The 226,183-nt window shown below is 64.9% G+C and carries 213 protein-coding genes and 3 tRNA genes (1 of these 216 cut by a window edge); 67 read left to right on the forward strand and 149 right to left on the reverse strand.

Annotation, left to right across the window (positions count from 1 at the left end; translation table 11 throughout):
- On the forward strand, positions 1-6,844 hold the 3' portion of the coding sequence (locus tag ACEN9P_RS05315) for an SPM autocatalytic domain-containing protein (RefSeq protein ID WP_495621330.1). 6,287 nt of this gene lie to the left of the window's left edge; 6,844 of the gene's 13,131 nt are visible here — the last part of the coding sequence; the start codon falls outside the window, past its left edge; it ends in the stop codon at positions 6,842-6,844.
- A 49-nt stretch (positions 6,845-6,893) separates the two neighbouring features.
- On the opposite strand, the gene ACEN9P_RS05320 is transcribed toward ACEN9P_RS05315, so the two are convergent.
- Genes ACEN9P_RS05320 through tssJ form a run of 4 tightly spaced genes read right to left on the reverse strand, consistent with a single transcriptional unit; the run spans position 6,894 to position 13,502 of the window.
- Positions 6,894-10,730 (reverse strand): type VI secretion protein IcmF/TssM N-terminal domain-containing protein, encoded by a 3,837-nt coding sequence (locus ACEN9P_RS05320; RefSeq protein ID WP_495621331.1) that lies wholly within the window; start codon positions 10,728-10,730, stop codon positions 6,894-6,896.
- A complete protein-coding gene (locus ACEN9P_RS05325; RefSeq protein WP_477664101.1) occupies positions 10,727-11,404 on the reverse strand; it encodes a DotU family type IV/VI secretion system protein in 678 nt (225 codons plus the stop codon). Before ACEN9P_RS05325 ends, ACEN9P_RS05320 begins: the two co-directional genes overlap by 4 nt.
- A gap of 3 nt (positions 11,405-11,407) precedes the next feature.
- Positions 11,408-12,796, reverse strand: a complete 1,389-nt coding sequence (gene tssK / locus ACEN9P_RS05330) for a type VI secretion system baseplate subunit TssK (protein WP_007863895.1) — start codon at positions 12,794-12,796, stop codon at positions 11,408-11,410.
- Positions 12,797-12,812: 16 nt separating this feature from the next.
- Complete coding sequence (gene tssJ, locus ACEN9P_RS05335) at positions 12,813-13,502, reverse strand: type VI secretion system lipoprotein TssJ (protein ID WP_477664102.1); 690 nt, start codon at positions 13,500-13,502, stop codon at positions 12,813-12,815.
- Positions 13,503-13,605: 103 nt separating this feature from the next.
- Here tssJ and ACEN9P_RS05340 point away from each other — a divergent pair, with 103 nt between their 5' ends.
- Positions 13,606-14,382: a hypothetical protein gene (locus tag ACEN9P_RS05340; RefSeq protein WP_477664103.1), complete on the forward strand. Its 777-nt coding sequence runs from the start codon at positions 13,606-13,608 to the stop codon at positions 14,380-14,382.
- A gap of 35 nt (positions 14,383-14,417) precedes the next feature.
- Here ACEN9P_RS05340 and ACEN9P_RS05345 read toward each other — a convergent pair whose 3' ends face one another.
- From ACEN9P_RS05345 to ACEN9P_RS05410, 14 genes are all read right to left on the reverse strand, one after another.
- Entirely contained in the window at positions 14,418-15,194 is a 777-nt protein-coding gene (locus tag ACEN9P_RS05345; protein ID WP_495621332.1) for a hypothetical protein, read from the reverse strand.
- A gap of 25 nt (positions 15,195-15,219) precedes the next feature.
- Positions 15,220-15,615, reverse strand: a complete 396-nt coding sequence (locus ACEN9P_RS05350) for a PAAR-like domain-containing protein (protein ID WP_007863891.1) — start codon at positions 15,613-15,615, stop codon at positions 15,220-15,222.
- Positions 15,616-15,638: 23 nt separating this feature from the next.
- Positions 15,639-16,319, reverse strand: a complete 681-nt coding sequence (locus ACEN9P_RS05355) for a DUF3540 domain-containing protein (protein WP_495621333.1) — start codon at positions 16,317-16,319, stop codon at positions 15,639-15,641.
- A gap of 23 nt (positions 16,320-16,342) precedes the next feature.
- Positions 16,343-17,395, reverse strand: coding sequence for a pentapeptide repeat-containing protein (locus ACEN9P_RS05360; protein WP_495621334.1), 1,053 nt, complete (start codon positions 17,393-17,395; stop codon positions 16,343-16,345).
- A gap of 23 nt (positions 17,396-17,418) precedes the next feature.
- Positions 17,419-20,121 carry a DUF2169 family type VI secretion system accessory protein gene (locus ACEN9P_RS05365; protein ID WP_477664107.1) on the reverse strand — a complete coding sequence of 901 codons (2,703 nt, stop codon included), beginning with the start codon at positions 20,119-20,121 and terminating at the stop codon, positions 17,419-17,421.
- A 10-nt stretch (positions 20,122-20,131) separates the two neighbouring features.
- Positions 20,132-23,062, reverse strand: a complete 2,931-nt coding sequence (locus ACEN9P_RS05370) for a type VI secretion system Vgr family protein (RefSeq protein WP_495621335.1) — start codon at positions 23,060-23,062, stop codon at positions 20,132-20,134.
- A gap of 34 nt (positions 23,063-23,096) precedes the next feature.
- On the reverse strand, positions 23,097-25,754 hold the full coding sequence (gene tssH, locus ACEN9P_RS05375; RefSeq protein ID WP_495621336.1) for a type VI secretion system ATPase TssH: 2,658 nt from the start codon (positions 25,752-25,754) through the stop codon (positions 23,097-23,099).
- 44 nt (positions 25,755-25,798) lie between these two features.
- On the reverse strand, positions 25,799-26,809 hold the full coding sequence (gene tssG / locus ACEN9P_RS05380; protein ID WP_477664110.1) for a type VI secretion system baseplate subunit TssG: 1,011 nt from the start codon (positions 26,807-26,809) through the stop codon (positions 25,799-25,801).
- On the reverse strand, positions 26,773-28,500 hold the full coding sequence (tssF, locus tag ACEN9P_RS05385) for a type VI secretion system baseplate subunit TssF (RefSeq protein WP_477664111.1): 1,728 nt from the start codon (positions 28,498-28,500) through the stop codon (positions 26,773-26,775). The genes tssG and tssF overlap by 37 nt, the downstream gene beginning before the upstream one ends.
- 47 nt (positions 28,501-28,547) lie before the next feature.
- The gene (gene tssE / locus ACEN9P_RS05390; protein WP_007873556.1) at positions 28,548-28,961 is read right to left on the reverse strand and encodes a type VI secretion system baseplate subunit TssE; all 414 of its coding nucleotides are present in this window, start codon (positions 28,959-28,961) and stop codon (positions 28,548-28,550) included.
- Between the two features lie 48 nt (positions 28,962-29,009).
- Positions 29,010-29,495 (reverse strand): Hcp family type VI secretion system effector, encoded by a 486-nt coding sequence (locus ACEN9P_RS05395; protein WP_477664112.1) that lies wholly within the window; start codon positions 29,493-29,495, stop codon positions 29,010-29,012.
- A 257-nt stretch (positions 29,496-29,752) separates the two neighbouring features.
- Complete coding sequence (gene tssC, locus ACEN9P_RS05400; RefSeq protein ID WP_007873559.1) at positions 29,753-31,240, reverse strand: type VI secretion system contractile sheath large subunit; 1,488 nt, start codon at positions 31,238-31,240, stop codon at positions 29,753-29,755.
- Positions 31,241-31,264: 24 nt separating this feature from the next.
- Entirely contained in the window at positions 31,265-31,759 is a 495-nt protein-coding gene (gene tssB / locus ACEN9P_RS05405) for a type VI secretion system contractile sheath small subunit (RefSeq protein WP_007873560.1), read from the reverse strand.
- A 389-nt stretch (positions 31,760-32,148) separates the two neighbouring features.
- Positions 32,149-33,030 carry an XRE family transcriptional regulator gene (locus ACEN9P_RS05410; protein ID WP_477664113.1) on the reverse strand — a complete coding sequence of 294 codons (882 nt, stop codon included), beginning with the start codon at positions 33,028-33,030 and terminating at the stop codon, positions 32,149-32,151.
- A gap of 180 nt (positions 33,031-33,210) precedes the next feature.
- On the opposite strand from ACEN9P_RS05410, the gene ACEN9P_RS05415 reads away from it, so the two are divergent.
- Complete coding sequence (locus tag ACEN9P_RS05415; protein WP_495621337.1) at positions 33,211-33,525, forward strand: helix-turn-helix domain-containing protein; 315 nt, start codon at positions 33,211-33,213, stop codon at positions 33,523-33,525.
- A gap of 16 nt (positions 33,526-33,541) precedes the next feature.
- Positions 33,542-33,715 carry a hypothetical protein gene (locus ACEN9P_RS05420; protein WP_175456127.1) on the forward strand — a complete coding sequence of 58 codons (174 nt, stop codon included), beginning with the start codon at positions 33,542-33,544 and terminating at the stop codon, positions 33,713-33,715.
- A 24-nt stretch (positions 33,716-33,739) separates the two neighbouring features.
- Here the strand turns inward: ACEN9P_RS05420 and ACEN9P_RS05425 are convergent, their stop codons facing one another.
- Together ACEN9P_RS05425 and ACEN9P_RS05430 are read right to left on the reverse strand one after the other, a co-directional pair.
- A complete protein-coding gene (locus ACEN9P_RS05425; RefSeq protein WP_074578065.1) occupies positions 33,740-33,958 on the reverse strand; it encodes a hypothetical protein in 219 nt (72 codons plus the stop codon).
- Between the two features lie 207 nt (positions 33,959-34,165).
- Positions 34,166-34,516, reverse strand: coding sequence for a hypothetical protein (locus tag ACEN9P_RS05430; protein ID WP_477664115.1), 351 nt, complete (start codon positions 34,514-34,516; stop codon positions 34,166-34,168).
- Between the two features lie 213 nt (positions 34,517-34,729).
- Between ACEN9P_RS05430 and ACEN9P_RS05435 the strand changes: the two genes are divergently transcribed.
- Positions 34,730-35,995 carry a hypothetical protein gene (locus ACEN9P_RS05435; protein WP_495621338.1) on the forward strand — a complete coding sequence of 422 codons (1,266 nt, stop codon included), beginning with the start codon at positions 34,730-34,732 and terminating at the stop codon, positions 35,993-35,995.
- 82 nt (positions 35,996-36,077) lie between these two features.
- Here the strand turns inward: ACEN9P_RS05435 and ACEN9P_RS05440 are convergent.
- The 5 genes from ACEN9P_RS05440 to ACEN9P_RS05460 form a co-directional block, all read right to left on the reverse strand.
- Positions 36,078-36,165, reverse strand: a tRNA-Ser gene (locus tag ACEN9P_RS05440).
- A 35-nt stretch (positions 36,166-36,200) separates the two neighbouring features.
- Positions 36,201-37,541 carry a serine--tRNA ligase gene (serS, locus tag ACEN9P_RS05445; RefSeq protein ID WP_495621339.1) on the reverse strand — a complete coding sequence of 447 codons (1,341 nt, stop codon included), beginning with the start codon at positions 37,539-37,541 and terminating at the stop codon, positions 36,201-36,203.
- A gap of 39 nt (positions 37,542-37,580) precedes the next feature.
- Positions 37,581-38,522 carry a threonine/serine dehydratase gene (locus tag ACEN9P_RS05450; protein ID WP_495621340.1) on the reverse strand — a complete coding sequence of 314 codons (942 nt, stop codon included), beginning with the start codon at positions 38,520-38,522 and terminating at the stop codon, positions 37,581-37,583.
- A gap of 11 nt (positions 38,523-38,533) precedes the next feature.
- Entirely contained in the window at positions 38,534-39,535 is a 1,002-nt protein-coding gene (ispH, locus tag ACEN9P_RS05455; protein ID WP_477664119.1) for a 4-hydroxy-3-methylbut-2-enyl diphosphate reductase, read from the reverse strand.
- Positions 39,532-40,020 carry an FKBP-type peptidyl-prolyl cis-trans isomerase gene (locus ACEN9P_RS05460; protein WP_477664120.1) on the reverse strand — a complete coding sequence of 163 codons (489 nt, stop codon included), beginning with the start codon at positions 40,018-40,020 and terminating at the stop codon, positions 39,532-39,534. The genes ispH and ACEN9P_RS05460 overlap by 4 nt, the downstream gene beginning before the upstream one ends.
- 163 nt (positions 40,021-40,183) lie before the next feature.
- Here ACEN9P_RS05460 and radC point away from each other — a divergent pair, with 163 nt between their 5' ends.
- Genes radC through ACEN9P_RS05475 form a run of 3 tightly spaced genes read left to right on the forward strand, consistent with a single transcriptional unit; the run spans position 40,184 to position 42,711 of the window.
- On the forward strand, positions 40,184-40,858 hold the full coding sequence (gene radC / locus ACEN9P_RS05465; protein WP_477664121.1) for a RadC family protein: 675 nt from the start codon (positions 40,184-40,186) through the stop codon (positions 40,856-40,858).
- A gap of 9 nt (positions 40,859-40,867) precedes the next feature.
- Positions 40,868-41,524, forward strand: a complete 657-nt coding sequence (locus ACEN9P_RS05470; protein WP_477701112.1) for a Smr/MutS family protein — start codon at positions 40,868-40,870, stop codon at positions 41,522-41,524.
- Positions 41,525-41,583: 59 nt separating this feature from the next.
- Complete coding sequence (locus ACEN9P_RS05475) at positions 41,584-42,711, forward strand: hypothetical protein (protein ID WP_495621341.1); 1,128 nt, start codon at positions 41,584-41,586, stop codon at positions 42,709-42,711.
- Positions 42,712-42,724: 13 nt separating this feature from the next.
- On the opposite strand, the gene ACEN9P_RS05480 is transcribed toward ACEN9P_RS05475, so the two are convergent.
- The 19 genes from ACEN9P_RS05480 to apbC form a co-directional block, all read right to left on the reverse strand.
- Positions 42,725-43,156 carry a group II truncated hemoglobin gene (locus tag ACEN9P_RS05480; protein ID WP_074578016.1) on the reverse strand — a complete coding sequence of 144 codons (432 nt, stop codon included), beginning with the start codon at positions 43,154-43,156 and terminating at the stop codon, positions 42,725-42,727.
- Between the two features lie 472 nt (positions 43,157-43,628).
- Complete coding sequence (locus tag ACEN9P_RS05485; RefSeq protein ID WP_477664124.1) at positions 43,629-46,190, reverse strand: ABC transporter permease; 2,562 nt, start codon at positions 46,188-46,190, stop codon at positions 43,629-43,631.
- Between the two features lie 67 nt (positions 46,191-46,257).
- Positions 46,258-47,787: a C13 family peptidase gene (locus ACEN9P_RS05490; RefSeq protein WP_495621342.1), complete on the reverse strand. Its 1,530-nt coding sequence runs from the start codon at positions 47,785-47,787 to the stop codon at positions 46,258-46,260.
- Positions 47,784-48,680, reverse strand: coding sequence for a formate dehydrogenase accessory sulfurtransferase FdhD (locus ACEN9P_RS05495; protein ID WP_477664126.1), 897 nt, complete (start codon positions 48,678-48,680; stop codon positions 47,784-47,786). Before ACEN9P_RS05495 ends, ACEN9P_RS05490 begins: the two co-directional genes overlap by 4 nt.
- A gap of 334 nt (positions 48,681-49,014) precedes the next feature.
- Complete coding sequence (locus ACEN9P_RS05500; protein WP_477661162.1) at positions 49,015-49,401, reverse strand: hypothetical protein; 387 nt, start codon at positions 49,399-49,401, stop codon at positions 49,015-49,017.
- 18 nt (positions 49,402-49,419) lie between these two features.
- Positions 49,420-50,613 (reverse strand): formate dehydrogenase subunit gamma, encoded by a 1,194-nt coding sequence (locus tag ACEN9P_RS05505; RefSeq protein WP_495621343.1) that lies wholly within the window; start codon positions 50,611-50,613, stop codon positions 49,420-49,422.
- A 14-nt stretch (positions 50,614-50,627) separates the two neighbouring features.
- Positions 50,628-50,870 (reverse strand): hypothetical protein, encoded by a 243-nt coding sequence (locus ACEN9P_RS05510; protein WP_477661160.1) that lies wholly within the window; start codon positions 50,868-50,870, stop codon positions 50,628-50,630.
- A complete protein-coding gene (fdh3B, locus tag ACEN9P_RS05515; protein ID WP_007873612.1) occupies positions 50,867-51,487 on the reverse strand; it encodes a formate dehydrogenase FDH3 subunit beta in 621 nt (206 codons plus the stop codon). Before fdh3B ends, ACEN9P_RS05510 begins: the two co-directional genes overlap by 4 nt.
- A 9-nt stretch (positions 51,488-51,496) precedes the next feature.
- On the reverse strand, positions 51,497-54,463 hold the full coding sequence (locus ACEN9P_RS05520) for a formate dehydrogenase subunit alpha (protein ID WP_495621344.1): 2,967 nt from the start codon (positions 54,461-54,463) through the stop codon (positions 51,497-51,499).
- Between the two features lie 52 nt (positions 54,464-54,515).
- Positions 54,516-54,722, reverse strand: coding sequence for a formate dehydrogenase (locus ACEN9P_RS05525; protein ID WP_074578009.1), 207 nt, complete (start codon positions 54,720-54,722; stop codon positions 54,516-54,518).
- 191 nt (positions 54,723-54,913) lie between these two features.
- Positions 54,914-55,531, reverse strand: coding sequence for a TorD/DmsD family molecular chaperone (locus ACEN9P_RS05530; protein WP_477661158.1), 618 nt, complete (start codon positions 55,529-55,531; stop codon positions 54,914-54,916).
- Positions 55,532-55,553: 22 nt separating this feature from the next.
- Complete coding sequence (locus ACEN9P_RS05535; protein ID WP_495621345.1) at positions 55,554-57,695, reverse strand: 4Fe-4S binding protein; 2,142 nt, start codon at positions 57,693-57,695, stop codon at positions 55,554-55,556.
- A complete protein-coding gene (locus ACEN9P_RS05540) occupies positions 57,622-58,326 on the reverse strand; it encodes a DUF3306 domain-containing protein (protein WP_477661156.1) in 705 nt (234 codons plus the stop codon). The genes ACEN9P_RS05535 and ACEN9P_RS05540 overlap by 74 nt, the downstream gene beginning before the upstream one ends.
- Entirely contained in the window at positions 58,316-58,906 is a 591-nt protein-coding gene (locus ACEN9P_RS05545; RefSeq protein WP_495621346.1) for a DUF3305 domain-containing protein, read from the reverse strand. The genes ACEN9P_RS05540 and ACEN9P_RS05545 overlap by 11 nt, the downstream gene beginning before the upstream one ends.
- A 42-nt stretch (positions 58,907-58,948) precedes the next feature.
- Entirely contained in the window at positions 58,949-61,822 is a 2,874-nt protein-coding gene (gene fdhF / locus ACEN9P_RS05550; protein ID WP_495621347.1) for a formate dehydrogenase subunit alpha, read from the reverse strand.
- Complete coding sequence (locus ACEN9P_RS05555) at positions 61,819-63,633, reverse strand: NADH-ubiquinone oxidoreductase-F iron-sulfur binding region domain-containing protein (RefSeq protein WP_495621348.1); 1,815 nt, start codon at positions 63,631-63,633, stop codon at positions 61,819-61,821. The genes fdhF and ACEN9P_RS05555 overlap by 4 nt, the downstream gene beginning before the upstream one ends.
- Before the next feature lie 88 nt (positions 63,634-63,721).
- The gene (locus tag ACEN9P_RS05560) at positions 63,722-65,356 is read right to left on the reverse strand and encodes an OFA family MFS transporter (RefSeq protein ID WP_495621349.1); all 1,635 of its coding nucleotides are present in this window, start codon (positions 65,354-65,356) and stop codon (positions 63,722-63,724) included.
- Between the two features lie 284 nt (positions 65,357-65,640).
- Positions 65,641-66,582: a LysR family transcriptional regulator gene (locus ACEN9P_RS05565; protein WP_495621350.1), complete on the reverse strand. Its 942-nt coding sequence runs from the start codon at positions 66,580-66,582 to the stop codon at positions 65,641-65,643.
- A 22-nt stretch (positions 66,583-66,604) separates the two neighbouring features.
- On the reverse strand, positions 66,605-67,696 hold the full coding sequence (apbC, locus tag ACEN9P_RS05570; protein ID WP_074578002.1) for an iron-sulfur cluster carrier protein ApbC: 1,092 nt from the start codon (positions 67,694-67,696) through the stop codon (positions 66,605-66,607).
- A gap of 443 nt (positions 67,697-68,139) precedes the next feature.
- Here apbC and metG point away from each other — a divergent pair, with 443 nt between their 5' ends.
- Positions 68,140-70,218 carry a methionine--tRNA ligase gene (gene metG, locus ACEN9P_RS05575; RefSeq protein ID WP_495621351.1) on the forward strand — a complete coding sequence of 693 codons (2,079 nt, stop codon included), beginning with the start codon at positions 68,140-68,142 and terminating at the stop codon, positions 70,216-70,218.
- 15 nt (positions 70,219-70,233) lie between these two features.
- Here the strand turns inward: metG and ACEN9P_RS05580 are convergent, their stop codons facing one another.
- On the reverse strand, positions 70,234-71,943 hold the full coding sequence (locus ACEN9P_RS05580; RefSeq protein WP_495621352.1) for a sensor domain-containing diguanylate cyclase: 1,710 nt from the start codon (positions 71,941-71,943) through the stop codon (positions 70,234-70,236).
- 298 nt (positions 71,944-72,241) lie between these two features.
- Here ACEN9P_RS05580 and ACEN9P_RS05585 point away from each other — a divergent pair, with 298 nt between their 5' ends.
- Complete coding sequence (locus ACEN9P_RS05585; RefSeq protein WP_495621353.1) at positions 72,242-73,915, forward strand: SulP family inorganic anion transporter; 1,674 nt, start codon at positions 72,242-72,244, stop codon at positions 73,913-73,915.
- Between the two features lie 7 nt (positions 73,916-73,922).
- Here ACEN9P_RS05585 and bamE read toward each other — a convergent pair whose 3' ends face one another.
- The gene (bamE, locus tag ACEN9P_RS05590; protein ID WP_495621354.1) at positions 73,923-74,444 is read right to left on the reverse strand and encodes an outer membrane protein assembly factor BamE domain-containing protein; all 522 of its coding nucleotides are present in this window, start codon (positions 74,442-74,444) and stop codon (positions 73,923-73,925) included.
- A 112-nt stretch (positions 74,445-74,556) separates the two neighbouring features.
- Here bamE and ACEN9P_RS05595 point away from each other — a divergent pair, with 112 nt between their 5' ends.
- The 7 genes from ACEN9P_RS05595 (at position 74,557) to ACEN9P_RS05625 (ending at position 82,786) form a co-directional block, all read left to right on the forward strand.
- On the forward strand, positions 74,557-74,784 hold the full coding sequence (locus ACEN9P_RS05595) for a DUF3460 family protein (protein ID WP_007867807.1): 228 nt from the start codon (positions 74,557-74,559) through the stop codon (positions 74,782-74,784).
- A gap of 41 nt (positions 74,785-74,825) precedes the next feature.
- On the forward strand, positions 74,826-75,704 hold the full coding sequence (locus ACEN9P_RS05600; protein ID WP_007867820.1) for a segregation and condensation protein A: 879 nt from the start codon (positions 74,826-74,828) through the stop codon (positions 75,702-75,704).
- A 319-nt stretch (positions 75,705-76,023) separates the two neighbouring features.
- A complete protein-coding gene (locus tag ACEN9P_RS05605) occupies positions 76,024-77,688 on the forward strand; it encodes a ShlB/FhaC/HecB family hemolysin secretion/activation protein (RefSeq protein WP_495621355.1) in 1,665 nt (554 codons plus the stop codon).
- Between the two features lie 55 nt (positions 77,689-77,743).
- A complete protein-coding gene (locus tag ACEN9P_RS05610) occupies positions 77,744-79,873 on the forward strand; it encodes a two-partner secretion domain-containing protein (RefSeq protein ID WP_495621356.1) in 2,130 nt (709 codons plus the stop codon).
- A gap of 21 nt (positions 79,874-79,894) precedes the next feature.
- A complete protein-coding gene (locus ACEN9P_RS05615; protein WP_495621357.1) occupies positions 79,895-80,671 on the forward strand; it encodes a hypothetical protein in 777 nt (258 codons plus the stop codon).
- 95 nt (positions 80,672-80,766) lie between these two features.
- The gene (nadB, locus tag ACEN9P_RS05620; protein WP_495621358.1) at positions 80,767-82,383 is read left to right on the forward strand and encodes an L-aspartate oxidase; all 1,617 of its coding nucleotides are present in this window, start codon (positions 80,767-80,769) and stop codon (positions 82,381-82,383) included.
- A gap of 43 nt (positions 82,384-82,426) precedes the next feature.
- Complete coding sequence (locus ACEN9P_RS05625) at positions 82,427-82,786, forward strand: 5-carboxymethyl-2-hydroxymuconate Delta-isomerase (RefSeq protein WP_495621359.1); 360 nt, start codon at positions 82,427-82,429, stop codon at positions 82,784-82,786.
- A 6-nt stretch (positions 82,787-82,792) separates the two neighbouring features.
- On the opposite strand, the gene pabB is transcribed toward ACEN9P_RS05625, so the two are convergent.
- Genes pabB through nadC form a run of 3 tightly spaced genes read right to left on the reverse strand, consistent with a single transcriptional unit; the run spans position 82,793 to position 86,543 of the window.
- Positions 82,793-84,541, reverse strand: coding sequence for an aminodeoxychorismate synthase component I (pabB, locus tag ACEN9P_RS05630; RefSeq protein WP_495621360.1), 1,749 nt, complete (start codon positions 84,539-84,541; stop codon positions 82,793-82,795).
- 14 nt (positions 84,542-84,555) lie between these two features.
- Entirely contained in the window at positions 84,556-85,671 is a 1,116-nt protein-coding gene (nadA, locus tag ACEN9P_RS05635; RefSeq protein WP_495621361.1) for a quinolinate synthase NadA, read from the reverse strand.
- 2 nt (positions 85,672-85,673) lie between these two features.
- Positions 85,674-86,543: a carboxylating nicotinate-nucleotide diphosphorylase gene (nadC, locus tag ACEN9P_RS05640; protein WP_495621362.1), complete on the reverse strand. Its 870-nt coding sequence runs from the start codon at positions 86,541-86,543 to the stop codon at positions 85,674-85,676.
- 165 nt (positions 86,544-86,708) lie between these two features.
- Between nadC and panD the strand changes: the two genes are divergently transcribed.
- The 10 genes from panD (at position 86,709) to ACEN9P_RS05690 (ending at position 94,629) form a co-directional block, all read left to right on the forward strand.
- Positions 86,709-87,089: an aspartate 1-decarboxylase gene (panD, locus tag ACEN9P_RS05645; protein ID WP_495621363.1), complete on the forward strand. Its 381-nt coding sequence runs from the start codon at positions 86,709-86,711 to the stop codon at positions 87,087-87,089.
- A gap of 41 nt (positions 87,090-87,130) precedes the next feature.
- Positions 87,131-88,465, forward strand: a complete 1,335-nt coding sequence (locus tag ACEN9P_RS05650) for an adenosylmethionine--8-amino-7-oxononanoate transaminase (protein ID WP_495621364.1) — start codon at positions 87,131-87,133, stop codon at positions 88,463-88,465.
- Positions 88,458-89,147, forward strand: coding sequence for a dethiobiotin synthase (gene bioD / locus ACEN9P_RS05655; protein WP_495621365.1), 690 nt, complete (start codon positions 88,458-88,460; stop codon positions 89,145-89,147). Before ACEN9P_RS05650 ends, bioD begins: the two co-directional genes overlap by 8 nt.
- Before the next feature lie 2 nt (positions 89,148-89,149).
- Entirely contained in the window at positions 89,150-90,346 is a 1,197-nt protein-coding gene (bioF, locus tag ACEN9P_RS05660; protein WP_495621366.1) for an 8-amino-7-oxononanoate synthase, read from the forward strand.
- A 55-nt stretch (positions 90,347-90,401) separates the two neighbouring features.
- Positions 90,402-91,421 (forward strand): biotin synthase BioB, encoded by a 1,020-nt coding sequence (gene bioB / locus ACEN9P_RS05665; protein ID WP_477714309.1) that lies wholly within the window; start codon positions 90,402-90,404, stop codon positions 91,419-91,421.
- An 86-nt stretch (positions 91,422-91,507) separates the two neighbouring features.
- Positions 91,508-92,401 (forward strand): 3-methyl-2-oxobutanoate hydroxymethyltransferase, encoded by an 894-nt coding sequence (gene panB / locus ACEN9P_RS05670; protein WP_477661132.1) that lies wholly within the window; start codon positions 91,508-91,510, stop codon positions 92,399-92,401.
- A gap of 36 nt (positions 92,402-92,437) precedes the next feature.
- Positions 92,438-93,286 carry a pantoate--beta-alanine ligase gene (gene panC / locus ACEN9P_RS05675; protein ID WP_495622144.1) on the forward strand — a complete coding sequence of 283 codons (849 nt, stop codon included), beginning with the start codon at positions 92,438-92,440 and terminating at the stop codon, positions 93,284-93,286.
- 7 nt (positions 93,287-93,293) lie between these two features.
- Positions 93,294-93,752, forward strand: coding sequence for a GNAT family N-acetyltransferase (locus ACEN9P_RS05680; RefSeq protein ID WP_477661130.1), 459 nt, complete (start codon positions 93,294-93,296; stop codon positions 93,750-93,752).
- Positions 93,749-94,219: a GNAT family N-acetyltransferase gene (locus ACEN9P_RS05685; protein WP_495621367.1), complete on the forward strand. Its 471-nt coding sequence runs from the start codon at positions 93,749-93,751 to the stop codon at positions 94,217-94,219. The genes ACEN9P_RS05680 and ACEN9P_RS05685 overlap by 4 nt, the downstream gene beginning before the upstream one ends.
- 80 nt (positions 94,220-94,299) lie before the next feature.
- A complete protein-coding gene (locus ACEN9P_RS05690) occupies positions 94,300-94,629 on the forward strand; it encodes a cupin domain-containing protein (RefSeq protein WP_074577985.1) in 330 nt (109 codons plus the stop codon).
- 25 nt (positions 94,630-94,654) lie between these two features.
- Here ACEN9P_RS05690 and ACEN9P_RS05695 read toward each other — a convergent pair whose 3' ends face one another.
- From ACEN9P_RS05695 to ACEN9P_RS05710, 4 genes are all read right to left on the reverse strand, one after another.
- Positions 94,655-95,665 (reverse strand): NAD(P)H-dependent glycerol-3-phosphate dehydrogenase, encoded by a 1,011-nt coding sequence (locus ACEN9P_RS05695; protein WP_495621368.1) that lies wholly within the window; start codon positions 95,663-95,665, stop codon positions 94,655-94,657.
- Between the two features lie 51 nt (positions 95,666-95,716).
- On the reverse strand, positions 95,717-96,184 hold the full coding sequence (secB, locus tag ACEN9P_RS05700) for a protein-export chaperone SecB (protein ID WP_074577983.1): 468 nt from the start codon (positions 96,182-96,184) through the stop codon (positions 95,717-95,719).
- A gap of 89 nt (positions 96,185-96,273) precedes the next feature.
- Entirely contained in the window at positions 96,274-96,537 is a 264-nt protein-coding gene (grxC, locus tag ACEN9P_RS05705) for a glutaredoxin 3 (RefSeq protein ID WP_007867884.1), read from the reverse strand.
- A gap of 107 nt (positions 96,538-96,644) precedes the next feature.
- A complete protein-coding gene (locus ACEN9P_RS05710) occupies positions 96,645-97,055 on the reverse strand; it encodes a rhodanese-like domain-containing protein (protein ID WP_477661126.1) in 411 nt (136 codons plus the stop codon).
- A 125-nt stretch (positions 97,056-97,180) separates the two neighbouring features.
- Here ACEN9P_RS05710 and gpmA point away from each other — a divergent pair, with 125 nt between their 5' ends.
- The 3 genes from gpmA (at position 97,181) to ACEN9P_RS05725 (ending at position 100,418) form a co-directional block, all read left to right on the forward strand.
- A complete protein-coding gene (gpmA, locus tag ACEN9P_RS05715; protein WP_074577980.1) occupies positions 97,181-97,924 on the forward strand; it encodes a 2,3-diphosphoglycerate-dependent phosphoglycerate mutase in 744 nt (247 codons plus the stop codon).
- A 184-nt stretch (positions 97,925-98,108) separates the two neighbouring features.
- The gene (locus ACEN9P_RS05720) at positions 98,109-99,548 is read left to right on the forward strand and encodes a S41 family peptidase (RefSeq protein ID WP_477661124.1); all 1,440 of its coding nucleotides are present in this window, start codon (positions 98,109-98,111) and stop codon (positions 99,546-99,548) included.
- Between the two features lie 114 nt (positions 99,549-99,662).
- Positions 99,663-100,418, forward strand: a complete 756-nt coding sequence (locus ACEN9P_RS05725; protein WP_495621369.1) for a HesA/MoeB/ThiF family protein — start codon at positions 99,663-99,665, stop codon at positions 100,416-100,418.
- A 4-nt stretch (positions 100,419-100,422) separates the two neighbouring features.
- Here ACEN9P_RS05725 and ACEN9P_RS05730 read toward each other — a convergent pair whose 3' ends face one another.
- Positions 100,423-102,438: an AsmA family protein gene (locus tag ACEN9P_RS05730; RefSeq protein WP_495621370.1), complete on the reverse strand. Its 2,016-nt coding sequence runs from the start codon at positions 102,436-102,438 to the stop codon at positions 100,423-100,425.
- A gap of 412 nt (positions 102,439-102,850) precedes the next feature.
- Here ACEN9P_RS05730 and ACEN9P_RS05735 point away from each other — a divergent pair, with 412 nt between their 5' ends.
- A complete protein-coding gene (locus ACEN9P_RS05735) occupies positions 102,851-103,231 on the forward strand; it encodes a response regulator (RefSeq protein WP_074577977.1) in 381 nt (126 codons plus the stop codon).
- A gap of 2 nt (positions 103,232-103,233) precedes the next feature.
- Here ACEN9P_RS05735 and ACEN9P_RS05740 read toward each other — a convergent pair whose 3' ends face one another.
- A complete protein-coding gene (locus tag ACEN9P_RS05740) occupies positions 103,234-103,866 on the reverse strand; it encodes a response regulator (protein ID WP_007867910.1) in 633 nt (210 codons plus the stop codon).
- A 129-nt stretch (positions 103,867-103,995) separates the two neighbouring features.
- On the opposite strand from ACEN9P_RS05740, the gene ACEN9P_RS05745 reads away from it, so the two are divergent.
- The 7 genes from ACEN9P_RS05745 (at position 103,996) to ACEN9P_RS05775 (ending at position 108,028) form a co-directional block, all read left to right on the forward strand.
- Complete coding sequence (locus ACEN9P_RS05745; RefSeq protein WP_477661121.1) at positions 103,996-105,336, forward strand: sensor histidine kinase; 1,341 nt, start codon at positions 103,996-103,998, stop codon at positions 105,334-105,336.
- A 184-nt stretch (positions 105,337-105,520) separates the two neighbouring features.
- The gene (locus tag ACEN9P_RS05750; protein ID WP_007867921.1) at positions 105,521-105,685 is read left to right on the forward strand and encodes a DUF1328 domain-containing protein; all 165 of its coding nucleotides are present in this window, start codon (positions 105,521-105,523) and stop codon (positions 105,683-105,685) included.
- A 111-nt stretch (positions 105,686-105,796) separates the two neighbouring features.
- Positions 105,797-106,183, forward strand: a complete 387-nt coding sequence (locus ACEN9P_RS05755; protein ID WP_074577975.1) for a hypothetical protein — start codon at positions 105,797-105,799, stop codon at positions 106,181-106,183.
- A gap of 35 nt (positions 106,184-106,218) precedes the next feature.
- Positions 106,219-106,584 (forward strand): phage holin family protein, encoded by a 366-nt coding sequence (locus ACEN9P_RS05760; RefSeq protein ID WP_477661119.1) that lies wholly within the window; start codon positions 106,219-106,221, stop codon positions 106,582-106,584.
- A gap of 22 nt (positions 106,585-106,606) precedes the next feature.
- Complete coding sequence (locus tag ACEN9P_RS05765) at positions 106,607-107,062, forward strand: hypothetical protein (RefSeq protein ID WP_495621371.1); 456 nt, start codon at positions 106,607-106,609, stop codon at positions 107,060-107,062.
- Positions 107,059-107,619 carry a ferritin-like domain-containing protein gene (locus ACEN9P_RS05770; protein WP_477661117.1) on the forward strand — a complete coding sequence of 187 codons (561 nt, stop codon included), beginning with the start codon at positions 107,059-107,061 and terminating at the stop codon, positions 107,617-107,619. Before ACEN9P_RS05765 ends, ACEN9P_RS05770 begins: the two co-directional genes overlap by 4 nt.
- A 94-nt stretch (positions 107,620-107,713) precedes the next feature.
- Positions 107,714-108,028: a BON domain-containing protein gene (locus tag ACEN9P_RS05775; protein WP_074577971.1), complete on the forward strand. Its 315-nt coding sequence runs from the start codon at positions 107,714-107,716 to the stop codon at positions 108,026-108,028.
- 102 nt (positions 108,029-108,130) lie between these two features.
- Here ACEN9P_RS05775 and ACEN9P_RS05780 read toward each other — a convergent pair whose 3' ends face one another.
- The 17 genes from ACEN9P_RS05780 to ACEN9P_RS05860 form a co-directional block, all read right to left on the reverse strand.
- A complete protein-coding gene (locus ACEN9P_RS05780) occupies positions 108,131-108,637 on the reverse strand; it encodes a BON domain-containing protein (RefSeq protein ID WP_477661116.1) in 507 nt (168 codons plus the stop codon).
- A 156-nt stretch (positions 108,638-108,793) separates the two neighbouring features.
- Complete coding sequence (locus ACEN9P_RS05785; RefSeq protein ID WP_495622145.1) at positions 108,794-109,288, reverse strand: thermonuclease family protein; 495 nt, start codon at positions 109,286-109,288, stop codon at positions 108,794-108,796.
- A gap of 43 nt (positions 109,289-109,331) precedes the next feature.
- The gene (locus ACEN9P_RS05790; protein ID WP_477661114.1) at positions 109,332-110,156 is read right to left on the reverse strand and encodes a DUF429 domain-containing protein; all 825 of its coding nucleotides are present in this window, start codon (positions 110,154-110,156) and stop codon (positions 109,332-109,334) included.
- A gap of 15 nt (positions 110,157-110,171) precedes the next feature.
- Positions 110,172-111,053, reverse strand: a complete 882-nt coding sequence (locus tag ACEN9P_RS05795; protein WP_495621372.1) for an EamA family transporter — start codon at positions 111,051-111,053, stop codon at positions 110,172-110,174.
- 112 nt (positions 111,054-111,165) lie between these two features.
- A complete protein-coding gene (locus ACEN9P_RS05800; protein WP_007867959.1) occupies positions 111,166-111,588 on the reverse strand; it encodes a BLUF domain-containing protein in 423 nt (140 codons plus the stop codon).
- A gap of 2 nt (positions 111,589-111,590) precedes the next feature.
- The gene (folE, locus tag ACEN9P_RS05805) at positions 111,591-112,313 is read right to left on the reverse strand and encodes a GTP cyclohydrolase I (protein ID WP_036838408.1); all 723 of its coding nucleotides are present in this window, start codon (positions 112,311-112,313) and stop codon (positions 111,591-111,593) included.
- A 134-nt stretch (positions 112,314-112,447) separates the two neighbouring features.
- A complete protein-coding gene (gene clsB, locus ACEN9P_RS05810) occupies positions 112,448-113,668 on the reverse strand; it encodes a cardiolipin synthase ClsB (RefSeq protein WP_495621373.1) in 1,221 nt (406 codons plus the stop codon).
- A 136-nt stretch (positions 113,669-113,804) separates the two neighbouring features.
- Positions 113,805-114,251, reverse strand: coding sequence for a dihydroneopterin triphosphate diphosphatase (nudB, locus tag ACEN9P_RS05815; RefSeq protein WP_477661111.1), 447 nt, complete (start codon positions 114,249-114,251; stop codon positions 113,805-113,807).
- A gap of 36 nt (positions 114,252-114,287) precedes the next feature.
- A complete protein-coding gene (gene aspS, locus ACEN9P_RS05820) occupies positions 114,288-116,087 on the reverse strand; it encodes an aspartate--tRNA ligase (RefSeq protein WP_495621374.1) in 1,800 nt (599 codons plus the stop codon).
- A gap of 44 nt (positions 116,088-116,131) precedes the next feature.
- Positions 116,132-116,773 (reverse strand): DUF502 domain-containing protein, encoded by a 642-nt coding sequence (locus ACEN9P_RS05825; protein ID WP_495621375.1) that lies wholly within the window; start codon positions 116,771-116,773, stop codon positions 116,132-116,134.
- Positions 116,773-117,147: an FmdB family zinc ribbon protein gene (locus tag ACEN9P_RS05830; protein WP_495621376.1), complete on the reverse strand. Its 375-nt coding sequence runs from the start codon at positions 117,145-117,147 to the stop codon at positions 116,773-116,775. Before ACEN9P_RS05830 ends, ACEN9P_RS05825 begins: the two co-directional genes overlap by 1 nt.
- A 109-nt stretch (positions 117,148-117,256) precedes the next feature.
- Complete coding sequence (ubiB, locus tag ACEN9P_RS05835; RefSeq protein WP_495621377.1) at positions 117,257-118,816, reverse strand: ubiquinone biosynthesis regulatory protein kinase UbiB; 1,560 nt, start codon at positions 118,814-118,816, stop codon at positions 117,257-117,259.
- Positions 118,813-119,421, reverse strand: coding sequence for a hypothetical protein (locus ACEN9P_RS05840; RefSeq protein ID WP_495621378.1), 609 nt, complete (start codon positions 119,419-119,421; stop codon positions 118,813-118,815). Before ACEN9P_RS05840 ends, ubiB begins: the two co-directional genes overlap by 4 nt.
- Before the next feature lie 120 nt (positions 119,422-119,541).
- Positions 119,542-120,546, reverse strand: a complete 1,005-nt coding sequence (locus ACEN9P_RS05845) for a Tim44 domain-containing protein (protein ID WP_495621379.1) — start codon at positions 120,544-120,546, stop codon at positions 119,542-119,544.
- Positions 120,547-120,574: 28 nt separating this feature from the next.
- Positions 120,575-121,306 carry a bifunctional demethylmenaquinone methyltransferase/2-methoxy-6-polyprenyl-1,4-benzoquinol methylase UbiE gene (ubiE, locus tag ACEN9P_RS05850; RefSeq protein WP_007867977.1) on the reverse strand — a complete coding sequence of 244 codons (732 nt, stop codon included), beginning with the start codon at positions 121,304-121,306 and terminating at the stop codon, positions 120,575-120,577.
- A 166-nt stretch (positions 121,307-121,472) separates the two neighbouring features.
- On the reverse strand, positions 121,473-121,886 hold the full coding sequence (locus ACEN9P_RS05855) for a gamma-butyrobetaine hydroxylase family protein (protein WP_495621380.1): 414 nt from the start codon (positions 121,884-121,886) through the stop codon (positions 121,473-121,475).
- A gap of 78 nt (positions 121,887-121,964) precedes the next feature.
- Positions 121,965-125,864 carry a DUF3683 domain-containing protein gene (locus tag ACEN9P_RS05860; RefSeq protein ID WP_495621381.1) on the reverse strand — a complete coding sequence of 1,300 codons (3,900 nt, stop codon included), beginning with the start codon at positions 125,862-125,864 and terminating at the stop codon, positions 121,965-121,967.
- Between the two features lie 220 nt (positions 125,865-126,084).
- Here ACEN9P_RS05860 and ugpB point away from each other — a divergent pair, with 220 nt between their 5' ends.
- The 5 genes from ugpB (at position 126,085) to ugpQ (ending at position 131,237) form a co-directional block, all read left to right on the forward strand.
- Positions 126,085-127,398 carry a sn-glycerol-3-phosphate ABC transporter substrate-binding protein UgpB gene (gene ugpB / locus ACEN9P_RS05865; RefSeq protein WP_495621382.1) on the forward strand — a complete coding sequence of 438 codons (1,314 nt, stop codon included), beginning with the start codon at positions 126,085-126,087 and terminating at the stop codon, positions 127,396-127,398.
- Between the two features lie 130 nt (positions 127,399-127,528).
- Positions 127,529-128,410 carry a sn-glycerol-3-phosphate ABC transporter permease UgpA gene (ugpA, locus tag ACEN9P_RS05870; RefSeq protein ID WP_495621383.1) on the forward strand — a complete coding sequence of 294 codons (882 nt, stop codon included), beginning with the start codon at positions 127,529-127,531 and terminating at the stop codon, positions 128,408-128,410.
- A gap of 130 nt (positions 128,411-128,540) precedes the next feature.
- Positions 128,541-129,392 (forward strand): sn-glycerol-3-phosphate ABC transporter permease UgpE, encoded by an 852-nt coding sequence (ugpE, locus tag ACEN9P_RS05875; RefSeq protein WP_413327516.1) that lies wholly within the window; start codon positions 128,541-128,543, stop codon positions 129,390-129,392.
- 32 nt (positions 129,393-129,424) lie between these two features.
- Positions 129,425-130,444, forward strand: coding sequence for a sn-glycerol-3-phosphate import ATP-binding protein UgpC (locus tag ACEN9P_RS05880; RefSeq protein WP_477661100.1), 1,020 nt, complete (start codon positions 129,425-129,427; stop codon positions 130,442-130,444).
- Between the two features lie 40 nt (positions 130,445-130,484).
- The gene (gene ugpQ, locus ACEN9P_RS05885; RefSeq protein WP_495621384.1) at positions 130,485-131,237 is read left to right on the forward strand and encodes a glycerophosphodiester phosphodiesterase; all 753 of its coding nucleotides are present in this window, start codon (positions 130,485-130,487) and stop codon (positions 131,235-131,237) included.
- Between the two features lie 3 nt (positions 131,238-131,240).
- On the opposite strand, the gene ACEN9P_RS05890 is transcribed toward ugpQ, so the two are convergent.
- Complete coding sequence (locus tag ACEN9P_RS05890; protein ID WP_495621385.1) at positions 131,241-131,582, reverse strand: hypothetical protein; 342 nt, start codon at positions 131,580-131,582, stop codon at positions 131,241-131,243.
- Between the two features lie 66 nt (positions 131,583-131,648).
- Between ACEN9P_RS05890 and hemA the strand changes: the two genes are divergently transcribed.
- The 4 genes from hemA to grxD all read left to right on the forward strand — a co-directional run bounded on the left by hemA (position 131,649) and on the right by grxD (position 135,506).
- Positions 131,649-132,938 carry a glutamyl-tRNA reductase gene (gene hemA / locus ACEN9P_RS05895; protein WP_495621386.1) on the forward strand — a complete coding sequence of 430 codons (1,290 nt, stop codon included), beginning with the start codon at positions 131,649-131,651 and terminating at the stop codon, positions 132,936-132,938.
- Between the two features lie 104 nt (positions 132,939-133,042).
- On the forward strand, positions 133,043-134,164 hold the full coding sequence (gene prfA, locus ACEN9P_RS05900) for a peptide chain release factor 1 (RefSeq protein WP_074577950.1): 1,122 nt from the start codon (positions 133,043-133,045) through the stop codon (positions 134,162-134,164).
- 11 nt (positions 134,165-134,175) lie between these two features.
- Positions 134,176-135,030 (forward strand): peptide chain release factor N(5)-glutamine methyltransferase, encoded by an 855-nt coding sequence (gene prmC, locus ACEN9P_RS05905; RefSeq protein WP_495621387.1) that lies wholly within the window; start codon positions 134,176-134,178, stop codon positions 135,028-135,030.
- 146 nt (positions 135,031-135,176) lie between these two features.
- On the forward strand, positions 135,177-135,506 hold the full coding sequence (gene grxD, locus ACEN9P_RS05910) for a Grx4 family monothiol glutaredoxin (RefSeq protein ID WP_007868007.1): 330 nt from the start codon (positions 135,177-135,179) through the stop codon (positions 135,504-135,506).
- Between the two features lie 51 nt (positions 135,507-135,557).
- Here grxD and ACEN9P_RS05915 read toward each other — a convergent pair whose 3' ends face one another.
- The 9 genes from ACEN9P_RS05915 to ACEN9P_RS05955 all read right to left on the reverse strand — a co-directional run bounded on the left by ACEN9P_RS05915 (position 135,558) and on the right by ACEN9P_RS05955 (position 142,693).
- The gene (locus tag ACEN9P_RS05915; RefSeq protein ID WP_495621388.1) at positions 135,558-135,830 is read right to left on the reverse strand and encodes a hypothetical protein; all 273 of its coding nucleotides are present in this window, start codon (positions 135,828-135,830) and stop codon (positions 135,558-135,560) included.
- 73 nt (positions 135,831-135,903) lie between these two features.
- Positions 135,904-136,119, reverse strand: a complete 216-nt coding sequence (locus ACEN9P_RS05920; protein ID WP_007868011.1) for a DNA gyrase inhibitor YacG — start codon at positions 136,117-136,119, stop codon at positions 135,904-135,906.
- Positions 136,120-136,180: 61 nt separating this feature from the next.
- Positions 136,181-136,936, reverse strand: a complete 756-nt coding sequence (gene zapD, locus ACEN9P_RS05925) for a cell division protein ZapD (protein WP_495621389.1) — start codon at positions 136,934-136,936, stop codon at positions 136,181-136,183.
- Between the two features lie 45 nt (positions 136,937-136,981).
- Positions 136,982-137,593, reverse strand: a complete 612-nt coding sequence (gene coaE / locus ACEN9P_RS05930; protein ID WP_495621390.1) for a dephospho-CoA kinase — start codon at positions 137,591-137,593, stop codon at positions 136,982-136,984.
- Between the two features lie 4 nt (positions 137,594-137,597).
- A complete protein-coding gene (locus tag ACEN9P_RS05935; protein WP_477661091.1) occupies positions 137,598-138,449 on the reverse strand; it encodes a prepilin peptidase in 852 nt (283 codons plus the stop codon).
- Positions 138,449-139,666 carry a type II secretion system F family protein gene (locus ACEN9P_RS05940; RefSeq protein ID WP_495621391.1) on the reverse strand — a complete coding sequence of 406 codons (1,218 nt, stop codon included), beginning with the start codon at positions 139,664-139,666 and terminating at the stop codon, positions 138,449-138,451. Before ACEN9P_RS05940 ends, ACEN9P_RS05935 begins: the two co-directional genes overlap by 1 nt.
- A gap of 84 nt (positions 139,667-139,750) precedes the next feature.
- Positions 139,751-141,484, reverse strand: a complete 1,734-nt coding sequence (pilB, locus tag ACEN9P_RS05945) for a type IV-A pilus assembly ATPase PilB (protein WP_495621392.1) — start codon at positions 141,482-141,484, stop codon at positions 139,751-139,753.
- A 133-nt stretch (positions 141,485-141,617) separates the two neighbouring features.
- A tRNA-Pro gene (locus ACEN9P_RS05950) sits at positions 141,618-141,694 on the reverse strand.
- A 15-nt stretch (positions 141,695-141,709) separates the two neighbouring features.
- Positions 141,710-142,693, reverse strand: a complete 984-nt coding sequence (locus ACEN9P_RS05955) for a polyprenyl synthetase family protein (RefSeq protein WP_477661089.1) — start codon at positions 142,691-142,693, stop codon at positions 141,710-141,712.
- Positions 142,694-142,877: 184 nt separating this feature from the next.
- Between ACEN9P_RS05955 and rplU the strand changes: the two genes are divergently transcribed.
- The 4 genes from rplU to proB all read left to right on the forward strand — a co-directional run bounded on the left by rplU (position 142,878) and on the right by proB (position 145,920).
- Complete coding sequence (gene rplU, locus ACEN9P_RS05960) at positions 142,878-143,189, forward strand: 50S ribosomal protein L21 (protein WP_007868028.1); 312 nt, start codon at positions 142,878-142,880, stop codon at positions 143,187-143,189.
- Positions 143,190-143,216: 27 nt separating this feature from the next.
- Positions 143,217-143,474 (forward strand): 50S ribosomal protein L27, encoded by a 258-nt coding sequence (gene rpmA / locus ACEN9P_RS05965; RefSeq protein ID WP_007868030.1) that lies wholly within the window; start codon positions 143,217-143,219, stop codon positions 143,472-143,474.
- 117 nt (positions 143,475-143,591) lie between these two features.
- A complete protein-coding gene (cgtA, locus tag ACEN9P_RS05970; RefSeq protein ID WP_477661088.1) occupies positions 143,592-144,677 on the forward strand; it encodes an Obg family GTPase CgtA in 1,086 nt (361 codons plus the stop codon).
- A gap of 106 nt (positions 144,678-144,783) precedes the next feature.
- A complete protein-coding gene (gene proB, locus ACEN9P_RS05975) occupies positions 144,784-145,920 on the forward strand; it encodes a glutamate 5-kinase (RefSeq protein WP_477661087.1) in 1,137 nt (378 codons plus the stop codon).
- A gap of 31 nt (positions 145,921-145,951) precedes the next feature.
- On the opposite strand, the gene ACEN9P_RS05980 is transcribed toward proB, so the two are convergent.
- Entirely contained in the window at positions 145,952-146,473 is a 522-nt protein-coding gene (locus tag ACEN9P_RS05980; protein ID WP_495621393.1) for a CNP1-like family protein, read from the reverse strand.
- Positions 146,470-147,171, reverse strand: a complete 702-nt coding sequence (locus ACEN9P_RS05985) for an RNA pyrophosphohydrolase (RefSeq protein ID WP_477661085.1) — start codon at positions 147,169-147,171, stop codon at positions 146,470-146,472. Before ACEN9P_RS05985 ends, ACEN9P_RS05980 begins: the two co-directional genes overlap by 4 nt.
- A 123-nt stretch (positions 147,172-147,294) precedes the next feature.
- Here ACEN9P_RS05985 and ACEN9P_RS05990 point away from each other — a divergent pair, with 123 nt between their 5' ends.
- A complete protein-coding gene (locus ACEN9P_RS05990; RefSeq protein ID WP_495621394.1) occupies positions 147,295-149,037 on the forward strand; it encodes a proline--tRNA ligase in 1,743 nt (580 codons plus the stop codon).
- Positions 149,038-149,068: 31 nt separating this feature from the next.
- Entirely contained in the window at positions 149,069-149,728 is a 660-nt protein-coding gene (locus ACEN9P_RS05995; RefSeq protein ID WP_477701131.1) for a lytic transglycosylase domain-containing protein, read from the forward strand.
- Positions 149,729-149,745: 17 nt separating this feature from the next.
- Here ACEN9P_RS05995 and ACEN9P_RS06000 read toward each other — a convergent pair whose 3' ends face one another.
- The 5 genes from ACEN9P_RS06000 to ACEN9P_RS06020 form a co-directional block, all read right to left on the reverse strand.
- Complete coding sequence (locus tag ACEN9P_RS06000; RefSeq protein WP_477661082.1) at positions 149,746-150,207, reverse strand: NUDIX domain-containing protein; 462 nt, start codon at positions 150,205-150,207, stop codon at positions 149,746-149,748.
- Entirely contained in the window at positions 150,204-151,178 is a 975-nt protein-coding gene (locus tag ACEN9P_RS06005; protein ID WP_495621395.1) for an ATP-binding protein, read from the reverse strand. Before ACEN9P_RS06005 ends, ACEN9P_RS06000 begins: the two co-directional genes overlap by 4 nt.
- A 6-nt stretch (positions 151,179-151,184) precedes the next feature.
- Positions 151,185-152,426: a bifunctional glutamate N-acetyltransferase/amino-acid acetyltransferase ArgJ gene (gene argJ, locus ACEN9P_RS06010; RefSeq protein ID WP_495621396.1), complete on the reverse strand. Its 1,242-nt coding sequence runs from the start codon at positions 152,424-152,426 to the stop codon at positions 151,185-151,187.
- Positions 152,427-152,480: 54 nt separating this feature from the next.
- Entirely contained in the window at positions 152,481-155,246 is a 2,766-nt protein-coding gene (gene secA / locus ACEN9P_RS06015; protein ID WP_477661079.1) for a preprotein translocase subunit SecA, read from the reverse strand.
- Positions 155,247-155,459: 213 nt separating this feature from the next.
- Entirely contained in the window at positions 155,460-156,443 is a 984-nt protein-coding gene (locus tag ACEN9P_RS06020; RefSeq protein WP_477661078.1) for a M23 family metallopeptidase, read from the reverse strand.
- Between the two features lie 50 nt (positions 156,444-156,493).
- Here ACEN9P_RS06020 and ACEN9P_RS06025 point away from each other — a divergent pair, with 50 nt between their 5' ends.
- Entirely contained in the window at positions 156,494-156,811 is a 318-nt protein-coding gene (locus tag ACEN9P_RS06025; protein ID WP_413327491.1) for a hypothetical protein, read from the forward strand.
- Between the two features lie 124 nt (positions 156,812-156,935).
- Here ACEN9P_RS06025 and ACEN9P_RS06030 read toward each other — a convergent pair.
- The 6 genes from ACEN9P_RS06030 to petA all read right to left on the reverse strand — a co-directional run bounded on the left by ACEN9P_RS06030 (position 156,936) and on the right by petA (position 161,343).
- Positions 156,936-157,011: transfer RNA gene (locus tag ACEN9P_RS06030), tRNA-Thr, on the reverse strand.
- Positions 157,012-157,022: 11 nt separating this feature from the next.
- The gene (locus ACEN9P_RS06035; RefSeq protein WP_477661165.1) at positions 157,023-157,574 is read right to left on the reverse strand and encodes a ClpXP protease specificity-enhancing factor; all 552 of its coding nucleotides are present in this window, start codon (positions 157,572-157,574) and stop codon (positions 157,023-157,025) included.
- A 134-nt stretch (positions 157,575-157,708) separates the two neighbouring features.
- The gene (locus ACEN9P_RS06040) at positions 157,709-158,320 is read right to left on the reverse strand and encodes a glutathione S-transferase N-terminal domain-containing protein (RefSeq protein ID WP_007868077.1); all 612 of its coding nucleotides are present in this window, start codon (positions 158,318-158,320) and stop codon (positions 157,709-157,711) included.
- Positions 158,321-158,408: 88 nt separating this feature from the next.
- A complete protein-coding gene (locus ACEN9P_RS06045) occupies positions 158,409-159,164 on the reverse strand; it encodes a cytochrome c1 (RefSeq protein ID WP_477661077.1) in 756 nt (251 codons plus the stop codon).
- Positions 159,165-159,182: 18 nt separating this feature from the next.
- On the reverse strand, positions 159,183-160,592 hold the full coding sequence (locus ACEN9P_RS06050; protein ID WP_495621397.1) for a cytochrome b: 1,410 nt from the start codon (positions 160,590-160,592) through the stop codon (positions 159,183-159,185).
- Between the two features lie 115 nt (positions 160,593-160,707).
- Complete coding sequence (petA, locus tag ACEN9P_RS06055) at positions 160,708-161,343, reverse strand: ubiquinol-cytochrome c reductase iron-sulfur subunit (protein ID WP_477661075.1); 636 nt, start codon at positions 161,341-161,343, stop codon at positions 160,708-160,710.
- 252 nt (positions 161,344-161,595) lie between these two features.
- Between petA and mscL the strand changes: the two genes are divergently transcribed.
- A complete protein-coding gene (gene mscL, locus ACEN9P_RS06060; RefSeq protein ID WP_007868086.1) occupies positions 161,596-162,018 on the forward strand; it encodes a large conductance mechanosensitive channel protein MscL in 423 nt (140 codons plus the stop codon).
- Positions 162,019-162,184: 166 nt separating this feature from the next.
- On the opposite strand, the gene pdxA is transcribed toward mscL, so the two are convergent.
- Positions 162,185-163,222, reverse strand: a complete 1,038-nt coding sequence (gene pdxA / locus ACEN9P_RS06065) for a 4-hydroxythreonine-4-phosphate dehydrogenase PdxA (protein ID WP_477661074.1) — start codon at positions 163,220-163,222, stop codon at positions 162,185-162,187.
- A gap of 216 nt (positions 163,223-163,438) precedes the next feature.
- Between pdxA and ACEN9P_RS06070 the strand changes: the two genes are divergently transcribed.
- Positions 163,439-164,788, forward strand: a complete 1,350-nt coding sequence (locus ACEN9P_RS06070; protein WP_495621398.1) for a hypothetical protein — start codon at positions 163,439-163,441, stop codon at positions 164,786-164,788.
- Positions 164,789-164,818: 30 nt separating this feature from the next.
- Here the strand turns inward: ACEN9P_RS06070 and ACEN9P_RS06075 are convergent, their stop codons facing one another.
- The gene (locus tag ACEN9P_RS06075) at positions 164,819-165,580 is read right to left on the reverse strand and encodes a Nif3-like dinuclear metal center hexameric protein (RefSeq protein ID WP_495621399.1); all 762 of its coding nucleotides are present in this window, start codon (positions 165,578-165,580) and stop codon (positions 164,819-164,821) included.
- Positions 165,581-165,714: 134 nt separating this feature from the next.
- Between ACEN9P_RS06075 and ACEN9P_RS06080 the strand changes: the two genes are divergently transcribed.
- The gene (locus ACEN9P_RS06080) at positions 165,715-166,872 is read left to right on the forward strand and encodes a S1C family serine protease (protein ID WP_074577927.1); all 1,158 of its coding nucleotides are present in this window, start codon (positions 165,715-165,717) and stop codon (positions 166,870-166,872) included.
- Between the two features lie 18 nt (positions 166,873-166,890).
- On the opposite strand, the gene tatC is transcribed toward ACEN9P_RS06080, so the two are convergent.
- From tatC to ACEN9P_RS06280, 40 genes are all read right to left on the reverse strand, one after another.
- Positions 166,891-167,691: a twin-arginine translocase subunit TatC gene (gene tatC, locus ACEN9P_RS06085; RefSeq protein WP_477661070.1), complete on the reverse strand. Its 801-nt coding sequence runs from the start codon at positions 167,689-167,691 to the stop codon at positions 166,891-166,893.
- Between the two features lie 67 nt (positions 167,692-167,758).
- Entirely contained in the window at positions 167,759-168,226 is a 468-nt protein-coding gene (gene tatB, locus ACEN9P_RS06090; RefSeq protein ID WP_477661069.1) for a Sec-independent protein translocase protein TatB, read from the reverse strand.
- Positions 168,227-168,241: 15 nt separating this feature from the next.
- Positions 168,242-168,481, reverse strand: a complete 240-nt coding sequence (gene tatA / locus ACEN9P_RS06095; RefSeq protein WP_074577924.1) for a Sec-independent protein translocase subunit TatA — start codon at positions 168,479-168,481, stop codon at positions 168,242-168,244.
- Between the two features lie 169 nt (positions 168,482-168,650).
- Entirely contained in the window at positions 168,651-169,010 is a 360-nt protein-coding gene (locus ACEN9P_RS06100) for a histidine triad nucleotide-binding protein (protein WP_413327479.1), read from the reverse strand.
- A 22-nt stretch (positions 169,011-169,032) separates the two neighbouring features.
- Positions 169,033-169,383 carry a DUF4870 family protein gene (locus tag ACEN9P_RS06105; RefSeq protein ID WP_477661068.1) on the reverse strand — a complete coding sequence of 117 codons (351 nt, stop codon included), beginning with the start codon at positions 169,381-169,383 and terminating at the stop codon, positions 169,033-169,035.
- A 55-nt stretch (positions 169,384-169,438) separates the two neighbouring features.
- The gene (locus tag ACEN9P_RS06110; protein WP_477661067.1) at positions 169,439-169,834 is read right to left on the reverse strand and encodes a phosphoribosyl-ATP diphosphatase; all 396 of its coding nucleotides are present in this window, start codon (positions 169,832-169,834) and stop codon (positions 169,439-169,441) included.
- The gene (gene hisI, locus ACEN9P_RS06115) at positions 169,821-170,243 is read right to left on the reverse strand and encodes a phosphoribosyl-AMP cyclohydrolase (RefSeq protein WP_495621400.1); all 423 of its coding nucleotides are present in this window, start codon (positions 170,241-170,243) and stop codon (positions 169,821-169,823) included. The genes ACEN9P_RS06110 and hisI overlap by 14 nt, the downstream gene beginning before the upstream one ends.
- Before the next feature lie 126 nt (positions 170,244-170,369).
- On the reverse strand, positions 170,370-171,149 hold the full coding sequence (gene hisF, locus ACEN9P_RS06120) for an imidazole glycerol phosphate synthase subunit HisF (RefSeq protein ID WP_495621401.1): 780 nt from the start codon (positions 171,147-171,149) through the stop codon (positions 170,370-170,372).
- 2 nt (positions 171,150-171,151) lie between these two features.
- Positions 171,152-171,343, reverse strand: a complete 192-nt coding sequence (locus ACEN9P_RS06125) for a hypothetical protein (RefSeq protein ID WP_074577918.1) — start codon at positions 171,341-171,343, stop codon at positions 171,152-171,154.
- The gene (gene hisA, locus ACEN9P_RS06130; RefSeq protein WP_007868120.1) at positions 171,336-172,076 is read right to left on the reverse strand and encodes a 1-(5-phosphoribosyl)-5-[(5-phosphoribosylamino)methylideneamino]imidazole-4-carboxamide isomerase; all 741 of its coding nucleotides are present in this window, start codon (positions 172,074-172,076) and stop codon (positions 171,336-171,338) included. Before hisA ends, ACEN9P_RS06125 begins: the two co-directional genes overlap by 8 nt.
- A 99-nt stretch (positions 172,077-172,175) precedes the next feature.
- Positions 172,176-172,865 (reverse strand): imidazole glycerol phosphate synthase subunit HisH, encoded by a 690-nt coding sequence (gene hisH, locus ACEN9P_RS06135; RefSeq protein ID WP_495621402.1) that lies wholly within the window; start codon positions 172,863-172,865, stop codon positions 172,176-172,178.
- Between the two features lie 112 nt (positions 172,866-172,977).
- Positions 172,978-173,586, reverse strand: coding sequence for an imidazoleglycerol-phosphate dehydratase HisB (gene hisB, locus ACEN9P_RS06140; protein ID WP_007868125.1), 609 nt, complete (start codon positions 173,584-173,586; stop codon positions 172,978-172,980).
- Positions 173,583-174,677, reverse strand: a complete 1,095-nt coding sequence (hisC, locus tag ACEN9P_RS06145) for a histidinol-phosphate transaminase (RefSeq protein WP_495621403.1) — start codon at positions 174,675-174,677, stop codon at positions 173,583-173,585. The genes hisB and hisC overlap by 4 nt, the downstream gene beginning before the upstream one ends.
- The gene (locus ACEN9P_RS06150) at positions 174,674-175,132 is read right to left on the reverse strand and encodes a PIN domain-containing protein (protein ID WP_495621404.1); all 459 of its coding nucleotides are present in this window, start codon (positions 175,130-175,132) and stop codon (positions 174,674-174,676) included. Before ACEN9P_RS06150 ends, hisC begins: the two co-directional genes overlap by 4 nt.
- Positions 175,129-175,362 (reverse strand): hypothetical protein, encoded by a 234-nt coding sequence (locus ACEN9P_RS06155; protein WP_007868133.1) that lies wholly within the window; start codon positions 175,360-175,362, stop codon positions 175,129-175,131. Before ACEN9P_RS06155 ends, ACEN9P_RS06150 begins: the two co-directional genes overlap by 4 nt.
- A gap of 54 nt (positions 175,363-175,416) precedes the next feature.
- Positions 175,417-176,733 carry a histidinol dehydrogenase gene (gene hisD, locus ACEN9P_RS06160; RefSeq protein WP_477661060.1) on the reverse strand — a complete coding sequence of 439 codons (1,317 nt, stop codon included), beginning with the start codon at positions 176,731-176,733 and terminating at the stop codon, positions 175,417-175,419.
- Between the two features lie 3 nt (positions 176,734-176,736).
- Positions 176,737-177,387 (reverse strand): ATP phosphoribosyltransferase, encoded by a 651-nt coding sequence (hisG, locus tag ACEN9P_RS06165; protein ID WP_074577912.1) that lies wholly within the window; start codon positions 177,385-177,387, stop codon positions 176,737-176,739.
- Entirely contained in the window at positions 177,384-178,652 is a 1,269-nt protein-coding gene (gene murA / locus ACEN9P_RS06170) for a UDP-N-acetylglucosamine 1-carboxyvinyltransferase (protein ID WP_477661059.1), read from the reverse strand. The genes hisG and murA overlap by 4 nt, the downstream gene beginning before the upstream one ends.
- A 7-nt stretch (positions 178,653-178,659) precedes the next feature.
- A complete protein-coding gene (locus tag ACEN9P_RS06175) occupies positions 178,660-178,914 on the reverse strand; it encodes a BolA family protein (protein WP_477661058.1) in 255 nt (84 codons plus the stop codon).
- 2 nt (positions 178,915-178,916) lie between these two features.
- A complete protein-coding gene (locus ACEN9P_RS06180) occupies positions 178,917-179,672 on the reverse strand; it encodes an ABC transporter permease (RefSeq protein ID WP_495621405.1) in 756 nt (251 codons plus the stop codon).
- Positions 179,669-180,634, reverse strand: a complete 966-nt coding sequence (locus tag ACEN9P_RS06185; RefSeq protein ID WP_477661056.1) for an ABC transporter ATP-binding protein — start codon at positions 180,632-180,634, stop codon at positions 179,669-179,671. Before ACEN9P_RS06185 ends, ACEN9P_RS06180 begins: the two co-directional genes overlap by 4 nt.
- A 69-nt stretch (positions 180,635-180,703) precedes the next feature.
- The gene (locus ACEN9P_RS06190; protein ID WP_477661055.1) at positions 180,704-180,976 is read right to left on the reverse strand and encodes an STAS domain-containing protein; all 273 of its coding nucleotides are present in this window, start codon (positions 180,974-180,976) and stop codon (positions 180,704-180,706) included.
- Between the two features lie 15 nt (positions 180,977-180,991).
- Positions 180,992-181,633: an MlaC/ttg2D family ABC transporter substrate-binding protein gene (locus tag ACEN9P_RS06195; RefSeq protein WP_477661054.1), complete on the reverse strand. Its 642-nt coding sequence runs from the start codon at positions 181,631-181,633 to the stop codon at positions 180,992-180,994.
- Positions 181,634-181,835: 202 nt separating this feature from the next.
- Positions 181,836-182,579, reverse strand: coding sequence for an MlaA family lipoprotein (locus tag ACEN9P_RS06200; RefSeq protein ID WP_477661053.1), 744 nt, complete (start codon positions 182,577-182,579; stop codon positions 181,836-181,838).
- 14 nt (positions 182,580-182,593) lie between these two features.
- Positions 182,594-183,100 (reverse strand): outer membrane lipid asymmetry maintenance protein MlaD, encoded by a 507-nt coding sequence (mlaD, locus tag ACEN9P_RS06205; protein ID WP_477661052.1) that lies wholly within the window; start codon positions 183,098-183,100, stop codon positions 182,594-182,596.
- Between the two features lie 132 nt (positions 183,101-183,232).
- On the reverse strand, positions 183,233-184,027 hold the full coding sequence (gene mlaE, locus ACEN9P_RS06210; protein WP_477701121.1) for a lipid asymmetry maintenance ABC transporter permease subunit MlaE: 795 nt from the start codon (positions 184,025-184,027) through the stop codon (positions 183,233-183,235).
- Positions 184,024-184,869 carry an ABC transporter ATP-binding protein gene (locus ACEN9P_RS06215; RefSeq protein ID WP_477661050.1) on the reverse strand — a complete coding sequence of 282 codons (846 nt, stop codon included), beginning with the start codon at positions 184,867-184,869 and terminating at the stop codon, positions 184,024-184,026. The genes mlaE and ACEN9P_RS06215 overlap by 4 nt, the downstream gene beginning before the upstream one ends.
- A gap of 246 nt (positions 184,870-185,115) precedes the next feature.
- Positions 185,116-186,582: a glutamate synthase subunit beta gene (locus tag ACEN9P_RS06220; RefSeq protein WP_477701122.1), complete on the reverse strand. Its 1,467-nt coding sequence runs from the start codon at positions 186,580-186,582 to the stop codon at positions 185,116-185,118.
- Between the two features lie 100 nt (positions 186,583-186,682).
- Positions 186,683-191,434, reverse strand: a complete 4,752-nt coding sequence (locus ACEN9P_RS06225; RefSeq protein ID WP_495621406.1) for a glutamate synthase-related protein — start codon at positions 191,432-191,434, stop codon at positions 186,683-186,685.
- 237 nt (positions 191,435-191,671) lie between these two features.
- Positions 191,672-192,382: a transposase gene (locus ACEN9P_RS06230; RefSeq protein ID WP_477661047.1), complete on the reverse strand. Its 711-nt coding sequence runs from the start codon at positions 192,380-192,382 to the stop codon at positions 191,672-191,674.
- A 99-nt stretch (positions 192,383-192,481) separates the two neighbouring features.
- Entirely contained in the window at positions 192,482-193,630 is a 1,149-nt protein-coding gene (locus tag ACEN9P_RS06235; protein WP_477661046.1) for an ABC transporter substrate-binding protein, read from the reverse strand.
- A 218-nt stretch (positions 193,631-193,848) separates the two neighbouring features.
- Complete coding sequence (locus ACEN9P_RS06240; RefSeq protein WP_495621407.1) at positions 193,849-195,072, reverse strand: MFS transporter; 1,224 nt, start codon at positions 195,070-195,072, stop codon at positions 193,849-193,851.
- A gap of 24 nt (positions 195,073-195,096) precedes the next feature.
- Positions 195,097-196,296, reverse strand: coding sequence for a deoxyguanosinetriphosphate triphosphohydrolase (locus ACEN9P_RS06245; RefSeq protein WP_495621408.1), 1,200 nt, complete (start codon positions 196,294-196,296; stop codon positions 195,097-195,099).
- A gap of 19 nt (positions 196,297-196,315) precedes the next feature.
- On the reverse strand, positions 196,316-197,431 hold the full coding sequence (aroB, locus tag ACEN9P_RS06250) for a 3-dehydroquinate synthase (protein WP_495621409.1): 1,116 nt from the start codon (positions 197,429-197,431) through the stop codon (positions 196,316-196,318).
- A gap of 68 nt (positions 197,432-197,499) precedes the next feature.
- The gene (locus ACEN9P_RS06255) at positions 197,500-198,024 is read right to left on the reverse strand and encodes a shikimate kinase (protein ID WP_477661042.1); all 525 of its coding nucleotides are present in this window, start codon (positions 198,022-198,024) and stop codon (positions 197,500-197,502) included.
- Positions 198,025-198,192: 168 nt separating this feature from the next.
- Positions 198,193-200,316, reverse strand: coding sequence for a type IV pilus secretin PilQ (locus ACEN9P_RS06260; protein ID WP_477661041.1), 2,124 nt, complete (start codon positions 200,314-200,316; stop codon positions 198,193-198,195).
- A complete protein-coding gene (locus ACEN9P_RS06265) occupies positions 200,313-200,864 on the reverse strand; it encodes a pilus assembly protein PilP (RefSeq protein ID WP_477661040.1) in 552 nt (183 codons plus the stop codon). Before ACEN9P_RS06265 ends, ACEN9P_RS06260 begins: the two co-directional genes overlap by 4 nt.
- Entirely contained in the window at positions 200,861-201,529 is a 669-nt protein-coding gene (locus ACEN9P_RS06270) for a type IV pilus inner membrane component PilO (protein WP_495621410.1), read from the reverse strand. Before ACEN9P_RS06270 ends, ACEN9P_RS06265 begins: the two co-directional genes overlap by 4 nt.
- 16 nt (positions 201,530-201,545) lie before the next feature.
- Positions 201,546-202,190 (reverse strand): PilN domain-containing protein, encoded by a 645-nt coding sequence (locus ACEN9P_RS06275; RefSeq protein ID WP_495621411.1) that lies wholly within the window; start codon positions 202,188-202,190, stop codon positions 201,546-201,548.
- On the reverse strand, positions 202,187-203,266 hold the full coding sequence (locus ACEN9P_RS06280; RefSeq protein WP_477661037.1) for a pilus assembly protein PilM: 1,080 nt from the start codon (positions 203,264-203,266) through the stop codon (positions 202,187-202,189). Before ACEN9P_RS06280 ends, ACEN9P_RS06275 begins: the two co-directional genes overlap by 4 nt.
- A 268-nt stretch (positions 203,267-203,534) precedes the next feature.
- Between ACEN9P_RS06280 and ACEN9P_RS06285 the strand changes: the two genes are divergently transcribed.
- The gene (locus ACEN9P_RS06285) at positions 203,535-205,964 is read left to right on the forward strand and encodes a penicillin-binding protein 1A (protein WP_495621412.1); all 2,430 of its coding nucleotides are present in this window, start codon (positions 203,535-203,537) and stop codon (positions 205,962-205,964) included.
- Positions 205,965-206,039: 75 nt separating this feature from the next.
- Here ACEN9P_RS06285 and cyaY read toward each other — a convergent pair whose 3' ends face one another.
- Complete coding sequence (gene cyaY, locus ACEN9P_RS06290) at positions 206,040-206,375, reverse strand: iron donor protein CyaY (protein WP_495621413.1); 336 nt, start codon at positions 206,373-206,375, stop codon at positions 206,040-206,042.
- Positions 206,376-206,387: 12 nt separating this feature from the next.
- Between cyaY and lptM the strand changes: the two genes are divergently transcribed.
- Positions 206,388-206,621 carry an LPS translocon maturation chaperone LptM gene (gene lptM, locus ACEN9P_RS06295; RefSeq protein ID WP_495621414.1) on the forward strand — a complete coding sequence of 78 codons (234 nt, stop codon included), beginning with the start codon at positions 206,388-206,390 and terminating at the stop codon, positions 206,619-206,621.
- 163 nt (positions 206,622-206,784) lie between these two features.
- Positions 206,785-208,071 (forward strand): diaminopimelate decarboxylase, encoded by a 1,287-nt coding sequence (gene lysA / locus ACEN9P_RS06300; RefSeq protein ID WP_477661033.1) that lies wholly within the window; start codon positions 206,785-206,787, stop codon positions 208,069-208,071.
- Positions 208,072-208,096: 25 nt separating this feature from the next.
- On the opposite strand, the gene msrQ is transcribed toward lysA, so the two are convergent.
- From msrQ to ACEN9P_RS06325, 5 genes are all read right to left on the reverse strand, one after another.
- Entirely contained in the window at positions 208,097-208,756 is a 660-nt protein-coding gene (gene msrQ / locus ACEN9P_RS06305; protein WP_477661032.1) for a protein-methionine-sulfoxide reductase heme-binding subunit MsrQ, read from the reverse strand.
- Positions 208,756-209,754, reverse strand: a complete 999-nt coding sequence (gene msrP, locus ACEN9P_RS06310; protein WP_477661031.1) for a protein-methionine-sulfoxide reductase catalytic subunit MsrP — start codon at positions 209,752-209,754, stop codon at positions 208,756-208,758. The genes msrQ and msrP overlap by 1 nt, the downstream gene beginning before the upstream one ends.
- Before the next feature lie 96 nt (positions 209,755-209,850).
- Positions 209,851-211,227, reverse strand: coding sequence for a c-type cytochrome biogenesis protein CcsB (gene ccsB / locus ACEN9P_RS06315; protein WP_477661030.1), 1,377 nt, complete (start codon positions 211,225-211,227; stop codon positions 209,851-209,853).
- Positions 211,224-213,434: a cytochrome c biogenesis protein ResB gene (locus ACEN9P_RS06320; RefSeq protein ID WP_495621415.1), complete on the reverse strand. Its 2,211-nt coding sequence runs from the start codon at positions 213,432-213,434 to the stop codon at positions 211,224-211,226. Before ACEN9P_RS06320 ends, ccsB begins: the two co-directional genes overlap by 4 nt.
- Before the next feature lie 173 nt (positions 213,435-213,607).
- Positions 213,608-214,282 carry a c-type cytochrome gene (locus ACEN9P_RS06325; RefSeq protein ID WP_477661028.1) on the reverse strand — a complete coding sequence of 225 codons (675 nt, stop codon included), beginning with the start codon at positions 214,280-214,282 and terminating at the stop codon, positions 213,608-213,610.
- Positions 214,283-214,493: 211 nt separating this feature from the next.
- On the opposite strand from ACEN9P_RS06325, the gene yihA reads away from it, so the two are divergent.
- Complete coding sequence (gene yihA, locus ACEN9P_RS06330; protein ID WP_477661027.1) at positions 214,494-215,228, forward strand: ribosome biogenesis GTP-binding protein YihA/YsxC; 735 nt, start codon at positions 214,494-214,496, stop codon at positions 215,226-215,228.
- A 43-nt stretch (positions 215,229-215,271) separates the two neighbouring features.
- Positions 215,272-216,183, forward strand: a complete 912-nt coding sequence (locus ACEN9P_RS06335) for an alpha/beta fold hydrolase (protein ID WP_495621416.1) — start codon at positions 215,272-215,274, stop codon at positions 216,181-216,183.
- Positions 216,184-216,202: 19 nt separating this feature from the next.
- Here ACEN9P_RS06335 and ACEN9P_RS06340 read toward each other — a convergent pair whose 3' ends face one another.
- Positions 216,203-217,099: a lysophospholipid acyltransferase family protein gene (locus ACEN9P_RS06340; RefSeq protein ID WP_495621417.1), complete on the reverse strand. Its 897-nt coding sequence runs from the start codon at positions 217,097-217,099 to the stop codon at positions 216,203-216,205.
- Positions 217,096-217,959, reverse strand: a complete 864-nt coding sequence (locus ACEN9P_RS06345; protein ID WP_495621418.1) for a lysophospholipid acyltransferase family protein — start codon at positions 217,957-217,959, stop codon at positions 217,096-217,098. The genes ACEN9P_RS06340 and ACEN9P_RS06345 overlap by 4 nt, the downstream gene beginning before the upstream one ends.
- A 176-nt stretch (positions 217,960-218,135) precedes the next feature.
- Here ACEN9P_RS06345 and metK point away from each other — a divergent pair, with 176 nt between their 5' ends.
- Positions 218,136-219,320: a methionine adenosyltransferase gene (metK, locus tag ACEN9P_RS06350; protein ID WP_477714218.1), complete on the forward strand. Its 1,185-nt coding sequence runs from the start codon at positions 218,136-218,138 to the stop codon at positions 219,318-219,320.
- Positions 219,321-219,623: 303 nt separating this feature from the next.
- Positions 219,624-221,018 (forward strand): CHASE3 domain-containing protein, encoded by a 1,395-nt coding sequence (locus tag ACEN9P_RS06355; protein ID WP_495621419.1) that lies wholly within the window; start codon positions 219,624-219,626, stop codon positions 221,016-221,018.
- Here the strand turns inward: ACEN9P_RS06355 and ACEN9P_RS06360 are convergent.
- On the reverse strand, positions 221,003-221,209 hold the full coding sequence (locus tag ACEN9P_RS06360) for a hypothetical protein (RefSeq protein WP_477714216.1): 207 nt from the start codon (positions 221,207-221,209) through the stop codon (positions 221,003-221,005). The genes ACEN9P_RS06355 and ACEN9P_RS06360 overlap by 16 nt on opposite strands.
- 20 nt (positions 221,210-221,229) lie before the next feature.
- A complete protein-coding gene (locus ACEN9P_RS06365; RefSeq protein WP_477714215.1) occupies positions 221,230-221,439 on the reverse strand; it encodes a hypothetical protein in 210 nt (69 codons plus the stop codon).
- A gap of 371 nt (positions 221,440-221,810) precedes the next feature.
- Here ACEN9P_RS06365 and ACEN9P_RS06370 point away from each other — a divergent pair, with 371 nt between their 5' ends.
- Positions 221,811-222,101 carry a co-chaperone GroES gene (locus ACEN9P_RS06370; protein WP_007872916.1) on the forward strand — a complete coding sequence of 97 codons (291 nt, stop codon included), beginning with the start codon at positions 221,811-221,813 and terminating at the stop codon, positions 222,099-222,101.
- Positions 222,102-222,149: 48 nt separating this feature from the next.
- Entirely contained in the window at positions 222,150-223,802 is a 1,653-nt protein-coding gene (groL, locus tag ACEN9P_RS06375; RefSeq protein WP_477661019.1) for a chaperonin GroEL, read from the forward strand.
- A 67-nt stretch (positions 223,803-223,869) separates the two neighbouring features.
- Here the strand turns inward: groL and ACEN9P_RS06380 are convergent, their stop codons facing one another.
- The gene (locus ACEN9P_RS06380) at positions 223,870-224,232 is read right to left on the reverse strand and encodes a DUF805 domain-containing protein (protein WP_477661018.1); all 363 of its coding nucleotides are present in this window, start codon (positions 224,230-224,232) and stop codon (positions 223,870-223,872) included.
- Positions 224,233-224,564: 332 nt separating this feature from the next.
- Between ACEN9P_RS06380 and ACEN9P_RS06385 the strand changes: the two genes are divergently transcribed.
- Positions 224,565-225,233 (forward strand): OmpW/AlkL family protein, encoded by a 669-nt coding sequence (locus ACEN9P_RS06385; protein ID WP_495621420.1) that lies wholly within the window; start codon positions 224,565-224,567, stop codon positions 225,231-225,233.
- Between the two features lie 41 nt (positions 225,234-225,274).
- On the opposite strand, the gene ACEN9P_RS06390 is transcribed toward ACEN9P_RS06385, so the two are convergent.
- Positions 225,275-226,144, reverse strand: coding sequence for a DUF3047 domain-containing protein (locus ACEN9P_RS06390; RefSeq protein WP_495621421.1), 870 nt, complete (start codon positions 226,142-226,144; stop codon positions 225,275-225,277).
- Positions 226,145-226,183 lie beyond the last annotated feature (39 nt).

Here is a 226,183-nt window from a genome sequence, read left to right on the forward strand (position 1 = left end):
GGGGAACGCCGAGGATCAGGTGATTGAGGTTGTTAACGGCGGCACCGATACTGTGATTTCCTACGTGGACGCGCGCGCCATCCCCAACGTCGAAAACATCCTGCTGGCCGGTAATGAGGACCTGGAGGCTTTCGGCGACACCAATGCCGAATCCCTCTATGGCAACCAGGCGGACAATTACCTCGACGGTGGTGCCGGCGCGGACACCATGGCGGGCGGCGCGGGTGACGATGTATATGTTGTAGACAACATAGGCGACCAGGTGATCGAGCTGGCCGACGGCCAGGCAGCACCCATAGGCAGCGCCATTGCGGCCGACAACCTGCTGGACAGCAATTATTTCAACACCTATGGCCACGAAGGCTTTACCGGAACCCAGTGGGGCAAGGACGTGGTAAAGGCCAGCATCAGTTACACCCTGGGCGCCAATGTGGAAGGCCTGGTTCTGACGGGCGGTACGGCCATCAACGGCACCGGCAATGCGCTGGCCAACACGATGACGGGCAACGATGCCAGCAACCTGCTCACAGGCGGGGCCGGGGATGACCGCCTTGAAGGGAATGGCGGGAATGACGTGCTGCTGGGTGATGACCCGATGGCCGACTCAAGCAAGCTGAGCTTCGGTTCCAGCTTGTCGGTGTCCACCGCATATACGGTGAGATCGGGCTTCATGAACGCCACGCAGTATCCGAGGGAGATGGCCGATATCAATGGTGATGGGCAGGCCGATATGGTGTGTTTCGCGGGCGACGGTGTTTACACCAGCTTGGCCCAGGCCAATGGCAGCTACGCGGCGGCCACCCGGGTGAGCAATGAGTTTAGCCTGAATACCGGTTGGACCAGCAACGATATCAATCCACGCAAGCTGGCTGATGTCAATGGAGACGGCAGGGCGGATATTGTGGGGTTTGGAAATTCCGCTACCTATGTCGCTCTGGCCAACGGCAGTGGCGGCTTTTACGCTTCCCAACTTGGCGTACGCCGATTCGGGGCCGGAGAGGACGGTGGCAGCTGGAAGTCCCAAATACGGCATACCCGCGAAGTCGCCGATGTCAATGGCGACGGCCGTGCCGACATCGTGGGCTTTGGCGGCGACAAGGTGGTCGTCTCCCTGGGCAATGCAAACGGGACATTCCAGGACTTCTTCACGGGAACCTATAAATTCAGCGATGCCGATGGATGGACCAACAACGACCAGTCCGTTCGAAAACTCGCCGATGTCAATGGCGACCATAGAGCCGACATCGTGGGTTTCGCGGCCGATGGCACTTATGTAGCCCTGGCCAACAGCAACGGCACTTTTGGCCCCGCATTCAAGGCGCTGTCCGCTTTCGGCTCCGGGGCGGCAGGCGGCGGCTGGGCTTCGCAAACCACCACCCCGAGGGAACTGGCCGATGTGAATGGGGATGGTCGAGCCGACATTGTGGGCTTTGGCAGCACCGGGCTTTCAGTCGCGCTGGGCAAGGCAGACGGCTCTTTTGAAATGCCGCAATCCATCCCTGGGCTCTACACCGCCGCCCAAGGCTGGGGCAACAAAAATCTGACGCCGCTCCGGCTGGCCGATATGGATGGAGACAAGCGTGCCGACTTGGTGGGCTTTGGCAACACCGAGGTTGTGGGCATCCTCTCAAGCAAACCCTATGGCAATGATGCCCTGTTTGGGGGCGATGGCGACGACACGCTGGACGGCGGCGCGGGCACGGACACCCTGGACGGCGGGGCCGGTGATGACCGTTACCGTTTCAGCCTGGGCAGTGGGCAGGACAGCATCACCGATGCCGCCGGCAACGACCGCATTGTGTTCGGCGCGGGAATCACGGCCGCGCAGGTCCGTGCCAGCCTGGTCAACGGACGAGTCACGCTGTCCCTGACCTCAGGCGAGAGCGTGAGTTTTGCCGCACCGCCTCCGGGGAGTTATGCCCTTGAACAGTTTGAGTTCGCCGATGGTGGCTTGAAGGACGCCACCTGGCTCAGTGGCTTGCTGAACGTTGCGCCTGTCGGGACCAGCAAAACTGTGACGCTCAACGAAGACAACAGCTATACGGTTACGGCAGCCGACCTGGGTTTTAGCGACGCCAATGCCGGTGATACCTTGAGCGCGGTACGCATCGACAGCCTGCCGGTGGCTGGAGCACTTAAGCTCAATGGCGCCAATGTCACGGCGGCACAAATTGTCAGCGCGGCAGATCTCGCCGCCGGCCGGCTGGTGTTCAGCCCGATAGCCAATGCCAACGGCAGCAACTATGCGAACTTGACGTTCTCGGTCAAAGACCAGCTGGGCGCCTTTGATATCGCACCCAAGACCTTGAATTTCAGCGTCACGCCGGTCAATGATGCGCCAGTATTGACGGGCGCCAAGGCCACGCTGGGCGCCGGCAGCGAGGACACGGCCTACGCCGTCACCCGGGCCAGCCTGCTGGCCGGTTTCAGCGATGTGGACGGCAATGCGCTGTCAGTGGTCAATCTCAGCGCCAGCAACGGCACGCTGTCGGCCTTTACCGCGGCGACGGACAGCTGGACCTTCACGCCGGGCGCCAACTACAACGGTACGGTGAACCTCAGCTACGGTGTCAGCGATGGGACAGTTGTCACGCCGGCCACGCAGAGCTTTATGCTCGTCGCGGTCAACGATGCACCTGTCCTGACCGGGGCCAAGGCTTCGCTGGCAGGCGGCACCGAAGATACCGCCTACACCGTCACCCAGGCCAGCCTGTTGGCCGGCTACAGCGACGTCGAGGGCAGTGTGCTGTCGGTCGTGAACTTGAACGCCAGCAATGGAACGCTGTCGGCTTTCAATGCGGCCACCGGCACCTGGACCCTCACACCCGCGGCCAACTACAACGGCACCGTGAACCTGAGCTACGGCGTGAGTGATGGCACGGTCGCCACCCCTGCCACCCAAAGCTTCGCGCTCGCGGCGGTCAACGACGCGCCCACGCTGACGGCTTTTACAGCGGCAGTGACGACGGCCAATGAAGACAGTGAAGCGCAAATCACCCTGGCGCAACTGCTGACCCAGGGCAATGAGGCCGACGTGGACGGCGCTGTTTCCGCCTTTGTTGTGAAGGCCGTCAGCAGCGGTAGCCTGCGCATAGGGGCTACGGCCGCCACGGCCACCGCCTGGAATGCGGCCACCAACAATACCGTGGACGGCACGCGCAACGCCTACTGGACGCCTGCGCCGAACGCCAATGGCGCACTCAATGCGTTCATGGCTGTGGCCAAGGACAACAGCGGCGCGGAATCCTCCGCGGCCGTCCAGGCCAAGGTGACGGTCACGCCGGTCAATGACGCGCCCATGGGCACGGTAACGGTCAGCGGCATAGCCACCCAGAACCAGATCTTGACCGCAGCCAACACCCTGGCCGATGTGGATGGCCTGGGGGTGATCAGCTACCAGTGGCTGGCAGGCGGTGTGGCGATTGCGGGCGCTACCAGCTCCACGCTGGCTTTGGGCCAAGCTCAGGTCGGCAGGGCCATCAGCGTCAGGGCCAGTTATACCGATCCGCAGGGAACAGCGGAGGGTGTGGCAAGCGCTCCCACGGCGGCGGTTGCCAATGTCAATGACGCCCCCACCGGAATGGTGACCATCAGCGGCACGCCTATCCAGAACCAAATACTAACCGCGACGCATACGCTAGCCGACGCGGATGGCCTGGGCGCGGTGAGTTATCAATGGATGGCCAATGGCACGGCGATAACCGGTGCCACTGGCGCAACGCTGACGCTAGGCCAGGCCCAAGTGGGCAAGACCCTCAGCGTCAAGGCCAGCTATTTGGACGGCTTTGGTGTGGCGGAAACCGTCACCAGCGCAGCCACAGCAGCGGTCGCCAATGTCAACGACGCCCCTACCGGGACTGTGACCATCAGCGGAACGCCCACGCAAAACCAGACCCTGACCGCAAGCAATATCTTGGCGGATTGGGATGGCCTGGGGACGATCAGCTACCAATGGCTGGCAGGTGGCGTGGCAATTGCGGGTGCTACCGGCTCCACGCTGGCCTTGACTCAGGCCCATGTCGGCAAAGCCATCAGCGTCAAGGCGAATTACACAGACCTGCAGGGCACGGCTGAAAGCGTGAGCAGCGCGGCAACTGCGGCGGTCGCCAATGTCAATGACGCGCCTGGCGGGACCGTGACGATCAATGGCACACCCGCGCAAAACCAGACCCTGACAGCGACCAATACCTTGGCAGATGCGGATGGCTTGGGTGCGGTAAGTTACCAATGGTTGGCCAATGGGGCGGCAATTGCCGGCGCCACCAGCGCCGCGCTGGTGCTGACGCAAGCCCAGGTCGGCAAGACCATCAGCATCAAAGCCAGCTATGCGGACGGTTTTGGTGCGGCGGAGAACGTCACGAGTTCCGCCACGGCGGCGGTAGCCAATATCAATGACGCCCCTACCGGCACAGCGTCCATCAGTGGAACGCCCACGCAGAACCAGACCCTGACCGCAAGCAACAGCCTGGCCGATGCCGATGGTTTGGGTGTGGTCAGCTACCAATGGCTCGCCAACGGTGCGGCGATTGCCGGCGCCACGGGTGTCACGTTCACGCTCGGCCATGCCCAGGTCGGCAAGGCCATCAGCGTCCGGGCGAGCTATACAGATACACAGGGAACGGCAGAAAGCGTGGCCAGCGCGGCAACAGCAGCGGTAGCCAACGTCAACGATGCCCCTACCGGCGCTATCGGCTTGCTGCGCGCAGGGGCGGTGCTTGGCCCGGTGACCACTGTTCAGCAAGGAGACGTGCTGAACATCAGCAGTACCTTGGCAGATCTTGATGGCCTGGGCGTCCTCAGCTACCAATGGCAAATCTCCACCGACGGGACCAACTGGAGCGCCATCGCCGGTGCGACGGCCGGCAGCCTTGCGTTGACTTCTGCCATGGCCGGCCAAAGCGTACGTGTGACCGCCAACTACACCGACGGCTTTGGTGCGGCCGAAAGTGTGGCCAGCGCACCCACCGCGACGATCAACCGGCTGCTCGGCACGGCCGGCGCCGACACGCTGGCCGGCACCGTCGGTGCCGACCGGCTCGAAGGCCTGGCTGGCGAAGACAATTACATCGTGAACCACGCCGGCGATATGGTGGTGGAAAATGCCAATGAAGGCATCGACACCGTCACCAGTTCGGTGGACTATGCCCTCACGGCCAATGTCGAGAAACTTGTCCTGTCGGGCAGCCTGGCTCTGAACGGCACGGGCAATGCCCTGAGCAACGCCGTGACGGGCAACGGCGGCAACAATATGCTCAAAGGTGGTGCCGGTGACGACCGCCTTGACGGCGGTGCCGGCAGCGACCTGCTGCAGGGCGACGATGCCGGGGTGATTTTTGATACCGGACTGTCGCTGTCCACCAACTATTCGGCCAGTTCGGGCTGGAATAATTCCGTGTCCTACGTTCGCGAACTAGCCGACGTGAATGGCGATGGGCGAGCGGATATCGTGGGCTTTGCCAACGACGGGGTGTACGTGAGCCTGGCGCAGGCCAACGGCACTTATACGGTGGCATCCAGGGGGAGCACCGAGTTTGCCCTCAACAGCGGCTGGACGAACAACGACGTTTATTTGCGCAAGCTGGCCGATGTCAATGGCGACGGCAAGGCGGATATTGTGGGATTCGGGGGTTCCGGCACCTACGTCGCTCTGGCGAATGGCAGCGGGGGTTTTGGCGCTTCGCGCCTGGCGCTAAGCCGATTTGGAGCCGGGGAAGATGGCGGCAGTTGGAAAACCCAAACGCGGTACGCGCGGGAACTGGCAGATGTGAACGGCGACGGACGGGCGGACATCGTGGGTTTCGGCGGCGACCAGGTGTTCACTTCCCTCGGCAACGCCAACGGGACATTCCAGCAATTCTTCTCGGCGACCTACAGCTTCAGCGACGCAGGCGGATGGACCAACAACGACCAGACCCCTCGCAAGCTCGCCGACGTCAATGGCGACGGCCGGGCCGACATTGTCGGATTCACCGGCGACGGCACTTACGTGGCGCTGGCCAACAGCAACGGCACTTTCGGCACGATGTACAAAGCGCTGGGAGCATTTGGATCAGGCCCATCAGCGGGCGGCTGGGCATCCCAGACCACCGCGCCCCGGGAGCTGGCCGACGTCAATGGCGATGGGCGGGCCGACATTGTGGGCTTTGGCAGCAATGGGCTTTCGGTGGCGTTGGGCCAAGCCAATGGCTACTTCGATACGCCGCAGTCCATGCTGGGGCTTTACACCGCGGCACAGGGCTGGACCAGCAACGATTTGTCTCCGCGCCGCCTCGCCGACATCAATGGAGACGGCCAGGCCGACCTTGTGGGATTTGGCAGCACCGAAGTCATCGCCAAGCTCTCCAGCATGGCTTATGGCAACGACGTTCTGTATGGGGGCGACGGCAACGATACGCTGCAAGGCATCGCGGGCAATGATGTGCTGGATGGGCAGGCCGGCGACGATTTGATGATAGGCGGCAGCGGCAGCGATACCTATCAGATGAGTCGCGGCTATGGCACAGACACCGTGCAGGAAAGCGATGCCAAACCAGGCAATGTGGATGTACTGTCTTTCAGTTCAGGCATCGCCACCAACCAGTTGTGGTTCAGCCACACGGGCAACGACCTGGCGATCAGCATCATCGGCACGTCGGACAAGATGACGGTACAGAACTGGTACCTGGGCAATCAGTACCACGTCGAGCAGATCAAGCTCAGCGACGGCAAGGTGCTGCTGGACACCCAGGTCGAAGCGCTGGTGCAGGCCATGGCCGCTTTCACACCGCCGCCCATGGGCCAGACAAGTTTGTCGGCTTCGCAGCAAACCGCGCTCGCGCCTGTACTGGCGGCTAATTGGCATTGAGGAAAAAACGACACCGGGCAGGCTCCAACCGGCTGTCGCCCCCACCCTCTTAGCGGGCGGGGGTGGCCGGCGGCGTCGTTGCCGCCGGCGCGGCCTGCAGCTGCGCCGCGGCCAGTTCCTTGAACAAGGCCTGGGTGTCCTGCGGCCTGTGCGGTGTCATGCGGGTATCCCAGCACACGCCGATCTGTTTGGGCAGCGAGACTTCTATGGCCGGCACGGCGGTGGCGTTGGAGAGCTTGGCCTGGATGCCGCGCTCCTCGCGCGCGAACTGGGCGTCCTGCAGGCGCTGCTTTTCGGCCGTCTTGTCTTTTTCCTGGCGCTCAAGCTGCTCGAGTTGCTGCGCCGCCTTGAGGATGGCGTCCTGGCCCTCGAAGTTGTAGCGCAGGCCGACCTGGCGCACGCCCAGCGCGTCCAGCCGCGCGCGCGCCGCCGGGAACTCGTCGACGTTGAACTGGCGCGCGCCGTCGCGGAAGTCCTGCAGGAAACGCACAACGCCGCTGGAGCCGGGGTATTTCTTGGTGAGCACCACGTCCTCGATCTTGATCTGCAGCGTGACGTCGCCGCACTGGCGGTCGCCCAGGGGGAAGCTGTCGCTGACCGGGAAGTTGTAGTTGTTGAGCACGCGCGCGCCGGAAGCGCACTGGATGGCCAGCACCGTCACAAAGGGCTTGGCCTTGGCGCCGGGGTTGACGCCGGTGGGCTGCGCGGTGATGGTGAGCTGCTGGGCCTGGGCCTTGATGGCCTCGACCTTCTGCTTGATGTCGGCCAGCGCGCGGTCTATCTGGGCCATGGCCTGCTGGGCCTGCAGCTGCTCCTTCTGCACCGCGAGCTTGTCGGTCTGGTCCTGCAGTTCGGCGCGCTGCTGCGTCACGAGCTGCTCGACGCGCTTGCCCGCCGCGTCGTTGAGCATGGGCAGGAACTGGCGCGTGAAGGGCACGCTGTAGCCCAGGGTCTGCACGATGGTGAAGCGGTTGGCGTCGCGCTGCAAAAAGGGCTTGGCCGGGCCGTCGGCGAAGGCCCAGACGGTGCCCTTGGCGCCGTAGAGCTGGTCCACCATGGCCGCCATGTTGGGCGCGGTCTGCAGCGGCCAGTCGACCTTGGAGGCCCATTCGCTCTGCAGGCTGCAGGAGGCCTGCTCTTCGGTGTAGGCCAGCACGAAGCGCAGCGGCCCGCCCATGAGCTGCCAGACGATTTCGTCGCTGGGGCTGTTGTAGCCCACCTGCCTGCGCAGCTGGACCAGGCTGTCGGCCGTGGACTGCAGGGCCGAGGCCTTGACGGCCGGGTCGGTGGAAAAGCCGTGGAACTCCACCGCCGCCTGGTAGGCCTTGGCCGGCCCCACCACCACGTCGGTGGCCACGGCGTTGAGGTCCTTGAAGAACTTCTGCAGCGTGGCCGCCGCGTCCAGGTTGTTCTTGATGGTGTCCTGGCCCAGCTTGGGCGCGCCGCCCAGGACTTCCTTCATGGCCTTGCCGCCCACGTTGTTGATGGCGCCCACCACATTGAGGGCCTCGCCCGCGGTGCCGGAGCGCGCGGCCTGCCGGCGCAACTCGGCCAGCTCGCGCGACAACCGCAGCCAGCTCGGCAGCTGGGCGGCGGGCAGGTCGCCGAACTCTTCATTGAGCCTGTCCATCACGCGGAAGTAAGGGCTGCGCGCGCTGGTGATCAGGCCCATGGCGGCGCGCCACTCAGCCTCGCCCGACAGCGTGCGTTCGGTGCCTGAAAAACCGGTGGCGAATTTCTGCCAGGCCTGGATGCGGTTTTCCTTGTACCAGGCTTCGAAGGCGCCGCGCTGCGCAAGGAACTTGGGACCGTCGTCTATGCTTTTTTCCATCTCCGCGAGGAAGCTGTCGATTTCCTTCTTGCCCGGGTTGGTGAAGGCCGCGGACACCACGGGCAGCGCCTGCCCGGCCGCGGGCGCGCGGGCCTGGCTGGTGCCGACCCAGAAATCCTGCACCGTGACGGGCTTGTGCAGCGGGTTGGTGTCGGGCAGGTCGGCCAGCCAGCTGAGGTTGGGGTCGTGGAAGGCCAGGCGGTTGAGCAGCTGCTGCTCATAACGCAGGCGCACCGGCACATAGGGATCGGTGGGCGCCGACCAGGCTATGTTGGAGATGTAGAGGTCGTTCAGGCGCGTGTAGAGCTCGGGGGTGTAGCGCGAGATGTGCTGGCGCTGCGGCATGGCCAGCAGCGTCTGGCGGTCGGCGCCGCGCTCGTGCGCCTGCAGCAGGTTGATGTAGCGCACCAGGTTGCGCATCATGCGCGCGAACTCGTGGTTCGGGTCGTCCTTGAGGATGCGCTCCGAGTCTTCCTGGTAGTTGGCGTCGGTGGTCGGCAGGATGTAGCGGCGGAAATTGCCGGTGTAGCTGCTTTTGAGGCGATCCTCGAGGTCGTCCATGTTGGTGGTTTCCACCATCCACTGGCTTTTCCAGCTGTCGTTGCGCCGCTCGACCAGGGAGATGGTGTCGCTCAGGCGCTCCAGCGTGGTCGCGTCCTCGTCCAGGTTGCCGGTGAAACGTATGCTCAGGCGGTCTTTTTCCTGCAGCAGCGACAGCGTCTGCATGTTGTCCAGGAAACCGATGGTGATGAAGATCGCCGCCGCGACGCTGAGCAGCACCCAGGCGAGCATGCCGAGGTTCTGCGTGGCGGTGCGCCAGGGGTTGCGCAGCGAGGCCGGCAGCGAAATGCTGCGGTCCTGCGGCAGCACCCGCCCGAAAAAATCATGCAGGAACAGCCCGGCGTTGGCGCTGGGATGCGGCGGCACCGGCGGCAGCACCTGGCCCAGCAGGCTGGAGACGGCGCCGCCCTGCTGCAGGCCGCTGCTGAAGAACAGGCCGCGCAGGAAAGGCGTTTCAAGGTAGGCGCTGTCGCCGAAGCAGGCGCGCAGGAACACTTCCAGGCCGGGCTTGAGCTGGCCCAGCTCGTTGGGAAACATCAGCAGCTCGGGCGCGACCGGGGTGCCGCGCGCCACCAGCACGGTGCGCAGCACCTGCAGCCGCTCATGGATGTTGCCGAAGGCCTTGTCGAGAAAGGAGTTCTCGCCGGGCTCGCCGGTGTCCGGCTCGGCCAGGTAGCCCATGGCCTGCTCCAGCGAGTTTTCGCTGAGCTGGCGGGCCCACTCTTCCATGCCGTAAATGCGGTCGCACTGCGTGACCATCACGTAGACCGGGAAACGCTTGCCGAACAGGCGTATCAGCTGCTCGATGCGCTCGCGCACCACGCGGCCTTCTTCCAGCAGCGCGTCCTTGTCGGGATGGGACAGACGCTCGGTGCTGATGGCCAGCACCAGGCCGTTGAGCCCTTCCTTGCCACGGTACTTGGCCAGCAGGTCCAGGCCCAGCTCCCATTCGCTGCGGTCCTGCTCGAGGTCGGCCGCCTCCACATAGCGACCGGCGCAGTCGATGACCACGGCGCGGTCGAAATACCACCAGTCGTAGTTCGAGGTCTGCTCGATGCGCGCGCTCTGGCTGACCTTCTGGATCGACGAAGACAGGCGCGTGCGCGTCAGCGCCGTGGTCTTGCCGGTGCCGGAGCGGCCCACCACCATGTACCAGGGCAGCACATAAAGCGGGTTGCCGAAGCGCTTGAGGCTGGAGGCGCGCAGCGTGGCGGCGGCGGTCTTCCATTTGCGGATCAGCACCGCGCGCGGCGACGCCTGCTTGGCCGCCTTGTCCTGGCCGGCCGAGGACAGCTGCGCCATGCGGCTGCGCGAGCGGTAGACCTGCACCAGGCGGATGATGAAGCGCACCAGCAGGTACAGCCCCAGCACCCCGAAGAACACCGCCACGGCCGCCCACAGCGGCCACTCCATGTAAAGGGCCAGGCCCCAGCTCAGCAGCGCCAGCACCGTGAGGGCCAGCAGCCAGAGGACGATGCTACCCAGCGCCTTCATTTGATCTGCGCCATGATGGAGCTGGCCGTCTGCCAGATGATCAGGTGGTAGATGCCGTAGAGCACGGCCAGCACGGCCAGCGGCGCCAGCAGCACGCTGAGCGTGAGCGAGGAAACGCGCCAGCGCCAGCGGCCCTCGCCCGGCTGCTTGCCGCCCTTGCGCCCCACGCTGGCATAGGCCTGCGGAAACAGCACCTTGCCCGAATCGCCGTAGAGGCCGTCGCCTTGCACCAGCTGCGCCAGGCTGGCCTGCTTGATGTCTTCCAGGGTCTTGGGATTGCGGTCATGGCCGTAGCGACCGGCAAAGCCCATGGCCAGGCAAAAGAAATACACCTCGCGCACCGCCAGCTGCTGCGGGCCCAGGGCCTCCAGGCGGGTGAAAAACTCGACCCCGGCGCTGGACACGTTGAAATAGCGTTTTTGCAGCAGGTGGCGCTTCCATTCCTCGGCGCCCGGCCAGGCGGTGGCCAGCAGGAGCTCATCGGCCCAGGCGGCCACGGCGAACATGGCGCCCAAGGTGTCGGACTCGGCGATGCCGGCTTCCTGGGCCTTGCGGCGGGCGTCGGAAAGCAGGCTGTCGAGCTGGTCCTTGACCGACGCCGCACTTGCCGAGGGCTGGCCCTGGAAGTGGCGCACATAGGCCATGAAGGGGATGAAACAGTCAACAAGGCGCACGCGTTATCTCCGCAACACAACAATTTCGGCCTTGAGGTCGGCCGGCGCATCCATCCAGTACAGCGCGACGGAGCCTTCGCGCTCCACCATCTCCCACTGCTGGCTCATCTGCTCGATGCGGAAATAGTAGGAGTATGAGCGGCGCGGCAGGCCCTGCGGCGCGGCCGCCATGTGGATCAGCTCCAGCCCCGGCAGCGCGTGCGCGATCAGGCCCGGCATCTCGTCGGTGGCGGCCAGGCGCGCGTCGCGCTGCACCGCGTCCACCACCCACTCCATGTCTTTTTCGGTGCGTATCACCAGGTAGAAGCGGTTGCGCTGCCCGAAGAAGTTGCGCGGCAGCTGGCCGACGTGGTAGTCGCCCTGGGGCTGCAGGATGGCCAGGAACTCCGGCCCCACGGTGATTTCATTGAGCAGGTGGCTGACCATGGTGCGCACGCGGTCGAAACACTTGCCGAGGTCGGCGTGGTCGTAGGGCGGCAGGCCCGGCGTGCCGTCCTCGGCCTCGCCCAGCATGTTGAAGCGCTCGGAAAACGAGCTCAGTTCGCCGATCAGCTGGCGCATGGCGCCGTAGGCCAGCCAGGGATGGACCTGGCGCGTCTCGGTCAGGTGGAACAGGTAGGGGCTGGCGCGGTTCAGCGAGCGCAGGGCCAGCAGGAACACCATGTAGCTCGCGTCGAACTCGGCCTTTTGCATCTCGCGCGGGCTTTTGTATTCCTGCAGCTGGCGGGCGCGCCCGGTCAGTTCGTCGCGGATGTCCTTGACCAGGCGCAGCAGCACGTTGGAGCCGGAGATCGCGTAGCAGGGCGGGATGAAGCTTTCGGACAGCTTGATGGCGTCGCCGTCGCGCACCAGGCGCGCGATGGGAATCAGGCTGTAGTCCTGCAGCTTGTCGATCTCGCCCTCGAAAAACACCTTGACCACATGCAGCAGCGTGCGCACCTGGGCCGCCGGGCCGTCGGAATACAGGTCGGCGACCTCGGGCGGGTTGGCCAGCGTGGCGTAGCGCGTGGCGGCGCCGCCGGCAGCCGTCAGGTCGGCCGCGATGGTCACATTGTTTTCGGTGGCGCTGAGTTTTTTCAGGCCCAGGTAGACCGTGAAGGGCTTGTCGCCCTCCACCCAGTCCACGTCGAAGGGCCTGGCCTTGATGACGGCATTGCCCGGGTACTCTATATAAGTGCGGTCCTGGAACAGCAGGCGCGCGGCCTGCACTTCCACCGTGCGGTTGCCGGCCGCCGCGGCGACCAGCTCGAGTTCGCCCACGCCCCAGAAATGCGGAAGGCCCGACTCCTGCATGGGCTTGTGCTGGAACTGGTTGTGCAGGTCAGCCATCTGGAAATGCTGGGACTGCAGGAACATGCCCTGGTGCCAGTAAATGCCTTGTTTTTCTTCCATGTGCTGCCTGCTGTCCTTATTTGTCCAGTTTCTTCACCGCGCTGTTGGCGTTCATCGCATCCTTGAGCGTGTCCGGCGTCAGCTTGATCTCCCGGCCCCCGCCGTCGAGCGGAACCGCCTCGCCGGCTTTTTTCCCCAGCTCCCGGTTCAGGCGCTCGGCATTGAGCAGCTCGTCCGGGCCGAAGTTCAGGCGCAGCGCCAGGGTCGCGGGCGCGGCCTTGTAGGTTTTGCTGACCATCCCCTCGCTCTCGACCGTCAGCGGCACCTCGAACAGGCGCGCGCTGCGGGCCGCATCCATCTGGTAATACCCGGCCGCGATGCCCACGAACTTGGCCTTCTGCGCCCGGTCCAGCTGCAGGATGCTGTGCTGGCCCGGCGTCACGACATAGCGCGCGAAATGCACAAACCCCTCGCCGCCCTTGCCGGTTTCCAGCGATTTTCCCACCAGCGCCGCGTCCGCGATCAATTTATAGAAGGCCGCGGAGTCTTCCATCTGGTAAACACCGAGTACCAGCGTATGCGCTTCACCACTGTATTCATTGAGCCGGTTGTCGGCCTCGACTTCCACCAGGATGGCGTTGCGCGCGAAACTCCAGGCGATTTCGGCCACGGCTTCCTTGCGCGTGTTGCCGCCCATCATGGAGTTGGCCGTGGCGCAGCCGCCCAGTGCCCCCAGCGCGGCCGCGGCCAGGCAGGCCCCGGCCACCCGCCATGCCCACCCCCCATGAAACCTTTGTTCAACCAAGTTTTGCCTGCTCGTAATTAAAGGTAATTTTGGTGAATTCATTCGGGAATGAAGATAATAAGCCATGCAAATTGGAGCGGCAATTTACCCGGGGCTTATCTGCATCGCGCTGGCGCTGCCGGCCTTGCCCGCCCTGGGCCAGGACAGCGCACCCGCTCCCGTGGCCGATCTCGAACCCCCGCCCCCGCCCGTGGTGGCGCCCGTGCTGTACGCCTATGCCACGCTGGCAAGCACCCGCAGCGTCGAGCAAAGCTGCTGGCAGGTGCTGATTCCCGAACGCCAATACCTGGTGCGCCAGGAAAACGCCAAGCCCTGGCTGCTGCGCAACGCCGTGCCCCTGATAGGCGCGGCCATGGGCGGATTCACGGGCGGTTTCCTGCTCAAGCGCCATGCCTCGGCCGCCGTCTACAAACGCTGGGCCGTGCCGGTCATCGTCGGCAGCGCCGGCGCCGGCTTTGTGCTGGGCCCGGGCGGCGTGACCGGCGCCGTCGTGGGCGGCGCCATCGGCGACAAGCTCGGCAAGCACAAACCCGCCCCCATCGCCGTCGGCATGATAGGCGGCGCGCTGGCCGGCAAGGCGCTGTGGGACATGGTGTTTCCGCCCGCCGTGCCGCCCGAACCCGGCAACGGGCCCGACGACGACATCCCGGTGGAGGTCTTTCTGCGCGACCAGCAGTGCGGCACGCGGCTGCAGACCGCGCACAGCCAGTCGGTCTACCGCGTCGGCTACCGCTTCAACGACGAGGAGCGCGTCGCCGAACTGCCCTACGACCCGGGCGAAGCCCTGCTGGTCAGTGCCAGCGGCGAGGTCACCGGCCCAGCGCGCAAGCGGCTCGACTGAGAGCGGCTCTCCTGAACCCGGAAGAACCCGCTGGGTCACACCAGCCTCAGGAGGGTGGCTTCCGCATCCGTTTCCTCGGCATAGGGCATAAAAAGAATCGAGTCGGGGCAACCCTTGACCTTGACGAAGTAGGACGTGTTGTCATCGACCTGGTTGCGCACCGCCCATGCGGTGTATTCATTCCCCCCGACTTCCAGCTTCATGCCCTCCTGCGCAAACTCCAGCGTGGTTTTTTCCGGCAGCATGGCCTTGGGGCCCACGGCCTGGAACTGGATCTCGGCGGCGCCGCCCGTCACGCCGAAGACCACGCCCGACCAGGCGCCGGCCACCGGGCCTATCTCGAACCACTGGCCCAGGCGCTCGTTGCCCAGCACGTCGAGCCGGAATTCGGCCGGCGCTGGCTTGGGCGGCACATTGGCCTTGGCCACGATCTTGGCGGGCCAGCTTGCGCCCGACTCGAGCAGCACTTCGGCCTGCGCCATCAGCGGCGGCAGCGCGGCCTGCTCCGGTGGGGGCGAATTCCAGAGCGTGAGCATGGGAAAGCCGCCGCGCGCGCTGCGCAGCGCCGAGGCCATCAGCGACAGGCCATAGCGCACCGAGGGTTTTTTGATCTCGTCCGCGTCGGCCAGCACCAGCCAGGCGTCGGCCTTGGCCTCGAGCAAGGCCTCCAGCGCGACGCGCCAGGCCATCTTGTCGGGCTGGTCCACCCAGAAATGGCCCTTGCATTGCAGGCCGTAACGTTTGAGCACCGCGGTCACGGCGGCCACGCGGGGCTGGTCTTCCTTGAGGGCGGTGATCCAGACGGTTTTCATTCTCTTGTCCTTTGCTTGCAGGCAGTCAGCCCATGATCATGACAATCGCCTGGCTGGGCGCCAGCACCGCGCCCACCCCATTGCCGGCATTCTGCTTGGTGGGGTCGCCAAGCTTGACGGCCGGGTTGCCCTCCAGCTTGACCTTCATGCTGCCCATGATGAACTCGGTCTCCCCCATCATCTTTCCCGACACCACACCGCCGGCCACGCCCCCCTGGTCGCCGTTGCTCATCGGGATCTTTGACGCCTTGGTCAGCGCCGGCATGCCGCCTATCAAGACCTTCATGGTGCAGGGATTGCCCATCATGGGCATGGCGATGTTCGGGTAGGGAATGGGAACCGGCGGCGCGGGCGGCGCGGGCGTCTTGCAGACGTCGGGCATGGCCATGCACTGGCCGTTCTGTTTGGTGACTGCGAACATGTTTGTTGTCCTTTTCGGCCGGCTCAGCCGAGGTCGATTTTTTCGGCGTCTATCTTGACCTGGCCTTCGGCGACCACGCTGGCGTGGCGCGACTTCAGGTGAAAGCGCTCGGCCACCTGCAGGCGCATGCGGCCGGCGCGGGACTCGTCGAGATTTTCCGTCCAGCGAAAGCTGTTGGTCGCCTTCTGCACCAGGCGGCCCACGGTGGAGGTGACGGCCTGCGCGACCGTGCGCACGCTGCCCAGGCTGGCGCTGAGCTCGCCGACCGTCGACACGAGGCGGTTGAACTTCAGCTCCCCTTGCGCCGCCGTCACATCAAGCTGCGGCGCCTTCATGGACACGCTGCGCGAGCCTTCCAGGCCGATGTCGCTGGCGACAAAGGCCAGCGCGCCCGCATCGGCGCGTATGCGCGCGCCGCCCGGCAGCGCCAGCACGCCATGCTGCGCATCGGCACGCGAGAGCACGGCCAGGATGTAGGGCACGCAGGTCAGGCCCACGGCAACGCCCTGGCACACCAGCACGGTGTCGCCGCATTCGGGCTCGACCAGGCAGCTCTCGGCGCGCAGCGCGCGGTCGGCACCGGCGGTGCCGGGGGCCGTACCCAGAAAAAACCATTTGTCGGCCCGGCCGGTCACGACGGCGGCCATCAGGCCGGGGACGGTTTGCGGCAGGGGGGAAGCGGAAGGCAGGGAAGCATTGGACATGGCGTTCTCTTTCTCAAAAAAGTTCAGGCGGCTTGCCAGCGCTCGGCGCGCAAAAGTTTCTCATCGGTCTCACGTGCGCCGCTACGGTTGGCGCCGTCCCAGCGCGTGCCCTTGTCGAGCATGGCGTGCAGGTTGGCGTGGCTCATATCCGCGCGGCTGAAGTCGGCGTTGGACAGGTCGGCATGCGACAGGTCGCAGTACACCAGGCCCGCGCCGGCAAAGCTGGCATCGGCGGCCTTGATGCGCTGCATCACCGACATGTGCCAGCGTGAGCCGTCGCAGCGCGCGCCGCTGAAGTCGGCGTCGCTGGCGTCGGCCATCTCAAAAACCGCGGCACCCAGGTTGGCGCCCGCCAGGCTGGCCCCCATCAAGGCCGTGTAGGTGCCCTGCACACCGGCGAGCCGGGCTTTTTGCAGCTGGGCGCCCATGAAGCTGGTCCGGTCCAGCGCCAGTCCCGAAAAATCGGCGGCCTGGAGATTGCAGCCGTTGAGGATGGCCATGGTCAGGTCGCACCCGGTGAAGCGCTGGCCCTCCAGGTTGCAATCCTTCAAATAGGCCTGCACCAGTTGTGTCCGTTCAAAACGCACGCTGCGCAGGTCGGCAGCCATCGCCACCCAGCGTGTGAGGTCGGCGCCCGTGAAGTCGGTGCCGGCCAGCGTGCAGCCGTCGCACGCCGCCTTGAAAAACTTCGCGCCAGCAAATTGCGCGGCGCTGAGGTTGGCGGCATCCAGCGATGCGTGGCTGAAATCGGCGCCCTTGGCCTTGGCGCCGCTCATGTCGGCCTTCGCCCAGCTCGCGTGCGAGGCATTGGCCGCCTCCAGCCTGGCGCCCGCCAGGGCCGTGTCCTGCATCTGGGTGGCCGACAAGTCGGCGCCCGAGAGGTTCGCCCCCGAGAGGTCGCAGCCTTGCCAGACACTGCCGGCGAGCTTGCTTCCCGACAGGTCGGCGTTGGCCAGCCGCACCTTCTCCAGGTGGCAGCCGGTGAAATCCACACCCGACAGATCGGCGCCCGACAGGTCGGCGCCGGCCAGGTGGCGGCCTTGGGCCAGCCGGGCCAGCGCGTCTTTTACATCCATGGTGTTTCCCCTGCTGCGGCCATTCAAACCACCGGCTTTCTGACCAGGAGAATGGTCTGGTCGATGTTGGAGCCCTCCAGGCTGGCGATGGTCGGCGTGGTGTCATAAAAGTCCACGCCGTAGAGATTGGCCTTGCGCAGCAGCGCGCGTTCAGTCGTGGCCTTGCGCAGCGAGCCCTTGTGCAGGTTCACGCCGGTGAAGTCGGCGCCGCTCAGGTCGGCCTTGTCAAAGCGAGCGCCCTTGGCCGATGCGCGGCCGAAGTTGGCGCCCGCCGCCTGGGTGCCGCTGAAGTCGGCGTTGTCGAGCACGGCGCCGCCGAAAGCCGCGCCGGCCAGCATGGCGCCGCCCCAGGCGGCACGCTCAAGCTGGGCACCCGGCAGTTGCGCCCCGGCAAACTGGCTGCCGCCATCGGCACGCGAGGCGCGCAGGCTGGCGCCGGCGAAGTTTGCGCCGCTCGCGTCGGCCCGCTGAAAATCGGCGTTGTCGCCGTTCGCGCCGGCAAAACTCGCCTTGCCCACCTTGGCGCCGGCGAAAGCGGCGCTCGTCAGGGTGGCGCGGGCAAAGTCCGCGCCGGCCAGGTCGCCGTCGGCAAAACTGGTGCGCAAAGCCGTGCAGCCCGCGGCTTTCAGGCCGGCCATTTTGGCGCCGTCAAAGACCGCATCGCTGAGTTTGGCGCCTGCCACGCTGGCCGCGGAAAAGTCGGCGCCGGTGAAGTCGGCCTGCGACAGGTCGCTGCCGTCCAGGCGCGCCTGCTTGAACATCGCCTGGCCCGCGCCGGCACCGGCCAGCTTGGCCCCCTGCAGGTCCGCCTCGCTGAAATCGCCGCCTTGCAGCAGGGCCTGGCTGAAGTCGGCGCCGGCCAGCTTGCTGCCCGCGAAACTGGTGCTTTCGAGCAAGGCGCCCGAAAAATCGGCGGCGGCGAGGTCCAGCGCCGAAAGGTCCAGCCCCGAAAGGTCGTACGAGGCAAAGCCCTTGCCGGCCGCATGGCGCGCCACCACTTCCTCGCGCGTCAGTTTTTGCGCCACGGCAGCCGCTGTCTCGGGCATTTTTGGCATCTCGGGCAGGGAGGGCAGCTTCACGGGCGCCGACGCGGACTTGACCGCCGCACCCGCGGCGGCGAGCGCCGCAAACACCGGGCCGGTGTTCGCAGGCCCATGGATGCTGCCGGCGCCTGGCGCGGCAAGCTCCGGCCGGGCATCGAGCTGCTTTTGCACGTCCTGCTCGGTGATACCGCTCTTGCGCATCGCGTCCCGCGTCTGCGCTTCAAGGTCCTTGACGGCACCTTCCAGCTCCGCAATATCTCCCGAAGGAGGCGTCGAAGGCGGCGGTGTCGCGGCGGCAATGTCGGCGTCGCTGATGTTGTGCTGTTTCATCAGCTCGCGGACCTCGCCTTGCAGGTCCTGGGCCATTTTCTCGACCTCGGCGAGCGAAGGGGCCGGCCCTTCGACCGGCGGCTGCAGGTGGGGAGCCATGTCGGCTTCGGTGATGCCGTGCTGGCGCATCAGGTCACGCACCTGGCGCTCCAGCGCCACGGCCTCTTCCCTGACCTGCACCAGCGCCGGGTCCATCGCGGGCATGGCCACGGCAGGCACGGCCACGGCCCCAAGGGCCGGCATGGCGGCGGCCGCTGCCGCGGCAGGCGCGGCCGCTTGCGGTACTTCGGCAGGCGGCGCAAGTTCCGCCGGGACCGCGGCCTGGGGGGCCAGCTGCTTGAGGAACATGTCGTGGTAATGCGCCAGCGGCAGCGGCGCGCTGCGCAGGTCTTCCCAATCGGCCAACAAATGCAGCACATCGTCGGCGTCTTCGTCGGCCACGGTGGCCAGCGCGCGGAACAGCACGATGCCGCAGCCCTGCCCCGGAAACAGCCAGACGGTTTCGGCGCGCGCCGTGACTTCGACGAACTCTTCACCACCGGCCGCGCGCCGGTTGATGAAGCAGCGCGCACGGACCTGCGGCAGGGCCGAGCTGAGCACGGCGCGTTGCGGATGCATGTTGTGGACCACGATTTTTTCATCGCCGCGGAAGAAGCCGGCCAGGCGCTGGTCGGGTGGCGCCACGTTGAAATAGGCAGGCTGGGTGTCATCGGGCAGGTGCGGCCAGGTTTTTGCGAGCCAGGCGTCGTTGAAACTGCCGAGCTGCCGCTTGCGCAGCGGCGAATCGGGCGGCAGCGACCAGAAACCGGCGGCGGGCGCTTCATCACCGGGGCGCAGCACGAGCTTGGCCATGTGCTCCACATTCGGCAAGGGCAGGCCCTCGCTGCCGTCGGCGTTCTTCAGTTTGACCAAACCCTTGCCCAAAGGGTTGTCCAGGGAAGCCGGGCCGCCAAAAGCCGTCTGCGGGCTGATCGCCATCTGCGTGAACGGTTTCGGCGTGCTGGCGATGCCCAGCGCGTTGAAATGCCGGTCGCCGCTGACACGCAGCGTTTTGGACAGGCTGCCGAGCTGCACGCTGACGGCCACCTCGGGCGCGGCCACGCCCGAAGGCGCATGCGCGGCGCCGAACACCAGGAACTCGCCGGCCGGCTTGGGCAGGCCCTCGTCCATGATGGCGTCGCTGCCTATCGCCTCGGCCGCGACTTGCCACATCTGGGCTTCGGGCAGCAACGCCGCGCCCGGCGTTTCGTCGAGCGCGAAGAAGGCCATCATGCCCACTGAAAGCTGGTTCTGGCGCGCAAAGCGGATGCCGCGATGCAGCAGGCCCAGCGAGTCTGGTTTGAAAACTTTCATGGCTGTGCGCTCAACCCAGCTGGATCAAGGTGCCGGTCACCGCCACCCGCGCAGGGGTGACAAACAGGCTGGCGCCAGGCGAGGACAGCCCGCATCCATTGGCGCCCATGGTGAGCGAGGAACCGCTGGCATTGGCCTTCAGGTGCGTAGGGGTCAAATCCATCGTGACGGCCGGAGAGCCTGTCAAAGTCGCGCCGCCGACCACCTTGAGTTCCAGCTTTGCGGCGCCCGATGTGGCGGTCATCCCGGCAGCGGCAAGCTTGACGCTGCCGCCAGCAGGCTGCGTCAGGCTGATCTCGCCGGCCGGATTCAAGGTGGCCAGTGTGCCTGCCGCCGATGTCAGGTCCAGCGAGGTAGGAAGTGTTGTGATGTTGGTCGTCAGATTGATGCCGGAACCCTTGACTTCAATTGCCGCGCCAACGGTATTGGAGGGAAAGGTAGGCCCAATCCCACCCGCGGGATTGGGATTCGGAAGACCTGCATTGATGGTGACACTGTCGGTAGACAGATACACCCGGCCCTGCGAGGTTTGCGTGAACGGTATCGCCGTGAGTTCGATGCCCTGGTTGTTGAGCTTCATTTGGCTGGTGTAAGCCGCTTTCGGCTTGGTCAATTCAGCCAGTGAAGTCGCCAGGCTGGACAGCACCCGGTTGACCGTGACCGCGGTGCCGACACCGGACGCAATACCCAGGCCCCGCGCCGCCCAATGACCACCGCTGGTGTCGTTAAAGGCAAGTTTGCCCTTGTCGTCCATTTTCGAGGCGCGGTTCATGGCCACACCCGCGGCCACAGCGCTGGCCAGGTTAAAACCCACGGTCAGGGCCAAGGCCGTCTTGATGGTGGTCTTTGCCGAAGCCACGGCCGCCGACAGCAAGGCCGCCTGCCCGCCGGAAATTTCCACGCCCTCGTTGCCCTGCAGGCGCGCCACGTCCTTCAGGGAAATGCTTTCCGAGTCGTCCAGGCTGATGCTGCGGCCGAATTTCCAGGACATGTCGGCGCCATAGGACATGGCCGTGCTGGTGCCCACGGTGATCTTGTTGGCGATCGAGGCCGCCACCGAGTTGTCCACCGACAGCCCGATGGAGTTGTTAAAGCCCAGCTTGATCGCATTGCTGGTACCCACGGTGATGCTCTCGGAGCTGCCGCCGGTGGACGCAAAAATACCCGGATATTCCTTGGTGCCGCCGGAATCCGCTTTGTCACCTTTATCGCCCTTATCACCTTTGGCGCCGGTCGCACCAGTAGCGCCAGTGGCGCCAGTAGCGCCGGTGGCACCGGTGGCACCCGTCGCGCCGGCGGCACCCGTGTCGCCCTTGGCGCCCGCGGCGCCATCCTTGCCGTCTTTCCCGTCCTTGCCCACGGTGCTGCGGCGGCCTTCCGGATTGCCGATCACCAGCGCGCTGTTGTTGAACGGCGAGGTGATGTAGACCACCTCCTTGCCCTGGGTGTCATCCATCAGGATCTGGTTGCCGCCGGCGGTCGTGACCAGGCTCTGCGCCGGGTTCTTGTTGTTCACCATGCTCGGGTTTTCCGAGTTGGGCACCGCGTTGACGATCACCGGCTGGTCGGGGTCGCCGTCCACAAAGGAGAGCAGGACCTCCGCGCCCTTGTGCAGGGGGAAGTGGATACCGTGGCCGTGGCCCGCGTACGGGGTGGCCATGCGTATGCGCGCCGATCCCTTGTTCGGGCCCTTGCCGGTGCGGCTGAAGGGCAGCTGCACCTTGTACTGGCCGAGTTCGTCCATCTCGGCATACTGGCCGCTGCCTTCGGCGTCAACGATCGCGCTGATCGTGCCGGCCACATGCGGCCGGATCATGGAACGCTTGGGGCGGAACTGCACGTCGGCCGGGATGGCGCGGAACTTCGAGCTGTAGCGGGTTTCGCCCGCCGCGTCCTCATAAGCCGTCTTGATGCCGGCCAGCAGCACACCGGCCTGCGAGCCCTGGTGCTCGATCTCGGTGACCAGGTATTTGCCGTTGAAGTCGCTGCGGTAGTGCCCGGCCATGCGGATGAAATAACCGCTGCGTATGCCGGTGGCGGTGGCACTGCCGGTGAAGATTTTTCCCTCGCAGAGGATTTCCTGGGCCCGCAGCTTGGCGTAACGCAGGCCTTCTTCCTGCGTGAGGAAGTTTTCGCCGTACAGCATCACGTCGCCCATGCCGGCGTCCGACACCGGCGCGGACTGCTTGAGCGGGACCGCGGCGTTCAGGTAGTTAAAGCCCTGCAGCACCACCTGTTTGGGCAGGGGTCTTTGCCGGCAGGCGAAATCCTGCACCGAGTCCTTGGCTTCGCCGCTGGCGAGGTTCTCGACCGGCCGGTAGGTCACCGCGCGCACGTCCGCGGGCTGTTTGATCGAGGCATCGACCAGCAGCAGTTTTTCCTTGTCGCCGCTGTGGTCGAAGCAGTAATAGATGCCTTCCTTTTCCATCCAGCGCGTGATGAAGTCCAGGTTGGTTTCCTGGTACTGGCAAACGAAGTCGCGCTCGCGGTACTCCCCGGCCAGGCCCTTCTGGTAGTCGGCGGAAGACAGCCCGCTGTCCTTGAGCACCGTCTCGAGAATGTCCGGAATGCGCTGGCCGTCCAGGTGAACGTCGGAGGTGCGGAACTGGCCCAGGCGGTGCAGGCGCGGCGCCAGCACGGCGCGGTAGAACACCAGGTCGCCCACCTGGTGCAGCTGGTCGAATTCGGCGATGACGCCGTGGTAGGGCGTGGCCATGTCCTGGTCGCGCGAAAAAATCGTGAAGGTCGCCGGGTTCGACAGCATTTTGTCGAACTCGATGCCGGCGTTGTTGGACAGCAGCGTGAGCTCGAACGAAAAGTTCTGCGAGATCGCCTCGAAGCCCTTCATGTTGACGACCGCGAAGGTGTCATCGGCAAATCCGCCGGACTTGAAGGCGAAGCGTTTGTTCGCCGCTGTCAGGTTTTTATCAAGCGAAGTCATAAATTCCCTCTTTTTTCTTTCTGCCCTGCGTCAGTCAGGCCGCGGCGGCAAGGGGCGCGTCGGAAAACACGACCGTGAAGCCGGCGTCGGCATCCAGGCCCAGCGCGACCTCGCCGGCCTGCACGCCCGTGCTCATGCGCGCCAGGATTTCCTGGGACATCAGGGGCATGATGGTGCTGCGCAGGATGAAGTCGACGTTGCGCGCACCGGTCTCGACCTCGGTGCAGCGCGCGGCGATCTGCGCGACCACCGCGTCGCTGTAGGTAAAGCGCATCTTGTTGTTGTGCGCCAGGCGCTTGACGATCTTGTCCAGCTTGAGCCGCACGATGCCGGCCAGCGCGTCCTGCGCCAGCGTGAAGTAAGGAATCACCGTCATGCGCGCCAGCAGCGCCGGCTTGAAGTGCGCCGACAGGATGGGCCGGATCGCCGAGAGCAAGGTCGCGGCGTCGGGCTTGTCCTCGCCGGCCGTCATTTCGGTGATGACGTCGGTGGCCAGGTTGGAGGTCAGGAAGATCACCGTGTTGGAAAAATCGATGTCCTTGCCTTCGCCGTCGGAGAGCATGCCCTTGTCGAAGACCTGGTAGAACAGGTTGAGCACGTCGAGGTGGGCTTTTTCGACCTCGTCGAGCAGCACCACCGAATAGGGGCGCTGGCGCACCGCCTCGGTCAGCACGCCGCCCTCGCCGTAACCCACATAGCCGGGGGGCGAGCCTATCAGTCGGCTGACGTTGTGCTTTTCCTGGAACTCGCTCATGTTGACGATGACGGTGGACTTTTCGTCGCCGAACAGGATGTCGGCCACCGACAGCGCGGTCTCGGTCTTGCCGACGCCCGAGGGGCCGGCCAGCAGGAACACGCCCAGCGGCTGCTGCGGGTCGCGCAGGCCGGACTTGGCGGTCTTGAGCACTTCGGCGATCTGGTGCATGGCGTGGTCCTGGCCGCGTATGCGGCCGCACAGCACGGACTCCATGCGCATGACGCTCTCGGCCTGGTCGCGCAGCATCTTGCCGACCGGAATGCCGGTCCAGTCCGACACCACCTTGGCGACCACGTCCGGGTCCACGTCGACGCGCACCAGCGGGTTGGTGCCCTGCGCCGTCTCGAAGGCCTTGCCGGCCTCGGCGACTTTTTGCGACAGCGCCTCGAGTTCGGCCGGCGTGGCATTCGCGGCCTTGGCGGCCAGGCTGGCGGCGCGCGCGGCCAGCAGCGCGTCGGCCGCGCCTTTTTGTTTGTCCCACTCGGCCTTGAGCACCTCGGCCTCGGCGGCCAGCGTGGCCACCAGGCCGGCGATGGCGTCCAGGCGCTCGCTGTCGACCGGCTGGTGGTTGTCGCGGTCGCGCTCCAGGCCGCGCTGCTCGCGCGCCAGGGCCTGCATCTGGCGTTCCTTGTCCTCGAGCACGTCGGGCTTGGCGCTTTGCAGCACCTTGACGCGCGCGCAGGCGGTGTCCAGCAGGTCCACGGCCTTGTCGGGCAGCTGGCGGCCGGTGATGTAGCGGCTGGAGAGCTCGGCCGCCGCGACGATGGCGTCGTCGCGCATCACGACGCGGTGCACGTCCTCGTATTTTTCCTTCAGGCCGCGCAGGATGATGACGGCGGTGGCAAGGTCGGGCTCGTCGAGCTTGACAGGCTGGAAGCGGCGGGCCAGCGCCGGGTCTTTTTCGAAATACTTTTTGTACTCGGCCCAGGTGGTGGCGGCGATGGTGCGCAGCTCGCCGCGCGCCAGCGCCGGTTTGAGCAGGTTGGCCGCGTCGGAGGTGCCGGCCTGGCCGCCCGCGCCTATCAGCGTGTGGGCTTCGTCGATGAACAGGATGATGGGTTTGGCCGAGCCCTTGACCTCGGTGATCACGCCCTTGAGTCGGTTCTCGAACTCGCCCTTGACGCTGGCGCCGGCCTGCAGCAGGCCCATGTCCAGGCCCAGGATGGTCACGTCCTTGAGCGAATCGGGCACGTCGCCGTCGACGATGCGCAGCGCCAGGCCTTCGACCACCGCGGTCTTGCCGACGCCGGGGTCGCCGACGCAGATGGGGTTGTTCTTGCGGCGCCGCGCCAGGATGTCCACCATCTGGCGGATTTCCTTGTCGCGCCCGAACACCGGGTCTATCTTGCCGTTGCGCGCCTTGTCGGTGAAGTTTTCGCAAAAGCGCGCGATGGCGCTGCCTTCGCCGCCGGCCGCCGCCTGGCCGCCGGGCGTGCCGCCTTCCGCGGCGCCCGGGGTTTCCTCAATCGAGGCGCCGCAGGTCGCGCCGAAGCCGCTCAGCAGGCTCTCGCGGTTGAGCGCGCGCAGCGGCTCGGCGTAGTCGCCGGTGGCGTAGTAGCTGGCGCGCGCCAGGAAGGCCAGCAGCACGGCGCCGGAGCGTATGCGGGCCTCGCCGAGGTTGACCGAGGCGATCAGCCAGGCGTCCTGCATGAGCTCGAGCAGCAGCGGCGAAAACGCCGGCTTGCCGGCATTGCCGGTGCGCATGTCCTCCAGGGCGCGGTCTATGCCGCGCTTGACCAGCGCCGCGTCCACGCCGTTCTGGCGCAGCAGCAGCGCGACGTCGGCCTGCACGTTGTCAAACAACTTGACCAGCAGGTGTTCGACGGTGATCTCATAGTGGCTGCGCGAGACGCACAGGCCCACGCCGTCTTCCAGCGCCTGCTTGGTGAAGGCATTCAGGCGTCCGACCAGGGGTTTTAATTCGACCAGCAGCATGATGTTTCTCTTTCTTGCGGTGTATGAAGAAGGGATGCCGAAAATTAAAGGGTGAACTGCACGCGGGTGGGCTGGCGCACGCGCTCGGGTGTGAGCCAGGTGTCCAGCCCCAGGCGCGTCCAGTTGGTGGCGGCCGATTCCGGCGCGGCATCAAGCACGTCCAGCGTGCGCGCGGCGCGGGCGTCCTCGTGCCGCAGCTCGAGCACGATGCGCACCTCCAGCGGGTCAATCAGGTAAAAACGCACCAGGAACTCCAGCCGCTCATGGCCGGGCGTGCCGGGCAGCAGCTGGTGGAAGGAGTCCTCGGGGAGGTCGCTCAGGGTGATGGTGATGCTGCCGCTGTAGTCGTCGATCTGGCTGCCCAGGTAAGTCGTCTCGCCGAGCTCATGGGCCTGCTGGCCCAGGCGCAGGCGCTGGTCGGCCGGGATGGGCACGTGCTGCAGCGTGCAGCACTCGACCCAGACCTTGGCCGGCCTGAAGGCATCGGCCAGCAGGGTGTGCAGGCCCGAGGCCGAGCGCGGGTGCATGTTGAAGAGGCCGGCGTAGCGCAGCAGCCCGTCGGCGGCGGGCAGGCCCGCGCGCAAGTCGCCGTCGCGCAGGCCGATGAAGGCATAGAGCTGGTCCAGCACGCCGGCATCGCCGTCTTCCACCACGCGGTCCTGCAGCCGGTGCTTGCGCCAGGCGTCGAACAGCAGCGGGTACATCGCATGGTGGATGACGTCCAGGAAGTCGCGCGTGGCGTGGCGGCCTTCGCGTTCTTCCTCGAACAGGTCTTCGGTGTAATACGTGGGCAGCGGCGAGGCCACGCCGTAGAGGCCGAAGAAGTTGGCCGTGATGCGGTAGCCGCCGGCGTCGCGCGGCTCTATGCGCTCGATGTCGTTTTCGGGAAAGCCCAGGCTCAGCCGCGGCCGTATGCGCAGGCTGTCGGTGGGCATGCCGCGCGCCTTGCCGAACAGGCGCAGCAGGCGTATGGCCTGGAAGTAGGAGAACCTCTCGCCGTGGGCGAGGAGTTGCTCCTCTACAGCAGCGGCTGCTGACCCAATCTTGGCGGCCATTTGAAGACTGCTCCTGTGAAAGCGTCTTCAAGCTCGACGCGGGTGTAGGAATTGATGCCGGCGTAGTCCCCGATGAAACGGTCCAGGACGCAGCCGAACAAATACATGTCGCCGATGCCGGCGAAAAAATCGAGCCGGCACTTGATGCGGATCTGCTGGCCGCGCAGCAGGCTGCCGCGCCCGACCAGCCGCGTCTCGGGCGTGGCGGTGACTTCCTGGATGCCGTCGATGCGCCGGCGGTTGGCGGTTTCCGGGCCCTGCTCCTGGCGCTCGGAAAACACATAGAGGTTCAGCAGCTCGCGCAGGTTTTCGGCGCTGGCGACGGACAGGAAGTTCAGCGAGACATGCGAAATCAGGCGCCAGAGCAAGGCCTCGCCCGAGGGCGGGTTCAGCGGCGCGGTCATGGGCCGGATGTTGCGAAAGCTCATGCGGTCGGGGGAACTGCTGGTGGGCCGGCTCAGGTCGCCGAGCTTGAGGCTTTCCGGCAGCTGGCGGTTGGTGCAGGTGATGCGCACCGACAGGGTCTCGGGCAGGGGCAGGTCGCCCGGCGGGTAGGCCACCGACAGGAAAACCTCGCTGCCCCGCCCCACCGTGGCCTGGCGCAGCGTGGTGCGGTAGCTCAGGGTGTTGCTGCCGTCATGGCGCAGCATGCCGAAGGGCACGTAGCTGCGCTCGCGCGAAGCCCCCTGCTGGTAGCCGACGACCTGGTCCACCGAGTAGATCTGGTAGTGCTGGCGGTTGGCGGCCTCGGGCATGAGGCGGTATTCGCTGGCGCGGTGCTCGTGGTTGACCGGGTCGGCCGCGTGCTCGAACAGGTTGACCACGGGCACGATGTTGAGCATGAAGCTGTCGCCGCGTATCTCCGGCATCCAGTCGGGGATCTGGTCCAGCAGCACGGAGACTTCGAACAAGGGGCCGCTGCCGCCGGCCAGCGCCCTGTCCAGGCCCACGATGTCGATGAAGAGGAATTTCTCGGGCAGGACAAAAAATTCCTGCAGGCTGCGGTAGCCCTGGAAGGCATGGCTGGGATAAGGCAGCAGCTCGCTGTCGAAGCCGGCCTGGCGCAGGGCCTTGGGGCCGAGTTCGGCCACCGTGCCGTCGCCGCGCGTCAGGCTCACCGCCTTGACGTGGTTGGCCAGCAGCAGCAGCAGCTTGGAGGCCTCGGTGTAGCCGCCGCCCAGGAAAAGGCGCAGCGAGGGCGTGGTCCATTGCGCGACGTCCAGCCCGCCCTGCAGCGCGAACTTCAGGACCAGCCGCGGCGCCTGGCCGGCGCCGCTGGCCAGGCGCGCGCTTTCGAGCGCGACCGGATGGACCTGCAGCTCGGTGCAGGTGCGAAAGCGGCAGGGCGTGCCGTCCACCGGCACGGAATCGATCTTGGTGCCGGCGGCGACGCGCACGCTTTCGGCCAGCATGCCCTTGGGCTCGAAGCTGACCAGGGTGCTGGCGGGAATCGGGCGCAGGTAGTGGGGGAACAGCAGGTTGGCCAGCTCCTGCACGAACTCGGGGAATTCGTCGTCCAGCTTCTGGCGCGTCAGGCCCGTGAGGAAAGCGACGCCTTCGAGCAGGCGCTCCACGTCGGGGTCGGCCGAGGAGCCGGCCAGCATGGGCGCCAGCGCGGGGTTGGCCTGCGAGAACTCGACGGCCAGTCCCTTGAGCTTGTTCAATTCATCTTCGTAATACCGATTGAACATGTTGTTCTTCTCTCGCTCAGGGGAACAATGAAAGGGCCGTTAAAAAATCAGTTGATGTTGACCTTGCCGTTTGCGCCAACCGTGGTGGAGAGCTGAAGCGGAATCTCGCGGTCATCCACTTCAAGCCGGCCTTCCAGCGCGAACCGGATGGACAGCACGTCGGTAGACTCCCGGCTCATCACCACGCGGGGCGACTTGATGCGGGGTTCGTACTTCAGCACCATGCGGCGGATCTCTTCTTCAATATCGCCGGTGGAACCCGCGGTGAGCCCGCCGGCGATATTGGTGAAGTCGGGCACGCCGAAGAGGGGATCGAGCTGCACGCTGCCTTGCCGGGTATTGAGCAGGCGAAGAAGGTGGTTGGTGACCGACCGGACAAGAATATCGACCTGCGTCTGGTTGGTGCGTTGTCCACCATCTTCCCAGGCCGCTATTCTTTCCAGCAGTCGCCGCTCCTTCACCGTTGTTGTCTCTCTACTCAGCCGGGTCGGCGTGCCGCTTGCCCGTCATTACTTCGGAGCGAGCCAGGAATCTTCTGCCTCGATGCCGTCCGGCTCGAAGGTCCAGGTGATCTTCTCGTAGGTGAAGGAGATGTCTTCCATGTGGCCCATCTGCTTGTTGTCGGGGTTCAGGCAGTTGGGCGTCCAGGACCTGGCGTTGGTCAGGATGGCCGAGGACAGCTTGACCGTGTAGTACTTTTCTTCCGTGCCCTTGGGGGAGATACGGTAGAACTCCAGGCTCACGCTCTTGAGCTGCTCGCCCGAGGTCAGGGCCTGGAACAGCTTGGGCGAAGCCTTGTCGATTTCCTTGGTGACCGTCATGGGGCAGTGCACGCGCTTGCCGGTGGGCAGGCCGGTCTGCGGGCTCTTGGGGATCTCGATGACGTGGTCCACGGCTTGCACGAGGATCTTGCCTTCGTGGCCCTTGACCTTGACGGAGCCTTCGATCTTCCCTTGTTTTTCGCCTTCGAGGATGAGGTAGCATGGCATTGGCATGATGATTTCCTTTAAGTTGGTACTGTCGTAAAACTGTTTCAGATTCGCTCAAGGCCCCCGCAACAATCAGCGGGGCTTGAACCTCTTTACCACCCCGCCCCTTGGCTACCCGGGTGATCTGCACATCTCTTAAACATCTGCTCTGTGCATGACCTGTATTCTGGAAGGCCCCTGTTTCGGGTCCATGTCAGAAGCCAGGCGGCAAAGTTACAACCGAAATACAGGCGTTTCCCCCTCGGGAAACCGCCCGCCCGGCGTCACTTTTTCTCGAGCTTCCCAACGAGAGACAGGCTGAAGGACGCGCCCATGTACTTGAAGTGCGGACGAACCTTGAGGTCGACGCGGTACCAGCCTGGATCGCCTTCGACGTCAGCCACGGTGATCTCCGCCTGGCGCAGGGGCCTGCGGCTGCGCACGCCCTCGCCCGGGTTGTCCATGTCGGCCACGTACTGGCGTATCCACATGTTCAACTCGCTTTCGAGGTCGGCACGCTCTTTCCAGGTGCCGATGTTCTCGCGCTGGATCACCTTGATGTAGTGGGCCAGGCGGCTCACCACGAACATGTAAGGCAGCTGGGTGCTGAGCTTGTAGTTGAGCTCGGCTTCCTTGCCTTCCTTGCTGTTGCCGAAGAACTTGGGCTTTTGCGCCGAGTTGGCCGAGAAGAAGGCCGCGTTGTCGCTGTTCTTGCGCATGGTGAGCGCGATGAAGCCCTGCTCGGCGAGCTCGAACTCGCGGCGCTCGGAGATCAGCACCTCGGCGGGGATCTTGTTCTGCAGCTCGCCCATGGACTCGTAGGTGTAGACCGGCAGGTCTTCCACCGCGCCGCCGCCCTGCGGGCCGATGACGTTGGCGCACCAGCGGTAGTCGGCGAAGCTGCCGGTCAGGCGCGAGGCGAAGGCGAAGGCCGCGTTGCCCCAGAGGAAGCTGTTGTTGCCGCCGGAGACGTCTTCCTTGTAGTTGAACTTCTTGGTCGGCACCGTGTCGGCGCTGTAGGGCACGCGCAGCAGGAAGTGCGGCAGCGTCAGGCCCACGTAGCGCGCGTCCTCGGTCTCGCGGAAGGCGTTCCACTTGACGAACTGCGGGCCCTCGAAGACCGAGGCCAGGTCCTTGAGGTTGGGCAGCTGTTCATAGGACTCGACGCCGAAGAACTCGGGCGCGGTGGCGGCGATGAAGGGCGCATGGCCCATGGCCGCGACGCTGGCCATGTACTGCAGCAGCTTGATGTCCTGGCCGCCGGGGCCGAACTCGTAGTTGCCGATCATGGCGCCGAAGGGCTGGCCGCCGAACTGGCCGTATTCGGCCGTGTAGAGGTTTTTGTAGAGGCCGGACTTGGTGATGTCGGCCGCGTCCTGGAAGTCGTCAAGCAGCTTGCTCTTGCTCACGCTGAGCATCTGGATCTTCACGTTCTCGCGGAAGTTGGTGCGGTCGACCAGGAATTTCAGCGAGCGCCAGGCCGACTCCAGCTTCTGGTAGTCGGGATGGTGCAGGATGGAGTCGACCTGCGCGCAGAGCTTTTTGTCCAGGTCGGCGATCATGTCGTCGACCGTGGCCTGCGTGACGCGCTCGACCGAACGCTGGGGCTCCAGCAGCTGCGAGACAAAGGCCTGGATGCCGTGGCGGGTGATGGAATAGGCGTCGTCGCCCTGCTTGATGCGCGCGGAGTTGACCAGCTGGTCGAGCAGCGAGCCGCCCGCGTCTTCGGCCGCGCCTGGCGCCGCTTCTGTTTGCTTGTTGGTTTCAGCCATGATGGTTCCTTCGGTGCGGTTCTTTTATTGGTCTTTGACGCCGAGTTCGGACATCAGCCGCGCGCGCACGCCTTCGTCCTGCACCAGCTCCTGGACCTTCTTGCGGAAGTCCGGAATGTTGCCCAGCGGCCCTTTGAGCGCCTTCAGGGCGTCGCGCAACTCGATCATCTGCTTGAGCTCGGGCACCTTGTCGACGATGGCGTCGGGCGAGAAGTCGTTGATCGAGCTGAAGTCGATGTTCATGGCCAGCACCGCGTCCTTGTCGGCCTTGGGATCCAGCTTGTTGGGCACCGACATGCTCAGCGACAGCTTTTGCGCCTTCAGGACTTCGTTGAAGTTGTCCTTGTCGATGTTGATCGGCTTCATTTCCTCCAGCGGCGTCTCGTCTTCACGCAGGGTGTAGTCGCCCATGACCAGCAGCTTGAGCGGCAGCTCAACCTCGGCCTTGGCGTCCCCCGTGGCGGGACGATAAACAATATTGACACGCTCTTTTGGTGCTACTGACCCATCGGTTGCCATGGTGGTTTCCTTCGATTCGTGAGGGTTGAGTGGAGGTCACAGCTGTTAAACACCTGTAACAAGTCGAAAACGATAGTACTCGATATCCTTTGATTTAAACAGCCATGTTTCAGCCGTAATACGGGGGGAAAGCAGGGGGCGTGGACCGCGAAAAGCATGCGGCAAAATGAGCCGGGCCGAGCCATATACCTGTAGCACGTTTGTGCGACAAAAATCATCGGCACCACGGCATAGCGATGCGAGGCGCCACAGTGTCCCGCCTTGCCCGCCGGCGGGGCATAGGAACAACCCTAGGCCGCGGCGCTGCAAGCGCCGCGATGGAAATATTTGCCGGCGCGCGGCGCGGCAAAACCGCAACACCGCAACACCGCGCGCTGCGGCGCAACCCCTCAGTTGAAGGTGACGCCGGCCCAGCGCACCCGGCCCAGCACCGCGAAGTCGCGGTCGGCCGACTCGTGGCCCTGGATGTCGAAAGGTTCGTAAGCCGGGTTGTAGCTGCTGACCCGCAGGATTTTCCCGGGCAGGCGCTGCAGCCTTTTCATCAGCAGCGCGCCGTCCAGCCGTATCAGATGCACGCCCTCGGTCAGCGCATCGCGGTCGCGCAGGTCCGCCAGCACCGCATCCCTGGCATGCAGCCACGGCTCCATGGACGCGCCCACCACGCCGAACATCGCCAGGTCGTCGTGCGCGATGCCCAGGTCGTAGCGTATGAACTGCGCATCGAAAGGCCGCATGGCCAGCACCGAGTCGGCGTCGGTGAAGGCGGCTCCCTCCGCCTGCTCGCGCAGGTCGAACAGCGGGACGTAGATCAGCTCATCGAGCTGTACCGCGCGCACGCCGTGGGGCACAGCCGCGGACCGGCCCGCGTCCTGCGCCTGGCCGCCCAGCAGCTGCGTCGGCGTGGTGTTGTATTCGCGGGCCAGCACTTCCAGCTCGAAGGCATCGGGCAGGCTGTCGCCGCGCTCGACGTTCCAGATGGTGTTGCGGTGGACACCGACCGCTGCCGCCACGTCGTTGATCTCGCGGGCGCCGCGCGCGGCCCGGCAGCGCTGGCCGAACTGCTGCATAAAAACATTGCGCGCCTCGGTCCTGACGGTTTTGACCTCCTCCTTGCTGGCGGCCGCCGCGGCGTGGTAGCGGTACCAGGCCACCGGCTCATCCGCCTTGACGGGCGACACCGAGGCCAGGGGATAGGGCTGGTTGGCGTTCTGCGCGCCAGGCGCTTTTTCCGTAGGCGCCTGGTCGGAAGGCGCCGCGTCTTTTGTGCTCATGAACACTATTTTGTGTCAATGAACACAGACATGCAAACCTCAACCCCCTTGATTTACCCAATATGCATAAAAATATAAGCAATACTCATAACTATGGGCCAGCCCGCGCTTGACTTCAGGCCTTGCAAGCTGAAAATAGTGGACATGAGCATAAATAAAACAACAATCTCACAGGAAGATATGCACCCCGCCGACGTCATTGCTGCCTTGCGCAAGCGCGGCACCAGCCTCCGCAAGATCGCCCACGACAACGGCTACAGCCACATCCAGCGCGTGCTCACCAGCCCCTGGCTGGCGGCCGAACAGCTGGTGGCCAAAGCCCTGGATACCACGCCCCAGGCCTTGTGGCCCTCCCGCTACCGCGACCCCGCGGCAAGAACCCTGGCTTTCCGGCAAACCCGCAAGATCACGGTGACCATGCCCAGCGCCCGCGACAGAGCGGCGGCGCCTGGGGCGCCGGCCGGCGGCCGGCCCAGCCGCACCCGCAAGCCCTGACATCAAAGGAAGCCCCATGCTGCTTTCCAGCAAGGACATCAAGCTGCGCATCTACCTGCGCACCCGTGAAGACGAGCTGGTTCTGGTTGAGCTGGAGCGGGAAGACCTCGAAAAAGCCGCCATCGGCAAGACCCAGTTCGCCGAAGAGCAGCTTCATCCCATCCGGCTGCTGCATTTCGAGCTGGCCTGAGGGCGCGCGGCCACCCCCGGGGCCTCAGAGTGCGCCGGGATGCGAGTCGTACTCGCCATGGTCTATGTACTTGATCTGCATGCCGGCCCGGGCCAGCTCGGCGATGCGCGAAGCGACACGCCGGTAGAACTCGCCCGCATCCGCCAAGGGTCCTATGGTTTGATTGAAGGTCATGTCCTGACCGGCTTCCTTGAGGATGTATTCCCCCGATGGCTGAAGCTTCACCTTGAGCAGCGCGAGCATCTTTGTTGTCCTCCTTGATTGGCCATGGCGTCCGCCCCCACTGCGGCGGGGAGGCACCAGATTGCTCAGTGCCCACTTTAGACCTCAAGGCGGGTCAGGCTCTGTAGGAAAACACCTTCTTTGGCCTAACCGGCACGATCATCACGGGAAAAGCTGGTACTTAGGACTTATTCAGCGCCATAAGCCGACAGTCGCGACCCTGGGTTCTTATCGCAAATCCCCATGCCCGGTCGCCCCCCGGTCCAGCGGATCCACCACCACTTCGTAGATTTCATTGATGCGCCAGACCGGGCTTTCATAGGCGGCCTGACCCCGCACCTTGACCAGAAAGGAACTGCCGCGCTCCCGGGCCTCCAGTGTCAGCTCGCACGAAAAATCGATGCTCCCGGCATCCGTCGAGATCGCGCTGACCAGTTCATGGCCCGCCAGCGAGAGCCGGTGCTCGCAACCCCGCGGCAACAACTGCTCCACCTCATAGGTCCGCATCACGATGGCCGCGATGCGGCCTATCAGCTCAGCCACGACGGAATCGGGATTGGAAACCATCAGGGGATGCATTTTGGGCATTCTCCTACAAGGCCCAAAGAAACGAGAAGCTATATTCATCTGGCGGCTTGTCATGAGCCGCTCCCTCCCTCGCTGGCCTTGCCAGCTTCCACGCCCGGTTTGTCCCGGGCTTTTTTTTGCCATGGGGACTTGTGAGCGCGCGTGCCGGCCGACACGGACCCGATGCCGGCGGCAGATGGCCGCGACGTCCTGCAACAATAGGCAATGACAAAAAAAGCAATCCCCGCCTGGACCTGGCTGGCCGCCGCAGCCATTTTGTTTCCCTTGTTTATCCAGCTCTCCCGCGGCATTTACCGCGACCTGGACCCGATCTACGACTCACGCGGTATCCTGGGGTCGCTGCCCCTGCCGATCTCCATCGCGGCCTGCGTGGCCGGCATCCTCGCGCATGCGCGCAGCCTTGGCACGGCAAGGCCGGCCATGGCCTTCATCGCCGCCTTTGTGGGCGCCATGGCGGCATCCTTCGCCTTTGCGCAAGGCACGCCGGACGGCCAGACGGCAAAGCTGCTGTACGCCGCGCAAACCCTGCTGCCCACCATGGGTTTCATGCTCGGGCTGTTTCTGGCCGCCGAGCGCAAAACGATTGCCAGTGCCTTTTTCTGGGTGCTGCTGGTGCTCTTGCCCTTGCAACTGCTGGCCGGGTGGCTCCAGGGCGGCTTGATGCTGACGAATTATTTGTATGTCTTCAGCATTTACCAGCACATCCAGTTCGTGCCCATCGTTCTGGCCGTGGCATTCGGCTTTGTCATGGTGCACCAGTGGGAGCGCCAAAAAAACCTGATGCGCGTCCTGGCGGCCGTCACCGGGATTTATGTGCTCGCCAGCGGCGCTTTTCTGGCCATCGGCTTTTACGCAGGATTCCTGTTGCTGTTTTTCGGCGTGGCGGTACTGAAGCGCTCGCACGGCCATGCGAAAGGCCTTCTGGCCATCGCCGCCGGCATCGCGGCGGCAGTGCTCCTGGGCAGCCTGTACTACGGCAAGGTCAAGGGCGATACGGACCGGTTCGGCAACGCCAATACCTACGTGCAAAAGTTCCGGGACGTGGCAGAGGGGAAGCTGCCCGGCAACATGGCCCAGCGCCTCAGCGACTGGAAGCTCTACGGCGGCTGGATCAGCGAAAGCCCGCGCAGCCTGCTGTTCGGCCACACCAAGCCACCCTCGCGCGAGGTCATCACCAGCGCGCACAACTGGTACCTGGACCTCGTCTACAACCTTGGCCTGGTCGGGCTGCTGCCCGTGGCGGCCCTCATAGCATTGACCGCGCGCAAGCTCTGGCAGCAGCGAAAATCCCTGCCCGCTGAAATCTGGTGGCTGGCGGGCATGGCCGCCTTCATGGTGCTGGTCGACAGCAATTTCAAAGTGACGCTCAGGCAACCCTATCCCGGCATATTCGCCTATTTCCTGTGGGGCTTGCTGTTTGCGCATTTGCAGGGCGCTGATGATGCCCGGCGCAAGGCCCAAGCCACCTGAACCGCCGGAAACGAAAAAGCCCCGATTTACGGGGCTTTTAAGGCATTTCTCAGACCAACCTGGGTTGTTCCGGATGCAAATTTGGCGGAGAGGGTGGGATTCGAACCCACGGTACCTTGCGGTACGCCTGATTTCGAGTCAGGTACATTCGGCCACTCTGCCACCTCTCCTAGAGTGAACCCGCAATTCTAGCAGGCCCTGGCCCCTATTTTCCGGCGGGGGTCAGCACCTTGATGCCACCCATATAGGGCTGCAATGCAGCCGGCACGGCGACCGAGCCGTCGGCCAGCTGGTAGTTCTCGAGCACGGCCACCAGGGTGCGGCCCACGGCCAGGCCCGAGCCGTTGAGGGTGTGGACGAACTCGTTCTTGCCTTGCGCGTTCTTGAAGCGGGCCTGCAGGCGGCGCGCCTGGAAGGCTTCGCAGTTGGAGACCGAGCTGATCTCGCGGTAGGTGTTCTGCGCGGGCAGCCAGACTTCCAGGTCGTAGGTCTTGCTGGCGCCGAAGCCCATGTCGCCGGTGCACAGCAGCATGACGCGGTAAGGCAGGCCCAGCTTTTGCAGGATGGCTTCGGCATGGCCGGTCATGGCCTCCAGCGCCTCGTAGCTTTTGTCGGGATGGGTGACCTGCACCATCTCGACCTTGTCGAACTGGTGCTGGCGGATCATGCCGCGCGTGTCGCGGCCGTAGCTGCCGGCTTCGGAGCGGAAGCACGGCGTGTGGGCGGTGAACTGCAGCGGCAGGTCGGCTTCGGCGACGATTTCATCGCGCACGAAATTGGTCAGCGAGACCTCCGAGGTCGGGATCAGGTACAGCGAAACGCTTTCGGCTTCGGCCGCGCCCTCCTGCCCGCCCTTCTTGACGGCGAACAGGTCTTCTTCAAACTTGGGCAGCTGGCCGGTGCCGCGCAGCGAATCGCCGTTGACGATGTAGGGCGTGTAGCACTCGGTGTAGCCGTGCTCCTGGGTCTGCACGTCGAGCATGAACTGCGCGAGCGCCCGGTGCAGGCGCGCCAGCTGGCCCTTCATGACGGTAAAACGCGCGCCCGTGAGCTTGCTGCCGAGCTCAAAATCCAGGCCCAGGGGCTGGCCCACGTCGACGTGGTCCTTGACCTCAAAGGCAAACGCGGCCGGTTCGCCGCCCGGGCCTTCGATGGGGCTCCATTTGCGCACCTCGACATTGCCGGCTTCGCCCGCGCCCTGCGGCACGCTCTCGTGCGGCAGGTTGGGCACGGCCAGCAGCAGGGACTGCATGTCGGCCTGGATCTGCTCCAGCCGGGTGGCCGAGGATTCAAGTTCGGCCTTGGAGGCGCTCACCTGCGCCATCACGGCGCTGGCGTCTTCGCCCTTGGACTTGAGCTGGCCGATCTGCTTGGACAGGGTGTTGCGCTGGTTCTGCAGCTCTTCGGTGCGGATCTGCAAGGCCTTGCGTTCGGCCTCCAGGGCCTGGAAGGCCTCCACATTGAGGAAGGTTTGCGGGGTCTTGCGGGTTTCCAGCCGGGCAATAGCCGACGGCAGGTCTTTGCGGAGCAGGTTGATGTCTAGCATGGGGCCATTGTATTTTGTGCGGCCCGCCCGCCTGATTCTTCAGTTCAGGCTGGCCGGGTCCAGGTTGGCGCCGCAGATGATGAGGCAGATTTTTTCATCGGCGCGCGGGCGGTAGCGGCCGCTTTGCAGCGCGGCCAGCGGCAGGGCCGCGGCGGGCTCGACGGCCAGTTTGAGCTCTTTCCAGAGCCAGAGCTGCGCCGCGCGTATGGATTCGTCCGTCAGCAGCAGCGCGTCGCGCACATGGGCCTGGGTGACTTCCCAGGCCAGGCTGCCGATTCGCCGGGCACCCAGCGAATCGGCGGCGATGCCGCCGACGGCGACATCCACCGGTTCGCCGGCCTCGCGGGCCTTGAAGAGTGTGGGCGCGAGTTCGGGCTCCAGGGCGACCACGCGGCTGCGCTGCCCGAACCAGCCGGCCACGCCGCCTATCAGGCCGCCGCCGCCCACGCTGACCAGCACCGAGTCGGGCACACCGCCCTGCTGCTCGATTTCCGCGGCCATGGTGCCGGCGCCGGCCAGCACCTCGGGCTGGTCGTAGGCATGGGTGAGCAGCGCGCCGCTTTCCTGCTGGCGCGCCAGGCAGGCCTTGAGCGCATCGGCGTAGGCCGCGCCCGTCACCACCACCTCGGCGCCCAGCGCGGCCAGCTTGGCGCGCTTGGCGGGGGGCGAGACCTCGGGCACAAACACCTCGCAGCGCACACCCAGCTCACGGGCCGCGGCCGCGGTGGCGATGCCGGCATTGCCGCCCGAGGCGACGATCACGCCGCTCGCCGGGATGGGATTGGACAGCAGGCGATTGAGCATGCCGCGTGCCTTGAAGCTGCCGCCGGTCTGCAGGTGCTCCAGCTTGAGCCAGACCTCACCGCAGTCCACGCCCAGCGCCTTGCCGGGCAGCTGCCACAGCGGGGTCTGGCGGATGAAGTGGCTGTAGCCGGCCTTGAACGCGCGCAGGCAGCGCTCGATGTGATCGCGATCGGTCATGAGTAAGGGGATCAGGTGAGTTGGTGGAGCTGGCTGTCGTTGACTTCCAGCATGTGGCCCTGCGCGTCCAGCTTCAGGCCCTTGGGCAGCGGGAACTTGATGGTTTCCTCGATGCCGTCCATCTTGCGCACCGACACCGCGCCCAGCGCCTTGATGCGGTCTATCACCTGCTTGACGAGGATCTCGGGCGCCGAGGCGCCGGCCGTCAGGCCCACCCGGCCCTTGCCCTCGAACCAGGATTCCTTGAGCTCGCTGGCATCGTCGACCATATAGGCTTCGGTGCCCAGCTTGGCGGCGAGTTCGCGCAGGCGGTTGCTGTTGGAGCTGGTCGGGCTGCCGACCACGATGAGGATGTCGACCTGCGGGCTCAGCACCTTGACGGCGTCCTGCCGGTTCTGCGTGGCGTAGCAGATGTCCTGCTGCTTGGGCTCGCGCACCTGCGGAAAACGCTGTTTCACGGCGGCGCTGATCTCGGCCGCGTCGTCCACGCTCAGCGTGGTCTGCGTGACCACGGCCAGGCGCTCGGTCTGGGCCGGGGTGATGCGCCAGACGTCGGCCGCGTCCTCCACCAGGTGGATGCCGCTCTCAAGCTGGCCCATGGTGCCTTCGACCTCGGGATGGCCCTTGTGGCCGATCATGATGAACTCGTAGCCTTCCTTGTGCAGCTTGGCGACTTCCACATGCACCTTGGTCACCAGCGGGCAGGTGGCGTCGAAAATCTGGAAGCCGCGGCGCTCGGCCTCCTTCTGGATGGCCTGGCTCACGCCATGGGCGCTGAACACCAGCGTGGCGCCCGGCGGCACGTCGTCCAGTTCTTCAATAAAGATCGCGCCTTTTTCCTTCAAATCGTTGACGACGTAAGTGTTGTGCACGATTTCATGGCGCACGTAAATCGGCGCGCCGAATTTCGTCAGCGCACGCTCGACGATTTCAATGGCGCGGTCGACGCCGGCGCAAAAGCCGCGCGGCTCGGCCAGCAGGATTTCTTGCGGGAGTTTTTTCGATTCAGTCATAGGATGCCGATCACTTGCACTTCAAACACCACGGGCTGGCCGGCCAGCGGGTGGTTGAAGTCGAACTGCACCGCATCGCCGCCTTCCTTGACCTGCTGCACCGCACCGGCGTACTGGCCCATGCCGTCGGGCGTGGGAAACTGCACCACGTCGCCGACCTTGTACTGCTCGTCCGGGTCGCCCAGTTCATTGAGCAGCTTGCGCGCCACCCATTGCACGAGCTCAGGGTTGCGCTCGCCGAAGGCCTCGCCGGCCGGCAGCTCGAAGGTGGTGCGCGTGCCTTCGGGCAGGCCCAGCAGGCGCTGCTCGATGGCCGGCGACAGCTCGCCCGTGCCCAGGCTCAGCGTGGCGGGTTTGCCTTCAAAGGTGTTGATGATGTCGGCGCCCGGCTTGCCGTCCACCGAAGGCCCGGCCATGCGGTAGTGCAGGGTCAGGAAGGAGCCCTGCTGGATCAGGGGGGCTGCGGAGAGTTCCACGGTGGACATAAGGCGGGGGCTTTCGGGGCCGGCCGGAACGGCGGGCCAGTGTTTGTAAACTGCCTCTATTGTAGAAAGGACGGCCCGGCCGGGCCAAACCCGGTTTTTTGGCCTTTTTTGCGCGGTGGCCTCCCTGGCCGCTCCCTGCCAGCCCACAACAAGAGATCGATCCATGATCCTGAAAGACCTGCCCCAAGACAGCCGCCCCCGCGAAAAACTGCTGGCCCGCGGCCCCGGCGCGCTCAGCAACGCCGAACTGCTGGCCCTGCTGCTGCGCACCGGCATCCCCGGCAAAAACGTGCTGCAGATGGGCCAGGAACTGCTGGATACCTTCGGCGGCGTGGCCGGCCTGCTGCACGCCACGGCCGCGGACCTGCAGCGCATCAAGGGACTGGGCGGCGCCAAGCGCTCGCAGCTGGTCGCCGTGCTGGAACTGGCCCGCCGCGCGCTGGCCGAAAACCTCAGCCAGAAAACCCTGTTCGACACGCCCCAGGCCGTGCGCGACTACCTGCAGCTGCAGCTGGGCAGCCGGCCGCACGAGGTCTTCGCCATGCTGTTCCTGGACAGCCAGAACCGGCTGATCGTGCTCGAGGAGCTGTTTCGCGGCACGCTGACCCAGACCTCGGTCTACCCGCGCGAGGTCGTCATACGCGCCCTGGCCCTGAACGCCGCCAGCGTGGTGCTGGCCCACAACCACCCCAGCGGCTGGGCCCAGCCCTCGCGCGCCGACGAGGCGCTCACGCACAACCTCAAGGCGGCGCTGGCGCTGGTGGACGTGCGCGTGCTGGACCACTTCGTGGTGACCAGCACCCAGGCGGTGTCCATGGCCGAGCTGGGAATGCTGTAAGGTAAGTCCATGAAATCACCCGCCCTCAAAAGCCTGCAGGACCTCAAGGCCGTCAAGCAGGCCATCGAAACCCGGGCCCGGCTGGAGAAAGAAGCCGCCGCCGCAAAGGCCGCCGCCGCGGCCAGAGCCAAGGCCGAAAAAGAACTGTTTTCGCGCGCCGTCGGCGCCGTCAAGTCCCTGCCCGCCAAACACCTGCCCGGCCACAAGGCCGCGCTGCCGGTGCAACAGGCCGCGCCCATCCCGGTGCAGCAGCAGCGCGACGAACTCGCGGTGATGCGCGAGGCGATCTCCGACGAGTTTGACGTGGAAACCCTGCTGGACACCGACGAGGCGCTGAGTTTCAGGCGGCCCGGCATGGGGCCCGACGTGGTGCGCAAGCTGCGCCGCGGCGGCTGGAGCATACAGGGCCAGCTCGACCTGCACGGCCTGCGCCGCGAGGACGCGCGCGAGGCGCTGGCGGATTTCATCAAGGACGCCCACAAAATGGGCTGGCGCTGCGTGCGCGTGGTGCACGGCAAAGGTTTGGGCTCACCGGGCAAGACGCCGGTGCTCAAGGGCAAGGTACAGAGCTGGCTGATTCAGAAGCAGGAAGTGCTGGCCTTTGTGCAGGCCAGGCCAGCCGAGGGCGGCGCCGGGGCGCTGGTGGTGTTGCTGGCGCAGGGCTGAGGCACAGCGTCGAACGGATGGAGAGACTAAAAATGCTTCGGTTAAGAATCTGCCTCACCTTGAGCTTGCTGGCGTCCTTTCATACAGGAACGTTGGCGGCTCCCGCCAACGAGGTGTGCGCCGGACTTTCCGGCCTTGTTGACGCCAAGGCTGCCGGCCGCTTCGTCAACCCCGCCCGATCGCTGACGAAGGCTGAGACCACGGCCCTTGACGATGCAAAACTGGAAATTCTTGGCTTTAATGATTATTCGCAGGGAAGCCAAATTGTTGATGCTGATAACGACGGCGTTGATGATCTCTTTGTCTGGAATATTCAAGGCTCGGGGCGATTTACCTATGCCGAGGTCTACGACATCAACATGGCGGCCAGTCGACCATCAGACAAACTGCGGCTGAAAGCGAACCTGGGCAATATTGGCACCTTGAGCGACCCACGGTTTGTCAAATACGCAGGCGTGAATTACCTGGTTGCGGACGAGGGCGACCTGGAAAGCCTGGTAGTCCAGCGCCTGGAGAAAGCCGCTTCAGGCCGCTATGACCTGCGGACTGTCTGCAGCACAACGGTTCGTCTGGCCCCGATCACCAAATGCCGCCACCCTGCCTGCAAGGCCCTGGCGGCCGAGATCGCTAACCCCAGCACGAACGCCCCGTTTGTTCAAGTTGAATGGCCGCACAAATACTTTTCCCCGGCAGGCCTTTCCGTGTTCTTTGATGAAAACGGTGAAGCGAGTGACTTTGACAACACCAAGCTGCCGGCGCGTATCTGGAAATTCGGCCGCGAAGGCTACGCGAACCAGCACATCTACTGGAACGTGCTGGGGCTGGGAGACGAGGCGCCCCTTGTACCGGCTGGGCAAAGGGCGACGAGCGAAGACAGAAAGAACCCTCAAGTGCTTCCAGGCCAGCAGCACGACCGCTTAAGGCGCGCACTGGCGCAGCAAAGCCAGGTGCTGGGCCAGCAGCTCAACAAAGACATTTCGCTACCCGGCGTGGGTCAGTTCTTTTTGTTTAACACCAACGACAGGACCTACTGGGCCTGGGACTTCGGCGAGCCGCCTTATGGCAAGGAAATGCACATCACCTATACAAGAGGGCTCAAGTCGGATTACATCGGCGCAGTGGGAATCAAGCGAACCCCGGATTTGGTCCCCTGCGCATCTGGATGCTCCAGGCCCACGGAGAAGTAGCGCTCAAAAAGCGTCATTCGCCCCGGTTACGCATCCAGTCCGCAGTCTGGAAAAACGACGCATTGAGCCGAACGCGCAAGCCCTCGTCCACACCGGTTTCGCGCATGGCCTGGTCCATACAGGCCAGCCACTGGTCACGCTCGGCAATCCCGATGGAGCCGCCGCCGGTCTGCTGCGGCATGTGGCGCATGCGCAGGCGCGGATGGCCGAAACGGTCGGTGTAGTACTGCGGCCCGCCCAGCCAGCCGCACAAAAACCAGAACAGCCGCTGGCGCGCATTGTCCAGCGTGCTGCCATGCGCGGCACGCAGGGCTGTGTAACCCGGCTCCAGGTCCATCAAGTCATAAAAGCGCTCAACCAGCGCCTTGACGCGCTCCTCGCCACCTATCCAGGCGAAGGGGGTTTCAAAGGGAGGGTTTCCGGGAGGGCGTTCTTCTATCTGCATGGGTTGATTATCGAAGCAGCGGCGGCCTGATTCAGGCCTAGGGCTAATTGGCCGCATTCTGTCATCGGCTGTTTGGCTTTTCGGTATTCCTGCCCCCACCCTTCTGTATGCGCCGAGGAGCGGAGGTTCAGGCGGATAAGGGCTGGCGTTGTCTGAGCGAAGCGCAGCGTAGCGAGTTTAGCCAGACCCCGCCTGAACCGAGCACCGCAGGTTGCCCGGAGCGAAGCGGAGGGACGCAGACAGTAGGGTCGCCTTTTCTTTTGCTTACTTTTGGTGTTTGCGTAACTTCGCTACGCGAAGTGAGCAAACCCCGCGCGCGTAGCGCGCCGTTTGGCGAAGAAAAGAAAACCCGCCTTGCGGGTTTCGACAAAAGTGAGTTGCCGCCGGGCAACCCCCGGCCAGCAAGCCTACGCAGAGGAAGGGGGAGGTGGAAAGAGAAGAGCGCGCTCGCCGGAGCAAGACCCGGCCTCCCCTACTGCGCCTTCCGCAAGGTCTCCACTACAGGCGTATTCAAAACCGACCTCAACCCCCACCACCCCGCAGCCAAAGCGAGCACAGCCCCCGCCAGGCTGCCCAGCAAAGGCACAGTCCAAGACCCACTCCAGCTGAAATCAAACACAAACCGCGCCAAGCCCCAGCCCACCGCCAAAGCAACGATGGACGCGAGGAAGCCGGCCAGCAGGCCGACGCCGGCCAGCTCGGCGCGTTGCACCTGGCGCAGCAAGGAGGCTCGCGCCCCTACCGCCCGCATGATGGCGAATTCCTTGGCGCGTTCTTCGCGGGTGGCGGTGATGGCGGCGAACAGCACGACCAGGCCGGCCGCGAGCGTGAAGCCGAACAAGAACTCCACCGCGCGTATCACCTGGTCGAGCACTCGCTGCACCTGGGCCAGCGTGCTGCTCATGTCGACATTCGTGATGTTGGGAAAAGCCTTGACCAGGGTGTTGTCAAAGCTTTGCGGGCGCGGCTGGCCGGCCACGGCGGCCACGGGTTCGGGCGCGCGGAAGGCGCTGATAAAAGAGACAGGCACGTCGGCCGGCAGTTTGGCGACCGGGTACATCACAAAAAAGTTGACGCGCATGGAACCCCAGTCGACCTTGCGCAGGCTGGTGATTTTGGCTTCGCTGGCCTGCCCGCCTATGTCAAAACGCAGGCTGTCGCCGAGCTTGAGGCCCAGGGTCTTGGCCAGGCCGTCCTCGACGCTGACGGCGTCTTGTTCGCCGGCCGTCCAGCGCCCGCCGCTGAGCTGGTTGTGCGAGGGCATGTCCGCGCTGTTGGAGAGGTTGAACTCGCGGTCCACCAGGCGCTTGGCGCGGTCGTCCTCAAAGTCGTCGGGCGTGACGGGCTTGCCGTTGACCGCAATCAGGCGGCCGCGGATCATGGGGTACCAGTCGAATTTTTTCACGCCGCCGTCGCGCAGGGCCTGCTGGAAGGCCTCGCCCTGCTCGGGCTGCACGTTGATGACAAAACGGTTGGGCGCGTCGGGCGGCGTGGCCCTGCGCCAGCTGCTGATGAGGTCGGTGCGCAGCAGCACCAGCAGCATCAGCGCCAGCAGGCCCACGGCCAGCGCGCTGGTCTGCACCACGGCGTACACCGGCCGGGCCGAGAGCTGGCGCGTGGCCAGCACCAGCCAGCGCGGCGCGGTCGCCTCATGCACGCTGGCGCGCAGCAGCTTGACGGCGGCAAAACTGGCGACCGCAAACACCGCCACCGCGCCGGCAAAGCCGCCCACGGCGATCAGGCCCAGCTTCAGGTCGCTGCTGGCGGCCACCAGCAAGGCCGCGAAACCGGCCACGCCCACGCCCAGCACCGCGAGCGAGGCGGGTTTGAGGTTGCCGACGTCGCGGCGTATCACGCGCAGCGGCGGCACCTGGGCCAGCTGCAGCACGGGCGGCAGGCCGAAGGCCAGCAGCAGCGTGAGGCCCATGCCCATGCCGAACAGCACGGGCCAGAAGGTGGCGGCCGGCAACGCGGTTTCCACCAAACCGGCCAGCAGCAGCACAAAACCGTAATGCACGGCAAAACCCAGGGCCACGCCCAGGGCGCTGGCGAACAGGCCCGCCAGCACAAACTCAAAGGTGTAGGCCAGCGCGATGGTGCGCTGCGGCTGGCCCAGCACGCGCAGCATGGCACAGTCGTCCAGGTGCTTGGCCGCGAAGCCGCGCGCCACAATCGCCACCGCCACGGCGCTCAGCAGCGCCGCCAGCAGCGCCACCAGGTTCAGGAATTTCTCGGCGCGGTCCAGGGTCTGGCGCATCTCGGGGCTGCCCGATTCGAGCGACTCCAGGCGCACGCCGCGCACGCCCGATTGTTCGAAAGGTTTTTTGATTTCAGCATCGGCCCATTTCACATAGGCCTTGACCGCCTTGTCATCACCGGCGACGGCAAAACGGTAGTTGGTGCGGCTGGCGGGCTGTATCAGGTTGGTGGCCGCCACATCGGCCTGGTTGACCATCACGCGCGGCGAAAAGCTGATGAAGCCCGCGCCGCGGTCCGGCTCCTGCACGATGATGCGCGTGAGCTTGAAACCGGCGTCGCCCAGCAGCAGGGTCTGGCCCAGCTTGAGGCCCAGCGCGTCGAGCAGCGAGGCATCGGCCCAGGCCGTGCCGGGGGCCGGCACCTCGCGCGTGTCCGCGCCGGGCTCATCCAGGCCGGCGGCCACCTTCATGCTGCCGCGCAAGGGATAGCCCTGGGGCACGGCCTTGAAGGCCACCAGCTTGCTGGCGCCGCCGTCGGCCTCGCCGGCGCGGCCCATGGTAGGAAAGGTGACGGTGGAAATGCCCTGCAGGCCCAGTTCCCGCGCCTTGGCGATAAAGGCGGCCGGCGTCAGGCCGTCGCTGCGGATCACGGCGTCGCCGCCCAGCAGCTGCCGCGCATCGCGCTGCAGGCCGCCCTTGAGGCGGTCGGCAAAAAAGCCGACGGCGGTGAGCGCCGCGACGGCCAGGGTGACGGCCACGATCAGCAGGCGCAACTCGCCCGCGCGCAGGTCGCGCAGCATGGTTTTCCAGCCGAGCTTGAGGAAAAGGGTGTTCATGCGCAGACCATAACGCAAAGTCCGGGGCTCCGCGCGATGGCCGGGTTTGGAGCCGGGGTATCGGGTGTTATGGCCTGGCGGCGCTGGCGGCGGCCACGGGCACGGCGGCGGCCGGCGGCAGCGCGTCCAGGCGTTTTTCGAGTGAGCGCAGCACCGGTGCGATGCCGGCGCCCACGCGGATCTGCGGGTTGGAAAAGCCGTCTTCCTTGCCGGCGTCGATCTCGCGCTGCTTGATCAGCGGCACGGCCCGCGCAAAAGCCTGCTCGAAGGAGTGGGTCTTGCGCAGCTGCTCGTCAAACAGGGCCCGGCCGAAAAAGGTCAGCTCGGAGCGGCGGCCGCAGCCGTAAGAGGTGTGAGTGGCGTCGGCCGCCGTCATGACCAGGGTGGTGTCGCCGGCCAGCGCGTCGGCCCAGCCGCCCGAATAACAGGCCGAGATCGCGATCACGCGGTGGCGTATGCCCGACCTGTCCAGCGCCTCGCGCAGTTCATCGGGGCTCACGGGCGGCACCTGCAGCGGCCAGTGGGCGGCGGCCAGCTTGAAGTCGCTGGCGCCGTGCGAGGTCATGTAGACCACCAGCAGGTCGTTGTTGCGGTCCATGCGCTGGGCGATCGCGTCGATGGCGCGCTCCATGTTGATCGCGGTGGCCCAGAGGTGGGTCTGCGCGGTGCTGGCGTGGTTGACCAGGTGCACCACACGGCCCTCGGCGTCAAAGCGCTCGGCCAGCACCCGGCTGACCATGGAGCTTTCGCGCAGGAAGACGTCTTCCGCGGCATAGGGGGCGAACACCAGGGCGTAGACGTCGGTCACGCCAGGCCGCTCGTGCGCGATGGCGGCCATGGTTTTTTCCCACAGCGCCTGCTGCTCCTCAAAGGTCTGCTGGCTCAGCTGCAGTCGGGGTTTGCTGTCCGCCACGGCATCGCGTTCATAGTCCTGCTGCCAGGCGCGGGCATCGAACTGCCAGGCAGCGAGGCCGGTCGCGGCCGCCAGGGCGGAGGCAAACACCGCGGCCCGCGCCGTCAGGCCGGTGAAGCGCAGCACCAGCACAATGGCCGCGCCCAAAGACCAGGCGGTGAACACCGCATAAAACACCCAGTAAAGCCAGGCCTGCGAAAACACCGCACCCGCGAGCCAGCCATGCGAGATCGCGCCTATCAGGCACTGGTACACCAGCGTATTCGGAAGCGAAGCAAGCACCCACAGCACAAAAGCGGCACCCACACCCGCGGGGCGCCGGGCGGCTTCACCGCCGGTCAGCGCTGCCCCTGCTGCAGGAAAGGCCCACCAGGCCAGGCCGATAAACAGTCCGGCCGTCCACCAGGCCGACAACCAGGCCTGGACGTCCAGGCGCGCGGGGCCCGCGATCTCGAGCCGGAACAGGGCGGCTTCAATGGCCATCACCAGCGCGGTCAGCACAAGCGCCTGCGGCGGCGTCGGTGTGCGGCCGGCGACCCGGGGCTTCAGAAAAATGCCAGCGCGCAGGCCTTCGACGCACCAGCGCCAAAGGGAAAGACGCGCGGCCGGGGCTGCGGCCTCTTCCGGCGGTACCGCGGGGTGGATCGCCGTGTCGGGGCCGGCGCTGGGGGAAGTGTCGGTCATGAAGCGGCCGTGGGAGAAGATGAAACAGCAGGCGGCCTGGCGCCCGCGAGCTCGGGCTGCAGCGTAAGCCGCTGCGGATGGGCATAGCAGACAAAACGTTTGTGGGTGGCGCGGCCAATGGCGCACAGGCCGACCGTCTGCGCCACCTGGTGGCCCATCTGCGTGATGCCGCTGCGCGAGACCACAATGGGCACACCCATCTGCGCGGACTTGATGACCATTTCGCTGGTGAGGCGGCCCGTCGTATAAAACACCTTGTCCGATTTGCTCACGACAGGGCTGTCCTGCATCCAGATCCAGCCGGCGATGGTGTCTATGGCGTTGTGGCGACCCACGTCTTCGACAAACAGCAGCATCTCGGGGTCGCCGTCCGTCATCGCGAACAGCGCGCAGGCATGGACCGAGCCGGCGGATTTGTAAGTCGTTTCCTTGAGCCGTATGGTGTTGACCAGGGCGTAGAGCTGGCCCTGGCTGATGCGCGCATCGGCGGGCAGCACGATGCCGTCCACCTCGTCCATCAGGCCGCCGAACACGCTGCCCTGGCCGCAGCCCGTGGTGACCACGCGGCGCGCGGTTTTTTCCTCGATGTCCTCAATGCCGTGGCGGGTCTTGACGGCGGCGGCGCCCACCTCCCAGTCCACGGTGATGGAGTCAATGTCGGCCACATCCTTGACCAGGCGCTGGTTGCGCAAATAGCCCAGCACCAGCAACTCGGGATGGGCGCCCAGCGTCATCAAGGTCACGAGTTCACGCTTGTCGACATACACCGTGAGCGCGCGCTCGGCCGGGATGGAGACCTGCTGCGTTTCGCCGTATTCGTTGACGGTCTGGACCTCGCAGGTCAGGGGCGCCCTGGCGTTTGTCAGGCGGGGCAAAGGTGATGGCGAAGGCATGCGGCAAGACTACAACAAAAAAGCCGGCCCTTAGAACCTGTTCACGGTCTAAACGGGGCCGCGTTGGGGTGCAATCGGGATGAGTGGGCCGCCCGGGCACGCCGCATGGGCTCATGCCCATGCAAGGGCCCGGGTGGTTCACTCGCCCGATTTCACCCCAACCCGGAGGGCAAGCGCCTTCTCGGGCGGTCTGCGGCGTTGCGGCGCTGGCCCATAGCTGTGCTATGGGCTGGCGCACCGCGCCTTGCATCCCATCCCGAGAAGGTGCTTGCGCGGCCCCGTTTAGGCCGCGAACAGGTTCTTCAGAGTCGGCTTTTTGAAGAGCGGGAAGGAATCAGGACTTCTTGGCGGGGTTGCCGACCGCGTCCGGCTGTTTGGTGCTGGGCGGGCTGGTGGCATTGCCGGCCGGCGAATGCGCGCCGGCGGCTTCCAGCGGCTTGGCTTCAGGCGGGGTGTAGGCAAAGGGGCCGGGGTCGGCGCAGGCCGGCGCAGGCGTCGGCGGCTTGGTCTCTTTGCCAGCCGCCTTGGCCGATTTGTAGTAAGCGGCCACCACCTTGTCCTGCGCTTTGCACAACTGGTAGGCCTCGAGCTTGCCGGTCCAGGCCGTCTTGGCGGCGGCTTCCGCGGCCTTGGCCTTGGCTTCGTCGCTCAGCGGCGGCAGCTTGGCCAGCACCGCGGCCGACGCGGCGGCCAGCAGGCCCAGGGTCAGGAGTTTTTTCATGGCGTCCTCACTACGTGTTCAAGCTTGTGCGATCTGGCCCGGTGGCTCAGCCGGCGGCGTGCTGCGCTGGGCCGGGATGTTGCCGGCCTTGACCTCGTCGTACCAGTATTCATGGTGCTCCCTGGCCCAGGTCTCGTCGACATAACCGGTTCGCATGGCCTGGTAGGCGCCCTGCATGCCGATGGTGCCCAGGTAAATGTGGCCGAGGAACAGGCACATCATGAGCACGGTGGCCACGGCATGCACCATGTGCGCGACCTGCATGGTGGCGCGCTCGTAAACCAGGCCGGGCAGCAGCTTGTCGAGCACAAAACCCGAGGACACGACCACGATGCCGAGCAGGAACACGCCACCCCAGAAGATGAGTTTTTCGCCCGCGTTAAAGCGGTTGGACGGCGGCTCGTCGCCTGTGATCAAACCACCGCCCTTGGCCAGCCAGCGCAGGTCGCCCTTTTGCGGCCAGTTGTCGCGCAAAAAGGTGAAGAACACGATCACCAGCGACACCGCGAACAGCGGGCCGGCGAAGTTGTGCATCGTCTTGAGCACCCAGGTCAGCCAGCCGAAGAGCGCCCCGCCAATGACAGGCTGCAGGAAGAACTTGCCGAAGGCCATCACCAGGCCGGAGATCGCCAGGACGGAAAACGCGATCGCGTTGGACCAGTGCGCGGCACGCTCAAAAGGCGTGAAGCGCTCTATCTTGCGGCCGGTGTCGGCGCCATGGGTCTTGATGGAACCCTTGCTGAAGTAAAAAATCGCGATCGCCAGCAGCACGATCAGGAACAGGGAACCGCCGTAGGGAATGATCCAGTGGTTGCGCACCTGGCGCCAGGCCTCGCCGGCATTGGTCAGGCGCGAGCCGGGGTACTGCACAAAGGGCTGGATCAGGTTGCCGGCTTCGGGCGCTTCGCTTTTGGGCAGGCTGCTGTAGCCGGTGACGCCCTCGCCCACCTGGCGCCACATGGGCGCGTTGTTGCCGGGCTGGACCTTGGCGCGTTCGCCGTTGCTTTGCTTGGCGTAATTGGGGTCGGCGCTGGCGTCGGGCTTGACCTCAAAAATGTTCTGGCCCTGGATGCCGCTGGTGGCCGCCGGCGCGGCTGCAGGAGCGACAACGCCCTGGGCCTGCGGTGCGGCTGCCGGCGCAGGGGCCTGCGCGGCCGCCAGCCCGGCCAGGCCGGCTGCCAGCAGAAAGAGAACGGGTCGCGCAAGAAACATAAGGCCTCCGCTCGCTATTTCGACGTGCCCGTCTTGGTGTATTCGTTCTGGCTGTTCTGGGCCCGGGCCTTGAGGCCCTGCTCCCAGCTGGCCTTGTCGCCCTTGGTCCAGCCGGGCGCCGCGAAGGCATTGTCGGTGCCCTGGAAGGCCGCGGTGTCGCTTCGCGCGCCGCTACCCAGGGTTTGCGGTTTTTCGCCGCAAGCGCTCAAGACGGTGAAAGCCGCCGTGACGCAAACCAGTATCGCGAGGCGCTTCATGATTTGGCTCCCGCGGGCGGCTGGCCCGCTTGTTTGGACCCATAGGCCGTGCCCCAGCCCCAGACCTCGGCGCCCTTGCCGCGCTGCACCACGCGGTTGCGGAAGATGTCGGCGACCACATCGCCATCGCCGGCCAGCAAGGCCTTGGTCGAGCACATTTCGGCGCAGGCCGGCAGCTTGCCTTCGGCCAGGCGGTTGCGGCCGTATTTCTCAAACTCGGCCTGGCTGCCGTTGACTTCCGGACCGCCGGCGCAGAAGGTGCACTTGTCCATCTTGCCGCGCACGCCAAAAGTGCCCGCCGCCGGGAACTGCGGCGCGCCGAAGGGGCAGGCATAGGAACAGTAGCCGCAGCCTATGCAAATGTCCTTGTCGTGCAGCACCACGCCCTCGTCGGTGCGGTAAAAGCAGTTGACCGGGCAGACAGCCATGCAGGGCGCATCGCTGCAGTGCATGCAGGCCACCGAGATGGATTTTTCGCCGGGAACACCGTCATTGAGCGTCACCACGCGGCGGCGGTTCACGCCCCAAGGGACCTCGTTTTCGTTCTTGCAGGCGGTGACGCAGCCGTTGCATTCGATGCAGCGCTCGGCGTCACAGACAAATTTCATGCGTGCCATGGTGATTCCTTATGCTCGTTCGACGTTGCAGACGGTTGTTTTTGTTTCTTGCATCATCGTGACGCTGTCGTAACCGTAAGTCGTCGCCGTGTTGATGGCTTCGCCGCGCACCACCGGCGCCGCGCCGTTGGGGTAATAAGCCAGCATGTCGGCGCCCTGCCAGCGGCCCGAGAAGTGGAAGGGCATGAACACCGTGTCGGGGCCCACGCGCTCGGTCACCATGGCCTGCACGTTCAGGCGCGCGCCCGTGGGGGTGCTGACCCAGGCGCGTTCGCCGTTGCGTATGCCTTTTTCGGCGGCCACCTTGGGATTGATCTCGATGAACATCTCCTGCTGCAGCTCGGCCAGCCAGGGGTTGGAGCGGGTTTCCTCGCCGCCGCCTTCGTATTCGACGAGCCGGCCCGAGGTCATGACCAGCGGGAATTTCTCGTGCACCTTGTCGGCGATGTTTTTCTGCTGGATGGTCTTGTACAGCGTGGGCATGCGCCAGAAGGCTTTCTTGTCATCATGCGTGGGGTACTTGGCCTGCAGGTCGGCGCGGTTGCCGTACAGCGGCTCGCGGTGCTGCGGGATCGCGTCGGGGAAGTTCCAGACCACGGCGCGCGCCTTGGCGTTGCCGAACACATGGCAGCCGTGCAGCTTCATGGTGACGCGGATGATGCCGCCGGAAGAGTCGGTCTTCCAGTTCTTGCCTTCGGCCGCGGTTTTTTCGGCGTCGGTCAGGTCGTCCCACCAGCCGAGTTTTTTGAGCAGCAGGTGGTCGAACTCGGGGTAGCCTGTGTTGATCTCGGCGCCCAGGGAGCACGAACCATCTTCGGCCAGCAGGTTGACGCCGTCTTTTTCGACGCCGAAGTTGGCGCGGAAGTTGCCGCCGCCGTCCATGACGTGTTTGGAGGTGTCATAAAGATTGGGCGAGCCCGGGTGCTTGAGCTCCGGGGTGCCGTAGCACGGCCAGGGCAGGCCGAAATAGTCGCCCGTGGTGTCGTAGCCGGTCTCCTTGTCCTTGCCGCCTTTGGACTTGAGGGTCTTGACGTCGAACAGGTGCATATTGCGCATGTGCGCTTTCAGGCGCTCCGGGCTCTGGCCGGTATAGCCTATGGTCCAGCAGGTCTTGTTGATCTCGCGCAGGATGTCCTCGGGCACGGGCTCGTCCATGCCCTTGACCTTTTGCATCTTGTAGTTCTTGGACAGCTCCTTGGCGAAGCCGAGTTTTTCAGCGAACTGGTGCATGATCATGTGGTCGCTGCGGCTTTCCCACAGCGGCTCTATGACTTTCTCGCGCCATTGCAGCGAGCGGTTGGAGGCGGTCACCGAGCCGCTGGTCTCGAACTGCGTGGCGGCCGGCAGCAGGTAGACCGCGCGCTTGGGGTTCTGGTCTTCGGCCTTGCCGGGCATGGCGGCCATGGCCGCGGTGGCCGAGGGGTACGGGTCCACCACCACCAGCAGGTCCAGCTTGTCCATGGCCCGCTTCATCTCGAGCCCGCGCGTCTGCGAGTTGGGCGCATGGCCCCAGAAAAACACGCCGCGCAGGTTGGACTCCTGGTCTATCAGCTCGTTTTTCTCGAGCACGCCGTCTATCCAGCGCGACACCGTGATGCCGGGCTTGCCCATCATGGCGGCCGAGGCGTAGCGGCCCTTGATCCAGTCGAAGTCCACGCCCCAGATCTTGGCGAAATGCTTCCACGAGCCCTCAGCCAGGCCGTAGTAGCCGGGCAGCGAGTCGGGGTTGGGGCCGACGTCGGTCGCGCCCTGCACGTTGTCGTGGCCGCGGAAAATATTCGTTCCGCCGCCGGACTTGCCGACATTGCCCAGCGCCAGCTGCAGGATGCAGCTGGCGCGCACGATGGCGTTGCCTATGGTGTGCTGGGTCTGGCCCATGCACCAGACGATGGTGCTGGGGCGGTTCTGGCTCATCATGGTGGCCACCTTGAGCGTGGTGGCCTCGTCCACGCCGCAGGCTTCCAGCACCTTGTCGGGCGTCCACTTGGCCATCACGTCGGCCTTGACCTTGTCCATGCCGTAGACGCGGTCGTTGATGTACTTCTTGTCTTCCCAGCCGTTCTTGAAGATGTGGTACAGCACGCCGAAGAGAAAGGGAATGTCCGAGCCCGAGCGTATGCGCACGTAGTCGTCGGCTTTGGCGGCCGTGCGCGTGAAGCGAGGGTCCACCACGATCAGCTTGCAGCCGGTTTCCTTGGCGTGCAGCATGTGCAGCATGCTGACCGGATGGGCCTCTGCCGCATTCGAGCCTATGTACAACGCGCATTTGCTGTTCTGCATGTCGTTGTAGGAATTGGTCATGGCGCCGTAGCCCCAGGTGTTGGCGACGCCGGCCACCGTGGTCGAGTGGCAGATGCGGGCCTGGTGGTCGCAGTTGTTGCTGCCCCAGAAACTCACGAACTTGCGCATCAAATAGGCCTGCTCGTTGTTGTGCTTCGACGACCCCACCCAGTAGACCGAGTCGGGGCCGCTTTCCTTGCGTAGCTCGAGCAGCCTGGCGCTGATTTCATTGAGCGCCGTGTCCCAGCTGATGCGCTCGTACTTGCCGTTCACCAGCTTCATGGGGTAGCGCAGGCGGTACTCGCCGTGGCCGTGCTCGCGCAGCGCAGCGCCCTTGGCGCAGTGGGCGCCCAGGTTGATGGGCGAGTCGAACACCGGCTCCTGGCGCACCCAGACGCCGTTTTCGACCACGGCATCGACCGCGCAGCCGACCGAGCAATGGCCGCACACCGTGCGCTTGACTTCTATCTTGCCGCCGGCCTCGGTGGCGCCGGGCGTGGCGGCCTCGGCTTTTTTGACCAGGCTCAGCTGCGTCGCGGCCAGGCCCACGCCGACACCCAGGCCGGAGCGGCGCAAAAAGGCGCGGCGGTCCATGGTGGGCAGGGCATTGGACAGGCCCCGCGACAGGCTGTGCACAAAACGCGTGGAAGCGCGGTGCGCGGGATGGACTTCGGAAGTTTTTTTCGTGAGCGGCATGAAGCTCTCCGTGGGAAAGTGAAACCGGGCCGGGTGCGGGCGGTCGAACGGGCTAGACGCGGGTGGTCTTGTAGTAGCGCTGGACGTGTTCCGAGAGGCTGTAGCCGCCGCCTTTTTCAGGGGCCGGCTTGGGCGCCGGGAGTTCGGCTTGAAGGGCTGGCGCGCCGGGCAGGGCCACGACGGCCGCTGCGGCCGCGCCCGTGGCGGCGGCACCGAAAAAGAATCCCCGTCGCGAGGGTTTTGGCTGGCTGTCCTGCATGGTGTTCTCCAGGGGAAGGCTTGCTCGGTATGCAACCGTTTGCATAGTACTGTACGTCAGAGGGCCCCGCGCCACAATGGATTGTCCGACTCAATCCGGGGGGCTAGGGAAAACGATAGGCTATCTTATGATCGCGCCGCCACGGGCTGTCTCATATTGAGAAAACATTCGCCCCTGCGAGCGGTACACCCTCAGGCCAGCATGTCGAAGCCTTGTGCCTCGACGCTCATGAAAACCTGCGTGAAGGCCGCCAGCGCCGCGTAAAAGCGCGCCTTGGGGTGTTGCGTGATGGCCTCGCACATCAGCGGCAGCCAGGGCTGCAGGTGGCGCGCGAAAAACTCACGCTGCCGCGTGAGGTTGGCCACGGCCACGTCGTCGCCGGCGATCAGGTAGCGCATGACTTCGCAGAGGTAGGCCACATGGTCTTCGGTCTCGGGCATGGCCTCGTCGCGCGCCAGGCCCAGCGCCGCGAGTTCGGTGCGCAGGGCGGCCAGCGGTTTTTCATTGAGGAAACCGCTGAGGTAATGAGAACCAAAGAGGTACAGCTCGGGCTTGCCCACGCCGCCGAACAGCGCGTCGTGCTCCTGGGCGGTGGCCTCCCGGCTTTGCGCACGCGCCGCGGCCACCAGTTCACCCCAGGAACTTTCGAGCAGCGCGCCTTCGGCGGGCGCGGCCGTCACGGCGACGCGCAGGTTGTCATAAAGCTCGGCCGAGGGCGCGGCGTAGTACAGCGCGGCCAGCAGGCCGTAGACCTCGGCGCGCGCGGTTTCTTCGTCCAAGGTGGTGGCGGTGAGGGAGGCTGGCGTCATGCGTGGCGTCTTATGTCTTGTTCTAGCGGATGTCGGTGATCTTGACTTCGTTCTCGGCGGAATACAGGTCGATCACGCGGCAGTCGCCGCACATCTTGAGGCGGTCGGCCGCGGCGCCCTGGAACATCGCATGGCCGGCCAGCTTGCCCAGCATGGACTCTATGGCCTTGAGCGTGCCGAAGGGCTTGGCGCAGCGTATGCAGTGGTAGGGCGGGCTTTCGTTGAGCACCCTGGCCTCCTTGCGCTGCGGGCCCAGCAGCAATCGCGGCTGCAGCGTGATCGCGTCCTCGGGGCAGGTGGTGGCGCACAGGCCGCACTGCACGCAGTTTTTCTCGATGAACTTGAGCTGCGGGCGATCCGGGTTGTCCTGCAGCGCGCTGGCCGGGCAGGCGCTCACGCAGCTCAGGCACAGGGTGCAGCTGTCGGCATTGACCACCAGGCTGCCAAAGGGCGAGCCCTGGGCGGGCAGCGCAATCGCCTCGGGCGGCACAGCGGGCGCCTGCTGGATCAGGTGGTCCAGCGCCATGTCCAGCGTGCTGCGCTTTTCCTGGGCGACGGCAAAGCGCGCCGGGGCGGCGGGCACGGCGGGCCGGTTGCGGGCCAGGGCCTGCAGGCCGTTGTCCAGGCCGGCGACGTCGCCGGCTTGCGCGCGCAGCAAATGGAAGTGAACACCCGCATAGCCCAGGCCATTTAAAAGCGCTTGTGCCACGCGCTTCTGCTGCGTGAGTCCTTCGAGATAAGCCGGCGCTTCTTCATCTGTCACCAGCACCGCGACCTGCGAGGCGCCAAAGGCGACGGCACTGAGCCAGAGGTCCAGGCCCAGGCTGGCCGTGTGCCACAGCGCCTGCGGGATGACATTGGCCGGCACGCCGCGCACGTTTTTTTGCAGGCGTGCGGCGCGGCCCAGGGCCTCGACGGCCTGCTGGCCGCTGCCCTGGCTGTGGAACAGCAAGACCGGCTGCGTACCACCGGCTTTTGCATAGGCCGACAGCAAGGTCTTGAAGCGCACACCCTGCTCGCTCGCGCGCGGATAAGCGTAAGTGAGCGCCCCCGTCGGGCACACCGTGGTGCAGGCGCCGCAGCCGACGCAGAGGTTGGGATTGACGACGATCTGCTGGCGCTTTTTCTCGCTGCTGACGGCGCCGGCCGAACAGATGTCCACGCAGGCATTGCAGCCCACGGTGTCATTGCGGCTGTGGGCGCAGAGTTTTTGTTTGTAGGCAAAAAACTTGGGCTTTTCAAATTCACCCACCATGTCGCGCAGCTTGAGCACGGTGGCCGGCAGGCCGGGCGAGGCCAGGCCGGCGGAGGCGTCCTGCGCGAAATAGCCTTGCGGCGGTGCATGCAACGTGAACAGCGGTTTGGTGCCCAGGTCCAGCACCAGGTCAAAGGCTTCGGTCAGGCTTTGCGGCGCGCGGTTGAAGTCGATCGCGCCGGCCACCTTGCAAACGGCCGTGCAGTCGCGGTGCGATGTGCATTTGGCGCTGTCGACCTGGTAGCTCAGGTCTATGGCGCCTTCGGGGCACACGGCCACACAGGCATTGCAGCGTGTGCACAGGTCCAGGTCTATGGGATTGGTTTTATCCCAGCTCGCTTCAAACGCGCCCAGCCAGCCCTTGAGCGCGAGCCGCTCGCCGCTGATCACCGGGTATTGGCGCTCCTGCGCGGGAAGACTGCCAGGAAGGCCGGCCTGCGCGCCAGCGGAAACACCCTGCGCGAAAATCGTGACTTCCAGCGTGTCGGCCAGCAATGCGGCCACCTGCTCGGCATGGTCCACCGAGCCGACGATCAGCAGTCGGCCGGCGCTCTTGTATGTCACGGTGGCCACGGGTTCGGCATCGGGCAGCTGGGCCGCGGCCAGCAGCGCCGCGATCTTGGGGCCGGCGCTGGAAGCGTCCTTGCTCCAGCCGCCGGTCTCGCGGATATTGACGAACTTGACGACCGATGTCGCGCCCTGGGTTTGCGCGCCGACCTCGGCGAACAGGCGTTTTTCCTGGGTGCAGGCCACCACCACGTCGTCGCCCGATTGCACGGCCTTCTGGAAAGCCCCGGCTTCGCGCCGGCACAGCGCCGAATGCAGCGTCAGGCTCTCATTGAGGGCCTCGCCCAGCGCCTGGGGCTGGAGCGGCATGGTCTGGTTGCAGTCGCAAATCAGTGTGGGCATGGTCTGGTTGGCTACCGGCCGCGGGGGGCTCGGCTTGGCTGGTCTGTGCGGGCCCGGCCGGCTCGGGAGGAGCTATGTCCGGGTTTTCATAGGAGGACTGTGCCACGGTTTCATCCGTGGGGTTATTCGCGCTTTCCCGTGGCGGGGCCGCGGCGTCCTGCGCGGCGCCCTTCTTGTCTTCGTTCTTTTCCTTTTCTTCCTCTTCGTCAAACAGCTTGAGGAACTTCGCGCTGGCCATCTGCCGCAGCATGGACTCGGGAATCGGCTCGAACTTCGAATAATCGTCGATGTACGTGTCCAGCCCATCCATCACATTGAAGTGCGGGTCGGCAAAGAGTTTTTTCATGGCCGCGTTGCGCACCTCGGGGCTCACATTGCCGGCCATAAAAGGCTTGAAGTCGGAATCGCGGGTCAGCAGCCTGGCGTCGTCCAGTGTCAGCGCTTTGGGCGGCGCGGCATCAGGCAAAGGCGCTTGCGCTACCGGCTCCGCCTGTGTGGGTGCCACTGGCGCAAGGGGTGCGGCCGAGCCGGGGACAGGAGCCGCCGCCGGCTCGTCCAGAACCTTGCCCTGGCGCGCCTCTTCCTTGCGGCGCGCCCAGCGGCCCAGGAAGCCCGTGGGTTCATCCGCCATCGCCGCCCCCACCGGTTTTTTTGCCCGTGCTCACGCTGGCGGGGTTGCCGAAGCGGTCGGTCAGGGACTTGAAGCTTTGCGGGCGCTGCCGCCGCTTGGGCTCAGCCACATGGTGTTTGTCGACGAACTCGCGCAGCCAGGCCACGACCTCGGGCGGCGCGGGCACCTGCTCCACGGTTTCCTGCGCGTCCAGCCAGCGGCCGGCATCATGGTAGCTCAGGGTCACGGTCTGGGGCACGGCAACCGGCTCGTCGGCCAGCAAGGCCTCTTCCTCCATGCGCCACAGCACCCAGAAGCAGGGCTGGGCGGTGCTGGCGTTGAGGTAATAACCTTCGGCGTCGTCGGTGAACAGCTCGACCGCAAAGCCCGGGTGCAGCCAGCGCTCCTCGCGCTCGTCTTTGAGCAGCAGCCGCGGCGCGGCGCCAAAGCCGTCCTCATGGGGCACCACGTCGGCCAGCACCCAGCGCCAGGGCTGCCAGCGGTTGTTGATGTGTTCGCGGCGCATGACAACGGCCACCGCCGTGCAGGGCCGCTGCACGCCGGCGTCTGTTTCGGGGGAACGCAGCTGGAAGTCGGGCATGCCCGCAGTGTACGGCGGGCTTCCGCCGGAGGAGGAAAGACCCTAGCGCGCGCCTGCCCCCTCGCCATAGCCCTGGGTGGCCGACACCTGGCCGCCGCGGCGTATCGCGACGGCGCAGTACTTGAACTCCGGGATCTTGCCGAAGGGGTCCAGCGCGGCATTGGTCATCAGGTTGGCGGCAGCCTCGTAATAGGCAAAGGGGATGAAAACCGCGCCGTGCGGCGTGCCGTCGTCGCGCCGCACATGGATGGCGACCTGGCCGCGCCGCGACTGCACGGTGATCACGTCGCCGGCCTGCAGCCCGAGTTCCGCGAGGTCGTCGCCGCACAGCGAGGCCGTGGCCATGGGTTCGATCGCATCGAGCACCGTGGCGCGCCGCGTCATGCTGCCGGTGTGCCAATGCTCGAGCTGCCGCCCGGTGATCAGCACAAAGGGGAAGTCCGCGTCGGGCCGTTCATTGGCCGGGATGATGTCGGCGGGCACCAGGTGCACGCGCCCGTCATTGGTGGCGAAGCGGTCTATGAAGACGGTGGGCGCGCCGGGATCGTCTTCGGTGAGGCAGGGATAGGTCACGCTGGACTCGCGCTGCAGGCGCTCCCAGCTGATGCCCGAGATCGCCGCGTGCATGGCCTGGCGCATTTCCTCATAAACGGCCGCCACGCCCGAGTGCTCGCCGGCATAGTTCCAGTTAAGGCCCATGCGCTGCGCGATCTGCTGGATGATCCAGAGGTCGGGTTTGGCCTCGCCGGGCGGTGTGATGGCCTGCTTGCCCAGCTGCACCATGCGGTCGGTGTTGCTGACCGTGCCGGTTTTTTCGGGCCAGGCGGTGGCCGGCAGCACCACGTCGGCCAGCCAGGCGGTTTCGGTCATGAAGATGTCCTGCACCACCAGGTGCTCCAGGCTGGCCAGCGCATGGCGTGCGTGGTTGAGGTCGGGGTCGCTCATGGCCGGGTTCTCGCCCATGATGTACATGCCGCGTATCTTGTGCGGATCGCTGTCGGGCGCGAGCGCCTTGTGCATGATCTCGACCACGGTGTAGCCGGGCTTTTCGTCCAGCGGGGTGTCCCAGAATTTCTCGAACCAGGCGTGCGCGCCGGCGTTGTCCACGCGCTGGTAGTTGGGGAACATCATGGGGATCAGGCCCGCGTCGCTGGCGCCCTGCACATTGTTCTGGCCGCGCAGCGGGTGCAGGCCTGAGCCGGGCTTGCCGATCTGGCCGGTCACCGTGACCAGCGCGATCAGGCAGCGCGCATTGTCGGTGCCATGCACGTGCTGGCTGATGCCCATGCCCCAGAGAATCATCGCGCCCTTGGCCTTGGCGAATTCGCGCGCCACCTCGCGCAGGGTTTTCGCCGGGATGCCGCAGATGGGCTCCATGGCTTCGGGACTGTAGCCCTTGACGTTTTCTTTCAGCGCCTCGTAGTTGCTGGCGCGCTTGCTGATGAAGTCCTGGTCGGCCAGGCCTTCGTCGATCACGGTGTGGATCAGCGCGTTGAGCATGGCCACATCGGTGTCGGCCTTGAACTGCAGCGTGCGCCAGGCGTGTTTGCCGATGTCGGTGACACGCGGGTCGGCCAGCACGATTTTTGCGCCGTTCTTGGCCGCATTTTTCATCCAGGTGGCGGCCACCGGATGGTTGGCCGTGGGATTGGAGCCGATCACAAAGATCAGGTCCGAATGCTCCACGTCGTTGACCTGGTTGCTGACCGCGCCCGAGCCCACGCCTTCGAGCAGGGCCGCGACGCTGGAGGCATGGCACAGCCGCGTGCAGTGGTCCACATTGTTGGAGCCAAAGCCGGTGCGCACCAGTTTCTGGAACAGATAGGCCTCTTCATTGCTGCCCTTGGCCGAGCCGAAACCGGCCAGGGCTTTTTTGCCGTGCGTGTCGCGCAGGCCCTTGAGGCTGCCGGCCGAAAGCGCCAGCGCCTCTTCCCAGCTCGCCTCGCGGAACACCTCGGACCAGTCGGCGCTGTCGCGGTTGAGGTTTTGCAGCGCCTCGGGATCCTTGCCCACGCCGGCCTTGCGGATCAGCGGCACCGTCAGGCGCTGCGGGCTGTGGGCATAGTCAAAACCGAAACGGCCCTTGACGCACAGCCGCGAGTGGTTGGCCGGGCCGTCGCGCCCGTCCACGCTGACGATCTTGTTGTCCTTGACGTTGTAGGTCAGCAGGCAGCCGACGCCGCAGAAGGGGCAGACCGAGTCGACCTTCTTGTCGACCACCTGCGAGCCGATTTGCGATTTGGGCATGAGCGCGCCCGTCGGGCAGGCCTGCACACATTCGCCGCAGGCCACGCAGGTGCTGTCGCCCATGGGGTCATGGAGGTCGAACACGATCTCGCTGTGCGAGCCGCGCATGGCGTAACCGATCACGTCGTTGACCTGCTCCTCGCGGCAGGCGCGCACGCAGCGGTTGCACTGGATGCAGGCATCGAGGTTGACCGCCATGGCGGGGTGCGAGACGTCGGCCGCGGGCTGCTCGCGGCGCAGGGCCTTGAGTGCCGGGCGCACCTGCACCGCCATGCGGCCCGCCCATTCGCTGAGTTCGCCGTGCTGCAGCGACTCGTCTTTTTCATTCCATTTGTAGCCGGTGTCAGGCATGTCCGACAGCAGCATCTCCAGCACCATCTTCTGGCTCTTGAGCGCGCGTTCGCTTTGGGCCTGCACCTCCATGCCGGCCGTGGCGCTGCGGCAGCAGCTGGGGGCCAGTGTGCGCTCGCCCTTGACTTCGACCACGCAGGCGCGGCAGTTGCCGTCGGGCCGCAGCCCGTCCTTGTAGCAAAGGTGGGGAATGTCCACACCGTGGCGCGCAGCGGCCTTGAAGATGGTTTCGCCTTCATAGGCGTGGACGGTCTTGCCGTCGAGCTTGAACTCGACGGTTTGCGGCATGACTTCAGCGAGTTTGGCGGGGGCGTTCATGCCGTGGCTCCGATCTCATGCGGGAAATATTTCTGGATGCTGCGCACCGGGTTGGGCGCAGCCTGGCCCAAGCCGCAGATGGAAGCGTCGGTCATGACGATATTGAGGTCTTCCAGCGTGTCGCCGTCCCAGTGCTCGGCCTGCATCAGCTGCGCGGCCTTGGCCGTGCCGACACGGCAGGGCGTGCACTGGCCGCAGCTTTCGTGTTCAAAGAACTTCATCATGTTGAGGGCGGCGTCGCGCGCGCGATCCTGGTGGCCCAGCACCATGACGGCGGCCGAGCCTATGAAACAACCATAAGGCTGCAGGGTGTCGAAGTCCAGCGGGATGTCGCCCAGGGACGCCGGCAGGATGCCGCCCGAGGCGCCGCCGGGCAGGTAGGCGTAAAAGTCGTGGCCCTCGGCCATGCCGCCGCAGTATTCGTCTATCAGCTCACGCACCGTGATGCCGGCCGGCGCCAGCTTGACGCCGGGGTTCTTGACGCGCCCGCTCACGCTGAAGCTGCGCAGGCCCTTGCGGCCGTTACGGCCGAAGCCGCTGAACCATTGCGGGCCTTTTTCGACGATGTCGCGCACCCAGTACAGGGTCTCGAAGTTGTGCTCCAGCGTGGGCCGGCCGAAGAGGCCCACCTGCGCGATGTAGGGCGGGCGCATGCGCGGCTCGCCGCGTTTGCCTTCTATGCTTTCGATCATGGCGGACTCTTCGCCGCAGATGTAGGCGCCCGCGCCGCGCCGCAGCTCGATCAGCGGCAGCTCGCAGGGCGGGTCGGCGCGCAGCTTGGCCAGTTCGGCCTGCAGGATGGCGCGGCAGTCATGGTATTCGTCGCGCAAATAGATATAACAGGCCTCCACGCCCACCACCTGGGCCGCGACCAGCAGGCCCTCGAGGAAGCGGTGCGGGTCGCGCTCAAGATAAGTACGGTCCTTGAAGGTGCCGGGCTCGCCCTCGTCGATGTTGACGGCCATCAGGCGCGGCGCCGGCTGCTCGCGCACGATGCGCCATTTGCGGCCGGCCGGGAAACCCGCGCCGCCCAGGCCGCGCAGGCCGGAATCTTCCATGGCCTTGACGATGCGTTCGGCGTCTTCCTCGCCGTTGACCACCGCGGCGGCCAGCGCATAGCCGCCGTGTTCGCGGTACAGCGCATAGCCGGTGTACGCCGGCATGGCGGCTGTATCGATGCCGGTCACGCTTTGTTCGGCAAAATCGGCCGCGTTAAAAGGCACGGCAGCTTGGGCCACGGCGGCGGCGCTTTGCGCCTGGCCGACTGCCGCGACCACGGCCTGCGGCGTCGCAAAAGGTACGGCCTGCTGGTGCACCGCGATGGCCGGCGCCTGCTCGCAGCGGCCTATGCAGGGCGCGGCGACCACACGCACGTCCTGGTTTCCAAGCAACGCCGGCAGGCGCGCCAGCAAATCCTGCGCGCCGGCCAGCTCGCAGGCCAGGCCGTCGCAAACCCGCACCGTGAGGCCGGGGACCTTGCCGTCACCGCGAATCACTTCAAAGTGATGATAAAAAGTCGCGACCTCATAAACCTCGGCCATGGGGATGTTCATCTCCTTGGCCAGCGCCACCAGATGCCTGTCGTGCAGGCAGCGGTAGGCGTCATTGAGCGTGTGCAGGTGCTCGATCAGCAGGTCGCGCCTGTGGCCCGCCTCGGGCCGCGCGCCTATCAGCGCGCGCACCTCGTCCAGCGATGCATCGTCCGCCTGGCGCCCCTTGAGTTTGCTCTTGCGGCGTATGCGCTCGCGCATTTCATCAACCGTTGCGACGGCAACGGCCTTGACTTCGGGACTGCGACCAGGATGGTTCATGGTTGGCTGGGCCGGCGTCCCCGCGCGCGGCGCGGGAACGGCTTGGCTTGAAACGGAAAGGTCTGTGAATCAATCAAACAAGGGACGATCAGGCAAAAAACTTGGCCACGCTTTGCAAGGTGCGGTAAATGCCCCAGGCCAGCGGAATGCCCACCGCGAGCCAGGCCAGCACCACCAGCGCGGGACTCACCGTGCCGACGTTGCCGTTGCCGCCATTGGCGCGGTGCAGTTCGGAGGCCACGGCTTTTTCATGGGCCAGGCGTTTTTCTTCCGCGAGCTCGCTGTCGGTCATGAACCACTTGGGGTTCAGCGGGCGCACCAGCAGGTTGCAGATGAGGCCCACCACCAGCATGCCCACCAGGATGTACATGGTCTGGTTATAGACCTGTTCACGGGGGATGCCAAGGCCGAGCTGGTATTCGCGCATGTAGTTCACCACCACCGGACCCAGGATGCCCGCCGTGGCCCAGGCCGTCAGCAGGCGGCCGTGGATGGCGCCCACCATCTGGGTGCCGAAGATGTCGGCCAGGTAGGCCGGCACGGTGGCAAAGCCGCCGCCGTACATGCTCAGGATGACGCAGACGGCCCCCACAAACAGCACGATGCTGCCGGCCGCTGCGCTGCCCGGAATGCTGGCGTACAGAATGCCGCCCAGCACGAAGAAGACCACATAGGTCAGCTTGCGGCCCAGCTTGTCGGAAAGGCTGGCCCAAAAGAAGCGGCCGCCGATGTTGAACAGGCTCAGCAGCGCGGTAAAGCCCGCGGCAACGGTGGCGATGGCCGCCAGCTGGGCCTTGTCGAGCTCGCCGAATTTCTGGTTCAGGCCGATCAGGTGGCCGCCAAAGACTTCCTGCAGCATGGGCGAGGCCATGCCGATCACGCCGATGCCGGCGCTGACGTTCATGCACAGCACCATCCAGATCAGCCAGAACTGGGGAATGCCCCAGACTTTTTTCACGTGCACGTGGCGCTGCGTGATCATGGTGTTGGTGGCGGCGGGCGGCGGCGTCCAGCCCTCGGGCTTCCAGCCGGTTTCAGGCACGCGGTAGCCGAAGGCGCCGGCCATCATGAAGACGAAGTACACGACGGCCATGACCACAAAGGTCTGCATCACGCCCACGCTGGTGGGCGTGGCGAAATACTTCATGAGGTCGGCCGCGAGCGGCGAACCTATCATCGCGCCGCCGCCAAAGCCCATGATGGCCATGCCGGTGGCCATGCCGCGGCGGTCGGGGAACCATTTGATCAGCGTGGAGACCGGCGAGATATAACCCAGCCCCAGGCCTATGCCACCAATCACGCCCGAGCCCAGGATCATCAGCCAGAACTGGTGCAAATAAATGCCCAGCGCCGAGATCAGCATGCCGCCGCACCAGCAGACGGCCGACACCACGCCGGCCTTGCGCGGGCCGGCGCGCTCCAGCCAGCCGCCCCAGGTGGCCGCGGAAATGCCCAGCAGCACAAAGAACAGGGTGTACATCCAGCCCAGGGTGGAAATTTTCCAGTCGCAACTGGTGGTGAACAGCTCGGCGATAAAGCCGACCTCAGGGCCGCACTTGATGGATTCCTTGATGCCCAGCGCCTTGGACAGCGGCAGCCAGAACACCGAAAAACCATAGGCCATGCCTATGCACAGGTGGATCGCCAGGGCGGCGGGAGGCACCAGCCAGCGGTTGAAGCCGGGGCCGGCAATGATGCGCTCTTTATCGAGGAATCCAGACATGTCTTTTTATCTCCGTGTTATGGCTTATTGGTATTTCCCACCCTGAACGAGTGCGCGAAGTGTCGCGGCCGCACGGCAACACGGTCAAATTGAATCGAGACATGCCCCCATTCAAAAACTAAATAGAGCCCCCACGCTTTTCACTTCGCCTTCGGCTGCGTGTAATGCGCTGCCCCCCGAGGGGGCGCTGCGCCTGCGGCCCGGCAAAGCCGGTTCCGCGGCCCCTGCTTGGTTGGGGCGCCCTTTGCTGGAGTTCGGGAGTGGAATAAATAGCGCGCTGAGCGCTAGACGCTCAGCAAGCCGCTGTGGGCTGCTGCGTGGCGCAGCCAGCCAGCGTCCTGGGCCAGGGCCAGGGCGGCCTCGAGGGTGCGCGAGGGGTCGCCGCCCTGGGCCATAAAGCCTATGGTGGTGCGCACCTCGGGGCTGACCAGGGGCAGGGCTTCGAGTTCGCGGTAACCGCGCACCGCGCCGACCAGCGCGCCTGGCATGACGGTGCAGACATTGCCCTCGGCCACCGAGAGCGCCAGCGTGAGGATGGAGTTGGTCTGGATGACGGGCTCGCAGGCCTCGCCGGCTTCCTGGAAGGCCTTGTCGACAATGGTGCGGTTGTGCATGTCGCGCGTGAGCAGGCACATCGGGTGTTTCGCGGCCTCGGCCCAGGTGATCTTGGGGCCGATTTGCATGACGTCCTGGCTGGCCTTGGCAGCGCGGCGCACGAAAAAATAGTGCTCGGTGTACTGCTTGATCTGGCGCAGGCTGGGCCCGTTGGCGCGCAGCCGGTCGGTGTAGCCCAGGCCCATGTCCAGTGCCAGGCTTTCCAGGCCGGCCTCCAGTTCGTTGGAGCTCATGGAGCGCACCGTCGGCGAGATGCCCGGGTAGCGCGCCTGCAGCAGGGCGCAAAAGCGCGCGGCCACCGGCATGGCGGTGGGCACGGCCCCTATGGCGAGGCTGCCCTGCGGCTTGCCTATGCCGCTGTCGAGCTCCTGCTGCAGCAGCTCGCGCTCATGCAGCATGCGCTGGGCGCTGAGCAGCACGCGCTCGCCTTCGGGCGTGAAGCCTTCAAAGTTGCGTCCGCGCCGCACGATGACGGTGCCGAACTCCCGCTCCAGTGCGCGCAGCGCGTTGGACAGGGCCGGCTGCGTGATGTGGCAGGCCTGGGCCGCGCGGCCGAAATGTTTGTGCTCGTCGAGCGCGGCCAGGTAACGCAGGGATGCCAGCAGGTTCATGGAGCGCCGCGCCTGGGCTGTTTCAGGTGTTCTTGCTGATGGTGATGGTCGGGAACTTGGCGGAGAAGTCCTTGGACTTGGCCGCCACGGTGACGGCCATCTTGCGCGCCACGGCCTTGTAGATGCCTGCGACCTCGCCGTCCGGGTCGGCCACCACGGTGGGCCGGCCGTTGTCGGCCTGCAGGCGTATCTGCATGTCCAGCGGCAGCGCGCCCAGGTAGTCCATCTTGTAGTCGGCCGCCATTTTTTTGCCGCCGCCCTCGCCGAAGATGTGCTCGGCATGGCCGCAGTTGCTGCAGATGTGCACCGCCATGTTTTCGACAATGCCCAGGATGGGCACGCCGACCTTCTCGAACATCTTGATGCCCTTTTTGGCGTCCAGCAGCGCGATGTCCTGCGGCGTGGTGACGATGACGGCGCCCGTCATGGGCACGCGCTGGGACAGCGTGAGCTGGATGTCGCCGGTACCGGGCGGCATGTCGACGATCAGGTAGTCCAGGTCTTTCCAGTTGGTCTGGCGCAGCAGCTGCTCCAGCGCCTGGGTGGCCATGGGGCCGCGCCAGATCATGGCTTCGTCCTGGGCCACCAGGAAGCCTATGGACATCACCTGGATGCCGTAGTTCTCCATGGGCTCCATGTTCTTGCCGTCCACGCTCTCGGGGCGGCCCTCTATGCCCATCATCATGGGCTGGCTGGGGCCGTAGATGTCGGCGTCGAGCAGGCCCACGCTGGCGCCCTCGGCCGCCAGGGCCAGGGCCAGGTTGACGGCCGTGGTGCTTTTGCCGACGCCGCCCTTGCCCGAAGCGACCGCGATGATGTTCTTGACGTTGGGCAGCAGCTGCACGCCGCGCTGCACGGCATGGCTGGCGATCTTGACCGCGACATTGACCGAGACATTGCCGGCGCCGGGCACGGCCTTGACGGCGGCGATCAGGCTTTTGCGCAGGCCGGCAACCTGGCTTTTGGCCGGGTAGCCGAGCTCAATGTCGAAAGACACGTCGCTGCCGCTGATCTGCAGGTTTTTCAGGGCCTTGGTGCTGACAAAGTCTTTGCCGGTATTGGGATCCAGCACGGCTTGCACGGCGTTCAGGACGGCCTGTTGGTCCAGGGACATGGGGGAATACTCCGTTGAATCTGTCAAATGGGGCGGCGCTCTGGCGGCGGCGGGGGTTGGGCTGAAGTCTAACGCTGTGGCGGCGCCCACTGGGGTCATGGGGACTTGGCGGGGCTAGAACCTGTTCACGGTCTAAACGGGGTCGCGTTGGGATGCAATCGGGATGAGTGGGCCGACCGGGCACGCCGCATGGGCTGATGCCCATGCAAGTGACCGGGTGGCTCAATCGCCCGATTTCATCCCAACCCGGAGGGCAAGCACCTTCTCGGGCGGTCTGCGGCGTTGCGGCGCTAGCCCATAGCCGTGCTATGGGCGTCGCACCGCGCCTTGCATCCCATCCCGAGAAAGTGCTTGCGCGGCCCCGTTTAGACCGTGAACAGGTTCTTAGAGCCCGGGCGACTTAAAATCGCGGGTTAGCCCTCATTAAGCCAAAAAAGATCCCTATGTCCCAGCGCCGCCTGTTTGTAACCACCGCCCTGCCCTATGCCAACGGCAATTTCCATATCGGCCACATCATGGAATACATCCAGGCCGACATCTGGGTGCGTTTCCAGCGCATGCAGGGCCATGCGGTGAATTTTGTGGGCGCCGACGACGCCCACGGCGCGCCCATCATGATCGCCGCCGAAAAGGCCGGCAAGACACCGCAGCAGTTCGTGGCCGACATCGCCGCGGGCCGCAAGCCCTACCTGGACGGCTTTCACATCAGCTTTGACAACTGGCATTCGACCGACGGCCCGGAAAACCACCAGCTCGCGCAGCAGATCTACCTGGACCTCAAAAAGGCCGGGCTGATCGCGACCAAGACGATTGAGCAGTTCTTCGACGCCGAGAAGAGCATGTTCCTGCCAGACCGCTTCATCAAGGGCGAATGCCCGAATTGCCACTCGAAAGACCAGTACGGCGACAACTGCGAGGTCTGCGGCGCGGTGTATGCGCCCACCGACCTGATCAATCCCTACTCGGCCCTGTCGGGCGCCAAGCCGGTGCTCAAAAGCTCCGAGCATTTTTTCTTCACGCTGTCCGACCCGCGCTGCGTGGAGTTCCTCGAAAAATGGACACAGGACGGCAAGCTGCAGCCCGAGGTGGCCAACAAGGTCAAGGAATGGTTCTCGGTGCGCGAGAACGCCGACGGCACCAAGAGCGAAGGCCTGGGCGACTGGGACATCTCCAGAGACGCGCCCTACTTCGGCATTGAAATCCCCGATGCGCCGGGCAAGTATTTTTATGTCTGGCTGGACGCGCCGGTCGGTTACCTGGCTTCGCTGAAAAACCTGCTTGAAAAGCGCGGCGAAAGCTACGACGCCTACATGGCCACGCCCGGGCTGGAGCAGTACCACTTCATCGGCAAGGACATCGTCACCTTCCACACCCTGTTCTGGCCGGCCATGTTGCACTTCAGCGGCCGCAAGACGCCCGACAATGTGTTTGTGCACGGCTTCCTGACGGTGAACAACGGCGAGAAGATGAGCAAGAGCCGCGGCACCGGCCTGGACCCGCTCAAGTACCTGAGCCTGGGCATGAACCCCGAATGGCTGCGCTACTACCTGGCCGCCAAGCTCAATGCGCGCAACGAGGACATCGACTTCAACGCCGACGACTTCATGGCGCGCGTCAACAGCGACCTGGTGGGCAAGTACATCAACATCGCCAGCCGCGCCGCGGGCTTTATCAGCAAGCGCTTTGCCGGCCAGCTCGGCGAGGTGTCGGCCGACGGCGCGGCGCTGCTGGAGGCGTTGCGCGCGGCCAGGGACGTGATCGCGCCCCTGTATGAAAGCCGCGAATTCGCCAAGGCCTTGCGCGAAACCATGCTGCTGACGGACCGCGTCAACGCCTATGTGGACCAGAACAAGCCCTGGGAGCTCGCCAAGCAGGCCGGCATGGACGCGCGCCTGCAGGACGTGTGCACGGTGTGCATTGAAGCTTTCCGCCTGCTGACGATTTATTTGAAGCCCGTGCTGCCCGCCCTGGCCGCGCAGGTTGAGGACTTCCTGAAAGTGCAGCCGCTGAACCTTTCGCACGCCGGCGCCATGCTGGGCAAGGGCCATGTGATAGGCGACTACAAACACCTGATGCAGCGCGTCGACGTCAAGCAGCTCGAGGCGCTGTTCGAGCCGCCGCCCCAGGCCGAAACCGCGCCGGCCGCGCCCGCGGACCTGCCGGGCGGCGAGGCGATCGCCCCCGCCATCACGATCGACGACTTCGCCAAGGTCGATCTGCGCATTGCCAAGATCGTCAGCTGCGAAGCGGTGGAGGGCTCGACCAAGCTGCTGCGCCTGACGCTGGATGCCGGCGAGGGCCGCATGCGCAATGTGTTCAGCGGCATCGCCTCGGCCTACAAACCCGAGGACCTGGTCGGCAAGCTGACGGTGCTGGTGGCCAACCTGGCACCGCGAAAAATGAAGTTCGGCATCAGCGAGGGCATGGTGCTGGCCGCCAGCCATGCCGATGAAAAAGCCCAGCCCGGCATTTATGTGCTGGAACCCCTGCCGGGCGCCACGCCGGGCATGCGCATCCACTAAGCCATACGGCCGGCCTCAGCCGGCCGCCGCGTTGATAAAACGCAGGCCGGTGCCGGAGCGGCCCGACAGCTCCCTGAGCACATGGCCCATGGCGTGCAGCAGCTGCTCGGCATCGGGCGCGTTGAAGGGCGCCTCGGCCACGGCGATCCTGAACTGCATCATGGTGCCGGGCGGCAGGCTGGGGCTGTCGGCCAGGCCCCGGGCGATCAGGCGTTGCGCGATCTGCGTGAGCTCGTCGCGCGTGAGGTGGCCCTGCAGGATCAGCAAAAAATCGCCGTCGCGGTGGCGCGCGACGGTGTCGCCGTCACTCGCCACGCCGGCCACGCAAGCCCCGGCCTGCACCACCGCGCTTTGCGCCGCTTCCATGCCGTAGTCCTGGCGGATGTCGATGGCATTGCCCAGCCGCACCCGCATCACCGCGCCCGCGCCGGGGTCGCGCCGCTGGCGCACCAGCAGGGCGTCCAGCCGCTGCAGCAGCACGCGGTGGTTGCCCAGCCCGGTCAAGGGGTCGACGCGCGTGAGGGCACCGACGCGAGCCTGGTTGTCGCGCTTTTCGCGGCTGCGCAGGTACAGGGCCAGCAGCAGCAGCAGGATCTCGAAGGCCGCGCCTATCTGTGCGCCGTACTGCGTGGCGGTGCCCAGCGGCAGCATGGCCTGGGTGCGCAGGATGGGGAAAATCGAACCCACCGTCAGGCAGACCATGGCGGCCAGCACCCACAGGCCGACCATGGGCCGGCGCCAGACATACCAGCCGGCCACACTGAGGTAGACGGCCATGCTGCCCAGGTAATAAGGGGTGGCCAGGTTGAAGGAAGACTTGTTGCCCATCACCAGGAAAGCCGTCAGGATGCCCGCGCCCAGCACGGTCATCAGCAGCAGGCCGCGCGACAGCCAGGGCGCGTCGCGGTCGACCACCATCTGGCGCAAAAACAGGTGCAGCAGCGCGGCGGTGGCCAGCGTCAGGGCCACCGGCGCGCAATCATTCCACCAGGCGTTGCCCGGCCAGAGAAACTCACCGGCCAGCCCGGTCAGCGACAGCTGGCCCGCGGCCACCACCAGCACGTAGCCGGCGAAAAAAAGATGGATGCTGTCGCGCCAGGACGCGGCGTGCAGCGTGCTCATCAGCGCGATCAGCAGGACCAGCCCGATGTACACGCCCAGCAGCAAATGCGACTCCTTGGACTGCTCATGAAAGCTGGCCGGATCGGACAGTTCCCAGGGCACGCTGATGGGATAGTTGTGCGCCACCCGCAGGTAGCTGGGCCTTTCGCCGGGCTGCAGCAGGAGCTCGAAGGCCGGGGTCAGGTGGCGTACCGGCCACTGCGCGACAGGTACCGCGTCGCCGGAGCGCTCCATTTGCCACAGGCCGCCGGGCGCCGGGCGGTACAGGTCCACGCTGTCCATATTGGGATGGGGAATGGTGAGCATCAGCGGCGTGGGCGCGGCGACCGCCGGCAGGGCCAGGCGGTACCACAGTGCCGCCCCGCCCCCGGTGGGCATGATCTCGCTGGGCTGGACGGCACGCCCTTCGCCGGCATCAAACTTGCTGCGTACCAGCTCGAAAGTGAGGGTGCCCGCGCTGTCGACCAGCACCTGGCCCTCGCCCAGCACGCCGCGCCCGGCCTTGAAGGGGGCTGGCACCACGGCCGCAGGGCTTGCGGCGAAATTCTCGACGGGGGAAAGCTCCCCCGCCGGGGAAGCAGGGAGTTCTTGCGCCACAGCCATGGCGTGTGCCAGCAACAGCGCCGCCAAAGCGGCCGCCCGCCGCGGCAGGCGCCATCCGGGCATCCACGAAAAACCGAAAAAACCGGGCAATCACTTCTCCAGGAAAAGCACGCTGGGACAGTCCGGAACCAGGCGCCGTGAAGCCCCAAAGCTTATCCAGTCCGCGAAAGGCTGTAAAAGTAAGTATTTTGACCTAATAGATCTATTCACTTTAACCAGCCTCTCCATGGCCGGCAATGGAAAAATGTCACGTCCAGGACTTCTCGCCGGCACATGCCTGGCACCACAATCAAAGCCCATGCACCTGCCCGCTTACCTTGCGCCGTTTCGCCCCCGCCTGTTTTCAGCACTCGCCGGCTACACGCGTGAACGGTTCTTGAAAGACGCCGGAGCAGGCGTCACCGTCGGCATCGTGGCCTTGCCGCTGGCCATGGCCTTTGCCATCGCCTCCGGCCTGAAACCCGAGGCCGGCATCTGGACCGCCATCATCGCCGGCGCGCTGATCTCGGCGCTGGGCGGCTCGGCGGTGCAGATAGGCGGCCCCGCCGGCGCCTTCATCGTGATTGTCTACGGCATCCTGGAGCGCTACGGCCTGGCCAACCTGCTGATCGCCACCGCCTGCGCGGGCGTGCTGCTGTTCCTGCTGGGCCTGTTCAAGCTGGGCACGCTGGTGCGTTATGTGCCGGTCAGCATCGTGGTGGGCTTTACCAACGGCATCGCGGTGCTGATCGCGCTGTCGCAGGCCAAGGATTTGCTGGGCCTGGTCGTGCCCAAGATGCCGGCCGATTTTTTTTCGCAGATCAAGGTCCTGGGCAGCCACCTGGACAGCTTCAACCCCTATGCACTGGGCTTGGGCCTGATCTGCCTGCTGGGCCTGTTCGTCTGGCCCCGGCTGTTCGGCACGCAAGCGCGCGTTGCGGGCGGTTTTTTCACCATGCGCCTGATCCGGCTCATGCAGGCGGTCGAGGGCGTGCAGCTCAAGCGCGCCACGCGCATGGCCTCGCGCATGCCCGGCCCCATCGTGGCGCTGGTCACGCTGACGGCCTTTGCCTATTTCCTGGCCCTGCCGGTGGAAACCATAGGCACGCGCTTTCACGGTATTCCGCGCGCCCTGCCCGCGTTTGCCCTGCCCGACTTTTCATGGGAGACGGTGCGCCTGCTGGTGGCGCCCACCATCACCATCGCGATGCTGGGCGCGGTGGAATCGCTGCTGTGCGCGCGCGTGGCCGACCAGGTCTCGGGCCTGCCGCGCCACGACCCCAACCAGGAACTGATGGCCCAGGGCGTGGCCAACTTCGTCGTGCCCTTTTTCGGCGGCATGCCGGCCACCGGCACCATCGCCCGTACCGTGACCAATGTGCGCTCCGGCGCCAGCTCGCCGGTCTCAGGCCTGGTGCATGCGCTCACGCTGGTCCTCATCGTGCTGGCGGCCGCGCCGCTGGCGGTGCACGTGCCGCTGGCCGTGCTCTCGGGCATATTGCTTTACGTGGCCTGGAACATGGGCGAATGGCGCGAGTTCGCCCGCCTGCCCCAGGCCAGCAGCCACTACCGCCTCATCATGCTGGGCACGTTTTTCCTGACGGTGGTGTTCGACCTCACGGTGGCGCTGCAGGTCGGGCTGATCCTGGCCTGCGTGCTCTTCGTGCGGCGCATGAGCAGCCTGTTCCAGGTGGTCGAGGTCTCGCGCGACGCGGACTCGGCGAGCTTCCAGCTTTACGGCTCGCTGTTCTTCGGCGCGGTGGCCAAGCTGGACCCGATACTGAGCGTGGTGGAAAACGCGCCCAAGGGCCTGGTGGTGCGGCTTGATGTTCAGTCGCTGCAGTCGCTGGACACCTCGGGGCTGGACGTGCTGGAGCAACTGCACAAGGCCATCGTGCTGCGCGGCGGCCGGCTGGTGGTCGCAGGGCTCAATGCCCAGCCGCTGGCCGTGATGGAGCGCTCGGGCTTTCTGGCAAAGATCGAGACGGCCTAGCCGGCCCTTAGCGTGTGCCGCCGCTGGGATTCATGTTCTCTTCATCCACCGATGCCGTGCCTTTGACCTTGAGGTCGGCGTCAAACACCACCGTAAAAATGCGCGCCGTACTGGGCGGGCTCAGGTAGCGCCAGTCGTAATGGGTTTCCTGTTTGAGCGCATAGGGCGTGACCTTCATGGGCTTGCCTAGCATCTTGCGCACCTGCTCCATGCGCATGCCGGGCAGCACTTTTTCGAAGTTCTGCGGCGTGAGCACCTGCCTGAGCGCGCTCATCTTGCCGTCCGCGCCTAGGGTGATCATGTAGTTGGCCTGGCCCTGCGGCTGGCGGTTGTATTCAAAGGTGCGGGCGCCGGGCGCCGCGGCCGCGCCGGGCAGGGGCGTGTCGGCCATGTCGGTGGCATCCCAGATTTTTTCGGGCTCGCCGAAGCGGGCGCGCACATCGGCTTCGGTGGCCACGCCCTCCTCGAGTTCGGCGATGCGCTGCGGGTCGCAGCCCACCAGGCCCAGGACAAATGAGAGCAGACCCATACAGGCAAACATCCTTCTAGAGGGAAAAGCGGCCGAAAAGGGCGAAAACAAGGAAGGCATGGCAGACCCCGGTAAAATCAGCCCACTATACGTTTCAGGCAGTTTAGACCCCATGGCCCTCCTCAACATCTTCCGCCGCTCCGACTACACCTCCGACACGACGCAGTTCATAGACCAGCTCAAGGCCAAAAAGCCCACGCTGGAAGCGGAGCAGCGCGCCGGGCGCGCCCTGTTGTGGGACAAAAACCTGAACCGCAGCGAGCAGGCCGAGTACAGCGAAGCCCGCGTGCCCCAGCAGCCCTACGTCTACGGCACCAGCAGCCACCCCAACGGCAAATAAGGGCCACAGCCCTTCGCGACGCCCGCAGCCGCTGCTTTTTCATGTCCCAGCCCCATTTCCCGCCCGAACCCCAGGAACTGCCGCCGGCCGCCGGCCAGGCGCAGCCCGTGGTGGGCACGGACATGCCCGAAGTGATAGACCAGGTCGCGCTGGCGCGCCTGTACGGCGAGCCGCTGTTTGCGATGCCGCACGACCTGTACATCCCGCCCGATGCGCTGCAGGTCTTCCTCGAGGCCTTTGAAGGCCCGCTGGACTTGCTGCTCTACCTGATCCGCAAGCAGAACTTCAACATCCTCGACATCCCGATGGCGGCGGTCACGCGCCAGTACCTGACTTACGTCGACGAGATCCGCGCCACCAACCTGGAACTGGCGGCCGAATACCTGCTGATGGCGGCCATGCTGATCGAGATCAAGTCGCGCATGCTGCTGCCGCCCAAGAAGGTGGCCGAGGGCCAGGAGCCCGAAGACCCGCGCGCCGAACTGGTGCGACGCCTGCTCGAGTACGAGCAGATCAAGCTGGCCGCCCACAAGCTCAACGAGGTGCCGCAGTTCGGCCGCGACTTCCTGCGCGCCCAGGTCTATGTCGAGCAGTCGCTGCAGCCGCGTTTCCCGGACGTCAACGTGGTCGACCTGCAGGAAGCCTGGCGCGACATCGTCAAGCGCGCCCGCCTGGTGCAGCACCACGTCATCAGCCGCGAAGAGCTCTCGGTGCGCGAGCACATGAGCATCGTGCTGCGCAAGCTGCAGGGCCGCAAGTTCCTGGAGTTTGAGGAGCTGTTCGACGCCGCGCGCGGCATGCCGGTGCTGGTCGTGACCTTTATCGCGCTGCTGGAGCTCTCCAAGGAAGGCCTGCTGGAAGTCACGCAGGCCGAGGCCTTCGCGCCTATTTACGTGCGCCTGGCTTACACGCCGGCCTGAGCGCGCCGCGGCGCCCGGGCGGCAAGCGCCGCACCACGGACCTTCGCCTTGCAAGCGCCCTGGCGCGGCGCCTCCCCGGCCTGCGCCCGCGCGCGACTACGGTACGCCTGCATCAGCGCGACGTCCTACACCTCTTTACCGTTTTTACACCCATGCTCAGGGCAGGACTCAAGGCCTATCGGACATGAAAGCGTGCACGCACCCGATTTCCCCCCTGTGATTTCGAGGCCCGCGCGCATGAAGGGGTCTCCTGCACCCCGCTGCCCGCAACCGCATCCATGCGGCCGGAAGCAATGTCATTCATGCCGAAAGGGCTTCCGTGAACCTCAAACTACTCCCGCTGGCACTGCTGGCCGTGGGCCCCCATCTGCAGGCCCAGACCCTGCCCGGCGCGGGCAGCCAGTTGCAGCAGCTCCCCTCGGTCCCGGCGCCGCAACCCGCACCGCCTGAAATTCGCGTCGAGCCGGGCAAGCCGGTGCCGGTCCGCGTGACCGAGGAAGCGAAGATCCCCGTCGACAGCCTGCGTATCACCGGCGCCCGGGCATACACGGAAGCCCAGTTGCTGGCCGTGGCCGGCTTCACGCCGGGCAAGGAATTGACGCTGGCCGAACTGCGCGCCATGGCGGCGAGGATCACGGCGCACTACGCGAAAAACGGCTACTTCGTGGCCCAGGCCTACCTGCCCGCGCAGGAGATCGCCGACAAGACCGTCACCATCGCCGTGCGCGAGGGCGAATACGGCCAGATCGTTGTGCGCAACCAGACCAATCTCTCCGGCGGCATCGCCGACAGCCTCCTGTCCGGGCTCAACAGCGGCAACGCCATCACCGCCGCGCCGCTGGAAAGCCGGCTGCTGCTGCTGTCGGACGTCCCCGGCGTCAAGGTCCATTCGACGCTGGTTCCAGGCGCCGCGGCGGGCAGTTCGGACCTGCTGGTGGACATCACGCCGGCTCCGCGCGTCAGCGGCAGCGTCGACGCCGACAACGCCGGCAACCATTACACCGGTGAATACCGTCTGGGCGCCACGGTGAACCTCAACAACCCCCTGGGCCTGGGCGACGTCGCCAGCCTGCGCGCGGTGACTTCCGGCTCGGGCCTGAACTACGTGATCGCGTCCTACCAGTTGCAGGTCGGCAAGGGACGCGCCGGCGTCTCCTACAGCAAGCTCCACTACGTCCTGGGCGAGGAATTTGCCAGCCTGCGCGCCAACGGCACGGCGGAGGTGGCCAGCATCTTCGGCAGCTACCCGCTGATCCGTTCGCGCGACAACAATCTCTACATCCGCCTGGGCTACGACGCCAAAACCTTCCAGGACAGGGTGGACGCCATTCCTTCCGTGACGGACAAAAAGGCCGGCGTCCTGACCACCAGCCTCTATGGCAACCACCGCGACAACCTGGGCGGCGGGGGCGTCAGCGCCTATGCGCTGTCCTTCTCGGCGGGCAATCTGGACATACAGACACCCGCGGCGCTCGCCGCAGACGCGGCCAGCGCGCGCAGCAACGGCAGCTACGGCAAGCTCGGCTTCAACCTGATGCGGCTGCAGCGCGTCACCGACACGGTGTCGCTCTATGGGGCGGTCAGCGGCCAGCTTGCCTCTAAAAATCTCGATTCCTCGGAAAAGATGGAGCTGGGCGGCATGAACGGCGTGCGCGCCTACCCCCAAGGCGAAGCGCCCGCCGACCAGGGTTACCTGATGACGCTGGAAGCACGGCTGCTGCTGCCCAAATTTCCCGAGAACCTGCCGGGACAGGTGCACCTGATCGGCTTTGTCGACCACGGCAGCGTCACCATCAACAAAAACCCCTGGGCGGCCGGACAAAACCACAGAAGCCTGAGCGCCGCCGGCGTGGGCCTGACCTGGAGCGAAACCGGCAACTTCATGGTGCGGGCTTACTACGCCCGCAAGATCGGAAGCGAAACAGCCACCTCCGCCCCGGACAAATCAGGCCGGTTCTGGATACAGGCGGTGAAATATTTCTGACGCGGCGAACGGCAAACACAGGCCGAACAGGTATTGCAACCCACAAGGATTCACCATGAACCGCATAGCCCCCTCTTTGAAGAATGACACGGCAAGCGCCGGCAACACGCGCTTTGCGCTCAGGGCGCTGCCGGCTTGCCTGCTGCTGGCCTTCGGGATTTCCGCCCACGCCCTGCCCCAGGGCGGCGTGGTGGCGGCCGGCAGCGCCAGCATCGCCAGCGGCGCGGCGAGCACGACCATCACGCAGTCCAGCCAGAGCGCCGTGATCAACTGGCAGAGCTTCGGCATAGGTGCCGGCCAGAGCGTGCAGTTCGTGCAGCCCGGCACGGGCTCGGTGGCGCTGAACCGCGTGCTGGGCGCGGACCCCTCCAGCATCATGGGAAGCCTGTCGTCGAACGGCAAGGTGTTCCTGCTCAACCCCAACGGCATCCTGTTCGGCAGCGGTGCATCGGTCAACGTGGGCGGGCTGGTCGCTTCCACGCTCGGCATCAGCGACGCGAACTTCATGGCCGGGCAATACGCCTTGTCCAATCCCGGCGGCGGTGCGGTCGTCAACCAGGGAACGATCACCGCCGCCGACGGCGGTTATGTCGCCCTGTTGGGCCGCAACGTCAGCAACCAGGGCGTGATTTCAGCCAGGCTGGGCACCGTGGTCCTGGCCGCGGGCAGCGCCATCACGCTGGACGTGGCGGGCGACGGCCTGCTCAACGTGTCGGTGGCGCAGGGCAGCGTGAACGCGCTGATTGAAAACGGCGGCATGATCAGCGCCGCCGGCGGCAGCGTGCTGCTGACGGCCCAGGGCGCGGGCCACCTGCTGCAGACCGTGGTGAACAACACCGGCGTGATCCAGGCGCAAACCATTGCCAGCCGCAACGGAAAAATCATGCTGCTCGGCGACATGGAGACCGGCACCCTGAACGTGGCCGGCACGCTGGACGCCAGCGCGCCCAACGGCGGCAACGGCGGTTTCATCGAGACCTCGGCGGCGCGCGTCAACGTGCTGGACGGCGCGCGCGTCACCACCGCAGCCGCGGCGGGCCTGACAGGCCACTGGCTCATAGACCCGCAGGACTTCATCATCGGCGCCGGCGGCAACATCTCCGGCGCCACGCTGTCCGCCCAGCTGGTGACCAACAACATCACCATCGTCAACGCACCCGGCGCCGGCAACGGCGATATCTTCGTGAACGATGCAGTGAGCTGGACGGCCGCCGGAGCGCCCACCACCTTGACCCTGAACGGTGCACGTGACGTGAACATCAACGCAGCGGTCACGGCTGTCGACGCGAATTTTTCGGTCTGCTGCGGCCGGGACATCAATGTGAACGCGGCCGTCACGGCGACCCGCGGCAGCGTGCTGCTCGGCGCCGGACGCAACCTGAACCAGAATGCGGCCATCACGGTCACCGACGGCAACCTCGCCATGTGCGCAGCCAACGACGTCAGCATCAACAGCGCCATCACGCTGACGCGCGGCAGTTCCGACCCGGCGCGCAGCCTGGGCCTGGCGCCGGGCCTGACGCTGCGCGCCGACAGTGACGGAACCGGACCCGGCCGGATCGGCGGCACGGTGGTCATCAACCCACTGGCGCCCATGGTGACGGTGACCGGGCCCAACGCGCCGGTCGACATCTTCTACAACCCCGTTTCCTACACCGTGCCCACCGACTATTCGCCCCGCTTCACCTTGACTGGAGGCGCCACGCTGACGCAACACATGCTGGTGTTTCCCGAGGCAAGCAAATCCTACGACGGCACGGCCAGTGCCGTCCTCACGGGCCTGAAAGGCAACCCCGCCGGCGTCACGCTGATCGCCGACCCCGGCAGTACCGCCACCTTCGACAGTATGGATCCGGGCACAGGCAAGACCGTGTCATTCACCGGTTACCGACTCGGCGGCCCGAACGCCGCCCAATATGCCCTGGCCTCCTCATGCTGCGGGCCCATCGCGGGAAAAACCACCGCAAACATCACACCGGAAACCCGGCTGCCTTCATACGCCAGCGTCGCGGCATTCGCGAGTTTTGCCGCTTATTCAGAGGGCTTCATGCCCGCCACCTATGCGACCTCCGAAGGCGATATTTTTGTGCCGGGAGAGCGGATGGCTGAAGTTGTGGAGCCCATCGAGATACCGCGCAGGAAATATGTTGCTCCGCGCTATTTGCCCAGGCAGCCGCGCAACTGACAGGTACAGGAAGTCACCGTCATGTTCCACTTCCCGGGGGAAATCCCGCATCGCCGCCGCAAAGCGGCCATCGTCAAGGTTCTGGGCCTGGGCCTCGTTCTGCTGGCAGCCGGTCTTGCCGTACACGCCGCGACCGCAGCGGCAACAGATGATGCCAACCCGGCGCCCGCGGGGCCCGGCAGCACAAGCGCCGTTGATGGAAAACGGCCTCGCCACGCCGACTTCGGCCGTGAACACGCATCAAAGGAGACCCTGCACGTCGCCCACTGGGTTGTCGCCTCCGGGGACAACCAGGGCCTGCCTTTCCTCATCATCGACAAGGTGAACGCCAAGGTTTTTGTCTTTGATGCCCTGGGAAACCTGAGCGGCGCCGCGCCTGTCCTGCTGGGCCTGGCGCACGGCGACGACTCCACACCCGGCATCGGCGAACGCAAGCTGTCCACCATACGCCCCGAAGAGCGCACCACGCCAGCGGGCCGCTTCGTGGCATCGCTGGACCACGACCTCCATGGCGTGGAAATGCTCTGGGTCGACTACGACACCGCCATCTCGCTTCACCGCGTCGTGACCGTGGCGGGTGAACGACGCGCCCAGCGCCTGGAGAGCGCCACCAGCGCGGACAACCGGATTTCCTACGGCTGCATCAATGTGCCCGCGAAGTTCTACGACAAGGTGGTCAGCCCGGCCTTCACCGGCACCAACGGCATCGTCTACATACTGCCGGAAACACGCCCGGCACGCGAGGTCTTCAAGTCCTACGACGTGGATGGGCCGGCGCCGGCACAGGGCGCGGGTTAGCCGGTACCCGGCCCGCCGCAGGCCTGCCTGATAATCGGCTGTGTGCGCAGCAGATTCCGCGTCCATCGACCGGGCAAAAGGCGCCCCGTCTTCGCATGAACCCTATTTCCCATCCCCACCACGAGCACGCCTTTGACGTCCTCATCATCGGCAGCGGCCTGGCGGGCCTGGCCTCCGCGTTGCTGCTCGCCCCGGGCCGGCGCGTGGCGGTGGTCACCAAACGTGAACTCAACGACGGCTCCAGCGCCTGGGCCCAGGGCGGCATGGCCGCCGTGCTGGCCGAGGGCGACACGCTGGCGCAGCACGTGGCGGACACCCTGGTCGCGGGCGCGGGCCTGTGCGACCTGCCGGCCACGCAGGCCGTGGTGCAGGGCGCACCCGAGGCCATCGCCTGGCTGCGCCAATTGGGCGTGGCGTTTTCGGAAGACGGCGAACACCCGGGCGAGCTGCACCTGACCCGCGAAGGCGGCCACAGCCAGCGCCGCATCGTGCACGCGGCCGATGCCACCGGCGCCGCCGTGCAGCGCACGCTGATCGAAAAGGTGCGCGCCACGCCGGGCATCACGCTGTTCGAGCACCACATGCTGGTCGACCTGATCACCGACCGGCGACTCAAGCGGCCCGGCAAGCGCTGCCACGGCGCCTATGTGCTGGACACCCTGAGCGGCCAGGTGCTGACCTTCAGCGCCGGCCAGACCATCCTGGCGACCGGCGGTGCCGGCAAGGTCTATCTGTACTCCACCAACCCCGACACCGCCACCGGCGACGGCATTGCCGCCGCCTGGCGCGCGGGCTGCCGCGTCGGCAATATGGAGTTCATCCAGTTCCACCCGACCTGCCTCTACCACCCCGAAGCCAAATCATTCTTGATCACCGAGGCGGTGCGCGGCGAAGGCGGCAAGCTGCTGCTGCCGCTCTCGGCCGGCGGCGGGCGCTTTATGCCGGCACACGACGAACGCGCCGAGCTTGCGCCGCGCGACGTGGTGGCGCGCGCCATCGACTTTGAAATGAAAAAGCACGGGCTGGACTGCGTCTACCTGGACATCTCGCACCAAAGCCCGGCGTTTTTGCGGGAACACTTCCCCAACATCCTCCAGCGCTGCCTGGAGCTCGGCATAGACATCACGCGCCAGCCGATCCCGGTGGTGCCGGCCGCGCACTACACCTGCGGCGGCGTGATGACCGACCTGCAGGGCCGCAGCGACGTCGCCGGCCTGTATGCGATAGGCGAGACCGCCTGCACCGGCCTGCACGGCGCCAACCGCCTGGCCAGCAACTCGCTGGTCGAATGTGTGGTGCTGGCGCGCGCCGCCGCAACCGCCATCGCTGCCGAGGCCGCCGCCGAAACACCGGCCCTGCCGGCCTGGGACGAAAGCCAGGTCACCGATGCCGACGAGACCGTGGTGATCTCGCACAACTGGGACGAGCTGCGCCGCTTTATGTGGAACTACGTGGGCATTGTGCGCACCACCAAGCGGCTGGAGCGCGCGGCGCACCGCATCGCCCTGCTCGACGCCGAGATTCAGGAGTTTTATGCCAACTTCCGCGTCACACGCGACCTGCTGGAGCTGCGCAACCTGGTGCAGGTGGCCGACCTGATCGTGCGTTCGGCCCACGGCCGGCATGAAAGCCGCGGCCTGCACTTCAGCCGCGACTACCCCGGCATCGCCGAACAGGCCGTTCCCACCGTGCTGGTGCCGCCCGCAAGCTGATTCCTCCCCATTCTTTCCCCCGCCATCTTTATCTGGAGCCCCTATGCCTCATTTGATCGTTGAATATTCGAACAATCTCACCGGCTTCCCCAAAGCCGAAGTGCTGCAGGCGCTGAACAAGACTCTCACCGCCAGCCCTGAAATCAAGGACGAAGCCGACCTGAAAACCCGGCTGGTCGCGCTGGACAGTTTTGAAATCGGTACCGCGCCGGCCTCACGCGCTTTTGTGCATGCCCAGCTGCGCCTGCTGTCGGGCCGCACACCCGAAGCCAAGAAGGACCTGGGCGAGCGCATCGCCCAGGTGCTGCGCCGCCTGACGCCGCGGCCGGCGGGCCTGATGGTGCAGCTGAGCGTGGAGATGGTGGACATGGACCGCGCGTCCTACGTCAAGGAAAAACTCTAAGGTATTTCAGACAAGCCGGGCGTCTATCCAGCCCCTGAGGCTGTTTACAAAGGCCCAGGCCTGCACGCTTGCCAATTCGTCCACCCGCACAACCGCTTCGCTGAGCCGGCCTTCCCGCAAGGCCAGCGCCCGGCCCACGCCCGGCAGCAGGCCACAAGCCAACGGCGGCGTGACCCAGCGGCCGTCCACCCGCATCGCGATATTGCCGCGTGTGCATTCGGTGATCTCGCCCTGGGCATTCCACAGCACACAGTCAAATACCCCCGGCGCGGCCGGCGTGAAGGCGTCATAGTGGGCGCGGCGCGTCGTCTTGAAACGCACAAACTCGCCGTGCGCCGCGTCCAGCGGACGCTCGGCCAGCTGCAGTTGCACCTGGGGCGGTGAGGGCTCCATGGCATAAGCCTGGGCGCTGAATGTCCCGCCGGCGGCCAGCAACAGGCGCACGCGCCAGAGGCCTCGCGGATGCGCCTGCATCGCCTCCCGCAGGCAGGCATGGACCTGTGCCGCATTCCATGGGTGGCCGAAGTGAGCGGCGCTAGCCGCCATGCGCGCCAGGTGCGCATCGAGGTGGCGCAGCTGGCCCGCGTCCAGTGCCAGGGTTTCAAGAATGTCAAAAGGCATGCTGGCACGCTCCAGGAAAGCCCGTTTGTGGCGCCACTCCTGCCATTCGGCTTCGGTCGCGGAGCCCGCGGTGATACCGCTGCCAATGCCGCAGCGGGCTTCCTTGCCGCGCAGGCTCACGGTGCGTATCGGCACGTTGAAGGTCGCCGCGCCGCCGGGCCGCAGCACACCCATGGCCCCGCAATACACACCGCGCGGCTCCGGCTCCAGCGCGCGAATCGCCCGCATGGCGCGCACCTTGGGTGCACCGGTGATGGAACCGCAGGGGAACAGCGCGGCAAACACCTCGGCCAGGCTGCAGCCGGGCCGCGTGCGCGCCTCCACGTCCGAGGTCATCTGCCAGACCGCGGGCAGGGCCTCGGTGTGGAACAGGCGCGGCACGCGCACGCTGAAGGGTTGGGCAATGCGCGACAGGTCGTTGCGCAGCAAGTCCACGATCATCACGTTTTCGGCGCGCTCCTTGGGCGAGTTGCGCAGGGCCTGGGCTTGCGCGGCATCGTCCCCGGGATTGGCGCCGCGCGGCGCCGTGCCTTTCATGGGCCGCGTAAGGAGCAAACCTTCGCGCCAGTCGAAGAACAGCTCGGGCGACACCGACAGCAGCTGCTCCTCACCCGTGTCCAGAAAAGCCGCATAGCCGCCCGGCTGGGCGCGCTGCAGGGCCTGGAACAGGGCCGGCACGCTGTGCGAATCGCCGTCCAGCGCAGCCCGCATCTGCGCCGTGAAATTGACCTGGTAGTACTCGCCATCGGCAATCGCGCGCTGCAATTCGGCCAGGGCGGCCTCAAACGCGGTGCGCGTCATCGCCTCCTGCCACTGAAGCCGCGGTGATGCTTCTTGTACGGGACCAGGCCAGGGCAGCGCCGCGTCATGCACGGCAAACCAGGCCAAAGGCCCATCAGCCGGGTGCACGGTCAGCGCGGCATCAAAAGCGGGGGCGGCTTCATAACGCAAATAGCCCACGCACCAGGCGCCCTGCCGTGCCGCGGCCTGTGCGGCATCCAGCACCGCGCGCACCTCCTCGGGCCGCCGCGCCACCAGTACTTCGCGGGCTGCGCCAAAGGCCTGGCGCAAACGCGGCCCCTCGGGCTGGTGGGGGTCGGTGAAATCGATGAGCGCTGAAACCGCGTGCGCCACGTGCTGGGCGCCCGTCAGGCCGCGCCTATGTTAGGCACCAGGCCCGTGACCGGCCGCCCTGCCCTCAAGGCTTCGGTGAAGGCCAGCATGCGGTCTATCGGCAAACGCGCGCGTTGGCCCAGCGCTGCATCGACCTTGATTTCGTTCGTTCCGGTTTCCAGCACCTGCGCCAGCCCGGCCAGGCCGTTCATGGCCATCCAGGGGCAGTGGGCGCAGCTCTTGCAGGTGGCGCTGTTGCCGGCGGTAGGCGCCTCGATAAACACCTTGCCCGGGTTCAGCGTGCGCAGCTTGTGCATCATGCCGTTGTCGGTGGCGACGATAAATTCTTTCGCGTCCATCTCGCGCGCGGCCTTCAAGATGCCCGAGGTGGAGCCCACGGCATCGGCCAGCGCCACCACGTCGGCGGGCGACTCGGGGTGCACCAGCACGCGCGCACCCGGATGTTCGGCTTTCAGGGCCTGCAGCTCAAAGGCCTTGAACTCGTCATGCACGATGCAGGCGCCGTTCCAGAACACCATGTCAGCGCCGGTCTCACGCTGGATGTAGCCGCCCAGGTGGCGATCGGGCGCCCAGAGGATTTTCTGGCCCTGGTCTTTCAGCGCGCGCACGATGTCGAGTGCGCAGCTGGAGGTCACCAGCCAGTCGGCGCGCGCCTTCACGGCGGCGCTGGTGTTGGCGTAGACCACGACCGTGCGGTCCGGGTGGGCGTCGCAGAAGGCGCTGAATTCAGCAGCCGGGCAGCCCAGGTCCAGCGAGCAGGTCGCGTCCAGGTCGGGCATGAGCACGCGCTTTTCGGGCGACAGGATTTTGGCCGTCTCGCCCATGAAGCGCACGCCGGACACCACCAGGGTCTGCGCCGCGTGGTCGCGGCCGAAACGCGCCATCTCCAGCGAGTCCGAGACCAGGCCGCCGGTTTCTTCGGCCAGGTCCTGCAAATCGGGATGCACGTAATAGTGCGAGACCATGACGGCGTTGCGCGCCTTGAGCAGTTCGCGGATGCGGGTTTTGAGCGCCGCGCGCTCGGCCTGCGTGGGCTCCGCCGGCACGCGGGCCCAGGCCTGGTGCGTGCTGCAGGTGCCGGCCGCCTCGGGCTGCTCGTAATCGACGCGAATCGGCACGGCTGTTTGCATGCTCACACCGCCTGCGCGTCAAAGCGCATGGAAAAATCAATCGCCCGCACGTCCTTGGTCAGCGTGCCTATGGAGATGCGGTCCACGCCGGTTTCGGCCAGGGTACGCAGGCCGTCCAAGGTGACGCCGCCGGAAATCTCCAGCACGGCGCGCCCGGCGTTGATGCGCACGGCCTCTTTCAGGTCGGGCAGGCTCATGTTGTCCAGCAGGATCATGCGCGCGCCGGCATCCAGGGCCTGGGCCAGCTCGCCCAGGTTCTCGACTTCAATCTGCACAAAATCGGCCTGCGCGGCGACTTCGGCCGCGCGCGCCAGCACCTGCGCGATGCCGCCGGCGGCCGCGATATGGTTTTCCTTGATCAGCACCGCGTCGTACAAACCGACCCGGTGGTTGGTGCCACCGCCCGTGACCACGGCGTATTTCTGCGCGAGCCGCAGGCCGGGCAGGGTCTTGCGCGTGTCCACAATCTGCGCGCGCGTGCCCTTCACGATATCGACATAGAGCGCCGTCTTGGTCGCCACGGCGCTGAGCAGCTGCAGAAAATTGAGCGCCGTGCGTTCGGCCGACAGCAGGGCGCGGGCCAGTCCGCGCACCTCGAACACCACCTGGCCGGCTTCGCAGCGCTCGCCGTCCTTCACATGCCAGAGCAACTGAGCCTGCGGGTCGAGTTGCCGCACCGTGGCCTCCACCCAGGCGCTGCCGCAGACCACGGCACTTTCGCGCGCCAGCACCTGGGCCCGCGCCTGGCGGGCCGCATCGATCAGGCCGGCCGTCAGGTCGCCGGCGCCTATGTCCTCGGCCAGCGCGCGCGCCGCGTCTGCCTGGGCCAGGTCGGCCAGCGCCTGGCGGGAGAAATCAAATGACTTTTTCATGAGCAATCTAAGAAAGAAACCGCAACATACCGTGCACTAAACTATTAAATAGAGCCCGAAACTGTCGCGAATGTTACAGCGACCGGCCAGAGGCCTGAAGGCCGCGAGCTGCCCGCCCACCATAGCGCCTTCCCTTAGCCCCCATTTTCATCCACGCCCATCATCATGTTCAGAACCCTGCTTAAATCAAAAATCCACCGCGCCGCGGTGACGCATTGCGAACTCAACTACGAAGGCTCCTGCGCCATCGACGAAGACCTGCTGGACGCCGCCAACCTGGCCGAGAACGAGCAGGTGCACATCTGGAACATCAACAACGGCGAGCGCTTCATCACCTATGCGATACGCGCCGAACGCGGCAGCCGCATCATCTCGGTCAACGGCTCGGCCGCGCGCCGCGCCGCCGTGGGCGACCTGGTCATCATCGCTGCCTTCGCGCAGGTGCACGAAGACCACGTCGCGGGCTTCAGCCCCAAGCTGGTGTTCGTGAACCCCGACAACCGCATCAAGGAAGAGCGCTCCACCATCCCGGTGCAGCAGCCCTGAGCCGTTTCAGGCTTTTCCCCGCCTCCTTCACACAAGGCTCCATGGACAACGCAGCGATGATCCGGCGCAGCCTGCGCCACGTGTGGCACCCCTGCACGCAGATGAAGCTGCATGAGGCCCAGCCGCCCGTGCCCATCGCGCGTGCCGAAGGCGTCTGGCTTTACGACTTTGAAGGCAGGCGCTACCTGGACGGCGTGAGCTCCTGGTGGGTCAACCTGTTCGGCCACGGCCATCCGCACATCAAGGCGGCGCTGCGGGATCAGCTCGACACGCTGGACCACGTCATGCTGGCCGGCTTTACCCACCAGCCCGTCGTGGAACTCTCCGAACGCCTGGGCGCGCTGACCGGCCTGGGCCATGCCTTTTACGGCAGCGACGGCGCCAGCGCCACCGAGATCGCGCTCAAGATGAGCGCGCATTACTGGCGCAACAGCGGCCGGCCCGAAAAAAGCCGCTTCATTGGTCTCGCCGGCGGCTACCACGGCGAAACCGTGGGCGCGCTGGCGGTGACCGACATCGCGCTCTTTCGCGAAGCCTATGCGCCGCTTGTGCGCCTGGCCGCCACCGTGCCCAGCCCCGACGCGCGCGGCGCCCAGGCCGGCGAAAGCCCGGCGGACACGGCACGCCGCGCCGCCGCGGGCCTGCAGGCCTGGCTGGAACAACACCACGCGCAAACCGCCGCGCTCATCGTCGAGCCCCTGGTGCAGTGCGCCGCCGGCATGGCCATGCACGACGCGGCCTACCTGCAGGAAGCGCGCGCGCTGTGCGACCGCTACCAGGTGCATTTGATCGCCGACGAAATCGCCACCGGCTTCGGCCGCACCGGCACCATGTTCGCGCACCAGCAGGCCGGCATACGGCCGGACTTCATCTGCCTCTCGAAAGGGCTGACCGGCGGCACGCTGCCGCTGTCGGCCGTGCTGGCCACCGACGCGGTCTACGAGGCCTTTTACGACGACGAGGTGGCGCGCGGTTTTTTGCATTCACATTCCTACACCGGCAACCCGCTGGCCTGCCGCGCGGCGCTGGCCACCCTGGAGCTGTTTGAGCAGACCAACGCCCTTGCGCGCAATGCCGAAACAGCCGGGCTGCTGGATGCGGCCTTCGCGCCACTCACGCAGCACCGCGCCGTGCGGCATGCGCGCCGGCTGGGCATGATCTGGGCCTGGGATGTGGAGCCCGGCAGCCTTCCCCATTTCGCGCGCCGCTACACGCAGCACGCCATGGCCAACGGCGTGCTGCTGCGCCCCATAGGCCAGACGATTTACGCCATGCCGCCCTACGTGATGGATGCGGAATCCGCCCAGCACCTGGCGCGCGGCGCGCTGGCGGCGCTGGAGGCCACGCTGGCCGAGGAAGGCGGCGCCCATGGCTGAAGCCACGCACAAGCTCTCGCTGTTTGTGACCGGCACCGACACCGGCGTGGGCAAAACCCTGGCCAGCGCAGGGCTGCTGCATGCGCTGGCCCGCCACCATGTGCGCGTGGTCGGCATGAAGCCGGTGGCGGCGGGCACCGTCCAGGTCGATGGCGAAGATGTCAATGAGGACGTGCTTGCGCTGCGCGCCGCCTCCAATTACCGCGTGCCGCCCGAGCTCGACAACCCGGTGTTGCTGCCCGACCCGGTGTCGCCGCACATCGCGGCGGCGCGCGCCAATACACGGATTGACATCGCCCACTTGGTGGCCTGCCAGCGCCGCCTCGCGCAGTTGGCCGACGCCGTGGTGGTGGAAGGCGCGGGCGGTTTCCTGGTGCCGCTGTCGGACAGCGAAACCGGCGCCGACCTGGCCCAGGCCCTGGACCTGCCGGTGCTGCTGGTGGTGGGCCTGCGCCTGGGCTGCCTGAACCATGCGCTGCTCAGTGCCGAGGCGATACGCGCGCGTGGCCTCACGCTGGCCGGCTGGGTGGCCAACCACGTTGATGCCGGCATGCTGGCACAAGAGGACAACATCGCCTTCCTGCGGAAAAAACTGCAGGCGCCGCTGCTGGCCACCATCCCCTACCAGGCCGCGCCCGACCCGCGCGCCATCCACTTTAAGCTCCCCTCCACATGGCAATGACAATGACCGCTTCCTGGCTTGATGAATTCCCGGCGCGCCTGGCCGAACTGGATGATGCCCACCTGCGCCGCCAGCGCCGCGCGGTGCGGCCCGAAAGCGGTGCGCGCCTGGCGGTGGACGGCCGGAGCATGCTGGCTTTTTGCAGCAACGACTACCTGGGCCTGGCCACGCACCCGGTCCTGGTGCAGGCCGCCTGCGAAGGCGCGCAAACGTATGGCGTGGGGGCCGGCGCCTCACCGCTGGTCAGCGGCCACAGCGAGGCCAACGCGGCGCTGGAGCGTGAACTCGCCGCCTTTGTGGGCCTGCCGCGCGCGCTGTATTTTTATGCGGGCTACGCCACCAATATCGGCATCGTGCCGGCCCTGGTGGGTGCCGGCGACGCGATTTTTTCGGATGCACTCAACCACGCCTGCCTGATAGACGGCGCGCGGCTGTCGCGCGCGCAGATACACCGCTACGCCCATGCCGACCTCAACGCGCTAGAAAACGAACTCGCGCGCAGCGAGGCGCCGCGCAAGCTGGTGATCAGCGACGCCGTCTTCAGCATGGACGGCGACAGCGCCGACATCCCGGCGCTGCTGGCGCTGTGCGAACGCCACGACGCCCTGCTGCTGCTGGACGACGCCCATGGCTTCGGCGTGCTGGGGCCGCAGGGCCGCGGCAGCCTGGCCGCGGCCGGCCTGTCTGGCGCGCAGGCCTCGCGCCGCGTGCTCTACATGGCCACGCTGGGCAAGGCCGCCGGCGTGGCCGGCGCCTTTGTGGCGGGCGACGAGGCGCTGGTCGAATGGCTGCTGCAAAAAACCCGCAGCTATATTTTTGCCACCGCCGCGCCCGCGCTGCTGGCCAGTGCGTTACGCGCCAGCCTGATGGTCATTGAGCAGGACGAGTGGCGGCGTGCGCACCTGCAGCGCCTGATCGCGCGCCTGCGCAGCGGCCTGGCAACAGGCCTTGAGGGCAGCGGCTGGCAGCTATCCGCCTCGCAGACCGCCATCCAGCCGCTGCTGATAGGCGCCAACGACCAGGCCCTGGCCGTGATGGAAGGCCTGCGCGCGCGCGGCATCTGGGTGCCGGCGATACGCCCGCCCACCGTGCCCGAAGGCACGGCGAGACTGCGCATCGCGCTGTCAGCCGCGCACAGCGAAGCCGACGTCGACCAGCTGGTTGTGGCCCTGGCCGCGCTGGCCAGGCAGGCCGCTTAATCACTCCAAAATCTCTTCAGCTAGACTCCAAAACCATCCCCTGGAAGGAAGAACCATGTCCCACGTTGCAGAACAAACCGTTACCTTGCACCGCCCCCGGCCCAAGGCTGAGCCGGCCCCCGCCGGTGACCAGCGCTGGAGCGTGGACGCCATCGAGGCGCTGTTCAACCTGCCCTTCCCGGAATTGATGCACCGCGCGCAAACCGTGCACCGTGAAAACTTCGACCCCACGCGCGTCGAGTTCGCCACCCTGCTGTCGGTCAAGACCGGCGGCTGCGCTGAAGACTGCGGCTATTGCCCGCAGGCCGCGCGCTACGACACCGGTGTGGAAGCCAGCAAGCTCATGGAGCCGGCCGAAGTGCTGGCCGCCGCGCAGCGGGCCCAGGCGGCGGGCGCCACGCGCTTTTGCATGGGCGCGGCCTGGCGCTCGCCCAAGGACCGCGACATCGAAAAAGTCGCCGAACTCGTGCGCACGGTGAAGGCGCTGGGCCTGGAAACCTGCGCCACCCTGGGCATGCTGGAAGACGGCCATGCCCAGACCCTGCAAAGCGCGGGCCTGGACTACTACAACCACAACCTCGACAGCGCGCCCGATTTTTACGGCGACATCATCACCACGCGCGACTACCAGGACCGACTGGACACGCTGGCACGGGTGCGCAGCGCGGGCGTCAAGGTCTGCTGCGGCGGCATTGTCGGCATGGGCGAGACGCGCCGCCAGCGCGCCGGCCTGGTGGCCGAACTCGCCAACCTCACGCCCTACCCGGAGTCGGTGCCCATCAACAACCTGGTGAAGGTCGAAGGCACGCCGCTGGCGAACCAGGCCGACCTGGACCCGTTTGAGTTCGTGCGCACGATTGCCGTGGCGCGCATCACCATGCCGACCGCGCGCGTGCGCCTGTCGGCCGGCCGCCAGCAAATGGGCGACGGCGTGCAGGCCCTGTGTTTCCTGGCCGGCGCCAATTCGATCTTCTACGGCGACAAGCTGCTGACCACCGGCAACCCTGACACCGAGGCCGACGTGAAGCTGCTGGAGCGCCTGGGCATGAGCCGATCCGCGCCTGAAACACGCTAACCGCACGCCTTGTCTGGGTTCTCTAATCCGTGGCCCCAAAAGCACGGTGAAGCTGGTTAGACTCTCGCTAAATTCCGGATGCCCCCATGACATCTCCTGCCAATACCTCGGTCACGCCCTACGGCACGCTGCCGCCCTCCTCCACGCCCTCAACGCGCAAGCCGATCAGCCTGCCGCGCCTGCGCGAAATGCAGGCGCATGGCGAAAAAATCACCATGCTGACCGCCTACGACGCGACCTTCGCGGCCGTGGCCGACGCGGCGGGTGTGGAATGCATACTGGTGGGCGATTCGCTGGGCATGGTCTGCCAGGGCCTGACCAGCACCGTCGGTGTGACGCTGGAAACCATGCGCCACCACACCGAATGTGTGGCCAACGGCCTGCGCCGTTCGCAGGCCACGGCCTGGCTGATCGGCGACCTGCCCTTCGGCAGCTACCACGAATCGAAAGAGCAGGCGCTGCGCAGCGCCGTGGTGCTGATGCAGGCCGGCGCCCACATGGTCAAGCTCGAGGGCGGCGGCTGGACGGCCGAGACCGTGCGCTTCCTGGTCGAGCGCGGCATTCCCGTCTGCGCCCACCTGGGCCTCACACCGCAGACCGTGCATGCACTGGGCGGTTACCGCGTGCAAGGCAAGGGCGAGGAAGCCGCCGCCACGCTCAAGCGCCAGGCCCACGAGCTGCAGGACGCCGGCGCCGCGATGATGGTGCTGGAGATGGTGCCCGCGGCCCTGTCGGCCGAACTGACAAAAGAGCTGACGCACTGCGCCACCATAGGCATAGGCGCGGGCAGCGGCACGGCCGGCCAGGTGCTGGTGCTGCACGACATGCTGGGCATGAACCTGGGCAAGATGCCGAAGTTCGTGCGCAACTTCATGGAAGGCGCCGACAACAAGACCGCCAGCGTGCGCGGCGCCATGGAAGCCTATGTGCGCGCCGTCAAGGACGGCAGTTTTCCGGTGAACGCCACCCACGCCTGGTGAGCCCCTCTTCCTTGCGCCCCCCTTTCTGGAGACATGATGCAGATCGTCCACACCATCCCCGAGCTGCGCGAGGCCCTGAGCCCCTACAAGCGCCCGGCCTTTGTGCCCACCATGGGCAACCTGCACGACGGCCACATCGCGCTCGTCAGGCAGGCCAAGCCGCTGGGCGACGTGAGCGTCTCCAGCATCTTCGTGAACCGCCTGCAGTTCGCCCCGCATGAGGATTTCGACAGCTACCCGCGCACCCTGGACGCCGACGCCGAACGCCTGAAAGCCGCCGGCTGCAACGTGCTGTTCGCGCCGCTCGAAAAACACCTGTACCCCGAGCCGCAGACCTACAAGGTGCACCCGGCCACGGACTTGAGCGACATCCTGGAAGGCCACTTCCGGCCCGGCTTTTTCATCGGTGTCAGCACCGTGGTGCTCAAGCTGTTTTCCTGCGTGTTCGCCGGCATGCCCACGGGCGTGGCGGCTTTCGGCAAGAAGGACTACCAGCAGGTCATGGTGGTGCGCCGCATGGTGCAGCAGTTCGCGCTGCCCATCGAGATCCTGGCCGGCGAAACCCAGCGCGCCGAGGACGGCCTGGCGCTGTCCTCGCGCAACGGCTACCTGAGTGCGGCCGAACGCGCCGAGGCCGTGGAGCTGTCCAAGGCCATACGCGCGCTGGGCGAAGCCGCCCGCGCCGCCGGCACGCCCGACCTGCCCGCGCTGGAGGCCCAGGCCATGCAGGCGCTGGCGCGCCGCGGCTGGAAACCCGACTACCTCACCGTGCGCCGCCGCGCCGACCTGCTGGCGCCGCAAGGCCCGCTGGCCGGTGAGCCGCTGGTGGTGCTGGGTGCCGCCAAGCTGGGCAGCACGCGGCTGATCGACAACCTCGAAATCTAGGCCGTCGATGCAGATCAAACCCATAGACCCGCTGTCGCCCGAAGCGCAAGCGCTGATCGCGCAATCCGACGCCTATATGGCGGCGCTCTACCCGGCCGAAAGCAACCACCTGGAAAGCGCGCAGGCGCTGCGCCGGCCCCATGTGCTGTTTGTGGGCGCCCACCTCGACGGCGCGCTGGTGGGCTGCGGCGCGGTCAAGACGCTGGACGACGACGGGACCTACGGCGAAATCAAGCGCGTCTTTGTGCTGGATGCGCACCGCGGCAAGGGACTGTCCAAAGCCATCATGCAGACACTGGAGTCCCACCTCAAGGCCGGCGGCGTGGGCCTGGCCCGGCTGGAAACCGGCATCCACCAGCCCGAGGCGCTGGGCCTTTATGCCAAGCTCGGTTATGTGGCGCGGGAACCGTTTGGCGCCTATGCGCCCGACCCCCTGAGCGTTTTTATGGAAAAGCCGCTGACGTGAGCGGGGTCTCTATTCGCCTCGCCGCTTTGCCAGACCTGGCGGCGGTGGCCGCGTTGTTTGACGCCTACCGGCAGTTTTACGAACAGCCCGCCGATGCTGGGCTGGCGCTGCACTTCATAGGCGAGCGCATGCGCAGGCAGGAATCGGTGATCCTGGTCGCGCAAGCCGTGGGCACCCTCGTGGGTTTCTGCCAGCTCTACCCCAGTTTCTGCTCGGTGATCGCCCAGCCGATCTGCACGCTTTACGACCTCTATGTGGCGCCCCAAGCGCGCCAGACCGGCGCCGGCCGCGCGCTGATGCAGGCGGCCCATGCGCACGCGCAGCAAAACGGCTTCGCGCGGCTGGACCTCAGCACCGCCAGGAGCAACCACAAGGCGCAAGCCTTGTATGAATCCTTGGGCTGGGTGCGCGACGAGGTCTTTCTGTACTACAACAAGGCAATTCCCGGGACGGTTGTGCCGGCCTGATCAGGTCAAACGCGCGGACGGGCAAGGCCCGCCTTGGGGTATAAAGTTCCACAGTCCCCCACGTTCCCAGGAGTTCCGCCATGGCCATTCCCCACGCCGCATCCGGGCAGCTCGTTGACGTCCAGCCGCTGGCGGGCAAGCTCTCCGAGGGCCGCACCGTCGCGCTGTTCAAGAGCGAGGAGCTGGAGGTCATGCGCCTTATCGTGCCGGCCGGCAAGACCGTGCCTTCGCACCAGGTCAAGGGCGAAATCACCGTGCAGTGCCTGGAAGGCGAGGTGGCTTTCACCGCGAACGGCCAGACCCAGCCCATGAAAGCCGGCCAATTACTCTGGCTGGCCGGCGGCGTGCCGCACGGGCTCACGGCGGTGCGGGACTCGTCGCTGCTGGTGACGCTGCATTTGCGAAAGTAGCCGCGCCCCGGCGCGACGCGGGGGTTCAGGCCAGCTCGGCCGTAGGCCCGCGGCCCATCAGCATCGCCACCGCCTCGGCGGGCTGGAGCTTGCCGTCCAGCAAAGCCACCACGCTCTGGGCGATCGGCATCTCCACGCCCAGGCCGGCGGCGCGCTGCACCACGGTGCGGGCGCAGTACACGCCTTCGGCGACATGGCCCAGCGAGGCCACCGCCTGCGCCAGGGTCTGGCCCTGGGCCAGCAGCAGGCCGACCTTGCGGTTGCGGCTCAAATCGCCGGTGGCCGTGAGCACCAGGTCGCCCAGGCCCGACAGGCCGGTAAAGGTTTCGGCGCGCGCGCCCAGGGACACGCCCAGGCGTGTCATTTCGGCCAGGCCTCGCGTGATGAGGGCCGCGCGGGCGTTGAGGCCCAGCTGCAGGCCGTCACACAGGCCGGTGGCGATGGCCAGCACGTTCTTCACGGCGCCGCCCACTTCCACGCCCACGACGTCGTCATTGGCGTAAACGCGCAGCGTGGCACCGTGGAAGGCGGCGACCAGCGCGTCGCGCACCTCGGCATGTTCGCTGGCCGCAACCAGCGCCGTCGGCTGGCCGCGCGCGACTTCGAGCGCAAAGCTGGGGCCGCTGAGCACGCCGGCCCTTAAACCGGGGGCGGCCTGCGCGCGTATTTCGTGGACCATCAAGCCAAAAGGCGAAGCTGCGGCGGCCACCGGGGCCTCAAAGCCCTTGCTGAGCCAGGCCACGGGCGCGCCGGTATCCCGCAGGCTGTGCAGCATGCCGCGGGCGGCCGACACCGGCGTCGCGAGAATGATGAGGTCTTGCCCGGCCAGGGCCTGGGCCAGCGGCGCATCGCCGCCCTGCAACGCCAGGGCAGGCGGCAAGGCGATGCCGGGCAGGTAACGGGCATTGACGCGCCCGGACCGCAGGCCGGCAAGCTGGGCGGCATCGCGCGCCCACAGGGTGACCTGGTGGCGCGAGGCGCTGCTGACGGCCAGCGCCGTGCCCCAGGCGCCCGCGCCTATGACCAGTATTTTCATGAGGGTGTCACGCGGACATCATGAGGCGGCCGGGAGCATCCCGGCGGGCCCTCAGACGATGATCTGGGACGGAGCCGGCGTGGCCGCAGCGGCTTCCGCCTGCTGCTGCTCGTACATGGCCTGGAAGTTGATTTCGGCCATGTGCACGGGCGGGAAACCGCCGCGCTGGATCACGTCGGCCACGTTGCCGCGCAGGTAGGGGTAAACGATTTGCGGGCAGGCGATGCCCAGGATGGCACCCAGCTGTTCGGGCGGCACGTTGCGGATTTCAAAGATGCCGGCCTGCTTGGCCTCCACCAGGAACACCGTCTTGTCGGCGATCTTGGTCTGCACGGTGGCCGTCACGGCGACTTCGAACAGGCCTTCGGCGATAGGGGTGGCACCCACGCCCAGCTGGATGTCCACGCTGGGTTGCTCCTGGTTCAGCAGGATTTCGGGGGAATTGGGCTGCTCCAGCGACACGTCCTTGAGGTAAACGCGCTGGATCTGGAATACGGGGTCAAGATTGGCTTCAGCCATGGTGTTCTTTCGGGTGCTGGGAGGGAATCGATGCGCCGGCGGGCCGGCGGCCAGCGCGCATTATCTCAGGCAATTCCTGCCTCAAAAATTCAGGCTGGATTATTCAAGAGAGGCATCAGGCCGCCGCGGCCGTCAAGGGCCATCAAGTCGTCACAGCCGCCCACATGGGTCTCGCCGATGAAAATCTGCGGCACCGTGCGCCGGCCGGTGATGTCCATCATCTTCTGGCGTTCGCCGGGCACCATGTCGACGCGGATTTCATCGAGTTCGGTGACGCCGCGCTGTTTGAGCAGCTGTTTGGCCTGGATGCAGTAAGGGCAGGTGCCGGTGGTATAGATCTTGACGGTTTGCATGGTGTCTCCGGATCGCGCCGGCGGGGGCGCGGCGCGGGAAAAGTGGATGAATCAGGACTTGCCGGGTAAGGCAGGTTTCATGCCTGCTTTGCCCGGCCCAGCCCCGTTCAGGCCTTTTCCAGCGGAAGGTTAGCCTCTTTCCAGGCTTTGAGCCCGCCGCCCAGCGATTGGGCTTGCTCGTAACCGAGCTTTTTGGCCACGGCAACGGCACGGCCGGCGCGCGCACCGGTGGCGCACACCAGGATCAGGGGCAAGCCTTTGTTCTTGACCGCCAGGGGCAATTTCTCTTCCAGTTCGCTGAAAGGCACGTTTTTGGCGCCTGTGACGTGGCCGGCGGCAAATTCATCGGCTTCGCTGACATCCACGACCACCGCCTTTTCGCGGTTGATCAGCTGCACCGCGCCGCTGGCGGTCAGCGCGCCAGCGTTCATCGCGCCGGAAATCATGGGCCAAACCAGCATGCCGCCCGAGGCGAGTGCTATCGAAATCAGCATCCAGTTATCGATCAGAAATTTCACGGTAAACCCTTTGTGTATTTTTCAGCTAACCCGTGATTTTAGAATGGAGGGAGAAAGCGCCCCGCCGGGCAGCCTCCCAATTCCCTTTATTTCCCCCTTTTTTCCACTCCCCACCCTTCCTGACCATGTACAAACTCGTACTCATACGCCACGGCGAATCGACCTGGAACCTTGAAAACCGCTTCACCGGCTGGACCGACGTGGACCTCACGGCAACCGGCATTGAACAGGCCAAAAACGCCGGCAAGTTGCTCAAAAGCGAGGGCTACGAGTTCGACCTGGCCTACACCAGCGTGCTCAAGCGGGCGACCCGCACGCTGTGGCACACGCTGGATGAAATGGACCGCACCTGGCTGCCCGTGGTGCACAGCTGGCGCCTCAACGAGCGGCACTACGGCGCCCTGCAGGGGCTGAACAAGGCCGAAACCGCGAAAAAATTCGGCGACGAGCAGGTGCTGGTCTGGCGCCGCAGTTACGACACCCCACCGCCGCCGCTGGAGGCGAACGACCCGCGCGGCGAACGCGATGACCCGCGCTACGCCAAGCTTCAGCCCGGCCAGGTGCCGCTGACCGAATGCCTCAAGGACACCGTGGAACGCGTGCTGCCCTTCTGGAATGAATCCATGGCGCCCGCCATCAAGGCCGGCAAGCGCATCGTGGTCGCGGCGCACGGCAATTCCATACGCGCGCTGGTGAAATACCTGGACAACATCTCCGACAGCGACATCGTGGGGCTCAACATCCCCAACGGCATTCCGCTGGTCTATGAGCTGGACGCCAATCTCAAACCCCTGCGCCACTACTACCTGGGCGACAGTGAGGCCGCGGCCAAGGCCGCCGCTGCGGTGGGCGCTCAGGGAAAAGCCTGATCCCGCGCAAGGGCTTAGCCGCCCGGATTTTGTAAAAGTCCTGTAAATAGCCGCCCGTTTCGCTTCTTTTTTCGCGCCGCGCCTTGACTAGGGGGGAACCGGGGGCCCCGGCCTTTCTCCAAGGTGTATATTGCTTCCCACGGGGGGAACAAGGGTTTCCCAACGGCTTACGAAGGTATTTTTTATGGGTCAAAAGCTCAAGATAGCAGGCTGGATTTCAATCGGCGCCGTGGCGGGGGCTCTCACCACGGTACAGCTGCAGGCGGTGGCCCGCGCGGGCATCGCCCCCCTGCCACTCGAGGAGCTGCAGCAGCTGGCCGCGGTTTTCGGCATGGTCAAGAGCGATTACGTCGAGCCGGTGGACGAGAAAAAGCTCATCACCGACGCCATCTCCGGCATGGTGGGCAGCCTGGACCCGCACTCGGTCTACTTCGACAAGAAGTCCTACAAGGAATTCCGCGAAGGCACGACGGGCCGCTTTGTCGGTGTCGGCATCGAAATCAGCCAGGAAGACGGCCTGGTCAAGGTGGTCTCGCCCATCGAAGGCTCACCCGCCGACCGCGCCGGCCTCAAGCCCAACGACCTGATCACCCGCATCGACGACACCGCCGTCAAGGGCCTGACGCTCAATGAAGCCGTCAAGAAGATGCGCGGCGAGCCCAAGACCAAGGTGTTGCTGACGATCTTCCGCAAGGACGAAAACCGCACCTTCCCGGTCACCATCACGCGCGAGGAAATCCGCACCCAGTCGGTTCGCAGCAAGGTGGTGGAGCCCGGTTATGCCTGGGTACGCCTGAGCCAGTTCCAGGAGCGCACGGTCGAGGACTTCGTGACCAAGCTCGAGCAGATCTACAAGCAGGAACCCAACCTCAAGGGCCTGGTGCTCGATTTGCGCAACGACCCGGGCGGCCTGCTGGACGCTGCCGTCGCCGTGTCGGCCGTTTTCCTGCCTGACAACGTCACCGTGGTGTCGACCAACGGCCAGCTCGCCGAAAGCAAGTTCACCTACAAGGCCTCGCCCGAGTTCTACCAGCGCCGCAACGGCGCCGATCCGCTCAAGCGCCTGCCCGCAGCCCTCAAGAACGTGCCGCTGGTGGTGCTGGTCAATGAAGGCTCAGCCTCGGCCAGCGAAATCGTCGCCGGCGCGCTGCAGGACTACAAGCGCGCCACCATCATGGGCACGCAGACCTTCGGCAAGGGCTCGGTGCAAACCGTGCGGCCGCTGGGCCCCGACACGGGCCTGAAGCTCACCACGGCGCGCTACTACACCCCCAGCGGCAAATCCATCCAGGCACGCGGCATCGTGCCCGACGTGATGGTGGACGAAACCGCCGAAGGCAGCCCGTTTGCCGCCCTGCGCACCCGCGAAGCCGACCTGGAGAAACACCTCAACAGCGGCCAGGGCGCCGAGGTCAAGGATGCCAACCGCGAAAAAGCCCGCGAGATAGCGCTCAAACGCCTCGAGGAAGAAGCCAAGAAGACGCCGGAGCAGCGCCGCCCGCCCGAACTGGGCAGCGACAAGGACTTCCAGCTGGCCCAGGCGATCAACCAGCTCAAGGGCCGTCCCGTGCTGGTCAGCAAGACCGCCGTGGTGGAACCCAAGAACGAGAAAAAGGAAAACTGAGGCCGTAACGGGATAGCGCCGGGATCACCGGCCTTTCCCGGTCTTCCAGGCTGCTTTCCCGCGCCCCTGTTCCACCGAGGCCGCCCTCCCCCTGCGGCGGACTCCTTTCTTTCCATGAACGACGACCAGCTGCTTCGTTATTCCCGGCACATCCTGCTCGACGACATCGGCATCGAAGGCCAGGACAAGCTCCTGAAGGCGCATGTGCTGATCGTCGGGGCCGGCGGCCTGGGCTCGCCGGTCGCGCTTTACCTGGGCAGCGCCGGCGTCGGCCACATCACCATCGCCGACCATGACCGCGTCGAGGCCACCAACCTGCAGCGGCAAGTCGCCCACACCCTGGGCCGCATCGGCCAATTCAAGGCCGAATCCGCCCGGCAGGCCATCGCGGCGATCAATCCCGACGTGACGGTCACGCCCGTCACGCAGCGGGCCGAGGGCGCGTTGCTGGATGACCTGGTAGCCCAGGCCGACCTGGTGCTCGACTGTACCGACAACTTCGCGACCCGCCACGCGATCAACCGCGCCTGCGTGAGACACCGCAAGCCGCTGGTTTCAGGCGCGGCCATCCGCTTTGACGGCCAGGTCGCGGTGTTCGACGCGGGCAATGCGCAGTCCCCCTGCTATGCCTGCGTGTTCCCCGAATCGGAGCTGATGGAAGAAGCCTTGTGCGCCACCATGGGCGTGTTCGCGCCGCTGGTCGGCATCATCGGCAGCACGCAGGCGGCCGAAGCCCTGAAGCTGATATGCGGCGTGGGCGAGGCGCTCACCGGGCGCCTGTTGATGCTGGACGGCAGGCGCATGGAGTGGAGCGAGATGAAACTGGCGCGCAATACCGCTTGCGCGGTCTGCGGCGGCCTTCACCGCTGACCTTTTATTTGACGGCGGCCGCCGGAATGCGCGAGCCGGCGCTCGATGCGGCAGCCTGTTTCAGGATTGCCGCGCAGTTTTCGTCCTGGCCCGGCCCGGTTTCTATGGTGGCGGCCAGGGCCAGCAAAGGATTGATCACACCCAGCGCGAGCGCGATGCCGGCACGCCCGGCCAGTGCGCCCTTGTCGGGACCGGCCGACGGGGCCGCGAAAGTGCCGCCGATTTTCAAGGGCGACCTCAAGCTCAGGATGCTGTGGTCCTTGGGAGCCGGCTCCAGGACCAGGTCCAGGGTTTCATCGGCCAGGCTGATATTGCCGCGTCCATTGATCACCGTGTCGGAAGTGTCCAGCACGATGGTTTTGCTGCTCATCAGCCCCTGCTTGACCTCGAAGGCGACAGCCGCGCAGCGCAGTTGCACATTGCGGTCGCCGCGCACCAGGAACTTGATGATCTCGCCGCCATCCAGGCCCATGAATTCGAGCAGGATGTTGCTGATCTCGCCTTTGCCCATCAGGACGGCCACATCACCGGCAGACGTGCCCAGCATCTGCGCCAGCGAGTTGCCGCGCCCCTTCAAGTCGAACTGGCCGCTGATTTTGCCCAGGCTGCTTTTGGTGGTTTGCACCGCGGGGAAAAGCTGGTTGAGCTGCACGCCGCGCAGGTCCAGGCGCGCCGCAAAAAGCGCCGGTACCTCATTCGAATCTATGCGTATGGCGCCGGCCACCGTGCCGCCCGCGATGCCCAGCAATATCGGCTCGAGTTGCAGGACGCCGCCCGTCAGCTTGACGTGCACGCTGCCCTTGTCCAGCGGCAGCACCTGCACATGCCGGATGTCGGCGGCCGAATACACCACATCGGCATTCATGGCCTTGAGCCGGGTGACATCCAGCGTAGCAACAGGCAGGACCTTGCGCGACGGGGAGTTCGCCGCGCTTCTTTTGGCGGGCGTAGGCTCATTCCCAGCCTCGGCGGCCGCCGCTTTCACGGGCGTGGGCCCGGCCGGCGCAGGCAATCCGATCACCGGCGCCAGGTCGGCGAAGTCCAGCAGTTTTGACTGCACCTTGCCGGTCAGCAAGGGCACCGGCGCGGAGGGGTCAAAACTGAGCGCGCCGCTGAGGTCCGAGCTGCCCAGGCGGCCCTGAATCTGGCTGGCGGCCCAGACCTTGCCGTGCTTGGCGAGTTTGCCGCGCAATTTGTAAGGCGGCGTGGACGGCAGCACCACGCCCAGCAGCTTGTAGAGTTCCTCGAGGTTGCGGCCCTGCAGGTCAAAGCTGGCATCCACCCCGGCAAGGTCCGCGAGGTTGGCGATGCTGCCCTTGGCCTTCAGGCTGGTCTTGCCGGTCACCGCATTGACCTCGATGGGAAAAGGCGCTTCAAGGTCCTTGCTCAGCTGCAGCACGCCGCCGGTGCGTCCATTGGCGCTGAAGGCTTCGTTTTGCCATTTGCCTGTCGCCTTGTAGCTGAGAGGCAGCTGGCCGGTGCTTTCCTGGGCGAGTGAAAAATCCACGTGGATGTTGGCGCCCTGCGCCGCCGCCTGGTAGTCCACGCTGCCGCCGTCGATCAGCAAGGCATCGATGCGCGGAATGGCCCCCTCATCGGAGGTGTCGCGCGCAAGCGCCCAGGTCCGGCGCCCATCGGGCTCCATCTGCAGCCCTATTTCCGGTGCCGTCAGCGCGATGCGCGGCAACACGACCTTGCCCAGCAACAGCGGCAGCAGCCTGATGTCGAATTCGGCCGCCTCCGCCTTGACCAGGTAAGGTTTGCTGGCCCACTCGGGGTTGGCAAACTCCACACCGTCGGCCCTGACCGTGACGGTGCGCCCCAGGTGCACCGACAGATGCCGGGTGATTTCAAAGCGCCGTCCCAACTGGTCGGAAATATGGCGGTTGATGGGGCCGCGCAGCATATCCCATGGGAAAAACACCAGTACCAGCACCAGGGCCAGCAGCACGGCGGCGATGCCGGCAAGCCACCGTCGCCAGAGGACCGGCGCGGACTGGGGGGTGTTCATGGATGGCATGGAAGATCAGGCCCGCGTCAAGAAAGCGCAAGGCACCAGGTTGGCCGCGCAATGGCCGGGAAGGCGCTGGAAGCACTGGCTAGCATGCATGTGTCTCCCTGCGTTATGGCGTCATGCTTGCGCCTGCAAGGGCGCGGGGCTCCGTTTAGCCCTGCATTCCACTATCGGCCGGATCGCCGCATCGGGCAGTCGGCAGGCACCATGACACACTGTGGGCATGTGCCTACAGCCCGCGTAGTGTGGCTGCGGCGCACATGCAATGCAGCCGTAGGCGGCCTCCTACAAGTGCTGGCCTTGGCCGCTGGCAGAATGGGCATGGGTTGAAGATACATTAGGAAACAAGAGACATTCGCATTTTTGGGACTTTCGTAATACTTCGAAAGCCACGCGGCCTCCCACCTGGACCTGAGCAGTGAGACTGAAAACGTACATCGTAGAAGACAATCCGACCATTCGCGAAAATCTGATCGGAACGCTGGAGGAGTTGGCACGCATTGATGCCGTGGGAACCGCAGAAACCGAAAACGAAGGCAAGGCCTGGCTGGCGGAAAACAGCGAGGACTGGGACCTGGCGATTGTTGACCTGTTTCTCAAACAAGGAAGCGGGCTGGGCGTGCTGGCCGCCTGCAGGGACCGCCCTTCACGGCAGAAAGTCGTGGTCCTGAGCAACTATGCCACCGCCGACATCCGCCAGCGCTGCACGCAACTCGGCGTCGACGCGGTGTTCGACAAATCCAACGAGATCGACGCCCTGGTGGACTATTGCATCCAGCAGAGCGCCGCCGCCGATTGAACTCAATCAATCAGCTTGTTCTTGAGCGCGTAGTAGGTCAGGTCGCTATTCGAGGAAAGGCTCATCTTTTCCATCACGCGGGTGCGGTAGGTGCTCACCGTTTTCACGCTCAGCGACAGCGCCTTGGCAATGTCGCCCGCCGTCTCGCCCTTGGCCAGTTTCAGGAAAACCTGGAACTCCCGCTCGGACAACTGCTCGTGCGAAGCCACGTCGTTGGGCCGGTTCAGTTGCTGCGCCAGCAGCTCCGCCACCGCCGGGGTGATGTAGCGCTTGCCCAGCGAGATCACGCGGATCGCGTCGACAATCTCGGAAGGGTCGCACTCCTTGTTGAGGTAGCCGCTGGCGCCCTGGCGGATCAGGTTGACGGCATAGTGCTCCTCGGGGTAGCCGCTGAGAATGAGAATGCCGACATCGGGCGCCTTCGCGCGGATCATGGCCAGCGCGTCGATGCCGCTTTGGCCCGGCATGGACAAATCCATGACGAGGATGTCGAGTTCGACATTGCGAACCAGGTCAATGGCCTCGCGGCCGCTGCCGGCCTCGCCGACGACGCGCAAGTCGACCTGGTCCGAGAAAAACTGCTTGAGCCCCGAACGCACAATGGCGTGGTCGTCCACAATTCCGATTTTGATCATGTCGCTGTCTTCCTATAAAGCTGCAAGCCGGCAACGCCGTGAAAAGAGAAGCCTTGAACTGGCGCCTGCTTTAATTTTCAGCACCCATTATTGACGAATTCTTCACCGAAGTACCAAACGGAGTTTGCCGTGAAAGCATTTGCGATACCCAGAATGGCCATCAGCCTGCCTTTGGCGGTGCTGGCCGCCGCCTTCCTCATCTTCATCAATGAGGCGAGTTTCCGCAAGTCTACCGAAGCGGCGGCCAGCATTGAAGAGGCGCAGCAGACCCGCGGCGCCATCAACAAGCTGCTGCAGCACATGCTGGACGCGGAAACCGGCCAGCGGGGCTACCTGCTGACGGGCGACGCGCGCTACCTGGAGCCCTACAACGCCGCGCTGGCCGACATCGACCACAACCTGGACACGCTGCGCCAGCTGTTCACGCCTTATCGGGAGCAGCTCGCGGAGTTCGGCCAGATGTCGCGGCACGTTTCCCGCAAGCTGGCCGAAATGGACCTGAGCGTTCGCATGCGCAAGGAGGGCAATGAGGATGCCTGGAAGTTCGTGCTGACCACGGACGTCGGCAAGGAGCACATGGAGGCCATCCGCGAGCAGTCCGCCAGGCTGGCTGCCAGCAGCGTCAGCAAAATGGAGCAGGGGCAGGACCAGATCCGGCGCTCGCTGCAGCTGTCGCGCATCGGGGTGGCCACCGTGGCGCTGGCGGGTTTGCTGGCCTTCTACATGTACCTGCTGCAGACCAAGGCCTTGCTGGCTTCCGGCCGGCGCGAGCAGGAATCCCTGCAGCGCGAGCGGGACTTCCTCGAGGTGCAGGTGCGTGAGCGCACCGCCAACCTGGCCGAGCTGGCCACCCACCTGCAGAATGTGCGCGAGGACGAACGCGGCCACCTGGCGCGCGAACTGCACGACGAGCTGGGCGCGCTGCTGACCGCGGCCAAGCTCGACGTGGCGCGTTTGAAGTCGCGCCTGGCGGGCAGCATGCCGGAAGCGGTGGAGAGGCTCACGCACCTGACCAACACGCTCAACAGCGGCATCGCGCTCAAGCGGCGCATCGTGGAAGACCTGCGCCCGTCCTCGCTGTCGCACCTGGGCCTGGTGGCCTCGCTGGAAATCCTGGGGCGCGAGTTCGAGGAACGCTCGGGCCTGACCATCACCACCGACCTGGAGCCCGTCGAAATCGGCGGCTCCGCGCAACTGACCGTCTACCGCCTGGTGCAGGAGTCGCTGACCAACATCGGCAAATACGCGGAAGCCAAGCAGGCCGAGATCAGCCTGCATAACTTCGACAGCTACATCACCGTCGAGGTCAAGGACGACGGCAAGGGTTTCAAGGTCGGCAGCGTGGGCGCGGGCAGCCATGGGCTGGCCGGCATGCGGCACCGCGTGGAAGCCGCGGGCGGCCGCCTCACGGTCACCAGCGCCGAGGGCGAGGGCACGCGCATTTCCGCCGTGCTGCCGAAGACGCGCTGAGATGCGCGTGCGCCTCGCGAGCGGCGTAACAAAATGTCGGCCCCCTCCTACAGGGCGTGGCCATTCGAACTGACACAGGCACACGTCCGCAGCCGATGAGGCCATCCCGGGACGCTCTCTAAGCTTGGCTCAAGGCCGCTTCAATCGAAGCAAGGGCCATCCACCCCGGAGCAAGGAGCCTCAGATGTTGCACTATTCCGTCGTTTTTCTCGTGATCGCGCTGATCGCCGCCGTGTTCGGTTTCGGCGGCATCGCGGCCGGCGCCGTCGAGATCGCCAAGATCCTGTTCTTCATTTTTGCCGTGATGGCCGTCGTGAGTTTTGTCATCAGCCTGTTGCGCAAGAACTGACGGCCTCGCGTTTCTCCGAAGGCCTCCCGCATGAGCCGCGTCACCCGGTGACCCGGCTTTTGTTTTCCCTTCTTCTTTTTAATGCTTCCCCTCAAACCACCAAGGACCGCCATGAATTCCCAGACCGCCGCCAATACCGCACGCCAAGCCTCCGATGAACTGCTGCAGACCGCCGAGAAAGCCGTGGGCAGCACCCGCAGCTATGCCAACGAAGCCCTCGACAAAGCAGAAAGCAAGGTGCGCGACCTGCGGGGCAGCGTCGACCCCGTGGTCGACATGTTGGCCTCCAAGGCCCAGCACCTGGCACGCCAGAGCCTGGACATCGCAGCCGAAGCCAAGGACCGCGCACAGCGCTCACTGTCCAACGCCGCGGGCGCAACCTCGCGCTATGTCGCCGACCAGCCCCTGCGCTCGGTGCTGATCGCCGCGGCGGTAGGCGCGGGCGTCGCGCTGCTGATTTCCTCGGCACGCCACCACCGCCAGCAGAACCGCTACTGAGCCACCGCGACACAGGCCAACACAAGCACCCCGCCATGCTCCATCCCCTTTTCTCCACCATCGTGCAGCGGCCCGACCTGGTCGTGGACCACTTGTCGGCCTATGCGGCGCTGTTCCAGGAAGAAGCTTCCGAGGCCGGCTCCGAATTGCTGGCGCGTGCCGTGGCTTGGGCGGTGGCCGTCGTGGCGGCCGCCGTCTTCCTGGGCCTGGCGGGCACGGCCGTGATGCTGGGGATGCTGCATAACCAGTTTCACTGGGCACTGGTGGTGGTGCCGGGCATTGCGCTGGCCATCCTGGCCATTGCCATGCTGCGGGCGCGCAAGCCTCTTTCCTCGGAGCGCTTTCCCGAACTGAAGGCGCAGATCGACAGTGACGCCAATGCCTTGCGCATGGCCGCCTGAACAGCGCCACCCAGACCACACCATGACCGCTCTCTCCCAACTCACCCAGCCCACGCCGCAGGAAAGGCTGGCCAGCAGCCGCAAGGCCATCGTCAGGCATATGAACCGCGACAAGCTGTCCCATGATGAGCAGGAACAGTCCGCGCGGCATGGTGAAGAAGGCCCGCAGCATGCCGGGGGCGGAACCTGGAGCTTCATCAAGCACGCGCTGGGCGCCTGGTGGCAGCACCACCCCGTGAGCGCCGCGTTCAGCCTGGCGCGGCCGGTCCTGGACCAATACGCCAGGGAAAAACCGCTGCAGCTGCTGGGCATCGCCGCCGTGGCGGGCGCCGCGGCCGTGGCCTTCAAGCCCTGGCGGCTGGTGTCCCTGGGCAGTGTGCTGCTGGCCACGCTCAAGTCGTCGGAGATCTCCGGCGCCCTGCTGTCCATGCTTTCCCACCCGGCGCAGGACAACCAACAGACACAGAGGACACCATGAACACCCCCGCCATTTCCAAACGCCCCACCGCAACCTCCGGCGAACTGGTGCTTGACGAAACCGGCCTGGACGCGGCCCGCAAGAGCCTGGCCGACGGCGCCATCACACCGGCCTACGGGCCGCACCGCGATGCCATCGTCAAGCTGCTCAACGACGCGTTGGCCACCGAGCTGGTCTGCGTGCTGCGCTACAAACGCCACTATTTCATGGCCAGCGGCCTGTCCTCACCCGCCATCGCGGATGAATTCCTGGTGCACGCGAACGAAGAATCCGGGCATGCGGACCGCATCGCCCGGCGCATCGTGCAACTGGGCGGCGAGCCTGATTTTTCGCCCGGCACGCTGCAGCAGCGCAGCCATGCCGACTACGACGAGTCGAACGACCTCAAGACCATGGTGCGCGTCAACCTGGTCGCCGAGCGCATCGCGGTGGAGACCTACCGCCAGATGATCGCGCTGATCGGCGACAAGGACCCGACGACGCGGCGCATGCTCGAGGACGTTCTTGCCGACGAGGAAGAACATGCCGACGAGCTCAAGGACTGGCTCGAAAAATAAACGATGACCGCAGGCCTGTGGGCGTGGTGCCGTCCACAGGCAGGCTTTTTCAACCTTGCACCAAAACCATGAAACCAACACAAGAGGAAACAATATGAAATACGCTCGCGCAATTGCATTCGCCGCCCTGGCAGGCATCACCATCATTGGCAGCGGCTGCGCTGTCGGGCGTGGCCAGGAAACTGCCGGCGCCTATGTCGACGATGCCGCCATCACGACGTCCGTGAAGGCGAAATTCGTCGAGGACAAAACCGTGGCGGCATCCTCCATCAAGGTGGAAACGCTCAACGGCACCGTCCAGCTGTCCGGCTTCGCCAAATCCGCCGCGGAAAAAGCCCAGGCTGAAAACATCGCCCGCAACGTGAAGAACGTCAAGGCCGTTCGCAACGACATCGTCGTTCGCCCGTAAACGGGTAACCCCTATGCCACCGCAAGGTGGCTGCAAAAAGGCAGGCATGGGATTTCCCATGGCCTGCCTTTTTCACGTCCGGGCTCGCGGCCTCTACGGCCTCTAGCCGGCAGCCTTGACCTCGAGTTTGTTGTCCACCGATTTGACGCCCTTGACCGCCTTGGCCAGGTCGGCGGCCTTGTCGCGGGCGGCCGACGTGGGCGCGGAGCCCTTGAGGGTCACGGCGCCGTCACGGGTGTCCACATTGATCTTGAGCACGCTCAGATCGGGATCTTTCGCGAAGCCCGCGGTGACGGTGGTGGTGATGGTGAGGTCGTCGATTTTTTCACCGGCCTTGGCGGCCATGTCCTTGCCGGAAGACTCGGCGCTCTGGGTCGCGTTTTTCACCGCGGCGCCGACACTGGCCATCTCACTCTCGGCCTTGGCTTTGGCCCGGGCGGCGGCATCTTCGGTTTTCGCAATGGCCGAGTCGAGTTGCTGGCCGGCGGTTTTTCCCTCGTCCTGCTTGTTGCAGGCCGACAAGGCCAGCGCCAGGGATGCCGCGACCAGGACGGCCAGCGGCCGCAGGGCATGGCTCGCATGCGAGGGATTCAGAAGGATGGAAATCATGGTGGCTCCTTATCGGGATGTGAGGGGCCCGGCCTGAACGGCCGGGCGCAAGAAAGCGGCGAAGCGGCGTTCGCGCACATTCACTCTAGCCAGATGGCCCGCTGCCGCACATCGGTACCGGCTGAAACAGCCGTAGGACAAGGGGCAGCGCCCTTGTTAGCGGCAGCTGCCGTGCCGTTTGCGGAATTGCGCGGGATACACCGGCGGCGCGGCGTGCGACGGCGAGAAAATTCCCAGCCCCGCGGCCCTGGCCTGCCGCTGCTGCGCGGCGTAGGGGCCGGCGTTGCCCCGGTTGCGGTAAGACCAGGCCAGGCCCTGCGCCACCATCCAGCGGCCCGTGTCTTCGCCTTTGAAGCTGATCTTCGCCAGCAGGCGGCCATAGTCGTCATGCTGCCGCCCGTGCACAGCCACACGCTGGCCCAGCAGCTTGCGCATCAGCGCGTCGCGCGAGGCGGTGCCGCCGGCCTGGCAGATTTCAGGCGCGTCTATGCCGCTGATGCGAACGCTGACGGGCTTGCCGCCGCCGGGCCGCCGCACCCTCACGGTGTCGCCGTCGACCACATAAGTCACCACGCCGGACCAGGCGCTTGGTGTGGACTTGGCTTGGGAAGATGCCTGCACGGGAAGCCACGCGCCCAGCAGCGCGGCCATCACGAGAGTTCTGGAAAAGAAAACCATCGCGTAAAGAGAGCGGTCAGGCCGTGACAATCCAGCCTTCCAGCGGGTCCATCTCCAGCGGCAGACCGTAGCGCGGCGCGCCCTGCCGCTGCGCCCAGGCCGCCTGCATCAGGCACAGCACGGCATCCAGGCTGTCGCCGCTGGCGTCGTCGGCCAGCGCGTCGCGCTGGGCATGGCTGACTTTGAGGCGCAGCCCCAGCCGGGTTTGCCCGTTTTCCAGCGCGGTGATCAGGTCCTTGCGCGCGATCAGCCGTTCCGGCGTCTGCTTGGCCTTGTCGTCGCTTTTGTAAGAGCGGCCGCCTAGCACTTCGCGCGCCAGCAGCCCCGGGTAGCCCTCGAGCGCGACGCGGCGAATGTCGCCGTCGTGCAGGCCGGGCAGGTGCACGCCGGCCGCCAGCAGCCGCGGCACACCCGCATGCAGCATATAGGCCACCGGCGGGTTGACCCATTTCATCGAGGGGCTGGAGCCGGCCGGCCCGTCGGTGGCGCGATGGGCAAACTTCGCGCCGGCGGGGCGCGCATCACAAAACGCGGCAAAGGCTTGCCGGATATCGGCGCGGCTCAGCACGGCGTAATGCGCCATCAGCGCGGGCCAGGCAAGGGGCCAGCCGAGATGCGCCACCAGTTCACGCGGCAGGCCGAAGGGAAAATCGAAAGCGCCCAGCCAGCCGGCAGTCTGGCGCAGCCAAACCTCAAAAGCGTCCAGCGATTCAAAGCGCTCCAGTTTCGCCAGTTGGACCCGCCCGTTTGCACTGGTTCCGCAGGCCAGGACAATGGGTTTCCTGCGCGTCGGAACGCTGGAAAAATCGCACCCAACCAGTAACGGCGTCTCAAGCGGCATGGCGGTATTTTGCTGTCAACCCAACGCAAGTGCCATCACGCCCGCGGCAATCAGGGCAGCACCCAGCAGCCGCTGCAGGCGGTCGCCTTCGCCGAGCAAATGCCCGCCGATCAGTGCGGCAAACAGCATGGAAACTTCACGCGCCGGCGCCACATGCGACAGCGGCGCCACCTGCATGGCATACAGCACCAGCACATAAGAGACCGGGCTGATGGCGCCGACCATCAGCGCGTACTTCCACTGCCGGCGCCACAGCGTGGCTGCAGCTGGCCGGTCACGCAGCACAGCAGGCGCGAGCACAGCCACCCGCACAAAATTGCCCAGATAATCAATCAGGATGGGCGACATCAGCAAGAACCTCACGCCGTACCCATCCACCACGGTGTAGCTGGCAATGAAGGCGCCTGTGAGCAGGCCGTAAACCATGCCTTTGTGCACGCGGCGGCGCTGCGCCGGGTCATGCGCCGCACGCAGCAGGCCAGGCCCGCCCGCAATCAGGAACACGCCGCCCACCACACCGACAATGCCGGCCACGCCTACGGCGGAAATCTGCTCGCCCAACAAGGTGATGGCCACCAGCGAGGACAACAGGGGCCCGGAGCCGCGCGCCAGCGGGTAAACCACAGTCAGATCGGCTTTTCGGTAGCCGCGCAGCAAAACCACGTAATACAGCACGTGCAGCACACCGCTGACCGCAACAACGATCCACTCGGTCCAGCCCCAGCGGGGCAACTCCCCCCAGCTGGCCCACAGGCCAACCGGCGCCCAGATCAACATCATCATCACGCTGGTGAAAAAGGCAAAACGGGCATCGCCTCCCGCCTTTTTGGCGGCAATGTTCCAGCTGGCGTGAATCAGGCCGGCGAGAACAATCAGGGCAAGGGCGGAAAGCGGCACCGGTCAAGCTGGCGTATAAAAGCACGCCGCAAGGCGCAGCGGCCCCTCTTCCTCGAAGCCAGGGGCAACGACTGCCGCAGGCTCGAAGCGCCGGAGCGTGGGGGTCATCTATTCAAACGCGCCCGCAGATGGAGGCGGTGGCCATCAGGTCTTCGAGCAGCGCGTAGGACACCTTGCCGGAGACGGAATAGGGATCGAGCTCGGCCTTCTCGGAATACTTCAGCAGGATGGAATGGTTGAGCTTGGAGAGGTTGACCTGCCCCATGGTCCAGCCGCCGAAGCGCCGCTCGGAGATTTCCTCGAAGTGCAGCAGCACCACGTCCTTGTGGCGGGCGTCCTGCTGGATGTGGCCGAACAGGTCGCTGACCGCCATGCGCCCGCCTTCGATGGCCTGCAGGAAGATGCCGCCGCCGTAGCAGAGGATGCCGGTGATGCCGGTGGCCGGGTTGTGCTGGCGCGACTGCGACAGGATGCCCTCGATGGCTTCGGGGCTGGTGTCGACCGCGCGGCTTGCGTAAAGTAAACGTACGAGCATGCTTAGCCTTTTTGCGGAATCAGTGCGAGGAATTCGCGGCGCAAGGTCGAGTCTTTCAGGAACACGCCGCGCATCACCGAGTTGATCATCTTGCTGTCCATGTCTTTCACGCCGCGCCAGGCCATGCAGTAGTGGCTGGCTTCCATCACGATGGCCAGGCCGTCGGGCTGGGTTTTTTCCATGATGAGGTCGGCCAGCTGCACCACGGCCTCTTCCTGGATTTGCGGGCGGCCCATGACCCATTCGGCCAGGCGCGCGTATTTGGACAGGCCGATCACATTGGTGTGCTCATTGGGCAGCACACCTATCCAGATCTTGCCGATAACCGGGCAGAAATGGTGGGAGCAGGCGCTGCGCACCGTGATGGGCCCGACGATCATGAGCTCGTTGAGGTGCTCGGCGTTGGGAAACTCGGTGATGGTGGGTGAGGCCACGTAGCGGCCCTTGAACACCTCGTTGAGGTACATCTTGGCCACGCGGCGCGCGGTGTTGTTGGTGTTGTGGTCGCCGGCGGTGTCTATCACCAGGCTGTCGAGCACGCCTTGCATCTTGCCCTCGACTTCGTCCAGCAGCTTTTCGAGCTCTCCGGGCTGGATGAACTGGGCGATGTTGTCATTGGCGTGAAAGCGCTTGCGCGCCAGGGCCAGCCGTTCGCGGATCTTGACGGAAACGGGCGTACCCTCGCCGGTCGCGTCCTGGGGGGGCGTGTCGGATTTCATAAGCATGCCAGATATTACCAGCCCGCCCCGGCGCCGTCTTGTCCGGAATTTAACAGGGTCTTTGGTCTTTTACCCTTTCCGTACGGGCGCAAGCCGCTATTAATTTAATAGCGACCTGATCAAATTGGGGCTTCGGGGCCTCAATAGCGCTGGCCCGCCACCAGCAGCGCCAGCCGCACCAGGGCATACGCCCCCCAGCCCCGCAGCCGCTGGCCCAGGGGGCGGTGGCTGTGGGCGGCCGGGTCCATGCGCCGCCCCTGCTTGACCATGGCATCGCGCAAAATGCCCGCCAGGCCTTCGGCAAAGGCCTTGTCCTCGACCACCACATTGGCTTCCCGGGCCAGCAGCAGGCTCAAGGGATCGAGGTTGGACGAGCCCACGGTGGCCCAGTGCCCGTCCACCACGGCCACCTTGGCGTGCAGAAAGCCGGCCTCGTATTCATGGATCTCCACACCCGCCGCCAGCAGGACGCCGTAGACGGGCCGGGCCGCGTGGTACTGCATGAAGTACTCGTAGCGGCCCTGCAGCAGCAAGGTGACGCGCACGCCGCGCCGCGCTGCGCCTATCAGGGCGCGCCGCAGCTTGCGCCCCGGCAGGAAGTAGGCGTTGGCGATGATGATCTCGTGGTGCGCCTTGCCTATGGCCTTGCGGTAAGCGCGCTCTATGCTGCTGCGGTTGCGCAGGTTGTCGCGCAGCACCAGCGCCGCCCTGGGGCCGGCGCCGTTGCCCGCGGCGGGCGGCGTGGCGCCGGTGCGCCCGCCGTAACCCGCCGCCTTGAACTTCTCCCAGGCCGCGTTCATGTGCCGCTGCCGCGCGCTGTAGCCCGCCTGCACGCGCCACCACAGCAGCGCCATGGCATCGGCGGCTTCCAGCGCCAGCGGCCCGGTGGCGGCCACGGCGAAATCGAGGCGCGGCGCCTGGAGCTCGCCATGGTTGGGATCGTAAAAATCGTCGAGCACATTGATACCGCCGCAAAACACCGTGTGCTGGTCGACGACGCACAGCTTGCGGTGCAGGCGGCGCCAGCGCTCCGGCACCAGCAGGCCCAGGCCGCTCAGACCCGTGCCCAGGGGAGAATAGACGCACCAGTCGACTTTGGCCTGCACGAATTTTTCGCGCCATTCGGCCGGCAGCGGGCTGGTGCCTATGCCGTCCACCAGCACCTGCACCGTCACGCCGCGGCCGGCGGCGCGCACCAGTGCGTCGGCCACCTGCGCCCCGGCGCCGTGAAAATCGAAAATATAGGACTCCAGCTGGACCCAGCTATGCGCCGCGTCCAGCGCCTGGACCAAGGCGGGGAAAAAGTCCCGCCCGCCCTGGAGCAGCTGCAGCGCGCCGGTCTTGTGGAGGGGATACAGCATGGGCGGTGGCGTTCGTCCCTGTGCGAATGAGGAGATGGGCGTGGGGTCCGTCCCATTTAAACCGAGCGGCCGGTGTTTGCCAATCCCGTGAAACGCCAACTCACAAAGTGTTGCGCCTGCGCGCGGCCCTCACGGCTCAGGCCATGAATTGCGGCAGCAACAGCACCGCCTCGGCATTCGAGGGCGAAAAGCACAGGTCGGCCGCCGCGTGGAGCGGCAGCCATTGCCAGGCGGTGTGCTCTTTCGGGTTGAGCCTGACATCGCAGGCCTCGGGCAGGCACAGGCTGAAAACGTGCTCGGTATTGCGGGTCACGCCGGGCGCATAACGATGGCGCCAGACCGGGTAGATCTCGTAGACGTTGGCAAGGCCCCAGTCGCGAAACTGCGCCGGCAGGGCCGCAATGCCCGTCTCCTCAAGCACCTCGCGCATGGCGGTCTCCAGCAAGGGCTCGTCCACCCTGTCCTTGGACCCCGTCACGCTTTGCCAGAAGCCGGGATTGCCGGCGCGCTCTATCAGCAGCACCTCGCGCTGCGGCGTGTGGATGACGACCAGCACCGACTCGGGGATCTTGAACGGCTTCAAGGCATCCCCTTTCGCGCTGGCCGTGCGGCGCGCCGTTTAGACCGGGTTGCGCAGGCGGATGTGCAGCTCGCGCAACTGCTTTTCGTCCACCGGGCTGGGCGCATGCGTGAGCAAGTCCTGCGCGCGCTGGGTTTTCGGGAAGGCGATCACGTCGCGGATCGACTCGGCACCGGTCATCATGGTGACGATGCGGTCCAGGCCAAAGGCCAGGCCGCCGTGCGGCGGCGCGCCGTACTGCAGCGCGTCCAGCAGGAAGCCGAACTTCTGCTGGGCTTCTTCAGGACCGATCTTCAGCGCGCTGAACACCTTGCTCTGCACCTCGGCGCGGTGGATACGCACCGAGCCGCCGCCCAGTTCCCAGCCGTTGAGCACCATGTCGTAGGCCTTGGCGATGCAGCGGCCCGGGTCGGTGTCCATCCAGTCCTCATGGCCGTCCTTGGGCGCGGTGAAGGGATGGTGCACGGCGCTCCAGCGCTGGCCGTCCTCGTCGAATTCGAACATCGGAAAGTCCACCACCCACAGCGGCTTCCAGCCCTTGGTGAACAGGCCGGTCTTTTTGCCGAAGTCGCTGTGGCCGATCTTCAGGCGCAGCGCGCCAATGCTGTCGTTGACGATCTTGGCCTTGTCGGCGCCGAAGAAAATGATGTCGCCGTTCTGCGCGCCCGTGCGCTTGAGGATTTCGGCAATGGCGGCATCGTGGATGTTCTTGACGATGGGGCTTTGCAGGCCCTCGCGGCCCTTGGCGGCGTCGTTGACCTTGATCCAGGCTAGGCCCTTGGCGCCGTAGATCTTGACGAACTCGGTGTAGCCGTCGATCTCGCCGCGGCTCATCTCGGAGCCGCCGGGCACGCGCAGGGCCACTACGCGGCCGCCCGCCGTCGTGGCCGGCGCGCTGAAGACCTTGAAGTCCACGTCGGCCATGACGTCGGTCAGCTCGGTGAACTCGAGGTTCACGCGCAGGTCGGGCTTGTCGGAGCCGAAGCGGTGCATGGCGTCGGCATAGGCCATGACGGGGAACTCGCCCAGGTCGGTGTTCAGCACGGTCTTGAAGATGCTGCTGATCATGCCCTGGAACAGGTCGCGGATGTCCTGCTCGCCCATGAACGAGGTTTCAATATCGATCTGCGTAAATTCGGGCTGGCGGTCGGCGCGCAGGTCTTCGTCGCGAAAGCACTTGGTGATCTGGTAGTAGCGGTCGAAGCCGGACACCATGAGCAGCTGCTTGAACAGCTGCGGGCTTTGCGGCAGCGCGAAGAACATGCCTTCGTTGACGCGGCTTGGCACTAGGTAGTCGCGCGCGCCTTCGGGCGTGCTCTTGGTCAGCATCGGCGTTTCAATGTCGATGAAGCCGTTGGCGTCGAGGAACTTGCGCGTTTCCATGGCCACGCGGTAGCGCAGCATCAGGTTGTTCTGCATGTAGGGGCGGCGCAGGTCCAGCACGCGGTGCGTGAGGCGCGTCGTCTCCGACAGGTTGTCGTCGTCGAGCTGGAAGGGCGGCGTCACGCTGGGGTTCAGCACGATCAGCTCGTGGCACAGCACCTCGATCTTTCCGCTCTTGAGGTTGTCGTTGGTGGTGCCGTCGGGGCGGGCCCGCACCACGCCCTTGACTTGAACACAGAACTCGTTGCGCACGCCTTCGGCGGTCTTGAACATGTCGGCCCGGTCCGGGTCGCAAACCACCTGCACATAACCTTCGCGGTCGCGCAGGTCGATGAAGATGACGCCGCCGTGGTCGCGCCGGCGGTTGACCCAGCCGCACAGGCTCACGGTCTGGCCCATGAGGCTCTCGGTCACCAGACCGCAATAGTGGGAACGCATTTGGGAAACGATGGCCATAAAAATACTCGAACTTTCAGCGCTTTTGGGGCAGTTGTCGCCGTTTAAAGGGGAGGGGTCAGGGGTAGGGTCGCGGGCAGCGGCGCAGGTTTTGAGGGCACCACGACACCCATGGAAATCACGTAGGTCAGGGCTTCATCGACGCTCATCTTGAGCTCGATGCAGTCACTTTTTTTCAGCATCACGAAGTAGCCGCCGGTGGGGTTGGGCGTGGTCGGAACGTAAACGCTCAGGTAGTCGCCCTGCAGGTGGTTGACCACGTCGCCGCCGGGCGTGCCGGTGAGAAAACCTATGGTCCAGACGCCCTCACGCGGCCACTGCACCAGCAGGGCCTTGCGAAAGGCGTTGCCGTTTTCCGAGAACACCGTGTCGGAGACCTGCTTCACGCTCGAGTAGATGGAACGGACGATGGGGATGCGGCTCAGGAAAGAGTTGCCCCAGCGCACCAGCTTCTTGCCGAAAAAATTGCTGGCGAAGGCGCCCATCAGCAGCACGATCAGCAGCATGAGCAGCACGCCGAAGCCGGGGATGTGAAAACCCAGCAGCTTGTCGGGGTGCCAGGCGCCCGGCAGGATCAACAGCGTCTGGTCCAGCGTGCCGACGATCCAGTCGAGCACCCACAGCGTGATCGCCAGGGGCACCAGCACCAGCAGTCCGGCCAGAAGCCATCGGCGAATGGAAGCCATCACGAGGAAGTCTTGGAAGAAGCATCGCCGGCCGAAGCCTTGGCGGGTGCGGCTGCCGCGGGAGCCGGCGCGGCTGCGGTGCTTGCCGGCGTGGCGGCCGCGGCATCGGCCGGCTTGCTGTCCGCGCCCTTGCCGTTGGCCGTGCCGGCTTCGCCGCCCTCAGTCTTGGGGGCGGCCACGCCCGTGCTGTTGCCGCCGCGAAAATCCGTCACATACCAGCCCGAGCCCTTGAGCTGGAAACCCGCGGCCGTGACCTGCTTTTTGAACGCGGGCGCGCCGCAGTTCGGGCACACGGTGAGCGGCGCATCGGAGATTTTTTGCAGAACGTCCTTGGCATGCCCGCAGGACTCGCATTTATAGGCGTAGATTGGCATAGTGCTTAAGGCTTTGAGGGGGTATTCCCGGGAATACCGGGGAATTTGCCCGGGAAAGGTAACCCGGGTGCAAAGCCCTCAATTATAGGCCGTTGGGGGCCCGTCAAGCTCAGAACCAGCGGAACCGCAGCACCTGCACCAGTTGCATGGCGACCAACGCCAAAACAAAGCCCAGGCCACCGTAAATCACGTTCTGCAACAGCTTGTTGGTGCGTTTTTGTTCGAGCAGCAACTCCTCAATCTCCCGCCGCTGCAGGCCGGGCGAGGATTTGAGGTACTGCGACAAGAGGCGCGGCAGGCCCGGCAGCAGCTTGGCATAGGCTGGCGCCTCGGCCTTGAGCTGCGCCAGCAGTTTCTCCGGGCCCACCTGCTCCAGCATCCACTTCTCGAGGAAGGGCTTGGCGGTGCTCCAGAGGTCCAGGTCGGGGTCCAGTTCCCGCCCCAGGCCTTCGATATTGAGCAGGGTTTTTTGCAGCAGCACCAACTGGGGCTGGATTTCCACGTGAAAGCGCCTCGATGTCTGGAACAGCCGCATCAGCACCAGCCCCAGCGAGATTTCCCGCAGCGGCCGGTCGAAATAGGGTTCGCAGCAGGCGCGTATGGCGGCCTCCAGCTCGTCGACCCGGGTTTCGGGGGGCACCCAGCCGGATTCGAGGTGCAGCTCGGCCACCCGCTTGTAGTCGCGCTGGAAGAAGGCGCTGAAGTTCTGCGCCAGGTATTCCTTGTCGACCTCGGTCAGCGTGCCCACGATGCCGAAGTCCAGCGAGATGTAACGGCCGAAAGTTTCCGGCGCCAGGCTCACCTGGATATTGCCCGGGTGCATGTCGGCATGGAAAAAACCGTCGCGAAAGACCTGGGTGAAGAAGATGGTGACGCCGTCCCGTGCCAGTTTTTTCATGTCCACGCCGGCATCCAGCAGGCGCTGCACCTGGCTGATGGGAACGCCCTTCATGCGCTCCATCACCATCACGTCGGGCATGCAGAAGTCCCAGACCATCTCGGGGATCATGACCAGGTCGAGGTCCTGCATGTTGCGGCGCAGCTGGGCCGCGTTGGCAGCCTCGCGCAGCAGGTCCAGCTCGTCATGCAGGTATTTGTCGAACTCGGCGACCACCTCACGGGGTTTGAGGCGCTTGCCGTCGGCCGAGGCGCCCTCCACCCAGCCGGCCATCATGTGCATCAGCGCCAGGTCTTTTTCGATGGCGGGCAGCATATTGGGCCTGAGCACCTTGACGGCCACCTCGCGCCCATTCGGCAGGGTGGCGAAGTGCACCTGGGCGATGGAGGCGCTGGCGACCGGCGTGTGCTCGAAGCTCGCAAAAATACGGTCCAGCGGCCGGCCGAAGGCTTTTTCGATGATGGCGACGGCCACGGCGGAGTCAAACGGCGGCACCCTGTCCTGCAGGCGGGCCAGCTCGTCGGCGATGTCGGGCGGAAGCAGGTCGCGGCGGGTGGACATCACCTGGCCGAACTTGACGAAGATGGGGCCCAGGCTTTCGAGGGCTTCGCGCAGGCGCTCGCCGCGCGGCGCCTTCAGGTTGCGCCCGACGGAAACGATGCGCGTCAGCAGGCGCACGCCCGGGCGTTGGAAACTGGAGAGCACCAGCTCATCCAGCCCGAACCGCAGCACGGTCCAGACGATGAAGACGCCCCGGAAAAGCCGGGTCATGCAGAAGCCTTCGCGGTCGGGGCGCCCTCACCCGCCGCGGGGCTTGCGGGCGCCGCCTGCGTGGCAACCCCGGATGAAGCGGGCGCCGGAGCCAGCGGTGTCCTGGCGAGGAACTGCTTGAGTCCTTCAAACAGCCGGCGCCCGGCGTCGGCCATCGCGTGGGCGGGTGCGTCGCCGATCAGGCGCGACAGGTCTTCCTCGGCATCCCAGCGCAGGTTTTCGGCCAGCCAGCCCAGCTCGGCGGCCAGTTGCACGTCGCCTTCGATCTTGACCGGCGGCGGCTTGCCGGCCAGGACTGATTGCACGACGGTAAGGGGGGATTCGGTGGCGACAGCCAGTGTGAGGTCCGGCCTGGCGCCGGGCGCCGCCCGGTCCACCAGGCCCGCGGGCGTGACCATCAGGTCGATCGAAAAAAGCCCCCAGCGCAGGTGCACCACGCGCCCCTTTTGCCGCAGCAGCCGGTCCTGGGCCTGCTTTTCCTGCATCAGGACATGGTTCAGGAACAGCACCAGCCGCTGCTGCCCCTCATCCACCACCCAGGCGGGAGGCTGAAAGCGGGTGGCAATGGATTCCAGAAATGAAAAAGGGGACGTGGTGGTATTCATACGTCCCCGATTTTGCAGGATAAAACACCCAACAAGGTAAGCAACCCATTTATCTACCAGCAGGCGCCGCCCCCTTGAGGGGGGAACGGGCTACACGAAGTGAGCCCGGACGGGGGGTGTTTACTGAAGTGCTTGGACCCCGGCCACCAGCCAGCCGCTGCCGCCATTGCGGGGTTTGGTCATGTTCCAGACTTCGCGGAAGGGGCTGGCGCCGGCGGAGGCGTCTTCGCGGATCATGCCGGAGAACTCCACGCTGGCCATGTAGACGTCGCTGAGCTCCTCGATGCCCAGCAGCTGGGCGTCCAGCATCACGACCTCGGTCTTGTTGACCTGGCCGCCGGTGTGCGATTCGCGGTCGGCGAGCTGGGTCTTGATCTGCTCGAGCATGTCGTCGGTCATCATGGCGCGCAGGCTCTGGATGTCGGAGCGGTCCCAGGCATCCTGCAGCGTCACGAAGTTGGCCTTGCTGGCCTTGAGGAAGCCTTCGGCGTCAAAACCGGCCGGGACACCCCAGGACTGCGAGCCCAGCAGGGCCGAGCCGATCATGGAGCCGCCCGCGGCGGGCGCGGCCGCGTCGTATTTGTTGGCGTCGAAAGCCATGCTGCTGCGCTCCCAGGGGCGCGCGGAGGCATCGTTGCCGACGTTTTCGGGGCTGTAGTTCTTGGGGGTGGTGGCATTGCCCGCCCCCTGGAAGGCGAAAGGCGCCTGGCCGGAGGCCGCGCCGGGCGCACTGGCCGCCCCGCCCTTGAGCCTGCGCATGACAAAGCCGATCACCAGCATGACCACCAGCGCCAGCAGGGCAAACAGCATGATCTGGCCGAAGGCACCACCCAGGCCCAGCGACGAAGCCAGCCAGGCCAGGCCCAGGCCGGCGGCCAGGCCGCCCAGCATCGCGCCCCAGGGGCGCTTGGGCGCCTGCGTGGGCGCCGCGGCGGGCGTTGCCGGCTTGGCGGCGGAATTCGTGGCGGAGCCGGCGCCCGCAGGCGCCGCCTCGCGTTGCGTGACGTTGGACGACTGCTTGCCGAACGACTTGCCGCCGCCCAGGCGCTTGGCCTCGGCCGACGTGCCTGCCAGGGCCATGGCCGTGACCAGCACGGTGGAAAGAATTGCGGACCAGATCTTCATATCGTCTCCTTAATCACACTTCAACACTTCAGCACTTGATTCCAACATGCAATGCCACTACGCCGCCCGTCATGTTGTGATAGTCCACATGGCCGAAACCACCTTTACGCATCAGGGCTTTAAGTTCTTCCTGGCCCGGGTGCATGCGAATGGACTCGGCGAGGTACTGGTAGCTTGAGTCGTCATTGGCCACCAGCTTGCCCAGCCGGGGCAGGACCTTGAAGGAATACCAGTCGTAGATTTTTTCCAGCGGCCTGGCCACTTTGGAGAATTCGAGCACCAGCAACTTGCCGCCGGGCTTGAGCACGCGGTTCATCTCGCGCAGCGCGTCTTCCTTGTGCGTCATGTTGCGCAGGCCGAAGGCCACGGTCACCACGTCGAAACTCGCATCGGGGAAAGGCAGGTGCTCGGCGTCGCAAACCAGCGTCGGCAGGTTCACGCCGGCGTCCAGCAGCCGGTTGCGGCCCTCGCGCAGCATGGCCTCGTTGATGTCAGTGTGCACCACGCGCCCGGTGCTGCCCACCTTGGGGGCAAAGGCCAGCGCCAGGTCGCCCGTGCCGCCGGCGATGTCCAGCACCTGGTAGCCCTCCTTGACGTTGGCCACCAGCACGGTGTAGGCCTTCCAGGCGCGATGCAGGCCCATGGACATCAGGTCGTTCATCACGTCGTATTTGGGCGCCACGGAATCAAAAACGCCGCGCACGCGGCGCGCCTTGTCCTGCTCGTCGACGGATTCGAAACCAAAATGGGTACTGCTCATAGGTCAATGCTAGAGGGCAAAGCGGGCAATGGCCGCGACAACCCTGGGCTGACGCGGGACATTGCGGGCTTATTGCAGGCTTTTATGCTGGAAAAACAACAGTGCCGCGATGCGGGCTTTGACCGCCCGGCGCGGCGCGGCGAAGGGCCTCGCGCGGCTCGCGCCATCAGTGGCTGGCGCAGCCGTGCCCGCCGGCCTGCGGCATGGGCGCATCGCGGTCCACACCGGCGGCTTGCAGGCGCTGCTGGTAGTCGTCCCAGAGGCGATTTTGCTCGGCGCCCAGGTGGTAGAGGTAGTCCCAGGAAAAAATCCCGCTCTCGTGGCCATCCGAAAACACCGGCTTGACCGCGTAGTTGCCTATGGGCTCGAGCTCGACCACCGTCACCTCGCGCTTGCCGGTCTGCAGGATTTCCTGGCCCGGGCCGTGGCCCTGCACCTCGGCCGACGGCGAGTAGATGCGCATGAGTTCAAACGGAATCCGGAACTCGGCGCCGTCGGAAAACGCGATTTCAAGCACGCGCGACTGGCTGTGAACCGTCAGCGCCGTGGGCGTCGGGGAGCCGGGTTGAAGGCCTGCCATGGGGAACTGCTTTCTGAAAGGGACGGGCCGGACTGGCCGGTCGTCATGGTTTTGGCAATATCTCTGTTGACACCCGGACTAAACCAGCACGCGTTCGATGCCGCCGTGGTTGGCCGCCTCCACATAGGCCGGCAGCCACTCCTTGCCCAGGATCTGGTTGGCCATTTCGACGACGATGTAGTCCGCCTCGAGCAGGCCGTTCTGCAGGTCATCGCCGTAGCGCGAGAGCCCTTGCAGGCAGCTCGGGCAGCTGGTGAGTATCTTCACATTGGCGGTTTCAGCCACCGCGCCGGACGCCCGCAGGGCGGCTTCGCCCTTGCGCAGTTCCTCTTCCTTGCGAAAGCGGATCTGCGTGGAGATGTCGGGGCGGGTGACGCCCAGCGTGCCCGACTCACCGCAGCAGCGCTCGTTCTTGAGCACGTTGTCGCCCATCAGCGCCTTGACGGTTTTCATGGGCTCCTGCAGCTTCATGGGGCTGTGGCAGGGGTCGTGGTAAAGGTAGCCCGCACCAGGCTGGCCGGTGCGCAGGGTGATGCCTTTTTCGAGCAGGTACTCGTGGATGTCGATGATGCGGCAGCCCGGGAAGATTTTCTCGAACTCATAGCCCTGCAGCTGGTCGTAGCAGGTGCCGCAGCTGACCACCACGGTCTTGATGTCCAGGTAGTTCAGCGTGTTGGCCACGCGATGGAACAGCACCCGGTTGTCGGTGATGATTTTTTCGGCCTTGTCGAACTGGCCGCTGCCGCGCTGCGGGTAGCCGCAGCACAGATAACCCGGTGGCAGCACGGTCTGCACGCCCGCGTGCCAGAGCATGGCCTGCGTCGCCAGGCCGACCTGGCTGAACAGCCGCTCGGAGCCGCAACCCGGGAAATAGAACACAGCTTCGGTTTCGGAGGTCGTGCTTTTCGGGTTGCGGATGATGGGAACGTAGTCCTTGTCCTCGATGTCCAGCAGCGCGCGCGCGGTCTTCTTGGGCAGGCCGCCCGGCATCTTCTTGTTGATGAAATGGATCACCTGCTCTTTCACGGGCGCCTTGCCGACCGTGGCCGGCGGCAGTGCCGTCTGCTTGCGCGCCAGCCGGCGCAGCAGGTCGTTGGCCAGGCGCTGGGCCTTGAAGCCCACGTCCACCATGGCGCCGCGCATGAACTTGATGGTCTGCGGGTTGGTCGCGTTCAGGAAGAACATGGCGGCGGCGTTGCCGGGCCGGAAGGACTTCTGCCCCATCTTGCGCAGCAGGTTGCGCATGTTCATCGACACTTCGCCGAAGTCGATGTCCACCGGGCAGGGGGTCAGGCACTTGTGGCAGACCGTGCAGTGGTCGGCCACGTCTTCGAACTCCTCCCAGTGCTTGATGCTCACGCCGCGCCGGGTCTGCTCTTCATACAGGAAGGCCTCCACCAGCAGCGAGGTCGCCAGGATCTTGTTGCGCGGGCTGTAGAGCAGGTTGGCGCGCGGCACGTGGGTGGCGCACACCGGCTTGCATTTGCCGCAGCGCAGGCAGTCCTTCACGCTGTCGGCGATGGCGCCTATGTCGGACTGCTGCATGATCAGCGACTCGTGCCCCATCAGGCCGAAGCTGGGCGTGTAGGCGTTGGTCAGGTCGGCCTGGAGCGCTTGCCCTTCGTTGCCGAGGTGCCCCTGGTCGCGCAGCAGCTTGCCCTTGTTGAAGCGCCCTTGCGGGTCGACCTTCTGCTTGTATTCGGTGAAGGGCCGCAGCTCCTCGTCGGTCAGGAACTCGAGCTTGGTGATGCCTATGCCGTGTTCGCCGGAAATCACGCCGTCCAGCGAGCGGGCCAGCACCATGATGCGCGCCACCGCTTCGTGCGCGGTCTGCAGCATCTCGTAGTCGTCGCTGTTGACCGGCAGGTTGGTGTGCACATTGCCGTCGCCGGCGTGCATATGCAGCGCCGCCCAGACGCGGCCCTTGAGCACGCGCTTGTGGATGGCCGTGCATTCTTCCAGGATGGGCAGGAACGCGCCGCCCGAAAAAATCGCCTGCAGCGGAGCGCGAATCTGGGTTTTCCAGCTGGCGCGCAGCGAATGATCCTGCAGCTGCGGGAACAAGGTGGCCACGCCCTCCAGCCAGCCGGACCAGAGCGCGCGCACCTCGGCCACCAGCGCCAGCGCCTGGGCGACGCGGTCTTCGAGCAGTTCGGCCGACGGAATGTCGTTGGCGTCGTCAGATTTGCCCAGGGGCAGGCTGCCCTGGAGGAAAAAGGCCTCGAGCTCGTCGCACAGCTTGATCTTGTTGCGCAGGCTCAGTTCGATGTTGATCTGCTCGATGCCGTCGGTGTACTCGGCCATGCGCGGCAGCGGAATGACGACGTCCTCGTTGATCTTGAAGGCGTTGGTGTGTTTGGAAATGGCGGCCGTGCGCTTGCGGTCCAGCCAGAATTTCTTGCGCGCTTCGGCGCTGATGGCGATAAAACCTTCGCCGCTGCGCGAGTTGGCGATGCGCACGATCTCGCTGGTGGCGCGGGCCACCGCGTCGGCGTCGTCGCCGGCGATGTCGCCGATCAGCACCATCTTGGGCAGGCCGCCGCGCTTGGACTTGGTGGCATAGCCGACGGCGCGCAGGTAGCGGTCGTCCAGGTGCTCCAGGCCGGCCAGGATGGCGCCGCCGCGCTTTTGCTCGGCGAACATGAAGTCCTTGATCTCGACGATGCTGGGCACCGCGTCCTTGGCGTTGCCGAAGAACTCCATGCAGACGGTGCGCGTGTGCGCCGGCATGCGGTGCACGATCCAGCGCGCGCTGGTGATCAGCCCGTCGCAGCCTTCTTTCTGGATGCCCGGCAGGCCGCTGAGGAACTTGTCGGTGACGTCCTTGCCCAGGCCTTCCTTGCGAAAGGACTTGCCGGGAATGTCCAGCCGCTCGCGCCGCAGCGGCGTCTTGCCGTCGGCCTCGAAATACTGCAGCTCGAAGCTGGCCATGTCGGCGTCGTGGATCTTGCCCAGGTTGTGGCCCACGCGCGTGACCTCCAGCCAGGTCGCCTCGGGCGTGACCATGCGCCAGGAGGCCAGGTTGTCCAGGGCGGTGCCCCAGAGCACGGCCTTTTTGCCGCCCGCGTTCATCGCGATGTTGCCGCCTATGCAGGAGGCTTCGGCGGAGGTCGGGTCGACCGCGAACACAAAGCCGCCGCGCTCGGCCGCATCGGCCACGCGCTGGGTGACCACGCCGGCCTCCGTCCAGATGGTCGCGACCGGTTTGTCGATGCCGGGCAGCGAGACCATTTCGACCTCGGTCATGGCCTCGAGTTTTTCGGTGTTGATGACGGCCGACTTCCAGGTCAGCGGGATCGCCCCGCCGGTGTAGCCGGTGCCGCCGCCGCGCGGGACTATGGTCAGGCCCAGCTCGATGCAGGCCTTGACCAGCCCGGCCATTTCCACCTCGGTGTCGGGCGTAAGAACCACAAAGGGGTATTCGACGCGCCAGTCGGTCGCGTCGGTGACGTGCGAGACCCGCGAGAGGCCGTCAAACTTGATGTTGTCGTGGCGGGTCAGCTTGCGCAGTTTGCGTTCGGCCAGCCGGCGCAGGTCGTAGGTCTCGCTGAAGGAGGTGTAAAAGCGGGTCACCGCCGCGCGGGCGGCGTCCAGCAGCTCGCCCACGATGGCGTCGCGCTGCGGGTCGGCATCCGGCGTGCGGCGCTTTTCCACCTCGGCCAGCCGGTGTTGCAGCGCGTCGACCAAGAGCTTGCGCCGCTTGGGGTTGTCCAGCAGGTCGTCCTGCAAATAGGGGTTGCGCTGGACCACCCAGATATCGCCCAGCACTTCATACAGCATGCGCGCGGAACGGCCGGTGCGGCGCTCGTCGCGAAGCCGGTTCAGCAGGTCCCAGGCGCGTTCGCCGAGCAGGCGTATCACCACCTCGCGGTCGGAAAACGAGGTGTAGTTATAGGGAATTTCGCGAATGCGGGCTTCACCGGCCTTTGCGTCGCCGGCAAAGACATGGAGTTCTTGGAGTGTGGTAGGGGCGTTCATCGTGAAAAGCCAGCGGCTTCAGACCCGTGTCCAGCGCTGTTGCCCTATATTACCGCAGCGCACCATTTGGGGCCCTGCCCGCACCGGTCCTAAGTCGTCTTATGGAAATCCCGCTTGTCGGGCGTCTCCCAAATCGCTTAAATCCACGTGTCATAAACAGTTTCTAGACTGTCCCGTTTAACTTGGCGCGCCTGTTCGCGCCCAAATCCCAGGAGTTTTAATGAAAAACCGTCTTTCCGCCTTTGCTTTTGCGGCCCTAGGCCTGTGCATGCCTTTGGCCAGCCAGGCGCAAGTCGAAATCCAGTGGTGGCACTCCATGGTGGCGGTCAACGGCGAATGGGTCAATGACCTGGCCAAGCAGTTCAACGAAAGCCAGAAGGAATACAAGGTGGTGCCCACCTTCAAGGGCAGCTACGACGAATCCATGACCGCCGCCATCGCGGCCTTCCGCGCCGGCAACGCGCCCCACATCCTGCAGGTGTTCGAAGTCGGCACCGCCACCATGCAGGCCAGCAAGGGCGCCATCGTCCCGGTCGGCAAGATCATGCAGGACGCGGGAGAAAAATTCGACCCGAAAGCCTACATCCCCGCCGTCGCCGGCTACTACACCGCGCCGAACGGCCAGATGTTGAGCTTCCCGTTCAACAGCTCCACCACCATCTTCTATTTCAACAAGGACGCATTCAAGGCTGCCGGCTTGCCGACCGACAAGGCACCCGTCACCTGGCCTGAAGTCGTCAACGCCGCCGCCAAACTGAAGGCATCCGGCCATAAGTGCCCCTTCACGACCGCCTGGCAGAACTGGACGCAGGTGGAAAGTTTCTCGGCCTGGCACAACGTCGAATTCGCCACCAAGGCCAACGGCCTGCAAGGCATGGATGCGCGCCTGAAGGTGGATTCGCCGCTGCACGTGCGCCACATCGAAAACCTGGCCAACATGGCCAAGCAAGGCCTCTTCGTTTACAAAGGCCGCGGCAACGTTCCGGAAGCGAGCTTCATCTCGGGCGAGTGCGCCATGATCAACACCTCCTCCGGCTTTTACGGCAACGTGGCCAAAAATGCCAAGTTCGCCTACGGGCTGGCACCGCTGCCTTACTACCAGGATGTTCCCGGCGCACCGCAGAACACCGTGATCGGCGGCGCCAGCCTCTGGGTCATGTCGGGCAAAAAGCCAGCCGAATACAAAGGTGTCGCCAAGTTCTTCAGCTTCATTTCAACCCCTGAAGTGCAGTCGGCCAGCCACAAGCGCACCGGTTACCTGCCCGTGACGATGGCTTCGTACGACCTGACCGAAAAATCCGGCTTCTACAAACAGAATCCGGGCACCGACGTCGCGGTCACACAGATGATTCGCAAGGTCACCGACAAGAGCCGCGGTATCCGCCTGGGCAACTATGTCCAGATACGCGCGATCGAGGACGAAGAACTCGAACAGGTCTGGAGCGGCAAGAAGACGGCCAAGGAAGCGCTTGACTCCATCGTCAAGCGCGGCAACGAGCAGCTTGAGCGCTTCCAAAAGGCCAACAAGAACTGATCACGCAAGAGACAGCGCAAGCCCGCCCGGCGGGCTACACTCGGCCCGCCTGATCTCTCTCCCTGACAAGGGAAGGCCAGGCGGGTTTTATGTTTAGGCGCTCCCAAATTTCTGCCCACTAGAAGGCCTTATGGAAAAACGCGTTGTCTTTCGATCTAGCTGGCTGCCCTGGCTGCTGCTGCTGCCGCAAATGGCGGTCATCCTGGTGTTCTTCTTCTGGCCCGCGGCGCAGGCCCTGCTGCAGTCGCTGCAGCAGCAGGATGCCTTCGGCACCTCCATCGAATTCGTCGGCCTGGCCAATTTCCGGCAACTGCTGGACGACCCGAGCTATGTGGAGTCCTTCAAGACGACCGCATTTTTCTCGGTGATGGTGGCCGGCATAGGCATCAGCCTGTCGCTGGTGCTGGCGGTTTTCGCCGACCGCATCACGCGCGGCGGCATGTTCTACAAGACCATGCTGGTGCTGCCCTACGCGGTGGCGCCCGCCGTGGCTGCCGTGCTGTGGGTGTTCATGTTTTCGCCCTCACTGGGCGTGGTGGCCTATGCGCTGGGCAAGATAGGCATCAACTGGAACCACCTGCTGGACTCCGGCCACGCCATGACGCTGATCGTGATGGCTTCGGTCTGGAAGCAGATTTCCTACAACTTCCTGTTCTTCCTGGCGGGCCTGCAGTCCATCCCGAAGTCGCTGATCGAGGCCGCCGCAATCGACGGCGCCCGACCCTGGCGCCGTTTCTGGACCATCCAGTTCCCGCTGCTGTCGCCCACCACCTTCTTCCTGCTGGTCATCAACGTGGTCTACGCCTTCTTCGACACCTTTGCCATCGTCGACGCCGCCACCCAGGGCGGCCCCGGCAAGGACACGGCCATCCTGGTCTACAAGGTGTATTACGACGGTTTCAAGGCCCTGGACCTGGGCGGCTCGGCCGCGCAGTCGGTGGTGCTGATGGTGATCGTGGTGGCCCTGACGGTCATCCAGTTCCGCTACGTCGAGAAGAAAGTTCAGTACTAAATGAATTCAAAAAAACACAAGAATTCTTGCCCAGCCGGGGCCGCGGAACTGGCTTTGCCAGGCCGCAGGCGCAGCGGCCCCCTCGGGGGGCAGGGAGCTACACGAAGTGAGCAACCGTGGGGGCCATATCATGGTTGAAAAACGCGGCACCCACGGCATCCTGGCCCATGTGGTGGTGATGCTGGGCGTCTTTATCGTCGCCTTCCCGCTCTACCTGGCCTTCGTGGCCTCCACCCACACGGCGCAGGAAATCGTGCAGGCGCCCATGCCGCTGCTGCCGGGCACCAACATGCTCGACAGCTATAAGGCCGCGCTGTTCGGGCGCGAGTCCGCCACCGGCTCCAACGCGCCGGTGGCGCACATGATGTGGGTCAGCCTGGTCACGGCGCTGGTGATCGCCATCGGCAAGATCGCCATCTCGCTGCTGTCGGCCTTTGCCATCGTGTACTTCCGCTTCCCTTTCAAGAAGACCTGCTTCTGGGCCATCTTCGTGACGCTGATGCTGCCGGTGGAGGTGCGCATCCTGCCCACCTACAAGGTGCTGTCGGACCTGAACATGCTCAACACCTACGCGGGCCTGACCGTGCCGCTGATCGCCTCGGCGACGGCGACTTTCCTGTTCCGCCAGTTCTTCCTGACGGTGCCCGAAGAGCTGACCGAGGCCTCGCGCATGGACGGCGCCAGCCCCATGCGCTTTTTCTTCGACGTGCTGCTGCCGCTGTCCAAGACCTCGATCGCGGCGCTGTTTGTCATCCAGTTCATCTACGGCTGGAACCAGTACCTCTGGCCGCTGCTGGCCACGACCAGTGAAGACATGTACCCGGTGGTCGTGGGCATCAAACGCATGATCGCCGGCGGCGACGGCCAGAACGAATGGAACGTGGTCATGGCGACCGCCATCCTGGCGATGCTGCCGCCCGCCCTGGTGGTGGTGTTGATGCAGAAATGGTTCGTCAAGGGCCTGGTCGACACCGAGAAATAAAAGAAACCAACAAGACAAGACGGAACATCACTATGGCATCCCTTTCATTCAACAACGTCATCAAGCGCTACGGCTCCGGCAAGGACGCGCTGCAGGTGCTGCACGGCGTGAACGCCGACATCGCCGACCACGAATTCATCGTGATCGTCGGGCCCTCGGGCTGCGGCAAATCCACCCTGCTGCGCATGGTGGCCGGCCTGGAAGAAGTCAGCGACGGGCAAATCTCCATAGGCGGCAAGGTCGTCAACCAGCTGGAGCCTTCCGAGCGGGACATCGCCATGGTGTTCCAGAACTACGCGCTTTACCCGCACATGAGCGTCTTCGACAACATGGCCTACGGCCTGAAGATCGCCAAGGTGCCCAAGGACGAGATCAAGACCCGCGTCGACAAGGCCGCCAAGATCCTGGAACTGGGCCACCTGCTGGACCGCAAGCCCCGCGCGCTTTCGGGCGGCCAACGCCAGCGCGTGGCCATGGGCCGGGCCATCGTGCGCCAGCCGCAGGTGTTTCTGTTCGACGAGCCGCTGTCCAACCTGGACGCCAAGCTGCGCGTGCAGACGCGCCTGGAAATCCAGAAGCTGCACCGCGAGCTCGGCATCACCTCGCTCTTTGTCACCCACGACCAGGTCGAGGCCATGACGCTGGCGCAACGCATGATGGTGATGAACGCAGGCCGCATGGAGCAGTTCGGCACGCCTGAAGAGGTCTACAACCGCCCCGCCACCACCTTTGTGGCGAGTTTCATGGGCTCGCCGCCCATGAACCTGCTCAAGCAGGCGCCGAACGCCGATTTCGGCGGCAAGCCGGGCGCCATTCTGGGCATACGGCCCGAACACCTGACGGTAGGCGCCACCGGCTGGGCCGTGCAGGTCGACACGATTGAAATGCTGGGCGCCGAGCGGCTGGTGTATTGCCGCATGGGCGGCGAAGCCCTCATCGTGCGCACCGATGAAAGCCTGTCGACGGCGCCTGAAATCGGCGCGACCATCCACGTCACGCCGCGCGCCGACCGCCTGCACTGGTTTGACGCGGACACCGGAAAACGCCTGTAATCTTTCAGTTTCCGCAGTTTTAGCAGTTCCCGAGAAGACCATGACGAATCCCGTGACCGCCGCCAATTGGCCTTACCCCCGATGGGTGGCGCACCGCGGTGCCGGCAAGCTGGCGCCTGAAAACACCCTGGCCTCCTTCATGCTGGGTGCCCGCCACGGCTACCGCATGTTCGAGTGCGATGTGAAGCTCAGCGCCGACGGCATCCCGTTTTTGCTGCACGACGCGACGCTGGAGCGCACCAGCAACGGCAAGGGCGTGGCCGGCGAGCAGGCCTGGGAGGCGCTGGCAAAGCTGGACGCGGGCAGCTGGCATTCGCCGGCCTTTGCCGCCGAAGGCCTGGCCAGCTTTGAGCGCATCGCCCGCTTTTGCCTGGACAAGGCCTATTTCCTGAATATCGAGATCAAGCCCACGCCGGGCACCGACAGCCATACCGGGACCGTGGTGGCCAACGAAGCGGCCCGGCTGTGGCAGGGCACGGCGATTCCGCCGCTGCTGACTTCTTTCCAGCCGCTGTCACTGGAAGCGGCCCGCGCCGCCCAGCCGCAGTTGCCGCGCGGCCTGCTGCTCGACAAACTGCCCGCCGACTGGCTGGAAACAGCGGCTCGGCTGGGCTGCGTGGCCATTGTCTGCAACCACAAGCTGTGGAAGGCCGACACCGTGGCGCAGGCCAAAAAAGCCGGCTTCAGGCTGCTGAGTTACACGGTGAACGACGAGGCGAATGTGCAGCGGCTGCTGGCACTGGATACCGACGGCATCATCACGGACGCCGTGGACGTGTTCAAGCCCGACTAGTTTTCAGGATCTCCAGGCGCCCAGCAACACCCACTGGCAAAGTGCCGCACCGCCCACCATTGCGGCATAGGTCATCATCTTCCCGTCGCGGCCGAAAAACACCAGGCCGGCGACCAGCACCGCCACATTCGCGGCAAAAACAATCGCCGTCTGCGCCCACCAGGTGGCGGCGATGGGCCGGCTTGACCGGAATACGCCGCCAAAGACACGGCTGGACAGCACCAGCAACAGCGCGACGGCGGCGGCCGGCAGGACAAAATTGAGCAGGTGATTGGCCAGCAGGTAAAAGGTCATGCGCTTGCGATGGTTGGAGATGCCGGGGGAAACGTCAAAACAGGCACTCAAAAGGGCTATCAGGGCGATTGTCAGGGCTTCCCGCCGGCCCGGCCGCTTCAATTTTATAATCCAGGTATGTCAGTCTGGGCCCTTGGGCTAAACCATAACACCGCACCGCTCGATTTGCGCGGGCGATTCGCCTACGCCCTGGACCAGATCGAGCCCACTTTGCGCGGCCTGCGCGCCTCGCTGGCGCGCCAGCCCGAGGCGACGCTGCTCTCGACCTGCAACCGCACCGAAATCTATTGCGCCGGCGACAAGACCGACCTGGACCATACGCTGGAGTGGCTGGCGCACAACGGCGGCGTCTCGCCCGCCCTGCTGCGCTCGCATGCCTACACGTTGCAGGGCGACCAGGTCGCCCGCCACGCCTTTCGCGTGGCCAGCGGCCTGGATTCCATGGTGCTGGGCGAGCCGCAAATCCTGGGCCAGATGAAAGACGCGGTGCGCGCCGCCGAAGACGCCGGCGCCATGGGCACCACGCTGCACCAGCTGTTCCAGCGTTCCTTCGCCGTGGCCAAGGAAGTGCGCAGCAGCACCGAAATCGGCGCGCACAGCATCAGCATGGCGGCGGCCAGCGTGCGCCTGGCCGGCCAGCTGTTTGAAAACCTCAGCGACATCAAGGTGCTGTTTGTCGGCGCCGGCGAGATGATCGACCTGGCAGCCACCCACTTTGCCGCCAAAAACCCCAAGGCCATGGCGATTGCCAACCGCACGCTGGAGCGCGGCGAAAAGCTGGCCGGCCGCTTTGGCGCCGAAGTCATGCGCCTGGCCGATTTGCCCAGCCGCCTGCACGAATTCGACGCGGTGATCAGCTGCACCGCCAGCACACTGCCCATCATCGGCCTGGGCGCCGTGGAGCGCGCCGTCAAGCTGCGCAAGCACCGCCCCATGTTCATGGTCGACCTGGCCGTGCCGCGCGACATCGAGCCCGAAGTCAAGGCCCTGCCCGACATCTACCTCTACACGGTGGACGACCTGGCGCACGTGGTGCAGACCGGCAAGGACAGCCGCAAGGCCGCCGTGGCGCAGGCCGAGGTCATCATCGACGCCGGCGTGCAGAATTTCATGCACTGGCTGGGCCAGCGCCGCAGCGTGCCGCTGATCCAGCAGCTCAATGCGCAGACCGACGAATGGCGCGCCGCCGAAATCGTGCGCGCCAAAAAGCTGCTGGCCAAGGGCGAGCCCATAGACACGGTGCTGGAAGCCTTGACCCGCGGCCTGACCCAGAAGATGCTGCACGGCACGCTGGCCGAACTGCATGCGGGCGACGCCAGCAGCCGTGAAGCCACGGCGCAGGCCGTCTCCAGGCTGTTTTTGCGCGGCCAGCTGCCCAAAATCCAGCCCGACGACAAAGAGCGTTAGCGCACGCCCCCGCGCTGATGTCTCGCGCCGGCGCCAGCCGGCGGCTTTATTGACGGCCTTGCGGCCCCCTCTTCGGCTCTTTCGGCTTTCCCGCCCCCACATTCATGAAACCCTTTCTTCGCCAAACCCTGGACCGCCAGCTTTTGCGGCTGCACGAGCTGGACGCGCTGCTGTCCGCCAGCGACGTGGTCAGCGACCTGGACCGTTTTCGCGCCCTGACCCGCGAACATGCCGAAGCCAGCGTGGTGGCCGAGCAGTACATGCGACTGACCGGCCGCGAGGCCGACCTGGCCGGCGCCGAAAGCATGCTGGCCGAAGCCAAGGACGATCCCGAGATGGCCGCCATGGCCGAGGAAGAGATCGCCGCGGCCAAGGCCGACATCGCGCAGATCGACGAAGCCCTGCAGCTGATGCTGATTCCCAAGGACCCGGACGACGTGCGGCCGGCCTTTGTGGAAATCCGCGCGGGCACGGGCGGCGACGAGTCGGCGCTGTTTGCGGGCGACCTGTTCCGCATGTACACCCGCTTTGCCGAGCGCAACCGCTGGCAGGTCGAGATCATCAGCGAGTCACCGAGCGAGCTGGGCGGCTACAAGGAGGTGGTGCTGCGCATCGAGGGCGCCGCCGACGCCATGGGCGTGGGCGTCTACGGCAAGCTGCGCTTTGAATCGGGCGGCCATCGCGTGCAGCGCGTGCCCGCCACCGAAACCCAGGGCCGCATCCACACCAGCGCCTGCACCGTGGCGGTGATGCCCGAGCCCGACGAGGCCGTGGCCATACAGATCAACCCGGCCGACCTGCGCATAGATACCTACCGCGCCAGCGGCGCCGGCGGCCAGCACATCAACAAGACCGACTCGGCCGTGCGCATCACGCACATCCCGACCGGCATCGTCGCCGAGTGCCAGGAAGGCCGCAGCCAGCACAGCAACAAGGCCCAGGCGCTCAAGGTGCTGACCGCCCGAATCCATGAAAAAGACCGCGCGGAGCGCGCCGCCAAGGACGCGGCCCTGCGCAAGGGCCTGGTCGGCACGGGCGACCGCAGCGACCGCATACGCACCTACAACTTCCCGCAGGGGCGGCTGACCGACCACCGCATCAACCTGACGCTGTACAAGCTGCTGGCCATCATGGAGGGCGACCTGGGCGACGTGATCACCGCGCTGCAGGTGGCGCGCGGCGCCGAGCAACTGGCCGAACTCGAAACCGCCAACAGCGGGCTCTGAGCCATCCCGCCATGAACGCGCCCAACTGCGCCCAGGCCCTGGCCGCCGCCCAGACCCTGGGGCTGGACCGGCTGGACGCCCAGTTGCTGCTGCTGCACGCCCTGGGCAAGCCCGGCGACGCGCGGGCCTGGCTGCTGGCGCACGACACCGATGTGCTGCCGGAGCAGGCGGCGCAAGATTTCCGCGCCATGTGCCTGCGCCGGGTCGCCGGAGAGCCCCTGGCCTACATCGTCGGGGAAAAGGAGTTTTTCGGCCTGGCGCTGCGGGTGGATGCCCGTGTGCTGGTGCCACGGCCCGACACCGAAACCCTGGTGGAGTGGGCGCTCGAACGCCTGCGGGCACCCGGCGTGCCGGCGGCCCCCTCTGTGCTGGACCTGGGCACGGGCAGCGGCGCGATCGCGCTGGCCATCGCGCACAGCCTGCAGGCTGACGGCCGCCAGGGCAAGGTCGCGGCCGTGGATGCGAGCGCCGATGCGCTGGAGGTGGCCCGTGGCAATGCCGCGCGCCTGGGGCTGAGGCTGGATTTCATCCAAAGCCACTGGCTTGAGGAAGTTGGCGGACACTTTCACCTGATCGTCAGCAATCCGCCCTATATCGCCAGCACGGACCATCACCTGGAGGCCCTGGCCTACGAACCCCTGGCTGCGCTGGCCGCCGGTGCGGACGGGCTGGACGACATCCGCGAGATCGTCCAGCAGGTGCCCGGCCATTTGCTGCCGGGCGGCTGGCTGCTGCTGGAGCATGGTTACGACCAGGCCGAGGCGGCGTGCGCCCTGCTGGCCCAGGCCGGTTTTGACCAGGTCCAAAGCCGGCTGGACCTGGCCGGCATCGCGCGCTGCTCGGGCGGATTGTGGCCGGGCGGGTGAGCCGGCCACGCGGGATGCCAAACGGCGGGATAATCGGGCTGTTGAATTCTGCTTGCCAGATTCCATCTAACTAACGTTACCTGTCCCCGATCCGGGGCCGGGCACGGGCGCCAGGCCCTCCCAAGGATTCCCAAAGGATTTTCACCATGAGCAGCACAGACCCCACCCAGCAACGCATCGCCGAAATCGTCAAATCCAGCGATGTGGTCCTCTTCATGAAGGGCACGGCCCAGTTTCCCATGTGCGGTTTCTCCGGCCGCGCCATCCAGGTCCTCAAGGCCTGCGGCGTGAACAAGCCCGCCACGGTGAATGTGCTGGAGGACGAAGAAATTCGCCAGGGCATCAAGGAATTCAGCAACTGGCCCACCATCCCCCAGCTGTATGTGAAGGGCGAGTTCATAGGCGGCTCGGACATCATGATGGAGATGTACCAGAGCGGCGAGCTCCAGCAGGTGCTGGGCACGCCGGCAGCCTGAAGGCACAGGCAGCCCCCTGCGGGCCGCCTCCCCTACCGGGTCAAATACCGGTCAGCGCGTGTAGCCCGAGCAGGCGCCCGCGTCCACACCACCCTTGCATTCGCGCTTGAGGCGGGCGGTGCGCTGGGCGGGCGTTTCGCCGGAGCCATTGATGAATTTGGCCTTGCCGCCCGTCGCGGATTTGGCCGCGGCTTTTTTGGATTTGGACTTGGCGGGCTTGTCGCCCTCCGGCGCCGGCTGGGTTTGCGCCAGGGCCTGGCTTGCCGCCAGGGCCGCCACCATGATCGCGGCCAGGAATGGCGCCATCAAAGACTTCTTGCTCATTTTTCGCTCCCTCTCTTTTTTGCTTTTTTGCTCTCTCACGAAACGCGGGTGACACCGCGTGCCTCGGCAAATTTTATTGCAGCTTGGGATCGCCGAAGACTTCGTCATCGGGCGGTGTATCCGCCGGCAGGCGGAAACCCTCGCTGGCCCAGGCGCCCAGGTCTATGTTTTTGCAGCGCTCGCTGCAAAACGGGCGAAACGGGTTGCTAGGCGCGTAAACACTTTCACCGCCGCAGCCGGGGCATACGACCAGTTTGACGGGTGGGGATTCTTTTTTCATCGCAGGCATGTTTCAGGACAAGTCTGGGGAACCATCGGGCAATGCGGCCTATGGTTGGCAAGGCCCTGGGTCAGGAACAGAGCGTCAGTTCAAACGCCGAATCATCGGTGCTGGCGTGCAGCCGGTCGTCGTCACCGTGGCGCATGAGGCGCACGGACACGATCAGGCGGTTGCCGCTGATTTCGGGGATCAGCCCCAGGGCGGGGTCAATCCGCAGGCGCAGGAGCTGGAAGGTGCGCCCCTGCGGCAGCGTCTGCTGGTATTGGCCGCCCGGCGCCACCACTTTTTGCGGCGCCCCGGAGTCGCGCAGCAAGGTCAGCAGCACGCGTATGGACTCGGCCAGGGGCACCAGCGGGGTGATCCAGCGCTGCAAGTCCTGCTTGCGCACCTCGGTCTGCAGGTGCTGCCAGGCGTAATAGGCCGGCAGGTCAAATTCGCAGGTGCCGCCCGGAATGCCGACGCGGCTGCGGATGCTCATGAGCCAGTCGTTTTCGGTCAGCGATTGGCCGGCCTTGCCGGGCAGGCTGTTCAGGGCGGAAAAGCAGCTTTCGAGCTGCCCGGTCACCTCGTCAAGAACAGCCTCCGAAATGGCCGGGTTGCCGCGATAGCCGTTGAGGACGTGTTTCTGTTTCTCAAGGTCCTTGAGGACATCGGTCTTGAGGTCGGCCCGGGCGCCCACATCCATGATTTCAAAGATGGTCGTGATGGCGTAGTGGTGATCCGTCGGGCTATCCCGTTCCACCAGTTCGCCAAGGCGGCGGAACAGGTGTTCAAGTCGCAAATACGTGCGTATGCGTTCGTGAAAAGGGTACTCGTAAAGGATCACAGCGCTATGTTTTCGTCGGCATCAATGAGGAGGTTTGTTTGCGCATCATAGCCCGAAGCGCGCGGCAAGCCGCCGCACCTCGGCATCCAGGGCCTCCAGCGGCAAACCGTCATTGTGCAGGCATATGTCGGCGGCCGACAGGCGCTGCGCGCGGCTGGCCTGGCCGGCAATGACTTTTTCCACCGCCTCCCGAGGCCAGCCGTTGCGGGCCATCACCCGGTTGACCTGGGTGGTTTCGCCGCAGTCCACGACCAGCACCCGGTCCAGTTGCTGCCGCCAGCGGCCGGATTCCACCAGCAGGGGGACGTCGAATACCACGCAGGCGCGGCCGGCAGCGGCGGCCTGCTCGTACTGCCGCAAGGTCTCCCGGCTGACCAGGGGGTGGACAATGGACTCCAGCCGCCGCCTGGCGGACGGATCGTCAAAGGCCAGCTGGCGCATCCGGTCCCGGTCCATGGCGCCTTCGGCCGTGACCATCTGGGCGCCGAACTGCGCGGCGATCTCCTTGACGGCAGCGCCGCCGGCCGCCGTGACCGCGCGGGAGATTGCGTCGGCATCCACCAGCGCCGCACCGCAAGCCACCAGGGTGCGGGCAACCGTGCTTTTTCCGCTGCCTATGCCGCCGGTCAGTCCGATGCGCAAAGCTGCACGGCGCATGGCATCACAGGCCGATAAACCGCAGGATGGATTGGGGCCCGAAGAGCATGGCCGTGAAGCCCGCCCCAGCCAGGAACGGGCCGAAAGGCACATAACCGCCTTCACGCAATCCGCTGGAAAACTTCATCACGATGCCAACGACAGCGCCAATCACGGAAGCCATCAGGATCATGGGCACCAGCGCCGGCCAGCCGAACCAGGCGCCGAGCGCGGCGAAAAGCTTGAAGTCGCCGTAGCCCATGCCTTCCTTGCCGGTCGCCAGTTTGAAGGCCCAGTACACCAGCCACAGACTGAGATACCCGGCCACAGCTCCCCACAAGGCCGTCGGCAGGTTGACCGACGGGTTCCACTGCAGGGCGGCGGCGATCAGGCCGGCCCATAGCAAAGGCAAGGTGATGTCGTCCGGCAGCAGTGTGGTGTCCCAGTCGATGACGGCAAGGGTCAGCAGCGCGGCGGAAAAACCGCACCAGGCCAGGGCGGTCAGCGACCAGCCCCAGCGCGACACGCAAAAGAAGAAGAGCGCGCCCGTCACCGCTTCCACCATGGGATAGCGCAAGCCGTAGGGCGTGCCGCACACCGAGCATTTGCCTCGAAGGAACAGGTAACTGGCGACCGGGATGTTTTCATACCAGCGTATGACATGGCCGCAGCTGGAGCAGCGCGAACGCGGCACCAGCAAATTGAATTTTTCGGTGGGCTCCTGGGGCGTTTCGCTCAATTCGGCGCATTCCCGTGCCCACTGCCGCTCCATGATTTTGGGCAGGCGGTAGATGACGACGTTGAGAAAACTGCCGATCAGAAGGCCCAGAAAACCGGCCAGCAAAGCATCGAACGCCGGCCCGAGACCGATCCCCATCAAACGACTTGACCCAGCTTGAAAATAGGCAGGTACATGGAGACCACGATGCCGCCGATCAAGGTGCCCAGGAACACGATGATGATGGGCTCCATCAGGCTGGAAAGGCCCGCCACCATTTCGTCGACTTCCGCTTCATAAAAGTCGGCCGCCTTGCCCAACATGTGGTCGATGGAGCCGGATTCCTCGCCGATCGCGCACATTTGCAGCACCATGGAGGGAAACAGATTGGCATTCGTCATGGCCGCCGTCAGGCTGGTACCCGTGGAAACTTCCTGCTGGATTTTCTCCGTGGCTTCGGCATACTTTGAATTACCGGCAGCGCCGCCGACCGAATCCAGCGCTTCGACCAGCGGCACGCCTGCGGCGAACATCGTGGCAAGCGTGCGGGTCCAGCGGGCGATACAGGACTTTTCGATCAGGGCGCCGAACACGGGCACCTTGAGCAAGGCTCTGTCCATGAACTTCTGCATTTTCTCGTTGCGCTTCCAGGCCTGGAAGAAGAAATAGAGCCCGCCGCCTATACCACCGAAAATCAGCCACCAATAGGCGACAAAAAACTCACTCATCGCAATGACAACCATCGTAGGGGCTGGCAGGTCCGCGCCGAACGAGGAGAACACGGTTTTGAATGCCGGAATCACGAAAATCATGATCACAGCCACCACCACAAAGGCCACCACCACCACCGAAATGGGGTACATCAGGGCCGACTTGATCTTGGACTTGATGGCCTCGGTTTTTTCCATGTAGGTCGCCAGGCGATCCAGCAGGGACTCCAGGATACCGGCGGCCTCACCGGCCTCGACCAGGTTGCAATAGAGCGCATTGAAATACAGCGGGTATTTGCGAAACGCGGCACTCAGGGAGGTACCGGTCTCCACGTCGGTGCGCACATCATTGAGCAGTTTGGTGACACTGGCATTGGCATTGCCGCGGCCCACAATGTCAAACGACTGCAGCAACGGCACGCCGGCTTTCATCATGGTGGCCAGCTGGCGGGTAAAAATGGCAATATCCTTGGGCTTGATGGACTTGCCGGCGCGCATCTTGCGCTTCTTGATTTTGGTGGGCAAGACGCCCTGGCGACGCAGCGAGGACTTGACCTGGTTTTCGCCGGCGGCCCGGATTTCTCCGCGGACCTGCTTGCCGCCGCGATCCTTGCCTTCCCACTCGAAAACAAATTCCTTGACGCCCTTGGATACTGCAGTTGCCATGATGCTTTCTCGTTGTATCGACAGTCTCAGACCGCCCTGTCGCCACGGTCACTCCGCCGGGTGGCGGCGCTTGAACGCAGCTGCTTAAACATTGGTGCAGCCCAGAATTTCTTCCAGCGAAGTCATGCCGAGCTTGACTTTGGACAGCCCCGACACGCGCAAGCTTTTGACTCCCTCCGCCTCCGCCTGGGCCGCGATTTCCAGGGCGCTGCCGTCGCGAAGGACGATACGCTGAATCTCCTCGGAAATGGGCATAACCTGATAAACACCGACACGGCCTTTGTAACCATTCGTACACATGGAGCAACCGACCGGCCGGTAAGGCGTCCAGGAGCCATCCACATCGTCTTCGGTGAAACCCGCGTCCAGCAGGGTCTCGCGCGGGATGTCCGCAGGGGCTTTGCAGTTGGGGCACAGGCGCCGCGCCAGCCGCTGGGCGGTGATCAGGATCACGCTGGAAGCGATGTTGAAGGGTGCAATGCCCATGTTGCGCATACGCGTCAGTGTGGTCGGCGCATCGTTGGTGTGCAGCGTCGACATGACCATGTGGCCGGTCTGCGCGGCCTTGATCGCGATATCGGCGGTTTCGAGGTCCCGGATCTCACCGACCATGATGATGTCGGGATCCTGCCGCAGGAAGGCCTTGAGCGCGACCGAAAATGTCATGCCCGCCTTGTCGTTCATGCTGACCTGGTTGACGCCCGGCAAGGTGATTTCGGCGGGGTCTTCGGCCGTCGCGATGTTGACGCCGGGCTTGTTGAGGATGTTCAGGCAGGTGTAGAGCGAAACGGTCTTGCCCGAACCGGTGGGACCAGTCACGAGAACCATGCCGTATGGCCTCTGGATGGCGTGCAGCAGGCGCTCCTTCTCCGCGGGCTCATAGCCCAGGGCATCAATGCCCAGCTTGGCGCTGCTCGGGTCAAGAATACGGATGACGATTTTTTCGCCATACATGGTGGGCAGGGTGCTGACCCGGAAGTCGATGACGCGGTCCGGGCCTATCTTGAGCTTCATCTTGCCATCTTGCGGCACGCGCTTTTCGGAGATGTCGAGCTTGGAAATGACCTTGATGCGCGCGGCCAGCTTTTCCTTGATGGCCACAGGCGGTGAGGCGATTTCGCGCAATTCGCCGTCAACACGAAAACGCACGCGATAGGTGTGCTCGAACGGCTCGAAGTGCAGATCGGAAGCCCGCATGCTGAAAGCATCGAGCAGCATTTTCTGCAGGAATTTAACAACCGGGGCATCTTCGACCTCGGAAACGCTGGCCTCGCTGTCCTCGGCCGACGTTTCGGTGCTGGATTCGTCAAACTCGAAATCGTCACCGATGATGCTTTCCATGGCCTCGGTCGCGGAGGTGTTGGAAACTTCCACCAGCTTGGACAGCTTGTCGTATTCGGCGATTACCCAGTCCACCCCCATCTGGGTGGAGAACTTGATTTTTTCCGCCGCCTCCTGGTCGGACGGATCCGCCGTCGCGACGATCAGGCGGTTGTTGCGCTTGCTCAGGACAACAATGCGGTAGGTGGTGCAGATCTTGGGATCAAGCAGGCCCTTGGGCAAACGCTGGGCGTCAATGGCCTCCAGATCCAGCAAGGGCGCGGCAAAAGCCGTGGACATGGTATGAGCCAGGTCGAACGCAGAGACCGCGCCCGACCCCGTAAGCTCAGCGATAAAGCTGGTGCGTCCGCTTTGGGCCTTGCGAAAAATGTCTTCGGCGGCCTTTTGCCCCAGTTTTCCCGCCACCACCAGGGCCCGCCCCAGGCCGGGCAAGGCCATGGAAGGCGATTGGTTGATTGCGGTGTCGACAGCGGCCATGGTTCTCGGGTTTAGCTCAAATATGTATCATCGCTTATAGATTCCCGGGTGTAAATCGAAAACACCCTGACCGCCCCGGGCGGCGTTGGAACTATGCGAAGAAACGCACACTTAAGAAGAAAGAACACAGGCCTGGTCGGGGTGAGAGGATTCGAACCTCCGGCCTCTACGTCCCGAACGTAGCGCTCTACCAGGCTAAGCTACACCCCGCCGTCATACAAACAATCAGGAACGCCTCTCCAGCAATTGGGAGGCCAGCTGCGTCAAGGCATTACTGTAAATGTTTTGCGGCAACATCTGCAAGGCATTCAGCGCACGCTGGGCCTCCAGGGCCGCGGCATCCCGGGTCGCCGTTAAGGCGCCCGTATGGTGCACGATCTCGATGATCCGCGCCATCTGATCGGTCCCGCCGGTTTCAATGGCCCGCCGGATGGTGGCTCGCTCCGCCTCGCTGCCGCGCTGCATCGCAATGATCAAGGGAAGGGTTGCCTTGCCTTCCCGCAGGTCATCTCCCAGATTTTTCCCCATTTCCGACACATCGCCGTCGTAATCAAGCACGTCGTCGATCACCTGGAATGCCGTACCCAGCGCCTGCCCGTAGTCGGCGCAGCTTTGTTCGATAGCGGGCGACGACTGCGCCAGCAAGGCTGCCAGGCGGGCGCTTGCCTCGAACAGCTTGGCCGTTTTGGAGCGGATCACCCTGAGATAGCCCTCCTCGGACAGCGCCGCGTCATGCATATTCATGAGCTGCAGCACCTCGCCTTCCGCAATCACATTGGTGGCTTCGGCCAGGGTTTGCATGACGCGCATGTCCCCGGCCTCCACCATCATCTGAAAAGCCCGGGAGTACAGAAAATCGCCGACCAGCACGCTCGCCGGGTTGCCAAAGGCCTCGTTGGCGGTCGCGCGGCCGCGGCGCAAGGTGGATTCATCCACCACGTCGTCATGCAGCAGGGTCGCCGTGTGGATGAACTCCACGACAGCCGCGAGGTTGTAACGCTGGTCCCCCTGGTAGCCCAGCGCGCCGCACATCAGCAGCAAAAGGGCGGGGCGTAGCCGCTTTCCGCCGGCCGCCACGATGTAGCTGGAAACCTGGCTGACCAGCGGCACCTCGGACTTCAGTCGGCGCTCGATCACCATGTCCATCCCGCGCATGTCGTCGGCAATCAGGGCGAGGGCGGCGGCGGTGCTTGAAGAATTGGCAGACAAAAGGCGATCCAGACGTTAAGTTTGGCCGATTATAGGAAGCCGCCCTACCCGCCCCGGCCCGGCCGGCCCGGTAAACCAGCCTAAAAACCCGCAAAACCGCCCCGCTGGCCAATTCCGGCCTGCCATGCTAGAATAGCCGGCTCTGCGGAAATCCGTCTGCAGAACTCAATTTACGAGGTCTTACATGTACGCGGTCATAAAAACCGGTGGCAAACAATACAAGGTTGCTACCGGAGAAAAAATTAAAGTAGAACAGATTGCTGCGGACGTAGGCCAAGAGATCGTTATTGACCAGGTATTGGCTGTCGGCACCGGCAGCTCGATCACGGTTGGTACGCCCTTGGTGTCCGGCGCCACTGTTACAGTCACTGTCCTTTCGCAAGGTAGGCACGACAAGGTTCGCATTTTCAAAATGCGCCGTCGCAAGCACTACCAAAAGCGCCAGGGCCACCGGCAAAACTACACGGAACTGCAAATCGGCGCCATCGCCGGCTGAGCAGGGACGTACCAGGAGTAACGAAAAATGGCACAGAAAAAAGGCGGCGGCTCTACGCGAAACGGGCGTGATTCACAGCCCAAAATGCTGGGCGTCAAGAAGTTTGGCGGTGAAGTCATCAACGCAGGCAGCATCATCGTGCGCCAGCGCGGCACCAAGTTCCATCCAGGCGTCAATGTCGGCATCGGCAAGGACCATACCCTGTTTGCACTGGTTGACGGCTCGGTCTCGTTTTCCGTCAAGGGCGCGCTGAACAAGCACACCGTGGACGTGACCCCGGCGTAAGCTGATCACTTCGATAAGTCACTTCGACTGAAACGAAGCCCCGACCTGTCGGGGCTTTTTTGTTTGTAAACTTGATCCGGCCCTCACAGCCCCTGTTTTAACCGCGGCACTCCCATCATGAAATTTGTTGACGAAGCCTTTATTGACATTGCCGCGGGCGATGGCGGGAGTGGCTGCGTCTCGTTCAGCCACGAAAAATACAAAGAATTCGGCGGCCCCAACGGTGGCGACGGCGGGCGCGGCGGCCATGTGTACGCGGTGGCCGACATCAACCTGAACACCCTGGTGGACTTCCGGTTTTCGCGCCGCCACGAGGCCCGCAACGGACAGCACGGCATGGGCTCGGACATGTTCGGCGCCAAGGGCGACGACATCATCCTCAAGATGCCGGTGGGCACCATCCTGACCGACGCCGAGACCGGCGAGGTTCTCTTTGAGCTGCTGGTTCCCGGCGAACAGGTCCTGATCGCCAAAGGCGGCGACGGCGGTTTCGGCAACCTGCGTTTCAAGAGCTCGACCAACCGCGCGCCGCGCAGCAAGACGCCCGGCTGGCCCGGCGAGCGCAAAAGCCTCAAGCTGGAACTCAAGGTTCTGGCGGACGTCGGCCTGCTCGGCATGCCCAATGCCGGCAAGTCCACCTTCATCTCGGCGGTCTCCAATGCCCGCCCCCGCATCGCCGACTACCCTTTCACCACACTTCACCCCAACCTGGGCGTGGTGCGGGTGGGCCCCGAGCAAAGTTTTGTGGTGGCCGACCTGCCCGGCCTGATCGAAGGCGCTTCCGAAGGCGCGGGCCTGGGCCATCTCTTCCTGCGGCACCTGCAGCGCACCCGCCTGCTGCTGCACATCGTGGACTTGGCGCCCTTCGACGAGGGCGTGGACCCGGTGGCGCAGGCCAAGGCCATCGTCGGCGAGCTCAAGAAATACGACGAAGCGCTGTATGAAAAACCACGCTGGCTGGTTCTCAACAAACTGGACATGGTGGACGGCGACAAGCGCGCCGCCATCGTCAAGGATTTCGTCAAGCGTTTCAAATTCAAGGGCCCGGTGTTCGAGATTTCGGCGCTGACGCGCGAGGGCTGCGAGCACCTGATCAAGACGATCTACCAGCACGTCAAGCAGGTTCAGAAAAGCGAACAACCCGTGGAAGAAATCGACCCGCGCTTTGCCCCGCTGCCCCCTGAACCGCCGGAATCGTCCTGACCCCTCGTTTCCGGCACCCAGGCAGGTGCAGGGCTGCACTTGCCACCCAACAACAATCGCTGCTGACGCCCGTATCGACGGGACCGCAGCCCGAGAAGTACAGAACATGCAAGACAAACCCGGCTCCACCGTCCTGCGCAACGCCAGACGCATTGTGGTCAAGGTGGGTTCCAGCCTGGTCACCAATGAGGGCCGCGGGCTGGATGCGACCGCTATCGGCCAATGGTGCGAACAGCTGGCGGCCCTCGTCAAGGACGGGCGCGAGGTGATCATGGTGAGCAGCGGCGCCATTGCCGAGGGCATGAAACGCCTGAACTGGAGCAGCCGCCCCAAGGCCATCCATGAACTGCAGGCGGCAGCCGCGGTGGGCCAGATGGGCCTGGTCCAGGTCTACGAGACCAAACTGCGCGAAAACGGCATAGGCAGCGCACAGGTCCTGCTCACGCATGCCGACCTGGCCGACCGCGAGCGCTACATCAACGCCCGCTCTACCCTGCTGGCCCTGCTGCAGCTGGGCGTCGTGCCCGTCATCAACGAAAACGACACGGTGGTCAACGACGAAATCAAGTTCGGCGACAACGACACGCTGGGCGCATTGGTGGCCAATCTGGTGGAAGCCGACGCACTGGTCATCCTCACGGACCAGAAGGGCCTGTACACCGCCGACCCGCGCAAGGACCCGGCGGCGCAGTTTGTGCACGAAGCCAAAGCCGGCGACCCGGCGCTGGAAGCCATGGCGGGGGGCGCTGGCTCCAGCATCGGCAAGGGCGGCATGATCACCAAGATACTGGCCGCCAAGCGAGCGGCGGGATCGGGCGCCTCCACCGTGATTGCCTGGGGCCGTGAGCCGCAGGCGCTGATCCGGCTGGTACAGGGCGAGCCCATAGGCACCCTGCTGGTGGCGCAGACCCAGAAACTGCAGGCGCGCAAGCAATGGATGGCCGATCACCTTCAGATGCGCGGCTCGGTCACCGTGGACGCGGGCGCGGTGGTCAAGGTACAGGGCGAGGGCAAAAGCCTGCTGCCCATAGGCATGACGGCGGTCCAGGGTGAGTTTTCGCGCGGCGACGTCATCGCCATACGTAGCCCCGAAGGCACGGAGATCGCGCGCGGACTCGCCAACTACTCCAGCGCCGAAGCCCGGCTGATCTGCCGCAAGGCCTCTACCGAATTCGAGAGGCTGCTGGGGTATACGGGTGAACCCGAAATGGTTCACCGCACCAACCTCGTATTAACCCGCTAAGCCCCCTCGGGTGCCCGGCGGGCCGGCCGGCTTATTCAACCATCCTGAAGTTCTGGTTCTTCAGGCGCCTGACCAGCGTATCGACCGAAGTCGCGGGCGCCGCGCTGTCGCAGGCGCCGGCCCGGGCGAAGCGCAGCGCATGTTTGGACGGCATGTTTTCAAACATTGAACGCCATTCCGGCTTGCTCACATGGGTCCACTTTCCGTCCGATGAATAGCGGGCATAGGTCTTGAATTCGCCGGTCGTGCAGCGTATGCCTTCGTACATCACATTGCTGGCTCCGCTGGCATTTGAAGCCACCATGACATAGCGCACGATCCCGTCTTTCTGGGAGATGCTGATGGTCGCCGGGTCCACGCCATAGACCAGCTGGGAATTGGGCGAGACCTCGAGTGTGATCAGCTTCCTGACGTCGAACGCCGGTGGCGGCGGCGTCTCGATTTCCTTCCAGTCGGCGGGGTCCTCGAACGCGTATACCTGGGCTTGTGCCGGACCCGAGGCGTTAAGCGCCATCAGGAAGAACGTGGCCAGAAAGGCCGATTTGAATTTCATGGTTTTGTGTTGGTGGGATCCGCGCCCAGGCTGGTTTGCGGATCAGGTTCAAAGGTGGCGCCCGGCGGCAATTCAAAAGAGGCGCCCGGCCTGATCTGGGCGTGAAAAGACTCGCCCGGGGCGTGGAATCCGGCGTCGCCGGACGGGCCCGCGTGGTCGCGCTGGTGCAGGCCGCCGCGCAGGTAGCGGTTGCGATGATCGGGACGCGGCTCGGCCCGGTTGTCCACGCGCGGGACAAACCTGGCGAGCTCAGTCAACGCCATTTCATAGACACCGCGCTTGAATTCGACCACCACGTCCAGCGGCACCCAGTAGTCGTTCCAGCGCCAGGCATCGAATTCGGGATGGTCGGTGGCGCGCAGGTTCAAGTCCCAGTCGTGTCCAACCAGCTGAAGGAGAAACCAGATTTGCTTCTGGCCTTTGTAATGTCCGCGCGCATCCCGGCGGATGAACCGGTCAGGCACCTCATAGCGCAACCAGTCTCGGGTTCGGGCCAGCACATTCACATGCTGCGGCAACAGCCCCACTTCTTCATGCAACTCGCGGTACATGGCCTGCTCGGGATTTTCGCCCCGATCAATGCCACCCTGCGGAAACTGCCACGAGTGGGTACGGATACGTTTGCCCCAAAATACCTGACTTCTCTGGTTGAGCAAGATGATGCCGACGTTGGGCCTAAAGCCGTCCCGGTCAAGCATAATCAAACCTCAAATTTTTTAAACTGAGTCCATTATGCACAGCGAAGGCCCCAGCGCCAAGCGCACGGCGGGCTGCAGCACCTTTTCCCCCATTTCCAACCCCGGAATCCCCGAAAACCGCCCATGAAAGCCTCCCAGTTCTTCATTTCCACCCTCAAGGAAGCCCCTGCCGACGCGGAAGTCGTCAGCCACCAGCTCATGATGCGGGCCGGCATGATCAAGAAACTGGGGGCCGGCGTTTACAACTACATGCCCATGGGCCTGCGCGTGATCCGCAAGGTCGAAGCCATCGTGCGCGAGGAAATGAACCGCGCCGGCGCCGTGGAAATGACCATGCCGGTGATCCAGCCGGCCGAGCTCTGGCAGGAAACCGGCCGCTTTGAAAAAATGGGGCCCGAACTGCTGCGCATCAAGGACCGCCACGGCCGCGACTTCGTGGTCCAGCCGACCAGCGAAGAAGTCGTCACCGACGTGATGCGCCAGGACATCAAGAGCTACAAGCAGCTGCCCAAGAACCTGTACCAGATCCAGACCAAGTTCCGCGACGAACGCCGGCCGCGCTTTGGCCTGATGCGCGGGCGCGAGTTCATCATGAAGGACGCCTACAGCTTCGACCGCGACCAGGCCGGCGCCAAAGCCAGCTACCAGGCCATGGCGGCCGCCTACCGCAGGATTTTTGACCGCTTCGGCCTGAGCTACCGCGCGGTGGCCGCCGACAGCGGCGCCATAGGCGGCGACCTCAGCGAGGAATTCCAGGTGATCGCCGCGACCGGCGAGGACGCCATCGTCTACTGCCCCGGCAGCGACTACGCCGCCAACATGGAAAAAGCCGAGGCGCTGCCGCCCCAGGGCGCGCGCAAGCCGGCATCGCAGGCCATGGCCAAAACACCGACCCCGGGCAAGGCGACCTGCGCCGACGTGGCCGAGTTGCTGGGCATCCCGCTGGACACCACCGTCAAGTCGCTGGTGCTGGCCACCGACGAACTCGACGAGGCGGGCAAGCCCGTCAAATCGCAGGTCTGGCTGCTGCTGCTGCGCGGCGACCACGACATGAACGAAGTCAAGGTCGGCAAAGTGCCGGGCCTGGCGGATTTCCGCTTCGCGACCCTGCCCGAGATCGAAGACCATTTCGGCTGCAAACCGGGTTACCTCGGCCCGCTGAACCTGAAAAAGCCCGTCAAGCTGGTGGTGGACCGCGAAGCCGCGGCACTCGCCGACTGGGTGTGCGGCGCCAATGAAGTCGATTTCCACATGACTGGCGTCAACTGGGGCCGCGACCTACCCGAACCCGAGCTGGTGTTGGACCTGCGAAACGTGGTGGCCGGCGACCCGTCGCCGGACGGCAAAGGCGCACTGGCCATAGAGCGCGGCATCGAGATCGGCCATGTGTTCTACCTCGGCACCAAATACAGCCGGGCCATGAACGCCACCTTCCTGGGCGAGAACGGCAAGCCCCAGTTCATGGAGATGGGCTGCTACGGCATAGGCATCACGCGCCTGCCGGCCGCGGCCATCGAGCAGAACCACGACGAGCGCGGCATCATCTGGCCCGACGCCATCGCGCCTTTCACCGTGGTGCTGTGCCCCATCAGCCCCGACCGCTTCCCCGAGGTCGAAGCCGCCGCGAACAAACTGTATGGCGAGTTGCTCGCGGCCGGCGTGGACGTGATCCTGGATGACCGCGGCGAGCGGCCCGGCGCCATGTTCGCCGACTGGGAATTGATAGGCGTGCCGCACCGCGTCACCATAGGCGACCGCGGCCTCAAGGACGGCCAGCTTGAGTACCAGCACCGCCGCGATGCGGCTTCCAGCAAGATCGACGTGGCAACCGCCTTCGACTTCCTCAAGGGAAAGCTGGCGCTTTGAGTTTTCCATGGTTCCCGTGCGCCCATTGACCATGTCCGCATCCGGCGGTGCCCCGGCAAAGGCGCAAGGGCTCTCCCGGCGAAACTGCCTGGCTTTGCCCCTGGCCTGCAGCCCCCTGCTGTTGGCCGGACGGGCGCATGCCGGCGCGCAAGTTGAAGAGCCGCTGGTCGACTCGGTGCGCACCGCGCTGAGCTCAGCCATCGCCAACCAGGCGCCTCCCGTGCCCGAATTCAAGGACACGGAAAGCCGCCTGGCCTACCTGCGCTGGCTGGGCGCCATGAGCGACCGGCTCAAGAAGAAAAAACCCGAATTTCAGGTCCGCAAGGAATTTTTGCAAACCGTCTGGTACGAAAGCAAACGTGCCGGGCTGGACACCACGCTGGTGTTGGGCCTGATCCAGGTCGAGAGCAACTTTCGCAAGTTCGCGGTCAGCAATGTGGGCGCGCGCGGCTACATGCAGGTCATGCCCTTCTGGACACGCGTGATCGGGGACGGCGACCCCGGCAAGCTCTTTCACATGCAGACCAACCTGCGCTTTGGCTGCGTGATCCTGCGCCACTACCTGGACAGGGAGCGCGGCGACCTCTTCATGGGGTTGGGACGCTACAACGGCTCACGCGGCAAATCACCTTACCCCGATGCGGTGCTGGGTGCCAGCAAGAATTGGGTGTTTGCCGCTGAGCGGCCCTGACGAAGCGCAGAGAAAGCTCAGCAGGTCGCGCCGGCAAAGCCCCGCTCTTCGGCAAACCAGGCGAGCACCGGCACCGTACCGGGCAAGACAGGCTCCACACTGACCGGCAGCGACTGCCAGGCGAAAGACTGGCCCTCATGCATCTGCAGCTCGCCGGCCCATTCGAACACCTTGCAAAAATTCAGGCGCACCAGCGCGTGCGGGTAGTCGACCATCTCGACCTTCCAGGGATGGACCGCGCCTATGGTCACACCGATTTCTTCCTGCAGCTCGCGGCGCAGCGCGGCTTCGACGCTTTCGCCCCGCTCCAGCTTGCCGCCCGGAAATTCCCAGTAGCCTTCGTAGACCTTGCCCGGCGGGCGGGAGGTCAGCAAAAAGTCGCCATCGGGGCGGATCAAAACGCCCACCGCGACATCGACCACCTTGCGGTCCGCGCCGCCCTCGCGTGGCCTTTCACCGTCGGCAACCAGCACGCTCATGTCGAATGGTCAGGCGCTTGGTCGGCCTGCTCAGGCGACGCGGTGGCGGCAGCGCCCGGCCGCTCGTAGGCCGCGATAGGCGCCGCCGCCACAGGCCGGCTGGCCGTGTCGCGGCCGGCGTAATCGCGGGCAAACTGGTAGGCCACCCGGCCGCTGCGCGAGCCGCGCTCCAGCGCCCAGACCAGGGACGCCGGTTTTGCCGCGGCAATCGCATCCTGGCCCACGCCGAAGGACGACAGCCACTGCGCGACGATACTCAGGTATTCGTCCTGGCTAAAGGGATAAAAGCTGACCCAGAGACCGAAGCGTTCTGACAGCGAAATCTTCTCTTCGACCACCTCTCCGGGATGCACTTCACCGTCGTCCCCGTGGGTATAGGTGAGGTTCTCCGTCATGTACTCGGGCAGCAGGTGACGCCGGTTGCTGGTGGCGTAGATCAGCACATTGGGCGTAGCCGCCGCGACGGATCCGTCCAGGATGGACTTGAGCGCCTTGTAGCCCGGCTCGCCTTCCTCAAAACTCAGGTCGTCGCAAAAGACAATGAATTTTTCAGGCAGGCCGGACACCACGTCGACGATGTCCGGCAGGTCGGTCAGGTCGGCCTTGTCTACTTCAATCAGGCGCAGGCCGCGCGAGGAATATTCATTGAGGCAGGCCTTGATCAGCGAAGACTTGCCGGTGCCGCGCGCGCCCGTCAGCAGCACGTTATTGGCGGGCTTGCCCAGCACGAACTGCTCGGTGTTGCGCTTGATCTTTTCCTTCTGGTCCTCGATTTCCTTGAGGTCACCCAGGCGCATATTGCCGATGTGCCGCACCGGCTCCAGCGAGCCGTGGCCGGAACTGCGCTTGCGGTAGCGGTAGGCGATCGAGGCAGTCCAGTCCGGCGCGACCAATGGCTGCGGCAGCACGGACTCGATCCGCGCCATCAAGGATTCGACGCGGGCGATCAGGCGCTCAAACTGCTCGTTCATGCGGGTTCAGCTTCTGTAGTCGGCGTTGATCTTGACGTAGTCGTAGGAAAAGTCACAGGTCCAGACGGTATCGCTCGCCGTGCCGCGGCCCAGCACCACGCGCACCGTGATCTCGCTTTGTTTCATCACACGCTGGCCGTCGGCCTCGACGTAGCCGGGATGGCGGCCGCCATTCTTGGCCACCAGCACCTCATCAAGGTACAGGTCAATCCTGGTCTGGTCCAGGTCCTCGATGCCGGCGTAACCGACGGCTGCCAGGATGCGGCCGAGGTTGGGGTCGCTGGCGAAGAAGGCGGTTTTCACCAGGGGCGAATGGGCGATCGCGTAAGCCACCTTGCGGCACTCCTCGCCGGTCTTGCCGCCTTCGACCTGGATGGTCATGAACTTGGTGGCGCCTTCACCGTCGCGCACGATGGCCTGCGCCAGCTGCCTGGCGATGTCCAGCATGGCGGCGCGCAAGGCCTGGCCTTCAGCGCTGTCCAGCGAAGCCACGGGCGCGTGGTCGGCCTTGTTGGTGGCGACCACCACAAAGGAGTCGTTGGTCGAGGTGTCGCCGTCCACCGTCACGCGGTTGAACGATCCCTCGGCCAGTTCCCGGGCCAGCTGGGCCATGAGCGGCTGGGCCACACAGGCATCCGTTGCCAGGAAACCCAGCATGGTGGCCATATTCGGCCGTATCATGCCGGCGCCCTTGCTGATGCCGGTGATGGTGACGTCGGCACCCGCGATCTTGATACGTTTGGAAAATGCCTTGGCCACGGTGTCGGTGGTCATGATGGCTTCGGCCGCGTTGCCCCAGTTGTTTTCCTTCGCGTCGGCCAGCGCGGCCGGCAGGCCCGCCGCGATGCGGTCGTTGGGCAGGGACTCCATGATCACCCCGGTGGAAAACGGCAACACCTGTTCGGGCGCGATATCCAGCAGGCGAGCCAGCGCGATGCAGCTGGCATGGGCACGGCTCAGGCCGTCGTCGCCGGTGCCGGCATTGGCGTTGCCGGTGTTGATGACCATTGCGCGTATGCCCGCCGTCTTGCCGCCATTTTTTGCGAGGTGCTCACGGCAGATCTGCACGGGCGCGGCGCAAAAGCGGTTTTGCGTGAAGACCGCGCCTACCGAGGCACCCTCATCGAGCAGCAGCACGGAAAGGTCCTTGCGGTTGGCTTTGCGTATGCCTGCTTCGGTGATGCCCCAGCGTACGCCGGGCACGGGGTAAAGGTCCGCAGCGGGCGTGGCGACCAGATTGACGGGCATGGTTGACTCCGGAAAACCAGTGGGGGTTGGAAGACGTTCAGCCGGCGCCGGCGCTCAGTTCAGCTGGCCGTGGCAGTTCTTGTATTTTTTCCCCGAGCCGCAAGGGCAAGGGTCGTTGCGGCCCACGCGGGGCACATCGCCGGCCGGCACGGCCGGCGCGCGGCGCTGCGATTCCTCGTCCACCGTGGTTTCCACCCCGCCGGTTTCGGTGGGCGCGGTGTAGGTGACGTTGGCGATGTTTTCAGCGCGGCTCTCCATTTCCTCGGCCGCCTGTTCGAGCTGCTCGCCCGACTGGATCTTGACCGTCATCAGGACTTTGGTGACTTCGTTCTTCACGCTGTCGAGCAGCTGGCCGAACAGTTCAAAGGCTTCGCGCTTGTACTCCTGCTTGGGTTGCTTTTGCGCATAGCCGCGCAGGTGTATGCCCTGGCGCAGGTAGTCGAGGGCGCTCAGGTGCTCGCGCCAGTGGCTGTCTATGCTTTGCAGCAGGACCACGCGCTCGAACTGCGTGAAGTTTTCTTCACCGATTTTCTGGACCTTGTCGGCAAAGGCGGCATTGGCGGCCGCTATGACTTTTTCGACCACCTCTTCATCGGTGATGGCGGTGGCGGATTCCAGTTCCTGGCGCAGCGGCAGCTCGATCTGCCACTCCTCGCGCAGCACATTTTCAAGGCCCGCCACGTCCCATTGTTCCTCGACGCTTTCAGCCGGCACATACTGCCGTGCCAGGTCGGTGAAGCAGCCTTCGCGCAGCGAGGCGATCTGCGCCTGCAGGCTACCGGCGTCCATGATGTCGTTGCGCTGCTGGTAGATCACCTTGCGCTGGTCGTTGGCGACGTCGTCGTATTCGAGCAGCTGTTTGCGGATGTCGAAGTTGCGCGCCTCGACCTTGCGCTGGGCCGACTCGATGCTGCGGGTGACGATGCCCGCCTCGATGGCCTCACCGTCGGGCATCTTCAAGCGCTCCATGATGGCCTTGACACGGTCGCCCGCGAAGATGCGCATCAGCGGGTCGTCCAGGCTCAGGTAGAAGCGCGACGAGCCGGGGTCGCCCTGGCGGCCGGAGCGGCCGCGCAACTGGTTGTCGATACGGCGCGACTCGTGGCGCTCGGTCGCGATGATGCGCAGGCCGCCCAATCCGGTGACCTGTTCGTGCTCCTGCTTCCACACCGCGCGCAGGCGGGAAATTTCCGCTTCTTTGGCGGCAGCATCCATGGCTTCGTCCGCTTCAACCGCTTCGATCAGCTTTTCAACATTGCCGCCCAGCACGATGTCGGTGCCGCGGCCGGCCATGTTGGTGGCGATGGTGATCATCTTCGGGCGCCCCGCCTGCGCGATGATGTCGGCCTCGCGGGCATGCTGCTTGGCATTGAGCACCTGGTGCGGCAGGTCTTCCTTGACCAGCAACTGGTCGATGATCTCGGAGTTTTCGATCGAGGTCGTACCGACCAGCACGGGCTGGCCGCGCTCATAGCACTCGCGGATGTCCTTGATAGCGGCTTCGTATTTTTCGCGCGTTGTTTTGTAAACGCGGTCGAGCTGGTCGTCACGGCGGCTCACGCGGTTGGGCGGAATCACCGTGGTTTCGAGGCCGTAAATCTCCTGGAATTCGTAGGCCTCGGTGTCGGCGGTTCCGGTCATGCCGGCCAGCTTGGTGTAAAGGCGGAAATAGTTCTGGAAGGTGATGGACGCCAGGGTCTGGTTCTCGGCCTGGATTTGCACGCCTTCCTTGGCTTCGACGGCCTGGTGCAGCCCGTCGCTCCAGCGGCGGCCCGACATCAGGCGGCCGGTGAACTCATCGACGATCACGACTTCGCCGTCCTGCACCACGTAATGCTGGTCGCGGTGGTACAGCAGGTTGGCGCGCAGCGCCGCATACAGGTGGTGCATCAGCGAGATGTTGGCCGGGTCGTACAACGTGGCGCCTTCGGGGATCAGGCCCAGGTTGAACAGCAGGCGCTCGGCGTTCTCGTGGCCCTGCTCGGTCAGGAACACCTGGTGGCTCTTCTCGTCGATGGTGAAGTCGCCCGGCTTGGTCACGCCCTCGCCGGTGCGCGGATCGGCTTCGCCCTCCTGGCGCGTCAGCATCGGGACGACCTTGTTCATCGCCAGGTACATCTCGGTGTGGTCTTCAGCCTGGCCGCTGATGATGAGCGGCGTGCGCGCCTCGTCGATCAGGATGGAGTCCACCTCGTCGACGATGGCGTAGTTCAGGCCGCGCTGCACGCGGTCCGCCACCTCGTAGACCATGTTGTCGCGCAGGTAGTCGAAACCGTATTCGTTGTTGGTGCCGTAGGTGATGTCGGAACCGTAGGCGGCCTGCTTTTCCTCGCGCGACATGTTGGGCAGGTTGATGCCCACCGTCAGACCCAGGAAGTTGTAGAGCTTGCCCATCCAGCGCGCGTCGCGGCTGGCCAGGTAGTCATTGACCGTCACCACGTGGACGCCCTTGCCGGTCAAGGCATTGAGGTAGACCGGCAGCGTGGCGGTCAGGGTCTTGCCCTCGCCGGTGCGCATTTCGGAAATCTTGCCGTTGTGCAGCGACATGCCGCCCAGCATCTGCACGTCGAAGTGGCGCATCTTCATGACACGCTTGCTGCCTTCCCGCACTACCGCGAAAGCCTCGGGAAGAATCGCATCGAGCTCTTCGCCGGCGGCTACCCGGTCCTTGAACTCCTGGGTTTTGGCGCGAAGCTGGTCGTCGTCAAGCTTTTCGTACTGGGTCTCCAGCGCATTGATGCGTTCTACGGTTTTGCGGTAGGTTTTGAGCAGCCTGTCGTTGCGGCTGCCGAAAATTTTGGTCAGGATGTTGGAAGCCATAAATGCGAGGCCGCCTTGACCGCTCCCCATGAGCTGGCAATGCGGCCGAAATCCCTTATTGAGTACGGAACCTAGGTGTGGGCGCCATCAGTGAGTTCAACTGGGCCCAAACCTCTGATTTTAGCGCCGCCAAGGGAGCCGCACGGCCGTCCGGGAGAAAACCGTCATCAGGAATGAAAAGCCATGCCCGCACGCGCGGCAGGCGCGCGCCGCCTAGTGAGGGCGTGGCAGCTGTGCAGGCGCCGGGAGCGGAGACCGTGCGCCGGCCGATGCCACCATGGGCCCGGGCAGTTTTTGCCCCGCGGTCAGGAATTTCTGCGGATCCTGGAAAACGCCCTGCACCAGTACCTCGAAATGCAGGTGCGGGCCTGTGGACCGGCCGGTGGTGCCGACTTCGGCGATCTTCTGGCCGCGTTTGACCAGGTCGCCCTTTTTGACCAGCACGCGCGAAGCGTGGGCATAACGCGTGACGAGCTCATTGCCGTGGTCGACTTCCACCATATTGCCGTAGGCCGGGTGGTACTCCTGCGTGACGACAACACCACCCGCGGCGGCCAGGATGGCCGTGCCCGGTTCGGAGGGGAAATCGAGCCCGGTGTGCAGCGCGGAGCGGCCGTTCATCGGGTCTATGCGCCAGCCGAAAGGCGAACCGAGGTTGCCCCCGGCGACCGGCTCCTGGGTGGGAACCATCATTTTTTTGATCTTCTGGTCGAACAGGCGCGACTCCATCACGGTCATGAGGTCGACCCGCTGGTCGGTGAGTTTGTCCAGGTCCGCCAGCGTGGCCTGCAGCTCCTGCATGGTGAGCGAAGGGCCGGCCACCAGCGCGCCGCCGCGGCCGGGCGTGACCTTGATGTCGTTGGGATTGACGCCGGCCAGGCCCGACACCCGCTCGCCGAGCGCCTCGAGCTGCATCATCTTGGCCTGCATTTCGCCGACCCGCTTGGCCATCACGTCGAGGTTTTCGCGCATAAAGCGGTCGCGCTGGTCGAATTCGTCCTTGACCATGAGCTTGACCAGCGAGCCGACGACCGGCCAGCCTTCGCGGGCCCCCTTGAGAAACACCCAGTGGTAGAGGCCCGCGGCCACAAGCATCAGCGCCAGCGCGGCGACAAAACCCGCAAGAACCAGTTTTGTCCCGCTTAAGTAAATGGCCCGGCTTTTCGCCAGCCACGCATCCGTGATAATCAAATGCACTTGTCTACCTCTTTAAAAGCTTGCGCTCATCAGGCCGCGCACCGTTCATCATGACTTCCGACCGGCGCCTTCCGCAGGCGCTCTCCGCTTACCAGGCCGCCGGGAATTCGCCCTCCCTGGCGCGGCTGACCGAACTCGTCCGGGAATCCAGCGACAGGCTCAAGGCCATTGAGCCGCTGCTGCCCGAAGCCCTGCGCCCCGCGGTTCAGGCCGGCCCCATAGACGGCGAAACCTGGTGCCTGCTGGTCAGCGGCAACGCCGCCGCCGCCAAGATCCGCCAGTTACTCCCCTTGATCCAAGCCCGCCTTATAGGCAAAGGTTGGAAGGTTACCTCAATCCGACTCAAGATCCTAATAAGCAAAAAGTAGTAAACCAGCCTCTTCACATAACGGCAGGAAGGCATGCAAGATAAAGCCCTGCCTGATGGCTCGCTACAAAATTGGTAGCGTATGGTACCCATGTTGCATGGGGAAGGCAAGGATGCCGGAAAAATGGTGCCGCTTGTCGGAATCGAACTGACGACCTACCGCTTACAAGGCGGTTGCTCTACCAACTGAGCTAAAGCGGCACAAGGGGATTTTACTTGACCCGTTTCAGCGAAGGCCGCGCACGCGGAGGCTTGGGGGGTTCAGGGTTGTCGGGGCCGCCATCTTGCGCATCGGGCGCGCTGTCCGGCACCAGTTGCATGATCTTGCTTTCGGGTCCGTCCGCCGGGTTGTGCTGCGCCGGAGCGGGAGCCGGCGACACGGCGGGAGCCGTCAGGCCGGCGTCACTACCCCCTTCGGCGCCGGAAACGGGGCCTGTAGCGGGCGCGGCCATGGGAAACGCCATACCCTGCCCGTTTTCACGGGCATAGATGGCGATCACATGGCTGATGGGCACCATGATTTCCCGGGCGCTGCCGGCAAAACGGGCCTTGAACTCAATGAAATCATTGCCCAGCTTGAGCGACGAGGTCGCGTCAAAGCTGATGTTGAGCACGATCTCATTGTTTTTCACGTACTCGCGCGGCACCTGTACGGTCTCATCCACCGACACGGCCACGTAAGGCGTGAAGCCGTTGTCGGTGCACCATTCATAGAGCGCCCTTATCAGGTAGGGTCGCGTCGACGTGGCGTCCAGGGCATTCATGAATTCAGCCATGCGAGGTGAGGCGAGGCGCTCCGCTCCAGCAGGGGCCGCGGAACCGGCTTTGCCGGGCCGCAGGCGCAGCGGCCCCCTCGGGGGGCAGCGCAGTACGCGAAGCGACAAGCGTGGGGGCCATATTATTTGCGCATCACTTTTTCGGACGGCGTCAGCGCTTCGATATAGGCCGGGCGCGAGAAAATGCGTTCCGCGTACTTGAGCAGCGGCGCGGCATTCTTCGACAGGTCGATGTCGTAGTAATCCAGGCGCCACAGCAAGGGAGCGATCGCCACGTCCAGCATGGAGAAGTTGTCGCCCAGCATGAACTTGTTCTTCAGGAAGATGGGCGCGAGCTGCGTCAGGCGGTCACGGATGTGCGAGCGGGCCTTTTCCAGCGCCTTTTCATTGCCCTTGGACGCGCGCGATTCCAGCGTGCTGACATGGACGAACAGTTCTTTTTCGAAGTTCAGCAAAAACAGGCGAACGCGCGCGCGGTCGACCGGGTCGCCGGGCATCAGTTGCGGGTGCGGAAAGCGCTCGTCGATGTACTCGTTGATGATGTTCGACTCATACAGGATCAGGTCGCGCTCGACCAGGATGGGCACCTGGCCGTAGGGATTCATCACATTGATGTCTTCGGGCTTGTTGTACAGGTCGACGTCGCGGATTTCGAAGTCCATACCTTTTTCAAACAGCACAAAGCGGCAGCGGTGCGAGAAGGGGCAGGTTGTGCCTGAATAAAGGACCATCATGGTGCGGAACTCCTAAATGCAAAGGAGTGGATACATATAAAAAGCATCCACTCCAGAAGGTGCCGGGAACAAGGCCCCGGCGAAAAAATTACTTGACGTCTTTCCAGAACGCCGCATTCAGGCGCCAGGCGACGAAAGTCAAGCCGAGAAGGAAAATCAGCACCCAGACGCCGACACGGATGCGGGTGTTCTGGGCCGGCTCGCCCATCCACTGCAGGTAACCCACGAGGTCACCGATGGCCTGGTCGTACTGCAGCGGCGTCATGGCGCCGGGCGTGAGCTGCTGCCAGCCCTTGAAGACCGCGACCTTGTGGCCGTGCTCTTCCTTTTCCTCGTACACCGGCGTGCGCGTGCCCTGCAGTTCCCAGAGCACGTGCGGCATGGCAACGCTGGGGAAAGCCAGGTTGTTCCAGCCCGTTGCCTTGGTTTCGTCGCGGTAGTAGGTGCGCAGGTAGGTGTAGAGGTAGTCGGCACCGGTGCCGCCGTGGCCGGAGCGCGAACGCGCGATCACGGTGAGGTCGGGGGGATTGCCGCCGAACCATTCCTTGGCCTGTTTGGGGTCGATCGCGGCTTTCATGGTGTCGCCCACTTTTTCAGTGGTGAACAGCAGGTTGTCCTTGATTTCCTTTTCAGTCAGGCCGATGTCTTTCAGGCGGTTGAAGCGCATGAAGGAAGCGGAATGGCAGTTCAGGCAATAGTTGACGAACAGCTTGGCGCCGTTTTGCAGGGAGCCCAGGTCGTTGGTCCGGTCGGGAGCTTTGTCCCAGGCAATGCCGCCTTCGGAGGCCTGTGCGCCGGCCGCGAGGCCAAAGGCGGTAATCAGGGCAAAAATAATTTTTTTCATCGTTTTTATCTCCAACTCTCAGTGACCGTGGAAAACAGGGCGGTCAGGCGGTGTTTTGGGGGTGCCCACGCGGCTCCACCACGGCATCAGGATGAAGAAGCCAAAGTAAAACAGCGTGCCGACCTGGGAGACGCGCTCACCGATGGGCGACGGCGGCTGTACGCCAAGGTAGCCCAGCACCAGGAAGTTGATGACAAAAATGCCATAGAGGTATTTGTGCCAATCGGGGCGGTAGCGGATCGACTTGACCGGGCTGAGGTCCAGCCAGGGCAGGAAGAACAGGATGATCACGGCGCCGCCCATCACGACCACACCCCAGAACTTGGCGTCGATGGACAGCAGCAGAGCCGAGCCCACGACGGCGGCGCCGACGACGGCGGCCTTCAGCAGCACCGGCATGCGGAACTTCCAGACGCTGAAGGCCGCGGCACCGACCACGCAGGCGATCAGCGCATAGATCATCTCGCTGGTAATGGCGCGCAGCATCGAGTAGTAAGGCGTGAAGTACCAGACCGGGGCGATGTGCGCCGGCGTCTTCAGCGGATCGGCCGGGATGAAGTTGTTGTATTCGAGGAAGTAGCCGCCGAACTCGGGAGCGAAGAAGATGATCGCCGAGAAGATCATCAGGAAGACGCTCACGCCGAAAATGTCATGCACCGTGTAGTACGGGTGGAAGGGAATGCCGTCCAGCGGGTGGCCTTGCGCATCCTTGGGCGCGTTCGGGCCCTTGATCTCGACGCCGTCGGGGTTGTTGGAGCCGACTTCATGCAGCGCGATGATGTGCGCGGCCACCAGGCCCAGCAGCACCAGCGGCACGGCGATCACGTGGAAGGCGAAGAAGCGGTTCAGCGTGGCGTCGCCCACCACGTAGTCGCCGCGAATCAGCAGCGCCAGGTCGGGGCCGATGAAGGGAATCGCCGCGAACAGGTTGACGATCACCTGGGCGCCCCAGTAGCTCATCTGGCCCCATGGCAGCAGGTAGCCCATGAAGGCCTCGGCCATCAGGCACAGGAAAATCGCGCAGCCGAAAATCCAGACCAGCTCGCGCGGCTTGCGGTAGCTGCCATAGAGCAGGCCGCGGAACATGTGCAGGTAGACCACGACGAAGAAGGCCGAGGCGCCGGTGGAGTGCATGTAGCGGATCAGCCAGCCCCAGGGCACGTCGCGCATGATGTACTCAACGGAGCCGAAAGCCAGGGCGGCATCGGGCTTGTAGTTCATCGTCAGGAAAATACCGGTCACGATCTGGATGACCAGCACCAGCATGGCCAGCGAGCCGAAGATGTACCAGAAGTTGAAGTTCTTCGGTGCGTAGTACTCGCTCATGTGCTCTTTGTAGAGCTTGCTGGCGGGAAACCGGTTGTCGACCCAGTTCATCGCCTTGGCGGCGATCGGGGCATCGGGGGAAATTTCTTTGAATTCAGCCATAACTGATCCTGGTTCGGTGGGGTTCTTTGGCAAGCGCCGGATACGTGCGTCTGGACGGCTTGTATCTGGCGCTGGCTACAGGGTCTTGTGAAGGAGCTCGGGGTTTGAAGCGCCTTCAGGCCTTCTTGTCTTCACCAATCAGCAACCGGGTGTCTGACAGGTACATGTGCGGCGGAACTTCGAGGTTGTCGGGTGCTGGCTTGTTCTTGTAAACGCGGCCGGCCATGTCGAAGGTCGAGCCGTGGCAGGGGCACAGGAAACCGCCGGCCCAGTTGTCGGGCAGCGAAGGCTGCGCGCCAGGCTGGAACTTGTCGGAAGGCGAGCAGCCCAGGTGCGAGCAGATGCCGACCACCACCAGCGTTTCGGGCTTGATGGAGCGGTTTTCGTTGCGGGCGTAAACAGGGGTCAGTTCGTCGGGCTTGCGCTCGGACTTGGGGTCGGCCAGCAGGGCATCGACCTTGGGGAGCTCGGCGAGCTGCGCGGGCGTGCGCTTGATGATCCAGACCGGCTTGCCGCGCCATTCCACCGTGATTTTCTCGCCGGGCTTGACGTCGGAAATATCGACTTCGACGGCGGCGCCGGCGGCTTTCGCTTTTTCGGAGGGTTGGAAGGTGCTGACAAAGGGAACAGCGGTGGCGATGGCGCCTGCGCCGCCCACCGCGCAGGTGGTCACCAGCCAGTTTCTTTTATCTTTATCTACGGGAGCGCCGTGGGGCGCGCCATTCACGCTTGCTTCGCTTGCTTGGGTCATGAGAGTCCTTCAAGAACTGGCTTGAAATAGGCATAGTGGGGTCAACCCGCGATTGTAGCGGAGCGCAACGTCGTTTTTCAAGGCGAGGGGCCGCATCCGGGTGGCCCGGGCCATCCCCAAGGCCGGGGACTTGCCTGTTTTTTAAGCACAAGCCGGATTGCACATACTTTGTTTCAAGCCGGACCCGCACGCGGGCCGCGCCGGCAGGCCCAGCCTTGATAATGTTTTGTCCAAAACAAGAGGAGAAACTTCATGGGAATGATGCAGGAATTCAAGGAATTCGCCGTCAAGGGCAATGTGATCGACCTGGCGGTCGGCGTGATCATTGGCGCGGCTTTCGGCAAGATCGTGGACTCGGTCGTCAGCGACCTGATCCTTCCCCTGGTCGGCGCCCTCTTCGGCAAGCTGGATTTTTCCAACCTCTTTGTAGTGTTGGGGACAGTGCCGCCGGGCACGGCCACCACGCTGGACGCGCTGAAGAAGGCGGGCGTGCCGGTCTTCGCCTACGGCAACTTCATCACCGTCGCGGTCAACTTCATCATCCTGGCTTTCATCATTTTCCTGATGGTCAAGCAGATCAACCGGCTCAAGCGCGACCAGCCGGCGCCCGCCCCGGCCGCGCCGCCTGAGGACATCGCGCTGCTGCGCGAGATCCGCGACAGCCTCAAGAAATAAGCACCCCCCTGTTGCCCGCTCACTTCGTGTAGCAGGCCTCTCCCCTGCAGGGGACGGCGCCTGGCGGCTGGCAAAGCCAGACCGCGGCCCCCGCTTGCAAACGCATGGCCGATTGCTATTTAATTAATAGCAGCCAGGGCCGATTTCGCTTAAATTCTCGCGCCCTTCACCGCGCCGCAAGCCGGCGCGCCATGCGCACGGCGGCCAGCAGGCTTGAAGCGTCGGCGCGCCCGCTGCCGGCGATGTCGAAGGCCGTCCCGTGGTCGGGGCTGGTGCGCACCAGCGGCAAGCCCAGCGTGACGTTCACGCCATGCTCCACACCCAGGTACTTGACCGGGATCAGCCCCTGGTCGTGGTACATCGCGACCACAACGTCAAACTCGCCGGGCTTGCCGGCGGCCTGGCGCGCCCGCATGAACACCGTATCGGGCGCGAAGGGGCCGCTCACATCCAGACCTTCCGCACGGCCCGCGGCAATGGCCGGCGCGATGATGGCCTGCTCTTCGCTGCCGAACAGCCCGCCTTCGCCGGCATGGGGATTGAGCCCCGCCACCGCGATGCGCGGCGTGCGTCCCAAGCCGGCGCCCACGGCGGCGTGCGTGATGCGCAGGGTTTGCAGCACGTTGTCGAAAGTCACGGCCTCGATGGCCTGCCTGAGCGACATGTGAATGCTCACCAGCACGGTGCGTAGCTCCTCATTGGCCAGCATCATTCGCACCGGCACTTCGCCCGCGGGCTTGCCCAGAAAAGCGGCCGCTTCGGCCTGCAGCATTTCCGTGTGGCCCGGAAATTGGGCCGCCCAGCCGCCGGCGGCGGCCAGGGCCTCCTTGTGGATGGGCGCGGTCACCAGCGCGGCGGCCTCGCCGGCCAGCACGTGGCGGGCCGCCCAGACGATGCAATCGGCCGCGGCCTGGCCGGCAACGCCGCTGACCTGTCCATAAGGCACCAGGCCCGGCAGCGCGCATTGCTGCAGCACCGGAATGCACCGCGGGGGCACGCCGTGCAGCCCGGCCAGGCTGGCCAGTTGCGCCACCGGCAATGCCGGCGGGGAAGCCACCAGCGCGGCGGCGCGGCGCAAGGTGGCCACATCCCCCACCACGGCGCAGCCGGCCAGCTCGGCGGGCGCTTCGCGAAAAGCCCTGGCGATGATTTCCGGACCTATGCCGGCCGCATCGCCCATGGTGATGAGCAGCGGCTTAGCCACAACGCAGCCCTCGCCGCAACAGGGCAAATTCAAGCGGCAAAGTGCATTTTGCGGACGGTGGGACCATAATCGCGAAAAAATGGGTAGGCCCGCGCTCGGCATGAGACCGCGACAGGGCAAAAAACACGAGGGGTTCGGGCAGATGCATTCTTGGGGTATTTTGGCGCAAACCACAGCGTGGCGGCCGGCGGGCCCTTGCGCAGCGCTGAGCCAGCCATGAATATCCTCCACCCCCTGATGCCCGACGCGGACATGATGCTGTGGAGCGCGGCCGCCGGCGCGCTGGGATTGGTGGTCCTGCTGGCCCTGGCCGACGCCTTTTACAGCCGCACGCGCGCCGCTTCGCAAACACTGGCCTACTTGACGCTGTGCTGGGCGGTGGTGCTGCTGCTGAGCGGGCTGCCCGCCGCCGTCTGGCCGGGCGCGAGTGACGAGCTGGCCACGGCGCAGTTTCTGGCCGGGCCGCTGTGCGCGGCCATGGGCAGCTACGGCGCCAGCAAATGGTTGTCGGCCCACCAGCGCGACCACCTGATGCAAGTCAGCCTGCTGGCGATGACCCTGGTGTGCCTGGCGGGCGTGCCGCTGTGCCTGCTGCTCGCCCCTGAATGGCGCCTGCCGGTTTCCGGGGCGCTGGCCATCGCCAACCTGTCGGTGGTGCTGTGGCTTTCGGTGCGCGCCACGCAGCTGGGCGACAGGATGGCCTGGGGCCTGGCCCTGGGCTGCCTGCTGACCCTGCCGGCGCAGATCGGCCTCTACGGGCTGGCGCTGAACACCAGCCGGCCGCCGCTGCTGCTGCAGGCCGGCGTGGCGCTGGCGGCGCTGCTCAGTGTGGTCATCACCGCCGCGATGCTGTGGCTGCGCAACCACCACATCCGGCAGATGCGGCAGGGCGAGGTCTCGCGCCGCGACCCCATCACCCAGCTCTACGACGGCGTGGCCATGGTGCGGAAAATCATAGGGGCGCAGCAGCGCCGCCAGCGCACCCGGCGCGACGGCGCGCTGATGGCCGTGCTGCTGTTCGAACCCGAACGCCTTTTGCCGCTGATCGGCCAGGCCGGCCTCAACGACCTCTACATCCAGCTGGCGCGCCGCATGCAGCGCCACACCGGCGCCGTCAACCCGGCCGGCCGCTATTACGACCGCTGTTTTATGGTGCTGCTGGAAACCATGCATTCGCCGCGCTGGATACGCACACTGGGCCTGCGTGTGGCCTCCAGCCTGCGCCGGCCGCTGGATTTGCGCTCACTGGACGGACGGCGCATACGGGTCACGCCTGACATCGCCGTCGGCATCGTCCACCTGTCGGCCGCGGGCAAGGACGTGGACCAGCTGCTGCATGAGGCGCAGTCGGTGGCGCAAGCCGCGCGCGCGATGCGCTCCCGCGCGGCGATGCTGGACCCGGAAAGCCACACCGCCGTGCCGGTCGAGCATGCGGACCTGGGGTCCAGCTGGCGCGCGCTGCGCGATGCCGTGCCGGAAGCACCTTCGCGGCCCAAAAATCCGAAAACCCCGAAAAGCGCCGGCAAAACGCCCCGCACGGGCCGGCCGCGCCACAAGCCGGCCTGAACCGGTGCGGCCCACCAGGGTCAGCTCGCCTCAGGCCGGGTTGTCGATGTCGATGAATTCGTGGGCCAGGCCCAGCTGGGCCGCGATCTGCCCCGCCACCGCCGGCGCGCCGTAGCGCTCGGAAGCATGGTGGCCGCAGGCGATAAAGGCCACACCCATCTCGCGCGCGTAATGGGCTTGCGGCTCGGAAATCTCACCCGTGATGAAGGCATCGGCGCCGGCGGCGATCGCCGACTCGAAGTAGCCCTGCGCACCGCCCGTGCACCAGGCGATGTTCCGGATGGGCTTTTGCGACGGACCGGCCTGGACCACGGGCCGCTTCAGCACCTGCTGCACATGGGCCGCCAGCACGCCGGCGTCGGCGAAACCGCCGCCGTCGCCGCGCCCGCCGATAAAGCCCAGGTCCTGCTCGCCAAAACGCGCGCCGGCAACCAGGCCCAGCTGCAGGCCCAGCTGCGCGTTGTTGCCCAGCTTGGGATGCGCGTCCAGCGGCAGGTGGTAGGCAAAGAGGTTGATGTCCTGCGCCAGCAGCAGCGCCAGGCGCTGCTTCATCCAGCCCGTGACGCGGCCGTCCTGGCCGCGCCAGAACAGGCCGTGGTGCACAAAAATGGCGTCGGCCCGGGCAGCAACCGCCGCCTCAATCAGGGCCAGGCTGGCGGTGACGCCGGAGACGATTTTGCGAACCTCGGGCCGGCCCTCGACCTGCAGGCCGTTGGGGCCGTAGTCCTTGAAGCGCGCGGGCTGCAAAAGCGCGTCAAAGGCCTGCAGCAAGTCCTGTCGTGTGGTGCTCATGGGGGGATTGTCTCAGGCGGGCACCCGGGGTAAAAGCCCTTGCCTTGGGCACCCGGGGGAGCTGAGGGACAATAGGGGCTTGCGGCGCAAGCTCCCGCGCGGTTTTTGACATTTTTTGCTGACACCCCTCATTCATGAAGCGTACCTGGCTCCTGTTTTCCCAAGCCGTCACCGTCCTGCTGGCGGCTTACTTCGTCGTGGCCACGCTCAAGCCCCAATGGCTGGACCGCGGCAACACGCCCGGCGTCTCCGTGATCGAGGCGCCCGCCGGTAGCGCGCCGCGCAGCCCGGGCGCCGCCGGCGGTTTTGCCTCGGCCGCCAAGCTGGCTTCCGCGGCCGTCGTCAGCATCAACACCAGCAAGGCCGCCGCCAGGAACCCGCACGCCGAGGACCCGTGGTTCAAGTTTTTCTTCGGCGACCAGAGCCCCAACGAACCGCAGGGCGGGCTGGGCAGCGGCGTCATCATCAGCGCCAGCGGCTACATCCTGACCAACAACCATGTGGTCGAGGGCGCCGACGACATCGAGGTCATCCTCAACGACACGCGCAAGGCCAAGGCCCAGGTCATAGGCACGGACCCCGACACCGACCTGGCCATTCTCAAGATCGACCTGGACAAGCTGCCCGTCATCGTGCTGGGCAATTCCGACGCGCTGCAGGTGGGCGACCCGGTGATGGCCATCGGCAACCCTTTCGGCGTGGGCCAGACCGTCACCGGCGGCATCGTCAGCGCGCTGGGACGCAACCAGCTGGGCATCAACACCTTTGAAAACTTCATCCAGACCGACGCGGCCATCAACCCCGGCAACTCGGGCGGCGCCCTGGTCGACGTGAACGGCCACCTGATGGGCATCAACACCGCGATCTATTCGCGCTCGGGCGGCTCCATGGGCATAGGTTTCGCGATTCCGGTGTCCACGGCCAAGCAGGTGCTTGAAGGCATCGTGAAGGACGGCCAGGTCACGCGCGGCTGGATAGGCGTGGAGCCGCAGGACTTGAATCCCGAACTGGCCGAAACCTTCGGCCTCAAGCCCGCCGCGGCCAAGGACGGCGGCGTCATCATCACCGGCGTGCTGCAAAACGGCCCGGCCGCGCAGGCCGGCATACAGCCCGGCGACGTGATCACCGCGGTGGACGGCAAGGGCGTGCGCAATGTGAGCCAGTTGCTGACCGCCGTGGCGGCCCTCAAGCCCGGCACCCCCGCACCGCTGACGGTGCTGCGCAAGGACAAGCAGACCGAGATCGCCGTCACACCCGGCAAGCGCCAGCGGCCCAAGGCACAGCAGCGCTAGGAGCCGGGCAGCCGGGGCTCAGGGCTTGGCCGCTTCGGCCTCGCTGTCGTCTTCGGGCTTTTTGGTGTGCTTGACGAACAGCTGCGCGGCGACGATGCCCACCTCATAGAGGCCGCCGACAACACCCAGCAGCATGATCATGGAGCCCGCGTCGGGCGGCGTCACCAATGCGGTGCCGACGGCCGCGGCCACCCAGAAGTAGCCGCGGTATTCGCGCAGCTGGGCCACGCTGAGCACGCCCATGCGCACCAGCAGGATCACCGCGATCGGCACCTCAAAGGCCAGCCCGAAGGCCAGGAACATGCCAAGCACGAAACTCAGGTATTCCTCGATATCCGGCGTGGCGATGATGGACTTGGGCGCAAAGCTCTGGATGAAATGAAACACCTGGCCGAACACCACGAAATAGCAGAAAGCCACGCCGACAAAAAACAGCACGGTGCTGGAGACCACCAGCGGCATGACGAGTTTTTTCTCGTGCGAATACAGGCCCGGCGCGACAAAAGCCCAGACCTGGTAAAGCACCACCGGCAGCGCGATCATGAAGGCCGCCATGAACAGTATCTTGATCGGCACCACAAAAGGGGTGATCACGCTGATGGCGATCAGTTTGGAGCCCTGGGGCAGGGTTGCCACCAGCGGCGCGGCCATCAGGTCATACAGGGCACTGGCGCCCGGATAAAAAGCCAGCACGGCTGCCGCGATGCCAATGGCGATCACCGCCTTGATCATCCGGTCGCGCAGCTCCATGAGGTGCTGCACAAAAGGCTGCTCAGTGCCCGCGAGTTCGTCGGGCTTGTCGGTGTTGGGATCGCTCATGAAGGAAGTTTGCGCTGTAGGGGTGGCGCCGGAAGATGCGCAAAAAACAGGAGATCGGCAGCAAGGCTCAAGACAGGCGGCCCGGCTGCGGACGGAAGCGTGCCACACGGGCGGCCCCCGACTGCGCGCGGGTGCGCACGCCGGTACGGGCCTTGTACCACTGGGGCGTTGCGCCCTGCTTGAGGCGCCACTTCTTTTTCGGGTGCTTGTATTCGGGGAAGATTTCCATGCCCGGCAAGGCGCCAGAGGACGACTCGCCGGTGGCCTCGGCCCAGGATTTTTCAAAATCGCTGGCGTTGGTCTGGATGGAATTCTCGACGTCGCGGGCCGCGCCCTCGACGGATTCCTTCATCTTCTTGAGTTCGTCCAACTCCATGGAGCGGTTGACCTCATTTTTGACGTCGGCCACATAGCGCTGCGCCTTGCCCAGCAAGGTGCCCACGGTGCGCGCCACGCGCGGCAGCTTTTCCGGGCCGATCACGATCAGCGCCACGGCGCCTATCAGCGCCATTTTGGAAATGCCGAGGTCAATCACTGAGTCAGGCCTGAATTACGACTTCTGGCGGGCTTCGACGTCGATCGTCGTTTTGTCCGAAGCTTGTGCGTTCGTGACGCTGGCAGGCGGCACAGGCGTGTCGGCGGGAGGCTGTCCGCCGTCCTTCATGCCGTCCTTGAAGCCTTTGACCGCGCTGCCGAGGTCGCTGCCCATGTTCTTGAGCTTTTTGGTGCCGAACACCATGACCACGATCAACAGCACGATCAGCCAGTGCCAAATGGAAAATGAACCCATGATTTGCTCCTAATCTGTAAATACCGCTGTAAATGCACTATTGCCGGTTTTGGGTCGGCTTGCACGCAATTGCCTTGATTCTAAAGGCCAGTACCCGCCGGGGCGCCGATTACACACATTGGCCTACCGGGTTAGTGTGCCAGCGCAGCCCGGGGTTCCCGGCGCCTTGCTAACCCTTCAACCAGGGCCGCGGCCCGCCGATCACGTGAAAGTGCAGGTGATGCACTTCCTGCCCGCCTTCGGCGCCGGTGTTGGTCACGATGCGGTAACCGCCCGCCGGGTAGGGGTTGCAGCCCTGCTCCATCGCCAGCTTGGGCGCCAGCACCATCATGCGGCCCATCAGCGCGGCGTGCTCGGGGCCCACCTGTGCCATGGACGGGATGTGCGCCTTGGGGATGATCAAAAAATGCACCGGCGCCCAGGGATTGATGTCGTGGAAGGCGAACAATTCGTCGTCCTCATACACCTTGCGGCTCGGAATGGCGCCCGCGGCGATCTTGCAGAAAATGCAGTTGTCGGAATGGCTCATGGCTGGGTCGGTTTGAGGGAGCTTAGGTCGGGCGGTGGCTGTTAAAACGCATCCAGCCGCGCACGCAGCGATACAAATACCAGAGCCACACGATACCGTAGGCGACAAAGCCCGGGAGCACAAACAGCAGCCACAGCGGCGACAGCAGCACCAGCCAGCCCAGCGTCCACCAGAAGGTGCGGATCATGTAGTTGTGGTGGTCGATGTAAAGCGCGTCGGATTCGTCGGCACGGCGTATGTAGTTGACGATCACGGCAATCACCGCGAACACGCCGCCGCTGAACCAGGCCAGCGTGTGCAGTGCGTACAGCACGTGCATCACAAGACGGTCGTTGGGGTTTTTGCCCTCGAATTCGGCCAGATCGGTTTCCATGGGGGGTCAGCTTCCTGTCACAGTCAAGTCAAAATGAAATCGATGGCCGGCGCGCTCACGGTTTTTCGGCTGCGTCGCGGTGCTGGGCCTTGCGCAGCGCTTTTTCCTCGATGCCGCTGGTGCCTTCGCGGCGCTCCAGCTCGGCAATCACGTCGGCCGGGCTCAGGCCGTAATGCGCCAGTGCGATCAGGCTGTGGAACCACAGGTCGGCGACCTCGCCGACCAGCTTGCCCTTGAGCCCGGCCGTCGCGCCGCCCTGGGCCAGCGCGCAATCAATGTCCTTGGCGGCCATCACGGTTTCGGTGGCCTCCTCGCCGATTTTTTTCAGGAAGGCGTCCGGGCCCTTGTGCAGCAGGCGCGCCACATAACTTGTGTCCGGGTCGCCGCCATTGGCCGCCTTGCGGCTTTCGATGATTTGCGCCAGGCGCTGGAGGGAGTCATTCGTGGTCATGTTTGCCGGGAGTCTGTTTGTACATGCTTGTCGGGTCTTTCAGGACCGGCTCGGTCACTACCCACTGGCCGTCTTTATACACACTGAAAAAGCAGCTGTGGCGGCCCGTGTGGCAGGCGATGCCCGGCGTGTGGCCCAGCTGCGTCACCTTGAGCAGGATCACATCGTTGTCGCAATCCAGGCGGATTTCATGCACCGTTTGCTGGTTTCCGGATTCCTCGCCCTTGTGCCAGAGGCGGCCGCGCGAGCGGCTGTAGTAAACCGCCTGGCCCAGCTCGGCGGTTTTTTGCAGCGCCTCGCGGTTCATCCAGGCGAACATGAGCACATCGCCGCTGGAGGCTTCCTGCGCAATGACGGGGATCAGGCCCTTGTCGTCCCAGCTAATCTCGTCTAACCAATTTTGGGTCATGAGGCAATTGTCACGGATTTGGAAGGACACACTACAGCAAGGATATCGCGGGACCGGCTTTGCCGGACCGCAGATATCGCCCCAGCAGGGGGGAAGGCGCTACACGCAGTGAGCGTCCGACGGGGGTTACAACCTTACTGGGATGCCTCGTTCGGCCATATGCTGCTTGGCCTGCTGCACCGTGTATTCGCCGTAATGGAAGATGCTGGCGGCCAGCACCGCATCGGCGCCGCCGGTCTGTATGCCGTCGGCAAGGTGCTCAAGATTGCCGACGCCGCCCGAGGCGATCACCGGCACGCTGACGGCGTCGCTCACCGCGCGGGTCAGGGCCAGGTCAAAACCCGACTTGGTGCCGTCGCGGTCCATGCTGGTCAGCAAAATCTCGCCGGCGCCGCGCCGCGCCATTTCGGCGGCCCAGGCCACGGCGTCCATGCCGGTGTTTTTGCGCCCGCCGTGGCTGTAGACGTCCCAGCCCGGGCCGCGGGTTTTGGCGTCTTCCTCGCTGCGGCGCTTGGCGTCTATCGCCACCACGATGCACTGCGAGCCGTATTTGGCGGACGCATCGGCGATCACCTGCGGATTAGCAATGGCGGCCGAGTTGAAGCTGGTCTTGTCGGCCCCGGAATTGAGCAGGCGGCGAACGTCCTCCACCGTGCGAACACCACCACCCACCGTGAGGGGGATGAAGACTTGCGAAGCTACCGCCTCGATGATGGGCAGGATCAGGTCGCGACCGTCGCTGGTGGCAGTGATGTCGAGGAAGGTGAGCTCATCGGCGCCCTGCTCGTTGTAGCGAGCGGCGATTTCCACCGGGTCGCCGGCATCACGCAGCTGGGTGAAGTTAACGCCCTTCACGACGCGGCCGCCGGTGACGTCAAGGCAGGGAATGATTCGTTTGGCGAGCATGGTTAGGAAAAGAAGAAAGCTATGAACGCAATCACCGGCACGGAAAGAATAAACCAGGCGAAGAAGCCAAGGTATTCACCAGGAGGCAGATTGCAGTAGTGGATCAGAACACCAAACCAGGCAATCAGCCAAAACAAGCCTAAAAGATATGGCCAAGAGGGGCCCAGGTCTTTCTTCTGACCCTTTTTATCCATTCAACTCATCTGCCCTGGCCTGAGCCTTCTCAAAATCCAGGTCGCCGCTGTAGATAGAGCGGCCGCAGATCACGCCTTCCACGCCCTCTTCCTCGACTTCGCAGAGCTTTTCGATGTCGGCCATGTTCGAGAGGCCGCCGGAGGCGATCACGGGAATGGTCAGGGCCTGGGCCAGCTTGACGGTGGCGTCGATGTTGATGCCGGTCAGCATGCCGTCGCGGCCAATGTCGGTGTAGATGATGGACTCGACGCCGTAGTCCTGGAATTTCTTGCCCAGGTCTATGACCTCGTGCCCCGTCATCTTGCTCCAGCCGTCGGTGGCGACCTTGCCGTCCTTGGCGTCCAAGCCGACGATGATGTGGCCGCCGAAGGCCGTGCAGGCGTCCTGCAGGAAGCCGGGGTTCTTCACGGCGGCGGTGCCGATGATGACGTAGCGCAGGCCGGCATCCAGGTAGCGCTCAATCGTGTCCAGGTCGCGGATGCCGCCGCCCAGTTGCACGTCGATTTCACTGCCCACTTCGGCCAGGATCTGCTTGATGGCCTGCTCGTTGCGGGGCTTGCCCGCGAAGGCGCCGTTCAAGTCCACCAGGTGCAGGCGGCGCGCGCCCTTGTCGACCCAGTTGCGCGCCATGGCGGCCGGGTCTTCACTGAAGATGGTGGATTGATCCATGTCGCCCTGTTTGAGGCGAACGCAGTGACCGTCTTTCAGGTCAATCGCGGGGATAAGTAGCATGTGGCGGTAAAAAAGACGGTAAAAAAAGAAAACGGGTGCTCAGGGTAACAAAAAGTCCGGTGTCCCGGTACCGGGTCTGACCCAAGGCGCTCCCGTCGGCTAGGGATTCCAGTGCAGGAAGTTGCGGTACAGGGCCAGTCCGTGGTCGGCGCTTTTCTCGGGATGGAACTGGGTCGCAAAAATATTATCGCGTGCAATCGCCGCCGCAAAGCGCGCGCCGTAGTCGGCTTCGCCGGCGATGTGGCGCGCGTCCGACGGGTGGGCATAAAAGCTGTGCACAAAATAAAAGTACGCGCCGTCGGGCACGCCGTCCCAGACCGGGTGGGCTTTTGCCGTGCCCGCACCATTTTGGTAGACCTGGTTCCAGCCCATCTGCGGCACCTTGTAGCGGCTGCCGTCGGGCTGCGTCCTGCCCGCCAGTTCGAACTTGACGACCTCGCCGGGAATCAGCCCCAGGCCGTTGGTGCCGGCGCCGCCGTCGCCGGGCTGGCCTTCGTCGCTGTGGCTCAGCAGCATCTGCATGCCCACGCACACGCCGAACAGCGGCTTGTGGGCCGCCGCGTGCAGCACCGACTCCAGCATGCCGGAATCGGCCAGTTCGCGCATGCAGTCGGCAATCGCGCCCTGGCCGGGCAGCACGATGCGCTCGGCCTGCATGACGTCCTCGGCTTTGGAGGTCACGAGCACTTCAAAGCCGCTGCCCGCCGCCACATGGCGCACGGCCTGAGACACGGAATGCAGGTTGCCCATGCCGTAGTCGACCACGGCCACTGTTTTGGGTTTTGCCATCAGGGGTTCAAGAAGGGTTGACTGTGAATTTAGGGGCTGCCGGCGCCCATTTGTAGGGGGCTACGCCAAAAAAACGGGGTGGAACCCGGCGCGGCAACTTTTGGAGGGTGGCTTAGAGCGAGCCTTTGGTCGAGGGAATCACGCCGGCCGCGCGCGGGTCTATCTCCAGCGCCATGCGCAGCGCGCGGGCAAAAGCCTTGAACACGGTCTCGGCCTGGTGGTGGGCGTTTTCACCCTTGAGGTTGTCGATGTGCAAGGTCACGAAGGCGTGATTTACAAAGCCCTGAAAGAATTCGTAGGCGAGCTGGCTGTCGAAGGTACCGATCATGCCGCTCTTGAAGGGCACATGCATTTCCAGCCCCGGGCGGCCCGAGAAGTCGACCACCACGCGCGACAGCGCTTCGTCCAGCGGCACATAGGCATGGCCGTAGCGGCGCAGGCCTTTTTTGTCGCCCACGGCCTTGGCCACGGCCTGGCCCAGCGTGATGCCCACATCTTCCACCGTGTGGTGGCCGTCGATGTGCAGGTCGCCCTTGGCCTGGATGTCCAGGTCTATCAGCCCGTGGCGGGCGATCTGGTCCAGCATGTGGTCGAAAAAGCCTATGCCCGTGGACAGGCTGGCCTTGCCGGTGCCGTCGAGGTTGAGCTTGACGGTGATCTGGGTCTCGGCGGTGTTGCGCGAGACCTCGGCGATGCGGGGAGCGAGGGTTGGGGTAGTCATAGGGATTTTTCAAGCGCCGCCAGCATTTGCGCGTTCTCGTCCGCGGTGCCGACCGTCAGGCGCAAACAATTGGCCAGCAATGGATGCATTTTAGAAACGTTTTTGACCAGCACCTTGTGGGATTTCATGCCCTCAAAGGTTTTGGCCGCATCGGGCACGCGCACCAGGATCATGTTGGCATCGCTTTTCCAGGCCTTGACGCCCTTGGCCGCCATGCCGGCCAGCGCGTCCATCAGCACGGCACGCTGGGCCACCAGCTCGCCGGCCTGGGCGGCGAATTCGGCCTGGTGCTCCAGCGCGAACAGCGCGCACTCGTAATTGAGCACGCTGATGTTGTAGGGCGGGCGCACCTTGTCGACCTCGGCGATCAAGGCCCTGGGGCCCATCATGTAACCGAGGCGCACACCGGCCAGGCCGAACTTGCTCAGGGTGCGCATCAGCAGCACATGGCCGTGCCTGGCAATGCGGTCTATATAACTTTTGCTTGAAAACGGCTGGTAGGCCTCGTCCATCACCACCAGCCCGGGCGCCGCCTCGATGATTTTTTCGATCACCGCGTCGTCCCACAGGTTGGCCGTGGGGTTGTTGGGGTAGGCCAGGTAGATGATGGAAGGCTGGTGCTCTTCGATCGCGGCCAGCATGGCGGCTTCGTCGAGTTCAAAGTCGGCCGTCAGCGGCACGCCGATGAATTTGAGGCCCTGCAGCTGCGCGCTCATGGCGTACATCACAAAACCCGGCAGCGGCGCCAGGATGGAGCCGCCCTCCACGTCACAGGCCATGGCCAACAACGAAATCAGCTCGTCCGAGCCGTTGCCCAGCATGATGTCGAAGCCTTCGGGCATCTGCGCATAGTCGGCCAGCGCACGGCGCAGCTCATTGACCCGGCCGTCAGGGTAACGGTTCAGCGCCAGCGCGCCCAGGCGCTGGCCCAGCTTGGCCTGCAGCGCCATGGGCAGGCGGTGCGGGTTCTCCATGGCATCGAGCTTGACCATGCCGGCCGAGTCCTGGATGGCATAGGCGTGCATGGACTGCACGTCCTGGCGTATCAGCTTTTTGAATTTGGGATCCAGAGAGGGGGCAGGCAGGGTCATGGAAGGTTCTCCAGCAGTTCAATGCCGGTTTTAAAAGGGTTGATCACCTGGACACCGCCGTAGTGCTGCTCATGCGCCAGGCCTTCGCTGAGCAGGTAACGGCAGCCCAGGTGCTGGGCCGCGGCGACGACCAGGCTGTCGCGGTAGTGCAGGCCGTAGCGGCTTTCCACCGCCCAGGCGGATTCGACGGTCGCGTGGTCGGTTAACCAGGGCTGCCAGAGTTCATAGCGGCGCACCTCGGCGCGCGCATCGCCGGCCGGCATGGGCGGCTCGATCTTGCGCGTGGCCAGCAGGTAAAACTCATTGAGCACCTGGGTGCTGGTGCGGCCCAGCCCGCGCCGCCACAGCACGGCCAGCCAGGCCAGGGCGGCCTGCTGTTTGGCCCGGTCAGCACCGTCTTCGCTATGCAGCAGGATGCTGGCGTCCACAAAAACGCCGGTAGAAGCCTCGCTCATGCGCCGCGCTCGTCGAGTTCAAGGCGCGTGGGATAGGGCTGCCCGTTGGACACCCAGAGCCTGTCCTTGTTTTGCCAGTCGTGCAGGGCGCGCTGGTAGGCGTCGGTGCGCTGCATCTTCTCGGCCAGCATCTCGCCCACCAGACGCGAGACGCTGGTATTGCGCCGCGCCGCCTCGATGCGCACCCATTCCAGGGCGGCATCGTCCACGGTGATGGTCACGTTCTTCATGGCCTGAAGTTTACACGAATTTCGTGTTGCACGAAATTCGTGTGATTTAAGGCCTTATTTCAGCCGCATCTCGGCCGCCCGCGCATGCGCCTGCAAACCCTCGCCATAAGCCAGTTCAGCGGCAATCTTGCCCAGCACCTGGGCGCCGGCTTCGCTGACCTCGATCAGGCTGGAGCGCTTCTGGAAGTCGTAGACGCCCAGCGGGCTCGAAAAGCGTGCCGTGCCGCTGGTGGGCAGCACGTGGTTGGGGCCGGCGCAGTAGTCGCCCAGCGATTCGCTGGTGTAGGCGCCCAGGAAGATGGCGCCGGCGTGCTTGAGCAGCGGCTCCCACTTGTGCGGCTCGCGGCTGGAGACTTCCAGGTGTTCGGGCGCGATGCGGTTGCTGATCTCGCAGGCTTCTTCCATGCTGCGCGTGTGGATCAGCGCGCCGCGGCCGCTCAGGGATTTGGCGATGATCTCGGCGCGCGGCATGTCGGGCAGCAGGCGGTCAATCGCGGCCTGCACCTGGTCGATATAGGCGGCGTCGGGGCACAGCAAAATGCTTTGCGCGAGTTCGTCGTGCTCGGCCTGGCTGAACAAGTCCATGGCGACCCAGTCGGCCGGTGTGCTGCCGTCGGCCAGCACCAGGATTTCCGAGGGGCCGGCGATCATGTCTATGCCCACCGTGCCGAAGACGCGTTTCTTGGCGCTGGCCACGTAGGCATTGCCGGGGCCGGTGATTTTGTCGACCTTGGGCACGGTCTGCGTGCCGTAGGCCAGCGCGGCCACGGCCTGAGCGCCGCCAATCGTGAAGGCGCGGGTCACGCCGGCCACATAGGCGGCGGCCAGCACCAGGGCGTTTTTTTCGCCCTTGGGCGTGGGCACGACCATGATGATTTCGCCGACGCCGGCCACATGGGCGGGGATCGCATTCATCAACACCGACGACGGGTAGGCCGCCTTGCCGCCGGGCACATAGATGCCGACGCGGTCCAGCGGCGTGACCTTCTGGCCCAGCAGGGTGCCGTCCTCGTCGCGGTAGCTCCAGCTTTCGCCGCTGGCCTTCTTCTGGGCCTCGTGGTAGCTGCGCACGCGGCGCGCGGCGGCTTCGAGCGCATCGCGCTGGGCCGCGGGAATGGTGTCAAACGCGGCCTTCAACTCGGCCTGGGTGAGCTCCAACTCCCCCATGGCGGCAACGTTGAGCCCGTCAAAGCGCGCCGTGTATTCGAGCACCGCCGCATCGCCGCGCTGCTGCACATCGGCCAGGATGTCGGCCACGCGCTGCTCGATGGCTGCGTCGGTGTCGGCGGACCAATGCAGGCGCGCCTTGAATTCGGCCTCAAATGCGGCGGAAACCGTGGATAGGCGGGCGGGCGCGGCGGTCAGTTTCATGGCTCAGGATTTTCGCGAGGAGGCCGTGGCGGCCGAAAGGGCATCTATCAATTGGCGTATCGGCGCCTGCTTGAGCTTGAGCGCGGTCTGGTTCACCACCAGGTGCGAGCTGATGTCCATGATGCGCTCGACTTCGACCAGGTGGTTGGCCCTGAGCGTGCTGCCGGTGGACACCAGGTCGACGATGGCGTCGGCCAGGCCGGTGAGCGGTGCCAGCTCCATGCTGCCGTAGAGCTTGATCAGGTCGACGTGCACGCCCTTGGTGGCGAAAAAGTCGCGCGCGATCGCCACGTACTTGGTGGCGACTTTGAGGCGCGAGCCCTGGCGCACGGCTGCGGCGTAGTCAAAGCCTTCGCGCACGGCCACGCTGATGCGGCATTTGGCGATCTGCAAATCGAGCGGCTGGTACAGGCCCTGGCTGCCGGATTCGAGCAGAGTGTCCTTGCCGACCACACCGAGGTCGGCGCCGCCGTACTGCACATAGGTGGGCACGTCGGTGGCACGCACCAGCACCACGCGCACGCCGGGCTGGTTGGTGTCCAGGATCAGCTTGCGGGATTTTTCGGGGTCGTCCAGCACCTCGATGCCGGCGCTTTTGAGCAGCGGCAGGATGTCGTCGAAGATGCGGCCCTTGGACAGTGCGAGCGTGATCATGCTTTCACCCGTTCGATATCGGCGCCGATTCCGCGCAGCTTGGCTTCCATCTGGTCATAGCCGCGGTCCAGGTGGTAGATGCGGTCCACCAGGGTTTCGCCTTCGGCCACCAGGCCGGCGATCACCAGGCTGGCGGAGGCGCGCAAGTCGGTGGCCATGACGGTGGCACCAGACAACTTTTCGACACCTTCCATGACGGCGATCTTGCCGTCGATCTGGATCTTGGCGCCCAGGCGCACCATCTCGTTGACGTGCATGAAGCGGTTCTCAAAAATCGTCTCGGTCACGGTGCTGCTGCCCAGCGCGATGGCATTGAGCGCCATGAACTGGGCTTGCATGTCGGTCGGGAAGCCGGGGTACTCGGTGGTGCGGAAGGATTGCGCCTTCATGCGGCCGCTGGCCTGGATGCGGATAAAGCCCTCGCCAGCCGTCACCACCGCGCCGGCTTCGCGCAGCTTGTCGATCACGGCATCAAGGTGGTCGGCGCGGCCGTGCTTGAGCACCACATCGCCGCCGGCGGCGGCGACCGCGCACAAAAAGGTGCCGGTCTCTATGCGGTCGGCCACCACCTGGTGGGTGCAGCCGTGCAAGCGGTCCACGCCCTGGATGCGGATGCGGCGCGTGCCGTGGCCTTCAATCTTCGCGCCCATCTTGATGAGCATTTCAGCCAGGTCGCCGATCTCGGGTTCCTGGGCGGCGTTTTCCAGGATGGTCTCGCCTTCGGCCAGGCTGGCGGCCATCAGGAAGTTTTCGGTGCCGGTGACGGTCACCATGTCGGTGGTGATGCTGGCGCCCTTGAGCCTCTTCTGGCCGGCCGGCAGCTTGGCGATCATGTAGCCGTGCTCGACCACGATCTCGGCGCCCATGGCCTGCAGTCCCTTGATGTGCTGGTCCACCGGGCGCGAACCGATGGCGCAGCCGCCCGGCAGCGACACCGTGGCCTCGCCGAAGCGCGCCAGCAATGGGCCCAGGGCCAGTACGGAAGCTCGCATGGTCTTGACCAGCTCGTAGGGCGCCTCGGGCGAGCTCAGCGGCCCGGCATTGATGCGCACCGTGCCGTCGTCGCCGCGCTCGGCTTCCACGCCCATGTTGCGGATCAGCTTGAGCATGGTGGCCACGTCCTGCAGGCGCGGGACATTACGCAGCGTCACCTCGTCGGCTGTCAGCAGCGCGGCACAGAGCTCGGGCAGCGCGGCATTCTTGGCGCCGGAAATTTCGACCGTGCCGGCCAGCGGCTTGCCGCCCTTGATGAGTAGTTTGTCCATGTTCTTTTCAGTTCGCGTTGCCGTTGTTGGTAGTGGCCCATTCGGTGGGCGTGTAGGTTTTCATCGACAGCGCATGCACCTCGTCGGTCTGCATGCGGCCGCCCAGCGTGGCGTAGACCTTCTGGTGGCGCTGGATCAGGCGCTGGCCTTCAAAGGCGCTGGACACCACGGTGGCATACCAGTGCCGGCCGTCGCCCGACAGCTCGATGTGCTCGCAGGGCAGGCCCGCGGCGATGATGGATTGCAGTTCTTCGCTGGTCATGTCTAGTGTCTTATTTTGTAGCCGGTGCGCAGCAGGTTGACGGCCACCGCGCTGACGGCCAGCAAGGCCGTCGCGACAATGCCCAGGCTCAGCCAGGGCGAGACGTCGCTGACGCCGAAAAAGCCGTAGCGGAAACCGTCGATCATGTAGAAAAAGGGGTTCAGGTGGCTGACCTTCTGCCAGAAGGGCGGCAGCGAGTGGATGGAGTAAAACACGCCGCTCAGAAACGTCATGGGCATGATGACGAAGTTCTGGAAGGCCGCCATCTGGTCGAATTTCTCGGACCACAGCCCTGCGATCACGCCCAGGGCGCCCAGCATGGCGGCGCCCAGCACCGCGAACAGCATGATCCACAGCGGCGCCACAAAGGCCGGCTGGCCGAAAAACACGGTGACGGCGAACACGCCCACACCGACCAGCAGGCCGCGCGCGACCGAGGAGCCCACATAGGCGAAAAACCAGTGCCAGTGCGACAGCGGCGTGAGCAACACAAACACCAGGCTGCCCATGATCTTGCTCTGGATCAGCGAGGAGGAGCTGTTGGCAAAAGCGTTCTGCAGCACGCTCATCATCACCAGGCCGGGCACCAGGAAGGCGGTGTAGCTGACCTGGTCGTATACCTTGACCTGGTCCTGCAGCACATGGCCGAAGATCAGCATGTAGAGCACGGCGGTCAGCACCGGCGCGCCCACGGTCTGGAAGCCTACCTTCCAGAAGCGCAGGGTTTCCTTGTACAAAAGGGTTTGCCAGCCTGTCATGTTGCTACTTTCGCGAGATCTACCGCCACGGCCGGGGTTTCGCCGGCGGGCTTTTTGTTCATGACGTCGAGGAAGACGTCTTCGAGGTCGGCCTTGCGGATTTCAACGTCCTCGGCCACCAGGCCCGCCTCGCGGATCGCCGCGAGGTATTGCTCGATCTCATGGGCGTTGTGCGCCGGGAACTGCACAATGCGGCCGGTGATGCGGGCCTGCACCGCCAGGTGCACGGGCAGTTCGCTGTCGATCTTGAAGCGCAGCACGTTGGAAGACGCCGCCTTGAGCAGCTCGGAGGTTTGCGCCAGCGCCACCACCCGCCCCTGCTTGAGCATGGCGATGCGGCTGCACAGGGCTTCGGCTTCTTCGAGGTAATGCGTGGTCAGCAACACCGTGCTGCCCTGCTTGTTGAGTTTGGCGATGAACTGCCAGAGGGTCTGGCGCAGCTCCACGTCGACACCGGCGGTGGGCTCGTCCAGCACGATGACCTGCGGCTTGTGCACCAGGGCCTGCGCCACCAGCACGCGGCGCTTCATGCCCCCGGAAAGCTGGCGCATATTGGCGTTGGCTTTGTCGGCCAAGCCCAGGCTGACCAGCAGTTCGTCTATCCAGTCGTCATTGCGCTTGATGCCGAAATAGCCGGACTGGATGCGCAGCGCCTCGCGCACCGAGAAAAAGGGATCGAACACCAGCTCCTGCGGCACCACGCCGAGCTTTCGGCGGGCGCTGGCGTAGTCGGCCAGCACGTCGCTACCGTGGACCTTGACGGTGCCGCTGCTGGCGCGCGAGAGGCCGGCCAGTATGCTGATGAGGGTGGTTTTTCCAGCGCCGTTGGGGCCCAGCAGGCCAAAAAATTCGCCCTGCCGGATATCGAAACTGACGTCGTCAAGCGCCTTGACGACCGGACCCGTTTGATTTCGCGCGGAGGAATAGGTTTTGGAGACGGACTGGAATGAGATCGCTGGCATGAGCCCGCCATTTTAAGGGCGGATGCCGTTTTGGCCGGGCCGGGCCGTGGAATGCCCCGTGGCGGCGGCTCAGGCTGCGGCGGCCGGAATCAATTCCGCCACGCCGTACAGGCCCGCCAGCTGGCGTAGCCGGGGCGGCAAGCCCGCCACGGCAAACTCCTTGCCGGCGGCCAGCGCTTCACGCCGGCACTCCAGCAGCACCGCCAGGGCGGAGGAATCAAACTCCCTGAGCGCGCCGGCGTCCGCCACCACGCCGGCGGGCTGGGACAGCACGGCCTGCTTCAGGCCGAGCGCAAAACCTGCGGCCTCGGCGTGCGTGAGGACGGGGGGAAGCGTGAGCACCGGCAACTCGCCCGCTCAGGACTTCTTGGCCACCGAGCCGCTGTTGGACTGGTTGCGCTGCACCAGCGAGGCGATCAGGCCGTCCACGCCCTTGGCGCTGATTTCCTGGGCAAACTGGGTGCGGTAGGTTTCCACCAGCCACACGCCTAGCACATTGAGGTCATATATCTTCCAGCCCGAGGGGGTTTTTTCCATGCGGTAATCCAGCTGGACGGGGTCACCCCGGCCCAAGACTTCGGTGCGCACCACCACTTCGGTGTCGGCGGCCTCCGCGCGCAGCGGCTTGACGCTGACCGTCTGGTCGCTGACCTGCGCCAGGGCACCGGAATAGGTGCGGATCAGCAGGATCTTGAATTCTTCCTGCAGCTTCTTTTGCTGCTCGGGCGTGGCCTGGCGCCAGTTGCGGCCCACGGCGGCAGCCGTCATGCGCGTGAAGTTCACGTTGGGCATGATTTTGCTGTCGACCAGGGACAGCACTTTGGTCAGGTCGCCGGCTTTCACCGCCTTGTCGGTCTTGATGTTGTCCAGCACTTCGGCCGACACGCGTTTGATCAGGGCGTCCGGGGCCTCGTCGGCGGCGCGCACAAAAGGCGCGGCGCCCAGCAAGGCGAGGCTGAGGGTGGCGGTCAACAAGTGGCCAAGGGTTCTGCGTTTCATGGTGCTCCTTCATATCGAAACATGGGGCTCAGTGTCGCGGGCATCGGGTTGATGCACGGCGCGCTGAAAACCGGTGCTTCGAGGGTATTTTGCGGGATGGTTTCCGGACTGGGGATGAAGTTATTCGGCAGTCTTGTAAATATTGGCACTGCCGGGCTCTCACAAGACCGGGTTTTCCCCTGTAAAAGCCTGTTTCAACTGCTTACTTGGCTGCCGGCTTAGGCTGCGCGCCTTCAGGCAGGTCGAAGCGTTCTTCCTTTTCCACCGGCGTGTTGCCGATCAGGCTGTTGCGGCGCTGCTGGTAGATATCGCGGGTAAAGCTGTATTTGTCCAGGGCCGCCTGGTCCAGCACATCGCCGGCGCCCAGCAGGTTGGCGCGCACATTGACCGCGCGCAGTGTCGTCAGGCTGTTGCGGACACGGACGTTCTTGGCCTGGCTGACCGCGTCCAGCTGGTAATCCACCACCAGGCCGGCTGTGTCGCGCACCGAGGAAGGGCCCAACACCGGCAGCACCAGGTAAGGACCCGAGCCCACGCCCCAGACACCCAGGGTCTGGCCGAAGTCTTCCGAGTGCTTCTGGATTTTCATTTCACTGGCCACGTCAAAAATGCCGCCCAGGCCCCAGAGGGTGTTGGTGGTGACGCGGAACAGGCTGTCGGCGGCGGCTTCGCCCTTGCCCTGCAGCAGGTTGTTGACCATGGACCAGACGTCGGAAATGTTGCCGAAGAAGCTGGTGACGCCGGTGCGCACCGGCTGGGGCGTGACGTCGCGGTAAGCGGTGGCCACGGGCTTGAGGACGGCGCGGTCCAGGCCCTCGTTGAAGCCGAACATGGCCCGGTTAAACGGCTCCAGCGGATCGGACGGATTGGCGCCCGGGCCGGTTGCGCATCCCTGGAGCAGCGCCACTGCGAGAACGGCACCGGCCCACCCTGTTGATTTTTTCATTGTGTTGTTGTTCGTCATTTTTTTTCTGTCGTCGCTGGTGGCGGCGCAGACCCTGATCCGGAACTGCTGTCCGCCGCTTTACTGTATAAAAACTGGCTGATCAGATTCTCAAGCACCACGGCGGACTGCGTGTTTTTGGTCACATCCCCCGCGGCGAAATTTTTCTCGTCCCCGCCGGCCTCCACGCCGATGTACTGCTCGCCGAGCAGGCCGCTGGTCAATATCTTCAGCGAGCTGTCCTTGGGAAACACATAACGGCTCTCCATGGCCAGGCTCACGCTGGCCTGGTAGGACTTGTCGTCGAAAGTGATGTTTTCAACCCGCCCGACCACCACACCCGCGCTTTTGACCGCGGCACGCGGCTTCAGGCCGCCAATATTGTCGAATTTCGCCGTGATCCTGTAAGAAGTGTCGAAATTCAGTGAGAGAAGGTTGGCGGACTTCAGCGCCAGGAACAGGATGGCCAGGCCCCCGATCAGGACAAACAGGCCAACCCAGAGATCATTTTTGGAGCGTTGCATTGTTTTCTTTCAGTGGCCCGGCAAGGAAGCCGCGGCTTGGGCCTTGCGCCATCCCTTCAAGGCAGACACTGGAATGGCGGATTTTCTCATGGACAAATTAAAAATGTTTGAAGGCGGTTATACGGCTACAAGCTACAGGCTGAACATGGACGCGGTCAGCAGGAAGTCCAGCCCCAGCACGGCCAGCGAGGCCACCACCACGGTGCGCGTGGTGGCGCGCGAGACGCCCTCGGGCGTGGGCTGGGCTTCAAAGCCCTGGTGCAGGGCGACAAAGGTGACGGTCACGCCGAACACAAAACTCTTGATGATGCCGTTGCCCACGTCGCGCCAGACATCCACGCCGGACTGCATCTGGCTCCAGAAGGAGCCGGCGTCTATGCCTATCATGACCACGCCGACCAGCCAGCCGCCCAGGATGCCCACGGCGCTGAACACCGCGGCCAGCAAGGGCATGGCGATGATGCCGCCCCAAAAACGCGGCGCCAGGATGCGGCGTATCGGGTCCACCGCCATCATCTCCATGGCCGACAGCTGCTCGCCGGCTTTCATCAGGCCGATTTCGGCGGTCAGGGCCGTGCCGGCGCGGCCGGCGAACAGCAGCGCCGTGACCACCGGCCCGAGCTCGCGCACCAGGCTGAGAGCCACCAGCAGGCCCAGCGCCTCGGCCGAACCGTAGCGCTGCAGCGTGTAGTAGCCCTGCAGGCCCAGCACAAAGCCCACAAAGAGGCCGGATACCGCGATGATGGCCAGCGAATAGTTGCCCAAAAAGAAAATCTGGTCGCGCACCAGGCCAAAACGGGCCAGGGCCGGCCCGCTCAGGGCGACCAGGCGCGACATGAGCCGCGCGGCATAGCCAACGTCGGCCAGCTGCCTGCGCACCGCAAAACCGAGGTCGGACACCAGGGTGACGGGACTGTAGCGGCTCATGCGCGCTCCTTTTTGGCGGCGTCCGCGTTGCCGAAATCGGCCTCCACGCCCGGCCCGGGGTAATGGAATTTCACCGGGCCCTCGCTCTCGGCATTGACGAACTGGTGCACCAGCGGGTCGGTGGAGCGCCTGACTTCATCGGGCGTTCCCTGGGCCGCGATGCTGCCGTTGGCCAGGATGATGACTTTGTCGGCGATGCGGAAGGTTTCCTCGAGGTCGTGCGAGACGACGATGCTGGTGATGCCCAGCGTGTCATTGAGCTGACGTATGAGCTGCGCGGCGGTGCCCAGCGAGATGGGGTCCAGCCCGGAAAAGGGCTCGTCGTACATGATGAGTTCGGGGTCCAGCACGATGGCGCGGGCCAGCGCCACGCGCCTGGCCATGCCGCCGGAGATTTCACTGGGCATCAGGTCGCGCGCGCCGCGCAGGCCCACGGCGTTGAGTTTCATCAGCACGATGTCGCGGATCAGGCGTTCATTCAGCGCCGTGTGCTCGCGCAGCGGGAAGGCGACGTTGTCGAACACGCTCAAATCGGTGAACAGCGCGCCGAACTGGAACAGCATGCCCATGCGCCGGCGTGCGGCGTACAGCTCCTGCTGCACCAGCCGGCCCACGTCCTGGCCGTCAAACAGCACGGCGCCGCCGGTGGCTTTTTGCTGGCCGCCTATCAGGCGCAGCACGGTGGTCTTGCCGCCGCCCGAGGCACCCATCAACGCGGTGACCTTGCCGCGCGGCACGGACAGGGTGACCCGGTCCAGAATGACGCGGTCGCCCGCGGAACCCGGGTAGGAGAAGGTCACATCCTTGAATTCAACCAGTGAAGAAGCGAGGGTGTCGGCCATGGAGAAAAAGAAGGGCCGACAAGCGCGCCGGCGAACTAGGGGAATGCCCTAATGATACGGGGTTTGGCCGCACCCATCCCGGGAAGTAATACCAGGCAGTAATACCGTGGGGTTTCCGTCACGCCGCTTGCAGCGCAGGCCGTCGCACCCAGGCACAGCCTGGGGTTTCCTCAGTCGTCTGGTTCAGCAAGGCAGGTCGCTGTAACCCATCAAAAGCTCGTCGACCGCGCGCGCGGCCTGGCGGCGCTAGCGAGGCAGGTCGCTATAGCCCATCAAAAATTCGTCGACGGCACGCGCAGCTTGGCGGCCTTCGCGAATCGCCCATACGACCAGGCTTTGGCCGCGGCGGATGTCGCCGGCGGCAAACACCTTGGGCACATTGGTGGCATAGCCGCCGGTGAAGTCGGTGCCCGCCTTGGCGTTGCCGCGGTTGTCTTTTTCAACGCCGAAAGCATCCAGCACGGAAGCCACCGGCGAGACAAAGCCCATGGCCAGCAGCACCAGGTCGGCCTTGAGGGTCTGCTCGGAGCCGGGCACCTCGGCCATCTTGCCGTCTTTCCACTCGACGCGAACGGTCTTCAGGCCCGTGACCTTGCCTTTTTCACCGATCAGTTCCTTGGTGGAGATGGCGAACTCGCGCTCGCAGCCTTCCTCGTGCGAGGAAGAGGTGCGCAGCTTGATGGGCCAGTAAGGCCAGGTCAGGGGGCGGTTTTCCTCTTCGGGCGGCTGGGGCATCAGTTCAAACTGCGTGACGCTGACGGCGCCGTGGCGGTTGCTGGTACCCACGCAGTCGGAGCCGGTGTCGCCGCCGCCTATCACGATGACGTGCTTGCCGTCGGCGCGCAGCTGGCCTTTGACCTTGTCGCCGGCGTTGACCTTGTTCTGCTGGGGCAAAAATTCCATCGCGAAATGCACGCCGTCCAGGTCGCGGCCGGGCACGGGCAGGTCGCGCGACTGCTCGGCGCCGCCGGTCAGCATCACGGCATCAAAGTCTTTTTGCAGCTGCTCGGGGCTGATGCTTTCCTTGGCCCAGTTGGTGACCTTGGAGTCCTTGGGCAAGCTGCCCACCATCACGCCGGTGCGGAATATCACGCCTTCGGCCTTCATCTGCTCGACGCGGCGGTCGATGTGGACTTTTTCCATCTTGAAGTCAGGGATGCCGTAGCGCAGCAGGCCGCCAATGCGGTCGTTCTTCTCGAACAGGGTGACCTCGTGGCCGGCGCGCGCCAGCTGCTGGGCCGCGGCCATACCGGCGGGGCCGGAGCCGACGACGGCGACCTTCTTGCCGGTCTTGTGTTTGGGCATGACCGGCTTGACCCAGCCTTCGGACCAGGCGCGGTCGATGATGGCGTGCTCGATGGACTTGATGCCGACGGCGTCGTCGTTCACGTTCAGCGTGCAGGCGGCCTCACAGGGCGCCGGGCAGATGCGGCCGGTGAACTCGGGGAAGTTGTTGGTGCTGTGCAGCGTGTCGATCGCGTTTTTCCAGTCGGCGCGAAACACCATGTCGTTGAAGTCGGGAATGATGTTGTTGACCGGGCAGCCGTTGTTGCAGAACGGCGTGCCGCAGTCCATGCAGCGCGCCGCCTGCTTGTTGGCCTGCGCGTCGTCCAGCCCGATGACAAATTCGCGGTAGTTCTTCAGGCGCTCCGGCACGGGCTTGTAGCCCTCCTCGATGCGCTCGTATTCCATGAAGCCGGTGATTTTTCCCATGATGAGGTCCTGTGCGATTCTTTTTTAAGCTTTTCCGGCTGCCGGCCCGTCATCACGGGCGCTGGCAGTTCCGGTTCAATGCAAGCGTGGGGTGGGCGGCCTACTTGGCGGCCACCGCTTCCTGGTTGGTGGCGACCTGGGCCCGGGTGGTTTCCGTCGCGGCCTCGAGCCGGCGCTCCTTGCGCTCGATCAGGGCCCGCTTGTACTCATTCGGGAAGACCTTGACGAACTTCAGGCGCGACTCGCTCCAGTTGTCCAGCAGTTCGCGCGCGCGCTTGCTGCCGGTCCAGCGGTTGTGGTCCTGCAGCAGGCGCTTGAGCAGTTCCTCATCGCTTTCGCCGGCGTGCCAGTCGGCCTTGTCGTGGGTGTGCTGTTCGGCCGTGGTGACGATGCGGTCCATGGAGACCATGGAGGTGTTGCAGCGCGTGGCGAAGAGACCATCTTCGTCGTATACATAGGCCACGCCGCCGCTCATGCCGGCGGCGAAGTTGCGGCCGGTCTTGCCCAGCACCGCGACGGTGCCGCCCGTCATGTATTCGCAGCCGTGGTCGCCCGTGCCTTCGACGACCGCCGTGGCGCCCGACAGGCGCACGGCAAAACGTTCGCCGGCCACGCCGCTGAAGAAGGCCTCGCCGGTGGTCGCGCCGTAGAGCACGGTGTTGCCGACGATGGTGTTCTTCACCGCGTCGCCGCGGAAGTCTATGCTGGGGCGCACCACGATGCGCCCGCCCGACAGGCCCTTGCCGGTGTAGTCGTTGGCGTCACCGATCAGGTACATGGTGATGCCCTTGGCCAGGAAGGCGCCGAAGGACTGGCCGCCCGTGCCTTCAAGCTGTATGCGCAGCGTGTCGTCAGGCAGGCCCTGCGGGTGGTGGCGCGTCAGCTCGCCCGACAGCATGGCACCCACGGTGCGGTTGACGTTGCGCGCGACTTCGATGAACTGGACTTTTTCGCCCTTTTCAATCGCGGCCTTGGATTTTTCGATCAGGCGCACGTCCAGCGCTTTTTCCAGCGCGTGGTCCTGCTCCATCACGTGCAGGCGCGGCACGTCGGCGGGCACATTGGGCTGGTAGAACAGGCGGCTGAAATCCAGGCCGCGGGCCTTCCAGTGTTCAATGCCTTTTTGCGTGTCCAGCAGGTCGGCGCGGCCGATCAGGTCGTCGAACTTGCGCACGCCGAGCTGCGCCATGAGCTGGCGCGCCTCTTCGGCGACGAAGAAGAAGTAATTGACGACATGCTCAGGCTTGCCGCTGAATTTCTGGCGCAGCACCGGGTCCTGCGTGGCCACGCCGACGGGGCAGGTGTTGAGGTGGCATTTGCGCATCATGATGCAGCCCTCCACCACCAGCGGCGCGGTGGCGAAGCCGAACTCGTCGGCGCCCAGCAGCGCGCCTATGATGACGTCGCGGCCGGTTTTCATCTGGCCGTCGGCCTGCACACGGATGCGGCCGCGCAGGCGGTTGAGCACCAGGGTCTGCTGGGTTTCGGCGAGACCAATTTCCCAGGGCGAGCCGGCATGCTTGATGGACGACCAGGGCGAAGCGCCCGTGCCGCCGTCATGGCCGGCGATCACCACGTGGTCGGACTTGGCCTTGGCCACGCCGGCCGCGATGGTGCCGACACCGACTTCGCTGACCAGCTTGACGCTGATGCTGGCGCGCGGGTTCACGTTCTTCAGGTCGTGGATCAGCTGGGCCAGGTCTTCGATCGAATAAATATCGTGGTGCGGCGGCGGCGAGATCAGGCCCACGCCCGGCACCGAGTAGCGCAGCTGGCCGATGTATTCGCTGACCTTGCCGCCGGGCAGCTGGCCGCCCTCGCCGGGCTTGGCGCCCTGCGCCATCTTGATCTGGATCTGGTCGGCCGACACCAGGTATTCGGCCGTGACGCCGAAGCGGCCCGAGGCGACCTGCTTGATGCGCGAGCGCAGCGAGTCGCCGTCCTGCAGCGGCAGGTCAACCTCGACCTGTTTCGGGCCGATCACGCTTTTCAGCGTCTCGCCTTTCTTGATCGGGATGCCCTTGAGCTCTTGCCGGTAACGGTTCGGGTCTTCACCGCCCTCGCCCGTGTTGCTCTTGCCGCCTATGCGGTTCATGGCCACGGCCAGGGTGGCGTGGGCCTCGGTGCTGATGGAGCCCAGCGACATGGCGCCGGTGGCAAAACGCTTGACGATGTCCTTGGCCGGCTCGACCTCGTCGATGGGAATCGCCTTGGACGGGTCGATCTTGAACTCGAACAGGCCGCGCAGCGTCATGTGGCGGCGGTTCTGGTCGTTGATCAGCTGGGCGTATTCCTTGTAGGTGTTCCAGTTGTTGGAGCGCGTGGAATGCTGCAGCTTGGCGATGGCGTCGGGCGTCCACATATGGTCTTCGCCGCGCACACGCCAGGCGTATTCACCGCCGGCATCCAGCATGTTGGCCAGCACCGGGTCGTTGCCGAAAGCGGCGCGGTGCATGCGCAGCGCTTCCTCGGCGATCTCGAAGACGCCCATGCCCTCGACCTGGCTGGCCGTGCCGGTGAAGAATTTGGCCACGGTGTCGCGGTTCAGGCCTATGGCCTCGAACAGCTGGGCGCCGCAGTAGCTCATATAGGTCGATACGCCCATCTTGGACATGATCTTGGACAGGCCTTTGCCGATGGCCTTGGTGTAGTTGTACACGGCCTTGTCGGTGCTGAGATCGCCCGGCAAGCCTTTGGACAGTTCGGCCAGGGTTTCCATGGCGAGGTAGGGGTGGACGGCCTCGGCGCCGTAGCCGGCCAGCACGGCGAAGTGGTGCACCTCGCGGGCTGAGCCGGTTTCCACCACCAGGCCGGCCGTGGTGCGCAGGCCCTCCTTGACCAGGTGCTGGTGGATGGCCGACAGGGCCAGCAGGGCCGGGATGGCGACCTGCGTGGCGCTGATGCCGCGGTCGCTGACGATCAGGATGTTTTTGCCGTCCTTGATCGCGTCAACCGCCTCGGCGCACAGCGAGGCCAGCTTGGCCTCCACGCCTTCGTGGCCCCAGGCCAGCGGGTAGGTGATGTCCAGCGTGTAGCTCTTGAACTTGCCCTGGGTGTGCGCCTCGATGTCGCGCAGCTTTTGCATGTCGGCCACGTTGAGCACCGGCTGGCTGACTTCCAGCCGCATGGGCGGGTTGACCTGGTTGATGTCCAGCAGGTTGGGCTTGGGGCCGATGAAGGACACCAGCGACATCACGATGGCTTCGCGTATCGGGTCGATAGGCGGGTTGGTCACCTGCGCGAACAGCTGCTTGAAGTAGTTGTAGAGCGGCTTGTCCTTGTTGGACAGCACGGCCAGCGGGCTGTCGTTGCCCATGGAGCCTGTGGCTTCCTCGCCGTTGGCGGCCATGGGGGACATCAGGAACTTGATGTCTTCCTGGGTGTAGCCGAAAGCCTGCTGGCGATCGAGCAGCGGAATGTCGGAGACAGGCGCGGCGGCCGCGGCGGGCTTGGCCGTTTTCGCGGTTTTGCCGGCCACGTCGTCGAGCTTGATGCGCAGGTTTTCAATCCACTGCTTGTAGGGCTTGCTGTGCGCCAGCGTGGCCTTGATTTCCTCGTCATCGACCATGCGCCCCTGTTCCAGGTCGATCAGGAACATCTTGCCGGGCTGAAGGCGCCATTTGCGCACGATCTTGTGCTCGGGGATGGGCAGCACGCCCGATTCCGAGGCCATGATGACCAGGTCGTCGTCGGTGACGCAGTAGCGCGAGGGGCGCAGGCCGTTGCGGTCCAGCGTGGCGCCTATCTGGCGGCCGTCGGTGAAGACGATGGAGGCCGGGCCGTCCCAGGGCTCCAGCATGGCGGCATGGTATTCATAAAAGGCCTTGCGGCGCTCGTCCATGGTGGTGTGCTGTTCCCAGGGTTCGGGAATCATCATCATCACGGCCTGGCTGATGGGATAGCCGGCCATCGTCAGCAGTTCCAGGCAGTTGTCGAAGGTGGCGGTGTCGGACTGGCTGGCAAAGCTGATCGGGTAGAGCTTTTGCAGGTCGGCGCCCAGCACCGGCGAGGACATCACGCCTTCGCGCGCCTTCATCCAGTTGTAGTTGCCCTTGACGGTGTTGATCTCGCCGTTGTGCGCGACATAACGGTAGGGGTGGGCCAGCGGCCACTCGGGGAAGGTGTTGGTGGAAAAACGCTGGTGCACCAGGCCCAGCGCCGAGACGCAGCGCGTGTCGGTCAGGTCGCGGTAGTAAGTGCCCACCTGGTCGGCCAGCAGCAGGCCTTTGTAGACCACCGTGCGGCTGGACATGCTGGGCACGTAATATTCTTTGCTGTGCGTCAGGCGCAGGTTCTGGATGGCCGCGCTGGCGGTCTTGCGGATCACGTAGAGCTTGCGTTCCAGCGCGTCCTGCACGATCACGTCGTTGCCGCGGCCGATAAAGATCTGCCGCAGGATGGGTTCTTTTTTGCGCACGGTGGGCGACATGGGCATGTCGCGGTTGACCGGCACGTCGCGCCAGCCCAGCAGCACCTGGCCCTCGGCCTTGACGGCGCGTTCCAGCGCCTGCTCGCAGGCCAGGCGGGAGGCGTGCTCCTTGGGCAAAAACACCATGCCGACGCCGTATTCGCCGGGCGGTGGCAGCTGCACGCCCTGCGCGGCCATTTCCTCACGGTACAAGGCGTCGGGCAACTGAATCAGGATGCCGGCGCCGTCGCCCATGAGCTTGTCTGCGCCCACTGCGCCCCGGTGGTCCAGGTTTTCGAGGATCTTGAGGCCTTGCTGGACGATGGCGTGGCTTTTATGCCCCTTGATGTGCGCCACGAAACCGACGCCGCAGGCATCGTGTTCGTTGGCTCCGGCGTACAAACCGTTTTCTTCAAAATGCTTGATTTCAGCAGCCGTGGTCATGGCAATTCCTCGTCGGGGGTGGGATGGGGGCGCTGAACGCGTCCTGTTGGAAAGGACCGCAACGCACCCATCCGCAGTTTCATGATTTTTCGCAGGGAATGGGGAGCATAGTGCAGTGCAACAACAATGCCAAGAAGTTTAAATAGGGTCAGATTCCAATTAAAAATCGATAAATTTAATCAACATTTAATTGGGGACATATTAAATTCAAGCGCAAAAAGCCATGAACGGCATGGCTCAAGCCGGTGGCAAGTCCTCTTTGGCGGCCATGGCCGGCCGACCTGCCTGATTTTTGGTCACACGGCGCTCGGTGCGCTTTTGCAGCTCGGCCAGGAATTCATCCCCACCCAGCGCCCAGCCGCTGAGGGCCGAGCGGGTCAGCAGCTCCTGCTGCTCCAGTGTGATGCCGGCGCGCACCAATGAGGCGTAGGCCGCCTCGCGGGCAAAGGGGGTGTTGCCCAGCGCCCAGACCAGGGGATGCGGCGTCAGCAGGCTGTCGACCCGCAAACCCGCATAGTGGCCGTGGCTGGACCACGGATAGTCCCTGGCCTCAGCCACCAGCCCCGCGCGAACCGGATTCAGGTCGATATAGGCCATGCAGGCCAGCAAATAGCGCTCGGCTTCGATCACGGTGGCGCGGTAACGCCCTTCCCAGAGGGTGCCGGAACGCCCCTGGCTGTCGTTGAAGTAGCGCACATAACGCCGTCCGGCAGCCTGCATCATCTGCGGCAGGCCGTCCGCCGTGCTGGGCGTGGCCAGCAGGTGGAAGTGGTTGTCCATCAGCACATAAGCATGCAGGGCCACGCCGAATTTGCGCGCGCTTTCATCGAGCAGCCGCAGCAGCATCTGGTGATCGGCGGCGCTAGAAAAGACGGCTTGCCGGTTATTGCCGCGCTGGATGATGTGATGGGGGAAACCGGGAAGCGTCAGACGAGGAAGGCGGGCCATGGGATGCAATACCTGGAGTTGGCACCATGATATTGGAATCCGACCCTAATTTTCCGCGACCCCCCTCGCCTCTTTGAAGAAGCATGGAGCCGCTGTTGCTCAGCGAACGACTTTGCCGTCAGGCGTGATGGTGACGAGGTCGATCGCACGCACCGATTCGTATTTCTTGGCCCGCAGGTTGACGCGAAAGCCGCCCACGTCATAGTCCGTCATGGCTTCAAAGGCTTTTTGCAGGCCGGCCCGGTCGGGCTTTCCGCTGCCTGCCGCGCTGCGGCGCACGCCCTCGGCAAAGGTCTTGGCGGCGATATAGCCTTCCACGCTTTCATAGCTGGGCGTCTGGTCGGTCTGGTTCAGCACATCAAGGTATTCCTTGATGATCGGCATGCCGGTGCTGCGCGGCGAGGGCACGACCTGGGAAATCACGACGCCGCCGATTTCCTTGCCCAGGGCGCTGAAAAGCGGGTCAATACCGACGACGGAAAAATTCAGGAATTGCCCGCCATAGCCGGCCTGGCGCATCTTGCGGATGAAGGCAGCCGATGAATTGAACAGGCTGACCTGGATAACCGCCTGGGGCTGCACCTTCATCAGGGAGGCCACGGCCGCGTCAACCTTGTCGCTGTTGACCGGCGACAGGGCGCTGCCGACGATGGCCGGCCGCTTCAGGTCGACCAGGGCCTGGTTGACGGCCGCCAGGCCGCCGCGCCCCATGGCATCGTCTTCGGCAAACACCGCGATGCGGTCCTGGTTCAGCGTCGCGCAGTGGCGCGCGATTTTGTAGGCTTCATCGGCCAGCGCGGGACGCACGTGGAACACATTGCTGAGCGAGGGATCATGCAGCGCGTCCGACGCGGCAAACGGCGCGAAGAACAGGGTGTTGGAAGCTTTTGCCGCGGCGAAGGCCGCGTCGCAGCTGGCGGTGCCGGTAAAACCGAAAAGCGCGTCCACGTCGTCGTCGATCAACTGCTTGGCGTTGCCGGCGGCCTTCGCCGGAACGTAGCCGTCATCGAGGGCTTTGACTTCGATCTTGTAACCGCCCGCGCCGTTTTTTGCGTTGATCGCGTCAAAATAAATCTTGGCGCCGTTGAGGTAGGCCAGGCCGATCTGGTCGGCGGCGCCGGTCAGCGGAACGGATTGCCCGACGACGATTTTTCGCCCGGCCCTGCCCTGCGCCCACAGCGCGGGGCTTGCCACCACGGCGCCTGCGGATACACCACCGAGAATTAACTGACGCCGATTGAAGCCCATGACAACACCTTTTGAGATACGAATAGCCAAAGCAGGTTTGATGCCCGCAACTGCAGCATGCGCTTACTGTTCCAAAAAAACGTCACAAAGTGTGCGCAAGTCCCAAGCGTAATCCGTGCGGGACCGAAAAGACAGCAGGAAAAATGCCGACACGTCATAAGCCTATGCGCCGCCCTTGCGGCTGCCGATGACGGCTTCGCCTGGTTTCGCGTCTCGAACTAGGGCCGGGGCGTGCGCAAAACCACCAAACGGTGCAGCCGTAGCGCCAGAACCAGGCCCAGAGCGGAGCTGGCCGCCGTGACCCAGCCCGTCCATTGCCAGCCCCCTGCTTCGGCCGCCACCCAGGCCACCAGCGGAGGCCCGGCGAACTGGCCCAGCGCCGACCACTGCTGCATCCAGCCCACCGTGGAGGACACGGTATCGGTGCTGGGCGCCAGCCGGATGGACAGGCTGAACAGGGTGGCGGGAACCAAGCCGCCCAGCATGGAAAAACCCAGGATCGCCGCGTATTGCAGCGCGGGCGGCACGCCCGAAAACGACAGCAAGGCGCCGCCCGCCATCGCCAGGAAACCCGCAGCCAGCAAGGCCAGCGGCGGCAGGCCGCGGCCCAGCAGCCGCCCGGCGGCGACGTTGCCGATGATGTTGACGGCCGCGGCCAGCGCCGTCAGCGGTCCGGCCCAGCCGCCAGCCACACCGGCCTGCGCATAGATGGACGGCAGGAAACCCACCACGGCGAGCCATTGCCCGGAATAGGTCGCAAAAGCCAGGGCCATAAGCCAGGCGGCGCGCGAGCGCAAGGTCGTCGCGATGAGCTGGCTGTTGTGCGGCCGGCCCACGGACGCAGCAGCCTCAGGCGGCTCCCCCGGCACACGCCACGCGAGCAGCAGGGCCAGCGCCGCGGCCAGCGCGGCCAGCAGCCACCACAAGATGCGCCAGCCCCACTGCGGGCCGGCCCATGCGATGACAAGAGGCCCGGCCAGCAAGGCCAGCGATGCCCCCAAAGGCATGTAGGCGCCCCACATGCCGAGCATGCCGCTCAACTTTTCCGGCGGCACCAGGCGGCGCACCAGGGCCGGCGCCGGCAGCACCACCCACAAAAACCCCAGGCCCTCCAGGACGCGTGTCGCCAGCAAGCCATGAACGCCGGGCGCCATGGCGCCCAGGGCGCTGGCCGATGCCAGCATCCAGAGGCCCGCCAGCATGCTGCGCTTGAGCCCCACGCGCTGCACGGCCAGCCCGGTCACCAGGCCCAGGGTCATGCCGGCCAGCTGGACGAGCGAGAGCAGGAAGCCGGCCTGCAGCAGCGAAACGCCGAGCACCTGGCCCAGCACGGGCAAGGCGGGCGGCAGCTTGCCCACATGCAGCGCGGCCACCACGCCGGCCGCGATCACGCACCAGGCGGCGCGCGTGCTGGCGGCGGTATCGGGCTTGGCCTCAGTCACGCGGCGCGAAGCAAAGGGGTGGGCTCAGGCAGCGAAGGCGGCCCGGCCCTTCAGGCGCTCATGCTCTTTGGCGGCAAAACGGTCGGTCATGCCGGCGATGTAGTCGGCCACGACCCGCTCGGGCTTGGCACCCGCGGCATGCGGCGCGTCGACGCCGTCAAAGCGTTCGCTGTGGGCCTGCGGCATCTGCGCCGGGTCGGCCATATAGGCCTCGAACAGCTCGCCGACCACCTGCTTGGCCGCCTGCGTGGTCTCCACCACCTTGGGGTGGCGGTAGAGGTTTTTCAGCAGGAAGCGCTTGAGCGACGCGGACTGCTGCGCCATCTCGGGCGTGAAGCAGACCAGCGCCGGCTGCTGGCGCACCTCGTCGGCACTCGCGGGCGCCGCCTTATGGATGGCCGCCCACGTCGCGTCCATCACGTTGTAGACCTGCGCGCTGAGCATGCGGCGTATGGTTTCAAACAGCAGCCGGCGCCCCTGCAGACCGGGATGGGCCAGCCGCGTCTCGCGGCAGTACTGGCTGAAGAGCTCCACGTCCTCGAGCTGCTCCAGCGTCAGCAGGCCCGAGCGCACACCGTCGTCGATGTCGTGCGCGTTGTAGGCGATCTCGTCGGCCAGGTTGGCGAGCTGCGCTTCCAGGCTGGGCTGCTGCCAGCGCGGGCCTTCGGCGGGCTGGTCCACAAAACGGCGCGCCACCCCGCCCGGCTCGCGCGACTCGATGCGCCGCGCATTGCGCTTTGAGCAATGCTTGAGGATGCCCTCGCGCGTCTCGAAGCTGAGGTTCAGGCCGTTGTAGGCCGGGTAGCGCTCTTCCAGCGCATCCACGACGCGCAGGCTTTGCAGGTTGTGCTCGAAGCCCGCGCTCTCGGGGTGGCCGGCCTTGAGGCAGGCGTTCAGGGCATCCTGGCCGGCGTGGCCGAAAGGCGTGTGGCCCAGGTCGTGCGCCAGCGCGATGGCTTCCACGAGGTCCTCGTTGAGCTGCAGCGTGCGGGCGATGGAGCGCCCCAGCTGCGCGACTTCCAGCGAGTGGGTCAGTCGGGTGCGAAACAGGTCGCCCTCGTGGTTGAGGAACACCTGGGTCTTGTAGACCAGGCGGCGAAAGGCTGTTGAATGCACGATGCGGTCGCGGTCGCGCTGGAAGTCGGAGCGCGTGGGCGCCACCGGCTCGGTGTAGCGGCGGCCGCGCGACAGCGCGGGATCACAGGCATAGGGCGCCAGGGTCATGGTTCACGCTCTCCAGGCGTTAAGCGCAGCACAGGTCTATCACTTCGCGCACCAGCGCGTCGGGCGCGCTGCGAAGCGCTGCTTTGCCCGGGCCGTCGATCACGATAAAGCGGATTTCGCCGGCCTCGGATTTTTTGTCGACACGCATCAGTTCCAGGTAGCGGCCCGCATTGTCCGCGGCCGACAGCACCGGCGCCTTGACCGGCAAGCCGGCACGCTGGATAAGCCGCGTCAGCCGCTCGACAAAGGGCATGTCGACCAGGCCCAGGCGAGCGGACAAGTGCGCGGCCATCACCATGCCGCAGCCCACGCCTTCGCCGTGCAGCCATTCGCCGTAACCGAGGCCGGATTCAATCGCGTGGCCGAAGGTATGGCCGAAATTCAGGATGGCCCGCAGGCCGGCCTCACGTTCGTCCTGCCCCACCACCCAGGCCTTGATCTCGCAGCTGCGCTTGATCGCGTGGGCCATGGCCGCGGGCTCCCTGGCCAGCAGGCCTTCAAGATTGGCCTCTATCCATTCCAGGAAGGCCATGTCGGCAATCGGGCCGTATTTGATGATTTCGGCCAGGCCCGCGCTGAGCTCGCGCGCGGGCAAGGTCTGCAGCGCATCGAGGTCGCAGACCACCAGCAGGGGCTGGTAGAAGGCGCCTATCATGTTCTTGCCCAGCGGGTGGTTGATCGCCGTCTTGCCGCCCACCGAGGAGTCCACTTGCGCCAGCAAGGTCGTGGGCACCTGCACAAAGGGCACGCCGCGCATATAGCTGGCCGCGGCAAAGCCGGTCATGTCACCCACCACGCCGCCGCCCAGCGCGAACATCACCGTCTTGCGGTCGCAGCCGTTCTCGAGCAAGGCGTCAAAAATCAGCTGCAGCGTAGGCCAGTCCTTATGGGCTTCGCCGTCGGGCAAGGTCACCAGCAGCACCTTGCCATAACGCTGGCGCAGCGCCTGGCTCAATTGCGCCGCATACAAGGGAGCCACCGTGGTGTTCGACACCACCAGCGCGGTGGCGGCTTTCGGGAGGTCCTGGTAAGTCAGCGCATTGCCGAGAAGGCTGTTGCCGATGGCGATCGGGTAACTGCGATCGCCCAGCTCGATCTGGACCCGCGCCGCCGCGGAAGGGGAATTTGCGTGCATAACTGCGAGTGTAGAGGCACTCGCCCGCCTTGGGTGCGGCGGCTTGCAAGGCAAAACGACGCAAGCGCTCAGGGCGCGGGCAGCAATCCCGCCAGCTCCAGCTGCATGAGGATCATGTTGACCAGGGTAGACACCGAGGGACGCCCGGTCTCGATGACGAAATGGGCGGTTTCCCGGTACAGGGGATCGCGGGCCGTGTAGAGGTCCCTGAGCCTGGCCAGCGGGTCGGCGACCTGGAGCAGGGGCCGGTTCTGGTCGTGCCGCAAGCGGCGAAACACTTCTTCGGGAATGGAATGCAGGTACACCACCTGCGCGCGCTCGCGAAGGTGCCGGCGGTTGGCGGGACGCAGCACGGTCCCGCCGCCGCTGGACAGCACGCAGGATTGGCCCTGGGTCAGCTCGTCGATGACCTGCTGCTCTATGTCGCGGAAGGCATTCTCGCCCTCGCGTTCGAAAAACTCCCGGATCGAGCAGCCGATGCGCTGCTCGATCACCTGGTCCGAATCAATGAAGCGCAGCCCCATCTTGCGGGCCAGGTGCCGGCCGACAGTGGACTTCCCCGAACCCGGCAGGCCCACGCAGGCGATTCTCAACGGGTTTGCATTCAATGGAGTCTGGAGGCGCTCGCCCCGGGATGCGTGAATAGAGACAGGGTGGAAAATGGGCCGGTTTCACAAACGCGACAGGCCCCAAAGGGCCCGCCGTTACCTGCATTTTCCCACCAAACCGGCCCCGCCTCGCGGCAGCCGGCTCCGCGGGGCTCAGCGCAGCGCTGAGCCGTTGGTCAGCATCTTGGGGGTGATGAACACCAGCAGTTCGGATTTCGTGGCCGAGCGCGTCTTCTGTTTGAAGAGATTGCCGACACCTGGCAGGTCGCCCAGGAAGGGAACCTTGGTCTCGTTGTCGCGGTCGTTCTGCTCAAAAATACCGCCTATCACCACGGTTCCGCCGTTTTCCACCAGCACCTGCGTCTGGATGTGCTTGGTGTCGATCGCAAAGCCGTTGGCCGTTTCGCGGCCCACGCTGTCCTTGTTCACGTCGACGTTCAGGATGATGTTGCCCTCGGGCGTGATCTGCGGCGTGACCTCGAGCTTCAGGTTGGCTTTGCGGAAGCTGATGGACGTGGCGCCGCTGGAAGTCGCCTGCTGGTAGGGGAGTTCCGTACCCTGTTCAATCAGCGCTTTGACCTGGTCGGCCGTGACAACCCTGGGGCTGGAGACGATCTTGGTCTTGCCGTCGGCTTCGGAAGCGGAAATCTCGAGGTTCAAGAATCGCGTTTTTGCGGCATTGAACAGGGAGACGGCAAAGGTCGCCGCAGAGAAACCGTTCTGGCCCACAGCCGGCAGGCTCAGGAACTCACCGGCGTTGGTGCCGGCCGTCGTCGCGCTGTAGGTGCCGCCGAATGCCGTGTTGGTGTTCTGGTTGAAGGGCTGGCCGCCCAGCCGCACGCCCAGCGACTTCCCGAAGGTATCCGAAGCCTCGACGATGCGCGCCTCGATCAGCACCTGGCGAACCGCCACGTCCAGCTTGGTGATCAGGGCCTGGACCGCCTCCAGCCTGGAGGGAATGTCGGTCACGAACAGCAGGTTGGTCCGGGGTTCGGCAATGACACTGCCGCGCTGGGACAGGATACGGGCACTGGCCGGGCCGCTGCCGCCAGCGGTGATCTGCGTCGCGAGATCCGCGGCCTTGGCGTAATTGATCTGGAAGGACTGGGTGCGGACAGGCTCCAGGCTCTGGATGGCATTGCGCGATTCCAGGTCGAGTTTGTCCTTGGCCGCCAGCTCGTCCTTGGGTGCAATCACCAGCACGTTGCCGTTTTTGCGCATGCCCAGGCCCTTGGACTGGAGAATGATGTCCAGCGCCTGGTCCCAAGGCACGTCCTTGAGCCTCAGCGTGACACTGCCCGTCACGGAATCGGAGGTGACGATGTTGAAGTTCGTGAAGTCGGCGATCACCTGCAACAGGGAGCGGATTTCAATGTTCTGGAAGTTCAGGGAAAGCTTCTCGCCGGTATAGCCCGGGCCCTGCGTCAATTTGGTCGGGTCGACCTTTTGGGGGCGGACTTCCAGCACAAACTGGTTGTCGCTCTGGTAAGCGCTGTGCTCCCAGGCGCCTTTGGGTTCCACCACCATCCGGACCTTGTCGCCGGTCTGGAAGGTCGTGACGGTTTGCACCGGCGTGCCGAAATCGCCAACGTCCAGCCGGCGGCGCAAGCCTTCGGGCAGGGTTGTCTTCAGGAACTCGACCACCAGGGTCTGGCCCTGCTGGCGTATGTCAACGCCCACCTCGTTGTTGGACAGGCCCACGACGATGCGGCCGGCGCTGTCGGTTCCACGGCGGAAGTCCACGTCCTTGAGCGGAAGGATGTCACGGTTGCGGCTTTCCGCAAATACCTGTGCCGGTGCGGCGGCCGCCGCCGCGCTGGCGGCAGTGGAATCCAGCGTGATCACCAGCGACTTGCCCTGGATATCAGCCTTGTAGGTCGACGGTGCCTTGAGGTTGAGTACCACGCGGGTCCGCTCGCCGGCCTGCACCACGTTCGCCGAACGCAGGTTTCCCAGGTTCATGTCCACCGCGGACCGTCCCATGCCATTGCTGACGCCGGGGAAGTCCAGGGCGATGCGGGCGGGCGACTGGATGGTGAAGCCGGTCGGAATGGCGGTCAGGGGCTCGGCCAGGTCTATGCGGATGATTTCGGAACTGCCCTGGACCGAACCGGTCACCGATTGAATCGAATTCTGGGCCTGTGCGGCCTGCGGCAGCGTTGCCACCATCAACGACAAGGCAATGCCGAACGAAGCGCCGCGCAACACACGTTCAAGCAAACGCTTCAGGCCGCCTCCCATACCTTCTGCCTCTAATGCCCATGTTTGCTTGTTCATTTTGATCCCTCTAATAGCTGTAAAGTCGCCGTCCGCTCAATCCATTCGCCCGCAGCGTCCTGCACGATCTCACGCAGGGAAAGGCTTGTTTCACCCACCTGCGTGATGCGGCCGTAGTTCTGCCCAAGGTAGTTGCCGACCCGGACCTGGTAAATCAGGTTGTCGACCTTGACCAGCGCCACCGGCTGGCCTACCTTGATCAGGCTTCCGACCATGAAGGTCGCGTCCAGGGGGTAGGCCTCCAGGGGTTCCTTGCGCCGGCTCAACTCCGGCGCGATCAGGCCCGCATTGGCCGTCGCCTGGTTGGCGTCGCGCTTGAGCGCCTGTGTCAATTTCTGGTTGCTGAAAGGCTCGGTGGAGCCTTCCTGGTTATAGGCCTGCGGCGAGAACTTGGTGGGTTCGGGCAGCGGATCGACCTTGGGCCGGGTGGCGTTGCGCTGCTCCGTCATCCATTGCTGCAACTCTTCCTGCTCGGACGAACCGCAACCGGCCAGGGCCAGCAGCGTCAACACCAAACTGCCTGTCAGCACATAGCGGTTAAGTCTCATTTTTTGGCTCCCGGGGCGCTCTTGCGCTGCAGGGCCACTTCCTCGGGATCGAGGTAGCGGAATGTTTTGGCCGTGGTGTCCATGACGAGGTTACCGTCCTTGGCAGGTACCAGACTCAGGTTGTTCAAAGTCACGATACGGGAGAGATTGGCGATGTCCGCGGCAAAAGCGCCAATATCGTGGTAACGGCCCGTGACGCGCACCGCGATGGGCAATTCGGCGTAGTACTCCTTGACACTCACCTGCCCCGGCCGGAACAGCTCGAACTGCAGGCTGCGGCCCAGGCCCGCCTGGTTGATGTCGGACAGCAAGGCATCCATTTCAGCCTTGCTGGGCAGTTGCTTTTCCAGCTGGGTCACATACTGCTGCACCTGTTCGCGCTGCTTTTTCAGTGCTTCAAGATTCACCGCCTGCACCAGCTTCTTCTTGTAGTCTTCCCTGAGCTGGACTTCCTTGGCCTGCTCGGCCGTCAGTTCCTCGTCAGAGGAGCTCAACCAGACAAACCACAGCGCGACCACCACAAGGACCGTGACGCCGACGCAGAGGAGATAGCGCGGCAACGCCGGCCATGAAGGCGGGTCATTGGGATCAAGCCCGGAGAACTGCGCCTTCAGGCTGTTTTGGATCGCCGAGAAATCGACGGAGATTTTTGGAGTTTTTGCCATGATCGTTCAACCTGCTTCAGGCCTTGGCCGGGATCGCCGCGGCCGCCGGTGCGGCGCCAGGCACCGAGCCGGCCGGCGCGGAACCGGGCGCCTTGGGCGCGTTGGCGCGCTTGAGCCCGACACGCATGGAGAAATTGGACACACGCCGCACGTCGCGCGGGGTCAGCGCCACCGTGCTGGCGGTGATTTCAACCAGTTCCGGCCGGGTCAGCCAGGGGCTGTTGTTGGCCAGGTTGCGCAGCAGTTCGGAAACCCGCTCGTTGGACTGGGCCACGCCGGTGATGAACACCGTCTGGTTGTCCTGCTTCATGCTGTTGATGTACACGCCGTCAGGCAGCTGCTTGACCAGCTCGCTGAGCAGGTAGACCGGCAGGTTGCGATTGCCTTGCAGGTCTTCCACCGCGTTCTGGCGCGCCCTCAGGGCGGCGATTTCCGCCTGCAAGGTGGAAATTTCCTTGATCTGGTTTTCCAGGCGCGTGATCTCGGTTTTCAGGAAGTTGTTCTTGCTGCGCTGGCTTTCGATCTGGGCCAGGTACCAGGAGTACACGGCGCCGCAAATCAGGCCGCCGACCAGGGCAGCGACGCCAAGGGTTGCGAAAAAAGTTTCGCGCCTGCGCTTGCGCGCGGCTTCGCGGTGCGGGAGCAGATTGACCAGAATCACTGCAGGAACCTCCGCAAAGCCAGACCGCAGGAGGTCAGGTAAGACGATGCCTCGCGGCGCATTTTCTTCTCCCGCACGCCGTCGCCGAGTTCCATGCCCTCAAAGGGGTTGGCCAGGAGGCAGGCGAACGAGGTCTGCTGCGTGACGGAATCGGTCAGCCCGGGCAGGGCGGAGGAGCCACCGGCCAGCATGACGTAGTCCACCTTGTTGTGCGGGGTGCTGGTAAAGAAGAACTGCAGGGCGCGGCCGATTTCCTGGGCCATGCTTTCCACAAAGGGTTTCAGGACGCCGGAGCCGTAGTCTTCAGGCAAATCGCCGCTGCGCTTCTTGCTTTCGGCCTCTTCGGGCGAAAACCCGTACTGGCGCACGATCAGCTGCGTCAGCTGGGCGCCGCCGAAGGCCTGGTCGCGCTCGTACAGGACTTCGTCGTTCTTGATGACCTGCATGCTGGTGGTCAGGGCGCCGACCTCAAACAGGGCGACCATGGTGTCCACCCCCTTGTTAGGCAGGTTTTCGATCAGGCGGGCGGTTGCCAGGCGCGAGGCGTAGGACTCCACGTCGACCACGATGGGCTTGAGGCCCGCGGCTTCCGCCAGGCCTTCCCGGTCCTGGACCTTTTCCTTGCGCGAAGCGGCAATCAGCACCTCGACGTCGCCGGTGGAGGTGGCGCTGGGCCCCACCACGCAGAAGTCCAGGCTGACCTCGTCCAGGGAGAAGGGAATATATTGGTTGGCTTCGGACTCGACCTGGGTTTCGAGCTCGGCGTCCGTCATGCCTCCGGGGAGGATGATTTTTTTGGTGATGACCGCAGAAGCGGGCAGCGCCATGGCGACGTTTTTGGTGCGGGTTCCGCTCTTTTTGACCAGGCGGCGCACGGCGTCGGCGACTTCGTCGAATTTCTCGACGTTGCCGTCCGTGATCCAGCCGCGCTCCAGGGGCTCGATCGCGCAGCGATCCAGCACCAGGTTACCGGCCTTGTCACGGCTCAACTCCACCAGCTTGACGCTGGACGAACTGATATCCAAACCCAGCAAAGCGGGTTGTTGGCGGTTGAATAACGATCCCAGAGAGATCAAGGCAGTCCCCAAATGACGGCTAATATGTAGCCCTGCATACTTAAGAAATCACTTGAATAGTAGCAGTAAGCTCTTTGTGCAGTAAGGATTTTTCCTGTTCTGCGCATCCAGAACGTTGTCAAAAGCCGACGCTTGTAACTGAGTGCAAGCTCGTCGGCGGGGCCAAAACGATGTCTGCAAACGTAAAAGTGTGACGCTTCGCAAGCAGCCCGATATCCCCCGGTTTCCAGGATTTTTATAATAGTGACGCGACTTTACGATTGCCTACATGCCCTCCACGCCCACCTCTCCTGATTCAAACTCCGGCCCGGCCAAACCAAGCTCCTCCGGCAAGTCCTGGCTGCCGCGCTGGCTGGTCAAGTTCCTGTTGTGGAGCACGGGCCTGTTGCTGGCAGGCGTCGTCAGCGTCCTGCTGTTCGTGGCCGTGGCCCTGTCGGTCGCCTACCCCAACCTGCCCGATATTTCGGACCTGGTGGACTACCGGCCCAAGCTGCCGCTGCGCGTTTATTCCGCCGACGGCGTGGTGATCGGCGAGTTCGGCGAGGAACGGCGCAGCCTGACCCCCATCCAGGACATCCCCCAGGTCATGAAGGACGCCGTGCTGGCCATCGAGGACGCGCGCTTTTTCTCCCACGGCGGCGTCGACTACCTGGGCGTGATCCGCGCCGGCTTTGCCAATGTGGGCCGCGCCAAGAGCCAGGGCGCGTCCACCATCACCATGCAGGTGGCCCGCAATGTCTACCTCTCGGCGGAAAAAAGCTACACCCGCAAGATTTATGAAATCCTGCTGACCTTCAAGCTGGAGCACATGCTGAGCAAGGACCAGATCCTTGAGATCTATATGAACCAGATCTTCCTGGGCAACCGGGCTTACGGTTTTGCCGCGGCCTCGGAGGCCTATTTCGGCAAGCCGCTCAAGAACATCTCCATTTCCGAAGCGGCCATGCTGGCCGGCCTGCCCAAGGCGCCGTCGGCCTACAACCCCATCATCAACCCCAAGCGCGCCCGGGCGCGCCAGCTCTACATCATCGAGCGCATGGAGGAAAACGGCTTCATCACGGCCGAGCAGGCCAAAGCCGCCAAGGAAGAGCCCCTGAAGGTCAGGACCGGGCCCGACGCCGGCCGGGTGCATGCCGAGTACGTGGCCGAGACGGTGCGCCAGCTGGTCTACAACCAGTACGGCGACGAAACCTACACCCGCGGCCTGAACGTCTACACCACGCTGCGCGCCACCGACCAGACCGTGGCCTACAAGGCGCTGCGCAAAGGCATCATGGATTACGAACGCCGCCAGATCTACCGCGGCCCCGAGAAATTCATAGACCTGCCCGTCAATCCGCAGGAAACAGAGGATGCCATTGACGACGCGCTGACCGACAACCCCGACAACGGCGACGTGATGTCGGCCGTGGTGCTGGAGGCCAATCCCAAGCGCATCCTGGCCATGCGCCAGAACAGCGAAACCGTCGAAATCACCGGCGACGGCCTCAAACCCGCGCAGTCCGGCCTGGCCGAGAAGGCCGGCCCGAACATCAAGATACGCCGCGGCGCCCTGATCCGTGTGGCGAAAACGCCCAAAAACACCTGGGAAATCACCCAGCTGCCCGAGGTCGAGGGCGCATTCGTGGCGCTGGACCCGCGCGACGGCTCCATACGCGCGCTGGTGGGCGGCTTTGACTTCGAGAAAAACAAGTTCAACCACGTCACCCAGGCCTGGCGCCAGCCCGGCTCCAGCTTCAAGCCCTTTATCTACTCGGCCGCGCTGGAAAAAGGCTTCACCCCGGCCACCGTGGTCAACGATGCCCCCCTGTTCTTCGATGCCGGCGTGACCGGCGGCCAGCCCTGGGAGCCGAAAAACTACGACGGCACCTTCGACGGCCCCATGAGCCTGCGCACCGGCCTGAAGAAATCCAAGAACATGATTTCCATCCGCATCCTGCAGGCCATAGGCGCGCCCTACGCCCAGGACTGGATCACGCATTTCGGCTTTGAAGCGGAAAAACACCCAGCCTACCTGACCATGGCGCTGGGCGCCGGCTCGGTCACGCCCATGCAGATGGTGACCGCCTACTCCGTGTTCGCCAACGGCGGCTACCGCGTCAACCCCTATCTGGTCACCAAGATCACCGACCAGCGCGGCAAGGTCCTGCTGGAGACCAAGCCCCCCGCGCTGGACGAATCGGCCCGCGGCATAGACGCGCGCAATGCCTTCATCATGGACAGCCTGCTGCAGGAGGTCGCGCGCTCGGGCACGGCGGCCAGGGCGCAAGCCACGCTCAAGCGGCCCGACCTCTACGGCAAAACCGGCACGACCAACGACTCCATAGACACCTGGTTCGTGGGTTTCCAGCCCACGCTGGCGGCGGCGGTCTGGATGGGCTACGACACGCCCAAAAAGCTGGGCGACCGCGAAACCGGCGGCGGCCTGAGCCTGCCGATCTGGATCAATTACATGGAATACGCCCTCAAGGGGGTGCCGGTCGCCGAATACCCGCCGCCCGAAGGCGTCGTCAACGTGGGCAACGAGTGGTATTACAGCGAATACGCCCGGGGCTCGGGTGTCAGCACCGTGGGTGTCCAGCAGGACCCGGCGGCGGCCAACCCCGGCCAGGCGGCCAGCGCGCCGGGCGGCGGCGCGATCCAGGTCCTCCCGCCTTCGGACGAGAAAAAGCGCATCCTGGATCTGTTCAAGAACTGAGCAGGCAGCGCGACCCGCATGAAAAAACGGCCCTCACGGGGCCGTTTTTTTATTTCCGATGAAATTCCCGGAACCTCAGTCCTGTGCCCTGAACACCAGCGGCTGGCCGGCCTGCTCGCTGGCATAACGCGACAGATTGGCGAAGAACTCGCTGGAATCCTTGGTATCGGCCCAGCGCCCTTCCCTGTATTTATAGTGAAACCCGCCGGCCTTGGCCGCCATCCAGATTTCCTGCAGGGGCTTTTGCAGGTTGATCACGATCTGGCTGCGGTTGGAAAATGTCAGCGTGACCATGCCGCCGGTACGCTGGTTATCGATGTCCGCACTGGTTTCATCGTTGATCCGGTCGCAGGCCGCTTCCACCGCCTGAAGCGCGCGTTCGGCCAGATCCTGGTATTCAAGGTCCGTCATTACAATCCCGTCATGGTTTCTTCAGTTCAAATTTTAGGTCGCCGCCGCAATCCCGCCTTACGGTATGGCCTTGCCGCCATTGTGGCCGGCGCCGCCCTGCTGGCCGGTTGCGGCCAGAAAGGCCCGTTGTACCTCCCGGTGCCGCCCAAGGTTCCGGGTGCAGCCCGTCCTGTGCAGCCCCAGTCCGCCACCACGCTTCCCGAGGCGCCGGCCGCACCGGCCTTGCCGGCTTCCGCCGCCCGCTAAGCCACCCACCGGTAGTTGTCCGCCCGCGCCGCCAGGCTTCAGGCCGCCCCGGGCTTCAACCTTCAAATCCAAGGCGGCGGCTGAAATTCACCTTGAATCGGTCATGGCGCGCAGGCCGCGCCCTCCTTAAGATACCCCGAACCCCCACAGTCCACCCACTCCCATGACCCGTCCATCCCTCCCCGGCCATCCGCATTTCGCCTACCGCGAGGGCGAGCTCTTTGTCGAAAACCTCAGCCTGCGCGAGCTCGCCGCAGCGCACGGCACACCGCTCTTCGTGTATTCCAAGGCGGCCATGCTGTCGGCGCTGGCTGCCTACCAGCGCGGTTTTGCCGGCCGCGATGCGCAGATCTGCTACGCCATGAAGGCCAACTCCTCGCTGGGCGTGCTGCAGGTCTTCGCCCGCGCCGGCTGCGGCTTCGACATCGTCTCGGGCGGCGAACTGGACCGCGTGCTGGCCGCCGGCGGCGAGGCCGGCAAGATCATTTTTTCGGGCGTCGGCAAAACCCGCGCCGAGATGCGCCAGGCGCTGGCCGCCGGCATAGGCTGCTTCAATGTCGAGAGCGAGGCCGAACTGGACGTGCTGTCCGAGGTGGCGCTGGCCCAGGGCCTGCGCGCGCCCGTCAGCATACGCGTCAATCCCAATGTGGACCCCAAGACCCATCCCTATATTTCCACCGGCCTGAAAGACAACAAATTCGGCGTGGCGCATGAAGAGGCGCTGCGCATCTACCGGCATGCGGCTTCGCTCAAGGGCCTGCGCGTGGTCGGCATCGACTGCCACATCGGCTCGCAGATCACCGAGGCCACGCCCTACCTCGACGCCATGGACCGGGTGCTGGACCTGGTGGCCTCCATCGAAGCCGCCGGCATCCCGCTGGAACACATCGATTTCGGCGGCGGCCTGGGCATCAACTACAACAACGACACCCCGCCCGAGGCAGATACCTTGTGGCGGCAGTTGCTGGCCAGGCTCGACGCGCGCGGCTACGGCGGCAAAAAACTCATGATCGAACCCGGCCGTTCGCTGGTCGGCAATGCCGGCGTGTGCCTGACGCAGGTGCTGTACCTCAAGCCCGGCGAGCACAAAAACTTCTGCATCATCGACGCGGCCATGAACGACCTGCCGCGCCCCGCCATGTACCAGGCTTTCCACGCCATCGTCCCGCTATCGGCCGCCGCCCAAGGCGCACCCGAAATGACGTACGACGTGGTCGGGCCGGTCTGCGAAAGCGGCGACTGGATAGGCCGGGACCGCGCGCTCGCCGTGACGGCGGGCGACCCGCTGGCCGTGATGTCGGCCGGCGCCTACTGCATGAGCATGGCCAGCAACTACAACACGCGGGGCCGCGCGGCCGAGCTGCTGGTGGATGGCGACAAGGCACACCTGATACGCCGCCGCGAAAGCGTGCAAGACCAGATGCGGCAGGAACAGCTGGTGGCCGGCTGAAGGCCGGCGGCTAGAGCAGCTGTCGCTAGGACAGCTTGCCGCGCACGCCGTAGGCGGGCTGCGGCTTCTTTTTCCTGAGGAACTGCTGCACGCGCCAGCCCAGCAGTACCGCGATGATCGCGGCGTAGACAAACACCTCGGCGAAATTGTTCTTGCCCGCGCGCATCCAGAAGAAATGCAGCAGCCCCAGGCCGGCTATCAGGTAAACCAGCTTGTGCAGCCACTGCCAGCGCTTGGCACCCATGGCCTTGATGGCGGCGTTGAAAGACGTGGCCGCCAGCGGTGTCAGCAGCACAAAGGCCGAAAAGCCCACCAGGATGAAAGGCCGCTTGGCGATGTCCTTGGCGATGTCGGCAAAGTCAAAGCCCATGTCGAACCAGCTGTAGCTCAGCAGGTGAACGACGACATAGAAGTAGGCGAACAGCCCCAGCATGCGCCTGAAACGCGCCAGCGCCGGCGTGCCGCTGATGACCCGAAGCGGCGTGACCGCCAGGACGATGCAGATAAACCGCAGCGTCCAGTCGCCGGTGGCGCGTATCAGCGCTTCGGCCGGGTTGGCGCCCAGCTGGTTGGTAAAGGCGCCGTAGAACAGCCAGGCAAAAGGCAGCAGGCAGGCGACGAAGAGAATGGGTTTTGCGGCAGGATGCAGCAACCATTTTTGCCGCGATGCCAGCAGGGTGGCCATCAGAAATTCTTCTTGAGGTCCATGCCGGCATACAGCTGGCCCACCTGGGCTTCGTAGCCGTTGAACATGAGTGTTTTGCGCTTCTTGGCGAACAGGCCGTCTTCACCGATGCGGCGTTCGGTGGCCTGGCTCCAGCGCGGGTGATCCACGTCGGGGTTCACGTTCGAATAAAAGCCGTACTCCTGCGCCGCGGCCTTGTTCCAGGCCGTGCGCGGCTCCTTGTCGGTAAAGCGGATCTTGACGATGCTTTTGCCGCTCTTGAAACCGTACTTCCAGGGCAGCACCATGCGCACCGGCGCGCCGTTCTGGTTGGGCAGCACTTCACCGTACATGCCGAAGGCCAGCAGCGCCAGCGGGTGCATGGCTTCATCCATGCGCAGGGCTTCCACATAAGGCCAGTCGAGCACGCGCGAGCCCACAAAAGGCATGGTCTTGGGATCGGCCAGGGTGATGAACTCGACGTATTTGGCGCTGCCCAGGGGCTCGACCTTCTTGATCAGCTCGGACAACGAATAGCCGACCCAGGGAATCACCATGGACCAGCCCTCGACGCAGCGCAGGCGGTAAATACGCTCTTCCTGCGGGGCCAGCTTGATGAGGTCTTCCAGCGTGAAGGTCTTGGGCTGCTTGACCAGGCCTTCGACGGCCACCGACCAGGGTTTGGTCACCAGCGTGTGGGCGTTTCGGGCCGGGTCGGCCTTGTCGGTGCCGAACTCGTAGTAATTGTTGTAGCTGGAGGCGTCCTTGTAGTCGGTGATTTTTTCCAGGGTCACCGCGCCGGCCACCGCCGACTTGCCGCCGGGCAAGGCCGCGAGCTTGCCGGGTTTTTGCACCGTCTGCGCCATCGCCTGGCGCCCCGCCCAGCTGGCCATGGCCGCACCCGCGGCGCCCGTGGCCATGAGCTTGATCAGGTCGCGGCGGCCGTGGTAAATGCCCTGCGGCGTGATCTCGCTGGGAACAGGGTGGTCGAAGCCGCTGGCGTGGGTTTTGATGAGCATGGAGCGTCCTTGATAGATCCGTTATGGCTTAGTCTGAATACGCGTCAGGTTCTTACACGGATTCAGCTACGGGCTTCTACAAAGACTCCTCGCCGGCTACAAGGTTCCGTAGCTGTGCAGGCCCGAGAGGAACATATTGACGCCCAGGAAGGCAAACGAGGTGACCGCCAGCCCCACCAGGGCCCACCAGGCGGCAACCGTGCCGCGCAAGCCCTTCATGAGCCGCATGTGCAGCCAGGCCGCGTAGTTGAGCCACACAATCAGCGCCCAGGTTTCCTTGGGGTCCCAGCTCCAGTAGCCGCCCCAGGCCTCGGCGGCCCACAGGGCACCCAGCACCGTGGCGATGGTGAAGAAGGCAAAGCCGACGGCAATCGCCTTGTACATCACGTCGTCCAGAATCTCAAAGCTGGGCAGGCGCGCGGCGATGCGCTTGCGGCCCAGCAGGATGCCGGCGGCGATCAGCCCCGACACCGCCAGGTAACCAACCCAGTAGTAGCTGCCGCCCACTTCGGCCGGCGACTTGCTGCGAAACACGATGGGCACAAAACACAGCACGACACCCAGCAGCCACAGCGGCGTAAGCCGGTACCACTGCTTTTCGTCGGCCTGCTGCTTGATCAGGTAAGACAGCGACACCATGGCGGCCAGCGAGAACATGCCGTAGCCGATGAAGTTGGCCGGCACATGCAGCTTCATCCACCAGCTTTTGAGGGCGGGCACCAGCGGCTGGATTTCATGGGCTTCGCGCACCACGGTGTACCAGAGCAGAAAGCCGACCGCGGCGCTGACCACCAGCATCACGAACGCGCCCAGCGCGCGCGTGTTGTACTGCGACTCAAAGTAGAGGTAGAAGGCCGCCGTCATCCAGCAAAACAGCACGAAGACTTCATACAGGTTGCTCACGGGAATGTGCCCGACGTCGGCACCGATCAGGTAGCTCTCATACCAGCGCACCAGCGTGCCGATCAGCGCCATGCCGACGGCCACCCAGGCGATTTTGGAACCCAGCGACTCCAGCGTGCCGCTTTGGCCTTTGGCGAACATCCCCAGCCAGTAAAAAATCGTGCTCATGAAAAACAGCACGCTCATCCACAGGATGGCCGACTGGCTGGAGAGGAAGTACTTGAGCCAGAACACCTGGTCGGCCCGCGCGAGATCGCCCTGGTAGGACGCAATGCCCAGCAGGGCGAAAGCGCTCACCACCACCATGAGCACCCGCAGCGGCCGCCAGAACCAGCCCATCGCGACGGCCGCCGGAATGGCCGCCAGCAGGATGCCTTTTTCGTAGACGTCCATGAACGCGCCGTAGCGCGCGAAGGCGTAGAGAAAACCGCCGGCAACCAGCGCGGCGAACACCCAGTCCAGCACATTGCGCCGGGCGAAATAGCCTTCGTTGAGGCTGAGCGTGTTGTCGCCGCCGGCCTTCAGCGTGGTGGTGTTCACCGCCGTGGTGTTGATGGTGGAGGTATTCATTGGGGAGCCTGCAACAGTTTCGTTTTCAACATCTCGAACTCCTTGTCGCCATCCATCGTTTTGCGGTTGGTGGACAAGGCCATGGTGGCCTGGCTGCTTACAGCTGATTCTGGCACTGAACCCACGCCATTGCCACCCTCGACCTGGGCACCGTCTTTGCCGCCCGGCGCCAGCCAGACCCAGACGCGGCGTTCGCGCACGTAGAGCATGGCGAACACGCCCAGGATGAGCAAGGCGCAGCCCAGGTAGACAATGGTTTTGCCCGGCGCGCGCGCCACCTGGAACACGCTGGCCTGGACCTGGGTGAAATCCTTGAGCTCAAAAGCCATGGGCGCGGGATAGAAATGAGCGTCCGACAGGCTCAGCACCATCTGTGACATGAAACCCAGGGTTTTTTCGTCCTGCGCCATGGGCTTGAGCCCGGCCTGCTCGCGCGTCATCTGGGTCAGCTCGAACAGCGCGCCGTTGAGGATGCGCACCAGGACCTCGCCGGCGCGGTTGCGCTCGGCTTCGGGCACGTTGGCTTCCATGAAATCGGAAATCGCCTGCAGGCCGGCCGTGGTTTTTCCATTGCCGTTGACGACATCGGGGCCGCTGCCGGCGAACAACGCCAGCGCACGCGAGGCCGAGGCCGCAAGCTGCTGCGCCAGTTCGGGCCGGTCGCGGCCTATGGCCTGGCTGGCATAACGCTTGACGGCCAGCTCGCGCTGGGCCGGGTTGGCCAGTGCGGCGCGCAGGCGCAAGAAGGTGTCCATGCCGCCTTCGGCATCGACCGGAATGCGCAGGTACTGGAAGGGGGCCGAGGGCGTCTCGCGCACGCCCAGCAGGTAGACCGCCGGGCTGTTTTCGCCGGGGTCGGTCTTGACCGGCAGCATGTAATTGTGGAACTCGCGGGCCTGTCCGGCGGCGTCGCGCAGCTTGTAGCTCACGCTGGGCCCGACGTTGCGCAGCTCTTTTTGCGTGACCGTCTTGTTGGCCGCGCCCAGCCGCGAATCGATGGCCTGGTGCAGGTCGACCTTGCGCACGTCGGCGCCCGAGCCGGCCATGCTGCCGCCCGAGGCGAAGTTTTCGACGTTGATGACGCGCAGCGCGGTGTACTCGAGCGTCAGCTTTTCGGCGCCCTCGCCCTGGCCGTTGCTCAGGCTGCTGGTGCCGCCTATCGTGCCCTGGATTTCAAACGGCTTGGTGGCCGCCGCCATGGGAATGGCCTTGAGCGTGACGCTGGAGCCGCCGTCGTCAAAACTCGACTGGTAAATCTCGATGCCGCGATGGCGCGCCGGGTGGTTGACTTCCACGCGCGCCGGAATCTTCTCGCCGGTTTCCTTGTCGTGGATGATGATGTCGCTGGCGAACAGCTTGGGCATGCCGGTCGAGTAGTACTCGACGATGAATTTTTTCAGCTCGATGGAAAACGGCAGCTCCTGCAGCAGCACGCCGCCGGGCTGGTTCAGGATGGCGGTGCCGGACTGCGTGCCCTCGGCCACCAGCAGGTTGGCGCGAAAGGTCGGGTTGCTGTCGCTCAGGCGGTATTTCGCCGGCACGTCGGCGATCAGGCCGCCGCCGGTGTAGATGGACTTTCCGTTGAGCCACATCTGCGCGCGCACGATCATGTCGCCGTCCAGCAGGCCGCCCACGCACACCAGCACGATGGCGCTGTGCGCCGCGATGTAGCCCAGCTTGTTGGCCGCGCCCTTCTTGGCGGCCACCATCCAGCCACCGCCTTCGGGCGTCTGGCGCTGCTGCAGCTTGACCTTCCAGCCGCTTTGCACCAGCGTCTGGCCGATGCGGCGCGCGGCGGCTTCGGGCGCTTCGGCCAGCGCGGCTTCGGCGCGGTGGCCGAAGGCCTTGAGGCTTTGCTCGCGGACGTTCTCCTTGAGCTGGCTCAGGTCCGCCAGGATTTTGGGCGTGTTGCGCGCGATGCACAGCGAGGTGGAAATGACCAGAAAGGCCAGGATCAGCAAAAACCACCAGGCGCTGTAGACGGTGTTCAGGCTCAGCAGGCTGAAGGCCTGGGCCCAGAACGGACCGAACTGGTTCACGTAGTTGCCCAGCGGCTCCGCCTGCTTGAGCACCGTGCCGATGATGGACGCGATGCAGATCACCGTCAGCAGCGAAATGGAAAACCGCATGGACGACAACAGTTCCACCGACGCCCGCAAGCTGCGGGAGCCCCAATTGACCTTCAAACCCTGGGTGGAAACTGTCATGCTTTAAGTGGAACCGGATCGGCTGGCGGCAGCCGGCAAGGGAAAAAGAAAAAGGCGGGCCTTCATCAGAAAGACCCGCCTTGGTGTGATTGGTTTTAGCGGCTTGGGTTCAATACTGCAGTCGGCCTGCGTGTATTTTCGGCAAAAAAGCCCGCCTCCTGGCGGGCACCGGCTCAGCGCAGGCCGGCAATGTAGTCGGCCAGCGCGCGGATTTCGCGGTCGTTGAGCTTGGCGGCGACCTGGGTCATGGGGATGCTGTTCTTGCGGCCGCCGTCACGGAAAGCCGTCAGCTGCGTCACGGTGTAGTCGGAATGCTGGCCGCTCAGGCGCGGGTACTGCGAAGGGATGCCGGCGCCGGTCGGGCTGTGGCAGCCCGCGCAGGCGGCGATCTGGCGGTCCTGCACGCCGCCGCGGTAGATGCGCTCACCGAGGGCGACCAGTTCCTTGTCCTTGGCGAAGCCGGTCTTGGCTTTTTTCGAGGTGGCCCAGTAGGCGATGTTTTTCATGTCATCGTCGGAAAGCGCCGAGGCGAAGCCCTGCATGATGGGGTTTTTGCGCTTGCCGGATTTGAACTCCTGCAGCTGCTTGACCAGGTATTCGGGGTGCTGCTGCGCCAGCTTGGGGTTGGCCGGCGTGCCGGAATTGCCGTCGGCGCCGTGGCAGCTCGCGCACACGGCAGTGAAGCTGGCCTCGCCCTTGACCAGGTCGGGTTTGGCAACCTTGGCCGGAGCCGCTGCGGCGGCCGGGGCGGCATCGTGCGCGGGTGCGGCGGCTTCGCCGGCGGCGAAGGACGATACGGCGGGCACGGCCAGCAAAGCGGCCAGGAGGGAAGTAACGAACAGCTTCATATCGGGGGTTTTAATTGGTTGGCGCACAAAACGTATAACTTTCTGATTTTACAATGGCTTCAGGGCACCCCCGATTATTCGGGGTCTTGCCGCGGCAAGCCGCCAGGAGTTCCCTGCCGGTTGACGGCCTCCCAAGCCCCGCCCACAGGGGCTTTGGCCCCTTTCAACGCATGCCGCCGGCATGCAAACGACCTTCAGGGACCGCCCGACCATGACCTCCGCACCGCCGCCCAAACCAGCTCCCGCCGCACCTGGCGCCCCCGATCCCAAGATCGCCATGGGCTGGCTGCACACGGCCAAGTTCCTCACCACCGCGCCCGAACTCAAGCATCTGCCGCGCGTCGACGTGCCCGAAATCGCTTTTGTGGGCCGCTCCAACGCGGGCAAATCCACCTGCATCAACACGCTGACACAGCAGCACAGGCTGGCTTTTGCCTCCAAGACACCCGGGCGCACACAAAGCATCAACCTGTTCAGCCTGGGCAAGCAGGGCGTGATGGACGCGGTGCTGGCCGACCTGCCGGGTTACGGCTACGCGGCCGTGCCCAAGGAAGCCAAGTACCGCTGGCAGCAGGTGATGGGCAACTATTTGCAGACGCGCGACAACCTCAAGGCCGTGGTGCTGCTGTGCGACCCGCGCCTGGGCTTGACCGAGCTCGACGAAATCCTGCTTGACGTGATCCGGCCGCGCGTCGAGGAAGGATTGAAATTCCTGGTGCTGCTGACCAAGTCGGACAAGCTCAACAAGACCGAGGCGGCCAAGGCGCTGTCCATTGTGCGACTGCAGGCCGGCGGCGGAGACGTCAAACTCTTTTCTTCGCTGAAGCGCCAGGGCGTCGAGGAAGTCGCCCAGCATTTGTGGGACTGGGCGCACCCGGCCGACCATGAAAAACCGGGCAGGCCCGCCAAGGATGCGCCCGACGACTTGCCTGAAATCAACGATTGAGGCCGGCCGGCGCTTTCGGCCCACGGATAGAAAGCGTAGCGCCATGATTGAAACCCGTTTGCAGGCCCTGCCCCACGGCATCACCCTGTCCTGCCGCACCAGCGGCGCCAAAGGCCGGCCCGTGCTGATGTTCCTGCACGGCTTTCCCGAAGCCGCTTTTGTCTGGGACGGCTTGCTCGAACACTTTGCCCGGCCTGAAAACGGCGGCTTTCGCTGCATCGCGCCCAATCTGCGCGGCTTTGAACAATCCAGCGCGCCCGCCGAGGCCGCCGCCTACCGGCCCAAGCACCTGGTGCAGGACATCGCGGCACTGATCACACTGGAGGGTGGCCAGCTCGAATGCCTGGTGGCCCATGACTGGGGTGGCGCCGTGGCCTGGAACCTGGCGGCCGGCCATCCGGCCCTGATGAAAAAACTGGCCATCATCAACTCGCCGCATCCCGGCACTTTTTTGCGCGAGCTGCAGCACTCGCCGGCGCAGCAGGCCGCCAGCGCCTATATGAATTTCCTGATCCGCCCTGATGCCGAGGCGCTGCTGGCCGAGGACGACTTTCGCCGCCTCTGGGAGTTTTTCACCCACATGGGCGCGGCCGACGGCCCGCACGCCTGGCTCACCGCTGCGCTGCGCGAACAATACCGAGGCATCTGGCGCCAGGGCCTGACCGGCCCCTGCAACTACTACCGCGCCTCGCCGCTGCGCCCTCCCCGGCCGGGCCCGCCGCACAATGACCCGGCTGCGGCCGCCGTGACGATTCCGCGCGAGATGCTGGAAGTTCGCCTGCCCACCCTGGTGCTCTGGGCCATGGACGACATCGCCCTGCCGGCAGCCCTGCTGGACGGCCTCGAAGACTACGTGCCGCAAATGACATTGCAGCGCATCGCTGGCGCGACCCACTGGATCCTCCACGAGCAACCGGCCTTGGTGACGGCCTATCTGCGGGATTTTTTGCGCTAGCGGCCGCGGGCCCGCCAGCTCAATACATCGAAGGGTCGCCCTCGGGCCGGGTCTTGAAGCGCTTGTGCACCCAGTAATACTGTGCCGGCATGGTTTCGATGTAGTCGCGCAGCCGCGCGTTCATGAGCGCGGTGTCGGCCACCGGGTCTTCGCTAGGGAAATCGCCCCAAGCCGGCAGCACCTGCACCTCGTAACCTGTGGCGGTGATGCGTGGCAGCAGCGGCAACACCTTGGCGCGGCCCAGCCTGGCAAAGCGCGAGAGCGAAGGCACGGTGGCGGTGGGCACGCCGAAAAACGGCACAAACACCGAATCGTCGGCACCGAAATCCATGTCCGGCAGCAAATAGAGGGGCTGGCCTTCGCGCAACGCCGCGACGATGGGCTTGACACCGGCCGCGCGGCCGAACAGCCGCAGGTTGCCGAAGCGCCGGCGCCCGCGCAGTATCCAGCGGTCCACCAGCTTGTTGGACTGGTCGGTGTAAATCGTGGTGGAAGGCCGCGGCATCTGCAGCGCCACCGCGGTCCAGGCCGCGTCCAGGCCCACAAAATGCGGCAGGAAAATCACCGTGGGCGCGTTGCCCGCGAGTTCCTCAACCGCGCCCGTCAGGTGCACGCGGCGCTGCACCCAGGCTTTGGGTGCGTGCCACAGCCAGGCGCGGTCCAGCCAGGCCTGGGCGAAGTACACAAAGGTCTGCACATTCAGGCGGCGCCGCTCTTCGGCGGAAAGCGCCGGGAAACACAGGGCCAGGTTGGTGTCCACCACACGCCGGCGCGCGCCCACCGCGGCATACAACACCCAGCCGAGCAGCACGCCCAGGCCGCGTGTCCAGGAAAGCGGCACCAGGGCCAGCAGCTGCATAAAAAGAATGCCGCCGCGGGTTACGAGCCGGCTGGCCATCTGGCGGACAGTCTTCACAGCGGTGCTTCCTTGCGTGGAGTCTTGTAGCGCGCATAGCCCCATAGGTACTGGCCGGGCTGGCTCAGCACGATGGCTTCAATCGCGCGGTTGATCTGCGTCACGGCCTGCAACAGCTCGGCGCGGGGCTTGCCAGCATCGTCGGGTTGGACCTCTTGGACCGCCGGCCATATCTTGAGGAAGTAGCCGCGGCCATGCGGCAGGCGCTCGCAGCTCACCGGCAGCAGCACCGCCCCGCTTTGCAGCGCCAGCCGCGCCGCCAGGGTCATGGTGTAAGCCGGTTTGCCGAAGAACGGCGCCCAGACGCCCAGCCCCTCAGGCGGCACCTGGTCGGTCAGCAGCGCGACAGCCTGGTTGGCCTTGAGGGTTTTGTGCATCAGGCGTATGCCGCTCAGGGAGGCCGGGACCACCGTGAGGTTGGCGCGGTCGCGCGCCAGGCGCTCCAGCCGCGCCAGCCAGGCCTTGCGCGCGGGCCGGTAGATCGCGGTGATGGGCCCGTATAGCTCGGCCAGCGCCTGCGGGCCCAGCTCGAAGCTGCCGCAGTGCGGGCCGAAAAAAATTACACCGCGGCCTTGCGCGAAAGCGCTTTCGGCATGAGCTTGGCCCTCCACGCGCACATTGCCCAGGCAGGATTCCGTGGCGGGCCGCATCCACAGCTTGGGCAGTTCGGCGATAAAGCGCCCGGCCTCGGCGATCGCCGGGCGGGCCAGCTCAAAGGGCAGGCCGGCCTGCGCCACATGGGCACGGAACTGCGCGCGGTAGCGCGGGCTCAGCGCCCAGACCAGCCAGCCCAGCCCGGCGCCCAACGCATGCAGGGCGGCCAGCGGCCAGAGGGCGAAAAATCGGAACAACCAGGGCATTGATCAGGCAAAAGGGGTATTGATGGGTCAATCCAGCCGAAAAAGGGCTGTCTTATAATGCGTGCTGTCGCCGAGTTATTGAACAACTTGCAGGGCGACATTAAACCAAACTGCTAAAGCGTTCGCCGAAGCACCCCAGCCGGCAACGCGCCGACAAACTTCATGGAGTGTACGCAATGGCGAACGATTTTCTCTTTACATCCGAATCCGTCTCCGAAGGCCATCCCGACAAGGTCGCCGACCAGATTTCCGACGCGATTCTCGATGCGATCTTCAAGCAGGACCCGCGCAGCCGCGTCGCCGCCGAAACCCTGACCAACACCGGCCTGGTCGTGCTGGCCGGCGAGATCACCACCAACGCCCACGTTGACTACATCCAGGTCGCGCGCGACACCATCAAGCGCATCGGCTACGACAACACCGAATACGGCATCGACTACAAAGGTTGCGCCGTCATGGTCTGCTACGACAAGCAGTCCAACGACATCGCCCAGGGCGTGGACCACGCCTCCGACGACCACCTGAACATAGGCGCCGGCGACCAGGGCCTGATGTTCGGTTATGCCTGCGATGAAACGCCCGACCTGATGCCCGCGCCGATTTACTACGCGCACCGCCTGGTCGAGCGCCAGGCCCAGCTGCGCAAGGACGGCCGCCTGCCTTTCCTGCGTCCCGACGCAAAAAGCCAGGTGACCATGCGCTACGTGGACGGCAAGCCGCACAGCATTGACACCGTGGTGCTGTCCACCCAGCACAGCCCCGACCAGAGCGAAACCCCGCACAAGATGAAGGCTTCTTTCAACGAGGCCATCATCGAGGAAATCATCAAGCCGGTGCTGCCCAAGGGCATGCTGACCAAGGACACCCGTTACCTGATCAACCCGACCGGCCGCTTCGTCATCGGCGGCCCGCAAGGCGACTGCGGCCTGACCGGCCGCAAGATCATCGTCGACACCTATGGCGGCGCCTGCCCGCACGGCGGCGGCGCCTTCAGCGGCAAGGACCCCAGCAAGGTGGACCGTTCGGCCGCCTACGCCGCCCGCTACGTCGCCAAGAACATCGTGGCGGCCGGCCTGGCCCGCCAGTGCCAGATCCAGGTGGCGTACGCCATCGGCGTGGCCAAGCCCATGAACGTCACGGTCTATACCGAAGGCACGGGCGTGATCTCCGACGAAAAGCTCTCGGCCCTGGTCAACGAACACTTCGACCTGCGCCCCAAAGGCATCATCCAGATGCTGGACCTGCTGCGCCCCATCTACGAAAAGACGGCAGCCTACGGCCACTTCGGCCGCGACGAACCGGAATTCACGTGGGAAAAGACGGACAAGGCCGCTGCGCTTCGCGCAGCTGCGGGCCTGTAAGGCCCCGAGCGAAGCGAGCTTGTCCGGCTTTCAGCGCAGGCTCACTTCGCGCAGCGAAGTTAAGGGCCAAAGGCCCGTGCCGAAGCTAAAGAACCGATAAAGCTGCTGCACTCCGCGCTGCAGCCGGCCTGTAAGGCCGCCGGGCAAGGCGGCGTCCTACGCTGCAGCTGACCAAACGCCAGCAACATAGAGCCACCTTCGGGTGGCTTTTTCACGCCTGGCCGAAGGGCCGGTTTCTAGAATTTCGGGCAGGTTGCGCCCGGCCGGCGGCACCATTTCGAGAACGCCATCACGAAAGCTCCCATGCGAAGCACCCCCCACAAAATGGCCGCCAACGTCGCCTGCGCCTTGATCGCCGTGCTCACCCTGATCGGCATCAGCGAGCTGTCGTATGACAAATCCATGGATGCGATGGACGAAGTGGCGCAGGCCCACCTCACACGCAGCCATGTCCAGCGGCTGCTGCGCGACGTGCTCGACGCGGAGACCGGGCAGCGCGGCTACCTGCTGACCGGCGACACCATGTACCTGGAGCCCTACAAGGCCGCCATCGCGGACATCGGCCAGACGCAGGACCAGCTGCGCGAGCTGCTCGCCGCCCGCCAGGATCTGGCCGGGACGCTGTCGCTGCTGGGACGCACGGTGCAGCGCAAGCTGGCGGAGATGGACCTGTCCATCCGCATGAAGAACGAAGGCAAGGACGAGGCCTGGCGTTTTGTCCTGACCACGGAGGTGGGCAAGGAGCAAATGGACGCCATACGCAACAGCGCCGGCCGGCTCATTGATGAAACCAACCAGGACACCGCCAGGGGCTACGCGGAGGTCCGGCGTTCGCTGCTGCTCACGCGCATAGGCATCACCCTGGTGGCGACCGTCGCCTTTGTGGCCTTCTGGCTGTATTTGCGCCAGACCGCCGCCCTGGACCAGGCCGGGCAGCGCCAGCAACTGGCATTGCAGGCCGAGCGCGACCTGCTGAACGTCCAGGTCAAGGAGCGCACCAGCCGGCTGGCCGAGCTGGCCACCCACCTGCAGCAGGTGCGGGAACAGGAAAGAGAGCACCTGGCGCGCGAACTCCACGACGAGCTCGGCGCGCTGCTCACGGCCGCAAAGCTCGACATCACGCGCATCAAAGCCAGGCTGTCCGGCGAAAACGGCGACTTGCCGGCCCGCATCGAGCACCTGATTGAAACGCTCAACAGCGGCATCGCGCTGAAGCGGCGCATCATCGAAGACCTTCGCCCTTCCTCGCTGTCCAACCTCGGGCTGCTGCCGGCCCTGGAGATCCTGACGCGCGAGTTCGCCCAGCGTTCGGGCTTGAGCATCGTCACCAACCTCGAGCCGACGGAACTGGACGAAACCATACAGCTGACGGTCTACCGGCTGGCCCAGGAGGCCCTGACCAATATTGCCCGTTATGCGCAGGCACAGAACGTGGAAATCAACCTGCTGAGCTACAAGGACTACATCATCGTGACCGTGCACGATGACGGCCGGGGCTTCGATCCGCAGGCCGTGCAGGCATCCAGCCACGGCCTGCAGGGCATGCGCCACCGGGTGGAGGCCTCGGGCGGCCACCTGGAGATCAACACCACCCAGGGCACGACCATTTCGGCCACATTGCCGCTGGTGGTGCGGCGGACTGCGGCGGCACATGTGGCGGGCGGCGCAAATGAAAGCCCGCCTCAGCCGCGCGTGTAAGGCGTCTTCCCGATATGCGGGGTATGGCCCAGTTCCTCGGAGGGCTGGCCATCGGCCTTGGGTTCGGGGATGGTTTTGTTGGTGCCTTCCCGGCCGAATTCATCGGAGGGCGTCTTTTCGGGCCGGCCTGCGGGCGTTTTTGTGCCGCCGGCCCGGCGGCTTTCCGGCGTGGCGCTGGTTCTGGGTTTCATCGCCCGTCCGTCCGAATTCATCAGGTGACAAAACTGCTGGCGGCCGCCATGCAGCCGGGCCCGCCCGCCGCGTGGGGGTTTGCCGATGCCGCCGGCAGGCCGAAATCCTTGCCGGACACAGGAAAAGGCCAGGGATGGCGCGACCGGGCCGGCTCGGCCGCCGGCTCCCGCACCGGGCGCATGGCGCGGCTGTCCTGGGCTTCTTCGCGTGGAAAACTGTCTAAAAACATGGTGATGCCGGGTCCGGCCCTGAATGAAGAGGATTTGACTTTAGGGGCCGGCATGGGTGGCAGGTCGTCAGCGGCAGAGGAATTCGGTGTAGGACAAGCTCGGATCGGGCGCACGCCCGGCATCCAGGCCCAATCCCTTGGCGCCGGGTGGCAACGGGGGCCCAGCCCACGCCACAGCTTCCCGCTCCGCGCTCAAAAACAGGATTTTCCAGCGCGTCGCCTTGAAAACGCCCCGAATTGCCCCTATGATTAGCACTCGATGGTATTGAGTGCTAACAAGGCCTCATCAATCCACCAAAGTTAACAAGCACCCACTTTACGCGGGTGCTTTTTGATTCCCAAAACCCAGTGTTCTCAAACAAGGAGCTCTCATGAAACTTCGTCCTTTGCACGACCGCGTGATCGTCAAACGCGTGGAAAACGAAACCAAAACCGCTTCCGGCATCGTCATTCCCGACAGCGCCGCTGAAAAGCCTGATCAAGGCGAAGTGCTGGCCGTTGGCCCCGGCAAGAAGAACGACAAGGGCGAACTGAGCCCCGTGGGCGTCAAAGTGGGCGACCGCGTGCTGTTCGGCAAATACAGCGGCCAGACCGTCAAGGTCGACGGCGACGAACTGCTCGTCATGAAAGAAGAAGATTTGTTTGCAGTGGTCGAGAAATAACTCTCCGCCGCCTCAAACCCCTTATTAACTGAATCTGGAGAATTAAACATGGCAGCAAAAGACGTCATTTTCGGCGGCGAAGCCCGCGCACGCATGGTCGAGGGTGTGAACATCCTGGCCAACGCCGTCAAGGTAACCCTGGGCCCCAAAGGCCGTAACGTGGTTCTGGAGCGCTCGTTCGGCGCCCCCACGGTGACCAAGGACGGTGTGTCCGTCGCCAAGGAAATCGAACTGAAGGACAAGCTGCAGAACATGGGCGCGCAGATGGTCAAGGAAGTCGCTTCCAAGACCTCCGACAACGCCGGCGACGGCACCACCACCGCCACCGTCCTGGCACAAGCCATCGTCCGCGAAGGCATGAAGTACGTTGCCGCCGGCATGAACCCCATGGACCTGAAGCGCGGTATCGACAAGGCCGTGCTGGCCCTGACCGAAGAACTCAAGAAGGCTTCCAAGCCCACCACCACCTCCAAGGAAATCGCCCAGGTCGGCTCGATTTCCGCCAACTCCGACGAATCCATCGGCAAGATCATTGCCGACGCGATGGACAAGGTTGGCAAGGAAGGCGTGATCACCGTGGAAGACGGCAAGTCCCTGCAAAACGAACTCGACGTCGTCGAAGGCATGCAGTTCGACCGCGGCTACCTCTCCCCTTACTTCATCAACAACCCTGAAAAGCAGTCCGCGCTGCTGGACAACCCCTTTGTGCTGCTCTACGACAAGAAGATCAGCAACATCCGCGACCTGCTGCCTACCCTGGAGCAAGTCGCCAAGGCCGGCCGTCCGCTGCTGATCATCGCCGAAGAAGTCGAGGGCGAAGCCCTGGCAACCCTGGTGGTGAACACCCTGCGCGGCATCCTGAAGGTCGTGGCTGTCAAGGCTCCCGGCTTCGGCGACCGCCGCAAGGCCATGCTGGAAGACATCGCTGTCCTGACCGGCGGCAAGGTCATCGCTGAAGAAGTCGGCATGTCGCTCGAAAAAGTGACGCTGGCCGACCTCGGCCAGGCCAAGCGCATCGAAGTGGGCAAGGAAAACACCATCATCATCGACGGCGCCGGCGCCGCTGCCGACATCGAAGCACGCGTCAAGCAAGTGCGCGTCCAGATCGAAGAAGCGACCAGCGACTACGACCGTGAAAAACTGCAAGAGCGCGTGGCCAAGCTGGCCGGCGGTGTTGCCGTGATCAAGGTCGGCGCTGCCACCGAAGTCGAAATGAAGGAAAAGAAGGCCCGCGTGGAAGACGCGCTGCACGCCACCCGTGCTGCCGTGGAAGAAGGCATTGTGGCCGGCGGCGGCGTCGCGCTGCTGCGCGCCAAGCAGGCTGCTGGCGCCATCAAGGGCGACAACGCCGACCAGGACGCCGGTATCAAGCTGGTGCTGCGCGCCATTGAAGCCCCCCTGCGCGAAATCGTCTACAACGCAGGCGGCGAAGCCTCCGTGGTGGTCAACGCGGTTCTCGGCGGCAAGGGCAACTACGGCTTCAATGCGGCCAACGACACCTACGGCGACATGATCGAAATGGGTATCCTGGATCCCACCAAGGTCACCCGCACCGCACTGCAGAACGCCGCTTCCGTGGCATCGCTGATGCTGACGACCGAAGCCATGGTGGCCGAGTCTCCCAAGGACGAAGCAGCTGCCGGCGGCGGCATGCCAGGCGGCATGGGTGGTATGGGCGGCATGGGCGACATGGGCATGTAATGCCCGCCTGAGCTTCTCGCTCCATCAAAAAGGGCCGCTTTCGCGGCCCTTTTTTTATGCTTGCTTTTTATTGCTCGCCCGTCGGGCCGGCGGCAGGCACAGCCGGCGCGGCGCCTTCGTCATACTGGTTGGGGCCTTCCGAAGGCTGGACGCACCAGTACAGCAGCAACAAGTTGACCAGCGGGATCAGGCCGATCAGCAGCAGCCAGCCGGTCTTGCCGATGTCATGCAGGCGGCGCACACCCACCGCGATTCCCGGCAGCAGCATGGCCAGGGCGGCGATGCCGTACAGGATGTTGCTGATCATGCCGGTGACGATCAGCACGATGATCTGGAACAGGAAGAACCACCAGAATTCCGGCCGCGATGCCCGGCCGGTGAACGTGACGTACTTGGAAAAGCAGGTAGAGATGGCTTGGCCAAAATTCATGACAGTAATCCTCCTCACAAGGTGTTAACAGGGTGAATTCCCTGCCGCATGATAATGCGGCGCGCCTCGCGGGGCTACCGCGGCGGCCGGGGGGGCCGGCACGGCGGCCGGTTTGGCGGGACAAAACCACAGTGCACGCATCCGTACAAACCTTGTACGAAGAACGTTTTCAATCGACAAAAGCCGTTGCGTCTGCGCTTCATCGCCGGGACAAAACCCCCATGCAGGCCAGCGCGCACGGGCGCTTGCCGCTACCATGACATTGACACCGATCCCCTGGATGAACCTCCAACACCTTACAACAGTCACCCAGCCACATCACCGGACTCGCCATGCCCCTTTCCAGACAACACCTGATTGCCGCGGCCATCATGGCCTCGTCCACATTCCCCGCTTTCGCGCAACAGGCCGGCACCTGGTCTTTGTCGGCCGGCGTCACGCGCATCAAGCCCTCCGTGGACAGCGGCACGCTGACGGGCAACATACCCAATGTGCGTGTGGGCGTCAGCAACGACACCCGGGTGACGGGCGCGATCAACTACATGGCCACCGAGCACCTCAACCTGCACCTGCCGCTGGGCCTGGGTTTCCGGCATGACGTCACCGGCGACGGCACACTCGCGGGTTTCGGCAAGGTGGCCGACACCCGGGCGCTGCCGGTCACGCTGATAGGCCAGTACCGCTTTTTCGAGGCCGAGGCCCGGTTCCGGCCCTACCTGGGTGCCGGCCTGTCGTATGTGCGGTTTTACAAGGAGCGGGGAAGCACCCTGCTGACCGCGCTGACCAACCCCGGCGGACCGCCCACCGGCGTGTCCTTCAAATCCAAGCTGGCCCCCTCCTTCCAGGTCGGAGGCGTCTACAACCTCAATGACAAGTGGTTTGTGGAAGGCAGCTACACCAAGACGCTGCTGAAAACCCGCGGCACGCTGAGCACGGGCCAGACGATTGACGTGGTGCTCGATCCCAACTGCTTCACCCTGCAACTGGGCTACAAGTTTTGAGCAGGGCCGCCGCCCCGCGTTGAGCGGGCGCTGACGCGGCGCTACTTGCTCGCGACGGCCGCAGCCGAAGCGGGTATGAGCTTGAGCGGCCCGTAGAAGGCCTGCAGCTGGCCTTCGTCCCTTTCACCTTCGGTAAAGACCGCGAAGCTCAGCAAGGCGCCCGGGTCTTCGCCAAAAGCCTTGCGGTAGTCGGCGCGGATGTCGCGCTCGTAGCTGCGCCATTCGTTGTAACCGTGGTCACCCGAATCGACCACGATCTTGCGGATGCGGTCGGTGCGATCATTGACGACGACCTCGCCGGGCTGCTTGACCCGCGACCACGAATAGACCAGGGTCGCGAACGGCATTTCCTCGCCGGTCAGCAGGCGGCTCAGCTCCGACAGCATGGCGTTTTTCATCGACAGCCGCGAGCGGTCGCCTTCGAAAGCGAGCACCACCCGCACCGGCACATCCTCGAGCTGCGGCAGCGCGGCGTTGGCACCCGCGCCCGCGTTGGGCACGTTCCAGGAAAAGCGCACAAGGCCCAGCTGGTCCGGCTCAATGCGGTGGCGATGGCGCAGGATGCTGCCGGAGGCCTCGGCCTTCGCGAGCACCGCGTCGCGGCCTTCATGGCGCACATAGCTGTAGCTGGCCGGCTGCTTGCCGGGCACGCGGAAGATCTCCCACCGAAGGTCGTCGGGCTTGAGCTCCCCGGCTTTGGGCGGTGCCGACATCTCGGCCCAGGCCGTGCCGGTCACCCCTTCGGCCACACCCACGGTGCCGCCCTGGCTGACGGGCTCGTCGGTGTCGGCGTCCTCAGCATCAAGGGCGCGCGTCGCGCAGCCGGCGGCCAGCGCTGCCGTGAGCAGCGCCGCGGCGAACATCGAAAAACGGGGAAAAACTCGGCAAGGCGTGACGGGTAAAGACATCATGCGAAATCATCGAAAAAATCAGCGAAGCGGCAAGTTGAC

Source organism: Polaromonas sp. Polasp52 (assembly GCF_059491565.1).

Coding starts and splice junctions, on each gene's coding strand:
- ACEN9P_RS05320 (WP_495621331.1), bottom strand. CDS start 10,730: ATGAAGGCGCTGGGTAGCATCGTCCTCTGGCTGCTGGCCCTCACGGTG.
- tssK (WP_007863895.1), bottom strand. CDS start 12,796: ATGGAAGAAAAACAAGGCATTTACTGGCACCAGGGCATGTTCCTGCAG.
- ACEN9P_RS05340 (WP_477664103.1), top strand. CDS start 13,606: ATGCAAATTGGAGCGGCAATTTACCCGGGGCTTATCTGCATCGCGCTG.
- ACEN9P_RS05345 (WP_495621332.1), bottom strand. CDS start 15,194: ATGAAAACCGTCTGGATCACCGCCCTCAAGGAAGACCAGCCCCGCGTG.
- ACEN9P_RS05350 (WP_007863891.1), bottom strand. CDS start 15,615: ATGTTCGCAGTCACCAAACAGAACGGCCAGTGCATGGCCATGCCCGAC.
- ACEN9P_RS05355 (WP_495621333.1), bottom strand. CDS start 16,319: ATGTCCAATGCTTCCCTGCCTTCCGCTTCCCCCCTGCCGCAAACCGTC.
- ACEN9P_RS05360 (WP_495621334.1), bottom strand. CDS start 17,395: ATGGATGTAAAAGACGCGCTGGCCCGGCTGGCCCAAGGCCGCCACCTG.
- ACEN9P_RS05365 (WP_477664107.1), bottom strand. CDS start 20,121: ATGAAAGTTTTCAAACCAGACTCGCTGGGCCTGCTGCATCGCGGCATC.
- ACEN9P_RS05370 (WP_495621335.1), bottom strand. CDS start 23,062: ATGACTTCGCTTGATAAAAACCTGACAGCGGCGAACAAACGCTTCGCC.
- tssH (WP_495621336.1), bottom strand. CDS start 25,754: ATGCTGCTGGTCGAATTAAAACCCCTGGTCGGACGCCTGAATGCCTTC.
- tssG (WP_477664110.1), bottom strand. CDS start 26,809: ATGGCCGCCAAGATTGGGTCAGCAGCCGCTGCTGTAGAGGAGCAACTC.
- tssF (WP_477664111.1), bottom strand. CDS start 28,500: ATGTTCAATCGGTATTACGAAGATGAATTGAACAAGCTCAAGGGACTG.
- ACEN9P_RS05395 (WP_477664112.1), bottom strand. CDS start 29,495: ATGCCAATGCCATGCTACCTCATCCTCGAAGGCGAAAAACAAGGGAAG.
- tssC (WP_007873559.1), bottom strand. CDS start 31,240: ATGGCTGAAACCAACAAGCAAACAGAAGCGGCGCCAGGCGCGGCCGAA.
- tssB (WP_007873560.1), bottom strand. CDS start 31,759: ATGGCAACCGATGGGTCAGTAGCACCAAAAGAGCGTGTCAATATTGTT.
- ACEN9P_RS05410 (WP_477664113.1), bottom strand. CDS start 33,030: ATGAGCACAAAAGACGCGGCGCCTTCCGACCAGGCGCCTACGGAAAAA.
- ACEN9P_RS05415 (WP_495621337.1), top strand. CDS start 33,211: ATGCACCCCGCCGACGTCATTGCTGCCTTGCGCAAGCGCGGCACCAGC.
- ACEN9P_RS05420 (WP_175456127.1), top strand. CDS start 33,542: ATGCTGCTTTCCAGCAAGGACATCAAGCTGCGCATCTACCTGCGCACC.
- ACEN9P_RS05425 (WP_074578065.1), bottom strand. CDS start 33,958: ATGCTCGCGCTGCTCAAGGTGAAGCTTCAGCCATCGGGGGAATACATC.
- ACEN9P_RS05430 (WP_477664115.1), bottom strand. CDS start 34,516: ATGCATCCCCTGATGGTTTCCAATCCCGATTCCGTCGTGGCTGAGCTG.
- ACEN9P_RS05435 (WP_495621338.1), top strand. CDS start 34,730: ATGACAAAAAAAGCAATCCCCGCCTGGACCTGGCTGGCCGCCGCAGCC.
- serS (WP_495621339.1), bottom strand. CDS start 37,541: ATGCTAGACATCAACCTGCTCCGCAAAGACCTGCCGTCGGCTATTGCC.
- ACEN9P_RS05450 (WP_495621340.1), bottom strand. CDS start 38,522: ATGACCGATCGCGATCACATCGAGCGCTGCCTGCGCGCGTTCAAGGCC.
- ispH (WP_477664119.1), bottom strand. CDS start 39,535: ATGACTGAATCGAAAAAACTCCCGCAAGAAATCCTGCTGGCCGAGCCG.
- ACEN9P_RS05460 (WP_477664120.1), bottom strand. CDS start 40,020: ATGTCCACCGTGGAACTCTCCGCAGCCCCCCTGATCCAGCAGGGCTCC.
- radC (WP_477664121.1), top strand. CDS start 40,184: ATGATCCTGAAAGACCTGCCCCAAGACAGCCGCCCCCGCGAAAAACTG.
- ACEN9P_RS05470 (WP_477701112.1), top strand. CDS start 40,868: ATGAAATCACCCGCCCTCAAAAGCCTGCAGGACCTCAAGGCCGTCAAG.
- ACEN9P_RS05480 (WP_074578016.1), bottom strand. CDS start 43,156: ATGCAGATAGAAGAACGCCCTCCCGGAAACCCTCCCTTTGAAACCCCC.
- ACEN9P_RS05485 (WP_477664124.1), bottom strand. CDS start 46,190: ATGAACACCCTTTTCCTCAAGCTCGGCTGGAAAACCATGCTGCGCGAC.
- ACEN9P_RS05490 (WP_495621342.1), bottom strand. CDS start 47,787: ATGACCGACACTTCCCCCAGCGCCGGCCCCGACACGGCGATCCACCCC.
- ACEN9P_RS05495 (WP_477664126.1), bottom strand. CDS start 48,680: ATGCCTTCGCCATCACCTTTGCCCCGCCTGACAAACGCCAGGGCGCCC.
- ACEN9P_RS05500 (WP_477661162.1), bottom strand. CDS start 49,401: ATGAAAAAACTCCTGACCCTGGGCCTGCTGGCCGCCGCGTCGGCCGCG.
- ACEN9P_RS05505 (WP_495621343.1), bottom strand. CDS start 50,613: ATGTTTCTTGCGCGACCCGTTCTCTTTCTGCTGGCAGCCGGCCTGGCC.
- ACEN9P_RS05510 (WP_477661160.1), bottom strand. CDS start 50,870: ATGAAGCGCCTCGCGATACTGGTTTGCGTCACGGCGGCTTTCACCGTC.
- fdh3B (WP_007873612.1), bottom strand. CDS start 51,487: ATGGCACGCATGAAATTTGTCTGTGACGCCGAGCGCTGCATCGAATGC.
- ACEN9P_RS05520 (WP_495621344.1), bottom strand. CDS start 54,463: ATGCCGCTCACGAAAAAAACTTCCGAAGTCCATCCCGCGCACCGCGCT.
- ACEN9P_RS05525 (WP_074578009.1), bottom strand. CDS start 54,722: ATGCAGGACAGCCAGCCAAAACCCTCGCGACGGGGATTCTTTTTCGGT.
- ACEN9P_RS05530 (WP_477661158.1), bottom strand. CDS start 55,531: ATGACGCCAGCCTCCCTCACCGCCACCACCTTGGACGAAGAAACCGCG.
- ACEN9P_RS05535 (WP_495621345.1), bottom strand. CDS start 57,695: ATGCCCACACTGATTTGCGACTGCAACCAGACCATGCCGCTCCAGCCC.
- ACEN9P_RS05540 (WP_477661156.1), bottom strand. CDS start 58,326: ATGGCGGATGAACCCACGGGCTTCCTGGGCCGCTGGGCGCGCCGCAAG.
- ACEN9P_RS05545 (WP_495621346.1), bottom strand. CDS start 58,906: ATGCCCGACTTCCAGCTGCGTTCCCCCGAAACAGACGCCGGCGTGCAG.
- fdhF (WP_495621347.1), bottom strand. CDS start 61,822: ATGAACGCCCCCGCCAAACTCGCTGAAGTCATGCCGCAAACCGTCGAG.
- ACEN9P_RS05555 (WP_495621348.1), bottom strand. CDS start 63,633: ATGAACCATCCTGGTCGCAGTCCCGAAGTCAAGGCCGTTGCCGTCGCA.
- ACEN9P_RS05560 (WP_495621349.1), bottom strand. CDS start 65,356: ATGTCTGGATTCCTCGATAAAGAGCGCATCATTGCCGGCCCCGGCTTC.
- ACEN9P_RS05565 (WP_495621350.1), bottom strand. CDS start 66,582: ATGAACCTGCTGGCATCCCTGCGTTACCTGGCCGCGCTCGACGAGCAC.
- apbC (WP_074578002.1), bottom strand. CDS start 67,696: ATGTCCCTGGACCAACAGGCCGTCCTGAACGCCGTGCAAGCCGTGCTG.
- metG (WP_495621351.1), top strand. CDS start 68,140: ATGTCCCAGCGCCGCCTGTTTGTAACCACCGCCCTGCCCTATGCCAAC.
- ACEN9P_RS05580 (WP_495621352.1), bottom strand. CDS start 71,943: ATGGCTGTGGCGCAAGAACTCCCTGCTTCCCCGGCGGGGGAGCTTTCC.
- ACEN9P_RS05585 (WP_495621353.1), top strand. CDS start 72,242: ATGCACCTGCCCGCTTACCTTGCGCCGTTTCGCCCCCGCCTGTTTTCA.
- bamE (WP_495621354.1), bottom strand. CDS start 74,444: ATGGGTCTGCTCTCATTTGTCCTGGGCCTGGTGGGCTGCGACCCGCAG.
- ACEN9P_RS05595 (WP_007867807.1), top strand. CDS start 74,557: ATGGCCCTCCTCAACATCTTCCGCCGCTCCGACTACACCTCCGACACG.
- ACEN9P_RS05600 (WP_007867820.1), top strand. CDS start 74,826: ATGTCCCAGCCCCATTTCCCGCCCGAACCCCAGGAACTGCCGCCGGCC.
- ACEN9P_RS05610 (WP_495621356.1), top strand. CDS start 77,744: ATGAACCGCATAGCCCCCTCTTTGAAGAATGACACGGCAAGCGCCGGC.
- ACEN9P_RS05615 (WP_495621357.1), top strand. CDS start 79,895: ATGTTCCACTTCCCGGGGGAAATCCCGCATCGCCGCCGCAAAGCGGCC.
- nadB (WP_495621358.1), top strand. CDS start 80,767: ATGAACCCTATTTCCCATCCCCACCACGAGCACGCCTTTGACGTCCTC.
- ACEN9P_RS05625 (WP_495621359.1), top strand. CDS start 82,427: ATGCCTCATTTGATCGTTGAATATTCGAACAATCTCACCGGCTTCCCC.
- nadA (WP_495621361.1), bottom strand. CDS start 85,671: ATGCAAACAGCCGTGCCGATTCGCGTCGATTACGAGCAGCCCGAGGCG.
- nadC (WP_495621362.1), bottom strand. CDS start 86,543: ATGAAAAAGTCATTTGATTTCTCCCGCCAGGCGCTGGCCGACCTGGCC.
- panD (WP_495621363.1), top strand. CDS start 86,709: ATGTTCAGAACCCTGCTTAAATCAAAAATCCACCGCGCCGCGGTGACG.
- ACEN9P_RS05650 (WP_495621364.1), top strand. CDS start 87,131: ATGGACAACGCAGCGATGATCCGGCGCAGCCTGCGCCACGTGTGGCAC.
- bioD (WP_495621365.1), top strand. CDS start 88,458: ATGGCTGAAGCCACGCACAAGCTCTCGCTGTTTGTGACCGGCACCGAC.
- bioF (WP_495621366.1), top strand. CDS start 89,150: ATGACCGCTTCCTGGCTTGATGAATTCCCGGCGCGCCTGGCCGAACTG.
- bioB (WP_477714309.1), top strand. CDS start 90,402: ATGTCCCACGTTGCAGAACAAACCGTTACCTTGCACCGCCCCCGGCCC.
- panB (WP_477661132.1), top strand. CDS start 91,508: ATGACATCTCCTGCCAATACCTCGGTCACGCCCTACGGCACGCTGCCG.
- panC (WP_495622144.1), top strand. CDS start 92,438: ATGCAGATCGTCCACACCATCCCCGAGCTGCGCGAGGCCCTGAGCCCC.
- ACEN9P_RS05680 (WP_477661130.1), top strand. CDS start 93,294: ATGCAGATCAAACCCATAGACCCGCTGTCGCCCGAAGCGCAAGCGCTG.
- ACEN9P_RS05690 (WP_074577985.1), top strand. CDS start 94,300: ATGGCCATTCCCCACGCCGCATCCGGGCAGCTCGTTGACGTCCAGCCG.
- ACEN9P_RS05695 (WP_495621368.1), bottom strand. CDS start 95,665: ATGAAAATACTGGTCATAGGCGCGGGCGCCTGGGGCACGGCGCTGGCC.
- secB (WP_074577983.1), bottom strand. CDS start 96,184: ATGGCTGAAGCCAATCTTGACCCCGTATTCCAGATCCAGCGCGTTTAC.
- grxC (WP_007867884.1), bottom strand. CDS start 96,537: ATGCAAACCGTCAAGATCTATACCACCGGCACCTGCCCTTACTGCATC.
- gpmA (WP_074577980.1), top strand. CDS start 97,181: ATGTACAAACTCGTACTCATACGCCACGGCGAATCGACCTGGAACCTT.
- ACEN9P_RS05720 (WP_477661124.1), top strand. CDS start 98,109: ATGGGTCAAAAGCTCAAGATAGCAGGCTGGATTTCAATCGGCGCCGTG.
- ACEN9P_RS05725 (WP_495621369.1), top strand. CDS start 99,663: ATGAACGACGACCAGCTGCTTCGTTATTCCCGGCACATCCTGCTCGAC.
- ACEN9P_RS05730 (WP_495621370.1), bottom strand. CDS start 102,438: ATGCCATCCATGAACACCCCCCAGTCCGCGCCGGTCCTCTGGCGACGG.
- ACEN9P_RS05740 (WP_007867910.1), bottom strand. CDS start 103,866: ATGATCAAAATCGGAATTGTGGACGACCACGCCATTGTGCGTTCGGGG.
- ACEN9P_RS05750 (WP_007867921.1), top strand. CDS start 105,521: ATGTTGCACTATTCCGTCGTTTTTCTCGTGATCGCGCTGATCGCCGCC.
- ACEN9P_RS05755 (WP_074577975.1), top strand. CDS start 105,797: ATGAATTCCCAGACCGCCGCCAATACCGCACGCCAAGCCTCCGATGAA.
- ACEN9P_RS05760 (WP_477661119.1), top strand. CDS start 106,219: ATGCTCCATCCCCTTTTCTCCACCATCGTGCAGCGGCCCGACCTGGTC.
- ACEN9P_RS05765 (WP_495621371.1), top strand. CDS start 106,607: ATGACCGCTCTCTCCCAACTCACCCAGCCCACGCCGCAGGAAAGGCTG.
- ACEN9P_RS05770 (WP_477661117.1), top strand. CDS start 107,059: ATGAACACCCCCGCCATTTCCAAACGCCCCACCGCAACCTCCGGCGAA.
- ACEN9P_RS05775 (WP_074577971.1), top strand. CDS start 107,714: ATGAAATACGCTCGCGCAATTGCATTCGCCGCCCTGGCAGGCATCACC.
- ACEN9P_RS05780 (WP_477661116.1), bottom strand. CDS start 108,637: ATGATTTCCATCCTTCTGAATCCCTCGCATGCGAGCCATGCCCTGCGG.
- ACEN9P_RS05785 (WP_495622145.1), bottom strand. CDS start 109,288: ATGGCCGCGCTGCTGGGCGCGTGGCTTCCCGTGCAGGCATCTTCCCAA.
- ACEN9P_RS05790 (WP_477661114.1), bottom strand. CDS start 110,156: ATGCCGCTTGAGACGCCGTTACTGGTTGGGTGCGATTTTTCCAGCGTT.
- ACEN9P_RS05800 (WP_007867959.1), bottom strand. CDS start 111,588: ATGCTCGTACGTTTACTTTACGCAAGCCGCGCGGTCGACACCAGCCCC.
- folE (WP_036838408.1), bottom strand. CDS start 112,313: ATGCTTATGAAATCCGACACGCCCCCCCAGGACGCGACCGGCGAGGGT.
- clsB (WP_495621373.1), bottom strand. CDS start 113,668: ATGCTGTATCCCCTCCACAAGACCGGCGCGCTGCAGCTGCTCCAGGGC.
- aspS (WP_495621374.1), bottom strand. CDS start 116,087: ATGGCCATCGTTTCCCAAATGCGTTCCCACTATTGCGGTCTGGTGACC.
- ACEN9P_RS05825 (WP_495621375.1), bottom strand. CDS start 116,773: ATGGCTTCCATTCGCCGATGGCTTCTGGCCGGACTGCTGGTGCTGGTG.
- ACEN9P_RS05830 (WP_495621376.1), bottom strand. CDS start 117,147: ATGCCAATCTACGCCTATAAATGCGAGTCCTGCGGGCATGCCAAGGAC.
- ubiB (WP_495621377.1), bottom strand. CDS start 118,816: ATGACCCGGCTTTTCCGGGGCGTCTTCATCGTCTGGACCGTGCTGCGG.
- ACEN9P_RS05840 (WP_495621378.1), bottom strand. CDS start 119,421: ATGAATACCACCACGTCCCCTTTTTCATTTCTGGAATCCATTGCCACC.
- ACEN9P_RS05845 (WP_495621379.1), bottom strand. CDS start 120,546: ATGAAGATCTGGTCCGCAATTCTTTCCACCGTGCTGGTCACGGCCATG.
- ubiE (WP_007867977.1), bottom strand. CDS start 121,306: ATGAGCAGTACCCATTTTGGTTTCGAATCCGTCGACGAGCAGGACAAG.
- ACEN9P_RS05855 (WP_495621380.1), bottom strand. CDS start 121,886: ATGGCAGGCCTTCAACCCGGCTCCCCGACGCCCACGGCGCTGACGGTT.
- ACEN9P_RS05860 (WP_495621381.1), bottom strand. CDS start 125,864: ATGAACGCCCCTACCACACTCCAAGAACTCCATGTCTTTGCCGGCGAC.
- ugpB (WP_495621382.1), top strand. CDS start 126,085: ATGAAAAACCGTCTTTCCGCCTTTGCTTTTGCGGCCCTAGGCCTGTGC.
- ugpA (WP_495621383.1), top strand. CDS start 127,529: ATGGAAAAACGCGTTGTCTTTCGATCTAGCTGGCTGCCCTGGCTGCTG.
- ugpE (WP_413327516.1), top strand. CDS start 128,541: ATGGTTGAAAAACGCGGCACCCACGGCATCCTGGCCCATGTGGTGGTG.
- ACEN9P_RS05880 (WP_477661100.1), top strand. CDS start 129,425: ATGGCATCCCTTTCATTCAACAACGTCATCAAGCGCTACGGCTCCGGC.
- ugpQ (WP_495621384.1), top strand. CDS start 130,485: ATGACGAATCCCGTGACCGCCGCCAATTGGCCTTACCCCCGATGGGTG.
- hemA (WP_495621386.1), top strand. CDS start 131,649: ATGTCAGTCTGGGCCCTTGGGCTAAACCATAACACCGCACCGCTCGAT.
- prfA (WP_074577950.1), top strand. CDS start 133,043: ATGAAACCCTTTCTTCGCCAAACCCTGGACCGCCAGCTTTTGCGGCTG.
- prmC (WP_495621387.1), top strand. CDS start 134,176: ATGAACGCGCCCAACTGCGCCCAGGCCCTGGCCGCCGCCCAGACCCTG.
- grxD (WP_007868007.1), top strand. CDS start 135,177: ATGAGCAGCACAGACCCCACCCAGCAACGCATCGCCGAAATCGTCAAA.
- ACEN9P_RS05915 (WP_495621388.1), bottom strand. CDS start 135,830: ATGAGCAAGAAGTCTTTGATGGCGCCATTCCTGGCCGCGATCATGGTG.
- ACEN9P_RS05920 (WP_007868011.1), bottom strand. CDS start 136,119: ATGCCTGCGATGAAAAAAGAATCCCCACCCGTCAAACTGGTCGTATGC.
- coaE (WP_495621390.1), bottom strand. CDS start 137,593: ATGCGCCGTGCAGCTTTGCGCATCGGACTGACCGGCGGCATAGGCAGC.
- ACEN9P_RS05935 (WP_477661091.1), bottom strand. CDS start 138,449: ATGGGGATCGGTCTCGGGCCGGCGTTCGATGCTTTGCTGGCCGGTTTT.
- ACEN9P_RS05940 (WP_495621391.1), bottom strand. CDS start 139,666: ATGGCAACTGCAGTATCCAAGGGCGTCAAGGAATTTGTTTTCGAGTGG.
- pilB (WP_495621392.1), bottom strand. CDS start 141,484: ATGGCCGCTGTCGACACCGCAATCAACCAATCGCCTTCCATGGCCTTG.
- rplU (WP_007868028.1), top strand. CDS start 142,878: ATGTACGCGGTCATAAAAACCGGTGGCAAACAATACAAGGTTGCTACC.
- rpmA (WP_007868030.1), top strand. CDS start 143,217: ATGGCACAGAAAAAAGGCGGCGGCTCTACGCGAAACGGGCGTGATTCA.
- cgtA (WP_477661088.1), top strand. CDS start 143,592: ATGAAATTTGTTGACGAAGCCTTTATTGACATTGCCGCGGGCGATGGC.
- proB (WP_477661087.1), top strand. CDS start 144,784: ATGCAAGACAAACCCGGCTCCACCGTCCTGCGCAACGCCAGACGCATT.
- ACEN9P_RS05980 (WP_495621393.1), bottom strand. CDS start 146,473: ATGAAATTCAAATCGGCCTTTCTGGCCACGTTCTTCCTGATGGCGCTT.
- ACEN9P_RS05985 (WP_477661085.1), bottom strand. CDS start 147,171: ATGCTTGACCGGGACGGCTTTAGGCCCAACGTCGGCATCATCTTGCTC.
- ACEN9P_RS05990 (WP_495621394.1), top strand. CDS start 147,295: ATGAAAGCCTCCCAGTTCTTCATTTCCACCCTCAAGGAAGCCCCTGCC.
- ACEN9P_RS05995 (WP_477701131.1), top strand. CDS start 149,069: ATGTCCGCATCCGGCGGTGCCCCGGCAAAGGCGCAAGGGCTCTCCCGG.
- ACEN9P_RS06000 (WP_477661082.1), bottom strand. CDS start 150,207: ATGAGCGTGCTGGTTGCCGACGGTGAAAGGCCACGCGAGGGCGGCGCG.
- ACEN9P_RS06005 (WP_495621395.1), bottom strand. CDS start 151,178: ATGAACGAGCAGTTTGAGCGCCTGATCGCCCGCGTCGAATCCTTGATG.
- argJ (WP_495621396.1), bottom strand. CDS start 152,426: ATGCCCGTCAATCTGGTCGCCACGCCCGCTGCGGACCTTTACCCCGTG.
- secA (WP_477661079.1), bottom strand. CDS start 155,246: ATGGCTTCCAACATCCTGACCAAAATTTTCGGCAGCCGCAACGACAGG.
- ACEN9P_RS06025 (WP_413327491.1), top strand. CDS start 156,494: ATGACTTCCGACCGGCGCCTTCCGCAGGCGCTCTCCGCTTACCAGGCC.
- ACEN9P_RS06035 (WP_477661165.1), bottom strand. CDS start 157,574: ATGAATGCCCTGGACGCCACGTCGACGCGACCCTACCTGATAAGGGCG.
- ACEN9P_RS06040 (WP_007868077.1), bottom strand. CDS start 158,320: ATGATGGTCCTTTATTCAGGCACAACCTGCCCCTTCTCGCACCGCTGC.
- ACEN9P_RS06045 (WP_477661077.1), bottom strand. CDS start 159,164: ATGAAAAAAATTATTTTTGCCCTGATTACCGCCTTTGGCCTCGCGGCC.
- ACEN9P_RS06050 (WP_495621397.1), bottom strand. CDS start 160,592: ATGGCTGAATTCAAAGAAATTTCCCCCGATGCCCCGATCGCCGCCAAG.
- petA (WP_477661075.1), bottom strand. CDS start 161,343: ATGACCCAAGCAAGCGAAGCAAGCGTGAATGGCGCGCCCCACGGCGCT.
- mscL (WP_007868086.1), top strand. CDS start 161,596: ATGGGAATGATGCAGGAATTCAAGGAATTCGCCGTCAAGGGCAATGTG.
- ACEN9P_RS06070 (WP_495621398.1), top strand. CDS start 163,439: ATGAATATCCTCCACCCCCTGATGCCCGACGCGGACATGATGCTGTGG.
- ACEN9P_RS06075 (WP_495621399.1), bottom strand. CDS start 165,580: ATGAGCACCACACGACAGGACTTGCTGCAGGCCTTTGACGCGCTTTTG.
- ACEN9P_RS06080 (WP_074577927.1), top strand. CDS start 165,715: ATGAAGCGTACCTGGCTCCTGTTTTCCCAAGCCGTCACCGTCCTGCTG.
- tatC (WP_477661070.1), bottom strand. CDS start 167,691: ATGAGCGATCCCAACACCGACAAGCCCGACGAACTCGCGGGCACTGAG.
- tatA (WP_074577924.1), bottom strand. CDS start 168,481: ATGGGTTCATTTTCCATTTGGCACTGGCTGATCGTGCTGTTGATCGTG.
- ACEN9P_RS06100 (WP_413327479.1), bottom strand. CDS start 169,010: ATGAGCCATTCCGACAACTGCATTTTCTGCAAGATCGCCGCGGGCGCC.
- ACEN9P_RS06105 (WP_477661068.1), bottom strand. CDS start 169,383: ATGGAAACCGATCTGGCCGAATTCGAGGGCAAAAACCCCAACGACCGT.
- ACEN9P_RS06110 (WP_477661067.1), bottom strand. CDS start 169,834: ATGACCACGAATGACTCCCTCCAGCGCCTGGCGCAAATCATCGAAAGC.
- hisI (WP_495621400.1), bottom strand. CDS start 170,243: ATGACCCAAAATTGGTTAGACGAGATTAGCTGGGACGACAAGGGCCTG.
- hisF (WP_495621401.1), bottom strand. CDS start 171,149: ATGCTCGCCAAACGAATCATTCCCTGCCTTGACGTCACCGGCGGCCGC.
- ACEN9P_RS06125 (WP_074577918.1), bottom strand. CDS start 171,343: ATGGATAAAAAGGGTCAGAAGAAAGACCTGGGCCCCTCTTGGCCATAT.
- hisA (WP_007868120.1), bottom strand. CDS start 172,076: ATGCTACTTATCCCCGCGATTGACCTGAAAGACGGTCACTGCGTTCGC.
- hisH (WP_495621402.1), bottom strand. CDS start 172,865: ATGGCAAAACCCAAAACAGTGGCCGTGGTCGACTACGGCATGGGCAAC.
- hisB (WP_007868125.1), bottom strand. CDS start 173,586: ATGACTACCCCAACCCTCGCTCCCCGCATCGCCGAGGTCTCGCGCAAC.
- hisC (WP_495621403.1), bottom strand. CDS start 174,677: ATGACCCTGCCTGCCCCCTCTCTGGATCCCAAATTCAAAAAGCTGATA.
- ACEN9P_RS06150 (WP_495621404.1), bottom strand. CDS start 175,132: ATGAGCGAGGCTTCTACCGGCGTTTTTGTGGACGCCAGCATCCTGCTG.
- ACEN9P_RS06155 (WP_007868133.1), bottom strand. CDS start 175,362: ATGAAGAACGTGACCATCACCGTGGACGATGCCGCCCTGGAATGGGTG.
- hisD (WP_477661060.1), bottom strand. CDS start 176,733: ATGAAACTGACCGCCGCGCCCGCCCGCCTATCCACGGTTTCCGCCGCA.
- hisG (WP_074577912.1), bottom strand. CDS start 177,387: ATGATCACGCTCGCACTGTCCAAGGGCCGCATCTTCGACGACATCCTG.
- murA (WP_477661059.1), bottom strand. CDS start 178,652: ATGGACAAACTACTCATCAAGGGCGGCAAGCCGCTGGCCGGCACGGTC.
- ACEN9P_RS06175 (WP_477661058.1), bottom strand. CDS start 178,914: ATGACCAGCGAAGAACTGCAATCCATCATCGCCGCGGGCCTGCCCTGC.
- ACEN9P_RS06180 (WP_495621405.1), bottom strand. CDS start 179,672: ATGACAGGCTGGCAAACCCTTTTGTACAAGGAAACCCTGCGCTTCTGG.
- ACEN9P_RS06185 (WP_477661056.1), bottom strand. CDS start 180,634: ATGCCAGCGATCTCATTCCAGTCCGTCTCCAAAACCTATTCCTCCGCG.
- ACEN9P_RS06195 (WP_477661054.1), bottom strand. CDS start 181,633: ATGAAACGCAGAACCCTTGGCCACTTGTTGACCGCCACCCTCAGCCTC.
- ACEN9P_RS06200 (WP_477661053.1), bottom strand. CDS start 182,579: ATGAAAAAATCAACAGGGTGGGCCGGTGCCGTTCTCGCAGTGGCGCTG.
- mlaD (WP_477661052.1), bottom strand. CDS start 183,100: ATGCAACGCTCCAAAAATGATCTCTGGGTTGGCCTGTTTGTCCTGATC.
- mlaE (WP_477701121.1), bottom strand. CDS start 184,027: ATGAGCCGCTACAGTCCCGTCACCCTGGTGTCCGACCTCGGTTTTGCG.
- ACEN9P_RS06215 (WP_477661050.1), bottom strand. CDS start 184,869: ATGGCCGACACCCTCGCTTCTTCACTGGTTGAATTCAAGGATGTGACC.
- ACEN9P_RS06220 (WP_477701122.1), bottom strand. CDS start 186,582: ATGGGAAAAATCACCGGCTTCATGGAATACGAGCGCATCGAGGAGGGC.
- ACEN9P_RS06225 (WP_495621406.1), bottom strand. CDS start 191,434: ATGACCACGGCTGCTGAAATCAAGCATTTTGAAGAAAACGGTTTGTAC.
- ACEN9P_RS06230 (WP_477661047.1), bottom strand. CDS start 192,382: ATGGCCCGCCTTCCTCGTCTGACGCTTCCCGGTTTCCCCCATCACATC.
- ACEN9P_RS06235 (WP_477661046.1), bottom strand. CDS start 193,630: ATGGGCTTCAATCGGCGTCAGTTAATTCTCGGTGGTGTATCCGCAGGC.
- ACEN9P_RS06245 (WP_495621408.1), bottom strand. CDS start 196,296: ATGACCCTGGCGCCCTATGCCTGTGATCCCGCGCTGTCGCGCGGCCGC.
- aroB (WP_495621409.1), bottom strand. CDS start 197,431: ATGCACGCAAATTCCCCTTCCGCGGCGGCGCGGGTCCAGATCGAGCTG.
- ACEN9P_RS06260 (WP_477661041.1), bottom strand. CDS start 200,316: ATGAACAAGCAAACATGGGCATTAGAGGCAGAAGGTATGGGAGGCGGC.
- ACEN9P_RS06265 (WP_477661040.1), bottom strand. CDS start 200,864: ATGAGACTTAACCGCTATGTGCTGACAGGCAGTTTGGTGTTGACGCTG.
- ACEN9P_RS06270 (WP_495621410.1), bottom strand. CDS start 201,529: ATGGCAAAAACTCCAAAAATCTCCGTCGATTTCTCGGCGATCCAAAAC.
- ACEN9P_RS06285 (WP_495621412.1), top strand. CDS start 203,535: ATGCCCTCCACGCCCACCTCTCCTGATTCAAACTCCGGCCCGGCCAAA.
- cyaY (WP_495621413.1), bottom strand. CDS start 206,375: ATGACGGACCTTGAATACCAGGATCTGGCCGAACGCGCGCTTCAGGCG.
- lptM (WP_495621414.1), top strand. CDS start 206,388: ATGGTTTCTTCAGTTCAAATTTTAGGTCGCCGCCGCAATCCCGCCTTA.
- lysA (WP_477661033.1), top strand. CDS start 206,785: ATGACCCGTCCATCCCTCCCCGGCCATCCGCATTTCGCCTACCGCGAG.
- msrQ (WP_477661032.1), bottom strand. CDS start 208,756: ATGGCCACCCTGCTGGCATCGCGGCAAAAATGGTTGCTGCATCCTGCC.
- msrP (WP_477661031.1), bottom strand. CDS start 209,754: ATGCTCATCAAAACCCACGCCAGCGGCTTCGACCACCCTGTTCCCAGC.
- ccsB (WP_477661030.1), bottom strand. CDS start 211,227: ATGAATACCTCCACCATCAACACCACGGCGGTGAACACCACCACGCTG.
- ACEN9P_RS06320 (WP_495621415.1), bottom strand. CDS start 213,434: ATGACAGTTTCCACCCAGGGTTTGAAGGTCAATTGGGGCTCCCGCAGC.
- ACEN9P_RS06325 (WP_477661028.1), bottom strand. CDS start 214,282: ATGAAGCTGTTCGTTACTTCCCTCCTGGCCGCTTTGCTGGCCGTGCCC.
- yihA (WP_477661027.1), top strand. CDS start 214,494: ATGACCTCCGCACCGCCGCCCAAACCAGCTCCCGCCGCACCTGGCGCC.
- ACEN9P_RS06335 (WP_495621416.1), top strand. CDS start 215,272: ATGATTGAAACCCGTTTGCAGGCCCTGCCCCACGGCATCACCCTGTCC.
- ACEN9P_RS06345 (WP_495621418.1), bottom strand. CDS start 217,959: ATGCCCTGGTTGTTCCGATTTTTCGCCCTCTGGCCGCTGGCCGCCCTG.
- metK (WP_477714218.1), top strand. CDS start 218,136: ATGGCGAACGATTTTCTCTTTACATCCGAATCCGTCTCCGAAGGCCAT.
- ACEN9P_RS06355 (WP_495621419.1), top strand. CDS start 219,624: ATGCGAAGCACCCCCCACAAAATGGCCGCCAACGTCGCCTGCGCCTTG.
- ACEN9P_RS06360 (WP_477714216.1), bottom strand. CDS start 221,209: ATGAAACCCAGAACCAGCGCCACGCCGGAAAGCCGCCGGGCCGGCGGC.
- ACEN9P_RS06365 (WP_477714215.1), bottom strand. CDS start 221,439: ATGTTTTTAGACAGTTTTCCACGCGAAGAAGCCCAGGACAGCCGCGCC.
- ACEN9P_RS06370 (WP_007872916.1), top strand. CDS start 221,811: ATGAAACTTCGTCCTTTGCACGACCGCGTGATCGTCAAACGCGTGGAA.
- groL (WP_477661019.1), top strand. CDS start 222,150: ATGGCAGCAAAAGACGTCATTTTCGGCGGCGAAGCCCGCGCACGCATG.
- ACEN9P_RS06380 (WP_477661018.1), bottom strand. CDS start 224,232: ATGAATTTTGGCCAAGCCATCTCTACCTGCTTTTCCAAGTACGTCACG.
- ACEN9P_RS06385 (WP_495621420.1), top strand. CDS start 224,565: ATGCCCCTTTCCAGACAACACCTGATTGCCGCGGCCATCATGGCCTCG.
- ACEN9P_RS06390 (WP_495621421.1), bottom strand. CDS start 226,144: ATGATGTCTTTACCCGTCACGCCTTGCCGAGTTTTTCCCCGTTTTTCG.